Origin of the sequence: Paenibacillus sp. FSL E2-0201, from assembly GCF_037963325.1 — a bacterium.
In the GTDB taxonomy this organism is placed as follows: Bacteria; Bacillota; Bacilli; order Paenibacillales; family Paenibacillaceae; genus Paenibacillus_AQ.
The window spans coordinates 2,364,528-2,595,213 of sequence record NZ_CP150154.1; the positions used below are offsets into that span (position 1 = coordinate 2,364,528).

Genomic DNA, 230,686 nt, shown 5'->3' on the forward strand with positions numbered 1-230,686 from the left:
GAGTGAGTTTGTTTGTGGGCCATGTCGTTCGGTTTTTTCCTTCATACAGACAGCTTGCGGAGGGAATAAAGCAGCTTGGCAGTGATCAAGGCGGAGTGTACCATGCTAAACGGGCGGGATCGCATCCTGGTAACGTGCAAGCGTGGTTTCGGGACCCGCTTCTTAGCGGCGGTGTCATTATGGATTTAATGATTCACGATATTGATTACATTCGTGGGGCTTTTGGTGAAGCCCGAGAAGTATATGCGTTCGAGCATCAATCGAAAGAAATAAACTATGCTTCAGCCACTTTCCGGTTTAAGAATGGAACCATTGCACAGCTTGAAGCATTCTGGGGTTATCCTGGGTCATTCCATTCCTCCTTTGAACATGCGGATGCGGAAGGAATCATTTCAGGCGGAACCGGCGATGGCGAAAGTCTGCATATTCGCAAATCGATTACAACTGGTTCTACATCGGGATTTGTGGAGACACCTTCGAGTGTGCTGCTGAAGGATCCGTATTATGAGGAATTGGAGCATTTTCTAAGCTGCCTATCAAGTGGGGAAGAGCCGATAGTAACAGCACAGGATGCGCTGGAAGCTGTACGCTGGGCTGAAGCTGCTCAGCAATCGGTAATACTCCATCAACCAGTGAAGCTTGATGTGAAGGGGGATATTCTATGAGCCGTTTGAATATTGGCATGATCAGCTTCGCGCACGCGCATGCTTTTGACTATTTGTATAGTTTACTGCACATGCCTGAAGTGACGGTTGGTGGAATTGCTGATAAGGTGCCGGAGCGAACGCTAGCGCTCGCAGAACGTCATTCGATTCCCTATTATGCTGACTACAAGGAGCTTCTGTCTGATGCGAATATAGATGCCGTAATTATTTGCTCAGAAAATGTCTATCACGCTGAGTTAACCATCGCTTCGGCCCGAGCGGGCAAGCATGTACTGTGCGAGAAGCCTCTTGGCCTATCGGTAGAAGAAATGCAACGCATGATTTCGGTATGCTCTGAAGAAGGAGTACAGCTCATGACAGCCTTTCCTTGTCGCTTCCTCACTCCGGTTGTTCGGGCTAAGGAATCACTAGATCGCGGCGATATTGGTGAGATTATTGCTTTTAAAGGCACGAATCGTGGTTCTTTTCCAGGACCGAGTTGGTTCTCTGATGAAGCCCTATCGGGGGGCGGTGCTGTTCTAGATCATACTGTGCATGTGATGGATCTGATGAACTGGTTCTCTGGTTCTTCTGTAGAACAGGTGTATGCCTATGCGGATACCTTGTTTGATCCAGAGCGCAAGCGGACGATCGATGATGCCGGAATGGTGCATGTTACTTTTGAGAATGGTGTGTTCGGCGTGCTCGATCCGAGCTGGTCACGCAATCCGGGCTTCCCGACCTGGGGGGATGTGACCCTAGAAATTATCGGCACTAAAGGTGTCATTTCTATTGATGCTTTTAACCAAAAAAACAATGTATACGGAAGAGCATCTGGTAAAGGGACCTGGTCCTTTTGGGGTGATGATATGAATGAACTAATGCTGAAGGCTTTTGTACAGGCGCTTTTAGAAGGGGCGGAGGTGCCGATTTCGGGAGTAGACGGACTAAGGTCCACAGAGGTCGCACTTACTGCTTATCAATCTGTTCATGCAGGCCAACCGGTGCGCTTAAATAAATGAGGAAGCTGTGAGCAGAAAACTTTGAGGAGGGTGGAACCGCCTATGAAAGATCAGGAATTGTTCGACAGTATGTGTGAAAAGCTCTACTCTGCGGTAATCTCTGATACGCTGGATCAATTGGGCTATCGTAATCAGGTGATGCGTGAAAATATTAACCCGATAGATCCTACCTGGATCGTCGCCGGAAGAGCAAAGACCATTCTGTCTGTGGATATTCATCATTTGCCGGAAGATCCTTACACGAAGGAGATTGAAGCGGTGGACAGCGTCAAGCCCGGTGAGATTGTCATCGGCTGTACGAATGAATCGCGGCAGAACGGTCTGTGGGGAGAGCTATTGTCTACGGCTTCCAAAATGAGAGGTGGCCGCGGAGCCATTGTAGATGGACTAATCCGTGATACTGCTAAAATTCTGGAGCTTGGCTTTCCTGTCTTTGCTACCGGGACCAAACCTGTTGATTCTCAAGGGCGTGGGATTGTGATTGATTATGACATTCCAGTGCTCTGCGGTGGTGTGATGGTCCATCCCGGAGATGTGATCTTTGGTGACCGTGATGGTATCGTTGTGATACCGGGCGCCATCATCGATGAAGTGTTCCAATTGGCTATGGATAAGGTGACTCGTGAGAACCATACACGCGATGAACTGCTCGAAGGATATACCTTACGGCAGGTCTATGATAAATACGGGGTACTCTGATCAAGAACTGAGGGGGTGATAAACATGAGGCTGGCTGGCAAAAGAGCGCTGGTCACAGGTGCAGCAAGAGGAATTGGACTAGGAATTGCCCTTCGATTTCTGGAAGAAGGTGCTCAGGTGGTGTTGCTGGACCGGAGTGAGGGTGAGCTTCTTACTGCACTGGAAACCATGAAGGATTATGGTGAAAAAGCCGCAGTGGAGGTTTGTGATCTTCGCGATGTGGCACAGCTGGAACAATCTGTTGCCCGAGCCTTTGAAAGATTCGGCGGGATAGATATTGTAGTGAACAACGCCGGAATCGCCTTTCGTGAACACTTTCTCGACATCTCGTTTGAGCATTGGAATGCAGTATTTGATATCAACGTAAAGGCTGTTTTCTTAATCGGTCAGCTTGCCGCAAGGCAAATGATTTCTCAGGGCGGCGGAGGCTCTATTATTAACATGAGCTCCAAAAATGGTCTGTCAGCAAGCTCCGAGCTCGCGCATTATAATGCTTCTAAGGCAGCTGTTATACTGCTAACCGAATCGATGGCAGTGGAGCTGGCGTCTTATGGAATTCGCGTAAATGCTGTAGCACCGGGATTTGTGGATACCCCTCTCGACCGTAAGCTGCGCGAAGCTTCGAAGCTCCCAGCGTATTCGGAGCACACACCGATGAAGCGGGCGGCAACGATAAGGGAAGCTGCTAATGTATTTCTTTTTCTGGCTTCTGACGAAGCTTCTTATGTAACTGGAGAAACCATTCGTGTGGATGGCGGGCATTTGGCTAATGGTAGTGAGCTGTAAATAGAAGAAGGAGTGAATATGTTGGAAAGTACAGAATTTCAGGCAGAATTGATGATTGATGCTCAGGCTGAGCTTGGTGAAGGGCCGCATTGGGATGCCGAATCCAATCAATTATATTGGGTCGATATAACAGGTAGGAAGCTTAGAATCTACGACCGGATCACTGGTGATGAAGTCGTTCGCTCTTTTGAACAAATGGTTAGTGCAGCTATTCCTACGACAACAGGAGGAATTCTATTGGCTATGGAAGATGGGGTCTACCTCTCTCGAGCTGAAGGATCGCCGATCCTGCTGACTTCAATAGAAGCGGATCTTCTACACAACAGAGCGAATGATGCGAAATGCGATCGACAAGGACGACTGTGGGTGGGAACGATGAGTATGAACGATGAGCCGAAAGCCGGAGGATTCTACGTCGTGGAGTCTGGTGGGATCACCCGCCAATTGTTGTCCGGCATCGGCTGCTCAAACGGAATGGCTTGGGATTACACACGAAGCAAGATGTATTATATTGATACGCCGACTAGGCAAGTGGATGTGTTTGATTACGAGGAAGCGTCTGGAAGGATAAATAACCGAAGAATGGCATTTCAAATTCCTACAACGAGTGGATATCCGGACGGAATGACAATAGACCGTGAAGGTATGCTTTGGGTCGCCCATTGGGGCGGTGGCTGTGTATCTCGATGGAACCCTGATACAGGTGAACAGCTTGGAGTCATTCGAGTTCCAGCGCCTCTAGTGACCTCATGCGCTTTTGGAGGCGACGATCTAACGGAACTCTACATTACAACTGCAAGGATAGGGATGCAAGAGAAGGAACTGCGAGATTATCCGTTTGCAGGCGGATTGTTTATGGCTAAGCCAGGGGTGAGTGGTCTGCTGCCCGGTAAATTTCAAGCTAAGGAGTAGGATGAGGAGGCAAAGCGATGCGACTCAAAGATAAGATCGTCATTATCACCGGAGCAGGCTCGGGAATTGGAAAAAGCACAGCCGTATTATTTGCTTCAGAAGGAGCCACGGTAGTCATTGCCGATGTCCAAGAAGATTCAGGAAAGGCCGCTGTCGCTGAAATAAAGGCGTCGGGCGGAAATGCGCTGTTCATCCCCTGTGATGTTACCGATGCAAGCAGTACTACTGGAATGGCTGATCAGGTATTCCAAGCTTTTGGTCAAATCGATGTCCTCTTTAATAATGCAGGGATCAGTGGTGTAGGTACAGTGCATGAGGTTGCCGAGGAAGTGTGGGAGAGGGTCATGCGGGTCAATGTGACAGGTGTGTTCTTAACTTGCAAGGCTGTTCTTCCTTATATGATGAAGAGCAAGAAGGGTTCTATCATTAATATGTCCTCTGGCATCGCCGAAATCGGAGTTGCAGAGCGTGCTTCCTACAGTGCCTCTAAGGGCGCAGTTCTATCTTTAACCAAAGCAATGCAAGTCGATTATGCGCCTTACGGCATTCGAATAAATGCGCTGCTGCCCGGTACGATTATGACTCCGTTTGTAGAAGGTTATTTGAAGGCGTCTCTGGATCCGGAGGCTTCGGTTGCAGCCATTAAGCGCAGACAGCTTAGCGGTGAGCTCGGCAAACCTGAGGATGTGGCCAGGGCGGCACTGTTTCTCGCCTCCGATGAGTCTGAGTTTGTAATGGGTTCACCGCTATACGTGGATGGCGGCCTTGTCTTCGGCAAAAATGCATAAAGTAAAGGAGAGTTATATAGATGAAGCTAATTACCTTTTTGCAAAAAGAGGCTGATCATATGGGCGTTCTAACCGACCGTGGTGTGGTGGATATTGAGGCGGCACAGATTGCATTATCCACTCGGGCTGAGGTTCCAGTAACGGTTAATCAATTGCTTGATGGTGGGGAGGCTGCACTTAACCAACTGAGGATTTTTGTAAATGAGTTGCCTGATGAAGAGGTGAATCCATCCTGGCTGAAGCAGGTTGAAGATTTGACCTTCGGCCCTTGCGTTACTGATCCTGGAAAAATCATCTGTATTGGTCTGAATTACCGCCGGCACGCCGAAGAGACTGGGATGGCTATTCCCGAGTATCCTATCCTGTTCAATAAATTTAACAATACACTGACCGGACATGACTCGGAGGTTCCGCTTCCGAGGGCCAGCCACAAGGTGGACTACGAAGCAGAGCTTGGCATCGTCATCGGCCGAACTGCGAAGTATGTGGTTGAGGAAGAAGCACTGGATTATGTATTCGGGTATTGTGCTGCAAATGATTTGTCGGCGCGTGATTTACAGATGCGGACGAGTCAATGGCTAGCAGGAAAGTCTTGCGATAAATTTTCACCTATTGGGCCGTACTTAGTCACTGCAGATGAAGTGGGTGATCCTAATCAGCTCGATATTCAGTGTACAGTGAATGGCGAACTACGTCAGAACTCCAACACTTCGGACATGATTTTTAATTGTAAGCAGATTGTCAGCTATGTGTCCCAGTGTATGACCCTTTCACCGGGAGATATCATTCTGACTGGTACACCGGAAGGCGTCGTGATGGGTTACCCGCCAGAGGAACAGATTTATTTACAAGCTGGTGATGTGATCACAGTGCAGATTGAGAAGCTTGGTGCCATTACAAATACGATGGTTAGTGAATAGGAGGGACTGGGGATGATCTTCGATTGTCATACTCATTTGTTTGGACCGGGAATGGTCTCAGGGCCTACGGATGAGGCGATCAAACGAGCTTGGGGCCCGGATATGAATATCGAAGCAACCCCCGAGCAGCACCGGCGTAATTTGGATGGTTTCTCTGGTGCTATCGTACTGGCGATGGCTGCGCATGCAACTGGACTTGTTGTACCTAATGCGTATGTCGCTGATTACTGTCGCACGGATCCGGATCGGTTATTCGGTTTTGCGAGTGTAGATCCCAATCATCTGGACTGTGTTGCTGAATTTGAGACTGCGATTCGTGAGATGGGGCTAAAAGGGCTGAAGCTTGCACCTATTTATCAGAATTTTTATCCTGATGATCCCAAGCATTATGCCCTCTATGCCAAAGCAGAACAGCTAGATGTTCCTATTCTTTGGCATCAGGGAACCTCTTTTGTACCGGAGGGTTATCTAGATGCATCAAGGCCGGCGATGCTGGATCCGATTGCCCGTGCTTTTCCGAAGCTGAAGATGATTGTGGCGCATATGGGCCATCCCTGGATTGATGAATGTATTTCATTGGTGCGTAAGCATCCTAACCTGTATATGGACGTTTCTGCGTTAGGAAGCAGGCCTTGGCAGTTCTACAATGCCCTGGTATCTGCTATGGAATACGGGGTGCAAGATAAAATACTGTTTGGGTCAGATTATCCGTTCTTTGGGACGCAGAAGATGCTAGATGCTATGTACCATATCAATGATCTAGTGGAGGGAACGAAGCTTCCTCATATTCCGCAGGAGTTTATTGAGAGCATCATGCATCGTCTAACACCGGAGATTCTTGGTTTTGTCTGAGGGATTTGTGCATGGTCTATAAGTGTTGTAGTTAAAAGGAGATGGGATCATGGGGGAGCGTAGGGACAGCGAGGATAAGCAGGCCGAATTCGGTGGAAAGTTGATGAGTGAAGCCTATTTTCAAGAAAAAGATTTATGGGGATTTATCCATCGTTCCTTTACGAAGTCTATGGGATATACCGAAGAAGATATTCGCAAGCCCGTAATCGGTATTTGCAACACCTTCAGTGAGCTGAATAAATGTCATTCACATTTTAATGAATTAGTGGATTATGTGAAGCGAGGTGTTTGGCAGGCAGGGGGAGTACCGATGGAATTCCCGACGATCTCGATTGGTGAGCCTTATGTGAAGCCTACAACAATGCTGCTGCGTAATTTGATGGCGATGGATACGGAAGAAATGATGAAGGGGCATCCCATTGATGGCGTAGTGCTGCTTGGAGGGTGCGATAAAACGGTACCCGCTCAGTTGATGGCAGCCGCTAGCGCCAATATTCCAGCCATTGTGCTGACAGGCGGTCCCATGTTAAATGGCCGGCTGGGCGGGCGTAGCCTTGGAGCATGTACAGATTGTTATGGCTTTACGCTGGAGCATAAAGCTGGAAATATTAGTGACGAAGCGCTGGCTGTGGCAGAGAATGCAATTTGCCGAAGTGACGGTCACTGCATGGTGATGGGCACCGCCAGCACTATGGCCTCGATTGCCGAAGCGATCGGTATGGCGTTACCAGGCTGTGCAGCTATCCCGGCGCCGGACAGCAGACGCAGACATATGTCCGAGCGGACGGGCAAGCAGATTGTAGAGCTAGTTCGTCAGGGCATCCGTCCTCGCGACATTATGACTGCGGCGGCGATCGAGAATGCGATCACAGTTACGATGGCGAGCGGTGGATCGACGAACGCAATCATCCATCTTGTTGCGATCTCCCAGCGGCTCGGGATGAAGCTGCCGTTAGAAACGTTTGACCGGATTAGTAGCCAGACCCCGTTCATTTTGAATTTGCGTCCTTCAGGCAAATATCAGATGGAGGAGTATTTTGAGGCAGGTGGCGTACCTGCGCTTATGAAGGAGCTGGAGCCGCTGCTGCATGGGGATTGCTTGACTGTAACAGGCAGAACGGTAACAGAAAATCTGGTTCAGGCGGAAACGCTGGACAGAGATGTAATTCGTACTTTGGAGGAGCCGCTGGACAGCCAAGGCGGGATTGCTGTATTGCGCGGGAATCTGGCACCGGATGGGGCGCTGATCAAGCAAACCGCTGTATCCGCTCATCTCAAAAAGCATATCGGACGCGCAGTAGTGTTCGAGAGTCCGTCCGATCTGAATGAGCGGATCGATGATCCTGATCTGGCCGTGGATGAGAACAGCGTGCTAGTGCTTAAGAATGCAGGACCGAAGGGCGCCCCAGCGATGCCGGAAATCGGGCAAATCCCGATTCCGCAAAAACTGCTGAAGCAGGGCATCCGCGACATGGTTCGCATCTCTGATGCTCGGATCAGCGGCACTTCCTATGGCGCATTGATTGTACATGCGGCTCCGGAAGCGGCTATCGGCGGAACGCTGGCTCTTGTGCAGGATGGCGATGAAATCGAGCTGGATATTTCGGCGAGGTGCTTAGAGCTGAAGGTGTCCGATGAGGAATTGGCCCGACGGCGAGTTACATGGCAAGCGCCTAAGCCGCACTACGACAGGGGTTATGGCTTGCTGTTTCATGAGCGTGTGCTTCAAGCGAACCTCGGCTGTGATTTTGACTTTCTGCTGCCTGCGGAGCTTAGGAAAGAATTGCTTGGCGAGATGGAGTCGGCACGCTCGAAATCGCGCCCGAAGTAATCTAATGCTTGCGTATGTGAAATAGTTGCACTTTATACAACTAAATTTCAACAAACCGTTGTCTGTAGGCTCATTTTAGTTTTTTAATTGCAGAGAATACAACTAAACTGGCATCTACGGGAACAGAAGTCGAAATAAGTGTATGAAATACACTTATATCGCAAGTATCGCGCATATCGCAAGTATCGCGCATATCGCAAGTATCGCGCATATCGCAAGTATCGCGCGTATCGAACAAATCGCACATATCTATGGCGGAATGCTAGCTCTTGCACAAGGTGACGATGAAATTAAGTTGGATATTTCCGCGAGGCGCATAGAGTTAAAGGTGTCCGATAGAAGTTGCCAATCGCCGGGTTGCATGACAAACGCTTAAGTCACACTACGATAAGGGGTATTATGAATTTACTAGATTGTCTGACTGAATTGGTTGAGCTGAGATAATTGCTTTGTTTTCTTTGATTGCATTTTATGCAATAGATTCTGCTCTAGAGTGGCTGAAATTTGATTCTATTGCACTTTCTGCAATGGAATTTCAGATAATCACCATTAAACGAGCTAATGGCCGGAATCTGATGTATGAAGTGCAATAGATTCATTTTTTAGCTAAGAATTTGGAGATTCTATTGCACTTTCTGCAATCAGGTAGCTAGTTTCCGATTTCGGCGAGAATGGATTGCGAATGTAGCAGCTGGTTTGTAGAAAGTAGCTAGTTGGTTCCAGCTTGCAGCGAGAATGGATTGCGAGTAGTTGGTTTGCAGAATGTAGATAGTTAGTTTCCGATTTCGGCGAGAATGGATTGCGAATGTAGCAGTTGGTTTGCAGAATGTAGATAGTTAGTTTCCGATTTCGGCGAGAATGGATTGCGAATGTAGCAGTTGGTTTGCAGAATGTAGCTAGTTAGTTTCCGATTGCAGCGAGCATGGTTTGTGAATGCAGCTAGTTGGTTTCTAATCGAAGCAAGCTTGGCATTTGATTAACACGATTTTGGCTTCCAATTACAGCAAGCGACGTTTCCGATTACACCAAGCTATAAGGTCTTTTGTGGTAAAAGCGACAAACCAGAGTCAACGGAGAGGAGAGTTCAATGATGCGAACCGTTCAAGAGTTGGAGGAACGCTTGGCAAGTCCATCGGCAGCACTGATTGAGGAACTAAGCCAGCTCGATGGGGATATTATGCTACTAGGCGTGGGGGGTAAAATGGGACCTAGTCTCGCAAGGCTGGCGGTGAATGCGATTCGCCAAGCGGGGCTAGACAAGAAAGTTATCGGCGTATCCCGCTTCTCGAACAAGGAGCTAAGACGAGAGCTTGAAGAGGCCGGAGTCGAGATTATCTCCGCCGATTTGTCTGACGATAAGGCGCTGGAGGCACTCCCTGAAACCCGAAATATTCTCTATATGGCCGGGAATAAATTCGGCACGACCGGGAATGAACATTTCACTTGGATGATGAATGCCTATCTGCCGGGACGCGTAGCGGAACGGTTCTGTAATTCACGAATGGTTGTGTTCTCTACAGGCAATGTCTACCCGTTTACTCCGGTCAGTCAAGGGGGAGCAACGGAAAGAACTTCTCCGAACGCGAACGGGGAGTATGGGCAATCTTGTCTGGGACGGGAGCGTATTTTTGAACATTTCTCTCATAAAAATGGAACGCCGATGTTCATTTATCGGCTGAATTACGCCATTGATTTGCGGTATGGCGTGTTGCTAGAGCTGGCTCGATCAGTTAGGGAAGGTCTTCCCATTGATATCACGATGGGCCATGCCAATGTGATTTGGCAAGGGGATGCGAATGAAATCGCATTGCGAGCGCTGCTACGTTGCAGTTCGCCGCCAAATGTCATGAACATTACTGGGCCTGAGACATTATCTCTGCGATGGGCTGCGAATGAATTCGGCCGAAAGTTAGGCATTGAGCCGATCTTTACAGGTGAAGAAGCGCCTACCGCACTGCTAAGTAATGCAGCGAAAGCCGCTGCCACCTTTGGCTATCCGCGGGTATCGCTGGCCGAAATGATCGACTGGATTGGTGATTGGGTAGGACAAGGCGGAGAAACCTGGAATAAACCGACGCATTTTCAGGAGCGGGAGGGCAAATATTGATGACGCTGACAAGAAAAGCATTAACCACTGAATTGTATGCCGCTCTTCATGATGGGTTGGCGATTCCCGCGCATCCGCTCGCCCTAACTAAAGAACGTAAGTTAGATGAACGACGCCAGCGGGCACTTACCCGCTATTATCTCGCTTCCGGAGCGGGTGGAATCGCGGTTGCAGTGCATTCCACTCAATTCGAGATCAGGAATCCGGAAGTAGGGCTGCTGGATCCTGTGCTACGTCTAGCCGCAGAAGAGGTGGAAGGTGCTCAGCTAGATCGGCCTTTCATGAAAGTAGCGGGTATCTGTGGTGGTACAGAGCAGGCTGTTCTTGAAGCGCGCCTTGCCGCAAGCTTTGGTTATGAAGCAGGACTGCTCAGTATGGGAGGCCTGCAAGTCTTGAGTGAGGAAGAACTGCTGGAACGGACACGTAGAGTGGCGGATGTGATTCCGGTATTTGGATTCTACCTTCAGCCGTCGGTAGGAGGACGGATTTTAAGCTTTGATTTTTGGAAAGCATTCGCTGAAATAGAAGGCGTAATTGCCATCAAGATGGCGCCGTTCAATCGTTATCAGACGTTGGATGTAGTCAGAGCTGTGCTTGAATCCAGCCGCAGCGAAGAAATTGCTCTATATACCGGAAATGATGATAATATTGTCAGCGATCTGCTAACGACCTTCCGATTTAAGGTTAACGGCAAGTCCGTTGATAAAAAAATAGTCGGCGGTCTTCTCGGCCACTGGGCGGTCTGGACGAGCAAAGCAGTACAGCTGCTAAATGAGATTAAAAAGATCCGAAATGAACCTTCGTTGGCATCCAATTGGCTGACGCTTGGGGCTGAAGTGACGGATAGCAATGCGGCGATATTTGATCCCGCGCATCATTTTCATGGCTGTATCCCGGGTATTCATGAGGTGCTTCGCCAACAAGGATTGCTTGAAGGCTTATGGTGTCTAAATTCGGAGGAACGATTATCCCCGGGGCAAGTGGAGGAAATCAACAGAGTGCGCAGAGACTATCCTCATCTGGTGGATGATGAATTTGTGGCATCGCATTTGAAAGAGTGGCTGCAATAACACATAGTTGTATGTGAGTTAAGGAGGGCGCACTTTCGACAAGTGCGTTCTTTTTTATCCAGAGTGCGATATCCTCCTCCTCATGATACAATAAGGGACAAGTTTATAAGGATGAGGTGACTTTAATTGAAGTATGATTTCGATCGCATAATTGACCGCCGTAATACACGTTCTTACAAGTGGGATCAGTCCGAGAAGTTATTTGGTGAAAAAGATATTATGCCACTTTGGGTGGCAGACATGGATTTTGAAAGTCCTCCTGCAGTGAAGGAAGCGATTCTGCGCCGCGCAGAACAAGGGGTTTACGGTTACAGTGTGCCTAGTGACTCTTATAAAGAAGCTATCACGTCGTGGTTCAGAAGACGGCATGATTGGGAAATTAAATCGGAATGGATTTCGGACTCTCCCGGAATTGTAACTTCCTTAAGTCTTTCCGTTGAGCTGTTTACCGAGCCGGGAGACGAGGTTATTTTACAGTCGCCAGTTTATTATCCTTTCTATGATGTCATCAAAATGAATGATCGGAAGGTTGCCAAGAATCCGCTTGTGATCCGAAATGGACGCTTCGAGATGGATTATGAGCAATTGGAAGTTCTGATGCAAGGCGGAGCAAAGCTGCTGCTCTTATGCAGTCCGCATAATCCGGGTGGTCGAGTATGGGAAAGAGAAGAACTGCTGAAGCTTGGTGAACTCTGTCTGCGTTACGGCGTGACTGTAATTTCCGATGAGATTCATTGTGATTTGGCGCTTCCGGGCTATGAGCATATCCCTTTTGCATCCTTATCAGAAGAAATTGCAAATATTACCCTTACCACCCTTGCCGCGACTAAAACCTTCAATCTTCCGGGCATTCAATCTTCTTTTATCGTGTCTTCGAATCCGGAATTGAAACTTAAGTTTGATCAAAAAATGAAAGCACTGAGCTTACATATGGCTAGCTTCTTCGCTCAAGATGCAGTACAAGCTGCTTATAATGATGGAGAAGAATGGTTGGATGAGCTATTAGAGTACGTTTCAGGTAATGTGGATTATGCGATTAGCTATCTGTCGGAGCATTTGCCACAGGTCCAAGTGATGCAACCGCAAGGCACCTATCTGCTATGGGTAGACTGCCGTGGGCTGAATCTGGATATTGATGGGCTTAAACAGTTAATGTACAAAGAGGCTAAAGTCGCTTTTAATGAAGGTTCTGTTTTTGGAACTGAGGGACAAGGTCATCTGCGGATCAATCTAGCTTGTCCTAGATCTATTCTAGTTGAAGCGTTAGAACGCTTTTGCCGAGCAGCAGCAGCTTATACAACGAAATAACAGATATTTCTGAAGCTTGATGATTCCTTCTAAGGGGATCGTCGAGCTTCTTTATTTTGCAAAAGGGTAAAAAGAATAATAAAATGGAGTCCATTACGTCAAGCAGGAGGACTTCAAATGAAATGGGTAGCTCAGCTTCCGTATTATAAGATACAGCGGGAAATCAAGGATGGAGAACAACGAAGTTTTCCGTGTAATAGGCTAATGTATCTGTACAAAGATAGAATTGTAACTCGTCATCGTGAATTTCCAATAAAAGATATTTTAGATATGTCCTATCGCTCAATGGGGGATACTGGAGGTATGTTCTATCTACATACGAGTAAGGGCGTATATGCTTATTTGGTAGAGTGTGATCCTGAAAGTTTTATTAATACTTTTAAAGAACAGCAAATGAATAAAATTGAGCGTCCTGATAGGCCGTGATATGATAATCCATACGACATTGCACAAATGGGAGAGAACATAAATGAGTAAAACACGAATTATTATTGATGCAGACACAGGGATTGACGACGCACTAGCAATTCTATATGCCTTGCGTGCTCCAAATGTAATTGTAGAAGGAATTACAACTGTTTTTGGGAATATTGATGTCGAGAAGGCAGCTGACAATTCACTGCGACTGATTGAGCTTGCTAAACCAGATTACGAAATTCCTGTAGCGATCGGAGCATCCAAGGCACTCGTTCGTGAGCACTCAGGTTACGCCACTCATGTGCATGGTGAGAACGGCATTGGTAATGTGGAAATTGCACCATCTAGCCAGCGTCCCATTAGCGAAACTGCATCTGAGTTTATTGTTCGGATGGCTAATGAGAATCCCGGAGAAATTGTATTAGTTACACTGGCACATCTAACCAACCTCTCGATGGCGCTTGATATGGACCCTGGAATTAAGAATACTTTGAAAAAAGTAGTAGTGATGGGCGGTACGATCTTTAATCCCGGCAATAGAACACCGGTTGCGGAAGCGAATATTGCTGGAGACCCTGAAGCTGCTGATCATGTATTTACATCTGGACTTCCCGTTATGATGGTGGGTTTAGACGTTACGCTTAAGACGCGGATCACTCAAGAGCATATTGATTTATTAAATCGTTTTGGACGTGAAGAAAATAAAGCGATCATTTCGTTTATGGAACAATCGCTTACTCATTATTTTAATTTCTACCGTGAAGCGAACTTTTTGATTAACAGTGCACCGCTGCATGATCCGCTCGCACTTATGGTTGCGCTGCAACCAGACCTTGTAACTTACAAAGAAATGAATGTTCGCGTGGAGCACAAAGGTGAGTTTACATCGGGAATGGTCGTAGCGGATTTGCGGGCTCAGCCAAAAGTGGGTAGCCCTATACAAGTCGCTGTGGATGTAGATGTTGAACGAGCGGTGGGGACCTTTTTGAGCGTGTTTATGTAGTTTAGTCGACTTCTTCTGATGTGAAAAATAATATCGAAGCTCATAGATGACAATCTATTAATTTTACAATTGGATAATCTTTGGTAAAATGGTAGAAGACATATAAAGAGTTTAAGAGATTACACTTCATATCATGGAAGATGGGAGACTTAACAGTCATGAACAAACGGATTGGTAAATTAGTCTTATGTCTGGCGATTTCGCTAGGCGGCACTACAGCTGTATTCCAAAATACTACACAAGCAGCCCCTGCTGGGGGAGTTAGTATTATGCTGGATGGTTATGCACTACCGTTTCCAGTAGAGCCTGTTGTGATGAACGGAACCACGATGGTCCCATTCCGAGCGATATCTGAAGCATTGGGGATCAACGTAGAGTGGAATCAAGCGCTTAAGAAAATTACCGCGACCAAAACGGATACAGCGGGTACTAAAGTGGTAACTTTGACCCTGGGTAGCAAAAATGCAGGCGTAAACGGCGAAGTTGTGAAGCTGGGGGTTGCCCCGCAAACGATCCGCAATAACACGATGATTCCGCTTAGCTTCTTCGGCCAGCAGTTTGGTGCGGGCGTAGCATGGGATCAAGCGACGAAGACCGTCTCAATCACTTCACCAAAGACGGATATGTATAAGCTGGGTTTCTATGCGCTTAGTTCATACAGCGAAATTTCGTTGCTTCCTAGCTTTGATGCTGTAGCTTTTGGGTGGAGCGGAATTGATAAAACCGGACAATTCACCACGACAGGCACTGACTTTAGATGGCCCCAAGCTGCTGGGGATGTAACTCCAGAGTCTATTATCTCAAATGCAGCAGCAGGGGGCACAGCGCCTTATCTGATGGTCTTTTCGGGTGATACTGCATCCGAGCTGACGAAGAACCTGGAAGATAAAGTGCTTCAAGAGCAGACGATTACAGGAATTGTCGATCTGGCTACACAAAAGGGCTTTCAAGGAGTTACGCTAGATCTTGAGGGACTGGGTTTAACAGGAGATAAAGCAAAGGTGCAAGCCGATTATAATGCTTTTGTGAAGAATCTGTCTCAAAAAGTACATGCAGCAGGTCTTAAGCTTACTGTGATCCTTCATCCATTAAACAGCTCTTATAAAGGTTATGATTACAAGACGCTAGGCAGTCTAGCAGATGATTTGGTCATTATGTCTTATGATTATTTGAAAGAGAAAAAAATTCCAGAGCCGATGAGTTTAGTTGATGAAGGCATCCGGCTTGCACTTCAGCAAGTAAGTAAGGATAAGCTGATTCTGGGTATTTCCGTTTATAGTGAGAATGAAACTTCAGTGAATTCCAAGGTTGGACTTGCCAAACGTTATGGTCTTAAAGGGATTGCGATCTGGCGCGTTGGCTTGATTGGGCAGCCTGTCTGGAATGAGATGGGGAAATCGGTGGAGTTGTAAGGAAACGTGATATGAAAAGAAACAGGCTGCCATCTGGCAGCCTGTTTTATTTATACATAGCATTCTTAATGGACTCGATGGTGGTGAACATCTGTGAATATACAGATTTAATATTGGGTTCATTTACTTTGTCGTTATAAATACCGTATTCCCAAGATCTAAATTTTTCACCATTATGGAAATAGCCTGTGACATACATATTATTATTAAAATTTGTTAAAGAAGAGTGCTCATACGATACGTCTTCAAGAACAAACGGCATAAATGATTTCGTAGCTCCAATAAAGAAGAAAGGAATTCCTGCCTTCGTATATACTTTAACATACTTGTTGTCGTCCGCTTCTTGCAGATGCTCCTTCATAATGATTACGGCATCATAATTAGAGGAGAGCTTTGTATAATCTTCTAATTCATCAAAGGAAATACTGGTGAAGCGGATCTGATCTTCTCTTACTTTCGGGACTTCGCCAACAACGCCTACGGATAGGCCTTTTCCTGAGTACAGCGGTGTATCAACCGTATCTGCATTAGATGTACATCCTGTAACAAATATGAATATTAGGATAATGAGTGCATTTCGAATGATTCTCCTCATCTTTTGGCTCCTTTCAAGCGTTCTGCATGAGTTGTAATCCTACAATAAAACATTATACTGGAAAATAATGGTGTGGACCAGTAAATGGGTCATGGACTTCGAACAACATGATTCTGAGGAGGGTTATTTTGCATCCAATTACAGCAATAGAAATCATATTTTCGGTTGTTTTTGTCCTCATTCTATTTGGAGTAGCCTTGTTTTTACCCCGTAAGATTAGGAAGCCTAGTTTAATTATAGTATCTTCAATCACTGTACTTTTGTTATTATCCTTCGCTATTCGCCCCTACTGGATTGATTATCAAGTATCCCGAAAAACAGAACAACTCAATCACTATTTGGAGGAGAGATACCCTAATCAAGAATGGGAAATTAGTCGACAAGTAGGTAGACAATATAATCCTTATCATTTACAAGTAAGATTTAAAAACGAAAAAGGTTGGATTTATATATATTCAGTAGTAAATGAGAAGAAAATTCACCAGAGCGTTTGGATACCACCAGGTGGTAAGTTTTTCGAAGAAGGAAAACATTACGAGAGTTATCAAATGGAGTAATTGCTAAGTAGATGAAATATTCGGCTGTTATAAACCTCACATTAACCTATGCCATAAACCTTTATAATCTCTAAGGTTGAACTCTTGAACCAAATTCATTTTTTAAAGGAGGACTTTAGAGTATGAGATATAAAGCATTGGAATTAGACAAACCGCTAACTTATGAGCTGGAAGGCTTAGAAATAGGAGTCACCTCGAACTGTAATTTTCGCTGCGATTATTGTTGTGCTTATAATAGAAATGATGGACAAAGTATCAAAGCCAAAGAGGTCATCCGGATTCTTGAAGAGCTTCCGGGTCTAAAAAGAGTGCGTTTATCAGGTGGCGAGGTCACATTAAAGTTCGATGACTGTGTAGAGATTGTAAACTACTGCTCATCCAGAGGGATTCAGACACAGCTCAATTCTAACGGTAGTCTTTTAAATGCTGAACGGATTGATCAATTGGTCGCTGCCGGATTAACGACGATACATATTTCCTTCAATTTTACTACAGCGGATGCGTTCTCTCGTTATTATAATATTCATCCAAGCATCTATGAGAAAATAAGAGAGAACATTACTTTGTTCGCTGCCACAAGTGTAGATACGGTGCTGGAGACACTATTGTTCAGTGAAACGCAGGATAACATGAAGGAAATTAGTGATCATGTCTATGCTCTGGGCGTCAGAACACATGAGATTCAGAACAGTATTATCATGGATCATACCGGCTGGAAATCAATTGCTGCCCGTGAACAATTAAAGAACGCTGTAAGTGAACTGATAGCACAGAAGAAAGAGGATACAATCCTGTATTTCACCTGCATGGACCGCTTTATGGATGCGCTTGGCTTCGAGGAGCAACCGGGCGTTTATTTTCCTCACTGCATAGAAGGCAAGAAACAGCTTCATCTACATGGAAATGGGGACATTTTGATCTCTGAATTGTGCCACCCGGTTATTATCGGAAACATTTATCAGGGGACTTCACTGAAGGACTTGTATAGTAACATGCCCGCGCCTTTGGCTCAGTTCCTTGATAAACTGCCATGCCCAGCACTGGACGCATTGTTTCCGCAAGGTGTTTAAACCGTTTAGCGATTCTATAGAAATTACTTCTAGGAGCCAATTTTAATAATTGGTTCCTTTTTGTGTGGTGGATTAATGGAAAGTCCTGTATGATCTCTGTAAGCTTATAGAGGCGGTTACAACTTAAATTTGCAGATAAGGAATGTATGACATCCATACATATGGTATGCGACACATGCTTACGAATATAAGAAATGGACTCAACAAATCCAATGTTGTACTCGAAAAAATCATGCCATTATTAACACCTACTGCCATCGTGGTTGGCGTACTTAATGAAAGCAGACTGCTACCGTTCACAGGTCTTGTTCCTTGGATTTTCGCCTTTATGACATTGATCGGAAGCTTGAAGTCCAATCTCAAGGATCTGCTGGGTGTACTGCTGAAACCACAGAAGCTGATAGTGTTGATGATCATTCTCCATATCGTGATGCCGCTTATCGGCTGGCTCGTTGCAAGTGCTGTCTTTCCAGAAGATCCCTACACTGTGACTGGATTTGTACTGCTGTTCGCAATCCCTACGGGTGTCGTTAGTGTGGTGTGGGTATCCATATATGGAGGGAATATTGCACTGACTTTGGCACTTATTCTGATAGATACACTCGTATCACCGATTGTCGTTCCGGGTACCTTGTATTTGCTCATGGGAGCAAGTGTGGAAATTCAGCTGGGGGAAATGATGAAAGGGCTCCTATGGATGGTTGTCATTCCTTCGCTGGTCGGTATGCTTCTGAATCAATGGACAAAGGGCAAGGTGAATACGGTATGTGGACCGCCGCTTTCCCCGTTTGTAAAGGTTGGATTGTTTATGGTCGTTTCTATTAACGGTGCCAGCATTGCTCGTTATCTGAAACACCCGGATAGTAAATTAGCGATTATTATTGGCGTAACTTTCTTAACGGTAGTTCTTGGATATGTAATCGGAGCCTTGGTATCACGCCGTTTCCGCTTTAGCTATGAAGATTCTGTGGCTGTGCAATTTAATTCCGGCATGCGTAATTTAAGCGCGGGGGCTGTGCTCGCAGTAAAATATTTCCCTCCGGCTGTTGCACTCCCTGTTATTTCAGGAATGTTATTTCAACAAATACTCGCCGCAATGTCTGGTCTATTTTTACGGAACAGAACTAAAAGCACCTTAACGGGTGGTGCAGTCACGCAAGTGAATACAGTTTCCCAGTCAGAACAGCCTATTTCATCACAGCGGTAAAACAGGTCTTATTAACTATTCCATAAAAAGTGTCCAAACTTGTAGAACTAGATTTTTTTCATTTATATGCAATAATTCGACATTTTTTGATATTTTCCGTATTTTCGCTTAGTCAATATTCACTAATTTATCATGATATCCGATAGTAATTGTATTATTTACAATTGCTTTGTTCATGAATGAGCAAGTTGTCGGAAGGATGAGAAGCGTATGAAGATTCGCCTTAAGCTATCATTTATGTTGATAGGAGTAACCCTGTTATGTATAACGGTAATGGGAGTATTTACGTATTTGAAGTCAACTCATGCGATTGTGAGTCTTACTGAGAATTCAATGAAGCAGGTCAATACGAATAAAGCACAGACCATATCGTCTATGATTTCGAAAGAGCAGAGAAGTATTGAGCTTATTGCCGGTAGGTCGGAAATTGTCGAATTGCTGCTTCAAGCAGGAAACGGCGGAGTTAGCAAAGGGGATAAGCTTCAGAATGAGGTGAATATCAGCCTTCAGGAAATCGTGGAGGCTGCAGGAAACCTTGAACATGTTTTTGTTAGTGATATGAAGGGCATCGCTGTGGCTGACAGTGACATCAAGCTTATAGGTACGGATTTTAGTGATAGAAATTATTCGAAGAAAGTAATGGAGACTGCGGCGCCGGTAATTAGTGAAACGCTGAAATCGAAATCTACTGGAGCTTATGTGGTGGCTTTTGTGCATCCAGTTAAGAGTAACGGAAAGATGATTGGATATGTGGCTTCAGCGGTTTCAGCAGATAGTATGATTAAGTATTTGGCAGATGCAAAAGTAGTAAATACAACGACCTCGTATGCTTATCTTCTCGATGAGAACGGGAATACACTGTATCATCCGGATAAGAAGCAGGTAGGACAACCTGTTGCCAATGACCAAATCATGGCTGTTGTGAAGCGTGTGAAATCTGGTGAAAAAGTAGAAGATAGCCTTCTTAGTTATACATATAATGGTGTGGATAAAAAATCAGCCTATACAGTTATGCCGGAGACCAACTGGTTGCTGGGGTTAACTGCTAATTTAGATGAAATTACGAAGCCAGTGAATGAGATGAGAAACTTTAATCTGGTGTTAGGTGCGGGAAGTTTGATTATAGCATTGCTGATTGCTTTATATTTTGCCCAAAAAATCTCTTCACCGATTGTTAAACTGACAGAGTTGATAAATAGAACGGCAGAGCTGAATTTGACGTATGACGCCCAGTATGAGTATCTGACGAAAAACAAGGATGAAACCGGGACGATCGCCAAAGCAATGCTCCGCACACGTGCTATTCTTCGTGATATGGCTGGCAGTCTAATTACGATCTCAAGCAAAGTGCTAGATAATGCGGAAACGCTTGAGAAGCTGTCCATAGATGTTCGAGAGAATGCACATGACAATTCAGCAACTACACAGCAGCTATCGGCTGGGATGGAGGAGACAGCAGCTTCAACACAAGAGATGACGGCAGCGATTACTGAAATTGATATTAATGTGTCCGAGATCTCCAGTAATGTGAAGGAAGGCGCTGAAGTTTCCAAACAGATCAGTGAGCGGGCGATGGTGTTACAAGATGAGGCGTTAGAGTCTACGGATAATGCTAAGCGAGTGTATGAATCTGTTCGTATCGATATGGAAAAAGCAATTGAACAGTCGAATGCGATCTCAGAGATTAATGTACTGGCGGATACGATTCTATCGATTACTAGTCAGACCAATCTGCTTGCTTTAAATGCAGCGATTGAAGCGGCCAGAGCCGGTGAGGCAGGTAGAGGATTTGCTGTTGTAGCTGGTGAAATCCGCAAGCTGGCTGAGAAATCGTCAGAGACAGCGGCTGGAATTCAAGGAGTCGTTTCCGGCGTATACACTTCTGTTGAGTTAATGAAGGAAAATTCAGAGGCGTTACTCGCTTTTATAGACCAGAATGTTCTTGGGGATTATGAGCGCTTAACGGAGGTGAGTCAGCAATATAATAGAGATGCTACTACAGTGAATATGTTGATGAATCAATTCGAGACTGCGGCCGATCATCTAAGTATGGCGGTATCCAGTATATCTATTGCAGTCAATGAAGTGGCTGCTACAGTAAATGAGGGGGCTATCGGTATCCAGGATATTGCGGTAAAAACTGCCGATATCGTAGAGAAAACTTTCCATGAAGTTACGGTGGCTGACGAGAATACCCAAAGTGCCAAAGAGCTACAGGGGCTGGTAGATCGGTTTAAGATCTAAGAAGGATTAAGGGAATCTTTATCTGTCATTCATAAAATATTAAGCTTGCAAGGTTATAGTACATGTATAACCTCCCTTAATATATAACTTGCCCCGCCGGTGATCGGCGGGGTCTTTTTTTGAGCAGTACCTAAGAATGATCCTTATTTAGTGATGAGATAAATAGCTTCATCCAGCGGAACGATAACCTCTGTTTGTTCTTCCATATCCTTCAGACGTACTTTATCGACACTGGATTCGCTCTCGCCGATCAGTATAACGTAACGGATGTTTTTGGATGAGGCTGTGGCGAGCTGCTTTTTTAATTTTCTTTTTCCGGATACGAGAGTGGTTCTTATAGAACAAGCACGTAGCTCGGCTGCTGCAATCAAAGCTTGTGGGAGTGTCTCACCAATCGGAATGACCATAACATTAGCTGCTCTATTTTCTTGGGTAGGTCGTTCTGCTAAGAGTGCCATGATTGACTCCATACCAAAAGACAACCCCACCGTAGGATATTGAATATCCTCTCTGCCCACTAGCTGTCCGATAATCGCGTCATATCTGCCTCCGCCACCCAAGCTTGAGGCGAAGGAACCAGATGCATCAAAGATCTCGTAAACTGTTCCTGTGTAGAATGAAAGACCTCGGGATAAGAAAGGATCGAAGCGGCAAGTCTCCTGTAGTCCGATGTCTTGGATTAGATTTTGCAGGACGAGAACCTCTGACGCACCCGGTTGTGTTGTGAGATTGTATTTGTCGCATAACTGCTCAAAGCTTGGATTGTCCATTTCGATAAGTGCTAGAATCGCTGAGATGGTTGCAGATTCAAGCCCTTTGGCGATCAACTCGTTCTCGACTCCGCTAATGTTGATTTTTTCAAGTTTATCAAGAGTAAGCATAACGGATAGTTGCTCTTCAGCAGGTACGCCAATGGACTCCAGAATCTCACTGAGAAAACGTCGGTTATTCCATTTTAGGATGATAGGGATGCCTAGCTTACGGAAAGCTTCGGTAGCTAGCTGCATCAGCTCTGCTTCAGCCTCAGGGCCGGAAATGCCGACCACATCGACATCACATTGCAGGAATTCACGCAGACGCCCGCGTTTCACAGGTCCATCTCGGAACACTTTTCCGATCTCATACCGCTTGAAGGGGAACTCTATTCCTGGATTTAAAGCGATCACTTTGGCAAAAGGGATGGTCAGATCATAACGTAACCCCAGTTTGCGGTTGCCTTGATCCGTGAGCTGGTACATTTCTTTGAGAATTTCATCCCCGCCTGCATATTTCGAGGTCAGTAACTCCAATTCATTTAATAGTGTCGTATCCATCGATTCAAAATCATAGAGCTCAAACAAGTCCTGCAGCGTATTTTGAATGTTCTTTCTGAGCGCTTGCTCTTGACCGAAGTAATCATAAGTTCCTTTAATGTTTTGCATCATTAGTAGCTCCTTTTATATTGGCATAGTTTAGAAAATAAAAAAACGCGCAGGACCTCTTGGTCCTGCGCGTGATCTATGCCGCAGGGAGGCCAACGCGAGTAGCGTTAGCCTCCCTGAAAAAATTCAGGAGTGCTAACGCTGTTTGTGATAATAATGAAGTTGATTCAGCATGATTGTATTTGTATTCATCAGAACCAATTCCCTTCGAAATTTTGATTACTGCCGATTATAGCGGATCATTTGGAGTCATGCAAGTAACAATTTATAATAGCTTCGATTTCTTGTGGGCGAAAAGACCAGTTATCAGCTATAATAGGGCTTCGATATTCCTTAAGGAAAGGGAGTTTTTCTACGATGAATGAATCTTTAATTATAGCTCGGACCGAAGATTTTGTTAAAGAACAACTTGGACAAGACACTACGGGTCATGACTGGTGGCATTCCGATAGAGTGCGCAACACCGCCGCTGAAATTGCCAAGATCGAGAGCGCAGATGTATTTGTCTGCACGATGGCCGCCTTGCTGCATGATGTTGCTGACGAGAAGCTTAATTCGTCTAAAGAAGAAGGTTTGCTTAAAGTGCGTACTTGGCTTTCTTCAAACCTTACAGATGAGGAACAAATTAATCATATTATGATGATTATTGAGACGATGTCCTTTAGTGGTGGCGGTGGAGAACCGATGCAGACGCTTGAAGGCCAAGTGGTCCAAGATGCCGATCGACTTGATGCGCTTGGTGCGATTGGCATTGCCAGAACCTTTATTTTCTCAGGGGCGAAAGGTCGTCCAGCTTATGATCCGGGAGTGTCTCCAAGAGAGGAATCGCTTCAAAAGGAGTACAGGGATTACAGCAAAGGAACGGCTATCAATCATTTTTATGAGAAGTTATTAAAGTTAAAATTCCTGATGAATACAGCTTATGGACGCAAGTTAGCAGAAGAACGGCATGATTTCATGCTTAATTTTCTGGACCAGTTCTATAAGGAATGGAATCAAGGGAGCCAATAGCTGTTATAATGATTAGTATGCACAAGATGAAGGATCGCGGAGTTTCCGCTTAACCAGAACAATCGGCATAGAAGAGGTTGAACGATGAGTGAATTGCAATTTAGAGATTATGAGTTAAACGAAGACATTATTAAAGCGCTGGATGTCCTAAAATATGAGACGCCAACAGAAGTTCAAAGCAAAGTGATCCCTGTAGCTCTTCAGCAAAAGGATCTGATCGTTAAATCGCAAACGGGTAGTGGAAAGACGGCAGCTTACGGAATCCCGGTCTGTGATTTGGTGGATTGGGTGGAGAATAAGCCGCAGGCTTTGATTCTAACGCCTACTCGGGAGCTTGCCATGCAAGTGAAAGAGGATATCACCAACATTGGACGATTTAAACGGGTTAAGGCCGTGGCTCTTTTTGGTAAGCAGCCTTTTGCTCCACAAAAAATTGAACTTACCCAAAAAACACATGTTGTCGTAGGTACGCCTGGACGTGTGTTCGACCATATTGAAAGAGGTACGCTTCCGCTAAATCGGATCAAGTATTTGATCATCGACGAAGCAGACGAAATGCTGAGCATGGGGTTCATTGAGCAGATCGAAAAGATCATCAAGCAGCTGCCCCAAGAACGAGTGACTTGTGTTTTCTCCGCTACATTACCGGAAGTGATTAAGAATTTGTGCCGGAAATATATGAGCGATCCAACGGAAATTGAGATTCAAGCAAGTGGAATTACAACCGCTACAATTGAACATGCGTTGATCGAAGTGAGACAAGCTGCCAAATTCTCGCTGTTGAGCGATATTATTACGGTGGAGAATCCGGACAGCTGTATTATTTTTTGCCGTACACAAGAACAGGTGAATGCGGTATTTAGAGGGTTGGCTGATCTGGAATATCCTTGTGATAAGATCCACGGGGGGATGGAGCAGGACGAGCGTTTTGAGGTCATGAATGCTTTTAAAAGAGGGCAGTTCCGTTATCTAATCGCTACAGATGTGGCGGCTAGAGGTATTGATATCGAGAACATCACTCACGTGATTAATTACGATATTCCGCTGGAAAAAGAAAGCTACGTGCATCGTACAGGCAGAACGGCTCGTGCAGGTAAGACAGGTAAAGCAATCACTTTCGTCACTCCGAATGAGCAAAAATGGGTGAAGGAAATCGAAGGCTATATTGGCTTTAGCCTCCCACCTATGAAAGCTCCTTCGGATGATGCCGTTGCTTACGCGAAGGAAGCGTTTGAGCAGAAGATTAACAAGCAGCCTGTCCGCAAGAAGGACAAAAGCGAGAGCTTGAACAAAGAGATCATGAAGCTGTACTTCAACGGCGGCAAGAAAAAGAAGCTAAGAGCCGTGGACTTTGTCGGCACAATCGCGAAGCTTGAGGGTATATCTGCAGAAGATATCGGTATAATCTCGATTCAGGACAATGTGACCTACGTGGATATTTTGAACGGTAAAGGTGCAATGGTATTGCAAGCGATGAGAGAGACGACCGTGAAGGGTAAGCAGCTTAAAGTGCATATTGCGAAGAAATAAGTACGTGTATAACGATTTATCGCGGATCACCATTCATAAGTGCCGCTATTGAGGCGGTTTATATTAAGAGGGAGTCGTGTTCTTTACGCGGCTCCTTCTTTCTTATACACTGAAGGCCAACCGGGGCTTTATCCTAAAGAAGCTTAGTTCTGGGAGGAGTAATGATCGATTTGGGCGTAAATGGAACTAGGTTGTGTTTGAGTGAGCGTTTAGATTTGTATTGTCTTTGATATTAGGGAAATCCTCCCTAAAAATTGCTGATTTTCACTGGATTTTACGCTTTTTAGGGAATTTCTCCCTATAAATCACCTGAAATCCACTATTATGAGCAAATGGGGTGAATTTAAGGGGAGAAATTCCCTAATTGTTAAATTTGGGGCTGTATTATCGATGAAATTGGGGAGAAACTCCCTAATTCTATACTCACGTTTCCAAAAGATCACTACTTCATTGGACCATTATTCCCTACCACTCTCTAGCCCCATCACTCCCTAACTTCCGGGATGCCCAATTTAGCCTCTCATGCTGGAACAAATAAAAAGCAAGCCTAGTCGCCAATAACGTGGAGACTAGGCTTGCTTCATTTAGCTAGGGAGCTAGATTTAACATCCCTAAGCGTTATATTGCGCCTGGTGCAGACGGCTGTATATGCCACCTGCTTGGACTAACTCTTCATGGCGGCCTTGCTCGGCGATGCCTTCTTCATTCACGACCATGATCCGGTCGGCGTTCTTTATGGTCGTCAATCGGTGGGCGATGACGAGTGTGGTTCTGCCCACGGACAGATCCGCCAGCGATTGCTGAATCGCTGCTTCCGTTTCAGTGTCAAGCGCAGAAGTAGCTTCATCCAGAATCAGAATCGGTGGATTCTTCAGGAACATGCGGGCGATCGCTAGGCGCTGCTTCTGTCCGCCGGACAGCTTCACACCACGCTCTCCGATCACCGTATCCATGCCTTCTGGCAGATTCTGAATGAGATCCTCCAGATGGGCACGCCGAGCTGCTTCCCAGATTTCAGGCAGCTTCGCATCGAGCTTTCCGTAAGCGATATTCTCGCGAATCGTACCAGAGAACAAGAACACATCCTGCTGCACAATCCCGATCTGCTTACGCAATGACTCCAGCTTCATGTCACGGATATCGATGCCATCAATGGTGATAGCTCCACCTGTAACATCATAGAAACGAGGGAGCAGGCTGCAAATAGTGGTTTTGCCGGCACCAGAAGGTCCGACAAAGGCAATCGTTTCGCCAGCCTTTACTTGCAAACTAATATTTTGCAGAACCGGACGGTCCTCGTCGTATCCGAAAAAGACATCCTGGAACGTGATATCTCCGCACAAAGTACTTACCTCAACTGCATCTGGCTTGTCGCTGATATCAGGTTCCGTGTCGATAATCTCAAGATAACGTTTAAAGCCGGCTATTCCTTTTGGATAACTCTCGATAACGGCATTAATCTTCTCGATGGGACGGAAGAAGACATTGGATAATAGAATAAATGCTACAAATTCACCGATTTGGAGCTCGCCATTGATGAAGAACCACGCCCCGCTGATCATCACAAGGATCGTAATAAGGCGGGTCATCATATAGCTGACGGACAAGCTTTTGGCCATAATTTTATAAGCGAGAAGCTTAGTTTTACGGAACATTTGATTATCTACTGCGAATAGCTCTTGTTCATGCTGCTCATTGGCAAATGATTGCACAACCCGGATTCCGCCGACATTATCTTCGATACGGGCATTGAAACTACCTACATTTCCAAAAAGCTGGCGGTAGGTGGAAGTCATGTTACGTCCGAAGTAGATGATCACCCAAGCCATAATTGGAACGATAATAAAAGTAATAATTGCTAGCTTCAGATTAATATCAGCCATTAGGATGAAGGCTCCAACGAGTGTCATGATGGCGATAAACACATCCTCAGGACCGTGATGCGCCACTTCGCCGATATCATTTAAGTCGTTGGTGATACGTCCGATTAGGTGACCTGTTTTATTATTATCGAAGAATCGGAAGGATAGTTTCTGGATGTGATCAAACATTTTTTTACGCATATCGGTTTCGATGTTAATACCAAGCATGTGACCCCAGTAAGTAACGACATACTGCATCACCGTATTCAAGGCGTAAATAGCTAGAAGTGCGACACAAGCAATAAGAATAAGCGGCCAATCTTGACCCGGGAGCAAATCATCAATAAATTTATTGACAGCTACCGGGAAAGCTAGTTCTAACAGACCTGCAAAAACAGCGCAGGAGAAGTCCAATATAAATAGTTTTTTATATGGACGATAGTAGGAAAAAAACCTTTGAAGCATTCTGTTCACTCTTTTCTATAAAATTATGTATGAGTTCTATTGAAATTGATTCTCAATTGTCCTGATTATATGGATACTAAAGATGTCGTTCGGTTTTGTCAATAATTTGGATATAAAATTACTTAAGGGTTGTAACTTTTATAATAATAGTGGAAGATAGTTCTTAATGCCATGTAATAAATATTTTTATATTTCTAGCTTAGTCACTTACCGTCCTTATAGGGAGGTATAAGATGGTTATGCTTGTTGTAATTTAGGAGGATACAGGATGAAAGCATCACAACGAGAAGGAATTATTCAGAATAAAGGCTTAACGGATACCAAATATGATCGCTGGCTGCTAGTGCTGGGAATTGTTTTTATCGCAGCGGCACTTAGAGCGCCTTTTACATCTGTCGGTCCATTGGTTCAAATGATTCAGGATGATTTAGGCTTATCGAATACTTCAGCAGGAGCTATTACCACTCTACCATTGTTGGCTTTTGCCATCTTGTCCCCGTTTGCTCCAAAGCTAGCCCGCCGCTTCGGTTTGGCTAATGTGTTAGTAATTGCCATGGTTATGCTGGCTATGGGGATTTTAATCCGGTCGGGATCTGGAGTAGGTCTGTTGTTCACAGGTACGGCAATACTCGGGCTATCTATTGCAGTATGTAATGTGTTGCTTCCGGGGCTTATTAAAGGGAAGTTTCCCCACAAAATCGGATTAATGACAGGTGTCTATACCGTATCTATGAATTTATGCGCAGCAGTCGCTTCAGGAATTAGTGTCCCGCTAGCCAGTAATACTGGATTTGGCTGGAGAGGGACTTTGGCCATATGGTTTATGATTGCTGCGCTAGCAACGTTGTTCTGGATTCCGCAAATGCGCAAGCTCGATCAAGGGACTGGCGCGAGTAATTCGGTCTCAAGTGGTAATATGTGGCGTTCTTCGCTGGCTTGGAAAGTAACGATTTTTATGGGCTTACAGTCACTGCTCTATTATGTCTTTATTGCTTGGTTTTCTGTTCTCCTTGGGGAGCGAGGGATGTCATCAAGCCATGCAGGCTGGTTACTATCGCTGATGCAAATGGCGCAGCTGCCGTTTACTTTCTTCGTGCCGCTGTGGGCAGGTCGGATGAAGAATCAACGTATTCTAGTAATAATCACTGCTGTTCTGTATTTCATCGGAATAGGTGGGATCTGGCTGGGTAGCAGTGCCTTAATGGCTGTATGGGCGATATGCTTTGGTATTGCCGGAGGTTTTTCCTTCGGTCTTGTGATGATGTTCTTCAGTCTACGGACCAGAAGTACTCGAGAAGCAGCGGAGCTGTCAGGAATGGCTCAATCTGTAGGTTATGTACTTGCTGCCATGGGACCGGCCTTATTCGGATGGCTGCATGATGTGACGAATAGCTGGACGATGCCGCTGATTTTATTGCTTGCTGCAAGCGTAGTGCTCCTGGTTGTCGGACTTGGCGCTGGTAGCGATCGATATGTGGGAGATAGAAGATAATCATTTATTGAAAGTTTAAAAAGAGTGCATTGGCGCGGAAGCTGCGTCAGTACACTCTTTTTTTTGTGACATAGGAAAAATCGCATTCAGTGTTAGACTCGTTTGTAAGCGACAACCCGGATTCTACGATAATCCATCACCCAGCGGTTATCCTGAAATAACGTTGGCTTCAGTTTCTGTTCCATATAAGAGAGGACTTCTTCTCGTTCAGGGGGTGTGAGGACACTTAGGATTCCATTAGCAAAAGTGTTCAACCAGCGATGGAACCCTTGCTCTCCAGCCTCTAGTGGTGTTGGACGGTCGAAACAAAGGGCGAGGTCTACAGTTAGCCCATGCTGTTCTAGTAGTGTTGTGTATTGTCCGATACTTGGAAAGTACCAAGGCAGCTGAAGCTTACCGCTACACCCTATAGCGGCAAAAGCGTTTGGAAGTTCAGTAACGATGGAAGCGATATTGCCCAGCCCTCCGAACTCAGCGACAAAACGTCCGCCTGTTCGTAAGCAAGCAGCGATTGAAGCGGCAGCTCCGTTCGCGTCGGTTAACCAGTGTAGAGCAGCATTGCTGAACACAGCATCGACTGGCTGTTCCGCGACATAGCTTTGCCCATCTGCTAAAATGAATCTTAGCTGGGGATGCTTGTCACGGGCAGTCTGAATCATTTCAGCAGAGGCATCAATTCCTGTTACAGTGGCGCCGCTAGCAGCAATGGTTACCGCTAAGTCGCCAGTTCCGCAACCCCAATCTATGATCTGTTCGCCAAGCTGGGGGCGCAAAAGCTCAATCAAAGATGCCCCAAACTTAGACACAAAGGCCATGTCAGTATCGTAGGTTCCGGTGTTCCACTGCTGGTTCATACGTATTCATCCTTTCTGGTTTAGATTGACACTTTTGATGCGCTAGATTCTTTAATTATGTTGTACCATACTGACAACTTATAAGTGAAATATATAAAGTAAATAACACTGATTGGTTATTCCTATAGTGATGTGTTTCAATTTAACGTACTATCAGTCGTATTACACAATACATAAATAAATATATTGCTTTTTATCTAAAAAAGGAGTATAGTCTTAAATACGGTGATTATTTCACTGGTGTACATAATGTGCGGTCGTGGCGGAATTGGCAGACGCGCACGGTTCAGGTCCGTGTGGTAGCAATATCGTGGAGGTTCGAGTCCTCTCGACCGCATCGCCAAATAGGCTTATACAATTGCTCTTGGGCAGTTGTATAAGCCTATTTTTATTTCTGAAGTTACGGACCGTATCGCTCTTATTGGCCTTCAACTGCGTATAAAAGGAGTACATTTGGATGAATAGCTGCAACTGGGTCCGAATATATGTGGAAACCCTCTGTTTTTAGCAATTAGAGGCTTCTCAGTCCGCTACACCCCATGCGAAGTAGAAGGAATAGATTTAATTAGATGGAGTAGATCCAAGTTGGTGGAATTGCATTCCTAGTCTCCCCAGCTAAACAAATAAAGGGAACGATTATGAAGCGTCTATAGCATATGCTATAGGCGTTTTTTTTGCGGCCATAATCTTAACGAAATACATAAAATGGGTATTTTTGTATTGACAATTATATCGGCTTCCGTAATAATGATATTACGGTAAACGATATATCGCTAACAGTAATAGAATGGAGATGGAATCATGCCTGAAAGCTCAGAAAGAGGAGCCTTAACGGAAGCAGTGTTTTACATTTTATTGTCTCTATATACCGCAATGCACGGATACGCGATTATGCAGAATGTGAAGGATTTAAGTAATGGTCGAGTGGATCTCGGAGCGGGCACTTTATACGGAGCTATCAACACCCTGCTGGAGAAAAACTGGATAAGATCTGTGGAAGGGGAAGAGGGCTCCCGAAGAAAGGAGTACGAAATTACGGAATTAGGGAAGACGGTGATTCAGGGGGAGCTTATCCGGTTGGAAGAGCTGATTGCCAATGGGAAGAGAATAGCTGGAGGTGAGTCCAAATGATACATGTGGTTCGCAAAATGTTTTGGGATTTTGAGAAGGAAGAACAGTGGCTGAATGAAATATCTGCCAAAGGGCTGGCCCTTACAAACTACACATGGTGCAAATATGTGTTTACTGAAACGCCTAAGAATGAGTATACGTATAGGATTGAGCTTTTAGATAATGTGCCTACTCATCCGGAGAGCATCGCTTACATCAGGTTTTTAGAGGAGAATGGAGTAGAATGTGTTAGCAGCTTTGGACGTTGGATCTATCTTAGAAAGAGGTCATCTGAAGGTGCTTTTGATATTTACACGGATCTGGAATCCAAAATAAAACACTTTAAGCGAATTAACACGCTATGGAATTCTGTTATGTGGTTAGAGTTCATTATTGGTTTAGCAAACATTCTCATTGGGGTAACGAATTATTTCACTTCCTCAAGCAGCATTAGTTTGGTAAATGTTATTCTAGGCGGGCTTTTAATTCTTTTAGGACTTGTTTTTTTAAGAGCTGGCGCACCTATCCGTAAGAAAATTAAAAAGCTTCAACAAGAGAATTTAATAAGAGAATAGTCCTTATTCTTGTGATATGTATAAACAGCAGGTTTCCTGATTACTCGGGACTTGTTGTTTATTTTTTTTGTCTATGACGATAACGCGCAATCTCATTGCTTTTCACCGGCCTATCATTTAGGACTCAGCTATCAAGCTTAATTACCGAAAAAAAGGTATACTGGAATAGATTACGAAATTGTAATAAAGTTTGTCCCCATCTCAAAAGAGGAGGCTGCACAGGTGTCTGAATTTCTTTTTAAGCAACTATACTTACGGTCTTCTATAGGGGTTGCTGTAGTCTCTCCCAAGGAAGGGACCTTGATTCAATCCAATCCAGCACTTTGCCATATGCTTGGTTACTCTGAAGAAGAGCTTTTGAATCTACATTATTTAGATCTAATTTATCCAGACGATAAGACTAATGATGATCATAACGTTATCCTGAACAAGCTCTTAGTAGATCCTGGGACCGCAATTGAGTTAGAAAGACGGTTCTTATGTAAGGGTGGCGAGATGATCTGGGTAGCACAACATATATTTCTAATTCTTAAGGAGAATGCTAGTGAACCTCTTGTCTTGATTTCGGAACTAACGGATATCACAGACCGAAGGCTTGCCGAAGATAAGATTCAGAAAGATCAGCATTTATATAATTTGATCACCCAAAATACACCGGATATGATTTCTTTTGGCGACTCTGACGGTACGTTACACTACGTCTCTCCTTCAGTAGAGTTGCTGCTAGGATATCCGGCACATGAAATGATTGGCACAAAAAGACCGGAGTATTATCACGTAGATGATGCCTTAGAGATGACCCAACACGGAAAGCTCTATTCTGATACGGATGTGTATACACGTAGAGCCCGGCATAAGGACGGACATTATTTGTGGATCGAGAGTAGCTCTCAGGTAGTTCGTGATGAGCAGGGGGAAATCAAGCAGATTTTAACCATCGGCCGCGATATTACACAGCGTAAGAAATATGAGGATATGCTGGCGAAAGCCCAATATCTTGCGAAAATGGGATCTTGGGAATGGGATGCGACAAAAGCACGGTTGACGGTTTCTAGAGAGATGCGCAATATTTTTGGTTTTTCACTGGATGACAGCATTCATTCCTATTTTGATTATAAACGTGTCCTTTCCTGCATTGAGCCAAATGATTTAATCATACTTAAAAAGCTAGTTCGTCATTCTTTAGCTATTGGAACGAATGGTGAGGCTATGGTTCGAATTAAGAGTGCGGATGGAATATTAAAGTTTTTGGATGTGCACTGGGAAGTGATTAAGGATGAAGAAGGAAGAGTGCTACAGATCAGCGGGATTGCCCAGGATGTGACTGAACGTCATCGAATGGAGGAACAGATGCGTGATAGTGAGCAGAATTACCGACTCCTGTCGGAAAATTCAATGGATTTTATTTCACGAAATACAGCGGACGGACACCTCACCTATCTATATGCATCACCGATTTGCCAGACGATGTTCGGGTATACACCGGAAGAAATGTACGAAACCAGAGGTATAGATTACATACATCCTGAGGACAAGGAGAAGGTAGTATCCTATCTTAACAGTTGTATGGAAGGCAAAAAGCTCGAACCTGTATCCTTCCGGTTTCTGTGCAAAGATGGGACCTACATTTGGACGGAGACAACACTACGCTATATTTACTCGGAAACCTTTGGAGGACAAGAGCTGGTGTGTGTAACCCGGGACATTGCGGAACGGGCGCGGCATTTTGAAGAAATAGAGAAGTTAAGTAACGAGCATGCTCTAATATTGAATTCGGTATCTGAAGGTATATTTGGCATGAACCTTGAAGGCGATACGATGTTCATCAATCCTGCGGCGATTACTATGCTGGGATATGATCCAACGGAATGGATGAACAGCAAATTCCATGCGATTCATCAGACTTGGCTGGATAATGAGCCTTTTTTGGGCATTCAGAAGACACTGATACCTTCGCATTTCAATAATCGCTCTTTCGAAGAGAAGGAGGGTGTATTTTGGAGGCAGGATGGCTCGAGCTTTTTGGTCAGATATCGCATGACACCGCTTTTTGATGGCGAAGAGCGAATCGGTGCTGTAGTCGTTTTCCGAGATATTACCGAAGAGAAGGAGATTGTGCGAGCGAAGGAGTCTGCTGAGGAAGCAGATCGGGCGAAATCGGAGTTTCTAGCGATCATGAGTCACGAGCTGCGTACACCGATGAACGGTATTATCGGAATGGCCGACTTACTTTCGGGTACAGAGCTGGATGAAGAGCAGAGCTACTACACACAAATCATTAACAGTAGCGGGGAAGCATTGCTTCATATTTTGAATGAAGTTCTCGATTTCAGCAAAATCGAAGCAGGCATGATGACATTAGAATTGCAAATGGTGGATTTGCGTGAAGTGATACAGAATGTTAGCGAGCTATTTTATCCGAAGGTCAAAGAGAAAGGCTTATTATTGTCTATCGATATTGCAGCAGATCTTCCATTTGTCATTGTGACGGATGAGTCGAGATTGCGCCAAATTCTCGTAAACCTGGTTGGGAATGCGGTGAAATTTACGGAAAATGGTGAAATCAGTATTTCTGCCAGTCTGGAAGCTTCGCAAAAATCAGGAAATATTATTGTTAAATTCATGGTTAAAGACACGGGGCTGGGGATTCCAGTTGCCAGTCAAGGGTTATTGTTTCAATCGTTCTCGCAATTGCATCCTTCCATCAATCGTAAATACGGCGGAACCGGACTTGGATTAGCCATTAGCAAAAAGCTGGTGGAGCTGCTCGGAGGAACAATTGGTGTAAGAAGTTGTGAGGAGCATGGCTCAGAGTTCTATTTCACGGTGGAGGTCTCATTGCCGAAAGAGGAATGGAATCAGAAGGTTGCACTTTACCCTTCGGCGGATGTAGGCAAAAGCGATAACCCTAAAGCCAAAGGGGATGTTAAGGGGGAATATGGACCCATGTCCATTCTCATCGCTGAAGATCATCCAGTGAATCAGCAACTGATGCAGGCTTATCTAAAGAAGAGGGGATATGTACCAGACATTGCAATCAATGGCGAGGAAGCGGTTCGCGCTGTGCTGGCCAAGGATTATGATCTCATATTTATGGATGTTCAGATGCCGATTATGGATGGGATCGAGGCAACAGGGATTATACGCGAGAAGCTGGGGCTGTATCCAATTATTATTGCTGCGACTGCCTTTGCTAGAAATGAAGATAAAGAGATGTGTTTGAGTGCCGGAATGCAGGATTTCATCTCCAAGCCTATTTCAATCAAGGAGCTCGACAGGGTATTAAAAGATTGGTCTACACGGATTCGCTAAAGGATGAGGAGTATCATTGACAAAGAGGCGTATGATTTATATATTTGTAATCGTAATTATTACGCATATCAATGTCGATGAAAGGATCCATACCTTGTTAAAAATGAAGCGTGGCGATTTTGTAATTATTTTTATAGCGCTGTTAGCAGCCGGTTTAATTTACGGAATCAAGTGGTGGGACACCCGCAATGAGCAGTATCAACAAGGAGATTTGAAAGCTATAATTACGGTCGATGGCAAAGAATACAAAACCGTTTCTTTGACTAAGGAAGAGCAAATTATAGATATTCAAACAAAGTTCGGTCACAATACCTTAAAGGTATTTGATTACGGGATCCAAATGACGTATTCTGATGCGCCTCTGCGAATCGCCTTAGAAATGGGGTTTATTTCTAGACCGAAGCAGCAAATCATCTGTATTCCAGCTCGTATAATGGTTGAAGTATTTAACCCTAACCGGTCTGAGAATGATGAAGATGAGCTGGATGCCATTATTTAGTAAGGCTTAGCAGAACTCTGTAGGGCTTTCCATGTGGCTATGGAGTCAGCGCTCGTGTAAATGTAAGGTGTTGTTGGTTGCGCGATCGGTGTAATGCTTTCTGCACGAATTTGCATTATTTCTTGGCCCTTATATTGCACAACTTGAAGCTTGCCCCGAACCTCTATCCAGGTATCAGTGGGCAAGCTTTTTAGTTTGCCGGAATCAACCAGCATCCCAAATGGAGTGGCATCAGCGGTACAGCACTGGACCAGAAATCTGCCAATGGCAAAAGCATTCTCTGGCGTTTCACTGTCATTGCGATATAGAAACCCGGAAACGGAAATTTCTTTGCCTTCAAATTGCTCTTTATACATGTCGATAGCACCAAGTGTTTCGGAGAAAATTGCAGGGTAAACAGGGATAGTAGGCTGTACATAAAGAATCTTGGCCAGCTCTGTGAGCTCCTCGTGATAGGGATCAATTGATTCGAATCTAGCGACATTGTTAGTATCGGAGGGCGATGAGGTTAAAGTTATCCCTTTTTTGCTAGCAGCCATACTTCCCAAGGCACGGTCAGGAAGTGCAAATCCAAGCAGCAGCGGAAAAAGAAATAATCCATAAAGTGCTGTACTTTTAAATATGGAATGCGGGAGGCGATGCTCGCAGTCGCATAGAACACTGCCTTTACCAAATAAGGCCTGAATGGCCAAGCTAAGTGCCATAAGTGTCAAAGGAATCGGACATAATTGAACCCAGCGTGCCAGCTTGGGCGCTACATAATAATGCAAAGCGTCTTGCTGCACTAAATGCCCAATATAGAGAGCAAAGGCGAGCAGAATGACCGCCCTTAACAAATAGTGAAATCGGATGCTTCGAGAGTCATTCATGCTCTTCCTCCTATCAGTGCGGAATTTCTATGATTACAGCCATAAGGACATGACTACAGCCCCGATAAATACGCTCGAAAAGATAAGAAAGAACAAATAAAGGGCGAATTTGGTCTTGAACAGGGAGAGTAACATCAATGAATTTTTGAAATCCAGCATCGGCCCGAACACCATAAAAGCTAGCAGTGCACCTGCCGGAAAAGAATGTACAAAGGTGGAAGCAACAAAGGCATCCGAGGTGGAGCAGAGTGAAAGCACAAATGCCAGTCCCATCATGAAAAAATAAGACCCTAGCGGCTTATCTCCGATTGCTGCCAGACTATCTTGAACCATAAACGTTTGGATGGCCGAGGTTAGTAGACAGCCGATAATTAAGTATTTTCCCATCTCAAAAAACTCGTCCGAGGTATGAACAAAGACAGCAGCTAACTTTCCTCCACGTGAATTATTGTGATGCGTGTTATCGGTTTCGCGCTGAACACTCAGGCGTACAGGGGACTTTTTCACCGTTGCATAGATAATTAGGCCTATAATACAGGCGACAGCAAAGGCTAGACCCATCCGGGCATAGGCCAGTTCGGAGTGGTTACGAAAAGCCGTCAGAGTTGCTCCGTAGACGACAGGATTTAGGATGGGTCCGGATAGAATAAACACGATCGCCACGTAGACAGGCATCCCCTTATGGATTAGCCGGCGGACGAGAGGGATCATTCCGCATTCACATACCGGAAAAATAATTCCAAGCAGGCAAGCGAATAAAATAGCCGGCAACGCCTGCCTTGGAATCCAGCGGGAGATCATTTCATCTGGGATAAAGACTCTAAGCAGCGAGGATAATAAAGCTCCTGCTAACACAAACGGCAAAGCTTCTAGCAAAATCCCGATAAATCCGGTTTTGAACGTATCAATGTACGCGTTATCCAGAAGTTCCAGCTGATTTGGCACCCATATAAAACCAATGATGATCAAGAAGGAAATCGGTAGAAGCAGCGGCAGTAATTTTAATGGAGATAGGGTAGTCAAGGCGCGAATAAGGCGGTCCACCGATCTGCCAGCAGTTCCTCATCTAAATTAATCCCGATGAATACCACATAAGGCATTCCAGGATAACGAGACGCCTCCCAGCTCGTACGCATACCCGCATATTGGACAAGCTGTACCGGTTCCTGTTCAGACAAAAGGATATGGCCCTTGGCACGGAGCAGGTTGTCACCCCATTCTTGAAAAAAAGCCTCTAGCCGTTCTTTGGAAGGCATAGTAGTCCCTGCTTGAGGTATGGTCAGCGTGATGGCAGTCACTTGGGAAAAAGAAGCATGCTGCTCCTCCTGCACTTCTTTTACAGCGGTTCCTCCGTGCTCTGAATTCATTTGCTTCAGAGAGGCGCCTTTAAAGGTCTGGGGCGCTCGTTGCGGTGCGGGCGCGATGATTTTGCGTGGAATGATTCCTGATAATATCGGAGAAAGGTTGATCTCGCTGTAATGGGTATATACGATTTCAGCCTCTGCATTTTGTTTTCGAACACCCTTTTCTATTCGCCATAAGGTTTCAGGTTCTACAAGATCACTCTTATTAACGACAATGAGATCAGCGGTGGACAGTTGCTTGCGAAGAGTACGAACCAGTTGTTTGTCAGAAGAGAGTCTGCTGTTATATTCTAAGGCGTTTTCTGCATCCAATAAGGTAATCGTAAAATGCAATTCGACTCTTTCCTGGAGAGAGGTTTCTTGTAGTGTTTTGGCGATTTCTTCTGGGTTTGCGACACCGGTAAGCTCGATATAAATAGCATCAGGGCGCCCTCTTAACAATACCAGCAGGCTGTCTGCCAGATCCTCTTTACGGCTACAGCATACGCACCCGTCCAGCAGTTTAGTCACGGTTGTACCCGTGTGCTCCTGTAGAATATATCCATCCACATCTCTCTTACCGAGCTCATTCATAACTACGCCAGGGTTCAGTCCTCTTACCTTACTCTCTTTCAGCAGGGACAACAGCAGAGTTGTCTTCCCGCTCCCCAGAAACCCGCTCAAAATAATTACTGGTATCTTCATGATCTCCACTCCTGCCTGATTCTCCTGAAATTACAAGAATCATATTTTTATAATTCCATCTATACGTGATTTGTCCATCAGAAAGACCACAAAATTAAGAGAGTTGAAATATTTACAAGACGATAGTTGACAGACAGTGAATAAAACGTGTACGATGTGTTAATCGTAATTATTACGATTTAATTAAAAAGGAGATGGAACCAATGAGAGTAATCATTACTTTAGCATGTACGGAGACAGGAGATCGCAACTATACCACTACCAAGAATAAGCGAAATCATCCAGGTCGTATGGAAATGAAGAAATATTGTCCACGCCTCAAAAGAGTTACCTTACACCGCGAAACCCGGTAAGTGCTATAAGTGCTAAATATAAATGCTAATCAATGATAGGAGTGATCTGAATGAAAAAAATCCCCGTTACTGTGCTAAGTGGTTACTTAGGCTCCGGTAAAACAACGTTGTTGAATCATGTCTTGCACAACCGAGAAGGCTTGAAAGTTGCTGTTATCGTGAACGATATGAGTGAAGTGAATGTGGATGCCAATCTGGTGAAGTCCGGAAACACGCTGTCCAGAACTGAAGAGAAATTAGTGGAGATGTCTAACGGTTGTATCTGCTGCACACTCCGCGATGATTTGATTGTTGAAGTGCAAAAGCTGGCTGCTGAGGGTAGGTTTGATTATATCCTGATTGAATCTTCTGGCATTAGTGAGCCTGTGCCGGTAGCCCAGACCTTTACCTATGCGAATCCCGAGCTGGATATCGATTTAACTACGCTTGCTCAATTAGACACGATGGTTACCGTTGTGGATGCGGGCCGATTCTGGTATGACTTCTCTTCTGGTGATAGTCTGATGGATCGCAGTCAAACGGCTGGCGAAGATGATTTTCGCGATATCGTGGATTTGCTTATAGATCAGATCGAAACTTGTGATGTGTTGCTGCTTAATAAATGTGATCTGCTGGAAGAAGAAGAGCTCAACAAGCTTGAAACTGTGCTCCGTAAACTTCAGCCGACCGCCAAGCTGATCCGTACGGTTAACGGAGTGGTAGATCCGAAGGAGATTCTTAATACCGGACGGTTTGATTTTGAAAAAACAAGCTTATCTTCCGGTTGGATCACGGAGCTGAATAAGGAGTCTCATACACCTGAGACGGAGGAATACGGAATATCTTCGTTTGTCTATCGCCGGAGAACACCATTCCATCCGCAAAGATTAAGCTTGTTCTTCAGTCATTGGCCGGAAGAGGTTGTTAGGGCGAAGGGGATTGTATGGGTTGCCGCTGAAGGTGATCTTGCAGCGAGTATCAGCCAGGCTGGACCCTCGATTCAGTTCGGACCTGCCGGCTACTGGCTAGCTGCAATGCCTGAGGATCAGCAGCTGGAGGTATTGGAAAGCGAACCTGAAATGAAAGCCAAGTGGGACGAGCAGTGGGGCGATCGCATGAATGAAATCGTGTTTATTGGTGTGAGTATGGATCAGGCACAAATTGAAGCCAGATTGGACAGATGTTTACTGACACTTGAAGAGCTGAAGCAGGATTGGACCACCTTTCACAATCCGCTTCCATGGCCGGTAGAGGAGCTCCTAGCAGCTACCGAGGAATAGAATCTAAAATGAGATAGCAGGTAGGAAATCCGGAGTCAGGAGATTTAGATTCCGGATTTTTGCTGTGTAATTATAGTGAAATTTGTAAAATTCGGCTATGCTTATAATAGAGCTATGAATTATCATAGAAGGAATATATTTCAATTAATAATAGAGGTGTTGCACATGAGTTATACAAACACTTTCATTCGGGTAGCAGAAGATTGTCCTGAGGAAACAGGAATCCCTCCGATGTCTTGTCGTACACTCCCGCCTGCTCATGTAATTCAGTATGAGCTGCTTATCAATGAACCCTATAAATACAATCATGAAGAGCTTCTGTACGAGATTCATGTGCGGCATAAACAAATCCCACAGGAAGTACGAATGAACCGTAAGGAAGAAATATGGAATGAGCTATTTTCCAGAAAACATCCATGCCTGCGGGCCTCTCTGCTTCCGAAGCGTTTCGGTTGGGGAGTTCATTACAATGCAGATGGGAAAATAGCACTATACGGCAAGGAGTCCCCTGAATACGACTATTTTACTTCGTATGGTGATGATGCAGTGAAGCTGCTGCCAGCGATGCGTAATAAGCGGGAACGCGGTTAATAAGGAGGGGATAGCATGTATAAATCAATAGAGGAAATTACACTCAATACGTGGCCGGCAGAGCAGAGTGTTCTCCTAAACGGCTGGGTACTGCGAACGGCTGCAGGTTATACAAAAAGGGCCAATTCGGTCAATCCATTGTATAGTGTTGAGAGCTCTCATACCGATCTTACAAACCAAATCAAGCTTGCTGAGCAGTACTATAAGGCTGCGGGATTAAAGCCTGTGTTTAAAATAACACCGTATATCCAGCCAGCGAACCTGGACGAGCTTCTAGCGGATCGCGGATACACAGTTGTTGAGCCATCCTCTGTAAGGCTTCTAGACCTAGAGGATTTAGCTACTCCTGATCATCGATATGAGGTACAAGTTCAGGAGAGCCTAACTGAAGAATGGCTAAATGTCTTCACGAAGCTCTCTGTGCTATCCATTGAGAATCGGAGCACATTAACTAGAATGTTATGTGCTTCGGTCTTGCAGCAGGGCTATGTTCTTTTGTATAAAAATGGTGTTCCTGCCGCTTGCGGTCTGGGTGTTATTCAGAACGGATACATAGGTCTCTTTGATATTATCACGGCTTCCGATCAGCGTAGACAAGGTATGGCGGAGCAACTGCTGCTTGCATTAATTCACTGGGGCAAGACGCAGGGAGCGACAACCGCTTTTTTGCAGGTTGTACAAGCGAATGCTGGTGCTTCGGCTTTGTATGACAAGCTCGGTTTTAAGGAAATATATCCATATTGGTATAGAGTGGTGGGCAATTAAAGCGAAGTGAGGTGATGACGAATGTCCGATTACTGGAACCGGCGGTTCGCTCAGGAAGGAATGGTCTGGGGAACTGATCCAAGCCTTACGGCTTTGGAGGCAAAGGGGCTCTTTCGTAAGCATAATGTGAGGTCCGTACTTGTACCAGGAGCAGGCTATGGGCGGAATACGAAGGTGTTCTCCAGTGAATTTGAGACCATTGGTATTGAATTAAGCGGGGCCGCACTCGGGCTTGCGGTGGAGTGGGACCCCGCATGCTTTTTTATTTCCGGTTCCGTGTTAGACTGCAATCTAGAGACGAAGGTAGATGCTATCTACTGCTATGACTTATTGCATTTATTTCTTTATGAGGATCGTCGCAGGTTGGTTTCAAATTGTCTGGACCAATTGCACCCCGGAGGTCTGCTTTATTTCACTTCTTTTTCCGATGAGGATCCGAATTACGGCTGTGGTGCATGCTTGGAACCTGCAACTTATGAATATATAGAAGGGAAATATGCTCATTTTTTTAGTGAAGCTGATTTAAAACAGCATTTTGAGCATATGGAAATTATAAAAACTGGCACCTATATCGAGACACTTAGAGATCCTCAGGGATCAACCCGTCAATATGTCCTAAGATCTATATTCGCAAGAAAATTACACGAACTTCCCTTGACCTGGTAGCGCCATTTCTTTGAAATTTTTGCATAAATGGGCTAGCTGAGTAGATAACTTCTCACCTTCCATAGGCACCCCGTGTCCAGAGAGAACGATATGAGGGTTTAGGAGTGCAAGGGTTCGGACTGACTTTTCAGCGTCTTCCCAGTCCGTTGTGAAATAAGAGGGCGGGCCGTGTACAACCTGATGCTGTGTAGCCACTGCGAAAACAGACTCTTGTTTGACTGTAAGAAAGGTGTCACCAGCAATCAGAACCTTATCCTCTGGTCTGAATAGGGAAATATGGCCGGGACTATGACCGGGAGTATGGATCCATTTCCAGCCTTTTGCTCCAGGGACGGTTCTGTCTTCCGGCAACGGCTGTACGGCTGAACCAAGGTCGATGCCGCGATGTGAAAATAATGAGGACACCGTACTCATCAGTCCGCCGCCTACGGCCGGGTCCGCTGGAGGATAGTCCGCTTTACCTGTTAGATAAGGAAGCTCAAGCGGATGAGCATATACGGGTATATTCCATTCCTCAAGAAGCTTTTTTACGCCCCCGATATGGTCAAAATGTCCATGTGTCAGGATAATGGCGACTGGGGGCTTCTCGAACTTCTCTTTAGCAAATTCAATAATCCTATTTGCGTATGAGCTGAGTCCTGTATCTACAATGATCCAGTCCGAATGGGGCTGGCCAATGAATGCGCAATTTACGAACATAGTTCGTAGTCCGATGACACCGGGGGCCACGTCCCAAGTATCGGTGTAGCCTTCAGATAGTATTCCATCAAGTCTCATCTTACCGCCTCCTATTCCGTTCTAAAAATCTGAAGAAAGTACCTAAACAGTAGTATGACCCTTTTTCAAGAAAAAAATATGGCAAAAAACCCTTCTCCTAATTAAGGAGGAAGGTCTGGCGTTAAACTAATTAAGCGATAGAATCACATTAGAGCGTTCCGCAGTCTGCAAATAGAATATGGCGTGGAATCCGGAAGAAGGCTTCAGCTTTTTCCTGCAGAGCAGGAGTCGGCAGATGGCTGCTGTGCAACCATTTACGGAACGTTCCGGGATGAACCCCTATCCAAATACTTACATCGGTTACGGAAAAATCGTAAACCATACAAAGTCCGGTCAGAATCACATTGCTGCGCGGTGAACTGGTAATACTTCTTTTCATAAAGCGAGAAGGTGTTGGTTGACATACAATTGGACTTTGACGAATCAGTGTTTCATTAAACAAAATGTGGGACGGGTACCCGAGCAGGCGGCAGGTCTTGTCAATGTTATTGTTGGAAGGGATACGACCTTCGTATACCCAGGCACTTACACTGCGAGAGGATATACCAAGATCTTCTGCGAGTCGTGAAAGTTTGATATCCTTAGCCATCAATACAGCAAGTAACACACGGTTTCTAATCTGGCTACGCTTTGGACGGCGGAATCTTTTTACACGAACGCCTTGTCCAAGATATTTGCGGTTGATCAGAGACCACGCCTGGATATTATGAGTTTCTTGTTGGTTACTAGGCATAATTCCTCCGATTTTTTAAAAATATACTACAACACTTTCCTGTACATCGGCAATGGTTAATGCTGCTATTTCTGTCATCACTTCTTAAGTTTCTTTCAGAACGCGTAAGCTTATGATATATTTTTAATATCTAATTACAATATTACAACAGGGAGCGAGATAGAATGATCAAGCATATAGTGTTTTTCAAATTGAAGGACCGGTCCGAAGAAAGCGTTGCGGCAACGGTAGCCGTATTGCGAAATATGGAAGGTAAAATCCCGCAGCTCCTTTCGATTGAAGTGGGTGCTGATATCATTCATTCTGATCGATCCTTTGATATTGCGCTTGTTACGGTGGTAGCTTCTCTTGATGATTTACAGGCTTATCAGGTTCATCCGGCGCACAAGGAAGTCATAGCTCATATTAATGAAGTGAAGGAACTTTCAATTGCTGTAGATTACGTAATTTAAGCGATAAACTGATTGAATAGCATCATCATTTTATACCGGAAGCGGTGACAGGAATGCGTGAGCTCGAGTATCCGATGGAAGCGTTAACTTATTTGGTCGTTTTTCTTGCGGCAAGTTTCATTATGTTCTTTTGGCTGAAACGCCGCGGCAAACGCGGTAAGTAGAGATAATGCAGATTTCTCTAACTATTTTGACATGGGGGTATTACTGTGTATTATGTCAACCGCAAACAAATCGAAACCATTCTTGCTCAAATCCCAGATATAACCACGGGTCTTCGGACTGTAGCAGCTTCATGGGATGGCAACACTTTAACCGGACTAATACAAGAACGCTGCCTTCATCTGGCGATAGAGGTGGTCACGGACGTTGGTAGTTGTCTGATTGACGGTTTTATTATGCGTGATGCTGGAAGTTATGAGGATATCATTTCAATCATACATGAAGAAAAAGTGCTAGGTAAAAGTGAAATATACGAGAGATTGATAGAGCTTGTTGCGCTCCGTAAGCCGCTCGTGCAGGATTATTTTGCCTGGGAAAGAGAAGCTCTACATCCGCTCACTCCAATCCTTCCAGAGGTGCTAGAGAAATTTGCTATTGAAGTAGGGAATTATTTGGATCAGGAACTAGGGTCCGGTGTAACGCTATAATAGCATAAGATAGAATCATATAAAATAGGCGATAGCCGTGAAAGAGAGGGGGTTCCTTTATGATGAAGATGGGGCAGGAAAATGGATCGACAAGGCACTTGATTATGACGCTCCTGAAAACGAAAGGACCACTGACCATCGGCGCGCTGGCAGAAGAGTTGGGAATTACAGAGATGGGTGTCCGTCGTCATGTGCTTCAGCTGGAGCAGGAGGGACTTGCTAAGACAAAAGTGGTTCGGCAAGCGATGGGGCGGCCTTTACATATGTACTCTTTAACAGAAAGGTCCGAAGACTATTTTCCAAAAAGCTATCACAATTTGGCTTTGGAGCTTCTGCGTGAATTGGATTATGGCAGTGGATTGGAAGCTGTAAATACATTATTTGAGGGACGCCGTCGGCGAATGCTCACCCAGTATGCACCGATGATGGAACGCCGGAATTTGGAAGAACGAGTAGCCGAGTTATCGTCGATCCAAAATGCCGGGGGATATATGGCGGAGTGGAACCGTGAAGAAGACGGTTCGTATGTCATAAGAGAATACAACTGTCCGATCCGCCAGGTGGCTACCCAATATCGCAAAGCTTGTCAATGCGAACATAGCTTATTTGAGGAGTTGCTGGATGCTAAAGTTACAAGAAGTGAATGTATGGCAGAAGGCGGACAATGCTGCCGATACGCTATTGCACCCAAAAATGTAACAGACAAAACTTCTGAAAAGTCGTAATAATTAGTCACAAGACAAACTCCTGCTGCTTATGATATAGCAGATATAGGCATTAGCCCGGTAGAGCGGGAAGCAATGAATTTAAAGGAGAGATGAAACGATGAAAAAGGACACTAAAGGTTTATTATGGGGAGCTTTAGTCGGAAGTGTGGTTGGATCGGTGACAGCACTTCTGTTCGCACCTAAGCCAGGAAAAGAGCTGCGCAAGGATATTGCGGAAGGAACAGCTGCTGGCATTGAAAAGGTACAGGGAATTGCCGTGCAGGCAGGTGACAAGAGCGTCGAGCTGTATGACAAAGCTAAAGATTCTATCGGCCATGTCGTACATGAGGTCCGCGAATGGAGCAAATCATGCTCTGGTGCTGTTGAAGAAGATACAGCTACTGTAGCTGTAAGTGGAATTGCTGCTGAAGAAACCATTCAAGAGGCTGCAGTCACTTTGGAAGAGGTCACGGAGTTAGAGGTATCGCCTGTAAGTGATGAAGCTGGCAGTGAAGAAGCTAGTCTTGAAGAAGCTCAGTCAGATGACAAGGACAATAACGAAATCGCATAATGAAACAGTGGATGGATTCTTTGGTTTTACGTTCAAAAAGTACTTATTCTCTTTTAATAGAGCCGCTTTTTCGCATTGGGCGGAAGGTGGCTTTTTTATTTCATTCTTATGGACCTGTGAAATGATGGAAAAAGTATTGGCTTGAACTAAGAGTACAAAAGGAGTATTATCTGCAATTGGGGCTGAAAGTCAGGTACATTTTGTTTTCGGCTTACATAAGCTACACAAAACAAGTAGAAGGAAGCGGTGTGTTCGTGCAGCAAGCTATCGCAATATTAGACTCAGGTGTGGGAGGGCTAACAGTTGTCAAAGAAGTGATGAGGCAACTCCCGCGGGAGAAGATCATTTATTTCGGAGACACGGCCCGAGCTCCGTACGGACCCCGTTCGACCGAGGAAGTAACACTGTTTACAGAACAAATAGTAGATTATTTGATCCAGTTTAATCCTAAAATGATTGTTATCGCTTGTAATACCGCAACAGCCGCGGCACTCGATTATATCTCAGCCAAGGTCTCGATCCCTGTCATTGGGGTGATTCATCCCGGAGCCCGTGCTGCAATTAGCGCGACCAAAAGCGGACATGTCGGCGTGATCGGTACAATTGGAACAATTAGCAGTGGGGCTTATACTAATGCACTGAAGCAGCTGTCTCCATTCGTTGAGGTTGTTAGTCAAGCCTGCCCAGCGCTTGTCCCGCTTGTAGAGCAAGGCATGTTCCGCTCAGAGAAAAGTTATGATATTGTAGAGCAGGCATTGGAAGGCATTAAAGATACTAACATCGATACTTTAATTTTAGGATGCACTCATTATCCATTTCTTGTTGAACCTATTGGAGAGACCATGGGCCCGGGAGTCAAACTGATCAGTTCCGCAGATGAGACAGCTCGTGAGATCAGCACGATTTTATATGATAAAGGCAAGCTGTCTATCGGGGACGAAAGTCCAATTCATCAGTTCTTCTGCAGTGGTGATGCTGAAATGTTTCAGAGAATTGCCCGAGACTGGCTTGGAGAACAAATTAGACGTACCCCAGTAGTGTGGCAAGTATCCACGTTATAAGCAGAGTAATGTTGAATTGAATAGGGACAAACTCTACGGAGTGTAAGAAAAAAGGCTGGGAAGCACGTTTCCCAGCCTTTTTTCTTGTGATTCATTTCTCCTTCATGCAGGGGAGTGGCACTTGCATACAATAGAGTTAAGTGCTGTTTGCTGCTATTTTTGTATCTACCGTATCAGCAATTAAAGGCCGAGAGGATGAGACCTAATGCGACAATATATTGCAAGCAGGGGAGATACCGTAAGCCGAATTGCCGCCCTGCATGGATTAACCCCTGAGCATGTGATTCAAGGTAATCCATGGGTTGGGAGACAGTCTTATTTATATCCGGGTCAGGTTTTATTTCTGCCGTCTTCACCCCGTAAGAGATATGCGGTGCAAGAAGGGGACGATCTTGAACGAATAATCTCATTATTCCATGTGAGTTTAGATGATTTGGAGAAGCTTAATCCAGGTGTGACCTCAGGACGCTGCTGTACACCGGGAAAAGTGCTCGTCATTCCGCCTCCGATTCCAGAGCGAGTGGTGTTCTTGCGTGGAGAGTACGGCCCGGTTGATGTCGAGAACGACATCAGCAGTCTGATTGCACAATATCCTTTTATACAAGCACATCCAATTGGCAACAGTGTGCTTGGCAAGCCAATTCATGTGCTTAAAATAGGTAATGGAAGCCGTCATCTGCATGTTAACGCGGCTCTGCATGCTAATGAATGGCTGACCTCGCCTTGTTTGATGTCGTTTATAGAAGAGTACGCAGCAGCTTATGCTAAAGGTTTGGCATGGAATGGTCATCGTCCAGAGGAATGGTACAATAACTGGACCCTATGGGCTGTTCCCATGGCTAACCCTGACGGCGTGGAATTAGTACAGGAAGGTGTTTTGCCAGGCCACCCGTATTATGCGGATCTTATGAAATGGAACGGGGGACGGCGTAGCTTCCGCCATTGGAAGGCCAATATACGCGGTGTGGATCTCGGGGATCAGTTCCCTGCCCATTGGGAAGAGGAACGGGAACGTCGGGGTGTATTTCTGCCCTCTCCGCGTGATTACAGTGGTCCTGAGGCGCTTAGTGAGCCTGAGGCAGCCGCACTGGCAATACTTGCTGAGGGAGTGCCCGGAGAAGCTGCAGTGTCTTTGCATACCCAAGGGGGAGAGATCTACTGGAATTACCGGGGATATGAGCCTCCCGAAAGCCGTGAACTAGCAGCACGGCTGGCCGCTGCGAGTAGCTATCGTGCAGTCGAATTAACGGGCAGCGATGCTGGATATAAGGATTGGTTCATCCAGACCTTCCGCAAACCTGGATTTACAGTAGAGCTAGGGATCGGCAAAAATCCGTTACCACTGGCAGATTTTGAAGATATGGCACTAGAAACGGGTCTAATTTTGGGAACGATACTATCCAATGTGAAATAATTATGAAACAATTACAGTAAACTTGCGTAAAATAAACCATAGGGTATGGCCGCTGTCGTCACTACACGTTATCCGCGGCTGTATCCTTTTTACTTGGGAGGAGGGCCACTATGAAACTGAAAAAACTGCTGTCACTGAAGCAATGGTCTGCCATCTTCAGTAGTTCCTGGCGATATGTAATCTCCCCTAAAGTCGCAGTTGGGGACAAGCTGTTATTCACAATTCCAGTGCTGCTCTATTGGGTGTTGCCAGATTTCATGCCGTTTTTACCGATCGATGATATTGGAGTAACAATGCTCCTGATGGGCTGGTTCGTATCACGGATGGGAAGGAAATACCCGGCACTTCAGGCCGGAGAATGAGGCAGTGAAGTGAGATTTGCCTCGGATTGTGTATCTAATTTGTTAATATAGTTGCTTTTAGATATCAATTACCTTTAAAATAGGTAATTGAGTATTTAATTTAAGTACTAGGAGATGGATAATAGATGAAGGTCAAAATTACCCGCAATGCGGCTAAAGTGATAAAGAAACAAATGGAACTTGAAGGAAACAGCGAGTTGAAGCTTCGCGTAGCGATTACGCATGCTCACGGTGATCATGCTCACTACGGACTGGATTTGGACACGCCTAACGAGAATGATGTTGTAGTGTCGACAGATAAAGAAATCGATGTTATTCTTGATCCGAATCAACCGCTCCTTGATGGTGTGGTCGTTGATTATTTATATCTTCCTGAAGAAGGTTTTGTTATTACTAATCCGTCTAAAGGTAATCACGGCGATCACTAAACGTTTCGCCTTAAATTTGGGACATAAAGAAGGGTTGCTCCATGGCTAACGATATACAAGTGTGCGATGAATGTAATTTTATGAAATTGAAGAGTATCATACCCAAACTGCAAAAGATGGCGCCTGATGCAGAGATCAAGGTCGGCTGTAAGTCGTACTGTGGTCCATGTGGCAAACGGGCCTTTGTATATGTTAATGGTCGTTATGTGAGTGCTCCAACAGAGGAAGAAGTGTTGAAGAAGGTAGAAGCTTTTATCAAGCAACCGGCCGTTCAGAAATAATGCAGAGGTCTTATCCATCAACTTAAAAAGCCCTAAACCCGTGTGAAGTGCACCCCTTAGAATAGACATTGGAAAAAACCCCTGGTTTATCCGATGAAATTCTAGGGGGTGCATTTTTATGGCGATTAAAGGACAGAAGTTTAAAAATTACTCAGATGAGATTAAAAAAGAGGCCATTCGTTTACATGTGGAGGAAAGATGGACTTATCGGAAAATTACGGAGCATTTTGAGATACAAGATCAAGGACGGGTAAAGAGATGGATGAAGAAATACCGAGAGCTAGGGGAATTTGGGCTACTAGATCAACGGGGGCGTCGTATTGAATATATCGATCAAGATAGGTATGTTCAAAAGCTCAAACGGGAAAATGAAATGCTAAAAAAGTGTTTGGAAATCTGGATGCAGGAGGTGAAACGCACAAATATAGAGTCATTGAGAACGCTGCAAAAGAGTATGCCGTTAGCAACCTGTGTAAACTCTTTAGGGTCTCTAGAAGTGGATACTACGCTTTCATGAAGCGCAAAGGAACAGATCGGGATCAGGAAGCAAAGGCGCTCATTCAGAAGGTCTATGAAAGGTATGAAGGAGTCTACGGTTATCGCCAAATTCAATTGTTCTTGCTACAAGACCACGGGGTTTGGATGAATCATAAGAAGGTACTCAGAATTATGCAGGATTTAGGCATTCGTTCGAGGATCCGCCGAAAACATCGTTGTAATTATGCTACTTCTGAAGGAGACCGTGTGGCGAAAAATATTTTGAAACGGGATTTCAAAGCGGATGCTCCCAACCAAAAATGGGTGACAGACATTACGCAATATCGTGTAGGCGAAAAGTGGCTCTATCTTTCTGCGATTAAAGATTTATTCAATAACGAAATTATCGCTTATCAAATGAGCGCTAGGAACGACAACGAACTGGTTCTCCGGACCTTTGAGCAGGCGTGGAGTCAGCAAAAAGACGTGACTGGACTGATCGTTCACAGCGATCAGGGATTCCAATACACGTCTCATGCATACCACGACATGCTGCCAAAGGTTGGGGCCCGAATCAGCATGTCTCGCCGAGGCAATTGTTATGACAACGCCTCTATGGAGAGCTTCTTCTCGCATCTCAAAACGGAAGGACTCTATCCTTATGATATCCGAAATATGGATGAGGCACAAAGGAAAATTGAAGATTACATTCGATTTTATAACCAACATCGGCCACAACGAAGGTTAAATAAGCTGCCTCCGGTAGAGTACCGGAAACAGCTTATTGCCTAGGGTCTTTTTTCAGTGTCTATAAAATGGGGGCTTGACCAGTGTTGATGACGGAGTTTAGGGCTTTTTTTTAATTATAGATCGGAATTTTTATGGCGCGGTTTCTTCTTTTCGAGCATTTTGATGCCATCGTATTTCATGATATCGTCTGAGATTTGCAGTCGTTGCTTGCTTGTCTCGAACCCTGTACTGCACCCCGCAACATCAATAACTTCGCGGCTATCGAGGCTATAACAGGTACCCTTGTCGAATTGGCCATTTTCACTTGGGAGATAGGATCTCTTCGCATCGGCAAAGGCACCGGTTCGCAGTGTCACAAGTCGCTCTTTGCCGCTGAACAGATTATTACCCATAAGATAATAAGGATCTTGGGAGATCCCCAGCAGATGGAGTAAGGAAGGTGTGAGATCCAATTGACCCGCCGGATTAGAATCAACGACCGAGGCGTTAGTGCCCGGGAGATGAATGAGTAATGGAACTTGGTGCATGATTTGATGCATGTCGAGTTTACTTAGGCTTTTGCCAAGAAATCGCTCGTAATAAGAGGTCTCTTGGATGGAATTATCATGATCCCCATAAAAGGCAAGAATCGTATTATCCCACAACCCGCGTTGTTTCATATCACTTACTAATTGCCCTAAAGCTTCATCCGTATAGTGAACAGCCTGCAAATAATCACCGAAGATAGTCCCCTTAAACTCCCCAGTATCAAGCCCTTGCTTGTCCGCAGGGAGAGAATAAGGATGATGACTAGATAGTGTAGTCAAAAAGGAGTAAAAGGGTTGCTGTATCGATTCTGCTGTATCCATCATATTCAGTGACTGCCTCAGGAACGATTTATCTCCCAATGACCAGCCTAGAGGCTCATCGATCTTGTAGTCTTTTTTACTATGAAAATGGTCATACCCCATCGCCTTATACATGATCTGTCGATTCCAGAAGCTTCCCTCATAGGCATGGAAGGCATTGGTACTGTAGCCCTTTGACTTCAAAATGGCAGGCAGTGTGTCAAACTGATGATCCGGGTAACGGACAAATACTGAGCCGGAGACCAGCGGATACAGTGAACCATTAGAGGCGAAATCCGCATCGGAGGTTCGTCCTTGTGAGGTCTGATGATAGTAATTACTGAAGTAGGTGTTCTCTTTTATAAGCGCATTCAAATTAGGTGTGATCTCTTGTCCGTTAATCGAACGTCCCACTACAAAATTCATAAAAGCTTCGGCTTGAATCACAATGATATTGCTTCCGCTGTATTTTCCAAAGCTGTCGTTAAGTGCGCTTTGCTCAGCATTGTGTTCATTGAACCAGAGCTTCATGGAACTGGCTTCCTCCTGTGGAAGCTCGGGCTGAGGGCCTAGATGATCTTTGGCATACAAGTAAATATCATAACCGTGAAATCCAATGAGTCCTGTAACGTTATACATCGCCAAGCTCCACCAGTTACCCGTGAACAAGCCCTTGGCCCAGGTAGTGGCATAAGAGTGGATAGGGCCAAAGGTCAGAAAGCACCCCAGTACCAATGCGACGACACCGTTAGCGCTCCGTTTCAGTACTGTCATTAAGCGTGATGAAGTGCGGGAATGACTTGTACGAGCATAGTAGGAAGCCTGCCCATTGTTATAGGTATGGGTGTTCCGGCGGAATAGTACTACGCAAAAGACGTAAACGAGAAACAGCAGCCAATCCGCGAACAAATAGAGATCAGAAGGACGGAGCAGTGCAAAGATACTCCCGCCGAGTGCATCCATTTGTCCGGCTTGAAACAGAACGGGAACGGTGATGAAATCTTGAAAGTATCGGTAGTAGACAATGTCAGAATAAATAAGTAATGTCAGGAGCAAGTTTATGATTATCAGGGCTATGGTTTGACCACGTCGGGGGAGCCATAGCACCCAAAATGACAATAGCATAACTGAACCAAGAGCAATCAGCTTATCGAGACGGTTCATATCAATATTTGGGGCATGCAGCCCGCTGTGAAGAAACATTAGCTTAGCGAGCATAATGCCAAGAAAAAGGATATAACCGATATAACGGGAGAGGACAATAGGGGTGATTCTATCTATTAAGGACGAACTGCTCCTCGTAAATGGATCTCGTGACACATTAAAGCCTCCTAACGCTGTAAATGAATAGGTAAGAAGAAACGGACACCGTCCTCTATTGAGGTAGATGTCCGTTCTTAATTCAATGGTCTTCCAAATTATTTTGGATTTCTAGGTGGAAGTGGACCCAAGTATTGATAATATTGACACTCAATACGTCCGTTATACAGCTTGCGACGTTTGTCCGCTTTACGGCCGTAATATTGTTCGAATTCCTTATAAGGACTGATGGCAAAGAATGACCAAGTCGGTAGATACAACATCATTTCACCAAATTGGCGAGTCAGCTTCTCTACCTCTTTGTCATTACTGATCCGTTCTCCATATGGAGGGTTGGTGATGATGCAACCATATTCCCCTTGGGGTCTTGCTTTGGCGGCAGCCATCACGGTGAAGGTGATTTCTCCGGACAGGCCGGCGCTTTTAGCGGCAGCTTCAGCGATTTCTATGGCAGCAGGATCAATATCAGTGCCGGTTAGCTGTAACGGATAATCGTCTCGCACGGCATCGAAAGCTTCTTCGCGGGCTTCTTCCCACAGATACTTAGGAATGACTGGCCAATGTTCCGAAGGGAAGGAGCGGCGAAGTCCCGGTGCGATATTCCAAGCGATCATAGCAGCTTCGATCAACAGTGTTCCTGAACCGCAACAAGGATCATATAGCGGTCGGTGGCCATTCCAGCGGCTAAGCTGGATTAGCGCAGCAGCCATCGTTTCCTTCAGTGGCGCTTCGGTTGCTTGTCTGCGGTATCCACGTTTGTGAAGTGCAGGTCCAGTAGTGTCTAGTGTAATAAGCGCGATATCATTTAACAAAATCACTTCGATTACATAACGAGGTCCGTTCTCTGGAAACCAGTCCGTATGGTAGGAAAGCTTTAGCTTTTCAACAATAGCTTTTTTGACAATCCCTTGGCAAGCGGGTACACTCGTTAGTTGTGATTTATGGGACCGGCCTTCTACCGGAAATTCTCCATTCTCTGGAATCCAGTCTTCCCAAGGAAGGGCTTTGACACCCTCGAATAATTCATCAAAGGTTTTGGCTGGAAATTGGCCCATTTTTACTAATACGCGGTCCGATGTACGCAGCCATAAATTACAGCGACAGATGTCGATATAATCACCACTGAACAATACACGACCGTTTTCGACCGTGGTCTCATAACCCAGTTCGTTTAATTCGCGCGCTACTACAGCTTCTAATCCCATAGGGGCAGTAGCGATTAATTGTAATTTGCTCAAATACGCTCAACTCCGTTTAACTTGTAGATAAATACAAAAAGCCAGTACAATAAGAAGAAACGACATTGTCGTCCTTTAAAGACGATAAGCGTTTCTCGCAAAAGCATCCATACAAGTATATGGGAATGTGGGACACTTCACAATGCCCGGCATTCCATAAACCATAAAATTTTCCCCGTCATCCCTTAAATCGAGAAAACGGGGGATCATCAAAGGAGAATCTTTATGCTTACACAAGAAGAGTACAGTGAACAACTTTATACCGAGGACGAAATCCTGCTTCAGGTAAAAGAAGCTATCGTCCAAGCGGGTATGCCGGAGGTCTCTGTCGAGCCGGGATACGGAAGACTGCTCACCATGCTTGTTAGATTGTCCCGCTCGAAGCGTATTTTGGAGATTGGCGCACTTGGCGGCTACAGCGGGATTTGCTTATCCCGTGGTTTCGCAGCGGGTGGCCGGCTGACCTCACTAGAGCTAAGGGCCGATTATGCTGAACTTGCTCGCCGTAATTTAGAACTGGCCGGATTCGGAGATTCTACGGAGTATAGAATCGGTCCTGCTATGGACAGTCTGAAGGCTCTGGAAGCAGAGGGTGCTAAGTTCGATTTCTTTTTCATTGACGCAGATAAGATTAACTACTCTAATTACTTGGAATATGCCATTAAGCTGGCTAACCCAGGTGCGATTATTGCTGGTGATAATATTTTTCTCCGCGGACGGACGCTAAATACAGATCGAAATGGGCCTGCCATTCTTGCAGTACGGCATTTCAACGAAATGATCGCTACCGATGAACGTCTGATCAGCACTTGTCTGCCAGCCTATGATGGACTGGCGTTGGCAATGGTGAAATAGCAGAAAATTAGCGAAATAGCCGTGGTGGAGTAGCTTTGTATAGCTTAACCCGGACCCATACGGTGTTCAACAGCAACAAGCTTCCGGAGATGATAAACAGTCCCTCAATACCAATATAACCAGATAGAAAGCCGCCTATGATAGCTCCCAGCATATTGCCAAGTGACAATGTGCTGCCGTTGAAGCCGAATGCGCGGCTTTCTTTCCCGTCAGGGGTATAAGAACGGATAAGTGCATTAACGCTAGGCAATAAACCGCCCATAAAAATCCCCATAAGAAAGCGAACAATAATTAGCTGCCACACGCTAGTAACGAACGCCTGCGGAATCAGGAACAGTGAAGCCCCGATTAACGCGTAGGTCAGAATGCGATGTGCACCGACTTTGTCACTCAGCTTGCCGAGCAAGGGAGAAGCCAGCATGTTGGAAATCCCTGTAACTGCACTGACCATTCCGGCTAAAAAGGCAATATTCTCAGCAGGACCATTTAACTTTTCTACATAAAGTGGCAGCAAAGCCATGGGGCTGATCATTGCGAATTGCAGCAGAAAGGTTACACCAAACAGCGCTGGAAGCTGAGGGATCTTGATCAATTCCTTCAAGCCCTCCATTACTGACACCTGTGGCTCTTGTGCCGCTTCTGCACGATCGAATTTCTCTTTAACGAGAAACAGTGCCAGTAGAGAGGCGATGAAGAGCAAGGCGCCAACGACATAAAAGATCGGACGAAATCCGATTAAATCAGCAAGAAAACCACCAATAAGTGGTCCTAGGATGGTACCAGCAACAGAACCCGACTGCATCAGCCCCATCGAAAATCCCATACGTGCTTTCGGAGTAGTACCCGATACGAGTGCGATGGAAGCGGGATTGAAGCCGGAGATTGTACCGTTTAGCAGTCGCAGTAAGAGCAGCTGCATAGGGGATTGTGCGAAGCCCATCAACACCATAACGATAGCCATGCCAAAGCTGGAGCGCAGGAGCATGATTTTACGTCCATATTTGTCAGCAAGTTTTCCCCATAGTGGCTGGAAAATGAAAGAAGTTAAAAAGTTTGCGGCAAAAATAAGGCCCGCCCAAATTCCAATTTCATGCTCACCCTGAACTCCAAGATCCTTAGCAAGATACAAGGTCAGGAACGGTGTGATCATCGTCATTCCGGCATTTACCAAGAATTGTCCGAACCAAAGCACTAAGAGGTTGACCTTCCATGTCTCCCATTTCTTCAAAGTGCTTTCACTTCCTTTCAAAGAATTTCAGAAAATACATGATTCACAGAAAAATAGACATTTTATCAGTATATCATTTTTTTAGCTTCAAAAGTGCAATACATGTCATAGTAATGTCATAGGATTGTCATTCCACGATCTTCGTTTTGCTTGTTACAACCTTTTAAAAAGGGCATAATAGTAAGTATGCCGATCAAGCATAAACGCCATCGGCGTCCTTATTAGGACCGTAAGCGTTTATTTTAAAAAATCTTATAAAATATAATGGAGATCTTATCATGACCTACAACGACACTTTTATCCGCGCCTGCAGAAAGCAGGATACGGAGCACGTTCCCGTATGGTACATGCGGCAGGCCGGCCGTTATGATCCCGAGTACCGTAAAATCAAGGAAAAGTACTCATTGCTTGAAATCTGCAAACAGCCTGAGTTGGCGGCTGAAGTAACCTTGATGCCTGTGCGCAAGCTAGGTGTGGACGCGGCCATTTTGTATTCAGACATTATGAATCCGGTCGCTTCTATCGGTGTGAAATTTGATATCGTCAAAGATATTGGCCCTGTGATCGAGAATCCGATTCGCTCTGCAGCAGATGTCGAGAGACTGAAGCCTATTGATGTTGAAGGCGATCTCGGACATATTTTGGAGACGATTGCTATTCTGGATAAGGAGCTGGACGTGCCCTTGATTACTTTCGCAGGCGCACCGTTTACAATTGCCAGCTATCTGATCGAAGGCAGACCTTCCAAAGGATATATTCGGACTAAAGAGCTAATGTACAGTGAACCCCGTGTCTGGGAAATGCTGATGGACAAGCTCGGCGATATGATTATCGCTTACCTCCGCAGTCACGTGCGTAGTGGTGGAAAAGCATTTCAATTGTTCGACAGCTGGGTCGGTGCCCTTGCGCCACGCGATTTTGAAAAGTATGTGTTACCGACGGTTTCTCGTATTTTTTCCGAATTATCTGATCTTGATGTACCGAAAATATACTTTCCTGGCGTAAGCTCTGGCGAATTGCTACCGAGTCTTACGAAGCTTCAAGCGGATGTAATCGGGGTGGACTGGCGTGTGAGCTTGTCCGAAGGTCGACGCAGAACCGGTGGGAAATTTGCGATTCAAGGCAATCTGGATCCGTATTTACTTACAGCGCCGATGGACGTCTTGAAGGAGCACGCGAAAGCGTTAATTGATGAAGGGGTACAAGAGCCGGGATATATCTTCAATCTGGGTCATGGCTTATTCCCGGAGGCTTCTTTAGAGAAGCTTAGAGAATTAACGGAATATATTCACGAATATTCACAGGAAGTATTAAAAGAATCAGCCAAACTGCGTTCTTAAAAATAGCCTATTAAATCTATAAGGGGATGGAATCCGTGACAGCAAAAATAGGTGTTCTCGTCATGTCGTATGGCACTCCTAAAAGCTTAGAAGACGTTGAAGCATATTACACTCATATTCGGCGAGGTAATCCGCCGACAGCGGAGCAGCTTAAAGAATTAACAGATCGCTATGAAGCGATCGTCGGGGGTGTATTCCCGCTGCGGGAGAACACAGACCGTCAAGTAGCTGCATTACAGGCAGCACTAAACGCGGATAAAGCTGGGGCGGATGTTGAATTTGTCTGCTATCAGGGTTTGAAGCATGCCTATCCGTTTATTGAGGACGGCGTCGAGGCTATGGCGAAGGACGGCATTACCCAAGCGGTTGGTGTTGTGCTTGCTCCTCACTATTCAAGCATGAGCGTGGGTGGCTATATCAAACGTGCTCAGGAAAAGGCTGATGCATGTAAAATCAACATGGGTTTTGTGGAGAGCTACCATATGCACCCAGTATTGATCGATGTTCTAAGCCGGAGAGTAACTGCGAAAATAGATCAATATATCGAAGCAGGTGCTACTCGCGATGAGATAAGGGTATTATTTAGCGCGCATAGTCTTCCAGAGCGTATTCTAGCTATGGGCGATCCTTATAAAGATCAACTATTGGAGACCTCAAAGGCTATTGCAGATCAAGCGGGGATAACCAATTGGCAGTTTACGTGGCAAAGCGCAGGACGGACAGCTGAACCATGGCTTGGACCAGATATTCTGGATACACTTCAGCAGCTTAGCAAGGAACAGGTAGAGTATGTTCTAGTGGCACCGATCGGGTTCGTATCCGATCATTTAGAAGTGCTGTATGACCTTGATATCGAGGCAACAGCCGTAGCTTCAGAGCTGGATATGCGTCTTATGCGGATTGAATCATTAAACAGCGATCCTGCGTACATGTCCGTATTGAGCGATGTTGTTCGTACAAGACTGAATCAAATGTCGGCCGGTCAGTCATGACTGGTCCCTCTAGGCGAATTGTTATCATAGGCGGTGGGCTGAGTGGACTCAGCGCCGCCTTTTACATTCGTAAGTTTTACAAAGAAGCTGGCATGAAACCTGATATTGTACTGCTAGAGAAAGACAAGACTCTTGGTGGGAAGATCGAAACATTGCACCGGGATGGATTTGTGATTGAGAAAGGTCCGGATTCTTTTTTAGCTAGCAAAACAGAGATGATTGAATTGGCTAAGGAATTAGAGCTAGATCACGAGCTGGTGAACACAAATCCAAAGGCAGAGAAGACCTATATACTACAGCGTGACAAGCTTCATCCTATGCCTTCCGGTCTTGTGCTTGGAATTCCTACTGAACTAAAGCCATTTCTATCAAGTGCTCTGGTTTCATTCGGTGGCAAAATACGCGCGCTGATGGACTTGATCCTTCCTCCTAAGCGGAGTAATGACGATGAATCCCTCGGACAGCTGATTGAGCGACGTTTAGGTACTGAAGTGATGGAGAATTTGACCGAACCGCTATTAGCCGGTATGTATGCTGGGGATTTACGCAAAGTCAGCCTACAGGCTACCTTTCCGCAATTTGGAGAAGTAGAGCGGCAGTATGGTGGTCTTATTCGTGGAATCATAAAAGAACAGAATTCCTCCAAGACAAATACGAGCACAAAGAACAGCACTTTTCTGACATTTCGAAAAGGACTACAAAGTCTCGTGCATGGCTTGATTCATGAACTGCATGATGTAGAACAGCGAACTGAAGCTGCGGTGGTCTCTATACATGCTACAGGAACTAATGCTTCTCGTTATGAGCTAGAACTGGAAAGTGGCGAACGGCTACTTGCGGATGAAATATATATCACCACACCAAATTCTTTTGCTGCCGAACTTTTGCGTCCACATGTGGATGTTTCAGCACTCGATGCGGTAAATTATGTATCGGTTGCGAACTTAGTCATGGCCTTCGACAAGAAGGATATCGAAATTGATGATGCTGGAGCAGGTTTTCTTGTGCCACGTAAGGAAGGGCGCAATATTACTGCCTGTACATGGACGTCAACGAAGTGGCCGCATACGAGTCCAGATGATAAAGTACTTATGCGCTGTCATGTAGGCCGTTCCGGAGATGAGCAGAATGTTCAACTTCCAGATGAGGCTCTTACGGAGCTAGTGAGTAAGGATTTACGAGAGATCATGGGCATTACAGCGAAACCTATATTCACGGAAATTACTCGTTCGGAACATTCGATGCCACAGTATCCTGTTGGACATCTTGACAATCTTTCTAAATTCCATAGGGAGCTTGAGACCACACTTCCTGGGATATATGTCTTTGGAGCTGGATATGATGGAGTGGCAATGCCCGATTGCGTCAAGCAGGCCAAGCTTACAGCACAAAGCGCTGCAAAGCGTATATCGAATTAATGTTCATTTACGGGAGAGTTAGAATTATATAATGAACGGTGAAGCGAAAATTATTTTGCTTCACCGTTTTTGTTTAATAGAAGAATATACGATTTTAAAATATAAGAAGTATAAGTTTTACGCTATTTTTTATGTCTTATATTTCTCGTTTAAATACTTACCAACCTTATAAGGACGCTGAGAGTGTTTATACTTGGCGTACTCTCTTATTTGGAGGGGAAGGTGCTAGATATGCTATAATAGAACCAATTTGAGAGTAGAGGAGATCATAGAATCAATGTATCCGCCGCGATCGCGATCTAGACAGAAGAACAAACATAAGAGCAAACGTAAGCGCAGAACGGCCTGGATTTGGATCAATGCAGGTCTTCTTTTGATGATTACTGTGGCGCTCAGCTATAGTTTTATGGAAGACAAATTTAAGGGGAGTTCTGAGCCGCCTCCAGTGGCGCAAGTCACAGCCACACCTACACCCGATATTACTGCTCAGGAGACAGAACCTATTGTAACTACAACGCCAACGCCTGAAGTCACGGAGTCGCCTGTCCCTTCTCCTACGGTAGCGCCTGAGGTTACACCTACACCGAAGCCTGAGAAGGAAGAGAATATTGAAACACAGGCGCCGGAAGTTACTTCGACCCCTTCGCCAGATGAAAGCAGCTCCCAAGTCGCAGATGGTGGTTCTGTGTCTGGACTTCCATCAGATGACCAGGCTTCTGGCAATACAGTGACCTTGAATTTTGGCGGAGATGTTATTTTTTCGGGCAAAGCCGGGGAATTGCTTGAGAAGAAAGGCTACGACTATTCGTATGCCGCGTTAAATGGAATATTCAAGAAGGATGACCTTACGGTCGTGAATCTGGAGACTCCTGTGACCACGGGTGGGGTTGGCGCCGCTAATAAGCAGTTTGTATTCAAAGGCTCACCGAAGGCGTTAGATGCTCTTAAGACAGCCGGAGTGGATGCAGTAAATATGGCGAACAATCATACGCTGGATCAAGGGGAGGAAGGTCTGCGAGACACGCTTAGTCATCTCTCGGAAAGAGGCATTCCTTATGTTGGTGCTGGACTCAACAGTAAAGAAGCTTTCTCGGCGCAATATTTTGAGCGTAAAGGGATTAAGATCGCCTTGCTGGGGTTCACACGTGTGATTCCTGCATCGGATTGGATGGCAGGAAAGAATAAACCGGGGCTTGCTTCAGTTTATGATAGCAGAGAAGGACTTAAAGCGATTGCTGCAGCTAAACAAAAAGCTGATTTGGTTGTCGTAGTAGTCCATTGGGGCAAGGAACGTGTAGAGCAGTTCGATAATATTCAGCAGACCCTAGGACGTAGCTTTGTCGATGCGGGAGCTGATCTTGTCATTGGCGGTCACCCACATGTATTGCAAGGTGTAGAGCCATACAAAGGTAAGTGGATCGCCTACAGCACTGGTAATTTTATTTTTACGAGATCAACGGTACCTGCCACTTGGGAAACTGCTGTTTTTCAGGCGGAATGCAGTAAAAAAGGTCAATGTTCATTACAGCTGAAGCCTATGACTGCTGAGCTAGCTCAGCCCGTGCCAATGAATCAGGTGAACGGACAGCTTCTACTTAAAAAAGTAGAGTCTCTATCTGCTGGTCGAGTTAAGATCGATAGTGACGGTAAAGTCACTCAAGTTACAAAATAGGGTTCTTTGGGAGGTCCTTATGATGAACAATTTGTGTGTTGCCCATCGGGGATTTTCCGGTAAAGCACCGGAGAATACATTAGCAGCGATCCGGATGGCCATTGCCATGCCTTTTGTACACTGGATGGAATTGGATGTCCAGCTCTCCAAGGACGGAGTACCTGTCGTCATTCATGACTTTACGCTTGACCGTACAACCAATGGACATGGTAAGGTAAAGAACATGGATTGGGAACATATCCGGCGTCTTGACGCGGGTAGCTGGAAAGGGCGTTCCTTTCGGGGAGAGCGGGTGCCGTCTTTGGAAGAGGTGCTCACATTAGCCTCCGGTAGACTTCGTCTCAATATTGAACTGAAAACAGTAGGCGATATGTATCCTGGCATCGAGCAGAAGGTGACGGATCTTATTTCCTCTAAAGGGTTGCGGGAGGACGTGATTTTGACTTCTTTTGACACAGATGTGTTAAAAAAAATCAAGGAAATAGATCCCCGCTTCCGCACAGGGTTAATCTTTGATTCAAGGTTTGGTAATCCCGCTCGAAGGCTGCATGAACTGGAGTGCTCTCTTTTATCGATCAGCTTTTCGCGTCTGAATCCCAGATTGGCTAAGCTTTTGACGGAGCAAGGTGTGAAAATAATGGCTTGGACCGTGAACAAAGGGAAAGAGATGCGTCGCTTAGCAGACATGCATTCTGATATAATGATTTGTACAAACCGTCCGGATATCTGGGGCGATACATTTCTAAAAGTATAAACAATCCAATTCGATGGGAAAGAGAGCTGATTGTCTGTGTGCGCTGCTGTTAATAATTTATATTGTGTTGGACGGAACTACAAGCTACACGCGGAGGAATTAGGGAATAATATCCCCGTGGAGCCACTCATTTTTTTGAAGCCCTCACATGCGGCGGTTTCCCTCGATAAGGCAGTCATTCAGCTTCCAAAAGATTCAGGCCAGGTTCATTATGAAGGAGAGCTTGTACTGCGTATCGCCCGTGATTATGTACCGGGTATAAGCGTGGAGGATCTGGTGGATGTTATGGCCCTGGGACTGGATTTCACTCTGCGTGATGTGCATAATGACCTGCAAAAGAAAGGTCTGCCTTGGACACCGGCTAAAGGCTTTAAGAACGCTGCTCCGCTCACACCATACATTGCGTTTCCTGACAAGGAAGAGCTGGAGGGGACGGATTTCACGGTTTTGAAAAATGGTGTTGAAGTTCAGCGAGGCAATGTCAAGAACATGATCTTTTCGCTCCAAAAAATTGTCGATTTTATCGCTGCGCGTTACGGGCTGGGTAAAGACGATGTGATATTCACAGGAACACCAGCAGGCGTTGGCCCTACCGTATCTGGAGATTCGTTTGAATTGTACTGGGGTGACAAGCCGATGGGGACTTGCCTGATCGGCTAAAAACATCTGTTGGAGATGAATCTATGCTATGGATTATTGGCGCACTTGGCGCTTTGTTAGTTGCGGGAGCGGCTTATAGGAAACAATCCTTAAGCCTCTCCGGCATGCTTGCCGCGGTAGCTATGGGAACCATTTATTTTGGTGCCGGAAATGCCTTTTGGTTCGGAATATTGTTGGTTTTTTTCATCTCATCAAGCCTCCTTTCTAAGCTTCATCATGACAATAAGGCAGAGCTTGAACTGACTTATGCCAAGACAGGCCGCCGAGATGCTGGGCAGGTCTTTGCTAATGGTGGGCTTGGGATGGTTTTCGTTCTACTAAATGCGATTGTTCCGATGGATCTTTGGGAATTTTTATTTATCGGTGTTATGGCAACGGTAACTTCCGATACATGGGCTACGGAGATTGGTACACTCAGCAAAAAGCCGCCTCGGTCTGTGCTGACAGGTAAAATACTTCCGGCAGGTGCCTCGGGTGGCGTATCCAGTCTGGGTACGCTAGCTGCAGCCGCAGGAGGCGCGCTTATTGGTGCTTCCTCATGGCTGCTGCGGATGATATCCGGCATGCCGGATCAATCCTTCCTGTTGCTTACATTGGCTGGACTCGCTGGAGGACTTGTGGGTGCGTTCACGGATTCTATTCTAGGGGCAACCGTGCAGCAGATGAATCGTTGCACGGTATGCGGCCGCGAAGTGGAAAGTACACACCACTGCGGTAAGAAAGTTGAACATGCACGTGGCTGGAAGTGGATGAGCAATGATGCAGTCAATGCTGTTAGCTCTATCGCCGGAGGGGCAATGGCCCTATTGCTAGGGATAATGATTTAAAGGAGGAACCGATGAGCAGCACGTCCAATCATAAACATACGGCCATTCTGGATGCCGCATACGAGCTCTTCGGTTCAGGCGGATTTTACGAAACGAAGATGTCGGAAATTGCGGAGCAGGCTGGGATTGCTAAGGGCACCGTTTATTTATACTTCAAGAGTAAGGAAGAATTGTTCATGGCGGTAACGCGCCGGGATTGTGAGGGATTCCTCCAGCAGTTGCAGGAAAAGCTGAAGGCAAGTGATACTTTGGCGGGTAAACTGTCGATTATAGCCAAACATCATCTTTATTATTATTTTGAACGTAAACGACACACGAAGCTTTTTTTTCGCGCACCTAACAATAACCCAGAGCTTGTGGCGTATATGACGCTTTTCATGGAAGAATATATGCAGGCAGTAGTGAAGGTATTGCTGGAGGGCGGAGCGTCCGAGCCTGAGCTTATGGCGCAGTCCTACATAGGGATGTTGGATCGACTAAAGATGGATATTTTGTTCGATCCGTCTTTTAAGGAAGAGGATGCATATAAACGCGCCGGTTTCGCTGCGGGTCTTTTTATTAAAGGGGCCATGGATTACTTGAATTTAGGTCAGGATGATAGACCGGTGGAATAACAGTCTAGAGCGGCTACCGGTTTTATGAAAATATAAGGCAAGCGAGGAAATAGCATGAATATTATGACCGTGGAACATCTTTCCAAAAGTTATGGAGAGAAAGTACTCTTTAGTGATGCTTCATTTGGTATGGATGATCGGGATAAAATTGGCTTGATCGGTGTGAATGGAACGGGTAAATCAACATTTTTACGTATTATTGCCGGTCTGGATACCCCAGATGGTGGGCAAATTGCGATTGGAAATAATGTACGAGTACAATATTTGGCACAGAACCCTCCTTATGAGCCGACAAACACCGTACTGCAACAGGTCTTTGCCGGAGATGATCCAGATCTTGCTACCATGCGTGAGTATATGGAGACCATGTCTCGCCTTGAAAAAGAGCCGGGCAATGCAGAACTGGAAGGCAAACTGGTGTGTATTGGGCAGGCTATCGATGCTGCAGGTACTTGGCATTTAGAGAGTGAAGCTAAAAGCGTGCTTACTAAGCTGGGCATAGTGAAGTTCGATGCGCTAATGGATACGCTGTCTGGTGGTCAACGTAAACGTGTAGCACTTGCGGCTGCCCTGATTACGCCATCTGAGCTTCTTATTCTGGATGAGCCTACGAACCATATTGATACGGACTCTGTAGCTTGGTTAGAGCAATACTTACAGAAACGGCGCGGAGCCCTCTTAATGGTAACGCATGATCGTTACTTCCTGGAGCGTGTCGCAAGTGTCATGCTAGAGCTGGACGGAGGGCAGTTATACCGTTATGAGGCCAACTATTCCCGTTTTCTAGAGCTGAAAGCCGACCGTGAAGAGCGTGAAGCCTCTGCAGAGCAAAAACGTAAGAACCTGCTTCGTACGGAGCTTGCTTGGATTCGTCGTGGAGCTAAAGCACGTTCAACGAAACAAAAGGCAAGAATCGACCGTTTTGAGAAGCTGAAGGAAAGTACAGGAAGCAGTTCGAACGGTTCGCTCGATATTTCTGTGGCTTCGACACGATTGGGTCGTAAAATCATTGAAATCAATGAACTGTCGAAATCGCTGGATGGTCGACAGCTGATTAAAGATCTGACCTATATTGCTGTACCACAAGATCGGGTAGGGATTGTAGGCCCGAATGGCAGTGGTAAATCAACACTTCTGAATCTGATTGCAGGTAAGCTGCAGCCGGATAAGGGAGAGGTTCAGCTTGGCGCGACGGTTAAGTTGGGTTACTTTACGCAAGAACATCAGGATATGGACGACAGCATGCGAGCCATTGAATATGTGAAGGAAGAAGCGGAGGTCATTCGTACAGCTGATGGTAGCGTCATTACAGCAGGCCAAATGCTCGAACGCTTCTTGTTCCCTCCTGCGATGCAATGGACGCCGATTTCCAAACTGTCAGGTGGCGAAAAAAGACGCCTGTATCTACTTCGTGTCTTGATGGGAGCACCAAACGTATTGCTGTTGGATGAGCCTACGAACGACTTGGATATCGGTACGTTGGCTGTTTTAGAAGACTATCTGGATGAATTCCCGGGTGTCGTCTTTACAGTATCTCATGACCGTTATTTCCTGGATCGGACTATAGATAAGCTGATCGCTTTTGAAAATGGTGATATCCGGATTCATGTTGGCGATTATACGGAATATGAAGAATGGCTGGCCAAAAATGTTTCTTCACGCAATGCAGAATCAAATAAAGATGACGGAAATGCAAAGCGTAAAGAGCCTACGGATACAGTCAATAACACTGCGGCATCCTCAGCTCCCAAGACCAAACTCAAATTCAGCTTTAAGGAACAGCGTGAATATGAGGGGATTGACGAGCAAATCGAGCTTGCAGAGCAACGCTTGACGGATATTAGTGCGGAGATGGAGGCAGCATTTGCTGACTCTGGGAGACTGCAGGAGCTAGTGGAAGAGCAGCGGCTTGCCGAAGCCGAGCTGGAGCGTCTAATGGAGCGCTGGACCTATCTGAATGAGCTTGCAGAGAAAATCGCTGGTAAGGCTTAAAACGGATTGTCCTTGTGTGACAATAAAGGAGGGCTCAGTTTGGAGGATCAACTTATAGAAGCTGTAGCCCTGCGAAATGAAGGTAAAGCTGAAGAAGCTAGAGTGATGCTGTTAGAGCTATATGAGCAGAATAGTAATGATGCAGAACTTCTGTATCAATTGGCATGGACGCATGATGTCCTTGGTTTAGAACGCGAGGCGGTACCCTTTTATGAGAAAAGCTTAACACTAGGCTTACCTTCGGAGCAGAGGGTCGGCGCTCTATTGGGACTGGGCAGTACCTTCCGGACACTCGGAGAATATGAGAATTCCAAAGCAATATTGGAACAGGCCATTCACGAGTACCCAGAGAATAAGGAATTTCCGGTGTTCCTTGCAATGACCTTGCACAATCTCGGAGATCATAGTCTGGCTATGGGGATGTTGCTTAAATTGCTGGCTGATACCTCAGGGGATGAAGGAATAAGAAGTTATAGTAAGGCCATTTCATATTACTCAGATAAGCTGGAGCAAGTCTGGGATTGAATCTGCGAATGCTAATAAAAAAACAGAGTAGGGTTCTCCAGTTTATTGGAGAATGCCTACTCTGTTTTTTTATGGCGGGGGCTGCCTCACCATATTTTATTTTGTTCCGTCCACCGCGATCATTTGCACTACAGCACGAGAGTCGCCAGGTAAGATGATCTCATCAGCATTCATCTGAGAAGAGCCATCTCCATCTAGGAAGATCCCTTCGAGGCCTTCAGCAGGAACGCTCTGTAGGATGGCTGAGCGGAACTCTGCTGCCGTCGAGAGCGTTGGTGTAACAATCAGCCACAGCTTGCCATTATCGTCATACAACATGCCTGAGCGCATTCGTTTCTCATCAGCATAAGGAAGATGTTCTTCGGCGATCGCAGCTTGCCAGAGATCCTCATGCTTCAGATTCATACTAATACCACCTTGTGCAAAATAATGCTGGCGATCCGAAACGTTCAACTCTTCTCCCGAAGAGACAACCTGTACGGATAAGCTCTGACTGGCACCATCCCAGACTAGGGTTCCGCGTGCATATTTAGCGTTAAACCAGCCGGAACCGTACGCCTTTTTAACCCCGTTAGTAGGGATATCATTCATGATAGCAATAGATAGAAGTGCATCTCCATAGAAGAAGCCTCCATTAATCCCATATGCAATCACTTGCTGAAGGGGGGCACCAGCGGCTCTGAGTTGAACATCTTCTGGCGAAAGTGACATCATATAGAGTTGTACATTTTCTGGACTCACGGTCTCTAAATAGGTGTAAGTGTGAGGAAGACCGTCAAAGGGATCTTCCTTGTGATTTCTGGATAACAGGAACATTGATAGTATGGCTGCTGCTTTATCTTGCCAGTGCTAGACTCAGTTAGTACCCACATAAGCAGCGAGAAGCTTAGCAGTGTTTACTACAGCTTGCTTATGTGTACGTTCCATGGAGTGGGAGGCATGCACACCTGGGCCGATCAGTGCAGCACGAATATTATTACCACCTCGAAGGGCAGCGGATGCGTCGGAGCCGTACATTGGATAGATATCAACGGCATAAGGAATCGCGAGTGCTTCTGCCAGCTCAATCAAACGGCCAGTCATAACATAATCGTAAGGGCCGGAAGAATCTTTTGCACAGATGGACACATCGGTTTCTTTACAGCTAAGATCGTCGCCCATGGCGCCCATATCGACTGCGATCATTTCATTAATCTCACCAGGAATCCAAGCTGTGCCGTGTCCTACTTCTTCATAGTTCGAGATGAGGAAGGAAAGGTTATGGAGCGGTTTCCAGCCTTCACGCTTCATACTTTCCAACAGTCCAAGTAGGGCTGCAACGCTCGCCTTATCATCCAGATGACGGGATTTAATATACCCGCTAGGTGTAATCACAGCACGTGCATCGAAGGAAATGAAGTCACCAACGGAAATGCCAAGCTTGAGTACATCCTCTTTGGTGGATACAAGCTCATCGATCCGTGCTTCCATGTTTTCCTCTGAACGTTTGAATTCACGAGCATCTGGATATACGTGAACGGATGGGTGGCTGGTTAAAATGGTTCCAGTATAGGTTCTGCCGCTGCGGGTATGGATTACGCAGTATTCATTCTCGATGCTATGCATAGTGAAGCCGCCAACAGAGGTCAGTCGCAGAGTACCATTCGATGTAATGGAGCGAACCATGCCTCCAAGGGTATCTACGTGAGCGCTGATGCCGATTGTACGGGAAGGATCAAGGCCTGGGACGGTTAGAATTACGCCGCCTTTTTCATTCCAGCTTAGTGGTACATTCAATGCTGCCGCTTCTTCTGCTACAAGATTCATGACTTGTGCTGTGAAGCCGCTGGGGCTCGGTGTATCAAGCAATTTTTTTAGGATTGAAAGTATGTAATCTTCGTTTGGTTGAATGGTAATCATTAGTTAAGTCCTCCTGTTAGGCCATCATTGTCTGTGTTAAAAGAATCTAAAGAAGTGTCGGCATCACGAAGTTTGGTTAGCTCTGCAGTTAGGCTTTTAATTTGTTTTTGTAGTTTGTACTGGCGAAAAATACCGTAAGAACCCACGATGATTCCACCAATTAACGCGCAGCCCAGAATAACTAGGATCAGCGGTATATTAACTACATCAAAACCGAAATTGACTTGAACGGGATCCACGTTGATGACTGCAAATATGGCTGTTAGCAGCGCAAAGATTAGACCTGCAATTAAAGACCATTGAATTCTCATTGAATTCTTCCTCCTCAGGGGATATAACAGAATAAAATCCCTTGCCCAAATTGGGCAAGGGATTAATGCAATACTAAACTCTCTGCCTTATTTGGTCAACTGTTCCATTTGAGCGATAACATCTTCGAAGACACTCATCGCTTCGCGAATCGGCTCAGGAGAAGACATATCAACACCAGCTTTAGACAGAATATTAATGGAGTAGTCACTGCCGCCACTCTTCAGGAAGCCGAGGTAACGATCTACCGCAGGTTTACCTTCTTCAAGAATTTGTTTGGCAAAGCTAGTCGCTGCTGAGAAGCCGGTTGCGTATTTATAAACATAGAAGCTGTTATAGAAATGCGGAATCCGCGCCCATTCCATCTCGATATCCTGATCTACAACCATTTCTTTACCATAGTATTTAACATTCAGGTCATAGTAGATGCTTGAAAGATCTTGTGGAGTAAGCGATTCGCCTTCTTCCACACGCTGATGAATGATTTTCTCGAACTCCGCGAACATTGTCTGCCGGAAGATCGTTGTCCGGAACTGATCAGCATAGTAGGTGAGCAAATACATTTTTTCTTTAGGATCTGTAGACTTTTTGAGTAAATAATCCATTAGCAGCGCCTCGTTAGTAGTAGAAGCAACCTCTGCTAGGAAAATCGTGTATTGCGCATCACGATAATTCAGAGCGTTATCTGAAAAATACGAGTGTAATGCATGGCCCATCTCATGCGCCAATGTAAACATACTGTTTAAATTATCATTATGGTTCAACAGTACGAAAGGATGCGTACCGTATGGTCCCCAGCTGTAAGCCCCAGACCGTTTATTCTCGTTCTCATAGACATCGATCCATCCGTTGTCGTAGCCTTTTTGCAGCACATTCAGATAATCTTCACCGAGCGGTTTGAGACCCTCTTTAGTGATTTTTTTGGCTTCTTCATAGGTGATATCTAATTTATATTCATCAACAAGCGGGGCAAACAGATCATACATATGTAGCTCATCGACACCCAGCAGCTTCTGACGCAGTTTCATATAACGGTGCATCAATGGAAGGCTTTCGTGTATCGTATCAATCAAGTTGGTGTAAACCTCTTTCGGAATGTTATCACCATAGAGTGACATTTCCATTACAGAAGGATACTTGCGAATCCGTGAGTAGAACACGTTTTTATTCACATTGGCGCTAAGCGTTGCTGCGATAGTGTTCTTCTGCTTCCGGTAGGTATCGTAGACTGCTTTAAAAGCATTGCGGCGAACCTCACGGTCACTACTTTCGAGAAACTTGATATAGTTGCCATGAGTCAGCTCAACTTCTTTGCCATCCTCATCTTTGATCTTAGGGAATTTCAGATCCGCATTGTTCAGCATACTGAAAATATTCTGAGGCGCTTGAGCTAAATTTCCTACCTGAGCTAGCAGTGCTTCTTCGGCCTTAGAAAGCACATGGGCTTTTTCGCGTTTCATTTCAGTTAAGGTGAATTTATAAGCGGATAGGTTCGGATCGGCGATGAACTGGTCCAACTTCTCGATAGGCAACGCCAGAATTTCTGGGGTTACAAAAGATAAGGCTTCACCTGCTTCAATACCAAGCTTTTTCGCTTTGGAGGACAAAGCTTGATAGTCAGGATTAGCTGTGTCTTCATCTTGACGCATATGTGCATACACATAAAGTCGTTCAGTTAGGATGGACAGTTTGTCATCCAGCTCAAAACATTTTTTTAGAGCATCCGCGGAATCTAGTGTACCCTGAAAATCCGCAGCTTTTTTGATTAGGGATTTAGCTTCTGCATATTCTTCATCCCAATCCTTCTGAGAAGCAAACACATCCTCAAGCTTCCAACGATTCTCAGCAGGTACTTCGCTTCTCTTCAATAATTGTTCCATAGAAACCCTCCTAGAATGATGAGATGTAGTAGGCATAATCTCCCTCGGCAATACTTTAGATGATAAATCACCCGGTAGCAAGCTGAGCACAAGTAGAAGAGGGATGGACTTGGGTGAAATAGGCATAACGTCCTCCTCTTGAAAGTAGAGTCGGCTTATTATGCCCTGTTAAGTCCGGATTATTAATGTTTAGTCTTCTTTAAAATATATGAAAGTATAAGTTATGCCAATAAGCTATAAATAACAAAGATGAAGGCGAACAGAATCATAATGACAGCAGTTAAGGCCATGCCCCGCTTAAATTGCGGCGGGACACGATCCTTAGTCATAATTAGAACTGCGCCTAGACATAAGACTAGGACAACATAAATCGCGATATTTTCTGTATTCATATTCTGTTATACCTGTTTGAAAGCTGCGATAATATTTTTGTACTCTTCTTCATTATCTTTATAAGATTCTTTGTTGAATCGGTTGTTCACCCACTGCATCATAGCTGGACGACTAAGGAAGGTATGTGTTTCTTCTCCCCATTGATCGGAGATTTCGCGAAGAACGATATAACGTCCTTGTACTTCTACCGTCATCATATTCCATTTGTCTGTTTTGTATATTTCATGTTTTTTGATCATTATCATTACCACCCTGGCGATTTTTGGCTTTTGGCTCAATGATAACGCACAGGAGAAGGGAAAAGCAAATTAAATCACATATTTAAAGGTCTAGACAGATTGATTTGAGTAGAAGATTGCAGTATAATATAGTTATACGCCATATATGGCGGTTATTTTTAGGAGGTTGTTCAATTGAAAGGTACAGTAAAATGGTTTAACGCAGAAAAAGGTTATGGTTTTCTTCAAGTAGAAGGCGGCGAAGATGTATTCGTACACTTCTCAGCAATTCAAGGTGAAGGATTCAAAACTTTGGACGAAGGTCAAGAAGTAGAATTCGATATCACTGATGGTAATCGTGGACCGCAAGCTGAAAACGTAGTAAAATTATAAGAAACGGCAAAGACAGTTTAGCTGTCTGCTATAAATATATAATTTACTTGGCAAGCCCTTGCAAGAGTGGTTACCAAACTATAGAACACAGTTCTTTCGGGAACTGTGTTTTTTTACGTCTATTATTCATCAATTTAAATAGAAAAGGTCTTTGCATTCCCAAGTGAGGGACAGCAAAGACCTTTCTATATTTTGAGTGTTTAGAAGTGTTCTATTATAGTGAGGCTCTTTTGTTTGTTTTCTCTGAGTAACGTATCGAACCTCGATAGATATCTAATAAATGTTGTCCTAAAAAACCTACTAAGGCAAGGAGGCTGAAACCAACCGCTACCATATAAAAGGTGAAGCGTCCAGCTTCCTGATAGATCATTCCACCAAATGTACCACTTAGAAGTCCAGCTGCACTTGACCAAACAACTGTGTAGATTGCAAGACCGGTTGCTCGGAGACGATCAGGAATAATCCGAGTGATATAACGGACACATGTTACAAAAAAGACGCCAAATGTCAGGCTATGCAAGGCTTGAATCGCGATTATAGAGCCTGGATGATCGGCGAGCGCCATTAGTAGAAAGCGAAGGGCATACATGAAACTGGCTAAAATTAATAAGGGCAGTTCTTTAAATTTGTCGCCGTATTTGCCGAGTATAAATAATACAGGGATTTCACTTAGGGCTGAGGCAAGAAGAGCCCAGCCGATCACTTCCTCGCCAGCACCCAGATTCTTTAAACTGATGGTGAGAAAGGCTTCGTTCATTCTATGGCCTAGTGCGAGTACAAAGACACAGCCGAAGAACCACAGCACTTCTTTTTGCAAAAGAATATCTTTAAGCCCGTGCTCTTTCTTAACAGGTTTGGTAGTATCTGCTTCCTGATCGGGAAGCTCTGGAACAGTTTTTTTGACATCCTTAAGGCCAATTGTAATTAGAAGCGCGATTATTATGATAATAATACATAAGGTTAGACTCCAGGTAGCACCTAAAGCTCTAAGCGCATAACCGACTGTTAAAGCAAAGAAAGAATAGCCCAATGAGCCAAATACACGAATTGTAATGAAGTTTCGTCCGTGCCGCTCCGCAATTTTGATGGCCATTGTATCAGCAAGCGGAAAAACAGGGTAATAGAAGAAGTAGAAAAAGGACAAAATAAGCATAACGGAAGAAAATTCGGTCGCTCTGGCTAATAGAAGTCCGGTTACTAATTGTCCCGCGAGTAAAATAAACATGATTTTTCGAATGGTGCCCAGCTTATCGCTCATCATACTCCAGAAGAGATTGGATAGGATGGAGATGAGGGGTCCGAGGGAATACAAGTAGCCCACCTGAGAACTGCTAAACCCCAGATGTGTGTAGAATAATGGAAAGTAGGATACTACAAGAACGCTGGTACCATAAATCGTAAATAGAAAGGAACGAAGCCAATTTTGATCACTGTAAGGGCTTCCGGTCCGTTTTGAAAACATGAAAGTGCACTCCTCTGAAATTGAAATATGCCTAGTATAGCATAAAGCAATGAAGGGTTATGTGTTTTATTCTTGAATTGCTTTATTTCTGAATCTTTCAGAATTTTACGAAAGTGATTTTGTTGTTTGTACAAATACGTCTGATCATATTATAATAAGTGGTGATTTGGATAAGGAGACAACAATGTGGAGGCACTATCATTGAGTGAATTAGAGCAAGGCCGTAACCTTAGCCCGCGTGGCCCTATCGGGCTTATGAACAGGGTCTATAAGTACGTGCTGCCTGAAGTGAGAGAATGTCTCCACTTCTGGCGCCAAGATGCGAATGGGATTCCCGATCCCGAGCTCCGGAAGCAAGCACTTGCCAGCATTGAGACGAAAGAGTTTCATTGCATAGGTGGAGGTATTTATGCCGCCGGCAATTTATCGATGAGACATATACTTATTCCGCTTATTGTTGCTTATCAAACTATCAGTGATTATCTAGATAACTTATGTGATCGCAGTACTTCGCTTGATCCTGCAGATTTCAGGCTGCTGCATCAATCTATGCTGGATGCCATTGATCCAAACGCTGAACCTGTGAATTATTATGCGCTTCGTGATGAACAGAATGACGGTGGATACTTGTATAGGCTGGTTCGAAAATGCCAGGAGATGATCTCACTGCTGCCAGGTTATTCCGCTGCTGCAGCGGAGATTCGTGACTTGGCTGTGCTGTATACAGATTTGCAGGTATATAAGCATATCCGCCCGGAACTCAGGGAAACAGCCCTGAAGGAATGGTGGGAGCAGCAGGGTAGCCGTGCTCCGCATCTGCAATGGAACGAGTTTGCGGCTGCGACGGGCTCTACCTTAGGCGTATTCATGCTTTTTCTATCCGCATGTGATCCGAAGCTAAGCAAGTCTTCTTCGGAATCGATCCGTGCTGCATACTTTCCACATGTGTGCGGATTGCACATTATGCTGGATTATTTGATTGATCAGGAAGAGGACCGAGCAGGCGGTGATCTTAATTTCTGCAATTATTATGACGACACGGATACCATGTTGAGTCGGATCGCTTCCATGGTTGAGTGGGCCCGCAAGGATGTACGTGAACTTCCGGAGTCATCTATGCATCGTATGGTGATTGAGGGGTTGCTGGCACTTTATTTATCAGATCCGAAAGTTAGCGAACAGCGGGAAGTTCGCACTGTGTCTAAGAGCCTAATGAGAGGAAGTCCGCTTACAAGGCTGTTCTTCTTCGCTAATAGCCGCTGGATACGCAATCGTTTTTTGTAACAAGGCTGCGAAGCTTCACCTATACAACGGATGGGGCATTGCACAACATTAAGGAGGAACAACAGAATGTCAAAAATCAAAAAAATTGCAGTACTGACTAGTGGTGGAGATTCACAAGGTATGAACGCCGCTGTTCGTGCGGTTGTAAGAAGCGCACTTTATTATGGTATTGAAGTTTTTGGTGTGCAACGTGGTTATCAAGGACTTTTGAATCGCGATATCTTCCCTATGGATCTTCGTAGTGTAGGTGACATTATTCAACGTGGGGGAACCATCCTGCAATCTGCGAGATGTCTGGAGTTCACAAAGCCAGAAGGTCAACAAAAGGGCGCGGATATTCTGAATGAAATGGGCATCGATGGCCTAGTAGTTATCGGTGGCGACGGTTCTTACAAAGGTGCTAATAAACTAAGTAAACTCGGTATTAAGACGATGGCTTTACCGGGAACTATTGATAATGATATTTCTTACACAGACTACACCATTGGGTTTGATACAGCAGTTGGTGTCGTTGTAGATGCTATTAACAAGCTGCGTGACACGATGTCCTCCCATGAGCGTTCTTCCATTGTAGAAGTTATGGGACGTCATTGTGGAGATATCGCGCTACATGCTGGTCTCGCTTCTGGAGCAGAAACAATTCTCGTGCCAGAAATGCCATATGACTTGAATGAAGTTGCGGATCGTATGCGCGACAACTTTGTCAGAGGTAAACGTCACAGTATCGTCATCGTTGCAGAAGGTGTTGGTAAAGGCGAAGATGTGGCCCAAGCGCTGAAAGATCGTCATGCTTCTCTGGATGCACGGGTTACTGTACTTGGACATATTCAACGGGGAGGAACACCAACCCCTGGAGACCGGAACCTTGCTAGCCGTCTTGGTGACTTTGCCGTTCGTAAACTGATTGAAGGTGAGTCTGATAAAGGTTGCGGTATCATCAAGGGTGAACTAACCCTCACAGATATCGATCTTGTAGTAAATACGAAGAAAGACTTTGACGTGGAATTGTACGAGCTTGCATCCCGTCTTTCTCAATAATTAACACACAAAAAAAGGAACAGCTGCGAGCTTCGCGCTGTTCCTTTTTTTGTATTCTTTTGATTATTAATGATGTGCTTGAGCGTCTGCATATTGTGTAGCATAACGGTGTTGAACTTTAACAAGCCGAGTCAAGAGCAATGTGGCCCCAATCGCAAGGCCGGTGATCAAGCCAATCCAATAACCATATGCACCTAGATCCGTGTAAGTAGCAAGTGCATAGCCAGTAGGAAGCCCTATAACCCAATAAGCTATAAAGCAAATAATGAAGGCTGGGTTAACATCCTTATATCCACGAAGCGCCCCTTGTGTAGGTGTGGCAATCGCATCGGAAATCTGGAAAAAGATCGCATAGATTAAGAAATGCTGAATTAATGAAATGACATCAGGCTCATCAGAGTATAAACCAGCTACATGGTGGCCGGCAAATAAGAGTAGGAGTGCTGTTGCCAGGGAGAGGATAGCCGCAAGTCCAATACCCATTATGGCATATTGGCGGGCATCCTTTTGTCTGCCGGATCCTGTCTCGAAGCCGACAAGAATAGTTAGGCTCATACAGATACTGAGCGGAATCATATATAACGTAGTAGCAAAATTAATGGCAGCTTGATGAGCTGCAATCGTTACGGTATCGAACCGGCTCATCAACAAGGTTACAACAGAGAAAACTGCAGTTTCAAAAAAAATGGAGAAGCCAATAGGTACACCGATCTTGAGTAGATCTTTGAAGCTTTTTAGCGATATAAAGTAGAACTTCCGGAAAATTCTAAGGCTTGCAAAGGGTTCAGCTCGATAAATGAACAGCAGGGCAACGGAAAAGATTACCCAGTAAGTGATAGCTGATGCCACTCCAGCTCCAACGCCACCTAATCGAGGGAATCCGAATTTCCCAAAGATTAGTAAGTAGTTTAAACCCACATTGACGGGTAGAGCTATTAGTGTAATCAACATGGATACGCGTGTTTGCCCAAGAGCGTCTATACAACTACGGAGAACCGTATAACCAAACAGCGGAATGATCCCGAAGGAGATCGCACTAAGAAAGCGGAAGGCAACATCTCTTACAGTCGGCTCTAGATTCATAAAATCAAGAATAGGTGACAAGGCGAGGCTGCCGATTAGTAAGACGATTACAGAGACGATCAGAGAAAGCCAGATTCCCTGTGTGACTTGATAGGCTACGTCCTTATCTTTCTTGCTTCCAATGAGCTGAGAGACAATGGGGGTGATCCCCATAAGAATCCCACTTAAACCCGTTTGAATCGGAATCCAGAGACTACTTCCTATCGCCACACCTGCTAGATCGGCTGTGCCAAACTTACCGGACATGTTGGTATCAAAGAAGGTTATCGCGGATAAAGCAATCTGTGTAACTAGAATTGGGAATAAAATATGGAAAAATTGTCCTGCTTTTTGTTTTAAAGAGGTGGTTTGTATCATCGTTCTTTGACCTCATTCTTTGTTGGTTTGTAATAATTACAGTAAAAGTTCCTTTTCTCTCCATTAAAAGACCCGGCAGACGCCGGGCCTTTATCTAATAATAAGGACTTATATATCATACCTGATTTCAATTATAAACAATAAGGGCGCTAAACATTATTTCTCATAATCGACATCGGAGGTATATCGGTTATTGGCGTTCCAAAGCAGAAACTCTTCTACATTTTCATCTTTTAAAGCGCGAATTTGATCTTCCACCTGTTTTTTGCCGTATTTAATATAATGACCTTTTCCGAGCCAGCTTGCTGTAAAGTCTTGAATCCAAGGACGAATAACAGGTTTGTAGCTGCCCAGTGGATCAAGCTTTTTATGCGTATCCACCATGGAGCCTTTAATGGTAGCATATGGATCTAGGTCAGGCTCTTTTACTCCAAACCAACCCGTTGAATAATGACTTGGATAAACCATTGGGCTGATGACATCCACATTCTTGGATATTTTTACGAAGTCTTGTCCAATCCCTTCAGCAGGGGCAGATGCAGCATATCCAAAAATATCTACGGATACACGAACACCAAGTGGAGCAAGCTCTGCTTTGGCGTATTTTACAAAATTAGAAATGATATCTACGCGAGAATCACTGGTTTTGGTGTATTTAAGTGTATCTGCACGTTTTTCGAAACCTTCAGGAAAGCGCACATAGTCGAATTGAATTTCTTTAAAGCCGAGTTTGACAGCTTCTTTGGCGATATCGACATTGTACTTCCAGACATCTTGATTATAAGGATTAACAAAGCTATCACCGCCTTTATTCTTCCATACTGTGCCGTCTGCGTTAACAAAGGATAATTGCGGGTTCTTTTTGGCAAGTATAGAGTCTTTAAAGACAACAATTCGAGCGATAGGATATACATCATGTTTATTCAATCTTTCCATTAGTTTATTGATGTCGCCAATAAATGGCTGCGGATTACCGAGTTTCTGAAGTTCTGGATTATCGGTTTTATACGTGATGTAACCTGCATCATCCTTAATATCGATGACCATAGAATTTAGTTCCGTCTGATCAAGTAAAGAAAGAAGCTTTTCCATTCGTTCTCCACCAGCGCTGTATGCGGTAACATAGATGCCTTTTACTTTCGGTGCATCCGGCTGAGGATCTGCGTGTAACATGCTTTGTGAATCATTTGGAGCTGGAGTTGCAACATTTGTAGTATTGTTTTGTCCGGCGGCGATGATGGGGGGATTCATGGCGGACTTCAAAACGAGCGCCACTTCAGCGTCATGTTGGTTCTGTTGCACGCCTACACTTCCCAAGGCCATCATCAGTAGAGCCCAGGTGATGTTCATTCGTGTTCTCTCCCTTTATGTACTTTCCCTAAATTATATAAGAACGGCTGCTCCCAAAAAAGAACAATGTTGGCTCAAGCGGGGTCTGAAAAACCATCCTTGTTGTTAATAACCGGGATGCACAGATTCTAAACGTTTTGTTAAAAAGTAAATGCCGCCTCAAATCGGCACCATGGCCGAACCTAAGGCGGCAACTATCAAGACTTATCTTGCGGCTTACTCAATGAAGATACGCAGAATTCTGATGTTCACAGATACTGTAATGGATGATATCCATGGCATCTGCAGGTTCCAGAATACTAAGCCCGTCACGCAGAACGATTACTGAATTTAGTTCGTCCTGCTTGAGAAACGGCATCATATCAGGATACCACCTCATGACGATTGCTGACAGCTTTACCGTTTCCATTTCCACAAAAATCACCCTTTCCTTTTTCGATAGGTCTGAATGGAATTCAGTATTCATCGGAAAACGAAGTGCTTGGAAAAAAGAGGGGTAAATCTCAATCTTTATGAAATTGTTAGGGTTCTGCGTGATTATAATATATCACAATTCTGTGATTGGTGCATTTTCCAATTCAATACTGTTTATTTCCGAATTTTATCTTTTTCTGAAGGAACCCATAACCCCAACTGTCTCGACAATATTTACAAAAGCTTGGGGATCTGTCGTGCGGATAATACGCTGCAGCTCAGCAAGTTCGTAGCGGGTTGTTACTGTCATTAGCATGTCCTTTTCAACAAGAGAATAAGCGCCTTCTGTTTTAATCTTTGTAACACCACGCTGAAGTCCTATTAGATGCTGAAGGAGCTCATCCGTACGATTTGTTACTATATATACGGTTACCTTTAAATGGCTGATGTGAATCATATCCAGTACCTTACCAGTTACGTATATAGATACCATCGATGCAAGAGCTAAATTCCAATTGTTATCAAAATAGGCTGCGGCAAGGATAACGAGACCGTTTAAGCTTACCACCACATTTCCAACCGGGAAATCACGGAATTTAGTGATGATAGATCCCAGGATATCAAAACCTCCGGAGGAACCTCCTGCACGGAAGGAAAAACCACAGCCGAGACCTACAAGTACACCGCCAAATACAGAAGACAGCAGCATATCAGTGGCTACCAAATATTCGGGAATGATCGTTAAGAACCAAGTTGTTGCCACAACGGATAACATGCTTAGCATAATAAATCTCCGGCCAAGCTGGAACCAGCCAGCTACAAGCAAGGGGATATTAAAGAGCAAGTACAAAAGGCTTATGTTTATTGGTGTAAAGTAACCCACTAACATGGAAAGCCCAGATACTCCTCCACTGAGTAAGCGATGCGGGATTAGAAAAAGATTAAATCCACTGGCAATCAACGCTGCTCCAAAAATCACTGCAATACAATTCCAAATCTGTCTTAACAAGCAAATCCACCTCTATAAATTAATTTAAAATAAACCATGTATGCAATGAAAAGAAAGGAACCCACTGGTATTCCTACTTAGAGTTGTGATATAATGTATAGGATATTCTTGAGTAGAACGTTACAATGGTATTTTTGCATTGCATCGGATGTAAAGCTACAGTTGCTCAGGTACAATGAAGTACCTGATGAAAGGGAGGCTTTTCGTCCCAAAAGCGCTATATCATGCAGAAAAAAGAGCATGATTGGACAGCATATAAATGTGTTTACCGCTACTTAAGAATACAGACAAGCATGTGGAATGTCCACTGTATAGAAGGAGCATGAATAATTTGAAAACATTCGCAGAATTTGGCTTGGAGCCAAGAGTGCTACAAGCAATCACAGAGTTAGGATTTGAGGAGGCAACACCGATACAGGAGCAGTCGATCCCATTGGCATTGACTGGGTCGGATCTGATAGGTCAAGCACAGACTGGTACAGGTAAGACTGCTGCTTTTGGTATCCCCCTCATTTCGAAGATTAATCGTGAAGACGAAAAAATTCTGGCACTTATTATGGCACCAACTCGTGAGTTGGCCATTCAAGTATCAGAAGAAATTGGTAAGCTAAGCCGTTTCAAAGGTCTTCGTTCGTTGGCAATTTATGGCGGACAAGATATTGGTCGCCAAATCCGTGGTCTAAAGAAGAAACCACAAATCATTATTGGTACACCGGGTCGTTTGCTTGACCACATCAACCGTAAAACTATTCGTTTGGATGATGTTCAAACTGTAGTATTGGATGAAGCAGATGAAATGCTGGATATGGGCTTTATGGAAGATATTCAGACAATCCTCAAGCTCGTTCCTGAAGAGCGTCAAACTATGTTGTTCTCGGCTACAATGCCTCCAAACATTCAACGTCTTGCACAGCAATTCTTGAACAACCCGCAACACGTCTCCGTAATTCCGAAACAAATCAGTGCTCCACTGATTGATCAAGCATATGTTGAAGTACCTGAACGTCAAAAGTTCGAAGCACTTAGTCGTTTGATTGATATGGAATCTCCTGAGCTTGCAATCGTGTTCGGACGTACGAAACGCCGGGTTGATGAGCTTGCAGAAGCTTTGCAAAAACGTGGATACTCTGCTGATGGTTTGCATGGTGACCTGTCTCAGAACCAACGTGATGCTGTAATGCGTAAATTCCGTGATGGCAGCATTGATGTGCTGGTAGCTACTGACGTAGCGGCTCGTGGTTTGGACGTATCCGGCGTTACTCATGTAATTAACTTTGACTTGCCGCAAGATCCAGAAAGCTATGTACACCGTATCGGTCGTACTGGTCGTGCTGGTAAAGAAGGTACAGCTTGGTCTTTCGTTACTCCACGCGAAATGGATCACCTGCACTTGATCGAACGTGTTACTCGTCACCGTATTACTCGCAAACCATTGCCAACTATGGCTGAGGCTATCGAAGGTAAACAACGCGTAACAGCTGAACGTTTGCTTGAGATGGTAGAGAGCGGTGAATTGAACGAGTACAAAGGTATTTCTATTCAATTGCTTGAGCAGTATGATTCCGTTCAATTGCTGTCAGCTGCAATGAAGCTTCTGACTGGTGATAAGAAGGATTCCACAATTGAATTGACTCCTGAAGATCCAATCCGTGCTAAACGTCGTGGTGGTAAGAACGACATTCGCAGTGGCCGCAAACCTAATGGTGGTTATGGCGGAAACCGTGGTACTTCCGGTGGCAGTACTGGTGGATACCGTGGAAACCGCGACAATAACGGTGGCGGTAGTCGTGGTGGCTACAACAGCGGTGGCAGTAACTATGGTAGCGGCAGTGGCGGTTATGGCGGTGGCTATAAAGGCAATCGTGATAGCGCAGCTAACCGTGATGGTGGAGCGAACCGCAGTGCGGACCGTAAACCCTCTACTCGCCCAAGCAGCACAAGCACACGTCCTGCAAAACGTGAAGATTTCGATAACTAATACTTGATCTGAACCCTAGGGTGATGATTTATCAAGATACAAAGAAGACGAGATGCCGAATAGCGGTTCTCGTCTTCTTTTTGCTGTAATATTAGGGTGTTTATTGAATGATCAGCGTATTTATACGAAAGTACGAGTGATGATAACGAGCAGGATAAACAATACGAGGATCGTACCGGTGGAAGTCCAGCCGCCGTAGCCAACAGGTGAGGACATACAATAACCTCCTTTAGATTGTGGTGATTTTGGTAATTATTATGATTACAATCCCAATATATGGACTTTGTAGACTTGTTGTATAGACGATAACCCAGAATTCAGAAAGTTGGGCTATGGAAATGAGGAGGTAAAATGAGGTATAGTTAAGATAAGCAGTATGCAAGAGACAGAGGAGGAAGGGAATTGGAGTTTAAAGGAGCAATGGGCGGCTTATACCGCGTCACAGAATGGATTACACGTATCGCAGCAAGCAATATCTTATGGGCACTATGTTCCGCCCCGTTTTTATTTTTTGGATTGATGAAAATACTTATGCTAGGGACAAGTTCGGGTGGAGTTAATGAACAGCTCACTTTGAACTGGGCTATGGGGATTCTAGCACCATTTACAGTATTTCCTGCTTCGGCGGCTTTATTTACCGTGGTACGTAAATGGGTTATGGGAAATACAGATGTAGGAACTTTTCGCACATATTTTCAGGGGTATAAAGAGAATTATCTAAAAAGTATGCTCGGAGGAATAATCTATACATTGATGTTCGTTATTATGTACGTCGATGTAACGGTTTACATGACACAAATGCCTAACTTTAGAATTGTTGGTATTTTGATGTTAGTGCTCATGATTATTTTGTCGGTATCCATGTTTAACTTCTTTTCTATTGTTGTTCATTATCAAATGAGCTTTAAGCAAGTAATGACTAACTCGATCTTGCTGACAATTGCACGTCCAATTCGTGTGTTCTCTACATTGATTGCTGCGGCAGTTCTTGCTTATATTGGCCTGAGATATCCAGCGCTGTACATTATCTGTATCCCGACGCTGATTGCGATGGCTGCTTTCTTTAACTTCTATGCTACCTATAATAAATTGCAATTGCAGGTGGAGCAGAAGAAACTGAAGGAGCAAGAAGAGGCGGAAGCTGCGTTGAATAATCAAGAGGATGACGACGATGATGATGACGACTATGAAGAGAATAATGAGAATAAAGATTTAAAACGTATTTAATAAAGGCAAGCATTGAGCGTTGGAAATCGTCAGTAATTTAATTCCAGTGTAAAATAAAGCGCATACAGGTTTACTTTTTCGTTAAAACGCAATATAATAATAACAAATCCTGCGATGTTCGTTACGGTTGCTCGTTGTTTTGAACCAATGATAATGTCTTGGGAGATCTACACGAAGCGCAGCTGAACAGCCCTGTCTATATGACTTGGGGAATTCAAAAACGTTTTCTGCGATCACCCACCTGCTCTAGCAGGTTCAGAAGACACTGTAGCCGGACGGCATAAGCGGGTTTTTCTCTTGTTTAAGCCAAGCGCCCTGTTTCCCGCGAAAGTTGGGAGCGGGCGCTTTTTTGTATGTCTGGAACAAGGATAAAGTGAGTAATACCCTTTTGTTCCTGAGACAAGAGTGTTACACTTAGAATAATGAACTTGGGATTTGTAGAGGGGGAAGAATTTTGTCGTTAAAAAGAACCTTGGTTGGTTTATTCCGTAGTCATGATGGAACAAGCGACCGCGCAAAAGATCCGACATTAAAAACGCGTTATTACAATCTTACGAAAGACAAAGCTTGGGAGGAAGTTTCATCAACACTTAAGAAGGTTCCTGGATTCAAGGTGCTTCATGAAGTGGAGTCAGTAGGTGAGATTACTCTGGAGAAGAGAACGGCATTTGGCCGTACACTGGATATCACTGTCTCAGTGCTTAATACCACACCTGTACGATGTGGCGTAGATATGTATTCTGCATCTAGAGGATCGCTTGGTGATTTGGGTGCTAATTACCGCGTCATTCAGCGGTTGTACGCGTCTTTGGACAAAAAATTAGGAAAATACAAAGCGGACTAATTTTCAGAGATCCATTCAAAACCTTCTTATTTAGGGATAGTATGAATGCGTTTACGCAAACGATGTCTGCTCTGGATGTTATCGATAAATCTTTCTATTTACAAAAAAAAGCGGGAGAAGGATGGACCTTCTTCCGCTTTTTTCAAAATATAAGAAAGTATTGTCGAAACTTACTGTTCTAGAGAATTAGAGCAGACTCTTCACAGCGGCTATAGCATCTTCGTATTTAGGATGCTCAGTCATTTCACTCAAATATTCAACATAGGTGAGTGTGTTGTTCTTGTCCAGAACAAAAATAGAACGCATATCTAACCGGAATTCTTTGATTAGAACGCCATAAGCTTGTCCGAATGAGGCTGCTTTGTGATCGGATAGTGTAATTACGCGATCGATTCCTGCAGCGCCGCACCAGCGGGCCTGAGCGAATGGTAGATCCATACTTACTGTAAGGATAACTACATCGTCACCTAGCTCTGCAGCTTCGTTGTTGAACCGGCGGGTCTGTGCGTCACATACACCAGTATCAAGAGAAGGGACAACACTGATCAGCTTGATTTTACCGGCATAATCACTAAGAGAAACTTCTTCCAGTAGATTCTTACTAAGAACAAAATCAGGAGCGGGATCACCAGCTGTTAGCTTGGGTCCTACGAGAGTGATGGGGCTGCTTTTGAAAGTAGCTACGCCTGTTCTTTCTTGCGTCATATCCTTGTTTTCCTCCTCGAATTGTAATATTGGCTCTTACTGCCACAATAAATTATAATCTTATTTACAGGGAGATGTCCAACGGGGCAAGATATAAATGTAAAGGGATGGGTGTAATGATATTTATTCGGTATGAAAATTGGAAAAGTTATCTGCGGTATTACCCGGTAACATGTCTTCTCATCGTGGCTAACGTGATAATGTTTATCCTCATGACGTTCAATGGAGGATCCACCAATATACAAACGCTTGTTGATTTTGGTGCTATTGTCGATGTTAGTCCGTTTAAAGAGGAACTATGGCGCTATGTAGCGGCTATTTTTTTACATAATGGGTTTTCCCATCTATTCTTTAATAGCTTCGCTCTACTGGTATTTGCACCGCCTCTGGAGCGTCTTCTTGGCTGGTGGCGATATACAATTCTTTACGTGGTAGGTGGAGTTCTTGCGAACGTTCTAACGATTGCAATCAGCAGCCGCTCAGCATTAGAGGTAGGTACGGTCTCGGTAGGTGCTTCTGGAGCGATTTACGCCGTCTATGGGGCATTTTTATACATTGCGGTTATGCAAAGGGCTATGATGGATGAAGGCTCACGAAAGACGTTATACGGATTGCTAATGATCGGGATCATTATGTCGTTTGCAACACCAAATGTAAATTGGGTTGCACATATCGGAGGCTTGGTTTCTGGCTTTTTCCTATATGGACTAATTATTCGTATATTTAATAAAAGCCTAAGACAGGGGCGATGATGGAGTGGAGCTAAGACAGCTGCAATATTTTCTAAAGGTAGCCCAAAAAGAACATGTAACGCGAGCGGCGGAGGAGCTTCATGTAGCGCAGTCTGCAGTAAGCCGTCAGATTCATCAGTTGGAGCAAGAGCTTGGAGTTGACTTGTTCATGCAAAAAGGGCGTAATTTGCAGCTTACGCCGGTTGGGCAGCTCTTTTGCAAGCGAGTGGATAGTATCCTTAAGGAATTGGAGCATTCAGTTAATGAGGTGCATGAATTTCTGGATCCGGAACGTGGTGAGATTCGCATTGGGTTTCCTCACAGCCTGGGCACGCATCTTATCCCGACAATCGTTGCGGAATTCCGCCAGCACTATCCTCATGTTAAGTTTCGCTTTAAGCAAGGGTCTTACCCTTCTTTGATAAAGGATGTATTATCTGGTGAAGTGGATTTAACATTTATTTCGCCTTTTCCGGAGAATGATGAGCATGTCTCTGGGGATATTGTTATGACCGAGGAGTTATTTGCAATACTTCCGCAGAATCATCATCTGGCAGGAGAGTCTGAGATCCGATTGGAACAGCTTCAAAAGGAAAAGTTTGTTCTGTTCAGTCAAGGTTATTCTCTGAGACCAATAGTTTGGCAAGCGTGCTTGCAGGCGGGATTTCAACCACAAATTGCATTTGAAGGCGGGGAGACTGATACCATTCGCGGTCTAGTGGCAGCAGGAATGGGTGTAAGCCTTCTTCCGGAGATGGCGTTCTATCAGACCAATCCTCTCCAGCCGGCTCAGGTAAGGGTCGTGGAGCCTGCTGTGACCAGGACGGTTGGTTTGATTTACCGAACAGACAGTAAGTTGCCGCTCGTAGCACGTTCGTTTCGGACTTTTTTGATATCTTATTTTAAAGCTAGACAAAATAATACCCCGGTTGGCTCTTAGCCCTCCGGGGTTTTCTATTTGTAAGCGGAGTTGTGTATTAGTCGCGGTTACCTAAAAAGACAGTAATCAAACGAAGCAGTTCGAGTAAGGATACTAGCGCCGCAGCTACATACGTTAACGCAGCAGCGTTTAAAACTTTAGCTACTCCGCGTTCTTCTTCGTTACGAATGTAACCTTGTTCTACCATGACTTGACGGGCCCGGTTGCTGGCGTTGAACTCAACTGGCAGTGTCACAAGCTGGAAGGCAACAGCGGCTGAGAAGAAGATGATGCCAAGGCCTACAAGATTAAAGTAACCGAATATGAATCCTGCCATAAGCATGAATGGCGCTATGCCTGATGCAAAATTAACTACTGGGAACATCCGGTGACGTAGTGTTAACATTGGATAACTTACTTTATGCTGAATGGCGTGACCCACTTCGTGACATGCGACGGAAACTGCTGCGATAGAACTTTCATAATATACAGGTTCTGATAAACGTACAACTCTATGAATCGGATCATAATGGTCAGAAAGCGTACCTCTTACAGGCTCAATCGGTACATCATGAAGCCCGTTCGCATCGAGCATACGTCTTGCAGCTTCATATCCTGTCAGACCGTTTAAATTGGCGACCTTGGACCACTTGCTGAATGTTCCTTTAACTCTGAACTGGGCCCATAATGAAAAAATAAAGGCGATAATTACTAGTAGATACATAAACATAGCTGCATTCCTCCACTGTATTGTAAATATGGTATTTACATTGGCGGTCCTTGCGTAAGCAATAGAAGCCGAATCGCCTCCATGCAGGCTACTCCTTGAGGGAGTAAGTTAGAGAGCGCGCGTCTGGCCTGTCCCGGCTTCAGACCGCTAATGATTGGTTCAAGTGCCTTTACTTCACGTTCTAGCCGCTGCATATGCTGCTCGAGCTCGACTAATTTATCAGATACGTCAGTTTCAGGAGTTGCCTCGTTCCATTTGCTCATCATGGACTTGATTTCTTCCAATGAATACTTGTCATGCTTTAATTGATTAATACGTTCTAAGGCGACCAAGGTTTCATGACTGTAAAGTCGGTAATTTTTGGTGCTTCTGGACTCTGGGGAGATTAACCCCAGTTTTGTGTAATAATCAATGGTACGCTCACTGATGTGAGCAGCCTTAGCTAATTCTCCGATTCGATATAGAATCATATCCCCATGCTACCTCGCCTCACTAATCGAATTCGACTGCCCGTAAAGAGTAGTCGTCTCCTGTATTGGTGGTTACTATTATGCTATCTATAATGATAACAAACTGGAAACCATACAGTCAAACGTCATGCTTTCATAAAGTATATGTAATAAAGAGAAATAAATTCATGAAAGTGATGTGTTGTTTATATACAATACACTCAAACTCCCCGTGATATCAAATTTGGAGTGATAAGTCTAAAGAAGACGCGTAAGGACGTATCCTAACATGATCCGATCGGAACGGATAAAAGTGTAATGAGATAACGCTCACGAGAAGGAAGTCGTCGTAGGTTGCTTCGGGTTGGCATGTGTGGTGAGGAGCGCACCCCAGGGGGGATAATGAAAAGGAGCTTGGGGTTTCGCGGAGTTATGTGTAGATCTGCTAACCAAGCAATTGGCGGAAGCGGGGTTTAGAACGTTAAGTGGGCCGCGGACCACTGGTGACGGATATTATGAAAGCTGTATAATTGGGCCAGAAAACATTCAAATTGAACTTACTGTCTAATAATGAATTCTTGATTACATGTAGCTCAAGAAAACTAAAAGAGGTGAAGAATTTGACAGAAGAAGAGCGAATATTCAAAGGGATATTATACAATCCAGGAAACGTAGAATTAAAGCGTAAAAAGCTTCTCGCCCACAATTTGAGTAGTCAATATAGTCGAACATTTGAGGATCAGACAGAGGAACGGGAGGAGATATTGTCACGGTTACTTGATAGCATGGGTGAGCATTGTTTTATCCAGGGTCCTGTGTTTTTTCATTATGGTGTGCATACGAAAATTGGTAATCATTTTTTTGGAAACTATAATCTTACAGTACAGGATGATGCACAGGTTACGATAGGTGATCATGTTAGTTTTGGGCCTAATGTAACCATCGTTACACCTGTTCACCCATTCGTCGCCTCCGAGCGTAGACAAATGCTTGATCAAAATGGTGATGCTGCGGTATTATGCTACGCTAAACCTGTTAGCATTGGTAACGATGTTTGGCTCTCAGCCAATGTAACTGTATGTGGAGGGGTTACGATTGGAGATCGATGCGTAATAGGTGCAGGTAGTGTCGTGACTCAGGACATTCCAGAAGATTCTTTTGCAGCAGGTGTACCGTGTAAATTAATCCGTAAAATAACTAACTTGGATAGCATGAGACATAAACCGGACATACTCACAGATTGCCGTATAATTGAGTAGAGAAGAAATGTAGCAGAATCCATTTACTTTCTAAATTGTTCATTCAGAGGGCACCCGCGAGGGTGTCCTTTGTTTGTTTACGCCTTGTGGTACCTTCTATTGATTTGAACCCTCAAAAGGGGCGAACTCAAGCTTAGACTAGAACAAAGGTGTCGACTCGTGAGATCGAATCAGCGGAAACAGAGGCAAATGCGCGGATCGAGGTACGCGAAATGAATTTGAGATCTAAATATTACATCATATGTTATGTTTATATAGAGAAATGGAGAAGGAATTCAATAAAAAGGTAATATCAGGGGGTATATTCACGTAGTTATTTCAATGATTATGTGGCTGTATGGGTCCAAAATACTGAGATAGTCCAAGCGTACTATGGAGATTTTGTGTGCTTGATGAAAATAAATTAAAAACATTCCCAAAAATAGTCTTGTCAATTTACCTGACTTCTGATTATAATGACATTAAGAGTTTCACGCTTTGTTAGAAAATATAACATTGGGGAGTGGGGTAAAAATGAAAAAGAAATGGTTGATGATGTTACTGGCCATGATTACACTGATGGTTTATCCGGTAAGTGCTTTTGCGGCAGACGGTCCGACAAACGCAGATTTGCAAATCGGGTTGGACACTGCGTTCACCTTCCTGGCATTCATTTTAGTTTTCTTTATGCAAGCGGGGTTTGCAATGCTTGAAGCAGGTTCAGTTAGGATGAAGAATGCAGGTCACGTAGCCGGTAAGACGGTACTGACACTGGCCATTGCGAGTCTTTGCTTCTGGGCTGTTGGCTTTGGTCTTGGCTTCGGTAACGGTAACGGCTTCTTCGGAACTACAGGCTTCTTGTATGGCGGAGATTCAACAGCATCTTCATTTGAATCACTTGCATTTTCTGATGTTACTTTAAATGTTAAATTCTTGTTCCAAATGGCCTTTGCAGCGGTTTCCTTAGCTATCGTATCTGGAGGTATGGCAGAACGTGCAAAGATTAGTGTGTACATTATATTCGGAATTTTATTCTCAATCGTAATTTATCCTGTCGTAGCGCACTGGGTATGGGGTGGCGGTTGGTTGGCTGAGCTGGGAATGCAAGATTATGCGGGTTCCACGGTTGTCCATCTTACAGGTGCAACTGCAGCGGTAGTAGCGACCATATTGCTTAAGCCACGACTTGGCAAGTTCAATAAAGATGGTAAACCGGTCATTATTCCAGGTCATAACCAAGTATTCACTGTACTAGGTGTGATTATCCTCTGGTTTGGTTGGTTCGGATTCAATCCAGGTAGTGCTTTGTCCCCAATGGGAGGTTTCTTTGGTCACGTAGCATTAACTACGAATATCGCAGCAGCAGCAGGCGGATTGGCAGCTTTGATTGCTTCTTGGTTGTATTTTGGTAAATCTGATATTCCTGCAATGCTGAATGGTGTTCTAGCTGCGCTGGTTGCAATTACTGGAGCATGCGCTTATGTTGAACCATGGGCAGCAATTATTATTGGATTGGTTGCAGGTGCGTTCACATTCATGACTTCCCAATGGCTGGAACGTGCAGGGCTTGACGATCCGATCTATGCTTTCTCTGTACATGGTATTGCGGGAATGTGGGGGGCGGTTTCCACAGGTCTATTCGCTGTACCGGAGCTGATTACTAAAGGTGGCTTGGTAGGGGAAGCTGGATTGTTCTACGGTGGCGGTTTCCACCAACTGGGTGTTCAAGTACTGGGGGTAGTTGGAACTTTTGCTTTCGTAGCTGTACTTTCTTTCATCATCTTGTATGTAATGAAGGTGACGATCGGACTTCGTGTTACGGAAGAAGAAGAATTGATGGGTCTGGATATCAGTGAGCATGGTACTTACGGATACCCTGAACAAATGAAATTAATCGCTGAATCGGAATCCAAAACCCTTAAACAATAATATTAATCCTCAGACAGGGAGGCGGACCGTGTGGCTTCGATGGAGTTAACAGATGAGTATAATGATGAAAGCTTTAGGACCATCGTCTTAGCCGGTTCGCCACAGGAGCTTAAAGAGAGGCGAATTGCTTGCCAAAGTATTCTGCTTGAACAGTTAAATGTGATTCCAATTGAGGAATGGATGTTTCGTGTGAATACGATGCATGATCTTATTGCACAGACTGCGGTACTCATATGTGAGGCGCAAATGAAAGAGGCGGGCTATGGCCCGCCTCCCTGTGCTTATTCCTTTATTGTGTTTGGCAGTAGTGGGAGGCAGGAGGCTACGCTGTGGAGTGATCAGGATAATGGACTGATCGTTGACGGTGAGCCAGATGGTGAGAAGAATAGATATTTTGAATTTTTTGGAACGATATTATCCGATCTGCTTGAAGAGGTAGGATATGAGAAATGTGCAGGGAAGGTCATGTGTTCCCAAGGGATGTGGCGGAAGACCTTATCTGAATGGATGGAGCAATTGAAGGAATGGAGAACCCAATTGGAATGGGAGCCTATCCGGTATCTTATCATTTCTTCAGATATGCGCCATGTTGCAGGAAGTGCTGAGTTATCAGCGCTGTGGCAAGAGGCTTTTTATGAAGGCTTTGTTGACAACGAAAAGTTGTCCGTTGCCGTTCTTCGTAATACAGTCCGCCATAAAGCGACTTTGAATCTGCTGGGACAGGTGTTGACAGAGCGCTTTGGTGATTATGCAGGTGGATTTGATATTAAGTATGGGGTCTATATCCCATTAGTAAATATTGTTAGACGATTGTCATTATTGCATGGAATTAAAGCTAACTCGACCTTAGAGCGAATTGAAGAGCTTGATAAGCTTCACAAGTATCAACATTTGGATAATATTCGGCGAGCTTTCTTGCTGGCGATGCGGATGCGAGTGAACACACCATTTAGTGTCCAGGATGGACTGTTAATCAGCAGTGATTATGTTGCTGAAAGTGAACTGAAGAATAAGCAGCTGTTGTCTGAGCTGCGAGAAAGTCTGCTGCTTGTTAGACGTCTTCATCGGGCGTTGCAGCGTCAGCTCCGCTCAGCGGAAAGGTGGCGAACATGAGGGAGCCGAACAAGAATGGGGGATTTTGGAATAACCTGAGACAAGGCGGAATGCCGTCGGCGATCGCTTCGATGAAGGGTGGAGAAACGGCTCATCAGACTGCACAGCAAATGGCCTATATCCGATCACTCATGCGTGAAAAGCGTCGTCCTGAGGTGCTGCGTACCCCGCTGTCAGAACTTGAGACTGTTATATTTGACTTAGAGACGACGGGATTCTCTCATCAGCATGGGGATGAAATTATGTCGTTTGGTGCAATTAAGGTTGTTGGAGAGAATATTAAGGAAGATGAATGCTTTTATACCTTGGTGAATTGTCAGACGACTATTCCAGATGATATTACGAGGTTAACAGGGATAACGGAAGAAATGACACAATCCGCCCCCTCCTTAATAGATGGTCTTCACAATTTTATGTCCTTTGTCGGGCAAAATGTGCTGGTGGCACATGCAAGCTCTCATGATAAAGCTTTTCTTAATGCTGCGTTATGGAAAACTTCTAAAGTTCAGCTTACACACCGGGTGCTGGATACGATGATGCTTGCACGTTGGCTCGAGCCGCAGCGTAGCAACTATACACTCGACGAGCTGTTAAATGTCCATGAAATTCCGATTCGTGGACGTCACAATGCATTAGAAGATGCCAAAATGACAGCCCAACTATGGGTGGCTTATCTTCGAGAAATTTCGGAGCGGGGTCAAGTAGATACCTTAGGTGATTTATATGCTTATTTGAGTAGAACGTGAAGCGGGGCTTGAATTAATTCAGGGACAGGTGTTCCTTGTTCATTTGAATACCGCTCAATATAAAATCCATTCAGAATTGGAGAGCAACCATCTTTAATTCTGGGAGAACCGATAAGGTAGATCTTAAATTCAGGCCCTAGTGCTGCTAATCCTTTATAATCAGCGAGCGAGGGTATTGGTTCTGAATTTGGATGGGAATGAAATAAACCGATGAGTGTCGGCTCATTGTAAAGGACATGAATCCACTCTTCAGGGTGGGGAGTAAATGTGTGCAGCGGGTCTGGCGCTACGTTGCGCATAGGTACGTAAGTATCGATGAGCATGCCACCCGCTGCGGCAGCACCCAGCAGGACTCCGCATGCTTCATGCGGATAACTGGACAGCAGGTGCTTCCCCAGCGCTTGCTGTACGGAATGTTTCAGTCTTATAGGCTGAATATTTCCCTGTAATGTTGCCATTTGTTCACCCCTCTCTCTTCATTAGGGTTTCGTCGCTGACGGAACCCTCTTTTTTGTATGAAAATATGTGTACAAGTTTCTTGCTATACAAAAATTTTTATATTTCTATTTCTCTAAAAAATGGATGGTTTGAAATTGAAGTTAATGAGGGTACAATAGTAGAAAACTATTCCATTTGAAAAGGAACAGATCCCAATGAAAGCAGTAAATAAATTAAATATCACGATAGTGATTCTTATTGTATGCGTAGCAGGGTTTGCGGTGTGGCATAATCGTGAGCCGAAGGCTGTCGCTGTTTTTGGACAGCAAGATGAGCCACCGATGAAAATTGGGCCTAGGGCTGGACTGCTCGCGCCTTCATTTTCACTCCAAGGAACGGATGGAACTATCTATGCTGTTAACGGTCCGCGTGAGAAGGCGGTCCTCGTTAATTTCTGGGCATCCTGGTGTGATCCCTGCAAGCAGGAAGCTCCTGAGCTTAATGCCATGGCGGAAAAGTATAAGGATGTTCTAGATATTTACGGTATTAATGTGAGCAGTCAGGATTATAAACCTAATGCAGAACGTTTTATCAAGAAATACGGTCTTGTATTCCCGGTTATGTTTGATGTGAAAGATGAGGTATATAGCAAATATAACGGAGCTGTATTTCCAACCAACGTGCTTATTGACAAGAATGGAGTCATCTCAGAAATTATTTTGGGCATTCTTAGTCCGGAAGAGCTGGAGAAGAAAATAATCAAGCTTACAGGACCATAAAGGATCTACACCTAGAATTATAAAAGGCCCCCTTCATTACAGTTGGACTGTTGAAGGGGGTTCTTCGTCATATGAATGCTTATAAACGATATGAATTAATGATTTACCAGACCTCTAGGTTCACTACTTGCAGAATTTTCATTGTCCAGCGAGAGTTGATTCAGAAGTGCGTAACGCATACTGTCAACAAGTGCTTCCCAGCTTGCTTCAATGACGTTACTGGAGACGCCAACCGTACTCCAAGTGTCTGTGAAGTTCTTAGATTCAATCAATACTCGTACCTTTGCCGCAGTCTGATCCTGTTCATCTATTACACGGACTTTATAGTCGGATAGATGCATATCTTTCAACTGCGGGAAGTAAGTCTGCAGCGCTTTACGAAGAGCGTTGTCGAGTGCGTTGACCGGACCGTTACCTTCAGCAGCGGTATAGAGGTTCTCATTGCCCACTTTCAATTTCACGAAGGCTTCAGAGACTACGGGATGCTCTGCGGTTTTTTCGACTAACATCTTGAAGGATTCAAAAGTGAAGGTTTCGTTCATCTCACCGGTAGCTTCCCGAAGAAGAAGCTCCAGTGACGCATCGGCACCTTCAAATTGATAACCTTGATGTTCCATCGTTTTGATCTTTTCGATCACCCGGCGAGCTTGCTCACTGCTTGGGTCCAGATTTAAACCCATATCCTGCGCTTTGGAGAGCACGTTGCTCTGTCCAGCCAGTTCAGAGACCAGGACGCGTTGCTTGTTGCCGACAAGCTCAGGAGCGATGTGCTCATAGGTCCGTGAATCACGCATGATGGCGGAGACATGGATTCCACCTTTGTGTGCGAAGGCTGCATTTCCAACGTATGGCTGGTTTACCGGCATATTAACATTGGCTACTTCACTGATGTAGCGTGCTGTGTTCGTTAGCTGTGGTAATGAATCACCAGGAATACAGTGGTACCCCATTTTGAGCTGAAGGGTAGGGATGATAGAACATAGATTGGCATTGCCACAACGTTCACCGTACCCATTGATGGTGCCTTGAACTTGCCGTGCTCCAGCTCCGATGGCGCTAAGGGTATTAGCTACCGCCAACTCACAGTCATTGTGAGTGTGAATTCCGAAATTCGCTCCTGGGAGTTGTTGACTCAGAGTAGTAACGATCTCATGAATTTCAAATGGTAATGTTCCACCGTTGGTATCGCACATCACAAGCCAATCTGCTCCGGCTTCCCTGGCTTTGGACAGAACGGCTGCTGCATATTCAGGGTTGTTCTTGTACCCGTCAAAGAAATGCTCGGCATCAAAAATCACTTCTAGGCCTTGACGTTTCAAGTAGGATATGGAGTCGCCAATCATGGCGAGATTCTCCTCAAGTGTAGTTTGTAATGCAGTGTGCACATGAAAATCCCAAGATTTTCCGACGAGTGTAGCAGCAGGAACCCCTGCATCAATCATACGTTTTAAATTGTCATCGTTTTCGGCCAAGGAATTCTTCCGCCGAGTGCTGCCGAACGCTGTAATTTTGGCGTTCAAATGAAGCTCCTTGACTCTTTTAAAAAATTCAATGTCTTTATTGTTGCTTCCCGGGATGCCACCTTCAATATAGTGCACACCCAGATCATCGAGCTTCTTGGCAATCTTCAGCTTGTCGTCAGCCGACAGACTGATACCTTCACCTTGGGTGCCGTCGCGTAATGTAGTATCGAAGATGGAGATGGACTTAGACATGAGTGTCCTCCTAAAAGTTTTGTAAGCTTCGTCTTCCGGATTCACTTCGTGCAAAACTCACATCGGAAGCATTGGCAAGGGAAATGAATTTATATATTATAGCATTTTTACGCGGGAATGTAACAAAGAACTTTACAGCCACTAAAGTTGACCTAACCGCAGCGGAGAGGTATTCTAAATTGGACAATAGAGACCCTGAAGATAAGAAGGTAGATATTGTGCAGAATGTTGATCAGTATTATCCAACGAGTGGCAGGGTCATCCTGCATGTGGATATGAATGCTTTTTATTGCTCGGTGCATGAGGCAGAGGACCCGGACCAATTCAGAGGTAAGGCTACTGCAGTTGCAGGTAGTGTTGAATTACGGAAAGGGATCATTGTTACTTGTTCGTATGTCGCCCGCAGATTGGGGATCTCGACGGGTATGCAGGTACAAAAGGCACTTCGGATTTGTCCATCGCTTATCGTTATTAAGCCGGACTTCCATTTATACCGGAAATATTCTAATGCTTTTATGCAGATTGCCTATAGCTATACACCTTTATTGGAAGCAGTGTCGATAGATGAATGTTACTTAGATATCACGGGCTCCAGGCAATTCGGTACTCCTATGGAAATTGCGGAAACTATCCAACGACGTATAATGGAAGAATTGGGTTTGCCGTGCTCTATTGGTATTGCCCCAAATAAGCTGCTGGCGAAGATGGCCTCCGATTTAAAAAAACCAAATGGTATATCGGTACTGCGGCTTCGTGATGTTCCTAAGATTTTATGGGACAAGCCATGTAATGAAATGTTTGGTATAGGTGGAAAAACAGCAGAAAAGCTTCGAAAGCTGGGTATTTACAGTATTGGTCAATTAGCAGCAGCGGATGAGAAAATGCTGGTTGAGAATTTTGGAGTTATGGGCTCATGGCTAAAGCGTGCAGGGAACGGCATCGATCATGGGATAGTAAATCCTGAGCGAGAGCAAAGTAAGTCGATCGGACACACCACCACACTGCCGCGGGATGTCGTTGGCCTTGCTGAGGTACGACCCATTTTGCTGAATTTAAGTGATCAGGTAGCCCGGCGCTTGCGTAAGCAGGGGCTTGTTGCTTCTGGTGTTCAGCTTACCATTCGAACGCCAGATATGAAGACGATTACTCGCTCGCGTCAGCTTGAGGCACCTTCAGAGAGTGGTGAAGATATCTACAAGTCTGTTTGTGATCTCTATGTTCGACATTGGAATGGTGAGAAGCCAGTTCGACTGCTTGGTGTGACATTGCAAGGATTGATCGCTAAAGAGGAATCTGCAATTCAACTGGATTTGTTCGATTACGAACGTCAGCCAAAGAAAGAATCACTGACCAAGGCTATGGATATGCTGCGCAATAAATTTGGTGAAAATGCAGTTTTGACCGCCGGGATGTTAAGTGATGCTCATTCTGCAAGGCTTCGTAATCATAAAGAACGTGGTACCTCGCTGCAAAAGGATAATCTGCTATCTGTTGAGCCGGATAATGAGTGACAAGAACGTTCTTTGACGTGTCAAAATATATGCCGTAGATTGCGTCAGAAATGCAAACGTATTGAAAATCAATTGAAATTGTATTCTTTTTATATTAATATGAGAAAAATAAGACGCTGGTTCAACAGCGCAGTATTGCTCAACGGGAGGCAGAGAAAAAATGGCTAAGTACACTTGGGTCGAAAAAGACACTTGTATCGCTTGCGGTGCATGTGGCGCGACGGCTCCTGATATTTTTGATTACGATGATGAAGGTTTGGCGGAAGTTATTTATGAAAATGACGGAAACCACGGTGTGACAGCGATTCCGGATGATTTGTTTGATGATCTCCAAGATTCCTGTGACGGTTGCCCAACCGACTCCATTAAAATTGCGGACGAACCTTTTAACAAAGAAGGTTAATTACTCGATAAAGAGTAACGTACGACACAACATAAAGACATCTCCTTTGAACTTTTTGTTCAGCTAGGGATGTCTTTTTTGCTATGTCTGACCGATATTAATAAGGTAGGAATTATAAATACTCGGAGGTTCCGATGAAGAACTCACAGCACCTCAAAGCATATGTACAGATGCACCCGGATAACAAGATGGCATGGTACTTGCTGGGGAAGGAATACTATAAGAACGGTCAACAAGGAAAAGCCAACTATTGCTTCAATCAGGCTGGTGAAGTATATGAGGCTTTCGAGCATAGTAAGGTACCTGCTGAAATGCTACGCGAATACGAAGATGGATTGCTGCAGGTGAGTCGCCAGCGTGAGCGCGGTCAACAAAGATTGAGATACATATCAATGGTACTAATGCTTCTAATATTGCTAATGGTACCTTCAGCAGTGGCTCCGGGCATTGGTGTTAAAGAAGATCAAGAAGTGCTTCAAGATGCGTCTGTTTCAGAAGTCAAAGATCTGCCTGATCAAAAAGACTCTGTCCAAGAGCTTGTTATCGAGGCAGGAAAAATGATGTATACGGCGCAAGAGAATAATGGCGCGGCTTCGCAAGGGAAAGTAATGGCGAAAATGCTAATCCGTAAAGAACCTTTTCAAGCTGCTGCATTAGGGATGGAGCGAGAGGGTAAATGGCTGCTATGGAAAGAAAAGCTTCCTCTAAATTTCACGCTGCAAAAGAATGGAAAGGGACGGATGGTGTATCAGTCTTACGATCCTAAGGCATGTGCATGTGAGCCGCCTGAGCAAGGTGAGCTTGCCAAGGATGCGGCAGTGTGGCAGAGTGACCAAGAGGAAATTGCCACATTATGGAGTGCAATGCGGTCTTACCAGAATGATAAAGGTAAGCTTCCTGCTACTTTATCGGAATTAACAGGAACTTTTCCTGAGAACTGGATTGGTGGGACGACAACCGTCATGCAGCGGGAATTCGGCCCTCTTAAAGCGGTAGCTATGACTAAGGTGACACAGGGAGCGACAGAAGCCACTGCGGAGCCTTCAAGCTCAACTAACGAGGGTGTAAGGAGTATACCGACAGCATTAAGTGAAAGTGGAAGTGTTGCGAGTGATATTCCTTTTTTTGATCAGCCGCTAAGAGTCATTGTAGATAAACAAAACTACCGATTGGCCGTTGTCAGTGGTTCTATTATTTTACGGAATTATGCAGTAGGGCTTGGCGGAGATAAGACACCGGAGGGTGAATTCTTCATTACAGATAAAGTAGTGAATCCGAATGGACGAGATGATGGGGATTTTGGTAGCAGAGGGCTTCAGCTTTCAGATAGTAATTATGCGATTCATGGCACGAATGAGCCTGACAGTGTCGGCAAGGATGAATCACTTGGATGTATTCGTATGGGGCGAGAAGATGTGGAGGAGCTATTCGCGCTGATTCCTAAAGGTACAAAAGTAGTGATTAGTAAAGGGGTTCTGCCTGAAAAGCAGATTGTGCCGGCTAAACGCTTCAGCTCTACTGCTAAGCATGATCAGACCAACCCCCACAAAGTATACCACTGGCTGAATTAGTTTCCTGCAACGATAAACAGAACGATGATTAGAAGAATTAGTAAAGTTAAACTGACGCCAATCCACATTAGCGCTTTACGGTTAACTTCTTCTTTCTTTTGCTGCAAAGTTGGTGGTTTACGTTTAGTTGACATACTGGGCATACCTTCTTTCTCTCTTAATCGCTGAATACACCTATATTGTAATGCGTTTACAAGAAAATTACTATACTCAGCATCATGTACTCTACATACTCGCACTGTAAAATACTTTTCTTTTGTTCAAGAAAAGGCTAAAATTAAGAAGAAACCTACAGAAACGGGTAGACACGTGGATTTGTGAAGTACCCCTTAAGGAGCGAGAACGGTGTTGTATCGTAATTTTGGTAAACCAATTTTCTTTAAGATTGATCCCGAGAAGGCTCACCATCTCGTCATAGGTGGATTGGATAAATCGTCATCAGTGCCAGGCGGAAGCGCTGCGCTGCGTTTAATGTACGGAGTTCCTGAAACGGCGGATTTAGCTGTTGATCTGTTCGGCCAGCATTTTCCGTCCCCGGTTGGACTTGCAGCAGGATTGGATAAAAATGCCGAAGCGGTAGTTGGATTCTCTTCGATCGGGTTCGGATTTATGGAAGTGGGCACGGTTACCCCTAAGGGTCAACCGGGTAATGATAGCCCGCGTTTGTTCCGTCTTCCTTCGGATGAAGCGCTGATTAATCGAATGGGCTTCAATAACGAAGGGGCTGATGCTATGGCACAGCGACTGAAGAAATTAAAGAATCGGAGAATTCCGATAGCAGTTAATATTGGCCGGAATAAGATAACTAGTAATGAAGCGGCTCATGAAGACTATCGTCAATGCATCCGTACGCTTTATCCGTACGGTGATTTTTTTGTGGTCAATATCAGCTCGCCGAATACACCTGGTCTGCGCAGTCTCCAGCATGGCAGTGAATTAGCGTTCCTGTTAGCACAAGTGAAGGAAGAGATGGAGATTCAGTGTAAAGCCACCGGTATTACCAAAAGTTTGTTGGTTAAGATAGCACCAGACGTAAGTGACGAAGAGCTTGAATATATGGTTCAGGCACTAACAGAAGCTGGTATGGATGGTATTATTGCTACGAATACTACATTGAACCGTGATGGACTTAGTCATGAAAAGGCTAATGAGACGGGGGGCTTAAGCGGTAAGCCGCTACGCGACCGCTCAACGGAGATCATTCGCAGTATTTATCGCCAGACGAAAGGGAAGATGCCGATTATTGGATCAGGCGGCATTTTCACCAGTCAGGATGCGTATGACAAGATAAGAGCAGGTGCGAGTCTGGTAGAAATTTATACAGCTCTCATCTACGAAGGACCGGAGGTTAACCGCAAATTGCATGCCGGATTACGGCAGCTCTTACGGCGGGATGGATTCAGTCATATCTCTGAAGCAGTGGGCGCTGATCATCACTGAAGGAGACGAAAGGACAGGAGGACGAAGGCGATGGACGGCAGGGACTGGGGAACTTTTTTGCTTCCATATGAACAGACTGTGGAAGAATTGAAAGTTAAATTCAAAACAATGCGTTCGGAGTTGAAGAAAAGAGAGGAATACACGCCGATAGAATTCGTAACTGGTCGTGTAAAGCGGCTGTCAAGCATTCTGGAAAAGGCTAAACGGCTGAATGTGAAGATGGAAGATCTGGAAACGGGGATTGAAGATATTGCAGGAATTCGGATCATGTGCCAATTCGTGGAGGATATCCGCAGAGTGGCCGAATATATCCGGGCCCGTAAGGATCTTGAAGTACTCTATGAGAAGGATTACATCACTAATTATAAAGAGAGCGGCTACCGCAGCTTCCATATGATTATTAAATATCCTGTGCAGACAGCGCTTGGCCAGAAAATTGTGCTCGCGGAGATCCAAATTCGTACGCTAGCTATGAATTTCTGGGCAACCATAGAGCATTCCCTGAACTATAAATATCGGGAAAGTCTACCCGATGAAATGCGTGTTCGACTAAAAACAGCAGCTGAAGCAGCATCGATCCTCGACAGCGAAATGTCCAGTATTCGGGAAGAGATTCTGGAAGCACAGAAGACATTCGAGGAAAATTCGAATATGACCACTCAGATTCTCAAGGCCATTCATCAATTGTATTTCTATCATTTGGTGAATGAAGCAATAGATACGCAGGCTCGCTTTAACGAAATATGGCAGGTTCAGGATATGGAAGCAATGAAGGAGCTTCTGGATCATGTACGGGGACTTCTTTCCGCAGCTAAAAAGGATAGTTTACCGGATGGCTTATGAACCATTGTACTTGGAATACCTAGTGTACTTTAATCGTGACAGGGATTATTTTGAATGTCACGAGGTGCTCGAAGAACTGTGGCTTGCCCAGGACCGAAATACTTTGTACAAAGCACTTCTCCAAGTAGCGGTAGGGTTATACCATTTTCGCAATCAGAATGTTCGCGGTGCAGCTATTATGCTGAGTGGTGCTTCTGCCAAACTGGAAGAATATCCAGCAGTGACACTCGGCATTAATCTGGCGAAACTCGTGGAAGAAGTGAAAGATTATGTTCGGCGCTTAGCATTATATGATGAGCGGCCATTTTCTTATTACGATCTAACCATAGAGATTATTGATCCAAGTCTAGCCGACCAAGTGGAGACTGCAGCTGTAGCTATCACACCGAATAACCCTCAACGACGTGGTCCTCAGAGACCGACATCCTTTCATCGTAAGTAAAAGATCCTCTATATATGAGTATTGTATAAGGGACACCCGTAAGGGTGTTCCTTGAATCTTTAAACACCTAAATTTTTGCAATACTATCAGGAGGACGGCATCATGGCGGCACAATTGCCTAGTTCTTTCAGCGAACGTATGATGGACATGCTGGGAACAGATTATAATCAATTTGCGAATTCTTATAAGGAAACTCCTTACGGAGGCGTCCGTGTTAACACATTGAAAATTTCCGTGGAGAGTTTAAAATCTCTTTCTGCTTTAGGATTGGAACCGATTCCTTGGTGTCCTACTGGATTTTATACAGAGAATGGCGCTAGACCAGGCAAACATCCTCACTACCACGCAGGATTGTATTACATTCAAGAGCCAAGTGCGATGGCACCTGTAGAATTGCTTAATGTAGAGCCGGGTGATCGTGTACTTGATTTATGTGCCGCACCTGGAGGAAAATCTACTCAGATTTCAGCCAAGCTGTTAGGGGAAGGCTTGCTGGTTAGTAATGATCTTCATCCGGAACGGACTAAAGCTCTAGCCAAAAATCTGGAGCTGTATGGAGTGCGTAATGGTGTTGTACTGAATGAAAGCCCAGATCATATCGCGGCTGCATTCCCATTATTTTTTGACAAAATCTTGATTGATGCTCCCTGCTCAGGTGAAGGGATGTTTCGTAAAGATGAAGACATGGTGAAGCAGTGGGATTCAGGTACACCTGCCAAATATGCTTCCATGCAGCGGGATATTTTACGTTCTGCTGCAACAGCATTGGCACCGGGAGGTACACTTGTCTATTCCACCTGTACCTTTGCTACAGAAGAAAATGAGGAAATTATAGCGGAGTTTATTTCTGAACATCCACAGTTCTCAGTGGTAGCGGTAGGAGGTACAGGCTCATTCGCTCCTGGCTTCGGAGAACTCTCAGGTACAGCAAGACTGTGGCCGCATAAGGTGAAAGGCGAAGGACATTTCATGGCTGTATTGCAACATGGGGGAACTAAGCGCTCAATGGAGGAACGTGATCACTTAGAGGTCAAGTTAAACGAATCTGCAAGAGCAAGAACTACTACTCCAAAAAGTGCAGCACATGTTAAATCATCCAATAAATCAGAAGGAAGACGGGGGAAAGAAGGGAAATCCTCTCACAAAGCTACTGGTGGCGCTGACCGTGGTCGGCAAGTTTCAGGTGACGAGCAGGCTTTGGCAGCGTATGGGAGTTTTGTACGAGATCAGCTTGGCTGGGAACCTCAAGGATATCCTGTTCTGTTCGGGGATCATTTGTACATTTCTCCGCTTCCTAAGGAAAGACTAAATGGATTAAAGACGATTCGTCCGGGATGGTATGTAGGACAAATCCGTAACGGCAGATTTATTCCAGGTCATCCGATGGCTACAGCTTTACATCCGGGAGAAAGCTGCCGAAGTGTCTCACTCTCCAGTACGAATCATGAAGCTATTTCCTATCTTAAAGGAGAGACGTTGTCGATTGCTCAAGAACGTCTCTCTATTAGAATAGGAAGTGCCCAAAAAGGATACGTTCTGGTCTGCATTGACGGTTATAGCGCAGGCTGGGGGAAATGGCAGGATGGCATACTCAAGAACGAATATCCCGCAGGCTGGAGGTGGATGTAACAATGAGCCAATCAGGTAAGCCCGCCAAAAAACAACGATTAGATAAAGTATTGTCCCATATTGGAGTGGGGTCGCGCAGTGATATCCGTAAACAAGCTAAACAAGGCTTAATATTGGTGAACGGGACAGTGGTAAAAGATAGTGGGTACCATGTGGATCCTTATGCCGATAAAATAGAGGTAGGGGGAGAGGCTGTTACCTACCGTGAATTCATATATCTTATGATGAACAAACCCCCGGGTGTCCTGTCAGCTACGGAGGACAAGCGGGATCGGACAGTTTTGGATCTTTTAAAGCATGAATATGCACAGTTTGAACCGTTTCCTGTAGGAAGGCTAGATAAGGATACTGTGGGACTGCTTCTGATCACTAATGATGGGAAGCTTGCCCATGAATTGCTGTCGCCACGTAAGCATGTCCCGAAAACGTACGAGGCAACCATCGAGGGCGATGTAGACGCGGATGATGTCGCGGCTTTTGCAGCAGGGGTGGAGCTGGAAGATGGCTACGTTACTTTACCTGCACACTTAACCATTCTTGGAAGAGAGTGCGGCAGCAAAGTGATTTCTCATATTTCACTTATCATCACTGAGGGGAAATTTCATCAGGTGAAGCGTATGTTTCAGGCGGTAGGCAAAAAAGTCACTTTTCTGAAACGTGTATCTATGGGAGAATTGAAGCTGGATGAAAGTCTGCCGCTTGGAGCTTGTCGGGAACTGACGTTAGAGGAACTGGCACTCTTAGGCGCAGAATCATCTAAAGAATAATATAGAAAAAGAAAGACAAGGATGGTGGAGTATGAGATACAAACTGATTGCACTAGATGTGGACGGTACGCTATTAAATGATGATCACCACTTAAGCTCTGAGAATAAAGAAGCTATTGCTGAGGTTACACGCCTTGGCGGTCAAATCGTATTGTGTACGGGACGCAGTCCACAGAACTCGATTCCTTTTATGGAGGAAATGGGGCTGTCTGGTTACGTACTAGGTCACAACGGGGCAGCAACGGTACGTGTGAAAGATCGTGAAGTATTGCATCAATACGGTATGGATGCACGTGGTCTTGACCCCTATATTGACTATTGCCGTAAACACAATATTCATTATGATGTGAATACTGCTTTTGATATGTATGTTGATAATGTAGAGAACCTGACAAAAGAAGCTAATTATATGTATGAGCACTTTCGTATTGTGCCTGCAACACTGCCAGCCTGGGAAGATTTCCGTGAGCCGGTTGTTAAGTTTACTGTATTTACACAGCCAGATATTCTTGACGAAGCTGAGCGTGAATGGCGTACTTGGACCCCTGAATACAACATTTTGCGGAGTGGTGAATTTTTCGTTGATTTGATGCATCCGGAATCCTCTAAAGGTAACGCTTTAAAAAATCTTGCTGTGAAGCTGGGAATACCACAGGAAGAAGTTCTCTCCATCGGTAATTATTTTAATGACATTTCTATGCTTACTTACGCAGGAATGGGTGTGGCGATGGATAATTCTCCTGTAGAGGTAAAAGCGGCAGCGAATGCTGTAACGGGTTCGAACAACGAGCATGGTGTGCGTGATGCGCTCGTAAAATATTGTTTATCCTAAGATTTTTTGGATTTGTAAAATAAGTTTAGGTGCAAAGCATAAAGCGGACGGGAGTCTGTTTTATGCTTTTTTTGTTGTGAAGGTAATTCATTCTAGTACTCTTTGGTTTGCTAATTTCGTATTCTCCTTTAATCTCTATACTTGTTTGATATAATAGATGTTAATTCCAATATTTGGTTTATGTATCCTTAGGTGAATTGATGGTATGTGTACCCAAATAATTTGCTACCTTTTACTTGTTATGTAATACGAAGGAGGGAAGAGATGAAGAGTGTTTTTTCTTATGTTTTATTAATATTGATTATTTTAATAAGTGGATGCAGCGGTAGTAATCAAGATAGGGTTTTATCGATGAATTATGATTTCGTTGAGCCGTTTAGATTTCCATTTGAAGTGAATGAAGTTCGTACGAAGATAGAACTTGATAATCCATATATACTCCAACAATATATCTTTCATTATAAAAACAAGCAGACCACACAGGAAATTAGGTTGATTCTAAGTAAGGTTATAAATGATCCAGAGAAAGTATCTGAACAAGGTAAACAACCTTATACACTAAAAAACGGAAAACAGGCTTATTACGATGAGGATGAGACCAGTCAATCTATTTGGTGGGAGAGCAAAGATGGTTTCTTGGCCCGCTTTGTTTATTATATCAACGGAAATCTTGATCTGTTAGGTGATTACAAACTGGATGATTCCGAACTAGTAGACTTAGCTAATCAGGTTCAATAGTATTTATAGAAACACTTCCCTTCATAAAAAAGTCATCATGGAATGGGACGGAAATATAGAAGAAGTTGAATTAAACAGGTAGAACAAATTACGCCATTATTGAGAATAGGATGTGTTAAATGGTTAGAAAGTTTGCGGTTCTTTTACTGAGCTTTTGCTTGATAATGACTACACCGCTTGTTATAGGGACAGCGTCTGCTGACAAATCTATTCAGTTGTTTGTGAATAATGTAAGGGTTGCTGGCGTTCATCCGATCTTAAAGTCTGGTGTTATGTACGTGCCATATCGCCAATTTTTCTCCGCCATGGGTTATAAGGTATCATTTGATCCCGATACTCGTAAAATCTCAGGGGTCATAAGAGGTGCTGAAATCGAATTCTGGGCTGGTGAGGCTATCATCTACTACGACGGAGTGACTTATTATTTGGATAAAGAGATTCCTGTCCTTAATGGACAAGTGTATCTTCCTCTTCGTTTGGTTAGTAACTTAGCGAAATATTCGGTTAGTTATGATCAATCTAAGCTATCCGTGAGCTTGAAACCGTACGGAGAGGGTCAGGACGCTGCTATTCAAGAACTACTTACGAAATACTACGAAACGTTTAGTCCCCGTTTATTAACATCTGATAATCTTAAATTAGGTTATATGAATCTAGAATATGATTATGAAGCTAATCAACCAATCAGTGAAATCGCAGTTAAAGACTTCAAAGTGACAATAGATCGGATTGAATACACTTCTGCTAGTGAAGCGAATCTTCAAGTAACTTACATTAAGAACACAGAAGAATTGAATCGAGAAGCTGTGTATCTTTTCGATATTCGATATGAACGAGGACAGTGGAAGATCGCGAATGATAGCTTGATTTTTAATCGTATGGAGCTTCCTGCGGATATTGATAAGAAAGCTGCGGCTATTATGGAGAATCATCAAACCGAGCAGAATGCCGTATTGGCAGATCTAAGAACCTATTACAATGCGTATAACTCCGAAAATCTTGATCTTACTACCCAATATACAGACCCCTCGATTATTAAAGAATGGAATGCTGTTGTGTTCAGTTCGGTGACATGGGAAAGTATGATGAAGGGGCACTTTGCCAATTCTGAATCGAGGTACTTGCTAACCGACGAACGAGTCGTTTACCTAGGAGAAAAGGAAGCTGTCGTCCAAGGGAAACTCGATTGGAGCGATGTTACATACAATGAAGGGGGGGACAATGATAAATACGAAGCTCTTATTTACTTGAAATATGTTAAGGGTCATTGGACTTATAATACTGACACCAGCCTAGACCAGGATTTTGATGAAAGAGAAAACAGCAATTTGAATTAAAATTAATCTATTACCTTTATTGTGAAGATAAATGGAAGATAAGTCGTTTACAGGTAAATATGACCATGCTAAAATTGGCAAAGGGACAAACATCCTTTAAACTAATTGAATGTCCGCGTTAAAGGTAAAATCATCGAAAGATGATGACACAAAGCCATGGGTCTAAAGCCTTTCTACAGAAGGAAATGATCGCCAGGCCGCCATAGGGATGTCTTATGGATAGTTCTGAAGGACGTGTAGTCTATTTCGGGCTGTTTTTATTATTCCAACCTATACGGCGTTACATTATCGCAAGGGGCCGAAAGGGGAAGTACATGAAGAGTTTTTTTAAAACAATAGGTACAGGGTTGGCAGCGGGTGCTTTATTGCTGTCCGGAACGGTCGGATGGATGTCTAATCCTCAAGTTGTGTCTGCAGCTACGACAGCAGCAGTCACTGCGGATCAAATGATCAGCAAAGTAACGGCAGCCTCCAAAGCACTAAAGAATTTCCACTTAGATGTGACCAAAAAACAGGATATTCAAAGCGGAGGGGTGCGTATCAGCAACACCAACACACTGAAGCTGGATATCAACCGTCTGCCGAATTTTGCCGCAGCAGGCACCGTCGATAGCAGTCTTTTAAAAACATCTTACAGCCTGTATGCCAATGACAAGGAGTATTACTATCTTGTAGACGGAAGTGAGCTTATCGATGAATCTGAAGACGAGGGTTACGACGATGACGGGGAGCCTATCGATCCCAATGCACAGTATTGGCTTGGACTGGAGAAGGCGGAGTGGAATGCTTTTTACTCGAAAGGTCAATATGATCCTGTTTCCATGCTTGATTCGGTCAAAAGTTATAAAAAATCGATGAAAGTCAACAATGTTGGCGCACAGACGGTCCTACAGTTCACGATAACTGATCCGACAGCAGCTAAGGGAATAATCGCACTGTATGACCAGGAGAATCTCTGGGATGGTGAGACCGTTCAACCGAAAAGCGTAACTTGGAAATTGTTCGTCAATACTAAGACCTGGCAAACGGAAAAGCTGACAGTCGATCTGAGTTATGTGCTGACCAGTGACGGAGAAAAAGATACATACACCACGAAAATTGAAGCTAAATATTCCAAGAATAACAAAGGTACAGCCATTGTAAAGCCGGCCGAACTAGAATAATAAAGGCATTTCATATCGAGTAAAAAGCGCTGTTCAATAGAGCAGCGCTTTTTGCTCGATTCTTGACAGTGGCTACCGGAAGTGAGATCAGTAAAGAATAGTTAAATATATAATTGACCTTCCATTTATTAGGTTTTTAGCGCATGCTATTTATGTAATTAATAAACTGAATTAATTTATAAGTACGTGAAATATCATGTTGTAACTATTACATTGACAAGGTATTATGAGTTAGGTGTATATTTACATTTATGAGAATTTATTGTGTTTTTATTTAATATTAGGGGAGTGTGAACGATGTTATCATCCACAGAGCTTAGTAAGCTGCACGAAGTGAATTACAGGGAGGACCGCTTAGAGGCACTTAATCATTTTTATGGGGATCTCTGTGATAAGAAAGTAGCTGATGGTTATATTTATTCTCTAAGTCGTTATGGGAAAATATTTGCTAATGGTGCCGGGGGACGTTTCAGTTACGAAGAAGACAGCACCCAAGAAATGAAAACGGATACAATTTTTCGCATTGCTTCAATTACAAAGCTGTTTACGGCGACGGCGATCTGGCAGCTTGCGGATAATGGTAAGATTTTTATGGGGCAGCCTGTTAGTTCTATTCTACCGGAGTTTGATGCGGATCCTTTTAAGCCGATTACAATTGCCCATTTACTGACTCATACCTCCGGCATTGCACCAGATCATGGCACTATAAGTGATACTTACTATAAAAGTGCTTGGTGGTATATTTATGAATCTGAGGTTGGAAAAGAAAACTGGATTCAAGCTGGACTTTCCTATGGGCTTCATTTTCCAGTAGGGACTCAATGGATGTATTCATCGTTCGGATATGTGATCTTGGGTGCAATTATCGAGAAAATAACGGGTGTTTTTGCAGAAGAATACATAATGGACAACATTGTAAAACCGTTAGGCATGAAAGATACCTTCTTTGTTATACCGCCAGAGAAAGCGAGTAGGATCGCCATTCGTTCGGAAGGGGCCAAGGAATATCTTCAGAAGCTGCAAAACGGGGAATTTACGGATGAGGAACAAAGGTCTGAAGAAGAAATCAAGCTTCCCGGAACTGGTGGGGGTTTATATTCAACAGTTACTGATATACAAAAGTTCGGAATCATGCTGCTTAACCAAGGGGAATACGAAGGTGGTCATATCTTAAGTCGTATGGCCGTTCAAAGAATGACCAAGCGGTTCAATACTGAGAAAATTCCAAACTACGCATGGGGAGATGGAGGATCGGATCGTCCATACGGACTTGGGCCGGATCTTCGATTTAATGTAAGTACTTCTTACTCTGAAGGCACTTATTTTCATGAAGGGGCAGGGGCATGTGCCTTGTTCATTGACCCTATAGAAAAGATGGTTGCCGCATGGTATCTCCCTTGGCATAAAGGGATATGGGATGGTAGAGGTGTTTTTGGCACACATAATGTGATCTGGTCCGGACTCGAATAAGAAGCTTGCTATTTTTTATGAAATATCTACAGATAGGCAGGATGTGACTTATGTTTGAGATGATAAAGCACCGCTTTCGCCTTATGAGAGCGGTTGCTTTTGTTACTTATAAGGAATGGAGTGCGTACAGGACGCATTCGATGGTTTCTATTTTTGTAGGTCCTGTGTATTTTTTGGTGCAGTATTATATATGGAGCGCTGTTTATAGTGGGGAATCTTCTATTAACGGAATGTCGCTTTCCCATATGCTCTCTTATTTTTGTGCCACGATGCTGATTAACTATTTGACCATGGATTTTGCCGATTGGAATTTACAAATGCTCATCCGCACGGGGAAGTTCATTACGTTCTCTTTAAGACCGATGAATCATATGTTCTATGCGTTGTCTCAGAAGGCGGGGCATAGGGTACTTGGACTTCTATTTGAATTTATACCCTGTTTTATGATTTTCTTTTTTATTTTTCATATTGATGTTTTGCCTGCAAATTTACTTTATGCAATTCTTTCGATAGCAATGGCTTTTATGATGAATTTTTTTATCCATTATAGTATTGGAATGGTCGCCTTTTGGATGGTACAGTCCTCTAGTATTCGTAACTTTTTTAGTCTTTGCGAGGGGATATTCTCAGGATCGCTGATTCCATTAGTCTTTTTTCCAAAATCCTTACAAATGGCGTCCTTTTTCTTACCGTTTCAGTATACGACCTTTCTTCCAGCAATGGTCTATACGGGTAGTTATACTTTAGCTGATATAACCTTATCCATTCCTCAAGTTTTGTTGCTGCAGCTTATAGCCGTTATGATTGCCGGAGTTGTCTGCCGAGGGCTGTATGCGGTCTCGCTCAAGCATTTTACGGGGGTGGGCGCATGAAACGTATGTATCTGATCTATAAAACTTGTATGAAGGCGAATATTGCTTCTGCGATCACTTATCGTGTTAATTTTATACTCAATAGTCTGATTATGCTCATAGGGAACGTATTGTTTCCCTTGGTCACGGTGTTTATTTATAATTCGAATGCTTCATTTGCAGGATGGACCTTTAAAGAGGCGCTGTTAATTCAATCTGTTTTTATTTTATCTACGGCTTGTGCTGGGATTTTTTTTAACGGAATTATGTGGAATACGATGTCCCATGTGGTGGAGGGAACGCTGGAAGTGGTATTAATTAAACCTACCTCGAGCTTATTTTTACTATTGGCTAGATCTTTTGAATTCGAAAGCATCGGGCTTTTAGGAGGTGGCCTAGTCATGTTCGTCTACGCACTTAGCGGAATTGAAGAGGTGACGTTTAGCTCTTGGTTGCTCTTCCTGTTGTTGTTTGGAGCAGGGCTGCTGGTCATGTTTGGGGTGGCGCTTATTGTGGCAGCGATTTCCTTCAAATGGGTGGCGAATTCCCGCTTGCCGGAGATGTTTGAGAGTATTAAGTCTTTTGGACGATATCCAGGAACGATTTTTCCAAAAGCAGTCGTAGCCGTAAGTTCTTTTCTGTTTCCGGTTTCGATGATTGCTTACTTTCCAGCATCTACACTTATTGGACGATGGGAAGCTTATTTTTTTATAGCGATTATCCCGTGTGTGTTATTTGCTGCCTTCGGAATTTGGCTCTATACCTACATGCTTCGTAGTTACAAAAGTGCCGGGGGATGAATTTGTATGAAGGAGAATTACAGTGGACATTATTACCGTCAAGAACTTAACTAAGCAATATGAAACGTATCACCGTGGACAGGATGCAAAAAGTGTATTTAAAAGTCTGTTTCACCGTGAAAAATCGATTATTACCTCTGTGGAGGATCTTTCTTTCAATGTTGGAAAAGGAGAAATCATTGGCATTCTGGGTCCAAACGGTGCGGGGAAATCAACGACTATTAAAATGCTGACAGGCGTTCTCTATCCTACATCGGGAGAAATAAATGTTCTAGGGTACAACCCTCATAAGCAGAAAAATCAATATGTTAAACAAATTGGGGTCTTATTTGGACAGAAATCGCAATTAATATGGGACATTCCCCCTTTGGATAGCTTTTATATGAACAAGGAAATTTATGATATTCCTACAAACGACTTTCGTACAAGACTAGATCGATTTGTTAACATGTTTGAGATCGGCGATATTATCACTAAGCCCACGCGCACCCTTTCACTGGGAGAACGAATGAAATGCGAGTTTATTATGGCGATGCTTCATTCACCGCCTGTAGTTTTTTTAGATGAGCCGACGATCGGGCTGGATGTTATAGCTAAACAAAGAATTAGAGAATTCATTAAACAAATGAATCGGGAAGGCACCACATTTATTCTAACGACACATGACTTGGAAGATGTGGAACGTTTGGTTCAAAGAGTACTTATTATTCATCAAGGTAAAAAAGTATATGATGATAAGTTCTCTGAACTTCGACTTCATCTGGGTGCGAAAAAGGTAGTCAGGCTTTCTGCCGCCACAACGATTGGTGAGATTGATCTGCCCGGGACTCTGCTATCGGAAAGAATATCGGATTACGAAGTGGAATTAATGATCGATACCGGGCAATGTAAAATGGGCGAGTTTCTGCATATTCTTAGCGAAAAGGTAGAGATCCTTGATATTTCAATTAAGGAGATTCCTATTGAAAAGATCATCAGCTCCATTTATGAGATGGATATGGGAGAACATATTCAAGCTTGAGAACGGATGATCTGCAGATTTAGATCGAGCATGGACCATAACTTTTCAGTGATCTCTTTTGCAGAACAAGGATTACTATGGGTAAACCACCATTCAATCACTCCGACAGTCGCCGAACTTAAGAATTGCACAGATATATCTTTACTCAGCTCATCTAGATTAAAATTGTTTTCTAAAAATTGTACCTTGATCTGCTCATTTATCATTTCTTGTAATTGGTTTCTGAAGGAGACCAGAGCTTTGTTTCTTAATAAAGTTTTATAAAAGAGAGCATTCTCCTCCAATTGTTCCAGCGTGCGGAGCAATGACGCTTTAGAGGGATTGGGTTCGGTTACATCCTCCACTGCGGAGCAGCTTTCAATTAGTTGTTGGAGCTGAGCCTCCAGGCATTTATCCATCAGATCGTATTTATCCGCATAATGGGAATAAACCGTTCCGCGGTTTACATCAGCACGCTCTGCGATTTCGTTGATCGTTATTTTTTCAAAATCTTTTTCAGCCATCAGTTGAATTAATGCATTCATGATGGCTGTTTGGTTTTTTTTAATTCTTCTATCCATGGTAATACTCCCTTTTTATTAAACAATGTATTGGTTTCTGTTGAAAAATCAACAAAACCGATCAAACTAACGATTGAACCCTACCGATGATGTGATAATCTAATTTTATCGAACAGTTGATCGAAATTCAACAAATGTCTAAAAAGGGATAGAGGAGTTAAACATGAGAGTATTAGTTTTTGGAGCGGGAGTTTTAGGCAGCTACCTTGCGCATGTTCTAGTGCGTGGGGGAAACGATGTCACAGTGCTTGCCAGAGGGAAACGTGCGGAGCAGTTGACGAAAGACGGACTTGTTCTTCGCCATTATTTTCAATACAAAAACACTGTAGATGCTGTGAAAGTCATCTCAGAGCTTCGATCGGATGATCGCTATGATCTTATTTTTGTTGTTATGAAATACAATGATTTTCCAGCTGTATTACCTATTCTAGCTAAGAATCAGAGTCAGAATATAATTCTTGTGGGGAATAACGGCGATGCCCATGGCATGCAAAAGGATCTTCAGGATATGAGCAGCATGAGAAAAAATATACTCTTCGGATTTCAGCTTAGTGGAGGCATTCGTGAGGCGAGTGGTCGGGTCATCAACATAAGGGCTGGAGGGCAAATGGTACTTGGCAGTCTAGACGGTGAGATTCCAATCAAGTCTGTACTGGAAAATGCCTTTAAAAATGCAAAGTATAAGCTAACTTATCATGAGGATATGGATGCTTGGCTTAAAAGTCATATCGTGCCTATAGTGGCTTTGAACTCTCTTAGTTATCTTCACGACGGGGATTTGAAAAAGGTGTCTAAGGATGAGAAGCTGTTAAAACAAGCCATCTCAGTAATGGACGAGGGATTTCAAATTATGGAGAAACTAGGATATACTATCACTCCAGCAGGTCAAGTTAACTTTGTTCGAAAACACAAACAGGGTGTGTATTATGGTCTGAAAATAATTCATAAATTACCGTTCATGAAATTAGTAGACGGTTCTTTCAGCGAAATAGCAGCTTTGTTTGATTCATTCGATAGTTTGAAGCAGCAAGCAAACATTGCGACACCCCATTGGGATCAACTTCAGCAACAAGCGATGATGAAGTTTAATACAAACAGTCACTAGGTTCAGCTAAAAAGGCTTCCGATCAATCGGTAGCTTTTTTAAGTTGCTGAATAGGATTATTTAACAACAATGGAGGATTAGAAGGATGTTTTATTGAAATGTGTATAACAATCTTTTTGGGGAGGGATACGATCGATGGCTATATAAAAACGCCCATTTTCCGACTTCATATACTAGTATTCATAAAATAGAATATCACGAAGCTAAGTGGGTAGTTACAGCTGAAAATCTTACGGAACATATATCAAGTGATCAGGCTGCTGGTATGGCAAACTAATAAGGTGGTGCATGAGTGAAAATTGATCATCTAGTTGTAAATGTAGATCGTAATATACACGAAGACCAAACGTTTGTTAAGGCAGTCCAAACGCTCGGTCTTCCATATGAGCCGAAGTGGGGAAAGGGTACAAAGGGGTTTAAAGTATCAAATATATGGATCGGAAATGAATATTTTGAATGGGTTCGAATTAAGAAAAAGGATGGTGGAGGTTGGCTGAAAAGTTGGACGGAGGATTATCTGGGTGGACATCGGGGTCTTATAGGCTTTGCTTTGGATGTAGAAGATATAGATGCTGTATATAAGGAGCTTTCAAGTCGAAATATTGAAGCTTCAACACCAGAACCTTTGCGGTTTCGTTGGTTTTTTAATCTGTTAAATAGAACGATGCCATGGAAAAATTCATACATACCGAAATTTGAAGGGGTGCCTTTTCAATTCTTTTTACAACAAATGAATGACGAGAAAAGCCTAGCTTTTATGCAGCAATATATGGTTCCAAACAGTAGAGACCAAAATATTCAGGGTATCTCACAAGTAAATATATATGGAGCATGGACTCAAAAGGATAAAAAATTGCTTAAAGACATATTCACTGACGTTGTTGTTCAAGATGGAATGATTACTATTTCTTTAGGCTCCCAGAGGATCTGTTGTGTGGACGCTGAGACTTACAGAGTTGAAGTGCTGCTCGATTGCAGAAATGACGAGTACTCCAAAAAGGAATTAGAAGTCGGCAATTTATTGATTCGAAATCGTTAATAGGAGATTAAAAATATGGGATTATTGAATACGCTGATCGATCAAGCCAAGAACCCGAGAGGATTCGTGGGGAATATTATGATCAAAATCATGAACCAGGCACATACCAGCATAACAGCGTGGGGGCTCTCAAAAATAGAAGTGATGAACAATGCCCCTATTTTGGACATAGGTTGTGGTGGTGGTCAAACTATACATACGCTTGTAAAACAACATAAGCATCAGGAAATCTACGGCGTAGATTATTCCCAGCAAGCTGTGGAGACATCCATTCAAAAAAACAACAAGGCTGTTGCCGCAGGTAGGGTGAAGATCAGTCAGGGAGACGTATCGGCGCTACCGTTTAACGAAAGTTTTTTTGGGACGATCACGGCTATTCAGACGCATTATTTCTGGCCTGATCTTAAACATGATATAAGTGAAGTGTATAGGGTGCTGAAGGCAGGCGGAACGTTTGTCATTATTTCTGAGGTCTATAAAATTAATTATCACATGAAACAATACACAAAGAACGAAGAGGTAGATCATTTATTTCGGGAAGCTGGCTTTCAAACGGTAAATATTCACGAGAACAGCAAATGGAAATGTTATGTTGGAAAGAAATAAAGCGGCCGCACCGCCCCAAAAAGGACGACACAGCCGCTTTAATTTCACCGTCTATTTAGCCGGATTGGTATTAAACGAACAACGAACGGGAAATGATTACGAGCAAGATAAAGAGTACCAAGATCGCACCAGTTGAAGTGAAGGCTCCTCCATGAAATTCACCCATGATATATTCCTCCTTAACGTATGTCTTATTCCCATTGCTGCGGCGGGTGTCGCAGCTTTCTGAGATAATGACATCATATGCCAAAGTGGACTGGATGAACTGGTCTATGGCCTATTGCTCGTCAATATGGGCTTTTAGGATGCGCAGTCCTTTTGGAAGATGATTCTTAAGTTGGCCAGCGCTTGCTTTGCCCCAACTTATTGGCAATCCATCTAAAGTTACTAGTGTCCATCCATGTAATTCCACCGGCACAGGTAAGCTTTCGCCCCGGAGCCAAGCATGTATTTCCATCCCCCCGCTACTGAGATCAAAACTACGTGTTACATCTGTGTGCTGAATCGCCATCGCGAGGGCGTGAGCAGGTTCAATCCGATTTTTCTTTAAATGGGCAATATGTAGCCCGGCTCGCGGAATACGAAGACCATCCAGCAGCCCCGTATGGAGGTTGCCGCTAAAGGATTCAGGCAGTAGATAAAGAGATTCACCGAACAGCAGAGGGATGCCTTGATATGAGAAACCAGGCAGCTCAACCGCGGCCCAGTCTTGGAATAACTGATATGCATCGCGTACGGAAGAATTGATTTTTGGGTTGTTTTTGCTACGACGTTTATTAGTGCTGCGATTGGCATCGTCATTAACGTCATTTTCGGTGACACTTTGCTTACGTAGGAGTGCAACAAAGTGGCCTTCGCCTTTTTCTAAATGTGGCCAAAGGCGCTTGTGGGTAAGTAGTTCCATATCGGGGTAGCGATCCGTCAATCGGTCAATGATCTCCTCATTCTCTTGGCGGTTAAAGGTGCAAGTAGAGTAGGCTAGAGTCCCCCCAGGCTTAAGCATAAGGTAGGCATCTTGTAGAATGTCCCATTGTCTTGCCGCACACATAACTACATGGTCAGGAGACCACTCTGAAACAGCGTTTGGATCTTTTCGAAACATGCCTTCTCCTGAGCAAGGGGCATCTAACATAATTCGGTCAAATGCTTGTGGGAAGCGAGAAGATAGCTGTTCTGGCGTTGCACAGGTTACGAGGGTGTTCTTTATGCCTAGACGTTCGACGTTCTCTGCCAAAATTTTTGCGCGTTCCGGATGAATTTCATTAGAGATTAAGAGGCCTTGTCCTTGCATTAAACCAGCGATATGCGTAGTTTTGCCCCCAGGGGCAGCTGCAAGGTCGAGGACGGTTTCGCCGGGTTTAGGTGCCAGCAGTTCGGCTGCGGACATTGCGGAAGGCTCCTGAATATAATATAGTCCGGCAGCATGGTAAGGGTGTCTGCCTGGTCGAGCGGGCTCTTCATAATAATAACCGTCTGGGCACCATGGGATAGGTTTCAGATCAAACTGTGAGACTGTGCGCTCTACTGCGACTTGACCTGAATCTGAGATGCTTTTCAATGGATTAAAGCGAAGTCCCTGCGTTCGTGGTGCTGAATAGCTTTCTAGAAAAGCATTTGCCTCTTGCCCCAGCGTTTCTTGTATATATGCGGTGTAAGAGGCAGGTAGCTGTTCTTCCTTCATAGATCATTCTCCTTTTTCTTAGTTGCTGTTTCATGTTTATACCGATAAAATCAAGGTATGGGGAACGTAATCGTACCTGAAATTCTACATATACACAACTATATCATAATTGCCAAGTCTTACTGTACGTAAGGCAATTGTAAAGGGGATGTACCATATGAATTTGCTGCAAGCGCTCTTCTTCCCGCCGGAGCAACCCGGTGGTGTATCATCCATGATCCCTTATCTTCAGGAAAGGTTCCGTTCAAGCCGCTGGGAGATGGATTTGTTTTGGTTACCTAAGCGGATTCGCAACAAGGGACATGAAGAAGTCATATTCGAGACCTTTGATTGGACCCAGTTTGGGGAAAGTCAAATCGTTCAGAAATATATTCAGACCTATCGTGATTATCTATGGTGGACTAAATTACGAATGAGCAAGACATATGATCTTATCCATTCCCATCATCCAATTGCTGGTTTAGCAATGAAAAAAGTATTTCCAAATACTCCGTTAATTCAAACCTTACATTCCAGTTATGAGCGAGAGCTGATACTGAATGGAGCTATTTCTGATGGTGGTCTGGAGCATCAGTTTCTAGTTTCGCTTTACCGCGAACTTGAGCATGTAAGTGATCAGTTAATGACCGTGTCTCAAGCTTTTGCAGAGTATGTGGCGCCATATATTCAAGATCCTTCTAATATAGGAGTAATCCCGAATGGTTTTGATGAAAAAAGGTTTAAGCCAGTCCCTCATGACAACGCTATACCCCAGCTTGTGACTGTGACACGTCTGGTTCCAGCCAAAGGAATTGACACGTTACTCAAAGCCTGTGCTGAGCTTAAAAATCGCGGCCATGAATATGTACTGCATATTATCGGCGATGGACCTTCCCGTGCGGATTTGGAAAATATGGCTAAACAATTAGGAATTTATAATGAAACGATTTTTTATGGATATACGCTCCATCCGGAAGAATTCATGCCTTTCTTTGATATTTTCGTGCTGCCATCTCGGGCAGAGGCCTTCGGATCGGTGTTTGCAGAAGCGGCGCTTAGCTGCTTGGCTTTAGTTGGGACGAATGTTGGCGGGATACCGGAGCAAATTGAAGATGGTGTGAATGGTCTGCTCGTCAATCCTGATGATGAAATTGCACTTGCTGATGCTTTAGAGAAGGTGATATCCGATCCGGCTTATCGTTATGAGCTTTCTCGTTCAGCTTGGGATAAAGCAAAAAGCTTGTATTCGCTGACTCGTGTCGCTAATGAACTTAAAAAGACATACTTACAGTATCCCTCAGGAACGAAAGGGTGAGCAGCTATGATTCCATTTCGATTTCTACATGCTGCTGACTTACATTTGGATAGCCGTTTTGCCGGGCTGGCGTATATTTCGCCAGCCATTCGTTCTTATTTACGCGAGTCAACCTTCGCCGCCCTAGGGCGGCTTGTCCGCGTTGCGATCCAAGAGGAAGTTGATTTTATTGTCATCAGTGGAGATGTGTATGATGTTTCAGATGCTTCCTTACAGGGTCAGCTGCGATTTCAAGAAGCGCTCAAGGAACTTGGCCAGCACGGGATTCAAGTGTTTCTGATCCATGGTAACCATGATCCACTTGATGGATTGCGTCTGGCAACGGAATTGCCAAAGCATGTTACCGTGTTCGGAGGGGAGAAGCCAGATCATGCCACTGCTCATCGTCGTAAAGATGGTCAAGAAGTAGCTATTGTTAGTGGAATCTCTTATCCGACTGCGAAAGTTACTGACAACACAGCACTGACCTTTTCTCGAAAGCCTGGCAGCCGTCTGTTTCATATTGCTATGCTGCATGGAAATGTAGATGGTGATTTGGTGCACGAGACATATTCTCCTTGTAGCCGTAGGGATCTTATCGAACGGGGTTTTGATTATTGGGCGCTTGGGCATATCCATAAACGCAGTATATTGCATGAGAAACCAGCAATTGTGTACCCAGGCAATATACAGGGACGCAGTATTAAGGAAACCGGACCAAAGGGTTGCTATGTTGTGGATGTTGATGAGGCTGGAAGTACTGCGCTCCGGTTTCATGAGCTTGATTATGTTCGCTGGCAGGTACGGGATCTATCCATTGAGGGATTAAGTCATGAAGCAGAATGGATACAAAGGGTGGAGCAGGTGATTGACGAAATCAGGGAGGAACTCCCGGAGCTGATGTCAGTGGTTAGATTTCGTCTGATCGGACGCGGGGACGTACATAAAGTATTAGCTGAAAAAGGTGCGGTAGAGGATCTGCTGTCTGAACTCCAGCGCCGTGAGGCGGTTCGGGCTGAGCGTAAAGATTATAAAGGACTTGTCTGGGTGGAAGGATTCGCTGTAGAGTCCGGGTTAGCTATTGACCGTGAACGGTTATTAGAGGAGGATAGCTTTCTTGGAGAAATGCTGCGAATTACAGATCGTACGAAACATTCAGCAGAAGCGCTTGAAGAATTAATAAACAGTGCGCTTAAGCCGCTCATGGAGAATCAGGAGCTGCGACAGCTGCTCTCGGTGACAAGTCAAGAGGAGAAGTTAAATTGGCTTCGTAGTGCAGCGGAACAGGGAATCACAATGCTCGGTGGAATGGAGGGTGCTCCAGAAGATGAGAGTTGAACATTTGCAGATCCATGGCTTCGGACGTTTGCATAACCGAGAGATTGATCTATCGGAAGGCGTTACCATACTCTATGGACGTAATGAAGCAGGAAAAAGCACGACGTTGCAGTTTATTCGCTCCATGCTATTTGGAATTCCAAGTCGTGGTAACCCTACGGAGAGGTATGAACCTATGCAAGGCGGTTTGCATGGGGGAATACTGAAGGCGCGTGATATGAATGGTGGTCTATGGACCATTCGTCGCCATACCTCTGGTGGTGAGGGCTCAGGAAGAAATGAGAAGCTGAACATCACGGTTAATCATCCGAATGGAACGACGCAAGAGCTAGGACAAGCTGAAATGGAGCGTCTTTTGCTTGGTGGCATCTCTCGAAGCATGTTCCATCAATTGTTCGCGGTCTCTCTCGATGAACTGCAGGAGCTTGCTGCGCTTCAATCAGAAGAGATGAGCAGCTTTCTCTTTCATGCAGGGATGGGCGGCGGTGGAACGATCATGCGGGCGGAACGCCGATTGGTACAGGAAGCTGAGAAGCTATATAAACCTCGGGGTAAACTGCAGGAAGCTGCTAAAATCGTTCAGGATATTGAGAAACTAGAGCGCCAGATGGCGGAGAGCCGCTCTTATCTTCCACGTTATAACGGTAATATAGCAGCAATAAAGGTTATGGAATCTGAGCTGGATCAATTGGAACAACAACGTAAGCTTACTGGAGACGAGCTTGTGATGCTTCGCAAAGCTCAAGATGTTCGTGAATTGTGGTTAAAATGGAGCGATGCGCAGCTCGAGCTGCAAGACCTACCAGTGATTACAACCTTTCCTGAAGATGGAGCGATTCGCTATCAGGCACTTGAAGGTGAAATTCGAAATGCTCTAGGAGCAGTAACTCGTTATGAACGTCTGCAAAGTGAGCTTACGGATGAGCTGGCGCAGAATCCACCGGATGCGTTGTTAATAGCGCAGGGGCCTGCCCTGGAGCGGCTGGATCGCCATCGGAGCAGCTATGAAAACCTGCGAGTAGAAAGACAGCGGCTAGAAGGTGAATTGACCGCACTGAATGAGCATTTGCAGCGAATTCTGCGAGGCATTGATGTCAGCTGGAGCGCGGCAGAGCTGACTGCATTTGCGGGTGCAGCGGCAGATCGTGAAGCTGCACGGAGGTTTGCGGCGGCGTTCGCGAGTTATGATCGCCGCATGGAGGCGGAGGGCGCAGCGCGGCAGACGCTGCGATCCCGCTTGGCCGCTGCCTCTGCTTCGCTGCAGGCAGCAGAACGGGCGTTGGCGCGTGAGCACGCTACCGGCGCCGAATCTTTTGCGCAGCTGGCTCCGCGCAGCGCCCGTGAAGTGCTGCAGCTGTGGGACGAACTGCAGCAGGCGGCCGAGCGCTGGCGCGAAGCGCAGCTCAGCGAGGGGCCGCAGCGCCCCCCCGGCGCCGGAAGTGATAGCTCTAGCGCGCAGCGCATGGCCGCGCTCTACCGGCGCCTGCTGTGGGCTGGGGCAGCACTAACTGTGCTGCTGCCCACAGCGCTGTGGCTGACCGGTGCTCCGCCGGCCAGCGCAGTGCTCGCGATCGGCCTGCTTGGCGCGGCCGATCTGGCCCTTTGGGCCGGCCTCAGCGGAGCGCGCCGGCCGGAAGCGTCCCCGCCAGGGCATGGCGGGGACGTGGGCACAGCCGCAGCTGAGATGCTGCGGCTGCGGGGGCAGCTGCTCTCCGGAGCGGAGCCGGAGAGCGCCATGCCGGGGCGGCGGTCGGCCGCCCCGGGGTCCAGCCCTGACGCAGGCGGGCTGGAAGCCTCCATGAGGGAGCTTCGCAGGCTCATGGAGGCTTGGTCAGCTTGGCGGCAGCGCATTGAACGCTATGCCGCCGAGCGGGATGCCTGCCGCACAGAGCTGGAGACGCTGGCAGGCCAAGAGAAGCTGCTCGCGGAAGAAATGACCCGAGCAGAGACGGCTTTCACGCAAACTGCTGAGCAATATGAAGAGTGGCTGCGTGAGCGCAGATTGCCTGAAGGGTTGTCCCCGGAAGGGCTGCCGGATATCTTTGCAATGGTGGAGCAGGGGAACGAACTGCTGCGCCAAGAGAATAAGCTCTCTTTGCGACTAAAGCAGCTTGAAGCAGAGTGCAACTTGTTCGAGGAGGAGCTGCTTGCTCTCATTTATGAATCAGGTACTGATCCTTTACACGAGTCTGGCGTAGCGGCAACTAGCTTTGATATGGACGCGCAGGATGGACAACGAAGATCTGCACTAACTTTACTGAGCTGGCTGGAACTTCGAAAAAGAGCTTGGGATGAACTGAAAAAGGACTTGGTTCGCCGGGAAAGTATTCAGTCACGGTTACAGGAGCTTCTGGAGGAGCTTAAGGAAAGCCATAGAGTATTAGGTGAACTTAGAGAACAGCGTGAACACCTGTTGCATGAAGGCGGAGCAATAAGCGGGGAGGAATTCTTACGAAGATCGGCTGCTGTACAGCGGCGCAGTGAGCTGAATAAATCCATTCGTCAGTGGGAGTTAGCTATGTTTGGAGGCTGGGAGGATGAGCGAGTTGCCGCCCTGCAGGTAGTATTAGATCATCATGATGCCTCAGCACTTCAAAACGAGCGGATGGCGGCTGAAGAGCTGGCTGAACGGGAGGAAGAAATGTGGAACACCCTGCTGGAGCAACGAGGGAAGCTGCTTCAGGAAAGGGAATACTTGAAAGAGCGTTGTATGGAGGACTCCGTAATTCAGCAATTGGAAGAGCAGAGAGCCGCTCTGCGAATTGTGGCTGATAAATATGCAGTAGCAGCATTAACAGCCGAATTAATTGGAAGAACCCGCCGTATTTATGAACAGGAGAAGCAGCCGCAGGTGCTATTGCTTGCATCCGACTATTTCTCCAAGCTGACGGAAGGGGAATACAAGAGAGTTGTTATGACTCTGGGCCATAAAGAGCTAAAAGCTGAACACAAAAATGCTGGACTAATCGACAGCGGACTGCTTAGCCGCGGGACGGCAGAACAGCTGTACCTTTCCATCCGCTTGGCACTGGCAGAGACGATGTCTCGGCAAGTATCGCTGCCATTGTTGTTCGATGACCTATTCGTCAACTTTGATGAAGCTCGTCTTCATGCTGCTCTTGCACTGCTTGGTGAACTGTCGATCTCCCGCCAGATTGTAATGATGACTTGTCACAAGCATGTGGCGGAAGCGGCAGCACGAATCATTCCAACAGCAGCAGTTATTTCCGTGTAACTGGTTTTATGGATACAAGGCTGTTCCCTTTTCCACTCGAACCCGATGAGGAATCGATACGTGGTGGAATAGACCATGGCGTACGTAGCAGCATGACAGCCCAGACCAGAGATAAAGCTCCGAAGATCGGGTAGAACACGGAGAGAAGAGAGCTAAAGCCAAATTGGCTCAGTAAATAACAGACCAACATCAGAATTGGTGTAATTAATGTGGGTTTAACGGGAATTCGTTGTTTAAGCTGCATGGTGACGCCATAAATGTCGGCAACAAAAGTGCTGAAGATCTCCAAAAAGATCAGCAGCAAATATATAGTTTGCACTACAGTACCCAACCGGATGGCGATGTTACCCATAGGGATTTCAAATTGGAGAATCCCAGGCATCTGTGAGCTCATCGCGAAATGCGCGGCGATCAACATAAAGCCGATCCCGGCACCACCTATAATACCGCCCCAGACCAGAGATTTTTCCTCATCTGTGTGACGAGCCATCGGAACTAATACGGCTTGAGCCATACCTAGATTGAAGGCGGTGTAGAGCAGCGGCGACATCCAAGCGCCAAAGATAGATCGATCATTTTCTAGGAATAGGAATCGTTCTGCTCCTGGAATTTGAAACGTATTAAAAATAATGATGAGTGATAGTGTAAGCATTAGCGGGACAATCAGACTGTTCATTTGCAGAATACCGGAAATCCCCCGCTTAAGCAGAAAATAAGAACCAACCAACGTTAGTATTAGCCCTGTTTGATAATGAAATCCAAGATGCTCTTGAAAAATAGCTCCAGCTCCTGCAAGCATAATACTGTTGACACCGATCAGGATGACCATCGTGAACAAACTGATGGTGCTTCCGACTTGGTCACCAAAGAGATGACGGTTAAAGTCCTCATAGGATTCTGCTTCTATGCGCCGAGCGATGACCATCATTTTTGTACCCAGCCATATGAACAGTATAGTAGAGAGCAGGATGGTCAGGACTGCCCAGTGTCCGTAACGAGTGAAGAATTTTAATATTTCTTGACCGGTTGCGAATCCGGCTCCTACAATGGTGCCGATATAAGTGAAAGCGATCTGCATTGTTCGGACATGTGATTTCATGGCTGCCCTCCTAATAGTTTTAAGAAGCAAAAGAAAAATCATAAGGAGTGCTATGCAGGATTGCCTTGTGCACTCTGTATAGTACAGGTTATGATGAGGATCAGTAGGACATGACTTCCGTGATTCATTTGTACGGAGCGTCTGCGATTATAAAGGGTATTGGAGGTTCAAAATCATGGAAGTATTGAAACAGCGGATTTTGGAGGAAGGTGTCGTCGTTTCGGATGAAGTGCTGAAGCTGGATGCACTGTTGAATCATCAGGTAGATCCGCAGCTTACGATGGAAATGGGACGGGAGTTTGCCGGGAGGTTTGCGGACTGCGGAATTACACGTATTGTGACCGTGGAATCCTCGGGCATTGCCGTGGCATTTGCCACCGCATATGAGTTAAAGGTGCCGTTAGTTTTTGCACGCCGCAAAAAAACGCTCCTAGCAGATCCGGACGCACTTTGTGAAAGAGTTCCTTCTTTTACGAAAGGTATTGTTACCGACATCATGTTGTCTCGTCAATTCATCTCCCCGGAGGATAAAATTCTCTTTATCGATGATATTATTGCTAATGGTGATGCAGCACGCGGGCTGATTAAAATTATTCAACGCTCTGGCGCTGAGCTGGTTGGTCTTGGCGTTGTAGTGGAAAAAAGCTTTCAGGCAGGAGCTCGAACGATCAAGGAGCAGGGGATCCGGTTGGAGTCACTTGTAAGAATAACCTCTCTTAGCGGGGGCACCATTGAATTTGGAGAATAACCCGAATTTGAATAAGAACATGCCTATTTTTAAACAACTGCTTTTCACCCTATAGATTTTCCTTTATAATAAAATCAGACATAGGGAGGAGGCGTCACAATGGGGAAAGAACCGGTGACTGAGCAATTTTTTATTGATAAATTAACCGAGGCCAAGGATCACTTCGAGCGTGCGCTGGATTGCAAACACACGGAATTCGACGATCTGTATCCCTATATGATTGAACATCCTCAGTTTTTTTGGTACAAACGCTATGTAGCTTGGTCAGAGCTTCTGACAATCAAAGGTTTGTGTGAGGAACTTTCCTTCCCTTGGAGGGAGAAATTCACAACTAACCAAGTGGAGTATCTGGAGCAACGTGTGATGTCCGCTAAAGTTCTTGACTTCTGGTTTGAGAAGAATGAAGCGCTGATATAAGAATGCTTTAGTAGACATGCAATTGGTCAATTGCTTATACGAGACCCAGATGACTTTTCATTTGGGTCTTTTTTCTGGATGAATATAGGATAAGCTATATAGAGGGAGGGATTTATGATGATTAGCGATGAACAATTGGATGCGTACCGAATTTCCGGTGAGAAAATTCGTGTGGTGCGTGATGGCATAGAAAGTAATGATGTAAAGGGGATTGTTCTGGCTTGGGACGATTCGCAGGTGATGATACGTCGCCAGAATAGACGGGTAGTAAAGCTTGATCGGAATTATCTATTCCAACCCTTCAGCGAACCAAGGAAAGCTCCTGATAATATATAATCTTGGCAGCATAAACAGCTCCTTACCCAAGTGGGTAAGGAGCTGTTCTTTATTTATGGCGGATTATATGGTTAGTGCTAGCTGGGTCTCACTTTCTTCTCTGGAGAGCATGGAGAGCTCTGTGGACAGGCCGAGATATGCGCGCATTCGCAGCAGCATCTCTCTACGGAATCCTGGCCATAATATATTCATCTCACCTTGATATCCTCTACAGGTGTACAAGGCCTCGACGCCCCGTTGATCTTGGCGAACGGTTGTGACCTTCAGATCATGTGAGCTCAATTCGCGCGTAACTTCTTGAAGCATTAATGAGGTCTTCTTAGTGGCACCAGACACGAGCTCCATATAAAGCTGAGGGGTCTTAAACAGACCACTCTTACTGATTACACGGCAGTCACGTTCGAACACTTTATGAATAAACGTTAGCAGCAAATAGCTTCTGACAAGGGACATTTCTTCTTTCGTAACCTCTTCATCAACCATGGATGTCTTCAACTTTGTAGTCGCCATTATAAATCACCTCATTTATATTATGCGAACTTTTGTTCTCATTATACCTTATATTCGGAAGTAAAAGCAATAATTATCCATAAAATAATGAATGATTAGAAAAGCTAGAGAATATATTGACGCATTAATCTCAGCATGGTATGATCTATCTTGTGACGCAAGATGGATATGTAGTCATTACGATGTGCGGTCGTGGCGGAATTGGCAGACGCGCACGGTTCAGGTCCGTGTGGTAGCAATACCGTGGAGGTTCGAGTCCTCTCGACCGCATCACTAGAAACTCCCTTGAGAAATCAAGGGAGTTTCTTTTTTGTGAATATAATTAATCCGAGGCAACTGGAGCATAATCGTATCTAGATCGATAAATATCGAATTAAGCCTAATAGGGCATAGGCAAACAGAACTGTTCCAGTACCAATGCCTGTAATTGCACTGTTTGCGACGTTAAGCTTTTTCGATATGAATAGTGATGCGATAGAGACTGCAACAAGAAGTACTGCTAAAAGGTATAAACTGAAATCGTTAAAAACACTTTTTAAGCTAATAAAATGAATTCCTACAATAAAGGCAATCCAAGGAGCAACGTAATCATTAAACTTACATTTCAACAATATAGAAGCTCCAGCACCTGCCACAAATAATTCAATATAGACAGAAATTAAATAATTATCAAAAGAGGTCTTGTCATTTAAAACGGAGGGAGCATCCCAGTTCGTTATACTTAAATAGATACCAATCAAGCAGATGAGAAGGGATACACCAGAAGCTATGCCAATATATTTACGCCAGCTGGATCTGGGGTTTTCTTGTGCCCAACCAAACCAACTAAAACTAAACATACCGAATATAGAAGCATACATGGCGTAATCCCTCACATAGTCCATAAAGGTACCTCCTACACCTACAATATTTAGAATATTCGAGGCAGTGCCTTACACTGTAGACTTCCGAAGCATCCAGAACGATAAGAGTGCATACAAGACCGTCAAAGGCATGGTCCACAAGGCAAGATCAAATGCGGTATGGCTGGCAAACCAATTAAATAGATCTCCCCACCACCGATAATACGTCATTAACAATCCAGCGACACTGTACAGAATAAACATGACTGCCGCGAAAATGAATAGACCACTTCTACCAAATCTGCGGAAGATACTGGATATAACAAATCCCCAATAAAACATATGCAACATGATCATAAAATAGATCCACAGCTGTTCTAGGACAGTACCATCATTCAAGTATGGTAGGTGAAAATAATGTAGCTGCACACCCCATCCAGGTGTTAAATTGTTTTCTATAACGGATAGCAGGAACAGAAGAAGGGAGAAGCCGGCACTTGTAATAACAGCCATCAAGGAGGTACCGAAGAAATAATCCGTTCTCCGTAGGCTTAAGCCTAAGGCAAAGGGGAAAGTCTGCACCAAAATGATGATACCTATGACAAACATGTAAATAAAGATAGAGACTAGGCCACCGGTATACATGGGTTCTTGCATGAAAAAAGCTATGATAAGATTAACGAGAAAACTGGACAATAATATGATCCAAGGCATAAATAACCAAAACCATTTATCCTTGTAGTGCATTTTTAATATCCCTGTCATATGGTTCATTGTGCTGCCACTTCCTTTCCTTGAGATCTTCTATTTGTAAGATGGACAATTAACTGTTGTAAAGATATGGGGGAGATCTCCAGACCAAGCATCTCAGCACGTGATAGATCTGTTGAGTTTAAGCCGACTAGAGTGGCAGAAAGTAATCCGCCAAAAGGTTCACGAGAGATAACATCTTTACTGGAGATGAACTCTTCGACCTTCGCAGTTGCACCAATCACCTTAGCGGCTCGCCCGCGAAGAGCTTCAGCATCCTCATTAATAATAATCTTACCGTTGTCGATAACAATGACATGCTCTAACAACTGACTTACCTCGTCAATCAAATGTGTAGACAAGACAACTGTTCGTGGATATTCTGAATAATCCTCAATCAATCGATCGTAAAACAGGCTTCTTGCTACAGCATCCAGACCTAAATAGGGCTCGTCAAAAATAGTCAGCGGAGCGCGGCTGGCAAGGCCCACTACAATACCGACTGCCGAGAGCATTCCTCTGGACAGCTTCTTTATTCTTCTTTTTAAGGGGAGATTGAAGTCCTTGATTAAGGATTGGGCGTAGTCCCGATCAAAGTTAGGGAAAAATAACGCGGATACCTCTAGAACATCTATAATACGGTACGTATCCGGATACTTTTGACTTTCCTTAATGAAGCAAATCTGATTGAGTACGCGGTTATTCTCGTAGGGATGTTCTCCAAATACCTTCAAATCACCACTTGTAGCAAATAACTGTGCTGTGATCATGTGCATGATTGTTGTTTTCCCCGCACCATTTCTGCCAAGCAGTCCATAGATTTTATTTTGCTCCAAAGAAAAAGTAACGTCTTGGATGACGGTTACCTTTCCATACGACTTGGTTAGCCCCTTAATCTCAACGATTTCATTCATGACCGATTATCTCCCCTCTGAATCATCTTCGTTAATTGATCCAACGTTATTCCTAATTTCTCAGCTTCACGGATCATAGTTACAACATATTGCTCATAAAATTGCTCTTTTCTCTTCTCCATCAATACTGCACGCGCTCCAGAAGCAACAAACATACCGATACCTCGCTTTTTGTACAATATTCCCTGATCCACTAGCAGATTCACACCTTTCGCAGCCGTTGCCGGATTGATCTGGTAGAAAACAGCAAATTGATTTGTTGAAGGAACCTGTGATTCCTCCAAGAGTGTTTCTTCGATGATGTCATTTTCTATGCGCTCGGCGATCTGCATAAATATCGGTCGTGTATCATCCATTAAGCTTCCCATGTATTCACCGCCATGTTCATTGGTTAGTTAGTTATGTAATTAACGATATATGCAACGAACTTATTTGTCAATCATTTCTAAGTGCATTTTTTGATTCCTGAGTCCAAATACAGCGAATTAAGCGTATCGGCATAAATAAAAGGCTGAGCGGATTTAATCCGAACAGCCTTTTATTTTAGTGGGATGACTGCTATGATTTTGTCCTATTAGAAACAGAGAAGGGTGAAACTATGAATGAATATGGTTCGAATTTATTTAAAGGTACTGCGGTGTACTATTCAGAATATCGACCACAGTATCCTTCATCCCTTATTCGGTTCTTGATTCAGCATTTTTCGCTTAACGGAGAGGGTCGTTTACTTGATTTAGGATGTGGTACGGGTCAGTTGGCACTAAGATTCAGTGATTGGTTTGAAGAAATGATAGGTGTAGATACGGAAAGTGAAATGTTGGATGAGGCGAATCGTCTATCAAAAATTCACAGAGTAGGTAACGTTAGTTGGAGGCGGGGTAGAGCAGAAGAGCTGCTGAGCGACTGGGGCTCCTTCCGTCTTACCATTCTCGCCAAAGCGTTTCATTGGATGGATAGGGCGTCCATTCTTGAAATTCTATATCATTGTTTGGACGATAATGGCGGTCTAGCCATTATTGATACTTTTAATGTTGAGCAAGAACCATTATCTTGGCAGCTTAAGGTAAATGAAATAGTGAAACGCTGGTTAGGTAACGAAAGGATAGCAGGAGACAGCACCTATACTCATCCTAAAGAAAGACATGAGGACATTGTTGCGCAATCTAGTTTTAAAGATGTGGAAAGACTGGTTTTACCCAGTTATTCAATCACATGGACCGTGGATTCGATTATTGGTAATTTGTATTCCACATCCTATGCATCTAAGCGATTATTTGGAGATCACATAGAACGATTTGAAGCGGATATGAGATCTTCTTTATTAGAAATTGAACCTACGGGTAAATTTACTGAAGAGTTATCCGTTTCTGTTATCACGGCGTTTAAGCGAGAAATAGAGTATTAAAAAGCAAAATCACAATAAAAATCTCGCATTGATCTCACCACAGCCCGCTGTGTTAGGGGGAAGTTTCAGAGAGAATGTGTTCTTTTTCAGTAGGGCTTTCACTTGCTTTGGAGATAAAGATGGATTTCTCTGCAGCAATTGGGCGATAACACCTGAGACAATAGGTGTTGAGACGCTGGTACCGGACAGCACAAAGTAATCTTTCGCTATCCGCAAGTAAGGAAGTTCACGATCCAGTTTGGATCCGGGAGCACGAAGAGAGATGATTGTTTCACCGGGGGCAACGAGGTCTGGTTTCTTACGCCCCCGCGGTGCAGGACCACGGCTGGAATACCAAGTAATCCGGTCGTCCTTTTGTGTGAGTGTGCGGCGATCATCCACTGCACCGACAGTAATTGCTGAAGGACTAATACCAGGAGATTCGATCGTACTTCGCTTAGGGCCGCTATTTCCTGCCGCTATTACAACTGTAAGGCCGGCTCTAATTGCTTGTTCTACTGCTTGGCATAGAGGGTCATCGGCACAAGTTGAATTGACAGTACCTCCGAATGACATTGAAAGGATACGCAGCTTTAGTCGCTTGCGATTTGCAATGCACCACTCAATTCCTTTAATAATCGTGGAGTCATATCCGTCGCCGTTTTTATCGAGTACTTTAACGCCAACGATTCCAGCCTTCGGAGCAGGGCTTTTGTATTTCCCTTTGCTCATCCACCCGTTACCTGCCGCATCCCCTGCAATATGAGTCCCATGACCGTTATCGTCATAGGGCTGTTTTCTATGATTGACGAAATCTTTAAAAGCCACGATGCGGTTACAGGGCTTTATCAGATCAGGGTGTCTATACACGCCTGTATCAAGAATGGCAATGTTGATCCCTTTACCGGTAAGCCCTTGTTTCTTCTGGATGGCGGCAGAACCGATGGAGGGTGTTGCTATATTAAGGGATGTTTTTTTGATTCCATCTACATAGATTTTCTCAATCCCCTGCCAATCACACATCTGTTTCAGACAATTCATCGAAACTCGTGATGCTACAGCATTAAGTATGGGGAGGTGGTGTTTGATAGGAAAGTCATGTAATTCTAAATGCTTTTGTAATGACTTCAGCTGGGCTGGGGTCATTTTTTGTTTGAATTTGATAATGATAGGAATTTTAGCGGATGTACCGCGAGGGACTTGAGATTGTTGAATCCTTTTTCTCAGCGCCCTATGGATTTTTGAACCATGTTGTTCTACCCATAACTGTCGGCTCATTTCTTAATGGATCACCTCACAAATGCATTATATGCATCACTGATCCAGTAGGTACGAATCTATGAATCTAGGAATAAAGTATATTTCTCGCTAAGTAGGTAATAGTGAAGTCAAGAATCATAAATCTTGCATCTACTAACGTATCCTAAAAAAGAAAGTAGTGATGCAAATGGTGACCATTAAGAAGCCAGTTAACAGGCAAGCCGCTGTGGCGGCAAGAGCCCTCGCGGCAAAAAGAGTGAAAGCTGCTGCAACGAGAAAGAGACGGAGAATTAAACAGACATTGGATAGATTTATTGTTGTCGCTATTGGTACAAATGCAAGTGGCACACCTAAAGCAACTACAGGCTGGACAGCTTCATTACGAGCAGGTACTACAACAGTAACTGCTGATTTCGATGAATTTGGTGTAGTAAGATTCCCTACAATTACCACCTTAACAACGGTAGCTTATCTGCTTACATTAAGAGATGAGAACGGAGCTACTATCAGAAGTTTTAACGTTCCATCAGACCGTGAGTTTTTTGTGGCTAGATTTTAATTCGAACAAGCCTAGACCATTTTTCAATGCAACAGCATGTGTCGATTTTATATCGGCACATGCTGTTTTGTTTACTCTTATATTAATTGGGTCTTTTACGAGCGTTCATCTCAAACCACGACTATGATCATGCAGATGTTAACAATACTTGAATCTCATAAACCCACTGAAACATTCCGGTGAAAATGACGGACTGGATGACGAATGGAATCTCCGTGTTGTATTCGGCTTTAGCATGTGCAGCGATATTCTGTATCGTTTCCATTCTCTGCTCCTCCGAGCAATAACCATAGAGATAAATCCCTTTAGGTAATATTGAAATCCAGTCGGCCTGTTCAGGGTACTTCTCACAAACTACAAAAAAGACAGATGAATTCTCACTAGGCTCTGAAGTAGTGGTCATAATATTTGCACGAAGATCAAATACGAATGCATTTTTTGGCTCATCTTCAAGCTGTTGATTCAATGCATCCTGCAGTTGATGGAAACTTTCAAGGCTGGGTTTCTGTAGGGAGTGGATTTTTACGATCGCTCTTTCTCCCAAAGCCTTGGTTGAAAAATGGGTGGGGGATAGTGGGACATCGGATAAACAAGCTTGATTTTCATATTGTTTTCGTAAAGCTCTAAGCTGTGATTTTGTCTTATTCAACTGCTTGATTTCCTGTTCAATTTCCTCGTCCTTTGTTTTAAGAAAACTAATAATATAATCGAGATTATCATTCGTAAATACATCTTTAATCTTGAAGCGGCATATTCTTTTTTTTACAGAAGTTTATGACATCCAAATAAATAAGCTCTTTATCTGAATAGTAGCGATAACCGGAAGAGGGATCTAAGAAATGCCGTTTTTTTGTGTGTGAATAAGGAGTTTTTAGTTAATTTTGAGTAGTTGTTATCTCTCTTCTGATACTCTCTGGAGTTGTGTATTTGGTATAATATAGGGGATTCCAAGGAGGCGTATATGATGACGGAGTACTTGAGAGGCCAAATGGCCAAAATGGCGAATGTGAATATGGAGACGTTAAGGTATTATGAAGAGCTTGGACTGATTAGCACTCCTTTACGTTCGGAAGCCGGATATCGTCTTTATTCTGAAGAAGCGCTTAGTCGACTAACGTTTATACATAATGCTAAGCTATGTGGGTTCACATTAAAGGAAATTAAAAAGGCACTGTTAAAATCGGAAAGCAGCGGCATTAGCATAGATGATTTTGTAAACGTTGTAGTTAAAAAAATGGATAAGGTACGTAACGAAATAGTCAAACAGGAAGTGAAGCTAGCAGCCCTCGAAGATTTAAGAAGAAATTTGCTAGCAGCAGATAAACATCCAGGTGTACAGTCGACGTTAGAAATACTAAAAATGGAACTTTAACTTGACCTTGTAGTCTCCTACAGGCTTTACAATTTGCGAAGAAGAGATCTGTAGGAGGGATTATAGATATGGAAAAAACGAGTATAGAACAGCTTGCAATGATCAAAAATTATCTAAACCAAACGAACCGATTTGAAAGTAGGTCTGTAGAGCAAATCCGGCAAGAAATGGCCGAAACGGCTTCGAGCCTGCCTAGTCATTCTGATGTTAAAGTTGAACCGGCTATAATCGGGTCAATGCGTGGAGAGTGGATAATACCTATGCAGCCAGTGCCGCCTCAGCATGAAGTTATCCTTTATTTTCACGGTGGTGGGTTTATTGCGGGCACTTGTGAATTTTATCGGAATCTAGCAACACGAATAGCAAAAGCTAGCGGAACGAAAATTCTAACTATTGAGTATCGCCTTGCGCCCGAGTATCCTTATCCCGCTGCTAATGAAGATTGTATAGAGGCTTATCAGTGGTTGCTTGCGAATGGATATTCTGCCAATGGTATCGTGTTTGGAGGAGACTCTGTTGGAGCCAGCCTTGCGCTAATGACACTGATTAGTTTGAGGAATGAGGGGAGAGAGTTACCAGCGGGTGCCTTTTTAATATCACCTCATACGGATCTTGTTCATCTGGACGGAGAATCTTATCAAAGTCGAGCATTGCTTGATCCGACAAGTAGCTTAGAGGGGAGTAAACGAATACTTAACGCATATGTAGGCACATGCTCAGAGTTGGATCCAATACTATCGCCATTAAGGATGGGTTTACAAGGATTACCTGAGTTACTTGTTCAAGTAGGTGATCATGAGGTGCTTTTAAGTGATTCAACGAGGTTGACTGAACGGGCGAAAGCAGCGGGTGTTCAGGTGGAATTGGAAATATGGGAGAATATGTGGAGTGTTTTTCATTTCTTAGCGTACATGCTCCCAGAAGCGCAGCAGGCGATTATGAAGATTGGTAAGTTTGTTAGAGGGAAGCTGGATCAGTGAGAAAATAGATGAAATAATGTACTTTCGCCTTCTTGAGAGATTAGGGAGGTTTTTTGTTATCGGGGAATGGATAAACTTCACATCTTTAGGCAAGTTAACGGACTCTATTGCTCTTATTGGCATGTAAGAACGCCGAAAAGGATGGGATTTGGTTTACCAAATACGTACCTAAGTTTAATTTGTAAGAGTCTATACTGACAATGATTTTACGAATGACAAAGTGATGATATTGTCAGTTTGTTTTTGATTGTTATATGCTATGATAATAACCACCAGAGATAGAGCGAGGGGAATATATATGTCGAATGATCTTCCATTATCTAAAGAAAACATTTTGGATGCAGCTGAACAAGTGCTCCGGCGTTTTGGCCCGGATAAGACTTCCGTTGTTGATGTAGCGAGAGTGCTGAAAGTTAGTCATGGTACGCTATATAGACATTTTTCAAGTAAATCTGCTTTACGAGAGGCGGTTACCGAAAGATGGTTGCATCACAATATTTTAGCCCCGCTAAAGGTCATTACTGAGCAATTTGATGGGACTGCCAAAGAGCAGCTGCGTTTGTGGCTGGATACTCTAATCCGCAGTAAACGAACCTATGCTGCAGATGATTCCGAAATGTTTGCAATGTACGCCTCCGTAACTTTAGAAGCGGTAGATATGATTACCCAACACGTAGATCAATTAATTGAGCAAATCACACCCATTATTGAAAAAGGTATACAAACCGAGGAGTTTAGAGCGTTGGAATCAAGGGTTACAGCAAGAGCGATTTTTATTGCTACATCACGCTTTCACCATCCTGCTCATGCGAAAGAGTGGCAGACAGCTAAGATTGATCAGGAATTTAACGCCGTGTGGGATTTGATTCTTTTCGGAATTTCGAAGTAAATGTAACGGCAGCAGCTTGTATTCCATAAAGAGGCCAGTATACAATGGGAGCGAACAAAGGAGGGATGAACTTGTCAATCCAATCCAGCTTCCGTCGAGCCAATGCTATATGTAACCGACATGCTACAAAAATTCAAGGAACCGGCTTGTCCATAACTATTTTATATTGGGGTTTCATGCCGGCTCATTTCGATAATTCCCTCCACCGCCATTCTTTTTTTGAAGCTTGCTATGTGTTAGATGGAGAGGGGAGCTATTATGAACACGACAGGGAGTATAATTTAGTAAAAGGAACGGCTTTTCTGTCTACGCCTGGCGTATGGCACCAGATTCGAAGCACTTCCGGATTAACATTATGTTATGTCGCGTTTGAAATGGATGAATCACTGACAGAGCCGTTTTATCTCGAAGCGTATCGACAGCTTGCTGAACGAGGAAATAGTGTTGTTAGGGGGGCCGACTCCTCTTTGACAGGACATTTGTGGCAGGCGTTACTAGCTTTGTGTGCAAATTCAGTCTCAACCATTCCGCTAGCCCTGGAACAGGTCGCCTACTCGCTGCTGTTGTCCTTCCCCGAATTGCATGGCTTGACCCTTACCGCGGGTGAAAGTGTTCAACAACCGATTTCTCCAGGGCATGCTTTATTTAGGCAAGCCAAGCGTTTCATTGACGATAATTTGAGCAATGAGCTTACGCTTGCGACCGTCGCGACTCATCTACATATCTCTTCCCGGCATTTAACCCGATTATTTCAGGAGTATCTCAGTCAGTCCTTCGTGCATTATATTCAGGAGCGCCGGATGCAGCATGCATCGCAGCTTCTGCTAAATGATTATGCACCCATTAAGGACATTGCGTTACAATGCGGCTTTCAGTCCGTGCATTACTTTACCCGTGTTTTTACCCGCGCGCTTGGCGTATCTCCTGCCAAATTTCGCCGTTCACAATTCTCCGAAGGTCGCTCCGGCAACATTCATTTCCCTCCGAAAATGTCCTGATTGTACAAAAATAGTGCTGTTTCCTTTAAAGACGCTGTCCCCAACAATTTATACAATGTGAACATACATTGATTACGAGTTGGGAGGCAGCAGCAATGGAAGTAAGTAAAGTTCGATTTTTTAATTCTGTTCCGGTTAATCCTGTAAGGCTGAAATGCCATGAGGCAGTGCAGTCCGATATTGGGACGGGCTATGAGGCATGGCTACGGCTAATAAAGGACGATTTTAACCAACACAATGCCAAGACATATCATTTAGCCATTGACGGTACCCATGGTGCCGCATTTACGACAATCCTTGAGCAACTGCATGCACTATGTAGCCACAAGAACATTGCTTATATTGAACTGGATAGTATGAGATATATGAACAGTAGCGCGAAGCTCTTAACGGCGTTTGACCGTTATTTGACCAATAACCGCACCTTTGGATTTATTGCTTCAGATGTCGATTTTAAAGACTACTTCAGACCGCACGCGCAAGCAGAATGGCAGTCTGACGTTGCTCAAATTCTTCAGCAATCTTCGGAATCCTTAGGCGGGGATTGCTCCGGTATGATGATTATTACCTATGGACCAGGTGCAGGCTACCTCTCTTCGGATGCCTCACTATCTATATTTTGTGACATTTCACGGGAGCATCAACAGCGGCTTCACCGGCAAGGGATGGGTTCGCTGCAATTGGGGAAATGTGTAGATCCAGTAGAGACCTATAAACAAGCATTGTTCCTGGAATGGCCGGTATGGGACCAATACCGTAAGCGCTATCTAAATGATTTTGACTATTACATGGATATGAATGATCCAGATCAGCCGACGTTCCTTACACTTCCTCTGCTGCGTAAGATCATGCAAGCAGCGGCAGGGCAGCCAATTCGCGTAAAGCCTTTCTTTGCTCCAGGCATTTGGGGGGGGCAGTATTTGAAAGAACTGTGCGAATTGCCGGAAGAGTGGGATAACTGCGCATGGAGCTTTGAGCCGATCGCACCGGAAAATACGATACTGATTGAAGCATGCGGCCACACGCTGGAGCTACCTTTTCCGCTGCTGCTGTCGGCCCATCCGCTGGAAATTATGGGAGAGCGAAATGTCCGACTGTTCGGAGATTACTTTCCGATCCGCTTCGATTATCTGGATACCATTGGGGGAGATCATCTGTCCTTGCAGGTTCATCCTCGTCAAGCCTATATTGAGGAAACCTTTAACGAGACGATGACCCAGCAAGAGTCCTATTACATCATGGAGCAAGAGGAAGCAGCGACTCCCTATATTGCACTTGGTTTTACCGAAGGAATAAACGGAGAGCAACTGCTGGAAGCGGTGGATAACGCCCATGCTTCGCGGATGCCGCTCGCTGTCGAACAATATGTGAATGTGCTGGATGCTCGCAAAGGAGATTTGTTTCTTATTCCGCCAGGAGCTGTTCATTTCTCGAGCAAAGGCAACCTCGTTCTGGAAATCTCATCTACAACCTGGTGGTTCACCTTCAAGATCTACGACCACCTGCGTCTGGACAAAGATGGCTTGCCGCGGCCCATTAACCGCGATCATGCAAGTTGCAATATGAATGACAGCATAGACACGCGTTATGTTAATGAGCATTTGGTGCGATCTCCTGTCATTTCCCGCGTACAGGGCAGCAGTGTGGAGGAGTTGCTAGGAGAGCGTGAAGACTTGCTGTTCCAGGTCAAAAGATTAAAGCTGGAGAGTGAATGGCAGGACGATACGAACGGTCAGTTTCTCATGTTCAATCTGGTCGATGGCGATCGTGTTCGTCTTACGCCGCTGAACAATGAGGAGGCTACTGTGGAATGGGGATATGCAGAGTCCTACATTGTTCCAGCTGCAGTAGGGAAATTTCGGATTGAGTCCATTGGTGACTCAACATGCAGCTTAATTGTTGCTCAAGTTTCTCCAAATTGGTATACTCCGCTGCTGCCCCATCATTGGAAGGATGGTGAAGTGTAATGGAGCCTGGGGTCTTGCTGCATACCGGCTTAATGACGACCCTTGCTATCGATGCTGGAGGAACATATTTGAAGGCTGGTGTCCTAAAGAACGGCATTCTCATGCCCGGGGTTTCTTTCATTCGACCATCGCATTCGAATGGGACCCCGGAACAAATCGTTGGCGGCCTAGTAGATCTTATTCTGGAACTGTCAACCGCCTATAAAGCGCAGTTAGGTATCGAAGACCATCCAGCTCCAGCAGGGTTTGTAATCGGACTTGCCTTTCCGGGACCCTTCGAATATGAGTCAGGTATTTCGCGTATTCAGGGACTGAATAAATATGATTCCATTTACGGCCTAAATTTGAAAGCACTGCTGCGGGATGAATTAACTCGGCGCTCAGCGCTAAATTCTTCTTTGCCATGGTTGTCTGAGCTAGCAGCGGCACCTATCCGGCTGGGCAATGATGCTGTCATGTTCTCCCTTGGCGTCAGCAGATTGTTTCCTGAGGACAAAATGATATGCCTTACGCTGGGAACAGGGCTCGGGTCCACTTTTATAGAGAAGCAAAAGGTGGTCTCAGGCAGATCAGGCATACCGTCCTCAGGCATGCTATATGAAGAAATATTTAACGAAGAACGAGTTGATGATGTGTTTGGTAGCAGAGGCATTTTGTCGTTGGCGGATAGCCTTCATGCTCGTTCATGCGATGATAGTGTGGAGAATCTGGCTTTAGCTGCCCAATCAGGTGATCCCTCTACCATCCAGGTATGGGAGATATACGGCCAGCGGCTTGGTCTCATGCTGCGTCCTTATTTCGCTGCCTTTCAGCCCGACAAACTTGTTCTTGGCGGACAAATCGCCAAAAGCAGAGAATTATTTGAAGACAGCTTGCGAAGCGCGCTGATGCCAGAGCAGGTGGTGCTATATTATGAGAACGATGTGCTGGAGCAAGTGTTCTATGGCATTCATCAAATGTTTGAAAGCTGACGTAAAACCGGAAGCCTACGTCTGGTTCATGACCAACTACTGGGAGACCCATTTCAAAGAAACGGTCGATTGTGGACGGAACAAAAAACCACCTGCTATGTGGGTGGAGTGATACCCATTCGGAACATTGGGGAAATATTTTGCTCGTTAGAACCTCCTTTATAGATAATGACAAAAATAAATAATTGTCACTTGTCATTTTTTAGCCGCCGGATTATAATCAGACCAACAAGAACGGCAATTGAATAGGGGGAAATTATCATGGATCATCATTTAGCTGGAAGAGTAGCTTTGGTAACAGGTGCCTCGAGAGGTATGGGACGGGAAATTGCTGAGAACTTGGCTTTACATGGTGCGAAAGTAGTTGTTAATTATGCGAGTAGTCCAGGCAAGGCAGAGGAAGTTGTGAGCGAAATTAAGCAAAAGGGTGGAGAAGCAATTGCTGTGCAAGCGGATATCAGCCAAGTGCGAGAGCTAGAACAATTATTCCAAACTACATTAGAGGCTTATGGACAAATTGATATTCTTGTTAATAACGCAGGCATTATGATCACAAAGCCGATTGCGAGTATGACAGAGGAAGACTTCGACAAACAGTTTGCCATCAATGTGAAGGGTACCTTCTTTGCTTGCCAGCAAGCGGCTAAACATATGAGTGAGAACGGACGGATTATAAATTTCTCGACATCAGTTACAGGTCAGATGTTTCCAACCTACAGTGTTTATGCGGGGACAAAAGGTGCAGTGGAACAATTCACACGTCAGTTGGCAAAAGAATTCGGACGGAAAGGAATCACCATTAATGCGGTTTCGCCCGGTCCTGTAAATACGGAGCTCTTTACCGTTGGGAAGACTGCTGAAGAAATTGCTAATGTAGGGAATATGAATTCTTTTGGACGCTTGGGTGAGCCTGAGGATATATCAAGTGTGGTGCTGTTTCTAGCCAGTAAGGAATCACAGTGGATTACGGGCCAGACGATTCGTGTAAACGGCGGATTTATTTAAGACCAGATCCTTTAGCATCTTTTCTAATAGCCAGTCTGAAGCAACACTCCTTAGAATAAAAGGATATACACAAAGGAGGAGTGAAACCATGACACAGATGATATGCTCACCGACAAAATATATACAGGGACATGGCGAGATTCTTAAGCTGGGAGATTATTGTTTGAAGCTAGGCGCCAAAAGAGCTTATGCGATTATAGATCCTTTTATTTATTCCATGTACAAGGTGGATATCTTGCACAGCTTTGAAATCAACAATATACCTCTTATGTTGCGCGAATTCAAGGGTGAATGCAGCCGTACTCAGGTGGATGAGATGGCGCTAGAACTTGGTCTGAAGGACGTTGAAGTCGTCTTAGGAATCGGTGGCGGCAAGACGCTGGATACAGCAAAAGCAGTAAGCTATATGTCGGAGCTCCCTGTAGTTATTGTTCCCACAGTGGCCTCAACGGATGCACCTTGCAGCGCATTATCGGTTTTGTATACGGATGCGGGTGACTTTGATTGCTATCTCCCCTTAAAAAGAAATCCCGACATGGTCATCGCAGATTTAGATATTATTGCTAAAGCTCCTGCAAGATTACTGGTTGCTGGAATGGGGGATGCCTTATCCACCTTTTTCGAAGCAAGAGCTTGCCGGCAATCAGGGGCGATTACTCATGCAGGCGAGACAAGCACAATTGCAGCGTTCTCTTTAGCACGTGCTTGTCTGGACACACTTCTAGCTGAGGGCGAATCAGCATTGCAAGATGTTAAGCAAGGAATCACCTCGTCTGCTGTGGAACATATTGTTGAAGCTAATATTTACTTGAGCGGCGTCGGGTTTGAGAGTGGCGGGCTTGCGGCAGCCCATGCCATTCATAACGGACTGACAATGCATGAGGGATGCAGGAATGTGCTACACGGCGAGAAGGTTGCTTTTGCTACAATTGTGCAGTTGTTCTTGGAGAAGGCTTCTGACGAAGAGATTGCTCAGGTCATTGATTTCTGCAAAAGAATCGGACTTCCCGTTACCCTTAAGGAGCTTGGGATTCCCGATAGTGATATCGATAAATTAATGGTGGTGGCAGAGGCCAGCTGCTCCCAGGGTAGCCCGATGAAGAATATGCCATTTGAAGTTCAACCTGTGGATGTGCTGGAAGCAATCCTTGCCGCAGACAAGCGCGGGCAATAGCAACAGCTCGATTGTAAATTATTGCGAACCCTCCTCGTACATATTTAACCTTCGTGAACCAAACAATGAGAACAATTGTTTAAGACGAAGGAGGAGTTCCTCTTGATGAAGGACAGTCGAAAGGTTAAACGTTACTTACTACATTGGATTGCTGTTGCTGCTGTAATGATTACCACAATTATTCCGGCGACGCCGGCTGTCTCTGCTGCCACGTCTAAAGACAACGTTACAAATACGCAGCATGAAGAGAGTGCACCTAAACGTGATAAGGTCGCTATCATCATTGACGACTTCGGCAATGGCATGAAGGGGACAGATGAAATGTTCTCATTACCGATAAAGCTTACTGTAGCCGTCATGCCTTTTTTGCCTACATCCGTGAAGGATGCTACGCGCGCGCATGAACGTGGTGATGATGTCCTGGTACATTTGCCGATGGAGCCGCGTCAAGGTAATCCTAAATGGCTTGGACCAGGAGCCATATTGGCCAAAATGTCCGATGAGGAAGTGCGACAAAAGGTTGAGGCAGCTCTCGATAATGTTCCTTATGCGATCGGGATAAATAACCACATGGGCTCAAAAATTACCGGGGACGAGCGGATTATGGCGGTGATCTTATCTGTATGCAAAGAACGGGGATTGTTTTTTGTAGACAGCAAGACCAACTACCGTTCCGTTGCTGGAAATATGGCTTATCGAATGGGGTTACCACGCGTTGAGAACCATATTTTTTTAGATGACACACATACAGCAAGTCATGTTCTGAAACAAATGGGTCTCGTCAAAGACTTAGCGAAGGATCAACGATTTTGTGTAACCATTGGTCATGTTGGTGTATTTGGGAAAGAGACCGCCGCAGGAATCCGCAGCGGTATTGAACAGATGAAAGACAATGTTGAATTTATAGGGATTTCTGATCTGGTTAAAAACGAGATGAAATGGAGCTCCAACCCTACACTTCCATAAGATAAGCTACAATCCCATCAGCGATGGCTTCAGCGATTTGTTGCTGCCCTTTAGGGGTGCACAGTTTTTCGCGGTCGGTCGGACTGCTTACAAAACCCGCCTCAACGATAACCGTTGTGGCGGTTATTTTGTTTAGTAAATAAAAAGGCTTGCCTGGTCTTGGATGAGCCTCGACATCGTAAAGATTGTTTAATTGATGCTGAATGGACTTAGCAAGCATGAAGCTGCGGCCCTCTTGACGGTACAATACAAGTGGACCATGTTTGGAAGGGGAGGGCGCCCAGTTAATATGGATGCTTACCACTACAGTAGCAGGTAATGTCTCGGCAAGCTCTTTACGCTGTGCAAGATCGCGTAGATGTCGAGATTTACTACGCAGCCAGCGGTTTTCATCACTAGGGGCATAATCGCCATTGCGGTTTAATGCGACGTCAAAGCCATCGCTGCCCAGCAGAAGAAATAATCGACGTGAGATATCTAACGTGATATCTTTTTCAAGAATATTTCCGTAGGAAGTTCCACCATCGATGCCTCCGTGTCCTGCATCAATTAGAATCAATCGGTGTCCATGACCTAATATATGCTGACGGTCATCTTTCATCACGGACTTCTCTGGTGTCGCAGAGGCAAAGGAGCTCCCCATAAACAACAATAAGAGTCCTAGGGTTGTTAGAGTGATTCGAAAGCCGCATATAGCAGCTGCTGCTCTGGGAAAGGGTGGTTTTCTCCAGTTGTTCAAGTGAAACGCCTCCTTGCAAGTGAATAACGTGTCCTGGATTCTTTGTTAGATTGTGCTTTAATAGGTAAACCTATTCGACAAATCAGAAGTCTGTAGTTTAGATCTAACTGGAGTGGTGCACACTAAGAGCATGGAATGGACGCTGATTAATTAATTTCACTTATAATGTAGGGGGTGTTACAATGGCTTCCGGTGGCGATGAGCTTGTAAAGTATATAACGGAGAAGGTAGTCGTATATATTGAGGATCCACGTGCCATACATGCCCGTAGAGCAGCTACGAAGCAGCCGTGGTCACAGAAATGGTTTGGCATGCTTCCGCTTGGGTGGTCAATCTGGCGAAGCAAGTGGGATCATGACAAAAAAGAGTAAATGTAAAATCGCAAATAACCTTCCAGTGCCTTTGTTCATGGGTGGCAGTGGAAGGTTATTTGCATTTGTTATATTAACGATTATATCCGAGTGCTTTGGTAGTTCTGTCTGGCAGCTTATGCAGTGTCCCATTTTTCTGTAATGCAGTGAGTGGTAAGTATCGTTTTCCTTCAGGGCCTGACGCCGCGTATATGGTAAGTTTGTTGTTCTCAGCTTGATTTTGTACATGAGAAGGCTGCCAACTTTGATAGCCTGTAATCATAAAAGGTGCCCCGACAAGATCATTTCGCCCAGCAGCTTGATAAGCGATGCTTTCCTTAGGTTTGATTAGAAGCGCAATATTGTCGCCGCTTACAGTGGTGAGTTTAGGAGCGGTCAGCCATAGGATATCTTCATAAGGATCATCTGATCCTCCACTATTGAAGGCTGATAGCGGTGATACGTCAGGATTAAGATTGGTGATTACATCTGTTGCTGGAGGCTGTTCTTTAAGCACTTCTTCCGCTTTGCTAAGTGTCCAAGGTAAAATTTGTGGCACGGAAGCGTTGATGTAAAACGTCTTTTCGTCAATGGTTATTTTCCAGACCGGCAGAAGTGGTGCATATAAAGCAGTCAGTTTTATTTTTCCTGAAAAAGATGAGGTAATGAGACCCTTCTGCACCAAAAACTGGCGCAGATCATTTAAACTGTAGGGGAGTCCGTAGGTGCCGGCTCCATATTCACTTAGCATATATCCGCCTGTATCGGTGGCGGAAATGATCATATATCCGATTCTCTCTTCGCCCTTCATTACATTAGCAAGCCAGCCATGAGTACCTGGACCAAGGGGATAATATTCTATCCCTGCATCCTTCCAAGCTGTAAATGGAGCTTCTGCAGCAAGCTTGTTCAGCGTAGTCTTAGCGAATTCTTGGACCGAAGTGGGAGAAGGTAAAGAACTCATCTTTAGCACAGGGATTGCGTCCTGTGTGACCGACTGGATCACACTCACTCTGGCCAGCGCAAGCGCTGAAGGGGAACCGGAACTGGATATAAACAGTCCAAAGCTTAGAAACAGGAGGAGGCATCCTTGACCCGCAAGTTGTAGCCTCCGCCGCAAACTTATTTTCATGGCGTCGTTCACCTTTCTTTGTTAAGAAATGTCAGGAAGTTTTAAGCTTTACTCTATTGTAGTGGACAGGCTATAAAAAGGCTGTTGCTTGCTGTCGCGCCTGAAGGCGGAAGTTCTCTTGTTTTTTGCCTGCTTTTAGCGAGTAGGGTCGCATTCTATAGACTTCGTAGATGAAACAGTCCATAGGTTATCGCAGAAACTGCAATTTGCGGCTCATATTGCCAAATGGTCTCCTGTCGACGACGGTTATATTGCTCCTGAGTGCCTAAACGTTTTTCTTCATCCGGCTCTTTCAGCAGTTCTCCGTAATAAATATCGATGATAGCCAGCTCGATTCTAAGACGCTCACGTGCCTGTTCTGCCCAAGAGTAATCAAGTTCGGCTAGATGAGAGGTAAGATGAGCCTCTAATAAATCTGTAGCGGCTGTAACTGTTAATTCATATGGCTGAATATGCACGTTTTCCGGTAAACGGGGGGTCATCTCCCGCGAGGATATCTTTGCGTTAAAGTCATCAATAATGGTCCCTTTTGTCAGAGATATTCCAAGATAATGCAGTTCTTCCCGTTTCAAATCACAGCTCATTTCGACTTTATAACAGACACCGAGCCACGGTTCATAGGCTGCAGAGAAAAGTGTATTTCGCTGCCTGCTACCGGGGTCCTCAAATAAGTAAAGGCATTTCCCTTCATCTTGGGCTGCACTCCAAATTTGCTGAAGGCGCTTGCTACCATAAATGATATCTTCACGTCTTATCATGCCAGGTCCAATTCGAGGCAGTGCCGGTACAATCCCGAAGTAGCGGGCAAGAATGCTGTCTTCAGGATTTGAGGAAGGAACATGAACCACATTAGATTCAGATGTTTCTGAATTTAAAAGATCTGCGCTAGCCTCAACATCAGCAGTAGCACTCATCACTGGGTCTCCGGTAATTGGCGGTTTTAATGCCAGAGTACTGCGATTTACCGTTGGCGCAACTTCTATAGCTGCCTGGCTGTCGTATTTTTCCGGATCGAATACAAAGGTGAAAGAGAGTGTCTCTGGATCAACTCCAGTACGCTCCACGAACCCCCAATAATAAGGTCGATCTGTAAGCATTCTGTCAGCTCTTGGCGATAGCTTTACAGTTACGTGAATGGGCGATACTTCAATAATGGAGCATTCTGTTGCTTCCAAATAGTCCATAACATGTTTACGTACTTCCTGAGAGGTGAGGGTCATGTCGCAGTCTCACTTTCTTTTTTGATACCCTGAGTTAACTCGCTGAGGGATTCACCGATATGTTCTAGCTCATTACGCAAATCTTCATCGGAGCGGGATTCGAGCATGATTTTGTATAAGCTTTTCTCCAGAGATTCTTTCTTCTCAAATCGCTCCAGAATCACATCCAGCCCGCCAATGACCATTTCGAACATATTGATCTTCTCGTGTAGCAGATGCAGAATATGTTCTTCAATCGTGCCCTGCGTGGACAAATTATAGATAACCACGTCATTTTCCTGACCTAACCGATGTACCCGCCCAATCCGCTGTTCTACTCTCATGGGATTCCAAGGCAGATCGAAATTGATCATATGGTGACAGAACTGCAGGTTAATGCCCTCACCACCCGCCTCAGTAGCGATCATTACTTGAGCACGACCGCGGAAGAGATCCATCATCCAATCTTTTTTGCCGCGATTCATCCCGCCGGAATAAGAAACACACATTAGCCCATGTTCGCGGAAATACTGAAGCAAATATTCTTGAGTCGCACGATACTCCGTAAAGACAATGACTTTTTCATTCATTTCTTGAATGAGAGATAGTGTTGTTTCGGCTTTGGTATTGGTCTTTACCGTACGAAGTGTCTGCAATAGCTCCATCATCCGATCGCGTTTCGGCGAATCGGCGGGCAGCTTCTTGATCAGATTAACTAAAGTGATGAACACAGCATCTCGACTGCTGCATACCTCGCGCTGAAGCGTTACCAAGGAAAGCATGCTGCTAAGATTGCCGCCTGATTCCTGATACTGATCTTTAACAAAAGAAGTGACAGCGTCATATAATACTCTCTCTTCCTGTGAAAGAACTAGCGGAATATTACGGACTTTTCGTTTCGTAAAGTTAACTGGACCTTCGCCACGCCGATTGCGGATCATCACCTTCGATAACTCGTCCCTTAGCTGACCTTCATTCTTAGGTTGACGTTTATCAACGACGAAGTTTGAGGCAAAATCGCCCTGATTCCCTAGCTGTCCCGGTTTCAGTAAAGTGATCAAATTAAATAGCTCACCCAGATCATTCTGAACGGGAGTGGCGGTTAGGAGCAGGCAATATTTTTTGCGTAATTGCTGTACAAATAAATAATTGGTTGATTTCTTATTTTTCAGCTTGTGGGCTTCATCAATAATCAACATGTCATATTCATTTTCCAGCAGCATTTCTTTATGTGGATCACGTTTCGCAGTGTCCATAGATGCGACGACAATCGCATTTCCCCAGGAATATGCTTTTTTCTGTGCAACAGCAGAGATACCAAACTTGGCATTTAGCTCCCGAACCCACTGCAATACGAGGGAAGCGGGTACCAGAATAAGTACCTTAGAGACTAGACCGCGAACAAGATATTCCTTGAGTACAAGTCCTGCTTCAATCGTCTTTCCAAGTCCGACCTCATCTGCAAGAATCGCGCGGCCCGACATCTCAAATAGAACTTTATGCGCGGTATCGAGCTGATGTGGAAGTGGGGATAATCCGGATAAATGCTTCATGCATTGAAGTTCATCGAAGCTTGTTACTAGACCTGTTTGTTCACCTTGAACAGCAAGTTTGGATAGACGGAAGTCTCCCCACGGACCGCCTTTTTCCAGTTTGAGTTCTAGATCCTGTAGCCAATTCCGGTCAAAAGAAAGAGGAACAGGCAGTATAGGCGCTGACTTTCCACCTTTTTGAGGTAGAGAATTACGGAATAATTGCGTCATGGTACAGCCTCCTCAGGTGCTAATTCATATCATCATTCGTAGGAGTAGTATGCTCTTAAACAAGAGAATTCATAACCTTCTATTTTTCTTGATAGCCTTTAAAAAAGAGAGTAAAAGCGAGAAAATACCGCAAGTTTTGCGATATTTCAGCTGCTTGACTCTATTTTCGAAAAAGACCTTCGATACAATATGTGGTATAGTTTAAAAGCTGACGCACACAATATATTGTGACAAAAGCATGAAAATGTGATTTTTTTAAAGTGCGTAGCTGCTATTTGTTATTGACAAGATGAACTTCCTACATACACCCGTAAGGTTGAAGATACGTGTAAGGAAGTTTTTGTTGTGGAGCCCACACCATGAACTGGAACTAATATTTACTACATTGCGGGAGGTTTTTCTATTGGGTAAAGTGGAAGGTAAGCAACGCCTGGAAGGGCTAAGTGAAAAAATATTTTTGGATCGTTATGCTTGGAAGGATGCCGACAGCAATAATGCTAAAGTGGGCGATGTTGTACTAGTTCTAACGAAAGATGATCCGAAATTTCCAACGAAGGAAGTCGGAGAGATCGTAGAACGTAACGGCAGAATTGTAACCGTAAAGACGCGCAGCGGCGAACTTGTGAAATCAGATGTTGAGAAGCTGACGCTTAATATAGAAAAAACACCAGAGGAAATGTGGGATCGTCTGTCTTCAGCTATGGCTTCTGTGGAGAAGACACCTGAGCTTCAAGAAGAATGGGCGGGCAAATTCCGTTCGATTCTGGATGATTGGAAGCTCGTACCGGGTGGACGAATTGCGGCTGGTGCTGGCGCTAGTGAGGAACTAACCCTGTTTAACTGTTATGTAATTCCTTCTCCAAAGGATAGCCGCGGCGGTATTATGGAGACGTTGGCTGAAATGACAGAAATAATGGCTCGTGGTGGCGGTGTAGGGATTAACCTATCCTCTCTACGTCCACGTCGTGCAATTGTGAGAGGTGTTAATGGTTCTTCTAGTGGTTCTGTATCTTGGGGCGGTCTGTTTAGTTATACCACTGGACTCATTGAACAAGGCGGTAGCCGCCGCGGTGCACTCATGCTCATGATTAATGACTGGCATCCAGATGTAGAGGACTTCATTACGGTGAAGCAAACGATGGGTCAAGTTACGAATGCGAACCTTTCGGTATGTGTGAGCAATAGCTTTATGAAGGCTGTAAAAGAGAATCTAGATTGGGATCTCGTATTCCCGGATACAACAGACCCTGATTATAATGATGTGTGGGATGGCGATCTCGACAAGTGGAAGGCTGCAGGCAAAAACGTTATTCATTATCGAACCGTTAAAGCGCGTGATGTGTGGCGCACCATTATCGAATCCGCTTGGAAATCCGCTGAGCCAGGTGTTGTGTTCATGGAATATTACAATCAAATGTCCAACAGCTGGTATTTCAATCCGATCATTTGTACGAACCCATGTGGGGAGCAAGGTCTGCCAGGCTGGGGAGTCTGCAATTTGTCAGCTGTGAACCTGTCCAAGTTCTATGATGAGAAGAATCATGATGTAGACTGGGAAGATCTCGCAAGAACAACACGCTATTCCGTTCGTTTCTTGGATAATGTCATCGATAAGACCCCTTATCATTTCCCAGAAAATGAAGCGAATCAGAAAAATGAACGCCGTGTGGGTCTCGGAACGATGGGTCTTGCCGAACTGATGATCAAATTGAACATCCGTTACGGTAGCCCGGAATCTTTGGAGTTTCTGGACAAGCTTTACGGCTTTATGGCTCGTGAAGCATACCTTGCATCCGCAGAGATTGCAGGTGAGAAGGGATCCTTCTTAGCTTTTGATACTGAGAAATACTTAATGAGCGGCTTTATGAAAAATATGCTCGAAACGTATCCAGAGGTTGGCGAAGCGATTCGCAAACACGGTATGCGTAACGTTACAGTAATTACACAAGCACCTACAGGCAGCACAGGTACAATGGTAGGTACTTCGACAGGTATAGAGCCTTATTTCGCCTTCAAATATTTCCGTCAAAGTCGTCTTGGCTATGATGAGCAGTTCGTTCCGATCGCCCAAGAATGGCTTGAAGCTCATCCAGGTGAAGAGTTGCCAGATTACTTCGTAACCTCGATGGATTTGTCGGCTAAGGATCACATTCGTGCACAAGCAGCGATTCAACGCTGGGTGGATAGCTCGATTTCTAAGACAGCCAACTGTCCGTCTGACTTCACAGTAGAAGAGACGGCTGAGCTGTATGAAATGGCCTTCGATCTGGGATGCAAAGGCGTTACAATCTATCGTGACGGTAGCCGTGACGTGCAAGTGCTGCAAACTTCTAAGAAGGAAGACGCAGCAGAAGAGGTAGCTCCAGCTGTTGAAGTTACAGCTGCTCCTGAAGTAAGTACAAGTGTTGTAGCGGCAAGCCCAGCACCTCAAGCGTCTACTAAAGAGCTGGATAAACAATACAAGAAACGTCCGCAAGTTCTACGCGGTGCAACCTATAAAATTAACACACCTTTCGGTATGGCATATATTACGATCAATGATCTAGATGGTACGCCGGCAGAAATCTTCCTGAATGTGGGTAAAGCAGGCTCAGACGTCTTTGCGATGGCAGAAGCACTTGGACGTGTCTGCTCCTTGTTCCTCCGTTATGGAGATCATGGCGAGAAGGTAGAACTGTTGATCAAACATCTGAAAGGGATCGGTGGGTCAGGCGCTATCGGCTTCGGTGCGAATCGAGTTGAATCCATTGCTGATGCTGTAGCTAAAGCACTAGAAACACACGTGCTGAACAACGCTCAGGATGATCATGTGCCTGCACCTATCGCAGCGACTTTGGAGCTGGAGGATTTCAATGAAGCGTTGAACGCGGAGTTGAAGGCGAGTGTTCCTGCGGCAGCTTCTATTGAAGATGGTCAGGGCGGACATGGCGCGCATAACCATACTTCTGCTTCCCGTGACCTTTGTCCTTCTTGCGGCGGTGCTTCGCTGATAAATATTGAGGGTTGTAAGACTTGCGGGAACTGTGGGTATAGTCGTTGTGGGTAAGTATTTGACATAGAATAATTTGAATAACTTAGTGTGATTTTTTATTTTAAATGAGAAAAATTCGTTTTAAACGAGAAAAATCATTCATATTCAAGCGTGTGCATATTTTTGCATTAGAACTAAGTTTTTAAGCCGGTAAGCCTTTCTGTTAAGGTTTATCGGCTTTTTTATAATAAGCCAAACAGAAACATGAGTTGTTGTTGGTTTGTCATTGAATATAAAGTACGAAGCGAATAACCTGCCCTTAGTTGCAAGAATTAATACATCTAGAATAATATTTGGATAATTGCTTTTGGAAAGACCTTCTAATGGCAATCCCTTTGCCAATGGTGAAAAGGCTATGGATACTATTCCTTCCTCCTTCAATACATCCTGCAGCCCATTTTCTATCTATCTATCGAACATTTCTATATTGCTGACCGAGCCAACCTCGTCACTGCCATATTTAGCCGTACAGATGAGGATCGGAGCCGTCTTAAATTGGCCGGAGGTACCATTATTAAAGATTTTTTCTGTACGAATGTCGATAAAATGAATATCATCCCATACGCCATTCCCTTGGTCATGATCCACGCTGTCACCCCGATAGTCCTGAATCACGTCAATATTCATAAATCAATATCGCTGACCGCAGCTCGTCCTTGTATGCCTACCTAGCTACTCTTTCAATAAGGTCTCTGCACGAACCGCGTGACCACCACCATGAAGATTAGAGGTTATGCTTCGTGCAGCACCTACTCTTGCGGCCATTCCCGTTAGCTCCCAGCCCCCTTGCCCATTCTTCTGAACAAGCATACGGTAATCATGAAAACATCCGCCAAGTAATTGCAGTGGAATGCCCAGCTGAATGAGGAAGCTTCCTCCGACACACCATTGACGAACAATCGATTCCAGTCGTGAGGCTGAGACCTTCCGAGGGGCTATGATACGGCGATCCTGCCGACGACCTTGGATATCAAAGACGCCTTGTTTATCCTTCATTTTCTCGATTCTAAAAATACCACGTCCATCCGTACCGTTAGCCGGTTTGATATAGACTACTGGTGTCTGTTTAAGCGGTACTATATAGATGTGGAAAAATATTCAAAATTTCTCACCGTAGCAATAACCAAAACTAACGTGTTTTTTATTACATGTGTTTGTAACCAGCTTTATGATCTATACAGCTTTTCTAAGTAATTTGAACTCAATAGGTCTAATGAAAAGGGTTGTACTTAACTTCTACTTTGTCCTTTGTTCATAAACTTTAAATCAGTTCAAATAAATTATCTAATCTTGACTTGGAAGAGGGGTTTTCTATTCATTTTCGCCTTAAAATTCCCGATGATTACATTATAAGGATATTTAGTGTTTTAATTTAAATTAATCTACATAATTTCAGGGGTGGAATATAGGTGCTTGAAGTAAGAAGAAAATCTTGATGAAGGGTGATGATACCATTAGAGCATTAAGTGAACGAATGGAAAAGAGGGACGAACGATGAAGTCATTCAAGACAGGACTACAAGCCATTCTTTATGTACTACTGGTGGTTGGACTGCATCTGATCCTAATCTATTTTTTTAAGATAAGAATAGAGGGATGGGGAACGGAGTTATTAAATATCTCATTTAAGGTGTACTTCATACCGCTTTTATTATGCTTAATTAATTCTTTTTTGTTTATAAGGACTCAGAGGATAAAGTACAATGCTATTTGGTTTTTGGTAACTATGCTATCCAGCCTCTTACTTCTTTTATTTTTCAATGCAATACAAGATGACAGTGATAGTGAGTATGGAGTTGTCGTTTCTATTGAATGGTTTCCAAAATATCAAGTGGAAATGCTCTTTCTGCTTCCTTGGAGTATTTCTATTATACAATTTATCTTAACGCTATATTATCTAATCAAAATAAGAAAAAATCTGTCGCCAAACATTCAATGACCTTACGAACACCCCTCTGAAACGAATGAGGCGACCTCATATGTGGGTTCGTTTTATCGGATGCATGATTGAGGGCTTTTCTCTGAGAAAATGTGCAGAGCAGTTAAACGATGAAGTCACGCATGTCACCTTGTTTTACTGGCGGTATAAGATTCTTTCCGCTCTGAAGCAGATTCCAACCGAAGCATTTCAAGATATTGTTGAAATGGACGAGACCTACTTTCTTTACTCGGAAAAGAGCAAGCGGAATATTGCCGAACGCAAGCCACGTAAACGTGGCGGCAAAGCGAAATATCGTGGTATAAGCCACGATCAAGTGTGCTGCTGGTTGCCCGTGACCGTCAGAAAATAACTTACTCTGGCATACTTGGGCGTGGACGTATTCAGATTACAAAATTAGACGAAGCGATTGGTGGTCATCTATCTGACTCAAACGTGTTATGCACTGATTCATGGAGGGCATTTAGCTCCTATGCGAATTCAAAAGGCATGACTCATTACCGATTCAATTCCGACGGAAAACAACGTGTGAAAGGCGTATACCATAGCCAAAACGTAAACAGCTACCACAGCCGCTTGAAGAAATGGATGGATCGCTTCAATGGTGTTGCAACAAAGTATTTGCAGAATTACTTGGCGTGGTTTCGTTACTTAGACAGCAAGGAATATGAGAATACCGCATCGAATAAGAAAAATATGTTGGTCAAATCGTGCCTGTTTACTGTGACCGACACGAACACCAAACTTCGGCTTTCTGCTTATTCTTGTTAAGCAAACGGGCAGTTATGCGTAACTTTTAGGGAATGTAAACATCTACATAACGTAAGGAACGAGGAGGCAGACAATTCATGGGAGGAACGAATGTATGGGATGCGGAGTGGGAGGTTAACGAAGAGCAGGCGCGGACGCTGATCGGCAAACAATTCCCTCAGCTGTCATCGAAGCAAGTGAAGCGATTGGGCTGGGGCTGGGACAATACGGTTTTTCTCATCGGTGACGAGTACGTGTTCCGGTTTCCAAGAAGAACGATTGCAGTTGGCTCGATTCGTATGGAAGGGAAGCTGCTGCCAAAGCTGGAGGCATATATAACCATCCCCTATCCGAAACCGTTGTTTTATGGCGAAGCAAGTGACGAATACCCGGCACCATTTCTTGGCTATGCACACGTGCTAGGAGATTTCCCAATCGGTTTGACGGAAGAACGCCGGGCTTTATCGGCAGAGACGCTGGCGAAATTTTTGCGGAGATTGCATGAGTTTCCGGTGCAGGCGGCGCTGAAGTGCGGAGTTCAGCAAGATCATCGAAACTTGACGGACATAGCATCGCGCAAAGTGAAATTGGAGGGCTTTCTATCGAAGGTGGTTGAACACTTGTCGCCGGAGGAGTCCGGTGTGATCGAAGCGTATATTAGCAGGCTGCAAAAGGACCGTGTCGAGGCGGTGAATGCACTGCTACATGGCGATCTTCATTTCAAAAATATGCTTGTGAATGAGAACGGGATCGTTTCCGGCATCATTGATTGGGGCGATCTGAGCGTAGGTCATCCGGCTTGCGATTTGAGCGTTGCTTATAGCTTTTTACCACCTTACGCTCGCGGCGTGTTTTTCGAAACGTACGGAGGAGCGGACGAGGAAACGAAGCTGCTGGCGCGGCTGATCGCGGTATACATCCCCATACTGATCTTAATGCAAGCGGTCGATGACGGGAATGAAGCGATTGCGGCAGAGGCGAAATCCAACATCATGCGGGCACTGTCGGATTAGGCTCATTATTTCGTTGTGGCTATGGGGCTATGGCTATCGGCACCATTTTGTCGTTTAAAGGCCGCGGTAAGGTACGATCCGCCTTCTCTGATGCCGCTTTATGTTGAGGAACACGAAATTTAACAGAGTAAGTCGTTGCGTTAACGGGACACTATAGTTCAATAATGAGAGGGCTACCGAGAGGTAGCCCTTTGTTCAACTACCATGAAAGAACGGGTCAACTTTCATGCTCTGTGGTGCATTGCAGAGGATGCATGGATGGCTAACGGGCAGGATAACGTAAAAATTAAATTGATGAGATAGATATTTCATACTATAATAAAGTAAATATTTGGTATGTGCGACTGGCGAAACGTGGAGTACCACGAGGAAGCACATATTTCAAACGCCGTTCGCCTGGGCAAAGTATTTGATCTAAGATCAAATGCTTTTTTGTGTTTCTATCCACGAAAGGGACGGTGTTATGGAGTGAAAGTAGCTTATATTCTCTTTGACAAGATGACAACATTGGATTTTGTCGGCTTTTATGAAGCGGTGTCTTGGCTAAAAATTCTAAATGCTAAGGAAAATGTGTCATGGGATCTCTGTGCAAAATGCGAGAAAATTACAGATGACCGTGGTATGACAATACAGATAGAGCATATTAGCCCAGATCTGTCTAAGTATGATTTGATATTTATTCCCGGCGGCATGCCTACCAGAGATTTGAGATACGATACAGAGTTTATATCTTGGATACAAACTGCTCGAGATGTGCAATACAAAGTGTCTGTTTGTACGGGAGCTTTGATTTTAGGTGCCGCAGGGTTCTTAACTGATAAAATGGCGACAACGAATCCAACTGCTTACGAATTATTGATTCCTTATTGCACAGAGGTTGTTAAGGCTCGGATTGTACGTGATGGAAATATTTTAACCAGCGGAGGAGTTTCAGCTTCAATTGATTTAGGGTTGTACCTTGTTGAATCACTAACGAATAAGGATGTGGTGAAAAAGGTCCAAAAGATGATGGATTACCCTTACTATCAAGCGGGGAAATTGTCTAATATTTTCATGCCGCACACGAGTGAAGAATACTGTTAAACTTAAGAATTACGACTGGGAGTTGTACTTATCAATAGCTTCCAGTAATTCAGGGGGGTGAAGGATTGAATATACGTTTATTGGAAGATAATGATCGAAGTCAAGTTGAAAATATTATGGCAAGTCACCCTCTTCAATTTCCCAAATTCATCATTGAGAAATACTCATTGAGGTGGTCTGATTTCCTGGAGAAACAGGAATATAAGATTTGCGGTTATTACGTGGCACATACCGATATCGTTCTCGGTCATGCTGGATATATTTTCGATGCTGAAAGAGGACTTTATGAAATAGTTGGGGTAGCAGTTCATAAGGAAAGTCAACGTAAGGGAATCGGAAAAGAAATTCTTGATACCATATGTAATCAAGTTCATTTACTTGGTGGGAACAAGGTGATTCTACACACTTTGGGGCATGTTGGTAATGAAAATACGTTAATTTTCTACCGCAATATAGGTTATGAGCAAGTTGATTTTGAAAAGGATTTCTTTAAAACAGACTATCATAGAGTTACTTTTGTAAAAAGGTTGGGCTAACAGTTATTACGCTAACGTAACACGATAGCTCAATAAATGAAAGGGCTGCCGTGAGGTAGCCCAAAATAAATAATTAGACTGGTAACGTCCCATTACGCTAACGGGCAGTTATCTATAAGACGGTTGATTCATTCGGGGGATTGCGGGAATTTCAAAAGTGGAATATTATTTAATTATGATTAACGTATTGGCTTACTAATTAATTCTTATATTAATTTTATTGGAGTTGATGTATTATGTATCCCCATCATCAAGCTGCCATTGATGCCATCACCAACAAGCTTAAAGCCAGACCCGACGTACAAGGGATCATCATCGGAGGTTCCGTGGCGCATGGCTTTGCCAACGAAACCTCTGATATCGACATTATGATCGTCCTTTCTGAAGAGGATTACAAGAAAGCTTGTTCCATCCATAATCTTGGGTATTTCGAAACGGAATCCTGTTCTTATGAAGGCGGTTACGTAGACGGGAAAGTTGTATCCGCTTCCTACATCAAGCAAGTGGCCGAATCCGGCAGCGATCCTGCTAAGTTCGCATTCCAGGATGCGTTCGTCACCTATTCCAATATCGAGGGGTTGGAACAGTTGGTCCAATACGCTCCCCGATATCCGTTGGAGAAAAAGGCAGAGAACATGCAGAAGTTCTATGCACAATTCGAAACCTGGAAATGGTATTATTACGAAGGACTGAAACGCAACAATCGTTTATTAATCGACTACTGTTTGACCCACTATGCCTTTTTCGCAGGTAGGTTGATTTTGGTACACAACGAAACGCTGTTCCCTTCTTATAAGTGGTTCTTAAAGGTTCTAGAAGGGGTTGAAAAGAAGCCGGAGAATTTGTTGGCGGACATCCATCGGGTACTGGAAGAACGAACGCCGGAAGCCGTCGAGAATCTGTACGAGAGTATTGTGGAATTTAATAACTGGTATCAGGCAGAGCATCATTGGACGGTTCAGTTTATGATAGATAACCAGCTGAACTGGATGGACGGACCGGTTCCGGTTCTCGATTTATAAACTGTTTTGCTAACGGGACACGTTTGTTCAATAAAACAGCGACAGTCTAGGACTTTATTTTCTTGTCCTTGGCTGTCGCTGTTTCAATTTCAACGCTCAGTCTATAACTTATTTTATGGAGTCTAACGGTATGACAATTAGAAAACCCGCGTGAAATAAAGCCATCCCGTCTAATACTTTATTTTCTGCTGACATTATCCTTATGAATATCCATACCACATGCACGTTCAACTACGATTTCCATTCTAAAGTATCCTCTCTACGGCTAAATTAGGTAAGAGGCTGGTGCAACAATCAGAGTAGGATTAATCTCCCATGAGTGCTTCCCGATAGGGAGCGACAATCTGTGATGCACCGTGATCGTTGGAGTCAGACTAACGGATGGGCTAGGCACCATAGTTGATCGACCTTCCTCTCCCAGCCATAGTAGCAGTATGGACAGATTCGTCAATCCATTTTCATCATCTGTGGTGCAGCGCTTGCGCTACATGCATGACTAACGGGCAGATTAGCGCGAAGGCAAGCCAAACGAAAAAGAGTATAATAGGATTAAAAATTGAGCCCAAAAGGTGTGTCCTCATGCCCGAATATTCTCATATCCAAACTTATATAAAGTGTGATCATCTTAATTTCCAAGATGTTATCAGGCCCTTTTGAGAAGTAATAAACTCGCTAGAACTTGATTCTAAATACTTCAATGAAGAGCGGAATGGAAAGTCTCGGAAAATGGTTTCATGTACGTTGGTGGAGGTGCTGCGCCTCAAAAAATCCGTATGGGGGACAGAACCTTGGCATATCCAACGATTGAACTAACGAGACACGATAATTCAATAATACAAATTGATGAGCAGGAGCTACGGTATCCCGCTTTTTTCATTGAACGGGCAGGACGGTTCCAATATATGGTATATTTAAATAAGACGAAATCCTGCTTATTGGAGGCCATAAGAATTGTCCAATCCATTATTGGGGTATGGTAGAGGGAGCGTGATGTAGTGGAAAAGATAGCTGGAATTTTTTTGTTTTTTATTTTTATGATTCCTATGTATGGAGTATTAATATGGACTTATTTTTGTCCTGAGGATAGTTTATTATGGGGGAAACGATGGATGTATAAAGAAGAACCTGAAGTATCTGAGGGGGCAATTCGTTAAGCAAAAGTAGCCTCATTGACAGTTATTGTGGTACTGACTATTATATTTGGAGTCCTAATATTTAGTTAAGCATCAACGTCCGTTTGTACTTTTTTGATTCTCGTGATACCTCAATCTTGTTCAAATAAAATCTAGGGTTGTTCCCAATAGTAAGCAAAAAGCGGTTAACCTAACGAGACACGATAGCAATAAACCGCCTTTTCAACGAAGGCGGTTTTCTTATGGTCAAATATCAACATTGGAATTTAACATAGCCAAAGAAAAAGAGAAGGTTGGAATTGCGATTTGGTAAGTCACAACGTATTCACGGGGTGTGTCTGGTCTGTGGACTTTGTGTTCTGACTAAGCTTTTAAACACAAAAATACGCGTACTTGTCTAACACAGGTACGCGTGTTTTGATATTCCACTATGGTAGGTATTATTTTTACATATCTAAATTTTTGAATGCGTAAGGCAATAAATCCCTTAAACTCAGCTCTAAGATTTCTTTTTTCTCATTGGTTAAGTAGACAGGCATGTCGGGCAAACAGAATTCCGATAATACTTGTCTGCAGATACTGCATGGCGGCAGAAAATCCATTGTGTCACCTGCTACAGCTATAGCCTGAAAATCACCTTTAGTATAGCCCTTTGTAATAGCTGTGAAGATTGCTGTTCTCTCTGCACAATTAGTAGCACCAAAAGATACATTTTCTACGTTTACTCCATTAATAACATTTCCATCTTTAAGTAATAAGGCTGCTCCAACTGGAAATTTAGAATAAGGGGCATAAGCAGCTTTCTTTGTGTTACGTGCGCTTTCCATTAATTCTTCTTTATTCATAATACTCACCCTTTTTAAATAAGAATGAACCTTTCGGTCCCCTTATCGCCAACCTTAAGGTAGGCAGGACTTCTAATATTATAGTCAGACCAAATGGTTGTCAACATTAAAATCTAGAAGCTCCGCCTCCATGATGTACTACTCGATAAGTACCAATAGGGAATCATAGCTTTAAGATATAACTAGATATAGTAAATATAAGTTATACATATTAAGCTTGCCATGGTAGCCTTAACTTATAAGAGACGAGTAGAGGAGTTTTTAATTTGGGAGCGGCAGGGAACACATTTAAACAAAAAATATTGAGCAAGAAACCTGGTATTTTAACATATGGGATGACACCACCGAAGGCAAGCCATTCACCAGAAAAGATATCAGAAATTGCACAGAAACAGGTTGAAAGACTTAAAAACGTTGATTTAGATGCTTTAATTCTTTACGACGTCCAGGAGGAAGCAGAAAGAGTTGATCATGAAAGACCTTACCCATACTTACCAACGATTGATCCGGCTATCTATGGTGATAAATACCTAGGACAAGTGGAGGTCCCGAAAATAATTTATCGGTGCGTCGGTAATGATACAAGAGCTTCGTTCGCGGATTGGATTAAGACTGACGAAAGTGAAGACAGATTTTCCGTGTATGTGGGCGCTTCGTCAAGTAAGCAAGAGGTGAAATTGAATTTACCAGATGCTTATATGCTAAGCAAACAGTTAAATAGTAATTTGAATTTTGGAGGAGTTGTCATTCCTGAAAGACATATAAAAAAGAATGATGAGCATACACGGATTGTGGAAAAGATTAACAATGGGTGCAGCTTTTTTATCACTCAGGCAACTTATAATGTAGAGGCATCAAAGAATTTATTGTCTGATTTATATTATTACAATACAAATAAGGGTTTTGAAATGGTTCCTATTTTATTTAATCTTGCACCATGTGGCACAGCGAAAACATTACAATTTATGAAATGGTTGGGGATCAGTATCCCGGGATGGTTAGAAAATGAATTGAAATACTCGAACGATATTTTGGATAAATCCATTCAGCTATCTCAAAAAATATTTGAAGAACTATTTGAGTTCGGGCTGGAGAAGGGAATTCCAATTGGATGCAGCATTGAAAGTGTTTCAACAACTAAGTTGGAGATTGAAGCATCCATTCAGCTTGCTAAAGATGTAAAGGCGTTTCTAGATAAAAAGCTGTTGAGTCTAGAAAGTAGATGATTTATTGTTTTAAGGAGATTGAGCCGGTAATCCTTTCTGTTAAGGGTTACCGGTTTTTTATAAGTTAATAGGGACATAATCATCATCTCAATAGCTTGTCATGCTGTCGGTGGTGAGAGATTCTGTACAAGCTACTAGATTTCGGCTACGATTCTTATATAAAAGATTGATTGAATGGATGGTAGAAATATGTATTGTAAACTGTCAGAAGCATCACCAATCACCATCGGACTGCTAGCACATGTTGATGCCGGCAAAACCACCTTCGCAGAGCAGCTCCTATACCATGCTTCCGGAATTAAGACTCGGGGAAGAGTCGATCATCAGGATGCCTTTTTGGATAGTCATGAGATGGAGCGGGCACGGGGGATAACGATTTTTGCTGACCAGGCGGTGATGAAATATAACGAACAATCGTATCAGCTCATTGACACACCGGGGCATGTCGATTTTTCAGCTGAGATGGAGCGCGCTTTACAGGTCATGGATTATGCGGTAGTCATCTTAAGTGCTGTGGAGGGCATTGAAGGGCATACCGAGACGGTCTGGCAATTGCTACAGGAATATGGCATACCCACTTTTATATTTATTAACAAAATAGATCGTACCGGTGCTGACGTCCAGCGTGTGCTAAAAGCGTTAAGGCAGAAATTTTCGCCGGATATGTTGTATTTGGCAAAAGGTCTAGATCAGAGCATGCTGCCTGAAGAGGTCATTACCGCTGTTGCTGAGCGAGATGAAGCCTTGATGGAGGCATATCTCGAAGACAACATTGATCCTGGGCAGGTATTGGCTACGCTGAAACAAATGGTTAAAGAACGGGTGGTCTTTCCCGTTATGAGTGGAGCAGCTCTATTGGATCAGGGGATTGCGGAATGGATGCAGACGATGCAACTACTAATGGAATCGACTTATGAAGTAAACGCAGTATTCGGGGCACGAGTATATAAGGTGCGTCATGAGCTGCAAGGCACGCGACTGACTTTTATGAAGATTTTAGCTGGAAAATTACGGGTACGGGAGGATATCTGCTATAGCACTTCAGAACATGAAAAGTTAAGCCAGAAAATCACTTCTATTCGTATCTATCATGGGGGGAAATATACTTCATGCGATGAAGCCTCCGCGGGACAGCTTGTTGCCGTTACGGGCCTAACCGATGCAGCTATTGGACTGGGTATAGGTAATCATTCAGATCGAGTAGAATCCCGTCTTATGTCAGCGTTGAAATCCAAAGTTGTATTCAATTTGGGGATATCATCCAGAGAAGTGCTACGCTATTTCATGATCCTGCAAGCCGAAGACCCTACGCTGCAAGTGACATGGGAGGACAAGCTGGAGGAGATTCATGTTCATGTGATGGGAATGATCCAGCTAGAGGTACTTCAGCAGGTGGTGTTAGACCGTTTCCAGCTCAAGGTAACGTTCTCCAAGCCAGAGATATTATACAAAGAGACGATCGCAGAGACTGTGATTGGCTGTGGGCATTTCGAACCTCTTAAGCATTATGCAGAGGTGCATCTCCGGCTTGCGCCTGCGAAACGTGGTGAGGGAATTACATATCGCAGTACATGCCATGTTGAGCAGCTCAGCACAGGGTATCAACATCTCGTCGGTCAGCATTTACTTGAAAAGGACCATCGTGGAGTTCTTACCGGCTCTCCCGTCACCGATCTGCATGTAACGCTTTTAACCGGGGCAGCGCATCAGAAGCACACTCATGGCGGTGATTTTCGGGAGGCAACACTTCGGGCACTGCGGCAGGGATTGGAGCAAGCGAACACTATTCTACTGGAACCCTATTATCAATTCAAAATCAAAATCGATGCAGAGCTTATCGGACGCGTAATGTCTGATATACAGCTTTCCCATGGTGAATTTGACCCGCCAGAAATGCTAGGTGAATCCATGCTTATTCAGGGACGTGCGCCTGTCGCGACGTTCATGCATTATGCAGTAGAGCTTGCTTCATTCACGAAGGGCAAAGGAGCAATCTCGATGAAGTTAGGCGGTTATCAGCCATGTCATAACCCAGAACAGGTCATCGCAAGGATTGGATACGACCGCAGCGCTGATCCTGAGTACACCTCCAGCTCTATGTTCTGTGTAAAGGGAGCGGGATATAGCGTTCCTTGGGATGAAGCGCCTTCGTATATGCATTTGGAGATTCAGGAATAGGAGTGAGAGAGACAGGTATTGCCGCAGACCTTGTGGCATACAGCAGCCGATTACGCGAAGCAGCATCTCGAGGAGTACTTATCTCACCCGGAGGTTGAGCGTATCGTTGTCATTAAGTTAGGCATTTCGAAACATCATGAAAAAAAGTGCACAAACCAATCACGGTTTGTGCACTTTTTTTATGAGAAAGCAGTCTAGGAATTATCCTTCACCCCAATATTTCTTTGTCCCCATTCAACAACGGATTCAATTAAAGGCACTAATTCTTTTCCAGATGAAGTCAGAGAATACTCAACTCTTGGTGGCACTTCGTTATATTGCTCCCGATGAATGATTCCATATTCTATAAGATCCCTCAGTGAGTTGGTTAAGGTAGTCCCTGTTATTCCATGCAGTCTTCTTTTTAACTCGTTATAGCGTATGTTGTCGTTCTCACTAAGAATGGCCAGGATCGGGAGGTTCCACTTTCCACTGATTACATGGAATGCGAAGGTTGCAGGACATAATTGATCAAGTCTAAATTCGTATTTCATACATAACTCCTGTCCAATAGTATTATAAAAGATACTTAGTATTAAAAATAAACGTACTTATTTGAATTTGTATTGGTATTATAATACTCCCATACAAAGAACTTCTACAAGAGGGCACTTTCTTTGATTCTTCAGCGAAGGGTGATTTATATATGAATGATTCAAATATGATGTGTGACCTTAAAACCGGTGTCTGTGGGCCAGGGGATGAAGAGCAAATGGAAATAATCGACTTTAATCTACAGTCCCCCAAAATCACACTTTACTATGCAACAGATCCGATCTGTTCCCACTGTTGGGCGCTTGAGCCGGTACTCAATCGTTTTATTCTGCAGTATGGTCAATATTTTAACGTGAAGACGATTATGGGTGGTTTGCTTTCTAGCTGGCATGGTTTTGCAGATGTCTCCAATGGCATTCAACAGCCTTCAGATGTAGCTGAGCATTGGAGAGAAGTCGGTTTACATTCACGTATGCCTATCGATGGTTCTTTGTGGAAAAACAATCCGATTCTTTCTTCGTACCCGCCATCTAGAGTATACAAGGTTATACAAAATATATATCCGGGTAAAGAAAATGAATTTTTGCGTCAGGCAAGAGAAGCTGTATTCGCCTTCAATCAGAATATTGGAGAGGAGCAAACATTAGTTGATATAGTCAACAACATTGGGCTAAATGGCGAAGAAATAGTGGCGGATGCTGCTCTTGGATCGGCACAAGATTTGTTAGAGCAGGATTTTGAGTTAGCAGGCAGACTTGGTGTACGTGGATTTCCAACCATTATCATGGTGAATGAAGAAAATAAAGGTGTTAAAATTGTGGGGGCACGATCATTAGAAGCCTATGTCGACGGACTTCAACAAGTTTACAATGGAGATGTAAAAGCTGGAAATGTTCCACCTCTCTCTGAACTTATCAAGGATGGTAACATTCTGTTCTCCAAGGAAATTGAAGTGTTGTATGATATTGAATCTAGTGATATGGAGTCATTTATAGCCACGGAAATGATAGAGGGGTCATACAGTATTAAGCGTGTTTTAGGTGAATCATACGTTGTATCTTAATTATAATGAAAGAAGCCAGTAACCCAAAGAACTTTGGACTTACTGGCTTCTTTCAAGTTAAATTCATTTTATATTTCTGTTTGATGTAATTATCTAAGTATCCACGAATTCTAATACATCCATTGCTCCATCATTAACTAATGAGTTAGCTAAACCATATGAGAACGTTCCAACTAGTATTATATCTCCTCAATATGATAGAGATGTATCAGAATTAGATGGAGGTATACTTTTCGAGGATCTTAAAAACTTCATCTTCAGCTCCATCCCAGGGAATAGCCTAGAAGAACCGGACAGCAAAGGCTATTCGGTTTTTCTGATCCTTCTTTATATAAATTAGCTGATTCTAGTATTTTGGCGTAAACTAGGAGGATAGAACCAATATTTGAGCTGAGCTGCGGGGTGAGCAGGAATGGAGAAGTTGCTGAAATGGATAACGGATGAGCTGGTGGCAAAGGCAACGATAGAGAGTATTGATCCGAAGGAACCTGTGAAGGTCCGCAGCGTACCGAAGCCCTGGAAGGTACTCGGAACGGGGAATTATGCCGCCGTATTCTATCATCCGGAAGCTCCTGATTATGCAGTGAAGGTATACGCCCCGGGAAGGCCGGGCCTCACGGAAGAAGCTGAGGTATATCGCCGCCTCGGTCGTCATCCTGCATTCTCCGAATGTTATTACATTGGTTCTGACTTTCTGGTCTTGAAACGGCTTAGGGGAGTCACTTTCTATGACTCTATGAAACGGGGAATTCTTATCACCGAGCAGGCCATAGAGGATATTGACAGCGCACTTAACTATGCCCGGTCCATGGGACTGCACCCGCATGATGTCCACGCCAAGAATGTAATGATTCAGGATAGCCGCGGCCTGATCGTTGATATATCCGATTTCCTGAAGGAAGAGGATTGCATTATGTGGGAGGATTACAAGACGGCGTATTACCGCCTGTACCGGCCGGTTGCCTCCCGCTGGAGGTTTCCAGTTCCCCGTCTGGTTCTGGAGACGGTACGCCGAGGTTACCGGTTGTGGCGTAAATGGAAGAAATAGGATGATAACAAACTCAAAGAAGTGGTAGTCTGAGTCTTGTATCTCCGGATCAGTATACGGGTAGGAAGATTTTCGCGGATCGTTTAGATGTTATCAGTGATCGTGTGCTTCTTCATGGATAAAGTTTTTTCAGTTCAGCCTATTTCAGTCCAAATTTTATAGACTATTTGTAACAGACCCTGTGACAGGGTATAATTTACTTGATATAACTAAGTAATCGTTGCTTAACGACTAATAAAGGGGATTTCAAATGTACAGAACAGTTCAAGATTTTCTAGGAGACTGGGCAAGCGCTTCTGCAGGGACGATTCGCGTTCTTGAATCGCTTACCGATGATAAATTAGATCAGGTAATTGTTGAAGGTCACAACTCATTGGGATGGTTAGGTTGGCATTTGGCAACCTGTCCGATGTTCTTTGGTGGTCAGGTAGGTTTAACGCTTACTCCAGTAGGCAATCCGAAGGAAGTTCCGGCTCATGCAGCTGTGATTGTTGAAGCTTATAAGAATATTGCGGCTAATATTGCTGCTGAGGTAGAGAAGTTAACGGACGAGCAAATGGTTGAGAGTGTTCAGACCTTTGCTGGATTAACGCCTCGTGGTGCTATGCTTAGATCTCTGATCGATCATCAGACACATCATCGTGGTCAAATGACAGTTCTCTTACGTCAAGCAGGCCTTCGAGTACCTGGCGTAATTGGTCCTACTAGAGAAGAACAAGCTCAAATGAAATAGTTATTGGTGCTTGTCCCTAGTGAAGGCTTGCCGAATAGGGATGGTACTAAGATAAAATCTCGTTTCCTAGACATTTGTCTTGGGAACGAGATTTTTTGTTGTTGGAGCTGCTTTTTGGAGGATTAAACGGTCACGATTAGCCTGCTTCAATTTGGTGCATATATTCTCTGGGAGAGATCCCCGTTATTTTCTTGAAGACCTTACTGAAATAGAAGGCACTTTCATAACCGAGTTTTTGTGAAATTTCATAAATACGACCTTCTCCCCGTGCCATCATTTCCTTGGCAGCAGTGATTTTGGTCTCCGTGATATATTCCACATAATTGACTTTAGCCACTTTGGAGAACAGATGGCTCAAGTAGTTTGGACTGAAATTGAAGACATCGGCCACTTGATTCAGTGAAAGCTTAGTGTCGAGATTTCTTTTGATATATTCCTGGACATTTTTGACGATTTGTTCTTTATAGCTTTGTCTTCGACTTGAGAGAATTTCCGAACAACCGTCACGGAACTGAATCAACCAGCCGGCGATCTCTTCAATTGTATGCATCTGATAGATGGCCCGGTAGCCTTCCGGCTCATTTTCGAAGATATGCTCAACAATGTTTTCTCCATCTGCTAGTAGCGAAGTGGCCATGTATAGAATATTGCAGGCGGCATCGGTGGCGGGTACCAATAAGTCGGGGCGGTCTTCAAAGATTTCAATCATTTTGGAGATGATGGTGTACAAAGCAAGAGTATCTAGTTCTTCAAAAGCACGGCGGATCTCCGAGCGGGATTCGGAGAAATCAAACAACGGATGCTCCTGCTCTAGAGGCTCACCCTCAGCAAAAAAAACAAAGGACCGTTCTTTCACAGCAACCGGCAATGCCTTTCGGGCTGCAAGGTAGCTCTCCCGCAGCAAATAAGGCTCCTCGACTGCAAACCCTATGGCACCAATAATCGTTACATTGAAATAGTTATGTAGTACGGATGCCATGTCGGTAAGTTGCTTCTCAATGGCAGACATCCAGTGACTAGGATTGACTCCGGGGACAGGCAGAGCAACGGCGAAATTGCGCAAGTCAAGACTGGTTACATAGCAAGGATTGATAGAGGCAAGTGTATCCTTTGCCAATTGTACTGTGCTTGAGCATAAAGCGACCAGCTTATCCCCACGGGGCGGGACGGTGTCCGGACCCAGAATCCGGCAGGTACAGACCAGGTAGGCGGGCTCGGAAAAGTCTAACGCCAGATCCTCTTTCTGCAGGAGATACTGGTTCTTATTCTCGAACAGGTTGTTGAACAGGCGAATGAAGAATTTATCACGCTGCGCCTGAAGATTCCCGCGGTGAACAAGCTTAGGGTAGCTTTCCATCGTCTGGTAACTCTCAAGAAAAGAAATCGCCTTTCGAATGGATTCGGCCAGCGCTTCTGGAGTAAGTTCCAGCTTTACTAGATAATCCGTGGCTTGCACCTCTATGGCTCCGCGTGCATATTGAAACTCTTCATAACTAGTCAACATAATGAACAACGGAAGTCGACCATATTTTTGGCGTATTGAAGCGGCAACTTCTAAACCGCTCTTTATCGGCATTTTGATATCGCTGATTACGATGTCCGGGCGGAGCGTGTCAATCATTTCTTCTTCTTGGGCACCGTTGTGCGCGATACCAACAATCTCTATATTATACTGCTCCCATTTCAGCATAGACTGCAAGCCGATGCAGACTAGAGCTTCGTCGTCGGCGATTAATAATTTAATCAATTTGACCACATCCTTGATAGATTTGCCACTCTACTCTTTTTGTATAAATGGCAGAAGAATTTTCATTAAGGTATATTGGCCCATTTCACTCTCAATTGAAAGACCGTAATTCTCCCCAAAGGCTAGCCGCAAACGCTCATCTACACTACGGAGTCCAACGTTCTCGAACACGCCCTTAGTTCCATCCTCTGGAGCACACAGAATGGTGGAGATTTGTTCTTCCTTCATGCCTACACCGTTGTCTTCAATCGTAACCAGGATATCGGCAAAGCCACTTTTTTTCACTGTGATGAGAATATCTCCTCTGCCTTTGGGCTCGATGCCATGGAAGATAGCATTCTCAACCAGAGGCTGGAGTGTGAAGCGGGGAATCAGCCCAGAGAGTAGTTCTTCATCTTCGATTTCCTTCAACATCGAGACCGTACTACCATACCGGTATTTCTGAATCAGAAAATAGTCATCGAGCAGGCTTAACTCATCTCTCAGTGGCATCAGCCTCCGGTTGTCTTTGGCGATGCTGCGCAGCAGTCTGGAGAGTGAGGTAGTCATCTCAGCAATGCCGGTAGCATTCTGAATGGTAGCCATCCATTTGATTGAATTCAGTGTGTTGTACAAAAAGTGGGGATTGATCTGACTCTGCAGCATCCGGTACTCTAGCTCCTGTTTCTGCTTCTCATCAGCGAGTCGGCTGTCCATGAGCGCAACAATGTCCTGAGACAGACGATTGATGCCCCGTCCGACATCACCTAGTTCACTTTTCCATTCGATATTACGGTCCAGCAAGAAATTGCCCTGGGCTATCTTATCTATTCGCTTCTTTAATTTTTCTACCGGAAGACTAATAGTGCGAGTTAAGTACAAGGTAATAATGCCGCTTAAGACGATAACGAGTAAACAAACGCCGAGCATGACTAGAATCCATATATTCGCTTTGGGAGCGAACTGATCATTGGATAAGGTCTGCGACAGAATCACTCCACTGCGCACGGGATAAGAGACCACGATTTGACTTTCTTCATTCTCCAGCTTGATCATGGACAGCTCGGTTTGTGGGCCGACAGGCTTATCATCAGTATAGGCTACAGGTTCATACGGTGTAGACATCGCAGTTACTTTATCGCCAATGAGCTGATAATGATGATTGCCCAGCGTCAGCAGCATTCGGGAGTTCTTTGGCAGGGAATAACCCTTCAGCTTGTCGGTAATTAAGGAAGTATTGGCGAGTAAGTAGACCGTTCCAATTCGGGCAGCCCCATCTCCGTAAATAGGTAGAACAAAAGGAATTCCATTAGTGGTGGAGAGCGGGTCTTTAATCACTTGTTCCCACTGCTCAACAGCATCTTTATTTAGCCCGGGAATTTGACCGATATTGTGTACAGTAAGCGGAATTGAAGTACTGACGGAATTATCCACCTGCAGGAACTTTCCGTTGTTGCCCGTAACAATCAAGCGGCGGACATAGCTATTAGAGCGATTGATCCGAAAATCCTCCTGCATGGAGTTAAAGGCATTAACAGCATCCTTGGCGCTTGCTTTTGGAGAAACAAAATAATCAGTGAGTAATGTATTAGTGGACGAGTTGGTGCTGTTGGTCATCGCCAAAGAGGACAGATTAATCAAATCTTGTTCAATAATATGTGAAACTAGCTGTAGGTTGAACTCGGTCGCCTGGATGGTCGTTTTACGCTGATAATAGGTAATCAATTCATAGCTGAAAAAGGACAGCAGAGCGGCTATCAACAGTGCAAATAGGGTCATGATCAGAATAATACGGCTCTTAATGGTTGATTTTCTTACCGTTGTGAACACTCCTCTACAAAAAACAGAAAAATATAAAGCGTTTTCAAAAATATCTTTCAATTCATGCATGTTTAAAGTTAATCTTCTATTTATAATATGCTTAACTGGTTTATCGATATCCATATTAACACCTTAGCATATTCCTGCAATTCCATACAGTGGAAGACAGAGGAGCTGAGAATTTTACATGTTTTAAATAGGATTTTACAGGTTTGAAGCGAGGAGGAAGAGAAGAACAAAGAAAAGTGAATGAACTGAGTTTGAAAATACATGCCATTCCAGAGAGGAAAGTCTTAAACTTTGAAATAGATCGGATGAGCCGATCCGTGTAAACAATCAGAAGGAAAAGGGGATTTTCAAATGAAATTAAAAAGATTCTATGGCATGACTTTAGCCACAATACTTTCCCTAAGTGCGCTAGCCGGATGTTCCGGTAATAACAACAACGAAGGCAGTGCTGCAACAGCTGCTCCAGAAACGAGTAATTCTGCAAGCGCTTCCGCTGATCCAAAGCAAGAGCCTGTGACCTTGAAATGGGCACTGTGGGATTGGGAAGCCACTGCATACTATCAGCCGTTGATCGATGCCTATAAAGCTGAGCATCCGAATGTAACGATTGACTATGTGGATCTTGGTTCCACTGACTACATGACAATGCTAAGTACACAGTTGTCCGGCGGTGCAGATCTGGATGTCCTTACAATTAAAGATATTCCTGGCTACTCTAACCTCGTGAAACAAAATCACTTAGAGCCGCTCAAGGGCTTCATGGGAGACCAGAACATTGATCCATCCTTATACGGCGGTACTGTAGAACAGATCGAAGTGAACGATGAAGTGTATGCGCTTCCTTTCCGCAGTGATTTCTGGATCGTCTACTACAATAAGGATTTGTTCGACAAAGCAGGAGTGGAGTATCCGAGCAACGATATGACATTCGACCAATATGATGCACTTGCTAGAAAAATGACCTCCGGCAGTGGTGCTGAAAAAGTATACGGAGCACACTACCATACTTGGCGGAGCGCAGTTCAATTGTTCGGTATTCTGGATGGCAAGAACAATGTTGTTGGCGGAAACTACGATTTCCTGAAGCCAACCTATGAACGGATTTTGAAAGAACAGGAAGACGGCATCGTTATGGATTACGCTACACTGAAGACTTCAAGTACGCATTATTCCGGAGTATTCTATAACAATTCCGTTGCGATGATGAACATGGGCAGCTGGTTTATCGCGACTCAAATTGAAAAGGTGAAGAGCGGCGAGTCCCAATCAACCAACTGGGGAATTGTGAAATATCCTCACCCGGATGGTGTGGAAGCCGGTACAACCCTGGGTACAATTACTTCTCTAGCAGTAAATCAGAAATCCAAAAATAAAGAAGCGGCACTTGATTTCATGAACTTTGTGACGGGTGAAAAAGGTGCTAAAGTCATTGCTTCCACCGGAACCATTCCAGCGATTAAAAACGATGAAGTTATCAATTCCATAACATCCGTCGACGGTTTCCCTACTGATGAGAACAGCAAAGCGGCACTGACTACTGTTCAGACGTATTTGGAGATGCCAATGCATGAAAAGAGTGCTGACATTGAAGTCATTCTTAACGAAGCCCACGATAATATTATGACCAAAAACGCTTCGATCGACGAAGGTCTGAAGGATATGAATACTCGCGTACAGCAGCTCTTGAATAATTAATCTAAAGAGACTCGGTGAATTCTAAGGGCGGGTGAAAGCCCGCCTTTTTTAACAGACAGTATAGATTTGCTCGAAGCTTTAGAAGGTTTGGAGGAGAAAGAATGCAGAACGAAACCATATTGGGGACAAAAAAGATCCCTAAACGTCATTTGTCAAAAGGTGTCCGGGAAAACCTGGTAGCTTACAGCTTCATTGCGCCGAACTTTATCGGATTTGCCGTGTTTACACTGGTACCCATGTTTTTTGCCTTTATCCTTGCTTTTGTGAAATGGGACGGGGCCAATCCAATGAAGTTTATTGGGCTGGACAATTTCACCCGGCTCATCAAAGATATAACATTTCATAAAGCGTTATGGAATACCATTGTCTACACCATCGGTGTTGTACCGTTCACTATGATTGTAGCGCTAGCACTAGCGATTCTACTTAATCAGAAGATCATGGCTCGTAATTTCATGAGAACCGTATTCTTTTTCCCTTATGTAGCATCCTTAGTAGCTGTTGCTGCTGTATGGAACTTTATCTTCAGCCCTACGATGGGGCCGGTCAACAATATTCTACATACCCTTACCGGTATTCCGCTGGAGGATCTTCCCCGCTGGGCGGCGGATAAACACTGGGCAATGTTCACAGTAATACTGTTCACCGTGTGGAAAAACATGGGTTATTACATGGTCATTTACTTGGCAGGTCTTCAGGGGATTAACCCTGAATTGTATGAGGCTGCTGAGCTAGATGGGGCGGGCGCCTGGAGAAGATTCCGTAATGTGACGGTTCCTCAGCTAGCGCCAACCTCCTTCTTTGTTCTGATGATTTTGGTCATCAATTCGTTCAAAGTCTACGATATCTTTATCAACCTATTTGCCGGCGCTGATAACCAGTTGAACGATTCTACAAGAGTTATGGTTTATCAAATCTACAATACGGCGTTCCGTTCGCTTGATTACGGATATGCCAGCGCCATGGCCATTGTATTGTTTCTGCTGGTACTTGGCATTACCATCGTCCAGTTCCGCGGCGAGAAGAAATACGGACAATAGGAGGATTCAAAAGATATGGTGGGTACAAATAAAGGAATTAAAATCGGCACGATGGTGCTAGTGTATATTTTGTTGTTTGCGACAGTGCTCTGCATGCTTGTTCCGTATATATGGATGTTGTCTTCTTCACTCAAGCTGAACAAGGATGTGTTCTCGTTCCCGATGCAATGGATTCCGGCGAATCCGCGCTGGGAGAATTTCGTGGATATTTGGACCCGTATTCCACTGGATCGATTTATTTATAACACGGCGAAATTATCAATTATCGTAACGATTTTGCAGCTGTTGACTTCAAGCTTTGCTGCCTATGCATTCTCTAAATTGCATTTTAGAGGGAAGAATGTTTTGTTCCTTGGATATATCGCTACGATTGCAATTCCTTGGCAGGCTTATATGGTACCGCAATTTATCTTGATGCGTTACATGGGACTTAACAATACCCATTTAGCAATCATTCTGCTACAGGCATTCTCGGCTTTTGGAGTATTTCTGATGCGCCAGTTCTATCAAGGAGTCCCAGATGAATTATGCGAGGCGGCACGAATCGATGGCTTGAGCGAATATGGGATTTGGGCGAGAATCATGTTGCCACTATCCAAGCCGGCCTTGTCTACATTGACGATTTTTACCTTTGTTGCTACATGGAACGATTTCTTGGGGCCAATGATTTATTTGACGGATACGAAACTCAAGACCATTCAAATAGGACTAAGAATGTTCATCTCGCAATATTCGGCCGAGTATGGACTGATTATGGCGGCAAGTGTGGTTTCTATTATCCCGGTAGTAATTGTTTTCCTGGCTTTGCAAAAATACTTTGTGCAAGGTGTTGCAGCATCTGGTATTAAAGGCTAGAAGGTATGGAATCTGGCAGTTGCAGTCATCGCATGCTGCCAGTTTTTTTTAGCTTATTGATGAAATGAATGCGCTTTCTTTAAGTGTTGCCGAGAGGCTATTTATAGCAAAAGGAGGATTAAAGAATGAATAGAAAACACTCCGTTAGAAAAAAGCTGTTCTCAATGATGATGACCTCTGCACTTGTAGTTGGAATGTTTCCGGCACTCCAAATGCCGTCTGTATCTGCAGCTACCGTGGATACTTTCTTTGCAGCCGCCTATATGGGGGCGAAGACATCTTCTGGCACTACCTTGCCTGCTAGCATAGACATTGGAGGCCAGTCTGAGACTGTGAAATGGAATATTGGTGAGGATACCTTTGCCGTTCCTTATGACACAGTGACAGTCACGGGTATAGCGAATGGTGTGCCGGTTGTTGCCAGTGTGGAAGTTATTCCGTCATCAAGCAATCCATTGATTTACTTTGTGGACAGCGGCAGGGGAGGAGATTCCGTAGGGAATGGTCCTACTACTTCGCCGCTGTACGAAGCAGTCAAAACGTTGTCCGGCAGCACTTTGCTCAACCAGTTACCGGATCAGAAATATGTCAGCGGAACGACTGCCTGGGGATTTGATGATTCCATAAACAAGGTGAAGAACTCCAAAGACGGAGGACTTACCGATCCTGCTACTGATCCATCCATATGGACAGTAGGACTTCGTGCCGACCCTGCTAGCAATCATATCGTTTACAAATTAAAAGCGCCTGAAGCAGGGACCTATACACTCAGTAGTGGTTTCCATGATTGGTATGGCAACCGCACTCGGGTAATACAGCCTCAGATCGAGTATAAGGATACAAATGGAGCAACAAAGACGCTCTCGTTTGCACCATTTAATACCAGTGTGACACAGCTTATTTCCGGTGAATTCACGATTCCCGGTGATATCGACGCTAGCAGCCCCATGACATTGACCTACGCCTATGTCTCCGGTGAGAAGCCTATCTTGAGCTGGTTCGCCGTTGCCAAGGGAGGGATTCAGAAAGAGATCGAAGATGCTCGGCAGACTGCAGCTTCTATGGTCAAGGTTCTGCTCGACGGCAACGATATTAAAGCGGACAACGTCAACGGCCTCACGTTTAAGGGATTTGGCGTACTAAGTGCCAACAGCACCAGTGCCCTGTTGATGGATTATAAGGCTGAGCATCCGGATTCTTACGCAGAAATGCTGCAGATTCTGTTCGGTGGAGATCATCCCATCATGACACATGTGAAAATCGAGATGGGTAATGACCGCAATAACTCTACCGGTCCAGACCCGACCACAATGCGTACGCCTGATGAAGAAGCCAATGTCACCCGGCATCCCGGTTTCCAGCTTGCGGCAGATGCCAAGGCTACGAATCCGGATCTCAAGGTGAGCATCCTGCGATGGAGTGCTCCGGCCTGGGCGAGCGACAACGATAAAATCTATACCTGGTATAAAAATACCATTCTTGCCGCTTACCGTGAGTATGGCTATATGGTCGACTATGTCAATCCCCATATCAACGAGCATACGCCAGATTTGGCGTGGACCAAACAGTACGCCGAACGTGTTAAAACAGATAACGAAGGTTTTGCAAGCCCAGAAGAGCAAACGCTCTATAACCAGATCAAGATTGTGATTTCAGATGAAGTCGGGATCGGATCATTTGGCGGCAGTATGGTAAGCGATGCTTCTTTAAGGGAAGCGGCTCCGATCGCCGGATATCACTATAACACTGACGACGACAGCGCAGGCAATTTCAAGAAGCTCGCAGAACAATATGATATTGAAGTATGGAACAGCGAGGCGCAGTCTACCTTCAGTAACTCCGCCTTCCGTCCCAATAATAATGTAAAGGATCCTACAGTGGCAGGAACCGGCATTGGCGGTGTTGGCAGTCCGCTGGAGATGAGCAATACGATTATTAAAGGATTCGTCAATTCCCGCCGGACGCACTTTATTTATCAGCCGGCCATCGGCTCTTTCTACGAGGGCGGTCAATATTCGTTTAAGGAACTACTTAGCGCCCGTGACCCGTGGTCGGGATGGATTCACTATGATGCAGGCCTTGTTGCATTGCAGCATTACAGCTGGTTCGCCAATGTGGGCTGGGAGAACGAGGATAATACTGCAGGGATTTGGAGAGCGGTACCTAAGGCTAGCTCTACGGGTGCGACAGGCACCAACCCTGTTAGCGGACGCAACGGTTCTCCTAGCTATATGACACTTGCTGCACCTGACAAAAGCGATTTCTCAACCGTTATCGTGAATGACAGTGAGTATGCCAAAACCTATAAGCTTCAGACGTTAAATATGAACTTTGACGGGAATCCATCACTGGAAGTATGGGAGACCCGTGCGGCCGACGCGGGGGAAGCCTTTAACAGTAATTATATGAAATATCTCGGGGATGTCGCTGTTGATGGCAGCGGGGTTTATACCGTTCATGTCAAACCATATTCAACAGTGACTGTGACCACTTTGAAGAACAAGGACAAAGAGGCATATCAAACACCTTTACCTGTAGAAGGCGAACGCACTGTGCTTGATACCGATGCAACGGGGAGGGTTCAAAATTACGCGGACAATATTCTGTATGCCGATGATTTTGACTATTCCAATCAATCCGTTGTGAAGATCGGAGCAAGCGGGCAGAGTGAGGGTACCCAAAGCTATATAGAATCCCGCGGCGGCTCTAAAAGTGTGATACCGCGCTATACACACGACCGTAACGGTGCATTCGAGGCATATCTTCCGGACGGGTCTGACAACTATGTTCTGCGCCAACAGCTGGATTCGGGAATTATGGGGCTGGGCGGCACTTGGAACGGTGGAGATCCCGTGACGGCTATCGGTGATAACCGATGGACGAATTACAAGGCCAGTGTAGATGTTTCGTTCGAGACGAACAATACGCAGGGTGGTGCCAATTATGCTGCGATTGGTGCACGGTATCAAGGAGGTGGCAGTTCTCACACTATAAACGGCACACCTTATGTGTTGAAATTCTGGTTTGACGGAGGCTGGCAGCTGCTGGTCAATAGTAGTGCAGTAGCGAGTGGTAATGTAGTGAGCGGTTCCGGTGGAGTTAAGCTCGACGGATTTAACGCCGCATATGATGCCTGGCATAACCTTGCCATTCAGGTTGCAGGTGATAAAGTGACTGCCTATCTGGACGAGGTGAAGCTGGCCTCTTATACTGATCCGAACCCTGAATTGTCTGGACGGGTAGATTTAGCCAGTGGATACTATCATGTTCGCTTCGATAATTTAAAAGTTGAGACGGTTGACGGCTATGCACCATACTATTCCGAATTACTGGATAATCTTGAGATGTTTGACCTAGCTGCTACACCGGGTCCTAAACTGAAATACAGTGGGTCGTGGAGTCATCAAAACGGCGCAGGCATGTATATTTACCAACGTTCCCTCTCTACTACTCAAGGTGCAAATGCTACGATGGAATATTCTTTTGAAGGCACGGGGCTAGATATTCTGGGACCGAATAATGGATCGGCTAAGCTAGAAGTGACCGTTGATGATGAAATTGTCATGCTGTCAGCCGATACCATGGCTTCTAAAGAACTCTACCAAACGTACACCCTTCGCGGACTTAAATATGGACAGCATAACGTTCAGATTAAGGTGTTAAGCGGCACATTGGTTGTGGACGCTGTAGCAGTAGTATCCGGTGAGGTAAAGGGAGCTGTGGATACAGCTGCACTACAAGCAGCGGTAACAGCATCAAAAGAAATTAATAAACTGGATGAATATTCTGAGAGAGATTGGCTGCTTTTTGCAACCGCACAGAACGCCGCACAGGAAGCATTGGAGAATGCTGCTGACTACAGGCTGGATCAAGAAGGAGCTATACATCTTGCGGGACGTCTGATCTCTGCTCAGAACCAATTGACTACAGGGGATGTACGGGAGCTTATTGCTCCTCAGGATATGGCTACTGCTGTCGGTAAACTGCCGAATCTTCCTGATAAGCTGGAGGCTACTCGTGAAGATGGATCCAAATTGTTTGTGTCCGTGAAATGGAATGTAGACGCAGTTAGCTTTAACACACCGTATGAAAGGGTAGCTGTAACTGGCACTTACGGCAATCTAAAAACCATGGCTTATGTAGAAGTGGTACCAGAAGGTCTCGTATACTTTTTGGATCTCGGTGTCTCAGGGGATGTTGTCACACCACCTTATACGGTGATCAAAAATTTCGCGGGCGATAGTCTTTTTAATAGTACAGCGGATCAGCTGTCAACAGGTACAGTATGGGGCCATACCAATACAGGAGCAAATTATAATCTGAAAGGGCTCGGAGGTGCCGTGGTTATCACGGATAAAACTCAGACAGGTGTTTACAGTTCGAATACAAAGAACACACCTCTGATCTATACCCTCCCATTAAATGCAGGAAAGTACACGATTACATCGTTCCATCGGGACTGGTGGAATATGAGTAACCGCACGATGGATATTACGCTTAGTTATACTGATGATGAGGGAAAGACGGTGAACGAAACGGTTAAGACCGGTGTACTCGCAGGTCCTAATGGCATCATGATCAACCACGACTTTACGCTACCTGTGAGCGGTATCGTAAAATATTCGATAAACAACACAAATAGTCAGGCATCTGTGATTAGTTACTTAGCGGTGGCGAAGGACAGGGCCAGCATTGCCAATGAGCAGGCTGTAAACGAGGCTAAGAGCATTATAGAAGGTGCTGCATACAGCGTGCAGAAGGAAACCGCTAACAGCGAGGACGGAGTCCGGACTTGGTTGCTCCAAACAATGAACGGCTTAATCGGGTTCAGTGGTACGGGGGTTACGATGGGGGATATCACTCTATCTTCGTTCCAGGAAGCTACTGATGACACGGCCGGCAGCTTCAGCTTCACAGTATCACTGAACAAGGGTGAGGCTAAGGCAGAAGCTGCGGCCAGCGGAACGATAAAGCTACCGGAGCCAGATATGACGCAGCCAGAGATTACTTTGATAGGTGAAGCCATAGTCAATCTGCAGATCGGTTCTGAATATACGGATGCCGGAGCCACTGCGTATGACGACCAAGACGGTGACATCACAGATCGCATCTCCACAACGGTCAGCAGTGAAGTGTATGGTTTGACCGAGTTAGATACAAGGAAAGCGGATATCTACACCTTCCATTACAATGTCAGCGATGCTGCAGGCAATTCTGCTGCGGAAGTCACCCGCAAAGTAATCGTATCGGAAGATCCGGATGTACTGAAGCCGGTCATTACACTGCTTGGTGAGTCAACTGTTCAACTGGACAATGGCGCAAGTTATACAGATGCCGGAGCCACAGCAGCAGATGACCGTGATGGTGACATTAGCGAACGAATTGTGGCGACAATTACGAAGGATGGAAATCGTACTGAGACGATAGATACCCTATCGGCGGGTACTTATATTTATCATTATAATGTTAGCGATTCCGCGGGAAATATGGCCGTTGAAGTCACAAGAACAGTTACAGTGGGAGAAGCACAGCAACCGCCGACTTCAACACCAACGGTAGAACCAACACCGACAGTTGAGCCAACGGCAAATCCGACACCCACACCTACACCTGTAGTAACCTCAGGGCCAGTGTCAACAACGGCACCGACAGCAGTGGTATCGCCGACACCAACGCCGTTGCCGCAGACCACGAGGATTCTTAATAGTGACGATTTCTCAGCTCCGGTTGGAGGAGTAATAACGGTTCAGCTCACTGAAGGTACGGATTCCGTATTATTACCTGAGGGATTATTAGATATCACAGGAGTGAGCAATCTGCGTCTCGTGTGGAATACATTTGCTATCCATCTGACCCCAGAAGCGCTGAAGAGTATCCAGGAAAAAGCTGCTGGAGGTCAAACGGAAGGAGCACGAATTAAGCTCTCCGCTGTGAAGGTATCAAGAGCTGCCTTAGAACAACTTATGAATAATCCGGCTGTCAACGGTTCAGTTCAGTTAACTGCTGCTAGTGACGTAATTAACTTCAGCCTGGAAGTTATTAGTGCAGGCGGCACTGCCGTACAGGTAACCCATTTTGACAAGCCACTGACGCTTACCTTTACCGTAGATTCGAATGCTAATTCCGGTTTGCTTGGTATCTACTATATAGCGGCGAACGGAGCTCTTGAACTTATGGGTGGAACGCTAGCTGATGGAAAATGGAGTGCGGAAATAAAGCATTTCAGCCAGTTTGCGGTTCTAGAGTATGACAAGATATTCTCGGATGTCAGTGAAGATAGCTGGGCTAGGGATGTTATTAAGACAATGGCGGCAAAACATATTATCCAAGGTATTTCTGATACCGAGTTTAATCCGCAGGGGAACGTGACAAGAGCACAATTCGCGGCCATGATTGCAAGAGCGTTAGGCTTAGAGGCAGGAAGTCATTCAACGTTTGTTGATGTGGATTCCAAAGCTTGGTATGCCGAAGCCGTTGCAGCTGTAAGCGAAGCTGGCATAGTGCTCGGTCGCAGTTCGGATACATTCGCACCGGACAACAGCATCACCCGCGAGGAAATGACTGTAATGATCGTTAGGGCTTATGAATTTTCACAAGGCAGCAAAATGAATGATATTTCTGAGAGCTCGTTCAGTGATTATTCCCAGATTCATGACTGGGCACAGAAATCAGCCAGTTTCGCCGAGCAGGCGGGGCTCATAAAGGGACGCGGAAATAAGCAATTCGCACCTCAAGAGGGGATGACTCGTGCTGAAAGTGCGCAAGTTATCGCCAATCTGTTGAGACATTTGTAAGCTGTTTTTCCATGAACCTGGCAGCTGCATTTAGCGGCTGTCAGGTTTTTTATAAGTTCAGAGAAGGGATTAGAATTGCGAGGCGAAGATTAGTAGCCATATCAGCTTTTTTTGCCGTATTTTCCAGGTGGAATGCCCGTGATGTTCTTGAAAGTACGGATGAAATTTGCATAGTCATTGAAACCGGATAAATAACAGGTATCGGATACGGAGTTCCCGGCGGATAAGAGCTGTTTGGATAACGCGATCTTTTTAAGCAGGACGTACCGGTAGATTGTCCCAACGGTCTGTTGCTTGAACAGGTGACTAAGATAATATTTATCGATGTTTAATTCTCCGGCGATCTGCTCAAGCGACAGATTCAGATGCAGATGGTTATCGATATAGCGCATGGCCGATTGAATATGTGAAGAAATAATGCTGGGTATGGTGGTAACGGTACGGTTATAAAGCTCATTAATAAGGACCAGGATCTGAATCAGATAAGTCAGAGCCAGAACCTCACTGCCGTATTGTGGGTTGTCCAAAATTGCAATTAAGCGGTAGGCAAGGGTCGTATACTCTGAAAGCAGTGTTTCATCCATTTGCGCGAGATTTTGCTCCCCGGGCTGACGGTTCTGGAAACAAGCGAGCAGATTTGTGGTTGCAGTGCAGAAGGGATATATAAGTGGAGCTTTGAAATGGATTGTTAAGCGTTCATAAGGTTCTGGAGATAAATTGATGATTTTATGTATTTCGTGATTGTTAAATAAGAGCACATTGCCCCGCTGAAGCGGATAGCTGTACTGATCCACAAACCCGTTCACCGTGCCGCCAAGAAACAGGAAGATTTCGTAGTGGTCATGAATGTGAAAATCTCTGGTGGGTGAGATCGGTGAATTGCCGATGCCCGCCAGTATGTCGCCTTCGAAAGGCTGATAATACTGGGCATGTTTCATCCGGATGGCCCCTTTCAGATTGATAGCAATAAACGCAATAAATGATCATTAATCGCAAAGACATTGCAATAATACAACACTAAACTATAGAAGAAGATTACGCAATAAAACAAGATAGAGCTGGTCAGAACAAGAGTAGTAGGAGAGTCTGTACCTGCTGAATAGACGCAATTGAAAGGGTGGATTGTCTATGACTGGTACGAAACACCGGAAATATTGGCTGGATACGATGTTACAGATCGGGAATCCGGTTCTTGACGCTTTGTCGCAGAGAAAATTAAAGGAACGGCTGCCTGCGGAGTTTCATGGTGATAGGAGCAAGTTTGCGTATTTGGAAGCGTTTGCTAGATTAGCCTGTGGAATGGCCCCATGGTTAGAGCTTGAAGGGCTGGAGGGTGAAGAGGAAAAGCTTAGAGCCCATTATGCCGTACTGATGCTGGAATGCATTGATGCCGCTGTCGATCCATCTTCGCCTGACTATATGGATTTTAAGTCCGAAGGCCAACCGCTGGTCGATGCGGCATTCCTCGCCCACGCGTTGGTGCGCGCGCCGAAGCAGCTTGCCGGGCGGCTGAATGCGCGGGTCAAAGTTAATTTAATAACAGCCTTGAAGCAAACGCGCCGGACTGCACCGAGCGGCAGCAACTGGCTACTGTTCAGCGCAATGGTGGAAGCGGCTTTGTATATCCTCAACGATCCTGAATATGACCGGATGCGTGTTGGTTATGCGATTCATATGTTTATGGATTGGTATAAAGGCGATGGCATATACGGTGACGGCAAGGACTTTCACTGGGATTATTACAACAGCTTTGTTATTCAGCCGATGCTGGTGGATGTGGTGACACTCTTTGAACGGGAGTCGGAGCAATATTCCCAATTGCGGCCGTTGATACTGGAACGGGCACAGAGATACGCAACTGTTCTGGAACGGATGATTGCACCGGATGGAACTTATCCCTTTATCGGGCGCTCTATTGTCTACCGTTTTGGTGCGTTTCAGCTGTTGTCGCAGGCGGCGCTCCAGCATTTCCTGGAGGAATCGCTTTCTCCCGCGCAGGTACGCTGCGCCTTGACTGCTGTAATTACACGGACTATGGAATTTCCGGGCACTCTGGATGAGAACGGGTGGCTACGTCCGGGAGTATACGGCTACCAGCCAGAGCTTGCTGAGAGCTATATCAATACGGGCAGTCTCTATTTATGCGCATTTGTATTTCTTCCTTTGGGGCTTCTTCCTTCTGATCCTTTCTGGGCAGGAGCAGAATTGAAGTGGACGGCACAAAGGATCGCAGCTGGTGAGGATGTTATGAGAGATCATGCCTTGAGCAATTAGAAGGATCTAAGCTGGTGGGGCAAAAGGAGGAAGAAAGCATGAATAGACAGGAGCTTTTCGGAATGATCGAAAGGATGAAGCCGGTAAATCTGAGCTTGTATTATCCTGATGGAGATTCGGATGTTTTTTGGACACAGGCATCATTATCCGAGCTATTGAAGGAAGATATCTGCGAAATCCGCGCAGAGGCTCAGAGATTAGACGGCCAGCCTATACCGGAGCTGACGGATACGCTTTTTTCAATTTATGCGCGCACGGGTTCGAGGCTGGAATATGAACGGGTCTATTTCGAACGGAGAAGAAGGCTGAACACATATGTATTTATGACCTTGCTTGAGCCGGATAATGTCAGACTTCTGGAGAACCTGGAAAATACACTATGGTCTATATGCGAAGAGTACACTTGGTGCCTACCAGCCCATCTTCCTTCAGATCATAATGCAGAGAATATCGATCAGTTTATTGATCTGTTCTCCTCGGAAACTGCTTTTACACTGAGTGAAATTTCGCTACTACTGGGAGAACGACTTCCACAGCTTCTTCGATTTCGAATAAGACATGAAGTAGAGCGGAGAATATTTCGACCATTTATTGAATGTGGTCCTTATGAATGGGAGACTGCAAGGCATAATTGGTCGGCAGTTTGTGTAGGTTCGATTGGGGCAGCTGCCTTGCTGATGTTGGATGATCCTGCTGCGCTAACGGATATCCTGCTGAAGACAGAACGAAGCATGAGTTACTATCTGGAAGGCTTCGGGGATGATGGGGCCTGTCTGGAAGGTCTGAGTTACTGGAACTACGGATTTGGCTATTTTACGTATTACAGCGATCTTCTCCGGGTCAGAAGTGAGGGAAGAGTAGACTGGTTTGCAACAGACAAAGTGCGAAGTATCGCTCAGTTCCAACAAAAAATTTTCATCGGCGGCAATTTTGTCGCCAATTTCTCAGACTCAGAGCCTCAAATTCACATACATATGGGCTTGTCCCATTATTTAGCTGATACCTATCCAGAAGTAGAATGTCCTCCGCCTGTGCTTCGCGCTCCTTACGCTAAGGATCATTGCAGCCGCTGGGCTCCGGCTTTTCGAAATCTCATCTGGAGAAGGACCGGCGATGAGAAACAGGATCAGGATTGGGGAGCCGCCAGTTATTATCTTCCTGATGCGGGATGGCTTGTCTCGCGTTATCAGTCCGGAGGAAGTTCGTTCGGCTTCGCGGCTAAAGGAGGGCATAACGCTGAACCTCATAATCATAATGATCTGGGGCAGTTCATTCTGTTAGGTGAAGGCGAAATCTATGCAGCGGATCTCGGCAGTGGAGAGTATACGGCTGAATATTTTGGGGCTGGCCGTTATCAATATGATTGCAATGGCTCGCAGGGACATTCGGTTCCTATCATCGACGGCCAGTATCAACAGTCTGGCAAGGAGCATAGTGCTACAGTTCTGTATGCGTCGACTGCTTCCGTGAGGGATGAACTGACGCTGGAGCTGTCTCAGGCTTACGAAGTGGAAGAGCTTCAATCCTTGGTCCGTTCTATGGTTTGGTACAAGGAGCAGCGTCCTCGCTTGGAGTTAACGGACGAGTACCGGTTTAACGGTAAGTTAGTGAGCTGGACGGAGCGGTTCGTAACCTGGCGTCGGCCGAAGATCCTTCGTACTGGCGTTGTGTTGCTGCCGGGAACTGATGTCGGCGGAGTTGAAGTGATCTATGATGCCCAGATTGTAGAGCCAGAGATTACCGCTCGTGAGTACAGGGATCATTTCGGCAGGGAAACGGCCTGGTATACTCTCGACTTTCATTTGCTTCAGCCCGGTGCTGTAGGGAAATTAGTATTCACCTTTCAATTTATATAAATGATGAAAGAACTAGAGAACAATTCGAAGAAGGCGGTGTTTGATATGAATATTACGGATAACCAAACTTGGCTGGATGAAGCTTGGAGCAAGGCTCTTGAAAAGACAAGATGTAACAGTCGAAAGATCGGCGCAGAATTTCCTCATGCAAGTCAAGGGGGGAAATATTTGCTGGAGGCGCCGAATTGGTGGACAGCAGGGTTCTGGCCGGGAATGCTCTGGCAGTTTTATTCTGAGAGCGGGGATGAAAGTCTAAAAATGATCGCGGAGCGCTGCGAAGAGAGACTCGACGAGGTGCTGGATGGCTATGTTAAGCTGGATCACGATTTAGGCTTCATGTGGATTCTTACAAGCGTGGCAAATTACAAGTTGACGGGTAGCGAAGCGTCGCGAATTCGGGCATTAAAAGCGGCCAACTACCTGGCAGCCCGCTTCAATCTGAAAGGACAATATATCCGGGCTTGGAATCCATGGAGTGTAGGGGAAGATAACAGCGGAGTTGCTATTATTGACTGCTGCATGAATACCAGTCTGTTGTTCTGGGCTTCTGAGACATCGGGAGATCCACGCTATCATCATATCGCTGAGGCGCATATGGATACTGTTCTTGAGCATTTTATCCGACCGGATGGCTCCGTGTACCACATCGTCAAATTCAACCCGGAGACGGGTGAAGTCGTGGAAAAGCTTGGCGGGCAAGGTTATTCGCCCGAATCTGCTTGGTCGCGCGGCACGGCTTGGGCCATTTACGGTTTAGCGCTTGCCTATCATCATACGAGCAAGCAGAGCTATCTGGATGCAGCCAAGCAGGTAGCACATTTCTTCTTGACCCGTTTGCCGGACGATCATGTTCCGCATTGGGATTTCCGCGCGCCCGGTGAAGTCGGCGAAATTCGTGATAGCTCCGCCGGTTCCTGTGCGGCGAGCGGTTTGCTTCTGCTAGCGGACCAGGTGGATGATTCGGAGTCCCATGTGTACCGGAACGGGGCTATAAGAATCGTGGAATCGCTCTACAGGAATTATGGCAGTTGGGACAATGCGGATGAGGAAGGGTTGCTGCTTCACGGTACGAGTAACTACCCTGAGAACCGGAATATAGATGTTCCTCTTATCTACGGTGACTTTTTCTATGTCGAAGCACTAGCCCGGATTAAGGCCGCAGGTCCGTTCTATTGGGAGTAGGGGGTGATTAGGATGAATACAAATAAGACATCTTTCCGGATTAGTGATAATCCGTTAAAGACTCGGGTGGATCTGGTGATCGCCCTTGAGCAGCTTACGGATCCGCTTCGGGCGCACTACAGCAAAGGCGGCGCAAGGCTTGAAATCGGTAAAACAGGGGCGAGCTATTCGGCAGCAACTGCTGAAATGGAAGGTTTCTCGCGGGTGTTGTGGGGTTTGGTACCCCTGCTCATTGGTGGTGGAGACAGCGAACTCTGGGACATCGTGCTGGATGGCATTCGGCATGGCACTGATCCTTCTCATGAAGAATATTGGGGAGAGGTGAAGGATTACGACCAGCGTTTGGTCGAAATGGCGGTCTTTGGTTTCGCATTAGCAGCCATTCCGGAAAGGATCTGGTCGCCGCTTGCTTCGAAGGAGCAGGATCAATTATACCGCTGGCTGAATCAAATAAACGCTCATCCTTGCTATGACTGCAATTGGCTGTTCTTTAACGTTCTAGTCAATGTCGGATTCCGCAAAATCGGTCGTCCCTACGACGAAGGGCAGTTAGAGAACAATTTGAAGCGCATGGACGATTTCTATTTGGGCGAGGGCTGGTACAGTGACGGAATTAACGGCCACAGCGATTATTACGTACCTTTTGCTATTCATTACTATGCACTGCTGTACGCAAAGCTGATGGAGCAGGAAGACCCCGAACGTTCCCGTGTGTTCAAAGAACGAGCTCGATTGTTTGCTGCCGATTTCATCAGCTGGTTCGCACCCGACGGATCCGCACTTCCTTATGGGCGCAGTTTGACTTACCGTTTTGCCCAGTCGGCATTTTGGAGCGCCCTTGCCTACGCAGACGTTGAAGGATTCCCTGCTGGTGTGGTAAAAGGTCTGGTGCTGCGGAACCTGCGCTGGTGGTTTAGCCAGCCGATTGTTGACGCCGATGGTGTACTGACCATCGGATATACTTACCCGAATCTGGTCATGGCGGAGAATTACAATGCTCCCGGATCTCCGTACTGGGCGTTGAAGACTTTCCTGCCGCTGGCTCTCGGCGCAGAGCAACCGTTCTGGAAGGCAGAAGAACTGCCGCTGCCAGTCCTTCCGGATGTCATGATTCAGAAGCCTGCACACCTTGTCATCATCCGCGAGCCTGCTTCCGGTCATGTGGCGGCCTTTAATAGCGGACATTTATATACGAATGAACATACTCACACCTCGGCCAAATACGAAAAATTCGTGTATTCAACAGGCTTTGGATTCAGCGTGCCCCGCTCCGAATGGGGGCTCTCTCAGGGAGCATACGATTCTATGCTTGCACTGAGCGAGCACGGAGACAACTTATATCGGGTAAGACGCCAGAATATAGAATCTGAGATTATGGACAACGTGCTTCGCTCTGTCTGGAAGCCGTGGGCCAACGTCGAGGTTCAGACCTGGGTTGTCGCCGGACTTCCTTGGCATATTCGGATGCATCGAGTCGAAACTGGACGGTCACTGGATACTGCGGAGGGCGGATTCGCACTTGGTCAAGACGATGAATTCATATCGAAGATCGATTTGGCTGGTGTGATGGCCTCCACTGCTTGGGGAACCAGTGCAATCAAGGATTTGCTAGGTTGTCGGAAGGGCGAGTTGGTCTGGCCGAACGCCAATACGAACCTGCTTCGCCCTCGGACGGTGCTGCCTATGCTGACGACTACCCTTGGGCCGGGAATTCATTGGCTCGTTTCGGCCGTATATGGTTCCCCTTCAGAGGGGGCTTTAGATATTCAGGCTGATCAAGCTGATAAGGTCCTCAAGCATTCACCTGAGCAAGATTTGAAAGTTAAGTTCAGCGAGGGAACGGTAACCATTGTTACTCATTCCGGGAGAGAAATCGTCCTGAATTTACAATAAGTTGATTGAATTTGCTCATGCTAATTGAAGAATTGCTGCAACAGCTCTAAAGCAGAACTACTGCATTAGAGCTGTTGTTCGTATGTCAAATTTTATGGTCTCATCTTTTAATTATTGAGTTTTTTATCAAATGTTTTCTTAGATGGACAATTATGCTATAGTACTCTATCTAGTCATTTACAGAAGTATTGATTTATCAGACGATGGACAAACTGACTTGTGGCAAAACTAGAAATACTGACATCAATAATAAGATAAGAAAGGCAGGAACTCCTTATGGATAGCAGCAGCTTGGTAACGACGACTCTTTCACTTGTTATAATAATAAACATATTGCTCTCTGCAGGTTTTTTATTTTTTGAGAGGAGAGATATTGGTTATACATGGGCATGGCTTATGCTTTTTTATTTCATTCCCATTTTGGGATTTATTATTTATCTCTTCCTTGGTCGAAACTTAGCAAAGAAAAATTTCTTTGGTCTATCTTCTGAAGAAAGGAAATATCTACAATCCGCTGTAGATCATCAATTAGCTACATTAAACGATCAGCGCGAGGATCATAACCCTTTGCTCACGAAATATGCTGATTTGATCCATATGAACCTTGTTTCATCGAATGCGCTAATGACAACTGATAACGAGATATCTATTTTCAACGATGGTAATCAAAAATTCGATGCTTTGTTTGATGATATTAGACATGCCAAGAAAGAAGTTAATATTCAATATTACATAATTCAGCCTGACGCCTTGGGAAAAAAATTAAGAGATGAATTAACCATAAAAGCCAAAGAAGGCGTAAAAGTGAGGGTTCTTTACGACGAAATCGGCTCCAAAAGGCTTTCTCTTAAGTTTTTTAAAGAACTACTCTCTGCTGGTGGAGAAGTAGAGGTGTTCTTTCCATCACTGCTTAGACCGATAAATTTCCGTATGAATAATCGAAATCATAGAAAATTATGTATTATCGATGGAGAAGTTGCTTATATTGGTGGATTTAATGTGGGAAATGAATACTTAGGTATAGATAAAAAGTTTGGGTATTGGCGGGATACACATTTTAGAATGAAGGGAGATTCCGTTAATCAGATTCAAGGAAGATTTATTCTGGATTGGAAACATGCCCGGAAAAATGAGCGCGTAAGCTTCGATCAATTTTCTTTTAATACGGAAGCACATGTCGGATCAAGTCCTGTTCAAATTGTGTCTAGTGGTCCTAACTCGCTAGTGGAGCATCTTAAAAATATGTACATTAAGCTCATCTTGAATGCCAAACGGAGTGTATATATTCAAACGCCATACTTTATTCCTGATAGCAGTTTTATGGATGCTTGTAAAATTGCACTTCTATCAGGTGTTGATGTCCGGATCATGATCCCTAATAAGCCTGATCATCCTTTTGTTTATTGGGCCACTTGGGCATATGCCGGGGAATTATTGAAATATGGAGCGAAGATTCTGTTATATGAAAATGGTTTTTTGCATGCTAAGACGATTGTAGTTGATGATGAAGTAGCGTCCGTAGGAACAATGAATATTGATTCCCGGAGCTTTAGACTCAATTTCGAAGTGAATGCAATTGTGTATGATGAGCAAGTTGCTAAACAACTTCAAAAATTGTTTGATGAAGATAGCCAGTTGAGTACAGAGCTTACCCCTGAACGCTATAAAGAAAGATCCTTAATAATCAAATTTAAAGAGGGCATTTCGCGTCTTTTTTCGTCCATCTTATGAACCCCGAAACTATATCCTCGGTACAAAAGGCGAGCTGTAGATTGTGAATTCACAGTTCGCCGCTGTCTATGGATTCTTCTGCGCTTCACACCATACCCTGTTTTGATTTCATGCACTTGAGATTGTATGTGCGACCGTATACCTTGGCATATCTGACAATTCGGTCAATCATACGGGTATCTTTTAGTTTAGTAAACGGGCACGGATCGGGAGCCGTATTCACTTCCAAGATCCATGGCTTAAGACGTTGATCTAAGGCAATATCCACACCGATTTCCTGAAGTGCGGGATAGACAGTGCTAAGCTGCCTTGCGGACTTCACTCCAATTTGCTTCAGGGATCGGATCAATATTTTACAATTTTCTGCGCTTGTGTAGCCTTTTAATAATTCCTCAATCGGATAAATTGTTCCTCCTTGACTCCCGTTTGTAACCACTTTGCGAGGATGCGCAACGCGTCCTGCAACCCCTGTTGCTTCCCACCCACCCTTAGAATTTCGCTGCACCATCACCCGAATATCGAAAGGGCGTCCATCGTAAACCAACAGCCTGATCCCCTTTTGTACTAAATAGGCCTTTCCTTGAGCCTCTCGTAAGATGGCCCGATAGGCCGTGTCGTAATCAGAAAATTTGTGTACGTGGGTACCGGATTGATAGCTGAATTGTGCGCGTGTGAGTTCAACCCGTATTACGCCCTGTCCTAAAGAGCCGCAGCAAGGCTTAATGTACACCATCTTATATTTTTGTAGCATTTCATAGAGCGTGTTCTTATCCATTTTTTTCGTAAGCGGGACATGTTTATTTAACTCTTGGTTTCTAACCAGCACCCTTGTCTTCGTCAGCTTATTGGATATACGGCTTATCTGCTTCATCATTGTGTCCCTCCGTCTCAATAGATCCATAGGCTATATTACGAGTATGCCTCCGATTTTGATTGGGCGAACATCGAACAGTAGAACACACTGAAAGAAATCTACATATAATTATTGTAGGTATTCATCTATGGGCTGCAGCTTGCGGTCAACAGGAGGCGGCCATCATGCTGCTCGACAAAGAGAAATTAAAGGATAAACTGCTTGAAGTAATCGAGGTATTTCCTTGGTATAAGGAGCTGATCGGCGGCGAAAGAACGAATTATAGCTTAGAGAAGCTTCCGCTAATGACATCAACAACGCTAGATACCTATTATTATAATCAACCCATTGATCCTTCTTGGATCGTATACAGGACGTCGGGCACAAGCACAGGCCGTCGAAAAGCCATACTTTACTCTAAGGAAGACGATAAGCACTATATAAATATTAAAACTAAGCTGTTTGGTGATCTTATTGCGGGAAGCGGATGCGTTAGAGCTTTGGCGGATATGGGGACTGGGCATGCAGCGAATACTGCATTGTCCATTTTTGAGGAATTAGGATTGGAACCTCGTTCAATTCCCTTTGAATTGCCGATTGAAAAGCATATTGAACAGCTTGAAACCTTCAAGCCTGACCTACTGTACACAATGCCTTCCATTCTTGATCATATCGTACATGCTGCTGAGAATCCGCGCGCTTTCGGAATCCGCAAGATTATTCTAGTTGGGGAAATCGCTTCACTAGGGTGGCAACGGAATATAGCCGGACTGTTCGGTCTTGAACCACGCGACATTATAGATACGTATGGCTCCATTGAAATGGGTACGATCGCTTATTATTCCCATGATTTTGACAGGTACATTTTTGCCGATGGAATTTTTGCGGAAGGGATCGGGGCACAGGAGATAGGCGAAGAACTAAGTCCACTAAGTAATGACGAAAGTGTTCTTGTTCTAACCTCAACGGTTCGCAAAATGCTGCCAGCTATTCGTTTTGTTACTTACGACGTTATAAGGGACTTTAGATCTGTGATGATAGATGGTGTGGAGAAGCAGAGCTTTAGTTCTATCGTGAAACGAGTAGGCCGGGAACTGAAGCACGGAGAGAAAATCAGCCTGTACGATATCGAGCAGGTTGTTTACCGTCATATAGAAGATGCGATTATCCGGGTCAAAGTAAGGCAAAATGCACTGACCGTTTATCTCAAAAGTAAATCTGCGGATAACACCATTGTCCCGAAAATCAAAGAGGAAATTAGAGAATGCATTCCGGAAATCGGCATGATGATTCGAAACCATCTGTTGGATGATATTGAGGTCATTATAGTAGGCAAAGACGAGCCGATGGACAGCGGAAAGGTTAAGAACAAAAAGCTATATTACCAGAAAGATAAAGATCGCATAGAGATGGACTTCACTGACGGTATTTTGTCGACTATCGGAAATACACCCTTAATCAAGCTGAAGAGCTTGTTCTATAAAAGTGAGTTTGACGTCTATGCAAAAATCGAGCTGATGAACCCGGGGGGGAGCGCCAAAGATCGTCCCGCCCTGCGGATGATCCATGAGGCATGGAAGGAAGGAACCATAGGTCCGGGAAGTATCATCATTGAATCGAGCTCTGGAAATATGGCAATCAGCTTGGCCATGATTTGCAAATATTTAGGAATGCGTTTTATCAGCGTTATTGATCCTAGAACCACAGAAACGAATCTGCAAATTCTGAAGGCGTTGGATGCCAAAATCGATTATGTCGCCAATCCCGATCCTGTAACAGGTGAGTTTCTTCCTGCTAGGCTGAACCGTGTACAGCAGTTATTGACGGAAATACCGGGCAGCTACTGGCCGAATCAGTATGCGAATGCAAATAATTATTTAGCCCATTACCATACGACAATGAAAGAAATCGTGACTGAACTTGAACGAGTGGATTATTTATTTTGCAGTGTTAGTACATGCGGCACCATTCGGGGCCTTGCGGAATACGTAAGAGATCACGGACTTCGGACTAAGATCGTGGCTGTGGATGCAGAGGGAAGCGCGATTTTTGGTGGAAATAAGAGTACACGACGCTTCCCGGGACTGGGTGCCGGCATCGTGCCACCCTTTTGCAGAACAGATCTAATCGATCGTATCGTACATGTCTCGGATTCCGATATCGTAAAAGGTTGCCGGATGTTGGCACAGGAAGAATCTATCCTGGCAGGCGCATCCTCCGGTGGAATCATTGCCGCCGTGAAGCAGATGGAGCCGGATTTGACCCCGGGAGCTGTCTGCGCTGTCATTCTGCATGATAAGGGAGAGCGCTACCTCGATACTGTATACTCAGACTCATGGATTCAGAGCCAGTTCGGCCGGGAGATTTGGACTGAAGTTAGCGATAACGCTGAGTCGTAACAACAAAGAATCTATTTCGCAAGGAGGCGACGGTATGCTGTACTTAAATGATCGAGATATACAATCAGTAGGTGTAGATTGGCCTGCTCTTGTGGAGTCGATAGAAACTGCTGTGGGTATCATCGATTCAGGCGATTATGTGCAGCCGGTAAAGCCGTACCTAAGGTATAAGAATCCACAAAACCGGATTATTGCAATGCCTGCTTACGTAGGGGGAGAGGTGAACACCGCAGGGATAAAGTGGATTTCTAGTTTCCCAGATAATATTCAGGCTGATCTTCCCCGCGCGCATAGCATCATTGTATTGAATGACCCAAGTACAGGTCAGCCTTCAGCCGTCTTGAACTCCCCGCTTCCCAGTATTATAAGGACTGCTTCCCTTAGCGGAGTAATGATCCGTTACTTTTTGCAGGCGCATTCTGTGGAACAGATTCATCTCGGGATTATCGGTTGGGGGCCAATAGGGCAGTATCATTGTCAAATGGTTACGGCTCTGTACGGAGATCGTATCGAGCGTATCCGAATTTTTGATATCAAGGGTGTTGATTTATCAGCGGTCACATCACTTTACAGAGATAGGATGGAAGTGGCAGAGACGTGGACAGACGTTTACCAGCATTCGAATATCTTTATTACTTGTACCGTATCAGAACATCGGTATATCAATCTTCCTCCTGAAAAAGGGAGTCTTCTGCTGAATGTTTCACTGCGTGATTATAAGCCGGAGGCGTTAGCTTTAGTAAAAGCCATAATCGTCGACGATTGGGATGAAGTGTGCCGCGAGAATACTGACATCGAACAGCTCCACCTGGAACAAGGACTGACCCGTGCCGACACCCGGATGATTACCGATGTCGTCTTGCGCCACAGCCTGGCTGAATTCGGCGAAGATGAACCGATTCTCTTCTGCCCAATGGGGATGGCCGTCTTCGATATCGCTACAGCGGTGTACTATGTGAATAAAGCGAGAGAAAACGGGATAGGAACTGAGCTAGAGTGAGAGCAATTCTGTCCATATGACAGCGATAACCCGCTTATTGAGCGGGTTTTTCATTATGTTATGCACTAGCATATGGGTTTCATATGGATATGTTTGCAACGTGGATCGCGGTTTATTGTGACTGGTTGATCAAAGGTGCTTTGTTTATTTGACGGTATATCAGTGGGAAATGGACAAAATTCCAAGCGATACAATAAAAACAGCCCCGATGAAGAATACATCGGAGCTGTCTTGTGACTGGTGCAACTGATTAAAGGGTATAACCGAAGCCTAGTATAGTAAAACACTTCTCCTGATCTTCGGGCACCATTCTGATTTCTATCTGATGCTCACCGCTAGCTTCGTTTTGATATAGAATTACCGGATTGCAATGTGTCCAGTTGTTCACGTGAGGATCAGCAGTAACGGCAAGGCTGCCGTCTACGAAAATATCCGCCTTGCCGAATTCGCTGCTGCCGGAATCCTTATATACGAGGATGAGATTTCTACTCGTTATTGTCAGCTTGAAGCTTTGTTCCCCTGATGCCCTTGAATGCATCCAATTATGAGGGAATTCCGGAGTGCCGTGAGAGTCGGTATCCATTTCTACCCGCTGCAAATCGGTATCGATCCCCGAAAATCCGCCTACTTCGATCTTACCTGCGTCAATATAGTTTGTTCGATCCAGCAGGAGGGTTCCGGCAAAATCATTCCCGATGACCGGGCGTTGATCCAATAAGATCTCATCTTCATTCATTAGTGATTTATGGGTTTCGGTGAATAAATAAGCGAGACAATCAGCCATTACCCGGTGCCCCTCATTTGTCGGATGATAGATATCATAGAAAAATTGCCGTTTAGAGATGATGTTGCCTTCAGCTTTACTCAGGCGGAACTGCTCGGATACGGCATCCTTTACACTAACCATAGGAAGATTATAATGTCGGCCAATGGGGGAGAGCCGATCCTGCAGGTTCCAGTCATTCATAAACACACTGAACAGAAGGATTACGGCTGGCTGATGATCGGCGGAAAGTATTTTTAAGCATAGGCTTTCAAAACAATTGCCCTTCGTTTCATCTCCTTCATCGTTTACGGCAAATTCCACGACCACGATATCCGGTGTTACGGAACCGTCTCTAAGAATATCTCTTTCATAACGGATGACGCCAAGCTCGGAGGGTGTTCCGCCGACCCCAGCCTTCACAAAATGGATGTTCTCGCCACCATTTGTGCCGAATAAGTTTTTAAATCTTAAATACGATTGATAGGCATAACATTCTGTGTGTATCGGCTTAGCACCGGCTCCTTGAGTAATGGAACCTCCAATATAAGCGATCGTGACTTCCTCGCCCTTTATAGCTTTATTTATGGCAGTTTTTAATCTTTTATTATTGCCAGCGTGCAGCAAGGATTGTGTAATAATCTTTTGGTACTCATTCGATTCAAAAGCAACTGGTGGTTCAAGGATTAGCTCTGGAACAGAATAACCGTCATGCAAATAAAAAATAACACTCGCAATCGCCAGTTCGCCTGCGTGATTAAATTCAAAAGCAAATTTTCCGAGCACATCATCTTCTTCAGAACCCGGACAATCTGCTAATCTCAAAATAATCTCTGAACCGTCGGCTGGGCAAGGTACACGTAAATAACTGCCGGTTTCATATTTACTAGTTTTGCCCCAGTGCTGCAATAAAAAAGTGACTGGATCTTCCTGCGCGTTAGTCCTTCTTACGGATACTCCGATACTGTGGACTAATTTGCGAAAGCCTGCACTGCTCCCCAGAAGCTCCAGAATTGCATCATCTGTTACGCCGCCTATAAATCTGGTCTTGTCGATCAGATAGCTACCTTCCAGATAAACTTCTTGAGACGGTTTGCCTTCAGCTCTTGCTGTTGCTTCAATTGCTGTTTCATACAGTACAAAAAAGCCGTTTCTACGATCAGCCGGGTCCTTTGGAGCCTTCGGACCTTCAATCTGTTCGCTTGCAATGAAATCGTTATTCTTTTCCATATGGATCATCCTCGCTTTGTAAGGTTCACTTATTATGGATGCGCTTGCAAATGAAATGATTGTGCTACAGGGAGATACCTGTTAACAGTAACACCAAATATCTAGATTGTTCAACCAATAAACAAAGTTTCGTTTAATAATTACAAAAACTTGCTAGTTTACACATGGAAGTTGAAATTGCTTACTTATATAATGTGCCTAGTCATACGAAAATAGGATGCTTAAGGGGAGAATAATCATGCCTACGCAGGAATTAAACCTTGTGAAGCAGGGCAAAGCTGCTAAGATTTACTTGGATCCCAAAGGGAAAGATTATGCCGGTTTGCGCCGCGTGGCTCAGTCTTTTGCAGCAGATGTTAAACAGGTAACGGAGGTAGAACCTGAGATATATACACAATTGCAGGAATTGGATGGAACCGTTATAATCGCTGGATCGATCGGCAGTAATGAGCTTATTGATCGTTTAATTGCGGAGGGAACAGTGGACGTGTCCGCCATTCAAGGGAAAAGGGAATGTTATAAAATTCAGGTAGTTGAAGAACCGACAGCAGGAGTGGACAAGGCGCTCGTCATTGTGGGGAGCGATAAACGCGGGACGATGTACGGGATCTATTCCATCTCTGAAAAAATTGGCGTTAGTCCGTGGGAATATTGGGCAGATGTTGTACCAGAGAAGAAAGCAACTTTGATCCTGTCCGATAACCAGCTACATATGATCTCCAAAGAACCTTCGGTTAAATACAGGGGGATTTTTTTGAATGACGACTGGCCGTCCTTGGGCTCTTGGGTAACTCAAAGATTTGGTGATTTTAATGAAGATTTTTATGACAAGGTGTTTGAACTAATTCTTCGATTAAAGGGGAATTATTTATGGCCAGCGATGTGGAGTGCCGAATTCAGCCTTAACGGTAAAAGCAATCCAATCGCCAACGCCCAGCATGCACAGGAATACGGCATTATAATGGGAACCTCCCATCATGAACCTTTATTTCGGGCAGGCAGTGAATGGCAGAAGGTATACAACCAATATGGAACAAGTAACCTATGGGATTTTGCCCGAAACAAACAGGCTATTACGGATTTCTGGGAAGATGGAATCAAACGGAATCAGGATTTTGACAATTTAATCACATTAGGGATGCGGGGAGAAAGTGATTCTGCGCTGGAGGGCTCCGACCAGGAGAATATTGACTTGCTGAAGGACATTATCCTTACGCAAAAAGAATTATTAAAGAAATATAATCTTGAGCACTCGCCCCAAATTCTAGCCGTATACAAGGAAGTGGAGAAGTATTGGTATGGCACTGCTGAGGTTGAAGGCTTGAAGGACTGGGAAGTCCTGAATGATGTTACGATCCTGCTGGCAGATGATAACTTTGGCAATCTCCGCAAAATCCCAACGGAACACGAACGCGATCGGAGTGCAGGGTGGGGGATGTATTATCATTTTGACTATCATGGTGGTCCGCATTCCTATGAATGGTTAAATACGATTCCGCTGGAGAAGGTATGGGAGCAAATGTGTATGGCATTCGACTATGGCATCCGTGATGTATGGATTGTGAACGTCGGGGATTTGAAGCCTATGGAATTGCCCATTTCCTACTTTATGGATTTGGCCTATGACTTTGAAGGTTGGGGTACCGGAGCGATTAATCGGACTGAGGAATATACCAAACGATGGGTAGAGCAGCAGTTCGGATATGCACTGGAACAAGAGACATGCCTGGGCATTGCGCAATTGCTGAGTGATTATACCCGAATGAACGGCCGCCGCAAGCCGGAGATTATTTATCCGTCAACCTTCAGTCCAATCCATTACAATGAGGCACAGAGAGTTGTGGAACAGGCGATTAGGATGGAGAATGCCGCTGACCAATACCTTGCTCTTATTCCTAAATCATTAAAAGATGCGTACTACCAGCTTGTATATTTCCCTGCTGCTGCCTCAGCCAATGTGCTCAAAATGCAAATATATGCTGGGCTTAACGAGCTATATGCTAGACGAGGCAGTGTATTGGCAAACACTTACGCTACTCTGACCCATGAAGCAATCGAAAGGGATAAACAGCTGGAGCAGGTTTATAATAACGAAATTTCAGAAGGAAAATGGCAAGGAATGATGAGTTCCCCTCATGTCGGGTATATTCACTGGAATGCAGAAGGGTGGAAATATCCAGAGGTGGGCACGTCGATTCCCGCTAAAGGCTCAATATTGATTGTTGATGTTGAAGGTACGGAGCAAGCGTATGTTGCGGGTACGGCAAAGCTTCCGGTATTTACAAATCTGCAAAAAGAAAACTATTGCATTACTATCAGCAACGGTGGAGAAGCGGGCTTTGAATATCAGGCAAGAAGCAGTGTAGCTTGGGTCAAGCTTGAGAAAACATCGGGTTGGATCAAAGCTGGGGAGAGCTTACAGGTTTCTGTAGATTGGGAAAAGGTTCGCGAGACATCGAAGGGTGAAATTACGATCTCTGGTGCCGGGGGCACCGTTAAGGTGAATGTAGCTGTGGACTGGACTGACATTCAGGATATGCCAGCGATGACCTTTATCGAGGCGCATAATAGAGTGGCAATTGAAGCGGAGCATACCTCAAGCCGTGTTGCACAATCAGGGGTGGAATGGAAGACCATTGCTAACTATGGGCGTTCTTTATCCTCGGTTAAAATGTTTCCGGATGCTGTATCGTTTGAACAACCGGAGTGTGCACCTTATCTGGAATATCGGGTTTTAGTACAGCAGGCGGCAGATTACAGCTTAACCGCGTACATTGCCCCAACGAACAACCTGTCACAGTCCAGTGGATTAAAATATGCGATAGGCTTCGATGCACAGACGCCAGTGATTACGGATGCTCTACCTACGGATTTTGCGGGCGGCAATCATGATAATGAACCGTGGTGCCGCGCAGTTATGAATAATATCCATACCGTGACCACCATTCATGCTTTAACGAAGGGTATCCATACCCTCCGCTTTTACGGATTGGATGCGGGCCTGGTCCTGCAAAAGCTTGTGTTGTCCGCTGCGGAGCTGCCGTATTCTTATTTGGGCCCAGAGGAGAGCTTCTATACTAGGGGGACGCACTAATTCATAGTTAGAGCTAATTAAAGGGTTGAATCCCCGAATGGTTCAGGATCCTCCGTTATTTCAAGGCAGATGACGGAGGATAACCCTTGATATTTTTGAAAACATTACTGAAGTAGGCGACATCTTGATAACCACAGTGTTCTGCTACTTCGGACACATTGAAGCCACCTGCCGACAGAATCATCTCGGCATTGTTTACCCGTACTTTATTTATGAATTCTTTATAGGTGGAACCGGTGTTTTGCTTGAACAGCTTGCCAAGATATACTGGATTTAAGGCAACCAAATCAGCTAGTTCCTTGATCGTAACTTCCTCCGAATAATGATCCATAATATAGGTCATTACTTTTTGGATTCTCAGATCTATCAGAGGTGTCTCTTGATGGTGGGTTATGCTTAACAGACGATACACGATCAGTTGAAAAATGGCTCTGGCCTTCATTTTATAAAAAGGCTGTTTGCCCATCCATACATGCGAGAAGTCTTTGATGTCCGCTAGGATCTCTTTAGTTCTCAAGTTTTTGGTTACGGTCTCAAAAGGGAGCCGCACATGATTGTCCTCCCCCTCCCAGAAGAAATTAAACGCAAAAGAACGCATGGGTGCCTCCTTAAAGGTCTGCGCTTCCCGAATACTTCCGGAAGGTGCATAGAGCATATCACCAGCTTCAACCGTAAATTTCTCCCCATTAATAAAATAGTTCGATTTCCCTTCCACAATGAAGGTAAGGTCATGGAAATCAATTTTGCTCCTCGTTATCTCCCAATCCGGGAAGGATCTGCGGTCGACGAACAAAAAAACATTTGGAACTAGATTCTCATATTTGCCAATGTCCATTTCAGCCATTGCTCCTTCCATTAACTAGAGCCGCACTAATACCGATTGGTATATTATACCGAAATGAAACCTATTACGAAAAGACTCTTTTAATCATCGGGAATGCCGTACGCCATGCATAATAAAATCCTTGAATTGTCGGTCCGTTGCCCGGTCTTCCTCCGTAACCACACCACCTCGCTGATGCGTAATAATAACAGCTTTTTGTAAATACATGAAATACAGGTGGGTGGATTTCTGTAGAATACCTAGCCACTTATTTTTTTCCTCGGGAGCCACTGCAGTTGTCTCAAGCAGTATAAGTCGTGAATACCAGCCTTCCATAGCCTTCTTAAAGTCAGGCAGCTCCGCAGGATTCTTAGAAAGGGTGCTGTAGTAAACTCCAAAAATGGCATCATAGTAAATCAGTGACTCCTGATGATCTCTCAGCGCCAAATATTTATCCAGAATGTTCTCAAGTGATTGTACCGGCTGTTCAAAATCAAAATCAAACAGCAGCTGTCCAAACATCCGCTCCAGGTTCTCAACATAAATTTGAGCAGCTAATTCTTCTTTGTCCTTATAATGATGATACAAAGTACGCCGGGAGACACCGGCTTGTTCCGCAATCTGAGCCATATCTGTGCGCTCAATACCTTGAGCACAGAACAAGCTCAGCGCTGCATCCTTAATGATCTCCCTCGTCATTTGCATCTGCTTTTCACGCAAATTCATTAATTTTCTCTCCTGCCTTGTGCGAGTATTTCGCTAATTCTGTGCTATTTCTGAGCTGGCTTCGAAGTCGTGAGGAACTTGCTGCCCACGGAATAGGGTTTCTGCTGGTTGACCGCATCACCGAGCCATTTTAGAAGCTTCACGCCATCCTGCTCAGCCTGAAAGAAGGTCTCTCTGGTGGCAAAAGTGTGCGGAGTTGTACCCGTCTTAGCGTTCAGCCCAAAGTCGGTCAGATAGTAATAATAATTAGGTAAAGTGGCAGCCAAAGAAGATACAGATTGGCGCATTTCCTGTGACCATTCATTAATAATGCGTTGATCTCTAGGCCCCGTGTAATCGTTGATGTTGTTCTGAAAGTGGATCAGAATCTCGTCAAATACCGAGTAGGATTGCAATATTACCGCATTCTCAGGCAGTAGATGACCGTTCGCTTTAAATGCTGCCCCGATGATATCCGCTTCGGGGGTATACCCAAAGTTCTTAACGAAGTCTGCCTGCCATTCCTTATTCACAACATTTGGCCACTTGTCTGATTTCAGGAAGGAACTGTCTGAATATTGGAAGAGCTCGGAGTCTTTGTAATGAGAGGCAATCTCCGGAGCCCAGAAGGCGGACCCGAATCCACCAGCGCTTTCGCCGGCAATCAGTAGTTTGTCGGGTTTATCTACGTTGGTATATATCCAATCAAGGCTGCTTCGCACATTATTGCTGCCGTTATAACGCATAGTAAAGGTGCTGCCGTCTTCTTTTTTATATTCAACTGTGCGGTTGCCGATATGGAAATCACCGGTCGAATAGGGAAGGTAGACCACATTCCAGCCATGAAAAGGATTGTCAGGGTTATCCGTATCCATCATGCCTCTCAGCAATGTCAGCATATAGAAGGGGATGTTCGGGAAATAGTTGCCCGTATCTCCACCTTTAATGAAGTTCATTAGCTTGATGGGGTGCGCGGCGCTTTGGGCATCCCAACTGGCCCCTCCACCGGAAAAGAAGATGATCCAGTTATTAGTCTCCCCCTTTTTATTCCAGATAAAATACTCTGATCCATCACTTGAAATGACATTTCGGTCCAGCTTGGCCTTATTCCACTGGTAAGGCTTCACTTCCGTGATTACGGGGGTGGTGGTCACCGGTCTCTTGATCACAAAAGCGCTAATCGCAAGAATAGCAATCAAAGCAAGGCTCAATAATCCAATGCTTGTGAATATCGTAATTTTCCCCATTCTTCTCATATACATCTCTCCCTTAATTGGAGTATACGCTACGTTAACTCATTGCGCAACGTGTATACTTAAAATGCGAAAGAAACAATCATACTCGAAAAACGGGGTGTCCTCGCAGCCTTTTATACATGGCTACAGGGACACCCCGATTTTGTATGTTACTTCATTTAATTAGGATCTACACTTCGATTTCAAATGTTCTAATTTCGTAAGGTTCAAGTACAAAGGTAATAACAGGTTCAGTATGAACCTCACCTTCAGGACGTTCCATTAGATTGCACTCTTGCCATGAAATAATGTTCAAGTCGCTCGTCATATCAATTTGCTGGCGGCTTCCGGAATAGTCGTGAACACGAACGATTAATTTGTGTCCATCCTCAGATTTCTTAAGGGCAGATACCATAACCGTATCCGTTGAAAGACGAATCATAGACTTAGCTTCCACTTCAGCTTGCCCCTTGGTGCTACGCAGTGGATTGTTGATGGACCAGGCTTGACGGACTGTGTCACCTTGTAGCCAATCACCAGTATGCGGCAGGATAGAATACATGAATGTGTGCTCGCCTTGATCCGCTTCAGGGTCAGGGTGCGTTGCCGATTTGATTAGGGATAAACGCATCACATTATCCTTGATGTCGTAGCCATATTTGCAGTCATTCAGCAAGCTAACGCCATAACCACGATCAGATAAATCTGCCCACTGGTGACCCACAGTCTCGAATCTAGCGTAATCCCAGCTAGTGTTCCAGTGTGTTGGACGCTTAACATTACCGAACTGGATATCATAAGTGGCTTCGGTAGCTCTTATCGCAACAGGGAAGGCTACTTTCATTAGCTGTTTTTTCTCATGCCAGTCTACGTTCGTCACGAAGTCGATACGACGATGCACAGCGTGTAAGATCATTTGCTGTTTAATCGTGGAATCCATATAGCTCCATGTGAATTGCACAATACAACGCAATGAACCATTTTCTATGACTTCAATGCTAGTGCAGTCGATCACTTCGCGCATTTTTTGCTGATAGTAGATGTCAATGTCCCAAGCTTCATGTGCTAATGGTTTATCCTCAAACACTTGGAACACGTTACCGTGACTTCCATTAGCTAATACTTGACGCTGTTCGTGTTTATCATAGATGGATGACAATTGACCTTGCTCGTTCCACGCTATTTCAAGGTGAGGCGTTGAAATTCCTGATTCATTCAGCTTGAATGGAGAGCTGGATGGCTCAGTAATTACATCTTCTACAAAGGAGATGGTGGTGTATCCGAGAGAAGGAATGTCGGACACTTCAATGATCCAACGGTCACCTTCACGCTGAGCTTTCAACGGTTTACCTTCTATGTTTATCCAATGTCCTGTTTCCATGCCAGGCTCTATAGTAATTTCTACGAGCTCAGTCAATTTCCAAGAAGCATTGTTCCAGATAGTATATTTACCGGCTTCACTTCCGTTCACTAGTGCCTTCGTAGATTGTTCCCATACAGATTGACCAATGGCTTCAGCTTGAGCATATTCAATCGTACTGTCTTCATACACTTCACGAATCGAAGAACCTGGAATAATATCATGGAATTGGTTCCGTAGAATAATTCTCCAGCCTTCATCTAGATCGGTCTGACGATAGTTCGACCAATCTTCAGACACTACACTTTGCAGTGCGTTTAGCCATTCCGCCTCGCGGTATAGCAGTTCAAGCTTGCGGTTCATCCGCTTATTGTAGGCTTGGCTAGTGTACGTGCCACGGTGATATTCTAAGTAAAGCTCGCCATCCCACACATGGACATAACGATCTGTATTTGCAACGGTGTCTTGCAGGTTACGGAAGTAATCTCCCGCTGTTCCTGTTTCAATCTTCGGAAGCCCTGGGAGGTCATTGAGTCTGCGGCGCATCTCTAGCATTTCACGGTTAACCCCGCCGCCGCCATCACCATATCCGTAAGAAAGTAACAGATTACGATTCACTTCTTTATCCCGGTACGTATCCCAAATGCCTTTTACAGTCTTAGGAATGATGCGGCCATTATAAGTATAGAACCAAGAATCTTCTTCAGACCAAGGCTCTGGCGTTGTAATGAAATGGGTTAATACTTCAGTGCCATCAATACCACGCCATTGGAAGGTATCATGTGGCATGCGGTTGTATTGATTCCAGCTAATTTTCGTGGTCATAAACGTATTGATTCCTGATTTTTTTAGAATTTGCGGCAAGGACCAGCTATAGCCAAATACGTCCGGCAACCATAAATAATCACATTCAACACCAAATTCATTACGTAAGAAGCGAGTACCATACAGCAATTGACGGACAAGAGACTCACCTGAGGTCAAGTTACAATCTGCCTCGAGCCACATGCCACCGCCAGCTTCCCAGCGTCCTTCAGCTACACGTTCACGAATCTTCTCATAGATTTCCGGATAATCATTCTTGATGTATTCATAAAGCTGAGGTTGAGTCTGTAAAAAAGTATAGTCCGGGAACATTTCCATCAGACGGAGTACGGTCGAGAAGGAACGCGCACATTTCTCACGGGTATGCTTCAATTGCCATAACCAAGCTACATCAATATGGGTATGACCAATACAGGTAACAGTAACTGGCGAAGACTTCTCCATTTTATTAATTTCATCACGCAAATAATTACGAGCTTCCTCGATGGAAGCGTAGAAGAGCTCTGAACCTGGACGAGACCAGTCAATCAGAAGAAACGAGCGGTCAACTGTACTTAGTAGCTGTGTATACTCTGGTGTTTTGGAATCAAGTACGTTCAGCGTCTCAACTACAGCAAGCGCGGTAAAATAGAAATCATCCGTTGCTTCGTCCAGCCAACAAATTTCAGCCATACGAATGCCATGGGTTTGATCTTTCTTTGGGCCGCCACCTTCTAGTCCAGACCATAACCGGAAGGTCAGTGGAAGCTTCGTACCTACCGTTTCATCTGGCAAAAACACTTCTGTATGATTGGAATCTACACCTTGATAGGGCTTGCCGTTGTAAAAGAACAGGGATTCAAAGCCGGAGTTGTTTCCAGCACCCGTCTCGCCAAAATCAAATCGACCCAGTACCCTGCGTCCTGCCCAAGAGGCGGGTACGTCTATCTGTGTCGTTAGCCATAAATACAAATCGCGGCCTTTCCAGGTATCGCCAACCTGTAGCTTAGACCATTCTCCATCCACAGGTGGTTCCGCCGCAATTTCACCTTGTTCGTCAATCATGGAATTGAAAAAAGGAATGTGTATTCGATCCCGGTAACGATATTCGGAAATCTCGTTTAGTTGGGAGTTGAGTTTACGTTTGGTTAGAAACATGAGTAATAGCCCTCCATAATCTTGATGGGGGACGAGGATGATAAGACTTATAGGGTGATTACAGGTTTGTTTGGGGGGGAGAAACCAACTATAGACGATTTTAAGCGATATGTAAACTCATGATAAAGAAAAAGGTTGCAAGGAGGAAAGATTTACATCTAAAAATGAATGCGCTCCCATTGCACAAAAAGAAAGGTGGTGTTAAGCTTCTAATCCTAAAGGTTAGATTTTGAAGGAAGGTGAATTTGTTGAATATAAAGAAATTTTATCAAAATCATTTACGGAAAAAACTGTTTAATAAAATTTTAGCTATATATTCATCCATCATCATTATTACGCTCATTGCCTCTTCCATTACCGTTTATAAATACTATGAACAGACGATCACGCGTCAACATGTTGATGCTAATCGAGAGGTATTGGATTACGTGAGTTTATATATGAATCAGCAGTACGAAGGGATCCAATTGGCCATTCAGCAAATTTATAGTGATGCTTCTGTAAGTGAGGATTTGTCCTACTTTTTGCAACATGATTATGGAGATTATCTCAAATATCGTTTAGATCAGTTTGCTGAAATTGGGAGCTTTGTACCCCATACGTTCGATACTTATTTCAAAACGTATTTGAATCAAAAAAGCGGCATTTCTGACGTTATCTTATATAGCACTGAAAAAGAATTTTATTATTTATATAAAAATAATACACGACAACTCTACAAGAGAGATATAGATATTTCTGAGCAAAAATCACCCTTACCCAAGAATGGTTGGATTTCGCATGAAAAAAAATTATTACTTAAGGAAATAAGGGAAGACAATAACAATTTATATACGATGACCAGGGAACTTGAAGATCCGATTTCGTTGAAAACGATAGGTATGCTCATAATTGATTTTGACGCTGAACTTATTTCAAAATGGCTGGGTACGAAAGGCACCGAGAGTAATGGCCAAGTGTTAGTTCTAACACCAAGCGGAGACGTCATATATGATTCCTTAGGCAGGTATATGGGACAGCAGTATCCACATATCGCTGGTCTTTATTCAGACGGCTGGACGGCACTGGATGGCATATCCAAGGTTAACTTAAATACAACGAATAGCTCAGGTCTTATCGTAGCAGGAATCATTCAGAAGTCGCAGGTCAATAAAGAAATGCTTGTTGTACGAAATTGGATTATCGGGATTACGGCCGCATTAATTGTTGCGGCAATGGCGATTACATACGGAATCATTTTACGTTTCTCTAAAAAAGTGAAGATCATTGTCAAATCTATGAAGCGCTTACAGGAAGGCGACTTAAGCACACGGATTCACCTTAATCGGGAGGATGAATTGCAGCTCATTGCAAACAATTTTAACTATATGTGTGAGCGATTAGAGTTATATATTAATAAAGTTTACATTTCAGAAATTACGCAAAAAAATGCAGAGCTTGTGGCTCTCCAGTCGCAGATTAATCCGCATTTTTTATATAACACGCTTGAAGCTATAAGGATGCGGGCCATCTCGCAAGGTGCGAAGGACGTAGGTCAGATGATTTACATTTTATCGACATTATTCCGAACGATGATTAAGAAGAATATGGTTGTTACCATCGCGGATGAAATTGAATACTGCAATCTGTACCTTGAGTTGTTTCAGATTAGACATCAAGATAAGCTTCAAATCGAGTCGCGGATAAGTCCAGTGGCCATGAATTGTTCTATCGTTAAATTGCTCATCCAGCCGGTCATAGAAAATTATATTGTTCACGGATTCAGGCCCGAGCGTTTCGATAACCTAATACGGATTGAAGTTACTGAAGCAGACGGGGAAATTCAAATCGCTATCAGAGATAACGGAAACGGGATTATTCCAAGCAAGCTTATGGAACTACAACAAACGCTTCAAGTCAGTATGCGAATGGATGCACCACCGTCCTCGCTCGGACTATGTAATGTGAATGAGCGGATTAAACTTTATTACGGGACTGAATATGGGTTAACGATTGCTAGTGAACTAGGTGAAGGAACAACAGTCATCATGAATATACCAGTGGTAAGGGAGAGTACTAAATAATGCACAACATACTTATTGTGGATGATGAACCTCTTATTCTTGAAGGATTACGTTCAGTGATCGAATGGGAAGATTATGGACTTAGAATCGCAGGTCAAGCGGGTAATGGGGAAGAAGCTTTAGAATTTCTGCATCGGCATAACGAAGCCATAGACATATTAATTACAGATATTACGATGCCAAAGCTTACGGGTCTTGAGTTGATTCAACAAATCAAGTGTTTTGATTCAAAAATGAGATTTATTATCCTAAGCGGCTATGAGCAATTTGAGTATTTAAAAGCCGGAATGAGTCTAGGCATTGAGAATTATATTCTTAAACCCATTAATATAAAAGAATTGGAATCGACCATCGAACAAATTGTTGAAGTCCTCAATCAAGAGGATGTTGAACAATTTCATGCGAAGGAGGATCAGCAAGTTTTACGTAACAATATTCTAAATCGCTGGGTCACTGGAAATATAGATCGACAGGAGCTTATGCATCGTTCAAAAGTGTTGAATATTTCGCTGGACTGCTCTTTTTTTACGGTGGCTGCGATTCGGCTTATTACGGAGCATGAAGGGGAGGAGGGTCAGCATCAACTGCACCCTAATCAACTTGTGGAAGAATGTTATCGTATCGCTGTGCAGTCCGTATCTAAGCGAGGAACGGTTATTGTATTTATAGATATGGAAGGTGATCTTGTTCTTATTGTTGCGGAGTCAGCTGAAGATGAGAACAAAGAAGAGATGTATTGTATGCTGGAACAGATTCAATCTGAGATTATGCATGAATTAGGAAAGTCTGTCTGGATCACGATAGGAAGTAAGGAATATACGTTTCAAGAAGTGCCACAAAGCTATAACAAAGCGAAGAGTTTATATGTGGATCATCTGATGCTGCCGAGCTACCCGATTATAGATGTGGATAAACTATCGAAGATGATGTTACACGAGGAAAAGCTTGAAATTGATTATGAAGCCTTTACGAAATTGTTGTTATCTGGTGAACGTGAGGCGGCCAATCAATTTATCGCGGAAACCTTCGAAAAGCTATTTGGTTGTGGCATGATCACCCGCATGGATAATTACAACGTGGCGATTGAATTAATGTTGATCGCTAAGAAAATGGAGAAGAACTCTAATTTTAGTGCTGTATTTAATCCTTTACTACGTATCCATACCATTGAGCAGCTGCTTCATCATGTGCAGGAAAGTGTGAATGAAACGCTGGATCAATTATCGTTAGTGAGTGATGAACTAAGCCCGAATATGAGATATATGGTGGATCAAGTAAGCAAACATTATAGAGAAGAGCTATCTCTGAAGACGCTCAGTCAGCGAATGAATATGCATCCTACTTACTTGGGACAGCTATTTCAGAAGGAGATGGGGCGAAGCTTCTCTGATTATGTAAATCAATTCCGAATTGAAAAAGCAAGACAACTGCTGCTTCAAACTACACTATTAACCAATGAGATTGCAGCTGAAGTAGGGTATTTAGATCCAGCATATTTTTATCGCCAATTCAAAAAATCAGTAGGCATATCTCCAACCGAGCTTCGAAAGATGTATATAAAAGAAAAGTCGTAGCATAAAGGAAATGTTCCCGGGTATCACGTTCAAGTGTTGGGTTCACGAACGTTGGTCACGAGAATGTTTCCTTTTTTTATGTTTAAATTATTAGGAATTTTAAGCCTCGGAATGGTCGTTTCTCCTGGCGATCTTTAATTTTTACATATCATTCTGGATTTTTTCAACTTTATGAAACCGCTTTTATAGCGCAGAATTAAAGATAGTTAAAGGGGCAAGGAAATAAGAACGAAAGGGAATTACGGGGATTGTTTGGGGATAGAGAAGGGGGATGTAGAATAGTGTCTGCATTTTTCAAAAGCTTAAATAAGGATAAAGTGCTGTGGTTTATGGTATTACCAGGGACAATATGGTTCCTAATCTTTTGTTACTTACCTATGTTTGGAACGATCATTGCCTTTAAGGATTTCAAGATTCACCGGGATGGATTTTTTGCAAGCGTTTTAAATAGTAAGTGGGTTGGACTTGAAAATTTCAATTTTCTGTTCTCAACAGAAGACGCCTATCTTATTACAAGAAATACGATTCTTTATAACTTGGCTTTGATCTCTCTCGGTCTTGTTCTTGCGGTGGGCATTGCGATCACCTTGAATGAACTTGTGAACAAACGGATGGCCAAAGCGTATCAAACGGCGATGTTTATGCCTTACTTCCTTTCTTGGGTTATTATTAGTTTCTTTACGTTCAGTTTCCTAAGTGTAGATAAAGGGATCTTGAACCAAGTGATTGTGTACTTCGGAGGCGATCCTGTTTCCTGGTATGGGGATACTCGCTTTTGGCCATATATCCTTATTTTCATGGGGATATGGAAATCTATCGGATATTCGAGTGTGGTTTACTTAGCAGCTATAGCGGGGATCGATAAGTCCTACTATGAAGCAGCTATGATTGATGGGGCTAGCAAATGGCAGCAAATTAAGTTTATTACGCTTCCTCTGCTTAAACCTTTAATGGTTACGCTTACTATTCTAGCGATTGGTGGTATTTTTAGATCGGACTTCGGGTTGTTCTATCAAATTCCTCGAGATTCCGGTGTTCTATACTCCGTAACGAATGTTATCGATACTTATATTTATCGAAGCATGAGTACGACAGGAAATCTAGGAATGAGTACAGCAGCTGGTTTATATCAATCGATCGTTGGATTTATCATGGTGCTTGTAACGAACTCCATTGTGAGAAAGATCAGCAAAGAAAACGCGATATTCTAGAAAGGAGTCATTGACGTTATGGAAGTATTTAAACGTAAGCATAAGGAAATCGACAACAACGCCATTACTCCTTTTTGGAATGTGGTACTCAATATTGTGATTGGAATCTTCGCCTTTACTTGTGTGTTTCCGTTCTTGTTTGTTATAGCTATTTCTTTTACGGATGAGAAAGTCCTTGCTTTAAATGGATTCAGCTTAATTCCAGAAAAATTTAGTTTGGCGGCGTATCAGTTTGTTTTTAACACAGGTGATCAGTTGTTTCGGTCCTTTGGTGTTACCTTAGTGGTTACTGTACTAGGTACGCTCATTAGTTTGTTTCTAATTACAACTTACGCCTATGTTCTTTCTCGAAGATCATTTCGCTATCGTAATTTCTTCAGCTTCTTTGCCTTCTTTACGATGTTATTCTCAGGCGGAATGGTTCCGAACTATATTGTGGCTACGCAGTTTTTACACTTGTACAACACGATTTGGGCTTTGATCTTACCAATCGCAATGAATGCATTCTTTATTCTAGTAATGCGGACCTTCTTCCAGACCACCGTACCTGATGCGCTAATTGAGGCAGCAAAAATAGACGGTTCAGGGGAGTTCCGGACATTCTTACAAATTGTACTTCCGATCTCTTTGCCGGGGATTGCAACGATTGGACTGTTCTGTACGCTGGGTTATTGGAATGATTGGTTTAATGCGCTGCTGTATATTGATGATGCGAGTCTTGTGCCGCTCCAAGCGATGCTGATGCGAATTCAGAATAATATGGAGTTTGTCATTCAGAACAGTATGCAGATGGGATCAAGCTTTGAGATTGCTGCGACCTTGCCGACAGAAACGGTTCGAATGGCGATGGTTGTACTGGCAACCTTGCCTATAGCACTAGCGTATCCGTTCTTCCAAAAGTATTTCGTACAAGGCTTAACCGTAGGTTCTTTGAAAGAGTAACACTACTAAGATGTATTTATTCGAGTCGCTAATATAGGAAACGATATAAATAAAAAGTAAATTAATCTAAAGGGGGAAAATAGAAATGAAAGCGAAAAAAAGTTTAACGCTCGCTCTTGTAGGAACAATGCTTTTGTCTGGCCTTCTTGCTGGATGTGGTTCGAATAATAATACAAATGCTGCTAAAGAAACAAACAATTCAGCGGCAGCGGGGAATTCAGCAGGGAATTCATCGGAATTAAAGCCGTATGAGCTGAAGATGTATTTAATTGGTGGACCTCAAAAGGATCTGGATCTTGTATTAAAAGAGGTTAACAAATATACCAAAGAAAAAATTAATGCGACGTTGAACATTACGATGTTCGATTGGGGTGATTACGATAAGAAGATGCAGGTCATCACCGCTTCTGGTGAGCCTTATGATATTGCCTTTACCTCTTCTTGGACAAATGATTTCCGCCGTAACGCAGCGAACGGTACCTTCTTGGGACTGAATGATCTGCTAGATAAGTATGGAAAGGAAACGAAAGAAGTTTTGGACCCACGTTTCTTAGAAGGCACTAAGATTAAAGGTGAAATCTATGGTGTGCCTGTAAACAAGGAGCTTGGACAGCAATGGGTATGGCGCTTCAATAAAAAATATGTTGATAAATACAACATGGACATTTCTAATATTCGTACATTGGATGATCTAGAGCCACTTCTTAAAACGATTAAAGAGAATGAGCCTGCGGATATTACACCGCTAGCTGTTCCTAAAGGCTTTAAACCATTTATGCCATTTGACTATGTACTAGGTGATGAGTTACCTATCGGGGTCTATATGGATTCCACAGATGGCAAGGTTGTTAATATTCTGGAGACACCTGAACTCGCAACATCGTTAGATACGATGCGTAGACTTTATACAGCAGGTTACTTACGCCCAGACGTTGCAACACTTGAAGGTATCGATAACATTAAGACCGGTAAATGGTTTGCCGATCGCGAAATTACACAGCCTTATGCAGAAAAAGGTTGGTCTCGTTCAGCGGGTTATGAAATTGTAACTTCGCCTATGCATGAGCCTTATGTGTATACACAGTCCGCCGCAGGTTCGATGCACGCGATTTCCGTAACCTCAGGTGATCCTGAACGGGCTATGATGTTCTTGAATCTTTTGAACACAGATAAGTACTTACGCAATTTGCTCAACTATGGTATTGAAGGCACTCATTATAAGAAAATCTCCGACAATGTCATTGAAGATCTGCCAGCTATGCAAGATAGCTATGCTATGCCAGGCTTCACGCTTGGAAATATGTTACTGACTTATCTGCATGCTGATGACCCTGCTGATAAATGGGATGCTTTCAAGAAGTTTAATGATTCGTCTAAAGAAGCCCCTACCTTCGGTTTTGCATTTGATCCTACACCTGTAAAAACTGAAGTAGCGGCCATCAACAACGTAACTAAAGAATTTATGCCAGCTCTATACACAGGTTCTGTTGATCCTAAAACATATCTGCCAAAAGCAACCAAGAAATTTAAAGAAGCTGGACTGGAAAAAGTCATTGCTGAAGTTCAAAAGCAGCTTGATGAGTGGAACCAGACAAAGAAATAAGGCTTTGAACTTTACAACACGCCTACGATTAATCACTAAAGGATAGCACAAATAGGATTAGTGGAGACGGGCAGCTATGCTGCCCGTCTCTCTATCTATACTCATTTTTATCAAGAGGAGTGAGGATATGGAACAATTCAGACTGCCAGCCATCTCTATGCCGAAGCTGCCACTGCCACAAGCGATTCAAGAAGTATTAAATGAAGCAGAGGAGAAATTAGCTCATCGGCCTAAACTATTACAGCTCTTCAAGAACTGCTTCCCGAATACACTTGAGACAACGACTAAACTCATGGATGATGGAACAACATTCATCATTACTGGTGATATCCCTGCTTCTTGGTTGCGTGACTCTGTGGAACAGGTTATGCACTACGTGCCATTTGCGAAGAATGATCCAGATCTTCAACGTATCATTAGCGGTCTAATTAAACGTCATATTCAGTATATACATATTGATCCGTATGCTAATGCGTTTAATGAAACAGCGAATGACTGGCATTGGAGCACTAGCGATATTACGGAAATGTCCCCTTGGGTGTGGGAACGTAAATTCGAGATCGATTCGCTCTGTTTTTCCATGCGTCTGGCTTATGCCTATTGGAAAGAAACGGGGAAGGCTGATATCTTCGACGCTGGATTTAAGGAAGCAATGGTCAAAATATACAACTTATTTAGAACAGAGCAACGCCATGCTGAATTATCTCCTTACCGCTTTATGCGTAATAACGGGATACCTGAAGATACGTTACGCAACAACGGCCTTGGTATGCCTGTTAATTATACGGGTATGGTCTGGTCCGGGTTCCGATCAAGCGATGATGCGTGCGACTTCCATTACAATATCCCGGGGAATATGTTCGCCGTTGTTGCCTTACGTCATATGCAGGAATTCGCAGAATGGGTATTCCGTGATCTTGAATTTCTAAAAGACCTTAAAGCATTAGAAGCGGACATTGATCATGGAATCAAGCTATATGGTATTTATCGTCATCCGAAATTTGGACCCATCTACGCCTATGAGACCGACGGCTACGGCAACTACTGCTTGATGGATGATGCGGGAACACCGGGACTCATGTCGATTCCTTATCTCGGCTATGTTACGGCAGAGGATGAGATTTATCAGAATACACGCCGATTTGCGCTGAGCCAGGAGAATCCTTTTTACTTTGAAGGAACAGCAGCGAAAGGAATTGGCAGTCCACATACTCCGAAAGATTATATTTGGCATATGGCATTGTCTATGCAAGGTATGACGGCTTCCACGAAGGAAGAGAAGCTGGAGATGCTTGCGATGCTAGAGGCAACGGATGCGGGGACTGGTTTTATGCATGAAGGATTTCATGTCGATGACCCGAATATATTCACTAGAAAATGGTTCGCCTGGTCCAATAGTCTGTTCTCCCAACTAGTCTATAAATCGATGAAGGAAGGACTACTATGAGCAGGCCTGTAATTATATTCTATGATTCAGATTTTCCGATTTCGAATTCGATTCCTAGCGATGCGATTGTATCCATGCGTGAGTTCGGTACGATCGTGAATGCGAATCAGCTTGCAGCAACGCTTAAGGAAACCGAAGGCGGATGTTTCATTAATCTGCATGCACCCTATTTTCCAAAAGCGGCATGGATAGACATTCATGGATATTTGCAAAGAGGTGGTGGGCTGATCAGCATCGGAGGTGCCCCCTTCAAACAACCCGTTCGCTGGCAAAATGAACAATGGCATATTGAAGCGGAGCAGACCTCTTATCATCAAGAGCTATATATTCATGAGGCATTACGTGTTGAGTGTTCTCGCAATCAATCCTTGCTAGCATCGGATGTTATTCCTCTGCTTAAGGGTCAAGAAGCTCTTTTTCTAGCGAGTGCAGAGACATGGAACCTTGTGCCACATACGACGAAGACGAGTGATTTACCCCATCAAATGGGGTCAGCAGGGCCAATGAGCACAAGGATTTACCCGCTTTTGAAGGGAATTACACATGAGGGCCGGGAAACTGCTGCTCCAGTAGTTCTTTGGGAGAATACGATTGGTTTATTTGCAGGCTCACGCTGGCTGTTCGTAAATACGGCTGCAACGGATTCTTTATGGAAGGACGAAGGGCTGTCCGCGATATCCAAGTGGGCTCTGTTCTGCTGCAAGGGTGTTACAGAGATGTGGATTAAGCCCAATTACGCATCTTATGAGTCTGGTGAACGTGCTTCTCTGACACTGCAGATTCAGCAGCTTGAGAGGGCAAAACCTTCAATAAGTAATGAAGAAACATGGAATTTTACAATTCATGTTGAGCATGAATCAGATTCGTCCTTACACTGGTCTCAGGAATTAAAGTTGAAGGCTAATGCTGAGCTTAACATCGTTCGGGTGCCTATTCCTCTGGAAATTAGGAGTGGTCTGTTCCAAGTGGTCTGCGAAGCGGAAGCCAGTGATGGTGAGGTCCGCATTCTACGTCAAGGGTTCTGGGGGCATGCCCCTGAACTTCTGGCAGCAGGTGAACCGATAACAAGTGGAAGAGATTATTTCATAAAAGATGGGCGTCCGCTACCTGTTGTGGGGATGACTTATATGACGAGTGATGTGGCACGGAAATTTCTATTTCTGCCGAACGTTGGGGTATGGGATCGCGATATGGGGCAAATGCGGAAGGCAGGGATTAACTGGATCCGAACAGGAATCTGGACTGCTTATCGTAATGTGATGCAAGATGACGGTCATGTTTCAGAAGAGGTACTGCGAGCGATAGATGCCTTTATCATGACAGCGAAGAAGCATGATCTGCAGGTAACCTTTACGTTCTTCTCCTTCACACCGGAAACATGGGGAGGGGTAAATCCTTATTTGGACCCACAAAGTGTAGAAGCACAGAAGCGGTTCATTCGTTCTATTGTATCTCGTCATAAAGCGTCTTCGAATGTAGATTGGGATCTTATTAATGAACCGTCAATGTTTGATCCGGCACGTATTTTCTCGGAGGGTCCGAGTGCATGTCATGATCGTTTTGAGCAACAAGCTTTTGTAGAATGGCTTAAACATAGACATGGTGAAATCGAAGTGCTACAGGAACGCTGGAATATGACACCTGCTCAGCTTCCGAACTTTGCATCGGCAAGGCTGCCAGAAGCAAAAGAGATAAACTTCGATGTGCAGGATATGCACAGTGCTAAAAGAGGGACGCGTTGGCTTGATTATTGCTTGTTCTCCATGGATATGCATAACCGGTGGGTGAAGCAGTTATATGACACCATTAAGGAGCAATGTCCAGATCAGATGGTTACGGTTGGGCAGGATGAAGGGCTGGGAGCGCAGCGTCCTTCACCGTTTTTCTATGAAGAAGCGGTAGATTACACCACTGTACATTCCTGGTGGTTTAACGATTATCTGTTGTGGGATGGCATCTTTGCCAAAACTCCCAATAAGCCAAACTTAATTCAGGAGACTGGCGTCATGTATGTAGAAACTCCTGATGGACGAGCCAAACGTTCAGAGCTAGAGCTGCGAAATCTTCTTGAACGCAAATATGCCTATGCGTTTGGAACTGCTGGTGCGGGGGCCATACATTGGATCTGGAATACCAACTTTTATATGGATAATGCGAATGAGTCCCATATTGGGGCATTAAGAGCAGATGGAACCGAAAAACCAGAGGCGGATGTCTCCTATGATTTTGGAAAGTTTATAGAAGGCATTCGTGACGTATTTGGAGATAGGAAGCTGGAAGAGATTGCTGTGGTGTATCCGTATTCGAATGATTTCTCTAACCGGAAGCTGGCTTTCGCTGCTACAACAGAGCTTACCCGAGTTCTTTCGTATGATCTAAAGATGCCTTTTAGAGGGGCTTCTGAATACCACCTAGATGATTTGGAGAACCATCCTGTGAGGCTTATTATGCTGCCAAGCGCACATAACTTCGATGATGCAGCGATGGAAAGGTTGTTGCACATCGTTGAAGATACAGGTGCGGTATTACTTGTTACTGGCCCACTTGGTATTGATGCTTATTGGCATTCTTCAGAGCGCTTGAACGATATTCTTGGCAAGCGTGAATTGCGTAATGTGCGCCGTGAAGAAGTGCTTAACCTTCAAGGCCAAGAACTTCCTGTCTCCTTCGGTCACCGCCGGATTGCTGAATTATCGAAGGAAATAATGATTCATGAATCTGCTGGAAGCGGAAGTTCAATTATAGATTCGGTCATTAACATTCCGCTTGGTAAGGGACGGCTCATCTGGAGCCCAGTCCCAGTTGAAATGAGCAGTCGAAGTGAAACTACATCCGCACTGTACCGCTACGCATTGAATGCTGCTCATGTGGAATGTGATTTTGAATGGATTAACGGAGGAGACTTAGCGGGTATTTATGGACGTAAATTGAGCTTTGATAAGGGGGCTCTCTTCACCTTCGTGTCGGAATATGCGCAGGATGCGAAGATCGAGGTGAAAGATTTAGTTACTGGCCGGACCTACACATTCCTGTTGGAACAGGAACGTTCTGTCCTCTTCGCTACGGATACTAAAGGTGATCTGCTAGGCGTGTATCGCCAGCAGGAAGTTGAGATTCATGTATCTTATCCGTATCTACTGCATTAAGTATCTTAGTAGAGAGAATGTATTGCATATAAGGAGGTCTTCACCTTGAAAAGTTCAGATCAATCTATTAAACCTCAGACAGCCCATATCATTTCACATACTCACTGGGACCGGGAATGGTATCTTCCATATGAAAAGCATCATGTACGCCTTGTTAAATTGGTCGATGAATTGCTGGATCGATTGGATGAGGATGGTGAATTTAAAAGTTTTTATCTTGACGGGCAGACGATTATTCTGGAAGATTACCTCCAAGTTCGTCCTGAGAATCAAGAGCGTCTACAGAAACATATAACGGAAGGCCGTCTTCTGATTGGGCCTTGGTATATTCTGCAAGATGCTTTCCTTACGAGCGGAGAAGCAAATGTACGTAATATGCAGATTGGTCATCAGGATTCGAAGCGTTACGGTGAACCTTCTAAGATCGGTTATTTTCCGGACACCTTTGGTCTAGTTGGCCAGACTCCACAATTAATGAAGCAATCGGGCATCAATAATGCCTTTTTTGGAAGAGGGGTAAAGCCGACTGGTTTCAACAATACAGTATCGGACGGAGGATATGAATCTTCCTTCTCCGAGCTGATATGGGAAGGTCCAGATGGATCGAAAGTGCTTGGAATTCTATTTGCGAATTGGTATTCGAACGGAAACGAAGTGCCAGTGAATGAAGCAGAGGCAAAAGAATTCTGGGAGAAAAAGTTAGCAGATGCACGGAAATTCGCATCTACTGGCGAGCTGTTATTCATGAACGGCTGCGATCATCAACCAGCTCAACTGAATTTGCCGGAGGCTATCGAAACTGCGAAGCGGCTCTATCCAGATATGGAGTTTATCCATTCGAACTTTCCTGATTACCTTAAAGCTGTTGATGGTGTAATGGATCACAACAAATTGTCGACCGTAAAGGGAGAACTGCGGAGCCAACATACGGATGGATGGGGGACGTTAGTGAATACCGCATCTGCTCGCGTCTATTTGAAACAGATGAATCAGGAAGGGCAAGTCTTGCTTGAAAAGGTGGCCGAGCCACTCGCTTCATTCGCACATGTATTGGGCAAAGCTTACCCTCATCATTTGTTCACTTATGCCTGGAAGACGCTAATGCAGAATCATCCTCACGACAGCATTTGTGGCTGCAGCGTGGATGAGGTACACCGCGAAATGGTAACCCGGTTTGATAAAAGCCGTCATGTAGCAGAGACCATTGTTGAGGATAGTAAGCGCATGATCGCCGAAGCTGTGGATACGACCGGTTTTGCAGCCTATGGAGAAGAAGTACTTCCCTTAGTAGTCATGAATATGACAGGTTGGAGTCGCACGGGTACAGTGAGCGTAGAAATTGATGCGGCACGTCTATATTTGCGAGAGGGTTTTACTCTAGAAGAAACGGCCAGCCGTATGAAGGATATTGACTTAAACGGTCGTGAATTAGTAGACGATCAAGGGAATCCTATTGCATGCCAGATGAAGGATTTAGGTCTTCAGTTTGGCTATGATTTGCCTGACGATAAGTTCCGCCAGCCCTATATGTGTCGCCGAGTAAGACTTACCTTTGAGGCCGCACAAGTTCCGGCACTGGGTCTTCGTGCATATGCGTGGGTTCGCCGTGCAAACGCAGAGTTGCCTATACCTCCTGAATCTTTGCTTCAAGGGGATCGGGTGCTGGAGAATGAGGCCGTCAAAGTAGTGATCCATGATAATGGTTCATTTACGCTGAGTGATAAAGCCAGTGGCATGAACTACCGGGATCTTGGTGTATATGAGAACACAGGTGATATCGGGAATGAATACATGTATAAACAGCCAGAGGGTGAACAAGCTTTAACGACCAAGGGGCTACAGGCGAACATTTGCGTTCTCGAAAATACACCTTATCGAGCATCTGTGGAAATTAAGCATGACTGGGAGATCCCAGCCTCAGCAGATGAGAAGCTGGATGAGGAACAGCGTGCTCTTGTGTACTACCCAGAACGGAAAGCGCAGCGCAGTAGTGACACAGTCATTCTTAAACTTCGTACCGTAATTAGTCTGGAGCGGGGCGGGAAGGGGCTGCATATCGAAACGACGATAGATAATAAGGCTAAGGACCACCGGATCCGTGCGTTATTTCCGACAGATTTGAACACCGCCACACATCAAGTGGATTCGATGTTCGAGGTTGCGGAGCGGAATATTGAGCCAGCTGCAGAATGGATGAATCCGAGTAACACGCAGCATCAGCAGGCCTTTGTTGATATCAGTAATGAAAAAGCTGGTCTAACCGTCGCTAACTTTGGATTAAATGAATATGAAGTGCTAAGAGACGGTCGTAACACCATTGCGATTACACTACTCCGTAGCGTGGGTGAATTGGGAGACTGGGGTTTGTTCCCAACTCCAGAAGCGCAGTGTCTCGGAGAGCACGTAGTACGTATGGAGCTCATCCCACACACAGGAGATGGTATAACCTCTGGTGCTTTTGCTGAAGCTTATCAATTCCAGATTCCTTGGGTCGTATGTCAGACTGATGTACATGAAGGACCGATTGCTCCGGTGTATACTCCATTCGAATGGGAGAGTCAGGAGCTCGCATTTTCCTCTCTGAAAATGAACGAGCAGACTGGAGACCTATTGCTTCGCTGGTACAACATGAGTCAGCAGAGTACCGATCTGACCATCCGTACGACGATTCCGCAGCAGTATTTCTATAAGACGACAATTCTAGAAGAGAAGAGCGAGCCACTCTCCAATGAGGATAAGGGGAGTGTGTCCTTACCAATTGGTCCATGTGAAATTGTAACGATGGGTATTCGGAGATAGAGTTAACTTGTTTTTTCGTATAATTTAAAAAAAGGACGATATCCAGAGAGTCGAATGACTTTTGAATATCGTCCTTTTTAAGTTTTAAGTTTGAGCTTCAAGAAGAAGATTTACTTCGCGTTGATGAACTGAGACGATCAATCTGCTCTTCTAAAACGTTGCTTGCTTTACCTAAAAATTGCGAAATGAGTGCAAGTTCTTCATCCGTATAGGAAGCAGCCAATTTAACCATAGCGGTATGAAGCGGCTGATAGGTGTCAATAACATCCTCTTTATTTTCATACAACGGAACAATAATCACTTTACGCCGATCATTAGGATCATTTTGTCTGCGAACATAGCCGTTTTTTTCGAGTCGATCTATTAATGCTGTAACGCTGCCTGTGGCAAGTCCAGTTAATTTGGACAGTTCTCCAGCAGTAATAGGTCCCTTTTCACGCAAAATATCCACGGATAAGAAATCATTATTGTATAACCCTAGAGAGGCGGCTACGTTCTGCTGATATACCACCGTTCGGGTACCCAGGCCACGCATGAGTAAGGTGAATTGTTCTTGCTCTGGTGTAGGTTGAGCTTGTTCTTGGCTTGACAAAGAATAACGCCCCTTTTAAAATCTGTATATCTCGTCAATCGAGATATTCGATTATGAAGTTATTAGAAAGTATGTTATTTTACAAGTACATTCTATCGAAATCAGTATGCTTTTGCAAAAAGAAAAGTAAAACGGCAGTATTGTGATTGGATAAATTGAGAGGGGAATCGTTGTGAAAGAAGCTATTGTTATTAAAGGTGCACGAGAGAACAATCTAAAGAATGTCTCGCTCACGATTCCAAAGTATAAGCTAGTTGTCCTGACGGGACCTTCGGGATCAGGAAAATCGACGTTAGCGATGGATACACTTCAGCGGGAATGCCAAAGACAGTATTTGGATTCTATGGGCATGACATCAGATACGATCAGCAAACCGAAGGTCGAGTCCATCGTTGGATTGTCCCCATCCATTAGTGTTGGACAGCATGTTACGAATCGTAATCCACGCTCGACAGTCGGGACTGTAACTGACATCTATACGTTTGTCCGGTTTATTTTTTCTAGATTAGGAGAGAGGGTTTGCCCTTCCTGCAGTGGTAGTATTCCACCTTCTTTTGAAGCGAGGGGGCTACTAATAGAGGAAGACGAGGAAATGGATGGCCAGTCGATGGGCTGTCTGCATTGTGGAGCTGAGCTTGAGAAACTGGGTATGTCACACTTTTCCTTCAATAAGCCGGAAGGGGCTTGTGAAGCTTGTGGTGGACTTGGGTCTGTGGCGACTATTAATGAAGCAGCGGTATTTAATCCTGAGCTTAGTATGAAAGAGGGGGGAGTAGCCTCTCTGAATGGCGTTCATCGGGATATACAGATGAGGATATTAGTAGCGGCGGGAAAACATTTTGGATTTGAGTTTGACCCGGATCTGCCGTTGAAGGACTATAGTGAGATACAGCGTGATTTGTTGTACTACGGCGTGGATAATGAGACATTTAAACGTCATTTCCCTAATATTAAGCCAATCCAAGGAACTAAATTTGAAGGCGTTATACCGGGTTTGTGGCGGCGTTATAAGGAGAAGGAAGGGGAATCCGGTGGGCAGGAGAAAGGTGGAGGATTTTTTCATGAGCAGCAATGCCCGGAATGCCTTGGTGCTCGTCTGAAAAAAGAAGTTCGTCTAGTGCAAGTAGCTGGTGCTTCGATAACGGAAGTATCAGATTGGTCATTAAGCGATGTATATGAGTGGACGAAAGGGCTGGAGGCGGCTTTGCCTGCTGAAGGGCTTCATCTGCTAGAACCGATCTTACATGATATGCCTACTAGACTAAAGCGGATTATCGATGTTGGTCTGGGTTATCTTTCGATGAACCGGCAGACAGTGTCTCTATCAGGTGGGGAAGCACAGCGGCTGCGTCTAGCATCACTGCTGGGTTCAGGGCTGACCGGTGTGTTATACATTCTGGATGAACCGACGACAGGTCTTCATCCTCGGGATACGGTTGGCCTTATTCGTGTGCTTCAGGAGCTGCGGGATCTGGGGAACACCGTGCTCGTTATTGAACATGATATTGAGATGATGCGTGCTGCGGATCATATTATTGATATGGGTCCGGGTGCTGGATTGCATGGTGGAACCGTTGTGGGTGAAGGTAGCTTGGAAGACTTGATGGCAAGTGAGCTTTCAGTTACTGGAGCTTATCTCAGAGAAGAGCGTCTTGAAGCTCCCGGACGCGTTCGCCGGAAAGGGAACGGAAGGCAGATCACCATCCGGCAGGCACAGTACCGGAACATTGATATTCCGGAAGTCTCCATCCCGCTGGGCTGTCTTGTATCGGTAACAGGGGTTTCGGGTTCAGGTAAATCTACACTTATATTTGATATCCTTGCACAAGGAAGTACTAAAGAACATGAGCAAACAGGCTGTAAGGAGATTACGGGTCTAGATGAGGTCGGAAACATGGTGATCTTTGACCAATCACCCATGGGTAGAATGCAGCGTTCGAATGTGGCGACCTATACCGACGTATTTACACATCTGCGTCAGTTATTTGCGGCTTTGCCGGAGGCGAAGAAAAGAAAACTGACCTCCAAACACTTCTCCTTTAATACACCGGGTGGACGGTGCGAAACCTGTCAGGGACTGGGTGTATTGTCCGTAGACATGAACTTTCTGCCTGATCTAGAAGTGAAGTGTCACGACTGCAAAGGCAGAAGGTTTACGGATGAGGTCTTGCAGGTGAAATATGATGGTTTCTCTATTTCAGATCTATTGGACATGTCTATACAGGAAAGCTTACCGGTCCTTAACTCGGAGGCCAAAATGGCCGGTATTATTGAGACGTTATGTGAGGTGGGTCTTGGGTACCTTAAATGGGGACAATCTGTCAAAACCTTATCAGGCGGCGAGGGACAACGGATCAGGCTGGCCAAAGAGCTGAGCAAACCATCTAAGAATCACACGCTGTATCTGCTCGACGAACCAACGACAGGTCTTCACCCGTCAGACATCAAGAAACTCCATACCTTATTGAGTAAATTGGTGGATACGGGAAATACGGTTGTTGTTGTGGAGCACAGCCTAGAGCTGGTTCGGGAGTCTGACTGGGTGATTGACATTGGCCCTGAAGGGGGGACAGTCGGAGGTAAGCTTGTAGCTGAAGGCACACCGGAGCAGGTCGCAGAAGTGCTGGAATCTTACACGGGGATGTTCTTGAAACGAATTCTGGCTGAAGGGCTTTAATAAAAAAGGTGAGAACAGACAATGTTCTCACCTTTATTAATTTAAACGCATCTTAATAATCTAAAAGACGTCCATGATCATGCCATTGACCGAACATTTTATTATCTTTAGTATTTGTTATAAATTTATCTAATTTACTCTTAAATAATTCTGCTTGATGTTTATTGCTTTGTATTGTGTCGATACGGATTCTTCTATAAAGAGCTGGAAAGGCTAAGAAATTTTCGTATATTTGCTGTTCCTCTTTTAGCCTTTCTTCTATAACCTTATCGATTAAAAAAGAATCAGGGTCCATATCAGGAAGCACCCTTCTTCCTTCAGCCGTCATTAATCCTAGCTTTTCGAGGCGGCGGACGCGCTCTTTATTCAACTCCGTCCAAGAGCTTCGTTTGCTTCTGGGAGACAGCCGCTGCGCCAGCTCCGTTTCGGAAATTTTCTTTTTCACACCATCGATCCATCCAAAGCACAAACATTCCTCTACCACGTCTAAATATAGCAATGTTTCTGGGTTTAGCGTCATACTTGCGAGTACCCAACAAGATTTTTCAGTCATACAATTCTCCTGCAGCCAACCCCGTAAATCCGCTCTCGTTTTTACTAGAATTAGATTTTCTATCTCCATAATTAAAATACAATGTCCTTCCCAGGCGTGGAGCATATTGCCCATTAGTGATTAAATAGCTTCCGTAGGCACCTGATACCAAAATAAGGAGTAGTCATTCATGGTGGAAGCGTGACCTAACTGACGTAACATAGTAGATATATTACCTCTATGATAAGTCCCGTGATTGACGGCATGCAACACAATTTCTGATAGACGTGTTTGGCGGATTCCGGCGAATGGATTGTCAAGCAGAATGGTTTGCTCCAAATCGGATTGGTTTTGTAACCATTCTTTATATAGTTCCGATAGCTGGGTAAAGATATTAGCGTATTCATCCACAGAACTTAGAATGCGCATATTTAGCGGGATAGTTTTTTGAAAAGCCTCAGGCATACCAGTGCCTGTTAAAACAAGATACCACATCGTATCAACTGCATAGATATGACTAAGAGCATGAGCGATGGTGGGAAAAGAGTTGTTCACTTCTTGACTCAGCACAGAGGGAGAGAGTTCCCCGATTCTCCCTAAGATGGTATGGTTCGCCCAAGTGTTGTAATTAAACATTTCTACCGGATAATTGGTCATTCGAATAATCTCCTTTTGAGTTGTGATAGGTTATTTTGTAGCTGTTGTTAATATAAAAGAAGAAGTATGACAGCAGACTGTCATACTTCTTCATAAAGTTTCAGGGTATTTTGCAGCTGCTTTTTTAAGATACCTCGCAGTGCAAGAGGCTCTAGGACTTCGGCGCCGCTGCCGAAGCTTAGGAGAATTGACCAAAGCCAGCGGGCTTCCAATGGTCTATACACTGGAATGCGCATCGTCATACTTTCATCGGTATGGAATTCCTTATCCATTTGGTGAAACTGATCCAGCGCTTCTGCCAAAGCCTCGGGTCGCACCCGGATTACCACTTCCTCAATCTGATCTATCCTGTTTGAACAATCCGCCTCGACGGGTACCTCATGTTGTGATTGAAAGGTATCTTGAGTCAGAATTAAATTCATCATTCGGGATAACCGGAACTCTCGATATTCCTGACGTGCTCGGCAATAACCATAGATGTACCAGTTGCTATATTTAAAATGAAGCTTTACTGGTTCTAAATCACGGGTTGTGCGTTCATTTTTTAGATTGATGTAATCAAAACGGACGATCATTCGTTCCGTAATAGCCGTACGTAAAAGAGAAAGTGCGTCGGGATCCATACGGCGGGTCTCAAAGTCCACAGCTAGACTAGAAGTCTGTTGTTCCGTTCCAATCGTTTGCAACCGTTCAATGGTTCCTTGTGCATGCTCGTCTTCGAACACGGAAGAAAGGCTGTTCAGCACGGTAATCAGAGAAGTGACATCATAAGAACGGAGCAGGCTTTTATCCATTTTATATCCGTCCATGATGCCATACCCGCCTTTAGTTCCCTGATACGATACGACCGGGATACCGGCGGCACAAATGACATCGATATCTCTATAGATAGTTCTCTGGGATACTTGAAACTCTTCAGCCAGCTTGGAAGCAGATAAAACTTCGTGGTTCAACAGCTTGTAGATCATAGAGATCAATCGTTCCAATTTCATTTGTGCATTCCCACCCATTAGTCCTTTTCGTGTTACTGCATGATTATATAGCATAGATTTTTTTCATGCTAGTTTTGGGAGTGGGGATTATTGTAGTGACGTACTGGGGACAAATGTGTGAAGCTTACAGAAAAAATAGATTGACAAAATATGGATTAAAGAGTTATCTTGTGAATATAAAATAAAATTATTCATAAAACCACCAAAAGCGAGTTGACTTGTATGCCCAAGAAATTCACGGACCAAGAAAAAGAATGGATCAAACATAAATTGTTGACAGAAGGCCGCCGCTGTTTTGAAATACATGGCATTAAGAAAACAAGCGTTGAAGAATTAACGAAAGCTGCCGGGATTGCGCAAGGTTCGTTCTATATGTTTTTTGGATCGAAAGAGGAATTGTTCTATCACATATTGCTTGAAGAGGAACAACGAATTCGTAGTGCAATGTTCGATTCATTTAGCGTTGGCGTACCTGTTGGCAAGGAAGAGATCAGATTATTTTTACTGAAATCTTTCCGCATGATGGAAGAAAGTCCGATCGTACGTCAGATGTTCGTAAAGAGCGAAATGGAGCAGTTATTAAGAAAGTTACCAAATGAGTTGTTGGAGCAAAATTTTACAGAGGATAAAGACTTTTTTGTCCCTTTCATTAAATCCTGGCAGGCTGAAGGAATCATGGCTGGGATCGATCCGGAATTAATCGTGAGTATGATTCGCTCCATAGTCCTTCTGACTCTGCATAAGGAAGAGATTGGGGATGAACGATATCAGGCAACGATAGAGCTTTTGATCGGGGTTCTGGCTGAGGGGATGACTTCCTTGAAGAACAATAAGATTGGGGGAGCATGAAATGATCGAAGTGAAGGAGCTTCATTTTACCTACCCAAAAATAAAGGAACCAACCCTTAGCGGACTGAATTTTTCCATAACTCCAGGAGAAGTATTTGGCTTTCTCGGTCCTTCGGGAGCAGGTAAAAGCACAACACAAAAAATTCTAATAGGCGTCTTAAAGAATTATTTGGGTAGCGTTAAAGTAATGGGCAAAGAAATAAGAAATACCGGACCGGAGTATTTTGAGCAAATAGGGGTAGCTTTTGAGTTTCCAAATTTCTATTCGAAGTTTACTGCGCTGGAAAATTTGCAATTATTTCGGTCTTTGTATTCAGGGAGAACAGCGGAACCAGGATTTCTGTTAGAGCAAGTAAATCTCACAGAAGCGGCTAATCTGAAGGTCTCTCAGCTATCGAAGGGAATGAAGATGAGACTGAATTTCTGCAGAGCACTCTTAAATAACCCACAAATTCTATTTCTGGATGAACCCACTTCCGGGCTGGACCCCGTTAATGCTAAGAGAATGAAGGATTTAATTCTGGAAAAGAAAGCAACCGGGACAACAGTCATCATAACAACACACAATATGCAGGCCGCGGAGGAGCTCTGCGATAGAGTCGCTTTTATTGTAGACGGTCAGATTAAGTTGATTGATTCTCCTCGTGAGCTTAAGCTTCTAAATGGAAAAAAGCGAGTGCAGCTGGAATATCGCCTTCATAATGAAGTTAGAAATGAGGAATTCTCACTTGCTGATATAGGGGAGAACGAATATTTCTTAAAGCTTGTCCGTGAGCATCCAATAGAAACCATTCATTCGCTGGAGGCGTCTTTGGAACAAATATTCATTGACGTTACTGGGAGGCAGTTAACATGAGATTCGGATCTGCGTTTGCCTTTGACATCCGGTTTCAATGGCGACATGGGTTTTATTGGATCTACATCATTATCTGTATGTTCTATCTGGTATTGCTACATCTTATTCCTAATCATTATCGGGAACAAACGATGCTGTTATTGACCTTTAGCGATCCTAGTGCTTTGGGGCTTATTCTGGCAGGTGGGATTGTGCTGCTGGAAAGAGACCAGGGTGTCCTTGATCCTTTATTCGTTACTCCGATTCGTGTTAGGGAATATTTACTTTCAAAAGCCGGCTCATTATCTGTGCTGTCCCTATTAGCCGCATGGGTTATTCATGCAGCAGCGAGTGGAGTTCCGCAATCCCCGATAGGATTTTCTATTGGAATCATTCTAACGTCAAGCTTTATGACGCTACTGTCGATTGGAGTAGTGGCTCGTTGCCAGACGATTAATGGTTTCATTTTACTCTCACAAGTATTCGTACTACCTTTCATACTGCCGTTACTTGGTTATTTTAAGATATGGAACTCCAATGTTTTTCTATTATTACCTACAGAAGGAACACTTCGCTTGTTGAGTTCGGGAACCTCAGCTAGGTCACTTGGCAATTACATGTACTCCATATCGATATTACTGCTCTGGAATGTTGTGATATATGTCTGGGCAAAAAGGTCCTTCGAGCAACATGTAATGATGCGCATAGGCAAGGGAGGAGTCAAGAGATGAAGAAGTATCATACGCTTTTTCTAAGCGATATCCGTCATGCTGGGTTGGACCCGGTGCTTATGGTCGGGATCTTTGCTCCTTTAGCACTTTTAGTCGTCTCAAGATTTGGATTTCCAATAGCGGCAGAGTGGCTTACAAACGGTTATGCTTTCGATTTAAATGAATACAGTAGCTTTGCTTCGATTTTTTTAGTAATGACCTTTCCCATGCTGACCGGTATGATGACAGGTCTTTTAATGCTTGATGAACGTGATGAGAACATCATCTCTTATTACGCGGTTACGCCATTAATGCGTAAGGGGTACATGGTGTATCGTCTAGTTCTTCCATCTGTACTTTGTACACTTCTATCATTGGTGTATTTTGTAGTTTCAGGCTTATCTGACTTCCAATTGGAGCATATATACATTCTTTTATTATTAGCAATTGAAGCCCCTTGCTTTGCTTTATTTCTTGCTTATTTTGCTGCAAATAAGGTAGAAGGCTTAGCTTTATCTAAGATAGGTGGTTTGTTTATAGCAGGGCCAATCGTAGCGTATTTTATTCCATCACCATGGCAATTCACAGGTGCGTGGATTCCTACGTATTGGCCTGCTAAGTTGTTTTTTGCTATAGAAGATGCTAGTGGTTTTAGTGTGATTGCATGCTTTATGGTGGGGCTTATATTTCATTTGAGTCTTCTGAGTATCTTGGTCAGGATTTATATAAAAAGAATTGATTGAATTATTTACAAATCAGATCCGCAGTCTTGTTTGATAACGCATTAACAGAAATAATAGCGTCATTTTTTTTCACAGGAGGGGTCCAATATTCCTCATTTCCGGGCAGGTCATCAAACCATTCTGCATCCTTAGGGCAATCTAGAATCATGAACTTTCCGTATTCCTGATCTCTGGATTGATGATATTTAAGATAGGCTTTTCCGTTATCAATGGCGAGAATTTCTATCTTTCCGGAGGTGTGTGACATGGATAGGCGTACTCTTTTGCCAAGTCCTGAGGTTCTGGCTTTGGCTTCTTCTACAATTTGATAGACTTGCTCAAGAGGTAATACAAAATCTCGGTTTCCGGCAACGGGACGATTCACGAAGAAGTAGTAAGGTGTTACGCCAGCCCATGAGAGTCGGTCTAGCAATTCTCCCAATATAACGGGATCATCATTGATGCCTTTAAGGACGGGGGTCTGATTTACGACAATTGCCCCAGCGTTGTGGAGGGCTTTAAATGCTTTTTTGGCTTCAGGTGTGATTTCACGAGGATGATTGATATGCGCCATAACATAAATTCGCTTGTCTTCGGTAGAGTAAGTACGAATCAGCTCCAACAGCTCTTCGTCTTCAGAGATCCGCATCGGATTAAATACGGGAATCTTCGAACCTAATCTGATAATCTTGACATGCTCAATGCTTCTTAAGTTTTCAATAATGGATCTTAGCTTTGGTGTGGAGAGAATTAAACTGTCACCGCCCGTAAGAAGAACGTTGTTAATCTCAGGGTGGTTTGCAATATACTCCAGTCCCGGAGAGACATCAGACATCGCTTCTTTCACGTCATTTCGGAACAGGCGTTTACGGAAGCAGTAGCGGCAATAGGCTCCGCAGACCTCGGATACAATCAGTAATGCTGTTGTTTTATACTTGTGCTGACAACCCGGCACCACATAATTCGTGTCTTCATCCGAAGCATCCCAACGTCCATATTCCAGCAGTTCACCTTCGTTAGGGATAACCAGTTTACGAATGGGATCATCTGGATCGTCCCAGTTGATCAAAGACAGATAGTAGTCATTCACACGAAAAACAAATTTGTCCGTGATTTCTTTCAAGTTCTCTTTTTCCAGATCAGACAACATAGCAATTTTGTTAATATCCGTGATGTACTTTACCTTTTGCACTTACATCTCTCCTTTGTCCCTTTGTGTGAGAAAAGAGGAAGCCTTAGTGTCAAAGGCCAATCTACTGCCAGCAGGGTCCCAAAAAACACAAAAAGAGACCCTTAGCAAGGGTCTCTGGTTATGTAAATAACATGAAAAGCAGACCCATCCACTGCTGACGAGGTTAGCTGACGGACTCGGGTAAGATGGTACCCTACATTCTAATGCTCAATGATTCGCCCCAATTAACTGGTTCCCCCGCTTTTCAACTGTAAAAGTTGGAAATTAAGCGTAGGTAAAGTATACCCCATGAAGTTTTGAAAAGTCAAAAGAGAATCCTAGATTCACCTTCAATTACTAGGGGGGCTTCCACCGAGCAGTTTAGGTAGCAGCGTTAGCAGCTTCTCCCGAGTTAACGCATCACTAGAGTTCCATTTGCTTCCGTCGAGCAGATAAACATGTCCCTGACGTACTGCTGGAAGACTTTTCCAAAGTGAACTGTCTAGTAGTCGCTCCATAGCAGCCCGTGAGTCTGGACGCTCAGGAATGAGCATGAAGATATAATCTCCAGTATAGGCAGGCAATCGCGCTGGATCAACTTCAGCGAACCCTAATTCTTCATCCAGTATGGCTTGAATCTCCTCTGTCGGTTGTAGACCACATGGAGCATAAAGCGCTGTGGAGAATCCGGACATTCCCATAGCATACAGATGATTTCCGTGGTCATAGACCAAAGCAGAGGCAGTCTCTCCGGCTTGGAGACTGGTCTCGTAAAGATGCTGCCACATAGCAGCATTTTTGATTGTAAATGACTCCAGCCACGCTTCGGCTTCGCGTTGTTTACCGAGCCAGCTGCCTAGTGTTCGCATTCGACTTTCGAGTGGTGCAAAGGAATCAAAGGTGAGTGTCGGGGCGATGCCGGAAACGGTTCTATAGGCTCTTTCATCACTATTGGCCAAAATAATCAAATCTGGATTAAGTGAAGCGGTCAGCTGCGGGTCCAGCGGAAAACCAACATTGGCGAGCTTTTTAAGCCGATGTTTATAGACGCTGTTCCGCACGAATGCTTCATCTCCTCCGATGGGCTTCACGCCTAGTGCGAGAAGGTCGCCAAGTGTCTCTCCATGATAGACAATGCGTCTCGCTTGCTCTGGAATCTCCACTTCATGGCCTGTCCAATCTTTGACGGTAAGCTTACGACCTCGCTGATGCGCATATTGTCCGGGGGTAACTCCGGTTTTTTGCCGAAAGCGGCGGCTGAAATAATATTCATCGGAGAAGCCTACCAGTCTGGCGATTTCACGCAGCGGTTCCGTCGATTCCTGCAGGAAGCGCTTGGAATGACTAATGCGCAGATCGGTCAGGTACTCAAGTGGCTTTTTGCCGGTAAGCTGTTGAAAGATCGGTGTATACTGCCAGAACGATATCCCCGCAAGCTCAGCCAACTGCTTCACGCTGATGCTCTCTGTATAATGCTCCTCTATGAATTGTATAGTCATTTCTACGGATTCTGTGGGACTTGGTAGATGCTTAGAAGGATAATTATGCTCAAAAAATAGCAGCATCAATTCCTGGAATTTCAATTGTCGCTTGAATTGCTGCACATCATCGAAGCTATTCTTGTTCATAAGCAAATCTTCCACAAGACGGATTACCTTAGTGAACGGGTGGACTATTAATTCGCGTCTGCCTGAAAGTAGTTCGCCAGAATAACGTTCTGGATGCTCTTTTGTATAAATTGCTGAAAAGGTGATGAGATAATAATACATGGTCATTTCCTGATTGCTCGTACAATAGGAGATTCCGGGAGCTAGTAGATAACATTTATCTGTACTCAGCGTCACGCTCTGATCATCGAGGTTCAGTTGCCCGTTCCCCCCGGTAAATACGAGAAGGGTGTAGTCATGAGTTGTACGTGATACAGGGCTTGAATCGGCAGCTTGAAGTATCAGTTCGGCATCAATCAGCCGAAACAGCAGGGAGTGGAGCGGGGGGCAGGACGATGATGTTTGCAGCATAGGTTCAGCCTCCGTTCTTTTAGTGAGAATGATTATCAATGAACTTATTGTAT

207 protein-coding genes, 2 tRNA genes, 1 other RNA gene, 2 pseudogenes and 3 riboswitches (1 of these 215 running past the window's edge) are annotated in these 230,686 nt (G+C 44.4%); of the genes and pseudogenes, 147 read left to right on the forward strand and 65 right to left on the reverse strand.

Features of this window, described 5'->3' with window-relative positions; translation table 11 throughout:
* From NSU15_RS10235 to NSU15_RS10305, 15 genes are all read left to right on the forward strand, one after another.
* Nucleotides 1-665, forward strand: the 3' portion of a protein-coding gene (locus NSU15_RS10235) for a Gfo/Idh/MocA family oxidoreductase (protein WP_339290203.1). Its footprint begins 337 nt before the window's first position; the window shows 665 of its 1,002 coding nt (coding positions 338-1,002); its start codon lies beyond the left edge, outside the window; it ends in the stop codon at nt 663-665.
* Complete coding sequence (locus NSU15_RS10240; protein WP_339290204.1) at nt 662-1,666, forward strand: Gfo/Idh/MocA family oxidoreductase; 1,005 nt, start codon at nt 662-664, stop codon at nt 1,664-1,666. Before NSU15_RS10235 ends, NSU15_RS10240 begins: the two co-directional genes overlap by 4 nt.
* A 42-nt stretch (nt 1,667-1,708) precedes the next feature.
* On the forward strand, nt 1,709-2,365 hold the full coding sequence (locus NSU15_RS10245) for an RraA family protein (protein ID WP_052404229.1): 657 nt from the start codon (nt 1,709-1,711) through the stop codon (nt 2,363-2,365).
* Nucleotides 2,366-2,389: 24 nt separating this feature from the next.
* The gene (locus tag NSU15_RS10250; protein ID WP_339290206.1) at nt 2,390-3,151 is read left to right on the forward strand and encodes an SDR family oxidoreductase; all 762 of its coding nucleotides are present in this window, start codon (nt 2,390-2,392) and stop codon (nt 3,149-3,151) included.
* Nucleotides 3,152-3,169: 18 nt separating this feature from the next.
* Nucleotides 3,170-4,063, forward strand: coding sequence for an SMP-30/gluconolactonase/LRE family protein (locus tag NSU15_RS10255; protein ID WP_339290208.1), 894 nt, complete (start codon nt 3,170-3,172; stop codon nt 4,061-4,063).
* A gap of 17 nt (nt 4,064-4,080) precedes the next feature.
* Nucleotides 4,081-4,851 (forward strand): glucose 1-dehydrogenase, encoded by a 771-nt coding sequence (locus NSU15_RS10260; protein ID WP_339290210.1) that lies wholly within the window; start codon nt 4,081-4,083, stop codon nt 4,849-4,851.
* 20 nt (nt 4,852-4,871) lie between these two features.
* Nucleotides 4,872-5,771, forward strand: coding sequence for a fumarylacetoacetate hydrolase family protein (locus tag NSU15_RS10265; RefSeq protein ID WP_339290212.1), 900 nt, complete (start codon nt 4,872-4,874; stop codon nt 5,769-5,771).
* A gap of 12 nt (nt 5,772-5,783) precedes the next feature.
* A complete protein-coding gene (locus NSU15_RS10270) occupies nt 5,784-6,623 on the forward strand; it encodes an amidohydrolase family protein (protein ID WP_339290214.1) in 840 nt (279 codons plus the stop codon).
* 49 nt (nt 6,624-6,672) lie between these two features.
* The gene (locus NSU15_RS10275) at nt 6,673-8,454 is read left to right on the forward strand and encodes an IlvD/Edd family dehydratase (protein WP_339290216.1); all 1,782 of its coding nucleotides are present in this window, start codon (nt 6,673-6,675) and stop codon (nt 8,452-8,454) included.
* A gap of 1,090 nt (nt 8,455-9,544) precedes the next feature.
* Nucleotides 9,545-10,561 (forward strand): NAD-dependent epimerase/dehydratase family protein, encoded by a 1,017-nt coding sequence (locus tag NSU15_RS10280; protein WP_339291305.1) that lies wholly within the window; start codon nt 9,545-9,547, stop codon nt 10,559-10,561.
* Complete coding sequence (locus NSU15_RS10285) at nt 10,561-11,631, forward strand: dihydrodipicolinate synthase family protein (RefSeq protein WP_339290217.1); 1,071 nt, start codon at nt 10,561-10,563, stop codon at nt 11,629-11,631. Before NSU15_RS10280 ends, NSU15_RS10285 begins: the two co-directional genes overlap by 1 nt.
* Nucleotides 11,632-11,757: 126 nt before the next feature.
* Nucleotides 11,758-12,939: a MalY/PatB family protein gene (locus NSU15_RS10290; protein WP_339290219.1), complete on the forward strand. Its 1,182-nt coding sequence runs from the start codon at nt 11,758-11,760 to the stop codon at nt 12,937-12,939.
* A gap of 117 nt (nt 12,940-13,056) precedes the next feature.
* Nucleotides 13,057-13,365 (forward strand): hypothetical protein, encoded by a 309-nt coding sequence (locus NSU15_RS10295; RefSeq protein WP_339290221.1) that lies wholly within the window; start codon nt 13,057-13,059, stop codon nt 13,363-13,365.
* A gap of 43 nt (nt 13,366-13,408) precedes the next feature.
* On the forward strand, nt 13,409-14,359 hold the full coding sequence (locus NSU15_RS10300) for a nucleoside hydrolase (protein ID WP_042126214.1): 951 nt from the start codon (nt 13,409-13,411) through the stop codon (nt 14,357-14,359).
* Between the two features lie 158 nt (nt 14,360-14,517).
* Nucleotides 14,518-15,771, forward strand: coding sequence for a stalk domain-containing protein (locus tag NSU15_RS10305; RefSeq protein ID WP_339290222.1), 1,254 nt, complete (start codon nt 14,518-14,520; stop codon nt 15,769-15,771).
* A gap of 46 nt (nt 15,772-15,817) precedes the next feature.
* Here the strand turns inward: NSU15_RS10305 and NSU15_RS10310 are convergent, their stop codons facing one another.
* A complete protein-coding gene (locus NSU15_RS10310; protein WP_339290223.1) occupies nt 15,818-16,366 on the reverse strand; it encodes a hypothetical protein in 549 nt (182 codons plus the stop codon).
* Between the two features lie 128 nt (nt 16,367-16,494).
* Here NSU15_RS10310 and NSU15_RS10315 point away from each other — a divergent pair, with 128 nt between their 5' ends.
* The 4 genes from NSU15_RS10315 to NSU15_RS10330 all read left to right on the forward strand — a co-directional run bounded on the left by NSU15_RS10315 (nt 16,495) and on the right by NSU15_RS10330 (nt 21,444).
* A complete protein-coding gene (locus tag NSU15_RS10315; protein ID WP_339290225.1) occupies nt 16,495-16,923 on the forward strand; it encodes a hypothetical protein in 429 nt (142 codons plus the stop codon).
* Between the two features lie 122 nt (nt 16,924-17,045).
* Nucleotides 17,046-17,993 (forward strand): radical SAM protein, encoded by a 948-nt coding sequence (locus tag NSU15_RS10320; protein ID WP_339290227.1) that lies wholly within the window; start codon nt 17,046-17,048, stop codon nt 17,991-17,993.
* A gap of 175 nt (nt 17,994-18,168) precedes the next feature.
* Nucleotides 18,169-19,200, forward strand: coding sequence for a bile acid:sodium symporter family protein (locus tag NSU15_RS10325; protein ID WP_339290229.1), 1,032 nt, complete (start codon nt 18,169-18,171; stop codon nt 19,198-19,200).
* 210 nt (nt 19,201-19,410) lie between these two features.
* On the forward strand, nt 19,411-21,444 hold the full coding sequence (locus NSU15_RS10330; RefSeq protein ID WP_042126220.1) for a methyl-accepting chemotaxis protein: 2,034 nt from the start codon (nt 19,411-19,413) through the stop codon (nt 21,442-21,444).
* Nucleotides 21,445-21,587: 143 nt separating this feature from the next.
* Here NSU15_RS10330 and NSU15_RS10335 read toward each other — a convergent pair whose 3' ends face one another.
* Nucleotides 21,588-22,868 carry a histidine--tRNA ligase gene (locus NSU15_RS10335; RefSeq protein WP_339290231.1) on the reverse strand — a complete coding sequence of 427 codons (1,281 nt, stop codon included), beginning with the start codon at nt 22,866-22,868 and terminating at the stop codon, nt 21,588-21,590.
* 354 nt (nt 22,869-23,222) lie between these two features.
* Between NSU15_RS10335 and NSU15_RS10340 the strand changes: the two genes are divergently transcribed.
* Both NSU15_RS10340 and NSU15_RS10345 read left to right on the forward strand, forming a co-directional pair.
* Nucleotides 23,223-23,876, forward strand: coding sequence for an HD domain-containing protein (locus NSU15_RS10340; protein WP_076120056.1), 654 nt, complete (start codon nt 23,223-23,225; stop codon nt 23,874-23,876).
* A gap of 84 nt (nt 23,877-23,960) precedes the next feature.
* The gene (locus tag NSU15_RS10345) at nt 23,961-25,406 is read left to right on the forward strand and encodes a DEAD/DEAH box helicase (RefSeq protein ID WP_042126225.1); all 1,446 of its coding nucleotides are present in this window, start codon (nt 23,961-23,963) and stop codon (nt 25,404-25,406) included.
* A gap of 611 nt (nt 25,407-26,017) precedes the next feature.
* Here NSU15_RS10345 and NSU15_RS10350 read toward each other — a convergent pair.
* Complete coding sequence (locus NSU15_RS10350; RefSeq protein WP_339290234.1) at nt 26,018-27,733, reverse strand: ABC transporter ATP-binding protein; 1,716 nt, start codon at nt 27,731-27,733, stop codon at nt 26,018-26,020.
* A gap of 268 nt (nt 27,734-28,001) precedes the next feature.
* Here NSU15_RS10350 and NSU15_RS10355 point away from each other — a divergent pair, with 268 nt between their 5' ends.
* Entirely contained in the window at nt 28,002-29,225 is a 1,224-nt protein-coding gene (locus NSU15_RS10355; protein WP_081389908.1) for an MFS transporter, read from the forward strand.
* Nucleotides 29,226-29,317: 92 nt separating this feature from the next.
* On the opposite strand, the gene NSU15_RS10360 is transcribed toward NSU15_RS10355, so the two are convergent.
* Nucleotides 29,318-30,079 carry a methyltransferase domain-containing protein gene (locus NSU15_RS10360; RefSeq protein WP_339290236.1) on the reverse strand — a complete coding sequence of 254 codons (762 nt, stop codon included), beginning with the start codon at nt 30,077-30,079 and terminating at the stop codon, nt 29,318-29,320.
* Nucleotides 30,080-30,332: 253 nt separating this feature from the next.
* Here NSU15_RS10360 and NSU15_RS10365 point away from each other — a divergent pair.
* From NSU15_RS10365 to NSU15_RS10385, 5 genes are all read left to right on the forward strand, one after another.
* A tRNA-Leu gene (locus tag NSU15_RS10365) sits at nt 30,333-30,416 on the forward strand.
* A gap of 464 nt (nt 30,417-30,880) precedes the next feature.
* Entirely contained in the window at nt 30,881-31,210 is a 330-nt protein-coding gene (locus tag NSU15_RS10370) for a PadR family transcriptional regulator (protein WP_042126232.1), read from the forward strand.
* Nucleotides 31,207-31,764 (forward strand): DUF2812 domain-containing protein, encoded by a 558-nt coding sequence (locus NSU15_RS10375; protein ID WP_339290238.1) that lies wholly within the window; start codon nt 31,207-31,209, stop codon nt 31,762-31,764. The genes NSU15_RS10370 and NSU15_RS10375 overlap by 4 nt, the downstream gene beginning before the upstream one ends.
* 222 nt (nt 31,765-31,986) lie before the next feature.
* The gene (locus NSU15_RS10380; protein WP_339290240.1) at nt 31,987-35,076 is read left to right on the forward strand and encodes a PAS domain S-box protein; all 3,090 of its coding nucleotides are present in this window, start codon (nt 31,987-31,989) and stop codon (nt 35,074-35,076) included.
* 31 nt (nt 35,077-35,107) lie between these two features.
* Nucleotides 35,108-35,575: a NusG domain II-containing protein gene (locus tag NSU15_RS10385; protein WP_339290242.1), complete on the forward strand. Its 468-nt coding sequence runs from the start codon at nt 35,108-35,110 to the stop codon at nt 35,573-35,575.
* Here NSU15_RS10385 and NSU15_RS10390 read toward each other — a convergent pair.
* Genes NSU15_RS10390 through NSU15_RS10400 form a run of 3 tightly spaced genes read right to left on the reverse strand, consistent with a single transcriptional unit; the run spans nt 35,572 to nt 38,492 of the window.
* Nucleotides 35,572-36,444, reverse strand: a complete 873-nt coding sequence (locus NSU15_RS10390; protein ID WP_076120061.1) for a TIGR03943 family protein — start codon at nt 36,442-36,444, stop codon at nt 35,572-35,574. The genes NSU15_RS10385 and NSU15_RS10390 overlap by 4 nt on opposite strands.
* A gap of 33 nt (nt 36,445-36,477) precedes the next feature.
* Nucleotides 36,478-37,467 (reverse strand): permease, encoded by a 990-nt coding sequence (locus NSU15_RS10395; protein WP_076120062.1) that lies wholly within the window; start codon nt 37,465-37,467, stop codon nt 36,478-36,480.
* Nucleotides 37,464-38,492 (reverse strand): GTP-binding protein, encoded by a 1,029-nt coding sequence (locus NSU15_RS10400; protein ID WP_042126239.1) that lies wholly within the window; start codon nt 38,490-38,492, stop codon nt 37,464-37,466. The genes NSU15_RS10395 and NSU15_RS10400 overlap by 4 nt, the downstream gene beginning before the upstream one ends.
* A 203-nt stretch (nt 38,493-38,695) precedes the next feature.
* Between NSU15_RS10400 and rpmG the strand changes: the two genes are divergently transcribed.
* From rpmG to NSU15_RS10425, 5 genes are all read left to right on the forward strand, one after another.
* Nucleotides 38,696-38,845, forward strand: coding sequence for a 50S ribosomal protein L33 (rpmG, locus tag NSU15_RS10405; RefSeq protein ID WP_076098468.1), 150 nt, complete (start codon nt 38,696-38,698; stop codon nt 38,843-38,845).
* Between the two features lie 50 nt (nt 38,846-38,895).
* Entirely contained in the window at nt 38,896-40,104 is a 1,209-nt protein-coding gene (locus NSU15_RS10410; protein ID WP_339290245.1) for a GTP-binding protein, read from the forward strand.
* Nucleotides 40,105-40,269: 165 nt separating this feature from the next.
* A complete protein-coding gene (locus tag NSU15_RS10415) occupies nt 40,270-40,695 on the forward strand; it encodes a DUF6157 family protein (RefSeq protein WP_339290246.1) in 426 nt (141 codons plus the stop codon).
* A gap of 15 nt (nt 40,696-40,710) precedes the next feature.
* Nucleotides 40,711-41,460 (forward strand): GNAT family N-acetyltransferase, encoded by a 750-nt coding sequence (locus tag NSU15_RS10420; RefSeq protein ID WP_339290248.1) that lies wholly within the window; start codon nt 40,711-40,713, stop codon nt 41,458-41,460.
* 21 nt (nt 41,461-41,481) lie between these two features.
* Complete coding sequence (locus NSU15_RS10425) at nt 41,482-42,126, forward strand: class I SAM-dependent methyltransferase (protein WP_339290250.1); 645 nt, start codon at nt 41,482-41,484, stop codon at nt 42,124-42,126.
* On the opposite strand, the gene NSU15_RS10430 is transcribed toward NSU15_RS10425, so the two are convergent.
* Nucleotides 42,100-42,903, reverse strand: coding sequence for an MBL fold metallo-hydrolase (locus NSU15_RS10430; RefSeq protein ID WP_042126249.1), 804 nt, complete (start codon nt 42,901-42,903; stop codon nt 42,100-42,102). The genes NSU15_RS10425 and NSU15_RS10430 overlap by 27 nt on opposite strands.
* Nucleotides 42,904-43,051: 148 nt before the next feature.
* Complete coding sequence (locus tag NSU15_RS10435; protein ID WP_076120067.1) at nt 43,052-43,636, reverse strand: helix-turn-helix transcriptional regulator; 585 nt, start codon at nt 43,634-43,636, stop codon at nt 43,052-43,054.
* A 164-nt stretch (nt 43,637-43,800) separates the two neighbouring features.
* On the opposite strand from NSU15_RS10435, the gene NSU15_RS10440 reads away from it, so the two are divergent.
* From NSU15_RS10440 to NSU15_RS10490, 11 genes are all read left to right on the forward strand, one after another.
* The gene (locus NSU15_RS10440) at nt 43,801-44,088 is read left to right on the forward strand and encodes a Dabb family protein (RefSeq protein ID WP_042126253.1); all 288 of its coding nucleotides are present in this window, start codon (nt 43,801-43,803) and stop codon (nt 44,086-44,088) included.
* Between the two features lie 209 nt (nt 44,089-44,297).
* Entirely contained in the window at nt 44,298-44,738 is a 441-nt protein-coding gene (locus tag NSU15_RS10445) for a HepT-like ribonuclease domain-containing protein (RefSeq protein WP_339290252.1), read from the forward strand.
* 59 nt (nt 44,739-44,797) lie between these two features.
* Nucleotides 44,798-45,463, forward strand: a complete 666-nt coding sequence (locus NSU15_RS10450) for a metalloregulator ArsR/SmtB family transcription factor (protein WP_042126257.1) — start codon at nt 44,798-44,800, stop codon at nt 45,461-45,463.
* A 100-nt stretch (nt 45,464-45,563) separates the two neighbouring features.
* Nucleotides 45,564-46,016 carry a YtxH domain-containing protein gene (locus tag NSU15_RS10455; RefSeq protein WP_076120068.1) on the forward strand — a complete coding sequence of 151 codons (453 nt, stop codon included), beginning with the start codon at nt 45,564-45,566 and terminating at the stop codon, nt 46,014-46,016.
* A 254-nt stretch (nt 46,017-46,270) separates the two neighbouring features.
* Nucleotides 46,271-47,077, forward strand: a complete 807-nt coding sequence (gene racE / locus NSU15_RS10460; RefSeq protein WP_042132046.1) for a glutamate racemase — start codon at nt 46,271-46,273, stop codon at nt 47,075-47,077.
* Nucleotides 47,078-47,282: 205 nt separating this feature from the next.
* Nucleotides 47,283-48,491, forward strand: coding sequence for a M14 family metallopeptidase (locus tag NSU15_RS10465; RefSeq protein ID WP_339290256.1), 1,209 nt, complete (start codon nt 47,283-47,285; stop codon nt 48,489-48,491).
* A 110-nt stretch (nt 48,492-48,601) separates the two neighbouring features.
* Complete coding sequence (locus tag NSU15_RS10470) at nt 48,602-48,853, forward strand: hypothetical protein (RefSeq protein ID WP_339290258.1); 252 nt, start codon at nt 48,602-48,604, stop codon at nt 48,851-48,853.
* Nucleotides 48,854-48,978: 125 nt separating this feature from the next.
* Entirely contained in the window at nt 48,979-49,281 is a 303-nt protein-coding gene (locus NSU15_RS10475; RefSeq protein ID WP_042126263.1) for a heme biosynthesis protein HemY, read from the forward strand.
* Nucleotides 49,282-49,322: 41 nt separating this feature from the next.
* Nucleotides 49,323-49,562, forward strand: coding sequence for a DUF1450 domain-containing protein (locus tag NSU15_RS10480; protein WP_042126265.1), 240 nt, complete (start codon nt 49,323-49,325; stop codon nt 49,560-49,562).
* A 118-nt stretch (nt 49,563-49,680) separates the two neighbouring features.
* Nucleotides 49,681-50,079 (forward strand): helix-turn-helix domain-containing protein, encoded by a 399-nt coding sequence (locus NSU15_RS10485; RefSeq protein ID WP_042123336.1) that lies wholly within the window; start codon nt 49,681-49,683, stop codon nt 50,077-50,079.
* The gene (locus NSU15_RS10490) at nt 50,031-50,831 is read left to right on the forward strand and encodes an IS3 family transposase (protein ID WP_339291250.1); all 801 of its coding nucleotides are present in this window, start codon (nt 50,031-50,033) and stop codon (nt 50,829-50,831) included. The genes NSU15_RS10485 and NSU15_RS10490 overlap by 49 nt, the downstream gene beginning before the upstream one ends.
* Before the next feature lie 71 nt (nt 50,832-50,902).
* Here the strand turns inward: NSU15_RS10490 and NSU15_RS10495 are convergent, their stop codons facing one another.
* Nucleotides 50,903-52,936: an LTA synthase family protein gene (locus NSU15_RS10495; RefSeq protein WP_339290259.1), complete on the reverse strand. Its 2,034-nt coding sequence runs from the start codon at nt 52,934-52,936 to the stop codon at nt 50,903-50,905.
* Nucleotides 52,937-53,034: 98 nt separating this feature from the next.
* Nucleotides 53,035-54,174, reverse strand: coding sequence for a class I SAM-dependent RNA methyltransferase (locus NSU15_RS10500; RefSeq protein WP_042126269.1), 1,140 nt, complete (start codon nt 54,172-54,174; stop codon nt 53,035-53,037).
* Nucleotides 54,175-54,399: 225 nt separating this feature from the next.
* On the opposite strand from NSU15_RS10500, the gene NSU15_RS10505 reads away from it, so the two are divergent.
* Complete coding sequence (locus NSU15_RS10505) at nt 54,400-55,029, forward strand: O-methyltransferase (protein ID WP_042126271.1); 630 nt, start codon at nt 54,400-54,402, stop codon at nt 55,027-55,029.
* A gap of 7 nt (nt 55,030-55,036) precedes the next feature.
* Here the strand turns inward: NSU15_RS10505 and NSU15_RS10510 are convergent, their stop codons facing one another.
* Entirely contained in the window at nt 55,037-56,257 is a 1,221-nt protein-coding gene (locus NSU15_RS10510) for an MFS transporter (RefSeq protein WP_042126273.1), read from the reverse strand.
* A gap of 278 nt (nt 56,258-56,535) precedes the next feature.
* Between NSU15_RS10510 and hemE the strand changes: the two genes are divergently transcribed.
* The 10 genes from hemE (at nt 56,536) to NSU15_RS10560 (ending at nt 67,051) form a co-directional block, all read left to right on the forward strand.
* Nucleotides 56,536-57,597 (forward strand): uroporphyrinogen decarboxylase, encoded by a 1,062-nt coding sequence (gene hemE, locus NSU15_RS10515; protein ID WP_042186799.1) that lies wholly within the window; start codon nt 56,536-56,538, stop codon nt 57,595-57,597.
* A 35-nt stretch (nt 57,598-57,632) separates the two neighbouring features.
* Nucleotides 57,633-58,589, forward strand: a complete 957-nt coding sequence (gene hemH / locus NSU15_RS10520) for a ferrochelatase (RefSeq protein ID WP_139328657.1) — start codon at nt 57,633-57,635, stop codon at nt 58,587-58,589.
* Nucleotides 58,586-60,007 (forward strand): protoporphyrinogen oxidase, encoded by a 1,422-nt coding sequence (hemG, locus tag NSU15_RS10525; protein ID WP_339290262.1) that lies wholly within the window; start codon nt 58,586-58,588, stop codon nt 60,005-60,007. The genes hemH and hemG overlap by 4 nt, the downstream gene beginning before the upstream one ends.
* Before the next feature lie 277 nt (nt 60,008-60,284).
* A complete protein-coding gene (locus NSU15_RS10530; RefSeq protein ID WP_339290264.1) occupies nt 60,285-61,679 on the forward strand; it encodes a CapA family protein in 1,395 nt (464 codons plus the stop codon).
* A gap of 19 nt (nt 61,680-61,698) precedes the next feature.
* The gene (locus NSU15_RS10535) at nt 61,699-62,433 is read left to right on the forward strand and encodes a glycerophosphodiester phosphodiesterase family protein (RefSeq protein WP_249923677.1); all 735 of its coding nucleotides are present in this window, start codon (nt 61,699-61,701) and stop codon (nt 62,431-62,433) included.
* A 36-nt stretch (nt 62,434-62,469) separates the two neighbouring features.
* Nucleotides 62,470-63,093 (forward strand): fumarylacetoacetate hydrolase family protein, encoded by a 624-nt coding sequence (locus tag NSU15_RS10540; RefSeq protein ID WP_076121860.1) that lies wholly within the window; start codon nt 62,470-62,472, stop codon nt 63,091-63,093.
* Nucleotides 63,094-63,116: 23 nt separating this feature from the next.
* Complete coding sequence (locus tag NSU15_RS10545; protein WP_076121861.1) at nt 63,117-63,920, forward strand: DUF92 domain-containing protein; 804 nt, start codon at nt 63,117-63,119, stop codon at nt 63,918-63,920.
* A gap of 11 nt (nt 63,921-63,931) precedes the next feature.
* A complete protein-coding gene (locus NSU15_RS10550) occupies nt 63,932-64,534 on the forward strand; it encodes a TetR/AcrR family transcriptional regulator (RefSeq protein ID WP_042126289.1) in 603 nt (200 codons plus the stop codon).
* 54 nt (nt 64,535-64,588) lie between these two features.
* Nucleotides 64,589-66,526 carry an ABC-F family ATP-binding cassette domain-containing protein gene (locus NSU15_RS10555; protein WP_076121863.1) on the forward strand — a complete coding sequence of 646 codons (1,938 nt, stop codon included), beginning with the start codon at nt 64,589-64,591 and terminating at the stop codon, nt 66,524-66,526.
* A 105-nt stretch (nt 66,527-66,631) separates the two neighbouring features.
* Nucleotides 66,632-67,051: a tetratricopeptide repeat protein gene (locus NSU15_RS10560; protein ID WP_339291308.1), complete on the forward strand. Its 420-nt coding sequence runs from the start codon at nt 66,632-66,634 to the stop codon at nt 67,049-67,051.
* Between the two features lie 96 nt (nt 67,052-67,147).
* Here NSU15_RS10560 and NSU15_RS10565 read toward each other — a convergent pair whose 3' ends face one another.
* From NSU15_RS10565 to NSU15_RS10590, 6 genes are all read right to left on the reverse strand, one after another.
* A complete protein-coding gene (locus NSU15_RS10565) occupies nt 67,148-67,867 on the reverse strand; it encodes a hypothetical protein (protein WP_339290267.1) in 720 nt (239 codons plus the stop codon).
* Nucleotides 67,868-67,906: 39 nt separating this feature from the next.
* Nucleotides 67,907-68,947 (reverse strand): M42 family metallopeptidase, encoded by a 1,041-nt coding sequence (locus NSU15_RS10570; protein WP_339291309.1) that lies wholly within the window; start codon nt 68,945-68,947, stop codon nt 67,907-67,909.
* A gap of 2 nt (nt 68,948-68,949) precedes the next feature.
* Entirely contained in the window at nt 68,950-69,261 is a 312-nt protein-coding gene (locus NSU15_RS10575; RefSeq protein ID WP_042126298.1) for a lipopolysaccharide assembly protein LapA domain-containing protein, read from the reverse strand.
* An 87-nt stretch (nt 69,262-69,348) separates the two neighbouring features.
* Nucleotides 69,349-71,139, reverse strand: coding sequence for an oligoendopeptidase F (gene pepF, locus NSU15_RS10580; protein ID WP_339290269.1), 1,791 nt, complete (start codon nt 71,137-71,139; stop codon nt 69,349-69,351).
* A 221-nt stretch (nt 71,140-71,360) separates the two neighbouring features.
* Entirely contained in the window at nt 71,361-71,531 is a 171-nt protein-coding gene (locus NSU15_RS10585) for a hypothetical protein (protein WP_167348490.1), read from the reverse strand.
* Between the two features lie 6 nt (nt 71,532-71,537).
* Nucleotides 71,538-71,771, reverse strand: a complete 234-nt coding sequence (locus tag NSU15_RS10590; RefSeq protein WP_036689271.1) for a hypothetical protein — start codon at nt 71,769-71,771, stop codon at nt 71,538-71,540.
* A 174-nt stretch (nt 71,772-71,945) separates the two neighbouring features.
* Here NSU15_RS10590 and NSU15_RS10595 point away from each other — a divergent pair, with 174 nt between their 5' ends.
* Nucleotides 71,946-72,143, forward strand: a complete 198-nt coding sequence (locus NSU15_RS10595) for a cold shock domain-containing protein (RefSeq protein WP_042126303.1) — start codon at nt 71,946-71,948, stop codon at nt 72,141-72,143.
* Nucleotides 72,144-72,357: 214 nt separating this feature from the next.
* Here the strand turns inward: NSU15_RS10595 and NSU15_RS10600 are convergent, their stop codons facing one another.
* Nucleotides 72,358-73,605, reverse strand: coding sequence for an MFS transporter (locus tag NSU15_RS10600; RefSeq protein ID WP_339290270.1), 1,248 nt, complete (start codon nt 73,603-73,605; stop codon nt 72,358-72,360).
* 201 nt (nt 73,606-73,806) lie between these two features.
* Between NSU15_RS10600 and NSU15_RS10605 the strand changes: the two genes are divergently transcribed.
* Nucleotides 73,807-74,889, forward strand: a complete 1,083-nt coding sequence (locus NSU15_RS10605) for a tetraprenyl-beta-curcumene synthase family protein (protein ID WP_042132049.1) — start codon at nt 73,807-73,809, stop codon at nt 74,887-74,889.
* Nucleotides 74,890-74,955: 66 nt separating this feature from the next.
* The gene (gene pfkA / locus NSU15_RS10610; RefSeq protein ID WP_042126307.1) at nt 74,956-75,927 is read left to right on the forward strand and encodes a 6-phosphofructokinase; all 972 of its coding nucleotides are present in this window, start codon (nt 74,956-74,958) and stop codon (nt 75,925-75,927) included.
* A gap of 66 nt (nt 75,928-75,993) precedes the next feature.
* Here pfkA and NSU15_RS10615 read toward each other — a convergent pair whose 3' ends face one another.
* From NSU15_RS10615 to NSU15_RS10630, 4 genes are all read right to left on the reverse strand, one after another.
* Nucleotides 75,994-77,367, reverse strand: coding sequence for an MATE family efflux transporter (locus tag NSU15_RS10615; protein WP_339290271.1), 1,374 nt, complete (start codon nt 77,365-77,367; stop codon nt 75,994-75,996).
* 156 nt (nt 77,368-77,523) lie between these two features.
* On the reverse strand, nt 77,524-78,717 hold the full coding sequence (locus tag NSU15_RS10620; RefSeq protein WP_339290273.1) for a putative glycoside hydrolase: 1,194 nt from the start codon (nt 78,715-78,717) through the stop codon (nt 77,524-77,526).
* Between the two features lie 220 nt (nt 78,718-78,937).
* Complete coding sequence (locus tag NSU15_RS10625; protein WP_175374354.1) at nt 78,938-79,126, reverse strand: hypothetical protein; 189 nt, start codon at nt 79,124-79,126, stop codon at nt 78,938-78,940.
* A 192-nt stretch (nt 79,127-79,318) separates the two neighbouring features.
* Nucleotides 79,319-80,140: a YitT family protein gene (locus NSU15_RS10630; RefSeq protein ID WP_339290274.1), complete on the reverse strand. Its 822-nt coding sequence runs from the start codon at nt 80,138-80,140 to the stop codon at nt 79,319-79,321.
* Between the two features lie 331 nt (nt 80,141-80,471).
* Between NSU15_RS10630 and NSU15_RS10635 the strand changes: the two genes are divergently transcribed.
* Nucleotides 80,472-82,118 carry a DEAD/DEAH box helicase gene (locus NSU15_RS10635; RefSeq protein WP_042126314.1) on the forward strand — a complete coding sequence of 549 codons (1,647 nt, stop codon included), beginning with the start codon at nt 80,472-80,474 and terminating at the stop codon, nt 82,116-82,118.
* 120 nt (nt 82,119-82,238) lie between these two features.
* On the opposite strand, the gene NSU15_RS10640 is transcribed toward NSU15_RS10635, so the two are convergent.
* Nucleotides 82,239-82,334: a hypothetical protein gene (locus tag NSU15_RS10640; protein ID WP_042126316.1), complete on the reverse strand. Its 96-nt coding sequence runs from the start codon at nt 82,332-82,334 to the stop codon at nt 82,239-82,241.
* A gap of 186 nt (nt 82,335-82,520) precedes the next feature.
* Between NSU15_RS10640 and NSU15_RS10645 the strand changes: the two genes are divergently transcribed.
* From NSU15_RS10645 to NSU15_RS10655, 3 genes are all read left to right on the forward strand, one after another.
* Nucleotides 82,521-83,345 (forward strand): DUF624 domain-containing protein, encoded by an 825-nt coding sequence (locus NSU15_RS10645; RefSeq protein ID WP_339290275.1) that lies wholly within the window; start codon nt 82,521-82,523, stop codon nt 83,343-83,345.
* Between the two features lie 103 nt (nt 83,346-83,448).
* Nucleotides 83,449-83,640: non-coding RNA, 6S RNA (gene ssrS / locus NSU15_RS10650), on the forward strand.
* Between the two features lie 159 nt (nt 83,641-83,799).
* Entirely contained in the window at nt 83,800-84,189 is a 390-nt protein-coding gene (locus NSU15_RS10655) for a DUF1499 domain-containing protein (RefSeq protein ID WP_036689295.1), read from the forward strand.
* Nucleotides 84,190-84,375: 186 nt separating this feature from the next.
* Here NSU15_RS10655 and tpx read toward each other — a convergent pair whose 3' ends face one another.
* A complete protein-coding gene (tpx, locus tag NSU15_RS10660; protein ID WP_339290277.1) occupies nt 84,376-84,894 on the reverse strand; it encodes a thiol peroxidase in 519 nt (172 codons plus the stop codon).
* Between the two features lie 116 nt (nt 84,895-85,010).
* On the opposite strand from tpx, the gene NSU15_RS10665 reads away from it, so the two are divergent.
* Complete coding sequence (locus NSU15_RS10665) at nt 85,011-85,646, forward strand: rhomboid family intramembrane serine protease (protein WP_042132050.1); 636 nt, start codon at nt 85,011-85,013, stop codon at nt 85,644-85,646.
* A gap of 4 nt (nt 85,647-85,650) precedes the next feature.
* Entirely contained in the window at nt 85,651-86,565 is a 915-nt protein-coding gene (locus NSU15_RS10670) for a LysR family transcriptional regulator (RefSeq protein WP_042126322.1), read from the forward strand.
* 37 nt (nt 86,566-86,602) lie between these two features.
* On the opposite strand, the gene NSU15_RS10675 is transcribed toward NSU15_RS10670, so the two are convergent.
* Together NSU15_RS10675 and NSU15_RS10680 are read right to left on the reverse strand one after the other, a co-directional pair.
* Entirely contained in the window at nt 86,603-87,274 is a 672-nt protein-coding gene (locus NSU15_RS10675) for a zinc metallopeptidase (protein ID WP_042126324.1), read from the reverse strand.
* 35 nt (nt 87,275-87,309) lie between these two features.
* A complete protein-coding gene (locus NSU15_RS10680; RefSeq protein WP_042126326.1) occupies nt 87,310-87,744 on the reverse strand; it encodes a MerR family transcriptional regulator in 435 nt (144 codons plus the stop codon).
* A gap of 415 nt (nt 87,745-88,159) precedes the next feature.
* Between NSU15_RS10680 and NSU15_RS10685 the strand changes: the two are divergent.
* From NSU15_RS10685 to NSU15_RS10705, 5 genes and pseudogenes are all read left to right on the forward strand, one after another.
* Nucleotides 88,160-88,291: pseudogene (locus NSU15_RS10685) on the forward strand (lactoylglutathione lyase); the annotation flags it as partial.
* Between the two features lie 43 nt (nt 88,292-88,334).
* The gene (locus NSU15_RS10690) at nt 88,335-88,982 is read left to right on the forward strand and encodes a sugar O-acetyltransferase (protein WP_339290280.1); all 648 of its coding nucleotides are present in this window, start codon (nt 88,335-88,337) and stop codon (nt 88,980-88,982) included.
* A gap of 513 nt (nt 88,983-89,495) precedes the next feature.
* Nucleotides 89,496-90,890 carry an ammonium transporter gene (locus tag NSU15_RS10695; RefSeq protein ID WP_042126336.1) on the forward strand — a complete coding sequence of 465 codons (1,395 nt, stop codon included), beginning with the start codon at nt 89,496-89,498 and terminating at the stop codon, nt 90,888-90,890.
* A 39-nt stretch (nt 90,891-90,929) separates the two neighbouring features.
* Nucleotides 90,930-92,003 carry a DUF294 nucleotidyltransferase-like domain-containing protein gene (locus NSU15_RS10700; protein WP_042132052.1) on the forward strand — a complete coding sequence of 358 codons (1,074 nt, stop codon included), beginning with the start codon at nt 90,930-90,932 and terminating at the stop codon, nt 92,001-92,003.
* Nucleotides 92,000-92,749 (forward strand): exonuclease domain-containing protein, encoded by a 750-nt coding sequence (locus tag NSU15_RS10705; protein WP_339290281.1) that lies wholly within the window; start codon nt 92,000-92,002, stop codon nt 92,747-92,749. The genes NSU15_RS10700 and NSU15_RS10705 overlap by 4 nt, the downstream gene beginning before the upstream one ends.
* Here NSU15_RS10705 and NSU15_RS10710 read toward each other — a convergent pair.
* Nucleotides 92,731-93,207, reverse strand: a complete 477-nt coding sequence (locus NSU15_RS10710) for a M67 family metallopeptidase (protein WP_339290282.1) — start codon at nt 93,205-93,207, stop codon at nt 92,731-92,733. The genes NSU15_RS10705 and NSU15_RS10710 overlap by 19 nt on opposite strands.
* Before the next feature lie 195 nt (nt 93,208-93,402).
* On the opposite strand from NSU15_RS10710, the gene NSU15_RS10715 reads away from it, so the two are divergent.
* Entirely contained in the window at nt 93,403-93,966 is a 564-nt protein-coding gene (locus tag NSU15_RS10715; RefSeq protein ID WP_339290284.1) for a TlpA disulfide reductase family protein, read from the forward strand.
* A 95-nt stretch (nt 93,967-94,061) separates the two neighbouring features.
* Here NSU15_RS10715 and cimA read toward each other — a convergent pair whose 3' ends face one another.
* Nucleotides 94,062-95,681 carry a citramalate synthase gene (gene cimA / locus NSU15_RS10720; RefSeq protein ID WP_042126343.1) on the reverse strand — a complete coding sequence of 540 codons (1,620 nt, stop codon included), beginning with the start codon at nt 95,679-95,681 and terminating at the stop codon, nt 94,062-94,064.
* Nucleotides 95,682-95,899: 218 nt separating this feature from the next.
* Between cimA and NSU15_RS10725 the strand changes: the two genes are divergently transcribed.
* The 3 genes from NSU15_RS10725 to NSU15_RS10735 all read left to right on the forward strand — a co-directional run bounded on the left by NSU15_RS10725 (nt 95,900) and on the right by NSU15_RS10735 (nt 99,166).
* Nucleotides 95,900-97,192, forward strand: a complete 1,293-nt coding sequence (locus NSU15_RS10725) for a DNA polymerase IV (protein ID WP_339291314.1) — start codon at nt 95,900-95,902, stop codon at nt 97,190-97,192.
* A 160-nt stretch (nt 97,193-97,352) separates the two neighbouring features.
* Nucleotides 97,353-97,595 carry a ferredoxin gene (locus NSU15_RS10730; RefSeq protein ID WP_042126345.1) on the forward strand — a complete coding sequence of 81 codons (243 nt, stop codon included), beginning with the start codon at nt 97,353-97,355 and terminating at the stop codon, nt 97,593-97,595.
* A 134-nt stretch (nt 97,596-97,729) separates the two neighbouring features.
* Nucleotides 97,730-99,166, forward strand: coding sequence for a L,D-transpeptidase (locus tag NSU15_RS10735; RefSeq protein ID WP_339290288.1), 1,437 nt, complete (start codon nt 97,730-97,732; stop codon nt 99,164-99,166).
* On the opposite strand, the gene NSU15_RS10740 is transcribed toward NSU15_RS10735, so the two are convergent.
* Nucleotides 99,163-99,300, reverse strand: a complete 138-nt coding sequence (locus tag NSU15_RS10740; RefSeq protein WP_167348489.1) for a hypothetical protein — start codon at nt 99,298-99,300, stop codon at nt 99,163-99,165. The genes NSU15_RS10735 and NSU15_RS10740 overlap by 4 nt on opposite strands.
* A 211-nt stretch (nt 99,301-99,511) precedes the next feature.
* Here NSU15_RS10740 and NSU15_RS10745 point away from each other — a divergent pair, with 211 nt between their 5' ends.
* From NSU15_RS10745 to NSU15_RS10805, 13 genes are all read left to right on the forward strand, one after another.
* Nucleotides 99,512-100,606, forward strand: a complete 1,095-nt coding sequence (locus NSU15_RS10745) for a quinone-dependent dihydroorotate dehydrogenase (protein ID WP_339290290.1) — start codon at nt 99,512-99,514, stop codon at nt 100,604-100,606.
* Between the two features lie 30 nt (nt 100,607-100,636).
* On the forward strand, nt 100,637-101,449 hold the full coding sequence (locus NSU15_RS10750) for a GTP pyrophosphokinase family protein (protein ID WP_042126350.1): 813 nt from the start codon (nt 100,637-100,639) through the stop codon (nt 101,447-101,449).
* Nucleotides 101,439-101,891, forward strand: coding sequence for a DUF309 domain-containing protein (locus tag NSU15_RS10755; protein ID WP_339290292.1), 453 nt, complete (start codon nt 101,439-101,441; stop codon nt 101,889-101,891). The genes NSU15_RS10750 and NSU15_RS10755 overlap by 11 nt, the downstream gene beginning before the upstream one ends.
* A gap of 102 nt (nt 101,892-101,993) precedes the next feature.
* Nucleotides 101,994-103,520, forward strand: a complete 1,527-nt coding sequence (locus NSU15_RS10760; RefSeq protein ID WP_339290294.1) for an RsmB/NOP family class I SAM-dependent RNA methyltransferase — start codon at nt 101,994-101,996, stop codon at nt 103,518-103,520.
* 2 nt (nt 103,521-103,522) lie between these two features.
* Nucleotides 103,523-104,287 (forward strand): pseudouridine synthase, encoded by a 765-nt coding sequence (locus tag NSU15_RS10765; RefSeq protein ID WP_339290296.1) that lies wholly within the window; start codon nt 103,523-103,525, stop codon nt 104,285-104,287.
* A 31-nt stretch (nt 104,288-104,318) separates the two neighbouring features.
* Nucleotides 104,319-105,119, forward strand: coding sequence for a Cof-type HAD-IIB family hydrolase (locus NSU15_RS10770; RefSeq protein WP_339290297.1), 801 nt, complete (start codon nt 104,319-104,321; stop codon nt 105,117-105,119).
* 264 nt (nt 105,120-105,383) lie between these two features.
* On the forward strand, nt 105,384-105,857 hold the full coding sequence (locus NSU15_RS10775) for a hypothetical protein (RefSeq protein WP_339290299.1): 474 nt from the start codon (nt 105,384-105,386) through the stop codon (nt 105,855-105,857).
* 119 nt (nt 105,858-105,976) lie between these two features.
* Nucleotides 105,977-107,194 (forward strand): copper amine oxidase N-terminal domain-containing protein, encoded by a 1,218-nt coding sequence (locus NSU15_RS10780; protein WP_339290301.1) that lies wholly within the window; start codon nt 105,977-105,979, stop codon nt 107,192-107,194.
* A 113-nt stretch (nt 107,195-107,307) separates the two neighbouring features.
* Nucleotides 107,308-107,399, forward strand: a riboswitch (cyclic di-GMP riboswitch).
* 109 nt (nt 107,400-107,508) lie between these two features.
* On the forward strand, nt 107,509-108,357 hold the full coding sequence (locus tag NSU15_RS10785; RefSeq protein WP_339290303.1) for a DUF6612 family protein: 849 nt from the start codon (nt 107,509-107,511) through the stop codon (nt 108,355-108,357).
* A gap of 297 nt (nt 108,358-108,654) precedes the next feature.
* A complete protein-coding gene (locus NSU15_RS10790) occupies nt 108,655-109,827 on the forward strand; it encodes a serine hydrolase domain-containing protein (RefSeq protein ID WP_076119710.1) in 1,173 nt (390 codons plus the stop codon).
* Nucleotides 109,828-109,877: 50 nt separating this feature from the next.
* The gene (locus tag NSU15_RS10795; protein ID WP_339290305.1) at nt 109,878-110,699 is read left to right on the forward strand and encodes an ABC-2 family transporter protein; all 822 of its coding nucleotides are present in this window, start codon (nt 109,878-109,880) and stop codon (nt 110,697-110,699) included.
* Nucleotides 110,696-111,478 (forward strand): ABC-2 family transporter protein, encoded by a 783-nt coding sequence (locus tag NSU15_RS10800; protein WP_339290306.1) that lies wholly within the window; start codon nt 110,696-110,698, stop codon nt 111,476-111,478. The genes NSU15_RS10795 and NSU15_RS10800 overlap by 4 nt, the downstream gene beginning before the upstream one ends.
* A gap of 22 nt (nt 111,479-111,500) precedes the next feature.
* A complete protein-coding gene (locus NSU15_RS10805; RefSeq protein WP_339290307.1) occupies nt 111,501-112,499 on the forward strand; it encodes an ATP-binding cassette domain-containing protein in 999 nt (332 codons plus the stop codon).
* Here NSU15_RS10805 and NSU15_RS10810 read toward each other — a convergent pair.
* Nucleotides 112,490-113,059 (reverse strand): TetR/AcrR family transcriptional regulator, encoded by a 570-nt coding sequence (locus tag NSU15_RS10810; protein ID WP_339290309.1) that lies wholly within the window; start codon nt 113,057-113,059, stop codon nt 112,490-112,492. The genes NSU15_RS10805 and NSU15_RS10810 overlap by 10 nt on opposite strands.
* A 163-nt stretch (nt 113,060-113,222) precedes the next feature.
* On the opposite strand from NSU15_RS10810, the gene NSU15_RS10815 reads away from it, so the two are divergent.
* From NSU15_RS10815 to NSU15_RS10825, 3 genes are all read left to right on the forward strand, one after another.
* Nucleotides 113,223-114,164 carry a 2-dehydropantoate 2-reductase N-terminal domain-containing protein gene (locus tag NSU15_RS10815; RefSeq protein ID WP_339290311.1) on the forward strand — a complete coding sequence of 314 codons (942 nt, stop codon included), beginning with the start codon at nt 113,223-113,225 and terminating at the stop codon, nt 114,162-114,164.
* A 292-nt stretch (nt 114,165-114,456) separates the two neighbouring features.
* Nucleotides 114,457-115,203: a VOC family protein gene (locus NSU15_RS10820; protein ID WP_339290313.1), complete on the forward strand. Its 747-nt coding sequence runs from the start codon at nt 114,457-114,459 to the stop codon at nt 115,201-115,203.
* 15 nt (nt 115,204-115,218) lie between these two features.
* Nucleotides 115,219-115,809: a class I SAM-dependent methyltransferase gene (locus NSU15_RS10825; RefSeq protein ID WP_339290315.1), complete on the forward strand. Its 591-nt coding sequence runs from the start codon at nt 115,219-115,221 to the stop codon at nt 115,807-115,809.
* A 70-nt stretch (nt 115,810-115,879) separates the two neighbouring features.
* Here NSU15_RS10825 and NSU15_RS10830 read toward each other — a convergent pair whose 3' ends face one another.
* Together NSU15_RS10830 and NSU15_RS10835 are read right to left on the reverse strand one after the other, a co-directional pair.
* Nucleotides 115,880-115,975, reverse strand: a complete 96-nt coding sequence (locus tag NSU15_RS10830) for a sporulation protein YjcZ (protein ID WP_197069771.1) — start codon at nt 115,973-115,975, stop codon at nt 115,880-115,882.
* 111 nt (nt 115,976-116,086) lie between these two features.
* Nucleotides 116,087-117,490, reverse strand: coding sequence for an RsmB/NOP family class I SAM-dependent RNA methyltransferase (locus NSU15_RS10835; protein WP_339290317.1), 1,404 nt, complete (start codon nt 117,488-117,490; stop codon nt 116,087-116,089).
* 157 nt (nt 117,491-117,647) lie between these two features.
* Here NSU15_RS10835 and NSU15_RS10840 point away from each other — a divergent pair, with 157 nt between their 5' ends.
* Genes NSU15_RS10840 through NSU15_RS10850 form a run of 3 tightly spaced genes read left to right on the forward strand, consistent with a single transcriptional unit; the run spans nt 117,648 to nt 123,336 of the window.
* Nucleotides 117,648-118,784 (forward strand): glycosyltransferase family 4 protein, encoded by a 1,137-nt coding sequence (locus NSU15_RS10840; RefSeq protein WP_042126384.1) that lies wholly within the window; start codon nt 117,648-117,650, stop codon nt 118,782-118,784.
* 6 nt (nt 118,785-118,790) lie between these two features.
* Nucleotides 118,791-120,101, forward strand: a complete 1,311-nt coding sequence (locus tag NSU15_RS10845; protein WP_339290318.1) for a DNA repair exonuclease — start codon at nt 118,791-118,793, stop codon at nt 120,099-120,101.
* Nucleotides 120,091-123,336, forward strand: coding sequence for an AAA family ATPase (locus tag NSU15_RS10850; protein WP_339290319.1), 3,246 nt, complete (start codon nt 120,091-120,093; stop codon nt 123,334-123,336). Before NSU15_RS10845 ends, NSU15_RS10850 begins: the two co-directional genes overlap by 11 nt.
* Here the strand turns inward: NSU15_RS10850 and NSU15_RS10855 are convergent.
* Nucleotides 123,323-124,435 (reverse strand): hypothetical protein, encoded by a 1,113-nt coding sequence (locus tag NSU15_RS10855; RefSeq protein ID WP_339290320.1) that lies wholly within the window; start codon nt 124,433-124,435, stop codon nt 123,323-123,325. The two genes, NSU15_RS10850 and NSU15_RS10855, sit on opposite strands and share 14 nt — an antisense overlap.
* 175 nt (nt 124,436-124,610) lie before the next feature.
* On the opposite strand from NSU15_RS10855, the gene NSU15_RS10860 reads away from it, so the two are divergent.
* The 3 genes from NSU15_RS10860 to NSU15_RS10870 all read left to right on the forward strand — a co-directional run bounded on the left by NSU15_RS10860 (nt 124,611) and on the right by NSU15_RS10870 (nt 125,936).
* Nucleotides 124,611-125,183 (forward strand): xanthine phosphoribosyltransferase, encoded by a 573-nt coding sequence (locus NSU15_RS10860; RefSeq protein ID WP_042126391.1) that lies wholly within the window; start codon nt 124,611-124,613, stop codon nt 125,181-125,183.
* Between the two features lie 99 nt (nt 125,184-125,282).
* A complete protein-coding gene (locus NSU15_RS10865) occupies nt 125,283-125,600 on the forward strand; it encodes a hypothetical protein (RefSeq protein ID WP_036689410.1) in 318 nt (105 codons plus the stop codon).
* Nucleotides 125,601-125,717: 117 nt separating this feature from the next.
* Nucleotides 125,718-125,936 carry a hypothetical protein gene (locus tag NSU15_RS10870; RefSeq protein ID WP_042126394.1) on the forward strand — a complete coding sequence of 73 codons (219 nt, stop codon included), beginning with the start codon at nt 125,718-125,720 and terminating at the stop codon, nt 125,934-125,936.
* 63 nt (nt 125,937-125,999) lie between these two features.
* Here NSU15_RS10870 and NSU15_RS10875 read toward each other — a convergent pair whose 3' ends face one another.
* Complete coding sequence (locus tag NSU15_RS10875) at nt 126,000-126,446, reverse strand: hypothetical protein (RefSeq protein ID WP_339290322.1); 447 nt, start codon at nt 126,444-126,446, stop codon at nt 126,000-126,002.
* Nucleotides 126,447-126,632: 186 nt separating this feature from the next.
* Between NSU15_RS10875 and NSU15_RS10880 the strand changes: the two genes are divergently transcribed.
* A tRNA-Leu gene (locus NSU15_RS10880) sits at nt 126,633-126,716 on the forward strand.
* A gap of 83 nt (nt 126,717-126,799) precedes the next feature.
* On the opposite strand, the gene NSU15_RS10885 is transcribed toward NSU15_RS10880, so the two are convergent.
* From NSU15_RS10885 to NSU15_RS10900, 4 genes are read right to left on the reverse strand one after another with little or no spacing between them, the layout of a single operon-like run.
* Nucleotides 126,800-127,330 carry a hypothetical protein gene (locus NSU15_RS10885; RefSeq protein WP_339290323.1) on the reverse strand — a complete coding sequence of 177 codons (531 nt, stop codon included), beginning with the start codon at nt 127,328-127,330 and terminating at the stop codon, nt 126,800-126,802.
* Nucleotides 127,331-127,378: 48 nt separating this feature from the next.
* Nucleotides 127,379-128,062, reverse strand: a complete 684-nt coding sequence (locus tag NSU15_RS10890; RefSeq protein ID WP_042126401.1) for a hypothetical protein — start codon at nt 128,060-128,062, stop codon at nt 127,379-127,381.
* Nucleotides 128,059-128,952, reverse strand: a complete 894-nt coding sequence (locus NSU15_RS10895) for an ABC transporter ATP-binding protein (protein WP_339290325.1) — start codon at nt 128,950-128,952, stop codon at nt 128,059-128,061. Before NSU15_RS10895 ends, NSU15_RS10890 begins: the two co-directional genes overlap by 4 nt.
* A complete protein-coding gene (locus tag NSU15_RS10900) occupies nt 128,949-129,320 on the reverse strand; it encodes a GntR family transcriptional regulator (protein ID WP_076119637.1) in 372 nt (123 codons plus the stop codon). The genes NSU15_RS10895 and NSU15_RS10900 overlap by 4 nt, the downstream gene beginning before the upstream one ends.
* 230 nt (nt 129,321-129,550) lie before the next feature.
* On the opposite strand from NSU15_RS10900, the gene NSU15_RS10905 reads away from it, so the two are divergent.
* Complete coding sequence (locus NSU15_RS10905) at nt 129,551-130,357, forward strand: class I SAM-dependent methyltransferase (protein WP_339290328.1); 807 nt, start codon at nt 129,551-129,553, stop codon at nt 130,355-130,357.
* 9 nt (nt 130,358-130,366) lie between these two features.
* Here the strand turns inward: NSU15_RS10905 and NSU15_RS10910 are convergent, their stop codons facing one another.
* The gene (locus NSU15_RS10910; RefSeq protein ID WP_339290330.1) at nt 130,367-131,377 is read right to left on the reverse strand and encodes a S8 family peptidase; all 1,011 of its coding nucleotides are present in this window, start codon (nt 131,375-131,377) and stop codon (nt 130,367-130,369) included.
* A gap of 400 nt (nt 131,378-131,777) precedes the next feature.
* On the opposite strand from NSU15_RS10910, the gene NSU15_RS10915 reads away from it, so the two are divergent.
* Entirely contained in the window at nt 131,778-132,155 is a 378-nt protein-coding gene (locus NSU15_RS10915; protein WP_339290332.1) for a hypothetical protein, read from the forward strand.
* Nucleotides 132,156-132,282: 127 nt separating this feature from the next.
* Here the strand turns inward: NSU15_RS10915 and NSU15_RS10920 are convergent, their stop codons facing one another.
* On the reverse strand, nt 132,283-132,804 hold the full coding sequence (locus NSU15_RS10920; RefSeq protein WP_339290333.1) for a hypothetical protein: 522 nt from the start codon (nt 132,802-132,804) through the stop codon (nt 132,283-132,285).
* 312 nt (nt 132,805-133,116) lie between these two features.
* Between NSU15_RS10920 and NSU15_RS10925 the strand changes: the two genes are divergently transcribed.
* From NSU15_RS10925 to NSU15_RS10970, 10 genes are all read left to right on the forward strand, one after another.
* Nucleotides 133,117-133,527 (forward strand): MerR family transcriptional regulator, encoded by a 411-nt coding sequence (locus NSU15_RS10925; RefSeq protein ID WP_339290335.1) that lies wholly within the window; start codon nt 133,117-133,119, stop codon nt 133,525-133,527.
* 68 nt (nt 133,528-133,595) lie between these two features.
* Nucleotides 133,596-134,507: an alpha/beta hydrolase gene (locus NSU15_RS10930; protein ID WP_339290337.1), complete on the forward strand. Its 912-nt coding sequence runs from the start codon at nt 133,596-133,598 to the stop codon at nt 134,505-134,507.
* 298 nt (nt 134,508-134,805) lie between these two features.
* The gene (locus NSU15_RS10935) at nt 134,806-135,396 is read left to right on the forward strand and encodes a TetR family transcriptional regulator (protein ID WP_076119631.1); all 591 of its coding nucleotides are present in this window, start codon (nt 134,806-134,808) and stop codon (nt 135,394-135,396) included.
* A 65-nt stretch (nt 135,397-135,461) separates the two neighbouring features.
* On the forward strand, nt 135,462-136,394 hold the full coding sequence (locus NSU15_RS10940; RefSeq protein ID WP_339291316.1) for an AraC family transcriptional regulator: 933 nt from the start codon (nt 135,462-135,464) through the stop codon (nt 136,392-136,394).
* A 95-nt stretch (nt 136,395-136,489) separates the two neighbouring features.
* Complete coding sequence (locus NSU15_RS10945) at nt 136,490-138,361, forward strand: class I mannose-6-phosphate isomerase (RefSeq protein ID WP_339290340.1); 1,872 nt, start codon at nt 136,490-136,492, stop codon at nt 138,359-138,361.
* On the forward strand, nt 138,361-139,332 hold the full coding sequence (locus tag NSU15_RS10950) for an ROK family protein (protein WP_339290342.1): 972 nt from the start codon (nt 138,361-138,363) through the stop codon (nt 139,330-139,332). Before NSU15_RS10945 ends, NSU15_RS10950 begins: the two co-directional genes overlap by 1 nt.
* The gene (locus tag NSU15_RS10955; RefSeq protein ID WP_283936252.1) at nt 139,322-139,444 is read left to right on the forward strand and encodes a hypothetical protein; all 123 of its coding nucleotides are present in this window, start codon (nt 139,322-139,324) and stop codon (nt 139,442-139,444) included. The genes NSU15_RS10950 and NSU15_RS10955 overlap by 11 nt, the downstream gene beginning before the upstream one ends.
* A 149-nt stretch (nt 139,445-139,593) precedes the next feature.
* Entirely contained in the window at nt 139,594-140,337 is a 744-nt protein-coding gene (locus NSU15_RS10960) for an SDR family oxidoreductase (protein WP_076119629.1), read from the forward strand.
* Nucleotides 140,338-140,425: 88 nt separating this feature from the next.
* Nucleotides 140,426-141,511 carry a glycerol dehydrogenase gene (locus tag NSU15_RS10965; RefSeq protein ID WP_339290346.1) on the forward strand — a complete coding sequence of 362 codons (1,086 nt, stop codon included), beginning with the start codon at nt 140,426-140,428 and terminating at the stop codon, nt 141,509-141,511.
* Nucleotides 141,512-141,616: 105 nt separating this feature from the next.
* On the forward strand, nt 141,617-142,477 hold the full coding sequence (locus NSU15_RS10970) for a divergent polysaccharide deacetylase family protein (protein WP_339290348.1): 861 nt from the start codon (nt 141,617-141,619) through the stop codon (nt 142,475-142,477).
* Here NSU15_RS10970 and NSU15_RS10975 read toward each other — a convergent pair.
* Nucleotides 142,464-143,216: an N-acetylmuramoyl-L-alanine amidase gene (locus NSU15_RS10975; RefSeq protein WP_249923544.1), complete on the reverse strand. Its 753-nt coding sequence runs from the start codon at nt 143,214-143,216 to the stop codon at nt 142,464-142,466. The genes NSU15_RS10970 and NSU15_RS10975 overlap by 14 nt on opposite strands.
* A 182-nt stretch (nt 143,217-143,398) precedes the next feature.
* On the opposite strand from NSU15_RS10975, the gene NSU15_RS10980 reads away from it, so the two are divergent.
* Nucleotides 143,399-143,587: a YqzE family protein gene (locus NSU15_RS10980; protein WP_042126425.1), complete on the forward strand. Its 189-nt coding sequence runs from the start codon at nt 143,399-143,401 to the stop codon at nt 143,585-143,587.
* Between the two features lie 73 nt (nt 143,588-143,660).
* Here NSU15_RS10980 and NSU15_RS10985 read toward each other — a convergent pair whose 3' ends face one another.
* The 3 genes from NSU15_RS10985 to NSU15_RS10995 form a co-directional block, all read right to left on the reverse strand.
* Nucleotides 143,661-144,698: a hypothetical protein gene (locus NSU15_RS10985; protein WP_042126427.1), complete on the reverse strand. Its 1,038-nt coding sequence runs from the start codon at nt 144,696-144,698 to the stop codon at nt 143,661-143,663.
* 155 nt (nt 144,699-144,853) lie between these two features.
* The gene (locus NSU15_RS10990; RefSeq protein ID WP_076119625.1) at nt 144,854-145,918 is read right to left on the reverse strand and encodes a YqhG family protein; all 1,065 of its coding nucleotides are present in this window, start codon (nt 145,916-145,918) and stop codon (nt 144,854-144,856) included.
* The gene (locus NSU15_RS10995) at nt 145,915-147,660 is read right to left on the reverse strand and encodes an SNF2-related protein (RefSeq protein WP_339290353.1); all 1,746 of its coding nucleotides are present in this window, start codon (nt 147,658-147,660) and stop codon (nt 145,915-145,917) included. The genes NSU15_RS10990 and NSU15_RS10995 overlap by 4 nt, the downstream gene beginning before the upstream one ends.
* 412 nt (nt 147,661-148,072) lie before the next feature.
* Here NSU15_RS10995 and NSU15_RS11000 point away from each other — a divergent pair, with 412 nt between their 5' ends.
* Nucleotides 148,073-150,706 carry an adenosylcobalamin-dependent ribonucleoside-diphosphate reductase gene (locus tag NSU15_RS11000; protein ID WP_139328540.1) on the forward strand — a complete coding sequence of 878 codons (2,634 nt, stop codon included), beginning with the start codon at nt 148,073-148,075 and terminating at the stop codon, nt 150,704-150,706.
* Nucleotides 150,707-150,796: 90 nt separating this feature from the next.
* On the opposite strand, the gene NSU15_RS11005 is transcribed toward NSU15_RS11000, so the two are convergent.
* From NSU15_RS11005 to NSU15_RS11015, 3 genes are read right to left on the reverse strand one after another with little or no spacing between them, the layout of a single operon-like run.
* On the reverse strand, nt 150,797-151,072 hold the full coding sequence (locus tag NSU15_RS11005) for a hypothetical protein (protein ID WP_339291530.1): 276 nt from the start codon (nt 151,070-151,072) through the stop codon (nt 150,797-150,799).
* A gap of 24 nt (nt 151,073-151,096) precedes the next feature.
* Nucleotides 151,097-151,318 carry a hypothetical protein gene (locus NSU15_RS11010; protein ID WP_339291532.1) on the reverse strand — a complete coding sequence of 74 codons (222 nt, stop codon included), beginning with the start codon at nt 151,316-151,318 and terminating at the stop codon, nt 151,097-151,099.
* 45 nt (nt 151,319-151,363) lie between these two features.
* Nucleotides 151,364-151,789, reverse strand: a complete 426-nt coding sequence (locus NSU15_RS11015) for a YheC/YheD family protein (RefSeq protein ID WP_339291319.1) — start codon at nt 151,787-151,789, stop codon at nt 151,364-151,366.
* Between the two features lie 396 nt (nt 151,790-152,185).
* On the opposite strand from NSU15_RS11015, the gene NSU15_RS11020 reads away from it, so the two are divergent.
* From NSU15_RS11020 to NSU15_RS11055, 8 genes and pseudogenes are all read left to right on the forward strand, one after another.
* Complete coding sequence (locus tag NSU15_RS11020; protein ID WP_076119621.1) at nt 152,186-152,629, forward strand: hypothetical protein; 444 nt, start codon at nt 152,186-152,188, stop codon at nt 152,627-152,629.
* Nucleotides 152,604-153,400: pseudogene (locus NSU15_RS11025) on the forward strand (IS1595 family transposase); the annotation flags it as partial. The gene NSU15_RS11020 and the pseudogene NSU15_RS11025, both read left to right, overlap by 26 nt.
* 77 nt (nt 153,401-153,477) lie before the next feature.
* Nucleotides 153,478-154,392: a phosphotransferase gene (locus tag NSU15_RS11030; protein WP_076119620.1), complete on the forward strand. Its 915-nt coding sequence runs from the start codon at nt 153,478-153,480 to the stop codon at nt 154,390-154,392.
* 330 nt (nt 154,393-154,722) lie between these two features.
* A riboswitch (ZMP/ZTP riboswitch) is annotated at nt 154,723-154,801 on the forward strand.
* 59 nt (nt 154,802-154,860) lie between these two features.
* Nucleotides 154,861-155,475, forward strand: a complete 615-nt coding sequence (locus tag NSU15_RS11035) for a DJ-1/PfpI family protein (RefSeq protein ID WP_076121963.1) — start codon at nt 154,861-154,863, stop codon at nt 155,473-155,475.
* A 65-nt stretch (nt 155,476-155,540) separates the two neighbouring features.
* Nucleotides 155,541-156,011, forward strand: a complete 471-nt coding sequence (locus tag NSU15_RS11040; RefSeq protein WP_076121965.1) for a GNAT family N-acetyltransferase — start codon at nt 155,541-155,543, stop codon at nt 156,009-156,011.
* Nucleotides 156,012-156,247: 236 nt separating this feature from the next.
* Entirely contained in the window at nt 156,248-157,033 is a 786-nt protein-coding gene (locus NSU15_RS11045) for a nucleotidyltransferase domain-containing protein (RefSeq protein ID WP_076121975.1), read from the forward strand.
* A 734-nt stretch (nt 157,034-157,767) separates the two neighbouring features.
* Entirely contained in the window at nt 157,768-158,013 is a 246-nt protein-coding gene (locus NSU15_RS11050) for a hypothetical protein (RefSeq protein WP_076116951.1), read from the forward strand.
* A 15-nt stretch (nt 158,014-158,028) separates the two neighbouring features.
* Complete coding sequence (locus NSU15_RS11055) at nt 158,029-158,187, forward strand: hypothetical protein (protein WP_249923458.1); 159 nt, start codon at nt 158,029-158,031, stop codon at nt 158,185-158,187.
* Between the two features lie 425 nt (nt 158,188-158,612).
* Here the strand turns inward: NSU15_RS11055 and NSU15_RS11060 are convergent, their stop codons facing one another.
* Complete coding sequence (locus tag NSU15_RS11060; protein WP_036689594.1) at nt 158,613-159,011, reverse strand: cytidine deaminase; 399 nt, start codon at nt 159,009-159,011, stop codon at nt 158,613-158,615.
* A gap of 266 nt (nt 159,012-159,277) precedes the next feature.
* Here NSU15_RS11060 and NSU15_RS11065 point away from each other — a divergent pair, with 266 nt between their 5' ends.
* The gene (locus NSU15_RS11065; protein WP_339290356.1) at nt 159,278-160,237 is read left to right on the forward strand and encodes a 5,10-methylenetetrahydrofolate reductase; all 960 of its coding nucleotides are present in this window, start codon (nt 159,278-159,280) and stop codon (nt 160,235-160,237) included.
* 189 nt (nt 160,238-160,426) lie between these two features.
* On the forward strand, nt 160,427-162,415 hold the full coding sequence (locus NSU15_RS11070; RefSeq protein WP_339290357.1) for a translation factor GTPase family protein: 1,989 nt from the start codon (nt 160,427-160,429) through the stop codon (nt 162,413-162,415).
* A 194-nt stretch (nt 162,416-162,609) separates the two neighbouring features.
* On the opposite strand, the gene NSU15_RS11075 is transcribed toward NSU15_RS11070, so the two are convergent.
* Nucleotides 162,610-162,948 carry a helix-turn-helix domain-containing protein gene (locus tag NSU15_RS11075; protein WP_042126439.1) on the reverse strand — a complete coding sequence of 113 codons (339 nt, stop codon included), beginning with the start codon at nt 162,946-162,948 and terminating at the stop codon, nt 162,610-162,612.
* A gap of 152 nt (nt 162,949-163,100) precedes the next feature.
* Between NSU15_RS11075 and NSU15_RS11080 the strand changes: the two genes are divergently transcribed.
* From NSU15_RS11080 to NSU15_RS11090, 3 genes are all read left to right on the forward strand, one after another.
* Complete coding sequence (locus tag NSU15_RS11080; protein WP_339290359.1) at nt 163,101-164,012, forward strand: DsbA family protein; 912 nt, start codon at nt 163,101-163,103, stop codon at nt 164,010-164,012.
* A 412-nt stretch (nt 164,013-164,424) separates the two neighbouring features.
* Complete coding sequence (locus tag NSU15_RS11085) at nt 164,425-165,060, forward strand: serine/threonine-protein kinase (protein WP_339290360.1); 636 nt, start codon at nt 164,425-164,427, stop codon at nt 165,058-165,060.
* A gap of 250 nt (nt 165,061-165,310) precedes the next feature.
* Nucleotides 165,311-165,793 carry a DinB family protein gene (locus NSU15_RS11090; protein ID WP_339290361.1) on the forward strand — a complete coding sequence of 161 codons (483 nt, stop codon included), beginning with the start codon at nt 165,311-165,313 and terminating at the stop codon, nt 165,791-165,793.
* Nucleotides 165,794-165,929: 136 nt separating this feature from the next.
* On the opposite strand, the gene NSU15_RS11095 is transcribed toward NSU15_RS11090, so the two are convergent.
* Entirely contained in the window at nt 165,930-167,540 is a 1,611-nt protein-coding gene (locus NSU15_RS11095) for a response regulator (protein WP_339290362.1), read from the reverse strand.
* Between the two features lie 30 nt (nt 167,541-167,570).
* Nucleotides 167,571-169,298 carry a sensor histidine kinase gene (locus tag NSU15_RS11100; RefSeq protein WP_339290363.1) on the reverse strand — a complete coding sequence of 576 codons (1,728 nt, stop codon included), beginning with the start codon at nt 169,296-169,298 and terminating at the stop codon, nt 167,571-167,573.
* A gap of 402 nt (nt 169,299-169,700) precedes the next feature.
* Here NSU15_RS11100 and NSU15_RS11105 point away from each other — a divergent pair, with 402 nt between their 5' ends.
* From NSU15_RS11105 to NSU15_RS11120, 4 genes are all read left to right on the forward strand, one after another.
* Nucleotides 169,701-171,044 (forward strand): sugar ABC transporter substrate-binding protein, encoded by a 1,344-nt coding sequence (locus tag NSU15_RS11105; RefSeq protein WP_339290365.1) that lies wholly within the window; start codon nt 169,701-169,703, stop codon nt 171,042-171,044.
* Nucleotides 171,045-171,145: 101 nt separating this feature from the next.
* Nucleotides 171,146-172,084, forward strand: a complete 939-nt coding sequence (locus NSU15_RS11110) for a sugar ABC transporter permease (RefSeq protein WP_076116961.1) — start codon at nt 171,146-171,148, stop codon at nt 172,082-172,084.
* 15 nt (nt 172,085-172,099) lie between these two features.
* On the forward strand, nt 172,100-172,939 hold the full coding sequence (locus NSU15_RS11115; RefSeq protein WP_081389704.1) for a carbohydrate ABC transporter permease: 840 nt from the start codon (nt 172,100-172,102) through the stop codon (nt 172,937-172,939).
* A gap of 125 nt (nt 172,940-173,064) precedes the next feature.
* Entirely contained in the window at nt 173,065-179,733 is a 6,669-nt protein-coding gene (locus NSU15_RS11120; protein WP_339290367.1) for an S-layer homology domain-containing protein, read from the forward strand.
* Between the two features lie 101 nt (nt 179,734-179,834).
* Here the strand turns inward: NSU15_RS11120 and NSU15_RS11125 are convergent, their stop codons facing one another.
* Nucleotides 179,835-180,671, reverse strand: coding sequence for an AraC family transcriptional regulator (locus NSU15_RS11125; protein WP_339290368.1), 837 nt, complete (start codon nt 180,669-180,671; stop codon nt 179,835-179,837).
* Between the two features lie 190 nt (nt 180,672-180,861).
* Here NSU15_RS11125 and NSU15_RS11130 point away from each other — a divergent pair, with 190 nt between their 5' ends.
* The 5 genes from NSU15_RS11130 to cls all read left to right on the forward strand — a co-directional run bounded on the left by NSU15_RS11130 (nt 180,862) and on the right by cls (nt 188,669).
* Complete coding sequence (locus tag NSU15_RS11130) at nt 180,862-182,007, forward strand: DUF2264 domain-containing protein (protein WP_339290369.1); 1,146 nt, start codon at nt 180,862-180,864, stop codon at nt 182,005-182,007.
* 38 nt (nt 182,008-182,045) lie between these two features.
* Nucleotides 182,046-183,863 (forward strand): hypothetical protein, encoded by a 1,818-nt coding sequence (locus tag NSU15_RS11135; RefSeq protein ID WP_339290370.1) that lies wholly within the window; start codon nt 182,046-182,048, stop codon nt 183,861-183,863.
* A gap of 45 nt (nt 183,864-183,908) precedes the next feature.
* Nucleotides 183,909-185,045 (forward strand): glycoside hydrolase family 88 protein, encoded by a 1,137-nt coding sequence (locus NSU15_RS11140; RefSeq protein ID WP_339291321.1) that lies wholly within the window; start codon nt 183,909-183,911, stop codon nt 185,043-185,045.
* A gap of 12 nt (nt 185,046-185,057) precedes the next feature.
* Entirely contained in the window at nt 185,058-186,938 is a 1,881-nt protein-coding gene (locus NSU15_RS11145; protein ID WP_339290371.1) for a DUF2264 domain-containing protein, read from the forward strand.
* Between the two features lie 276 nt (nt 186,939-187,214).
* Nucleotides 187,215-188,669, forward strand: coding sequence for a cardiolipin synthase (gene cls, locus NSU15_RS11150; protein WP_042126457.1), 1,455 nt, complete (start codon nt 187,215-187,217; stop codon nt 188,667-188,669).
* Nucleotides 188,670-188,754: 85 nt separating this feature from the next.
* On the opposite strand, the gene NSU15_RS11155 is transcribed toward cls, so the two are convergent.
* Nucleotides 188,755-189,543 (reverse strand): YheC/YheD family protein, encoded by a 789-nt coding sequence (locus tag NSU15_RS11155; RefSeq protein WP_339290373.1) that lies wholly within the window; start codon nt 189,541-189,543, stop codon nt 188,755-188,757.
* 59 nt (nt 189,544-189,602) lie between these two features.
* Here NSU15_RS11155 and sbnA point away from each other — a divergent pair, with 59 nt between their 5' ends.
* Complete coding sequence (gene sbnA, locus NSU15_RS11160; RefSeq protein ID WP_339290375.1) at nt 189,603-191,921, forward strand: 2,3-diaminopropionate biosynthesis protein SbnA; 2,319 nt, start codon at nt 189,603-189,605, stop codon at nt 191,919-191,921.
* Between the two features lie 34 nt (nt 191,922-191,955).
* The gene (locus tag NSU15_RS11165) at nt 191,956-192,921 is read left to right on the forward strand and encodes an ornithine cyclodeaminase (RefSeq protein ID WP_042126459.1); all 966 of its coding nucleotides are present in this window, start codon (nt 191,956-191,958) and stop codon (nt 192,919-192,921) included.
* A 250-nt stretch (nt 192,922-193,171) separates the two neighbouring features.
* Here the strand turns inward: NSU15_RS11165 and NSU15_RS11170 are convergent, their stop codons facing one another.
* Complete coding sequence (locus NSU15_RS11170; RefSeq protein WP_339290378.1) at nt 193,172-194,914, reverse strand: SGNH/GDSL hydrolase family protein; 1,743 nt, start codon at nt 194,912-194,914, stop codon at nt 193,172-193,174.
* Between the two features lie 238 nt (nt 194,915-195,152).
* Between NSU15_RS11170 and NSU15_RS11175 the strand changes: the two genes are divergently transcribed.
* Nucleotides 195,153-198,008, forward strand: coding sequence for a glycosyl hydrolase 115 family protein (locus tag NSU15_RS11175; protein ID WP_339290380.1), 2,856 nt, complete (start codon nt 195,153-195,155; stop codon nt 198,006-198,008).
* A gap of 55 nt (nt 198,009-198,063) precedes the next feature.
* Here NSU15_RS11175 and NSU15_RS11180 read toward each other — a convergent pair whose 3' ends face one another.
* The 4 genes from NSU15_RS11180 to NSU15_RS11195 form a co-directional block, all read right to left on the reverse strand.
* Nucleotides 198,064-198,843, reverse strand: a complete 780-nt coding sequence (locus NSU15_RS11180; protein WP_042126465.1) for an AraC family transcriptional regulator — start codon at nt 198,841-198,843, stop codon at nt 198,064-198,066.
* A 93-nt stretch (nt 198,844-198,936) separates the two neighbouring features.
* Entirely contained in the window at nt 198,937-199,557 is a 621-nt protein-coding gene (locus NSU15_RS11185) for a TetR/AcrR family transcriptional regulator (RefSeq protein WP_052414560.1), read from the reverse strand.
* 44 nt (nt 199,558-199,601) lie between these two features.
* On the reverse strand, nt 199,602-200,792 hold the full coding sequence (locus NSU15_RS11190; RefSeq protein WP_339290383.1) for a pectin acetylesterase-family hydrolase: 1,191 nt from the start codon (nt 200,790-200,792) through the stop codon (nt 199,602-199,604).
* Between the two features lie 169 nt (nt 200,793-200,961).
* On the reverse strand, nt 200,962-204,093 hold the full coding sequence (locus tag NSU15_RS11195; RefSeq protein ID WP_339290385.1) for an alpha-mannosidase: 3,132 nt from the start codon (nt 204,091-204,093) through the stop codon (nt 200,962-200,964).
* A 248-nt stretch (nt 204,094-204,341) separates the two neighbouring features.
* On the opposite strand from NSU15_RS11195, the gene NSU15_RS11200 reads away from it, so the two are divergent.
* The 8 genes from NSU15_RS11200 (at nt 204,342) to NSU15_RS11235 (ending at nt 218,878) form a co-directional block, all read left to right on the forward strand.
* The gene (locus NSU15_RS11200) at nt 204,342-206,156 is read left to right on the forward strand and encodes a sensor histidine kinase (RefSeq protein WP_339290386.1); all 1,815 of its coding nucleotides are present in this window, start codon (nt 204,342-204,344) and stop codon (nt 206,154-206,156) included.
* Nucleotides 206,156-207,730 (forward strand): response regulator transcription factor, encoded by a 1,575-nt coding sequence (locus NSU15_RS11205; protein ID WP_042126474.1) that lies wholly within the window; start codon nt 206,156-206,158, stop codon nt 207,728-207,730. Before NSU15_RS11200 ends, NSU15_RS11205 begins: the two co-directional genes overlap by 1 nt.
* A gap of 281 nt (nt 207,731-208,011) precedes the next feature.
* Nucleotides 208,012-208,941 carry an ABC transporter permease subunit gene (locus NSU15_RS11210; protein ID WP_231574149.1) on the forward strand — a complete coding sequence of 310 codons (930 nt, stop codon included), beginning with the start codon at nt 208,012-208,014 and terminating at the stop codon, nt 208,939-208,941.
* Between the two features lie 18 nt (nt 208,942-208,959).
* On the forward strand, nt 208,960-209,883 hold the full coding sequence (locus NSU15_RS11215; RefSeq protein WP_042126475.1) for a carbohydrate ABC transporter permease: 924 nt from the start codon (nt 208,960-208,962) through the stop codon (nt 209,881-209,883).
* Between the two features lie 85 nt (nt 209,884-209,968).
* Entirely contained in the window at nt 209,969-211,486 is a 1,518-nt protein-coding gene (locus NSU15_RS11220) for an ABC transporter substrate-binding protein (RefSeq protein ID WP_042126477.1), read from the forward strand.
* Between the two features lie 127 nt (nt 211,487-211,613).
* A complete protein-coding gene (locus tag NSU15_RS11225; RefSeq protein WP_339290389.1) occupies nt 211,614-212,933 on the forward strand; it encodes a glycoside hydrolase family 125 protein in 1,320 nt (439 codons plus the stop codon).
* Entirely contained in the window at nt 212,930-216,079 is a 3,150-nt protein-coding gene (locus tag NSU15_RS11230) for a beta-galactosidase (protein WP_339290391.1), read from the forward strand. Before NSU15_RS11225 ends, NSU15_RS11230 begins: the two co-directional genes overlap by 4 nt.
* Before the next feature lie 45 nt (nt 216,080-216,124).
* A complete protein-coding gene (locus tag NSU15_RS11235; RefSeq protein WP_339290393.1) occupies nt 216,125-218,878 on the forward strand; it encodes an alpha-mannosidase in 2,754 nt (917 codons plus the stop codon).
* Between the two features lie 97 nt (nt 218,879-218,975).
* Here NSU15_RS11235 and NSU15_RS11240 read toward each other — a convergent pair whose 3' ends face one another.
* Complete coding sequence (locus tag NSU15_RS11240) at nt 218,976-219,413, reverse strand: MarR family transcriptional regulator (RefSeq protein WP_170880226.1); 438 nt, start codon at nt 219,411-219,413, stop codon at nt 218,976-218,978.
* 229 nt (nt 219,414-219,642) lie between these two features.
* On the opposite strand from NSU15_RS11240, the gene uvrA reads away from it, so the two are divergent.
* Entirely contained in the window at nt 219,643-222,147 is a 2,505-nt protein-coding gene (gene uvrA / locus NSU15_RS11245; protein WP_339290395.1) for an excinuclease ABC subunit UvrA, read from the forward strand.
* Between the two features lie 52 nt (nt 222,148-222,199).
* On the opposite strand, the gene NSU15_RS11250 is transcribed toward uvrA, so the two are convergent.
* From NSU15_RS11250 to NSU15_RS11260, 3 genes are all read right to left on the reverse strand, one after another.
* On the reverse strand, nt 222,200-222,769 hold the full coding sequence (locus tag NSU15_RS11250; protein ID WP_339291323.1) for a YdeI/OmpD-associated family protein: 570 nt from the start codon (nt 222,767-222,769) through the stop codon (nt 222,200-222,202).
* 51 nt (nt 222,770-222,820) lie between these two features.
* Nucleotides 222,821-223,336 (reverse strand): DinB family protein, encoded by a 516-nt coding sequence (locus NSU15_RS11255; protein ID WP_042126489.1) that lies wholly within the window; start codon nt 223,334-223,336, stop codon nt 222,821-222,823.
* 80 nt (nt 223,337-223,416) lie between these two features.
* Nucleotides 223,417-224,328: a YafY family protein gene (locus NSU15_RS11260; RefSeq protein WP_339290397.1), complete on the reverse strand. Its 912-nt coding sequence runs from the start codon at nt 224,326-224,328 to the stop codon at nt 223,417-223,419.
* A 222-nt stretch (nt 224,329-224,550) separates the two neighbouring features.
* On the opposite strand from NSU15_RS11260, the gene NSU15_RS11265 reads away from it, so the two are divergent.
* From NSU15_RS11265 to NSU15_RS11280, 4 genes are read left to right on the forward strand one after another with little or no spacing between them, the layout of a single operon-like run.
* Nucleotides 224,551-225,177: a TetR/AcrR family transcriptional regulator gene (locus tag NSU15_RS11265; RefSeq protein WP_339290399.1), complete on the forward strand. Its 627-nt coding sequence runs from the start codon at nt 224,551-224,553 to the stop codon at nt 225,175-225,177.
* Nucleotide 225,178: 1 nt separating this feature from the next.
* Nucleotides 225,179-226,033, forward strand: a complete 855-nt coding sequence (locus NSU15_RS11270) for an ABC transporter ATP-binding protein (RefSeq protein WP_339290401.1) — start codon at nt 225,179-225,181, stop codon at nt 226,031-226,033.
* Nucleotides 226,030-226,743, forward strand: a complete 714-nt coding sequence (locus NSU15_RS11275) for an ABC transporter permease (protein ID WP_339290403.1) — start codon at nt 226,030-226,032, stop codon at nt 226,741-226,743. The genes NSU15_RS11270 and NSU15_RS11275 overlap by 4 nt, the downstream gene beginning before the upstream one ends.
* Nucleotides 226,740-227,465: a hypothetical protein gene (locus NSU15_RS11280; protein ID WP_339290405.1), complete on the forward strand. Its 726-nt coding sequence runs from the start codon at nt 226,740-226,742 to the stop codon at nt 227,463-227,465. The genes NSU15_RS11275 and NSU15_RS11280 overlap by 4 nt, the downstream gene beginning before the upstream one ends.
* Before the next feature lies 1 nt (nt 227,466).
* Here the strand turns inward: NSU15_RS11280 and NSU15_RS11285 are convergent, their stop codons facing one another.
* The gene (locus tag NSU15_RS11285) at nt 227,467-228,636 is read right to left on the reverse strand and encodes a KamA family radical SAM protein (RefSeq protein WP_339290407.1); all 1,170 of its coding nucleotides are present in this window, start codon (nt 228,634-228,636) and stop codon (nt 227,467-227,469) included.
* 139 nt (nt 228,637-228,775) lie between these two features.
* Nucleotides 228,776-228,917: riboswitch (cyclic di-AMP (ydaO/yuaA leader) on the reverse strand.
* Between the two features lie 48 nt (nt 228,918-228,965).
* Nucleotides 228,966-230,633 (reverse strand): AraC family transcriptional regulator, encoded by a 1,668-nt coding sequence (locus tag NSU15_RS11290; protein WP_339290409.1) that lies wholly within the window; start codon nt 230,631-230,633, stop codon nt 228,966-228,968.
* Between the last annotated feature and the right edge of the window lie 53 nt (nt 230,634-230,686).

Bases quoted from the DNA above. Each gene is read 5' to 3' on its own strand.
- NSU15_RS10240 (WP_339290204.1), top strand. From the start codon at position 662: ATGAGCCGTTTGAATATTGGCATGATCAGCTTCGCGCACGCGCATGCT.
- NSU15_RS10245 (WP_052404229.1), top strand. From the start codon at position 1,709: ATGAAAGATCAGGAATTGTTCGACAGTATGTGTGAAAAGCTCTACTCT.
- NSU15_RS10250 (WP_339290206.1), top strand. From the start codon at position 2,390: ATGAGGCTGGCTGGCAAAAGAGCGCTGGTCACAGGTGCAGCAAGAGGA.
- NSU15_RS10255 (WP_339290208.1), top strand. From the start codon at position 3,170: ATGTTGGAAAGTACAGAATTTCAGGCAGAATTGATGATTGATGCTCAG.
- NSU15_RS10260 (WP_339290210.1), top strand. From the start codon at position 4,081: ATGCGACTCAAAGATAAGATCGTCATTATCACCGGAGCAGGCTCGGGA.
- NSU15_RS10265 (WP_339290212.1), top strand. From the start codon at position 4,872: ATGAAGCTAATTACCTTTTTGCAAAAAGAGGCTGATCATATGGGCGTT.
- NSU15_RS10270 (WP_339290214.1), top strand. From the start codon at position 5,784: ATGATCTTCGATTGTCATACTCATTTGTTTGGACCGGGAATGGTCTCA.
- NSU15_RS10275 (WP_339290216.1), top strand. From the start codon at position 6,673: ATGGGGGAGCGTAGGGACAGCGAGGATAAGCAGGCCGAATTCGGTGGA.
- NSU15_RS10280 (WP_339291305.1), top strand. From the start codon at position 9,545: ATGCGAACCGTTCAAGAGTTGGAGGAACGCTTGGCAAGTCCATCGGCA.
- NSU15_RS10285 (WP_339290217.1), top strand. From the start codon at position 10,561: ATGACGCTGACAAGAAAAGCATTAACCACTGAATTGTATGCCGCTCTT.
- NSU15_RS10295 (WP_339290221.1), top strand. From the start codon at position 13,057: ATGAAATGGGTAGCTCAGCTTCCGTATTATAAGATACAGCGGGAAATC.
- NSU15_RS10300 (WP_042126214.1), top strand. From the start codon at position 13,409: ATGAGTAAAACACGAATTATTATTGATGCAGACACAGGGATTGACGAC.
- NSU15_RS10305 (WP_339290222.1), top strand. From the start codon at position 14,518: ATGAACAAACGGATTGGTAAATTAGTCTTATGTCTGGCGATTTCGCTA.
- NSU15_RS10310 (WP_339290223.1), bottom strand. From the start codon at position 16,366: ATGAGGAGAATCATTCGAAATGCACTCATTATCCTAATATTCATATTT.
- NSU15_RS10320 (WP_339290227.1), top strand. From the start codon at position 17,046: ATGAGATATAAAGCATTGGAATTAGACAAACCGCTAACTTATGAGCTG.
- NSU15_RS10325 (WP_339290229.1), top strand. From the start codon at position 18,169: ATGCTTACGAATATAAGAAATGGACTCAACAAATCCAATGTTGTACTC.
- NSU15_RS10330 (WP_042126220.1), top strand. From the start codon at position 19,411: ATGAAGATTCGCCTTAAGCTATCATTTATGTTGATAGGAGTAACCCTG.
- NSU15_RS10335 (WP_339290231.1), bottom strand. From the start codon at position 22,868: ATGATGCAAAACATTAAAGGAACTTATGATTACTTCGGTCAAGAGCAA.
- NSU15_RS10340 (WP_076120056.1), top strand. From the start codon at position 23,223: ATGAATGAATCTTTAATTATAGCTCGGACCGAAGATTTTGTTAAAGAA.
- NSU15_RS10345 (WP_042126225.1), top strand. From the start codon at position 23,961: ATGAGTGAATTGCAATTTAGAGATTATGAGTTAAACGAAGACATTATT.
- NSU15_RS10350 (WP_339290234.1), bottom strand. From the start codon at position 27,733: ATGCTTCAAAGGTTTTTTTCCTACTATCGTCCATATAAAAAACTATTT.
- NSU15_RS10355 (WP_081389908.1), top strand. From the start codon at position 28,002: ATGAAAGCATCACAACGAGAAGGAATTATTCAGAATAAAGGCTTAACG.
- NSU15_RS10360 (WP_339290236.1), bottom strand. From the start codon at position 30,079: ATGAACCAGCAGTGGAACACCGGAACCTACGATACTGACATGGCCTTT.
- NSU15_RS10370 (WP_042126232.1), top strand. From the start codon at position 30,881: ATGCCTGAAAGCTCAGAAAGAGGAGCCTTAACGGAAGCAGTGTTTTAC.
- NSU15_RS10375 (WP_339290238.1), top strand. From the start codon at position 31,207: ATGATACATGTGGTTCGCAAAATGTTTTGGGATTTTGAGAAGGAAGAA.
- NSU15_RS10385 (WP_339290242.1), top strand. From the start codon at position 35,108: ATGATTTATATATTTGTAATCGTAATTATTACGCATATCAATGTCGAT.
- NSU15_RS10390 (WP_076120061.1), bottom strand. From the start codon at position 36,444: ATGAATGACTCTCGAAGCATCCGATTTCACTATTTGTTAAGGGCGGTC.
- NSU15_RS10400 (WP_042126239.1), bottom strand. From the start codon at position 38,492: ATGAAGATACCAGTAATTATTTTGAGCGGGTTTCTGGGGAGCGGGAAG.
- rpmG (WP_076098468.1), top strand. From the start codon at position 38,696: ATGAGAGTAATCATTACTTTAGCATGTACGGAGACAGGAGATCGCAAC.
- NSU15_RS10410 (WP_339290245.1), top strand. From the start codon at position 38,896: ATGAAAAAAATCCCCGTTACTGTGCTAAGTGGTTACTTAGGCTCCGGT.
- NSU15_RS10415 (WP_339290246.1), top strand. From the start codon at position 40,270: ATGAGTTATACAAACACTTTCATTCGGGTAGCAGAAGATTGTCCTGAG.
- NSU15_RS10420 (WP_339290248.1), top strand. From the start codon at position 40,711: ATGTATAAATCAATAGAGGAAATTACACTCAATACGTGGCCGGCAGAG.
- NSU15_RS10425 (WP_339290250.1), top strand. From the start codon at position 41,482: ATGTCCGATTACTGGAACCGGCGGTTCGCTCAGGAAGGAATGGTCTGG.
- NSU15_RS10430 (WP_042126249.1), bottom strand. From the start codon at position 42,903: ATGAGACTTGATGGAATACTATCTGAAGGCTACACCGATACTTGGGAC.
- NSU15_RS10435 (WP_076120067.1), bottom strand. From the start codon at position 43,636: ATGCCTAGTAACCAACAAGAAACTCATAATATCCAGGCGTGGTCTCTG.
- NSU15_RS10440 (WP_042126253.1), top strand. From the start codon at position 43,801: ATGATCAAGCATATAGTGTTTTTCAAATTGAAGGACCGGTCCGAAGAA.
- NSU15_RS10450 (WP_042126257.1), top strand. From the start codon at position 44,798: ATGATGAAGATGGGGCAGGAAAATGGATCGACAAGGCACTTGATTATG.
- NSU15_RS10455 (WP_076120068.1), top strand. From the start codon at position 45,564: ATGAAAAAGGACACTAAAGGTTTATTATGGGGAGCTTTAGTCGGAAGT.
- NSU15_RS10465 (WP_339290256.1), top strand. From the start codon at position 47,283: ATGCGACAATATATTGCAAGCAGGGGAGATACCGTAAGCCGAATTGCC.
- NSU15_RS10470 (WP_339290258.1), top strand. From the start codon at position 48,602: ATGAAACTGAAAAAACTGCTGTCACTGAAGCAATGGTCTGCCATCTTC.
- NSU15_RS10475 (WP_042126263.1), top strand. From the start codon at position 48,979: ATGAAGGTCAAAATTACCCGCAATGCGGCTAAAGTGATAAAGAAACAA.
- NSU15_RS10480 (WP_042126265.1), top strand. From the start codon at position 49,323: ATGGCTAACGATATACAAGTGTGCGATGAATGTAATTTTATGAAATTG.
- NSU15_RS10485 (WP_042123336.1), top strand. From the start codon at position 49,681: ATGGCGATTAAAGGACAGAAGTTTAAAAATTACTCAGATGAGATTAAA.
- NSU15_RS10505 (WP_042126271.1), top strand. From the start codon at position 54,400: ATGCTTACACAAGAAGAGTACAGTGAACAACTTTATACCGAGGACGAA.
- hemE (WP_042186799.1), top strand. From the start codon at position 56,536: ATGACCTACAACGACACTTTTATCCGCGCCTGCAGAAAGCAGGATACG.
- hemG (WP_339290262.1), top strand. From the start codon at position 58,586: ATGACTGGTCCCTCTAGGCGAATTGTTATCATAGGCGGTGGGCTGAGT.
- NSU15_RS10530 (WP_339290264.1), top strand. From the start codon at position 60,285: ATGTATCCGCCGCGATCGCGATCTAGACAGAAGAACAAACATAAGAGC.
- NSU15_RS10535 (WP_249923677.1), top strand. From the start codon at position 61,699: ATGATGAACAATTTGTGTGTTGCCCATCGGGGATTTTCCGGTAAAGCA.
- NSU15_RS10545 (WP_076121861.1), top strand. From the start codon at position 63,117: ATGCTATGGATTATTGGCGCACTTGGCGCTTTGTTAGTTGCGGGAGCG.
- NSU15_RS10550 (WP_042126289.1), top strand. From the start codon at position 63,932: ATGAGCAGCACGTCCAATCATAAACATACGGCCATTCTGGATGCCGCA.
- NSU15_RS10555 (WP_076121863.1), top strand. From the start codon at position 64,589: ATGAATATTATGACCGTGGAACATCTTTCCAAAAGTTATGGAGAGAAA.
- NSU15_RS10560 (WP_339291308.1), top strand. From the start codon at position 66,632: ATGCTGTTAGAGCTATATGAGCAGAATAGTAATGATGCAGAACTTCTG.
- NSU15_RS10565 (WP_339290267.1), bottom strand. From the start codon at position 67,867: ATGTTCCTGTTATCCAGAAATCACAAGGAAGATCCCTTTGACGGTCTT.
- NSU15_RS10575 (WP_042126298.1), bottom strand. From the start codon at position 69,261: ATGAGAATTCAATGGTCTTTAATTGCAGGTCTAATCTTTGCGCTGCTA.
- pepF (WP_339290269.1), bottom strand. From the start codon at position 71,139: ATGGAACAATTATTGAAGAGAAGCGAAGTACCTGCTGAGAATCGTTGG.
- NSU15_RS10585 (WP_167348490.1), bottom strand. From the start codon at position 71,531: ATGAATACAGAAAATATCGCGATTTATGTTGTCCTAGTCTTATGTCTA.
- NSU15_RS10590 (WP_036689271.1), bottom strand. From the start codon at position 71,771: ATGATCAAAAAACATGAAATATACAAAACAGACAAATGGAATATGATG.
- NSU15_RS10600 (WP_339290270.1), bottom strand. From the start codon at position 73,605: ATGTTTTCAAAACGGACCGGAAGCCCTTACAGTGATCAAAATTGGCTT.
- pfkA (WP_042126307.1), top strand. From the start codon at position 74,956: ATGTCAAAAATCAAAAAAATTGCAGTACTGACTAGTGGTGGAGATTCA.
- NSU15_RS10615 (WP_339290271.1), bottom strand. From the start codon at position 77,367: ATGATACAAACCACCTCTTTAAAACAAAAAGCAGGACAATTTTTCCAT.
- NSU15_RS10620 (WP_339290273.1), bottom strand. From the start codon at position 78,717: ATGAACATCACCTGGGCTCTACTGATGATGGCCTTGGGAAGTGTAGGC.
- NSU15_RS10625 (WP_175374354.1), bottom strand. From the start codon at position 79,126: ATGGAAACGGTAAAGCTGTCAGCAATCGTCATGAGGTGGTATCCTGAT.
- NSU15_RS10640 (WP_042126316.1), bottom strand. From the start codon at position 82,334: ATGTCCTCACCTGTTGGCTACGGCGGCTGGACTTCCACCGGTACGATC.
- tpx (WP_339290277.1), bottom strand. From the start codon at position 84,894: ATGACGCAAGAAAGAACAGGCGTAGCTACTTTCAAAAGCAGCCCCATC.
- NSU15_RS10665 (WP_042132050.1), top strand. From the start codon at position 85,011: ATGATATTTATTCGGTATGAAAATTGGAAAAGTTATCTGCGGTATTAC.
- NSU15_RS10675 (WP_042126324.1), bottom strand. From the start codon at position 87,274: ATGTTTATGTATCTACTAGTAATTATCGCCTTTATTTTTTCATTATGG.
- NSU15_RS10680 (WP_042126326.1), bottom strand. From the start codon at position 87,744: ATGATTCTATATCGAATCGGAGAATTAGCTAAGGCTGCTCACATCAGT.
- NSU15_RS10695 (WP_042126336.1), top strand. From the start codon at position 89,496: ATGAAAAAGAAATGGTTGATGATGTTACTGGCCATGATTACACTGATG.
- NSU15_RS10700 (WP_042132052.1), top strand. From the start codon at position 90,930: ATGGAGTTAACAGATGAGTATAATGATGAAAGCTTTAGGACCATCGTC.
- NSU15_RS10705 (WP_339290281.1), top strand. From the start codon at position 92,000: ATGAGGGAGCCGAACAAGAATGGGGGATTTTGGAATAACCTGAGACAA.
- NSU15_RS10710 (WP_339290282.1), bottom strand. From the start codon at position 93,207: ATGGCAACATTACAGGGAAATATTCAGCCTATAAGACTGAAACATTCC.
- NSU15_RS10715 (WP_339290284.1), top strand. From the start codon at position 93,403: ATGAAAGCAGTAAATAAATTAAATATCACGATAGTGATTCTTATTGTA.
- cimA (WP_042126343.1), bottom strand. From the start codon at position 95,681: ATGTCTAAGTCCATCTCCATCTTCGATACTACATTACGCGACGGCACC.
- NSU15_RS10730 (WP_042126345.1), top strand. From the start codon at position 97,353: ATGGCTAAGTACACTTGGGTCGAAAAAGACACTTGTATCGCTTGCGGT.
- NSU15_RS10735 (WP_339290288.1), top strand. From the start codon at position 97,730: ATGAAGAACTCACAGCACCTCAAAGCATATGTACAGATGCACCCGGAT.
- NSU15_RS10740 (WP_167348489.1), bottom strand. From the start codon at position 99,300: ATGTCAACTAAACGTAAACCACCAACTTTGCAGCAAAAGAAAGAAGAA.
- NSU15_RS10750 (WP_042126350.1), top strand. From the start codon at position 100,637: ATGGACGGCAGGGACTGGGGAACTTTTTTGCTTCCATATGAACAGACT.
- NSU15_RS10755 (WP_339290292.1), top strand. From the start codon at position 101,439: ATGGCTTATGAACCATTGTACTTGGAATACCTAGTGTACTTTAATCGT.
- NSU15_RS10760 (WP_339290294.1), top strand. From the start codon at position 101,994: ATGGCGGCACAATTGCCTAGTTCTTTCAGCGAACGTATGATGGACATG.
- NSU15_RS10765 (WP_339290296.1), top strand. From the start codon at position 103,523: ATGAGCCAATCAGGTAAGCCCGCCAAAAAACAACGATTAGATAAAGTA.
- NSU15_RS10770 (WP_339290297.1), top strand. From the start codon at position 104,319: ATGAGATACAAACTGATTGCACTAGATGTGGACGGTACGCTATTAAAT.
- NSU15_RS10775 (WP_339290299.1), top strand. From the start codon at position 105,384: ATGAAGAGTGTTTTTTCTTATGTTTTATTAATATTGATTATTTTAATA.
- NSU15_RS10780 (WP_339290301.1), top strand. From the start codon at position 105,977: ATGGTTAGAAAGTTTGCGGTTCTTTTACTGAGCTTTTGCTTGATAATG.
- NSU15_RS10785 (WP_339290303.1), top strand. From the start codon at position 107,509: ATGAAGAGTTTTTTTAAAACAATAGGTACAGGGTTGGCAGCGGGTGCT.
- NSU15_RS10790 (WP_076119710.1), top strand. From the start codon at position 108,655: ATGTTATCATCCACAGAGCTTAGTAAGCTGCACGAAGTGAATTACAGG.
- NSU15_RS10795 (WP_339290305.1), top strand. From the start codon at position 109,878: ATGTTTGAGATGATAAAGCACCGCTTTCGCCTTATGAGAGCGGTTGCT.
- NSU15_RS10800 (WP_339290306.1), top strand. From the start codon at position 110,696: ATGAAACGTATGTATCTGATCTATAAAACTTGTATGAAGGCGAATATT.
- NSU15_RS10810 (WP_339290309.1), bottom strand. From the start codon at position 113,059: ATGGATAGAAGAATTAAAAAAAACCAAACAGCCATCATGAATGCATTA.
- NSU15_RS10815 (WP_339290311.1), top strand. From the start codon at position 113,223: ATGAGAGTATTAGTTTTTGGAGCGGGAGTTTTAGGCAGCTACCTTGCG.
- NSU15_RS10825 (WP_339290315.1), top strand. From the start codon at position 115,219: ATGGGATTATTGAATACGCTGATCGATCAAGCCAAGAACCCGAGAGGA.
- NSU15_RS10830 (WP_197069771.1), bottom strand. From the start codon at position 115,975: ATGGGTGAATTTCATGGAGGAGCCTTCACTTCAACTGGTGCGATCTTG.
- NSU15_RS10835 (WP_339290317.1), bottom strand. From the start codon at position 117,490: ATGAAGGAAGAACAGCTACCTGCCTCTTACACCGCATATATACAAGAA.
- NSU15_RS10840 (WP_042126384.1), top strand. From the start codon at position 117,648: ATGAATTTGCTGCAAGCGCTCTTCTTCCCGCCGGAGCAACCCGGTGGT.
- NSU15_RS10845 (WP_339290318.1), top strand. From the start codon at position 118,791: ATGATTCCATTTCGATTTCTACATGCTGCTGACTTACATTTGGATAGC.
- NSU15_RS10850 (WP_339290319.1), top strand. From the start codon at position 120,091: ATGAGAGTTGAACATTTGCAGATCCATGGCTTCGGACGTTTGCATAAC.
- NSU15_RS10855 (WP_339290320.1), bottom strand. From the start codon at position 124,435: ATGAAATCACATGTCCGAACAATGCAGATCGCTTTCACTTATATCGGC.
- NSU15_RS10860 (WP_042126391.1), top strand. From the start codon at position 124,611: ATGGAAGTATTGAAACAGCGGATTTTGGAGGAAGGTGTCGTCGTTTCG.
- NSU15_RS10865 (WP_036689410.1), top strand. From the start codon at position 125,283: ATGGGGAAAGAACCGGTGACTGAGCAATTTTTTATTGATAAATTAACC.
- NSU15_RS10870 (WP_042126394.1), top strand. From the start codon at position 125,718: ATGATTAGCGATGAACAATTGGATGCGTACCGAATTTCCGGTGAGAAA.
- NSU15_RS10875 (WP_339290322.1), bottom strand. From the start codon at position 126,446: ATGGCGACTACAAAGTTGAAGACATCCATGGTTGATGAAGAGGTTACG.
- NSU15_RS10885 (WP_339290323.1), bottom strand. From the start codon at position 127,330: ATGGACTATGTGAGGGATTACGCCATGTATGCTTCTATATTCGGTATG.
- NSU15_RS10890 (WP_042126401.1), bottom strand. From the start codon at position 128,062: ATGAACCATATGACAGGGATATTAAAAATGCACTACAAGGATAAATGG.
- NSU15_RS10895 (WP_339290325.1), bottom strand. From the start codon at position 128,952: ATGAATGAAATCGTTGAGATTAAGGGGCTAACCAAGTCGTATGGAAAG.
- NSU15_RS10900 (WP_076119637.1), bottom strand. From the start codon at position 129,320: ATGGGAAGCTTAATGGATGATACACGACCGATATTTATGCAGATCGCC.
- NSU15_RS10905 (WP_339290328.1), top strand. From the start codon at position 129,551: ATGAATGAATATGGTTCGAATTTATTTAAAGGTACTGCGGTGTACTAT.
- NSU15_RS10910 (WP_339290330.1), bottom strand. From the start codon at position 131,377: ATGAATTGTCTGAAACAGATGTGTGATTGGCAGGGGATTGAGAAAATC.
- NSU15_RS10915 (WP_339290332.1), top strand. From the start codon at position 131,778: ATGCAAATGGTGACCATTAAGAAGCCAGTTAACAGGCAAGCCGCTGTG.
- NSU15_RS10925 (WP_339290335.1), top strand. From the start codon at position 133,117: ATGATGACGGAGTACTTGAGAGGCCAAATGGCCAAAATGGCGAATGTG.
- NSU15_RS10930 (WP_339290337.1), top strand. From the start codon at position 133,596: ATGGAAAAAACGAGTATAGAACAGCTTGCAATGATCAAAAATTATCTA.
- NSU15_RS10935 (WP_076119631.1), top strand. From the start codon at position 134,806: ATGTCGAATGATCTTCCATTATCTAAAGAAAACATTTTGGATGCAGCT.
- NSU15_RS10940 (WP_339291316.1), top strand. From the start codon at position 135,462: ATGAACTTGTCAATCCAATCCAGCTTCCGTCGAGCCAATGCTATATGT.
- NSU15_RS10945 (WP_339290340.1), top strand. From the start codon at position 136,490: ATGGAAGTAAGTAAAGTTCGATTTTTTAATTCTGTTCCGGTTAATCCT.
- NSU15_RS10950 (WP_339290342.1), top strand. From the start codon at position 138,361: ATGGAGCCTGGGGTCTTGCTGCATACCGGCTTAATGACGACCCTTGCT.
- NSU15_RS10960 (WP_076119629.1), top strand. From the start codon at position 139,594: ATGGATCATCATTTAGCTGGAAGAGTAGCTTTGGTAACAGGTGCCTCG.
- NSU15_RS10965 (WP_339290346.1), top strand. From the start codon at position 140,426: ATGACACAGATGATATGCTCACCGACAAAATATATACAGGGACATGGC.
- NSU15_RS10970 (WP_339290348.1), top strand. From the start codon at position 141,617: ATGAAGGACAGTCGAAAGGTTAAACGTTACTTACTACATTGGATTGCT.
- NSU15_RS10980 (WP_042126425.1), top strand. From the start codon at position 143,399: ATGGCTTCCGGTGGCGATGAGCTTGTAAAGTATATAACGGAGAAGGTA.
- NSU15_RS10985 (WP_042126427.1), bottom strand. From the start codon at position 144,698: ATGAAAATAAGTTTGCGGCGGAGGCTACAACTTGCGGGTCAAGGATGC.
- NSU15_RS10990 (WP_076119625.1), bottom strand. From the start codon at position 145,918: ATGACCCTCACCTCTCAGGAAGTACGTAAACATGTTATGGACTATTTG.
- NSU15_RS10995 (WP_339290353.1), bottom strand. From the start codon at position 147,660: ATGACGCAATTATTCCGTAATTCTCTACCTCAAAAAGGTGGAAAGTCA.
- NSU15_RS11010 (WP_339291532.1), bottom strand. From the start codon at position 151,318: ATGAATATTGACGTGATTCAGGACTATCGGGGTGACAGCGTGGATCAT.
- NSU15_RS11020 (WP_076119621.1), top strand. From the start codon at position 152,186: ATGAAGTCATTCAAGACAGGACTACAAGCCATTCTTTATGTACTACTG.
- NSU15_RS11030 (WP_076119620.1), top strand. From the start codon at position 153,478: ATGGGAGGAACGAATGTATGGGATGCGGAGTGGGAGGTTAACGAAGAG.
- NSU15_RS11045 (WP_076121975.1), top strand. From the start codon at position 156,248: ATGTATCCCCATCATCAAGCTGCCATTGATGCCATCACCAACAAGCTT.
- NSU15_RS11050 (WP_076116951.1), top strand. From the start codon at position 157,768: ATGTACGTTGGTGGAGGTGCTGCGCCTCAAAAAATCCGTATGGGGGAC.
- NSU15_RS11060 (WP_036689594.1), bottom strand. From the start codon at position 159,011: ATGAATAAAGAAGAATTAATGGAAAGCGCACGTAACACAAAGAAAGCT.
- NSU15_RS11070 (WP_339290357.1), top strand. From the start codon at position 160,427: ATGTATTGTAAACTGTCAGAAGCATCACCAATCACCATCGGACTGCTA.
- NSU15_RS11075 (WP_042126439.1), bottom strand. From the start codon at position 162,948: ATGAAATACGAATTTAGACTTGATCAATTATGTCCTGCAACCTTCGCA.
- NSU15_RS11080 (WP_339290359.1), top strand. From the start codon at position 163,101: ATGAATGATTCAAATATGATGTGTGACCTTAAAACCGGTGTCTGTGGG.
- NSU15_RS11085 (WP_339290360.1), top strand. From the start codon at position 164,425: ATGGAGAAGTTGCTGAAATGGATAACGGATGAGCTGGTGGCAAAGGCA.
- NSU15_RS11090 (WP_339290361.1), top strand. From the start codon at position 165,311: ATGTACAGAACAGTTCAAGATTTTCTAGGAGACTGGGCAAGCGCTTCT.
- NSU15_RS11100 (WP_339290363.1), bottom strand. From the start codon at position 169,298: ATGACCCTATTTGCACTGTTGATAGCCGCTCTGCTGTCCTTTTTCAGC.
- NSU15_RS11105 (WP_339290365.1), top strand. From the start codon at position 169,701: ATGAAATTAAAAAGATTCTATGGCATGACTTTAGCCACAATACTTTCC.
- NSU15_RS11110 (WP_076116961.1), top strand. From the start codon at position 171,146: ATGCAGAACGAAACCATATTGGGGACAAAAAAGATCCCTAAACGTCAT.
- NSU15_RS11115 (WP_081389704.1), top strand. From the start codon at position 172,100: ATGGTGGGTACAAATAAAGGAATTAAAATCGGCACGATGGTGCTAGTG.
- NSU15_RS11120 (WP_339290367.1), top strand. From the start codon at position 173,065: ATGAATAGAAAACACTCCGTTAGAAAAAAGCTGTTCTCAATGATGATG.
- NSU15_RS11125 (WP_339290368.1), bottom strand. From the start codon at position 180,671: ATGAAACATGCCCAGTATTATCAGCCTTTCGAAGGCGACATACTGGCG.
- NSU15_RS11130 (WP_339290369.1), top strand. From the start codon at position 180,862: ATGACTGGTACGAAACACCGGAAATATTGGCTGGATACGATGTTACAG.
- NSU15_RS11135 (WP_339290370.1), top strand. From the start codon at position 182,046: ATGAATAGACAGGAGCTTTTCGGAATGATCGAAAGGATGAAGCCGGTA.
- NSU15_RS11140 (WP_339291321.1), top strand. From the start codon at position 183,909: ATGAATATTACGGATAACCAAACTTGGCTGGATGAAGCTTGGAGCAAG.
- NSU15_RS11145 (WP_339290371.1), top strand. From the start codon at position 185,058: ATGAATACAAATAAGACATCTTTCCGGATTAGTGATAATCCGTTAAAG.
- cls (WP_042126457.1), top strand. From the start codon at position 187,215: ATGGATAGCAGCAGCTTGGTAACGACGACTCTTTCACTTGTTATAATA.
- NSU15_RS11155 (WP_339290373.1), bottom strand. From the start codon at position 189,543: ATGATGAAGCAGATAAGCCGTATATCCAATAAGCTGACGAAGACAAGG.
- NSU15_RS11165 (WP_042126459.1), top strand. From the start codon at position 191,956: ATGCTGTACTTAAATGATCGAGATATACAATCAGTAGGTGTAGATTGG.
- NSU15_RS11170 (WP_339290378.1), bottom strand. From the start codon at position 194,914: ATGGAAAAGAATAACGATTTCATTGCAAGCGAACAGATTGAAGGTCCG.
- NSU15_RS11175 (WP_339290380.1), top strand. From the start codon at position 195,153: ATGCCTACGCAGGAATTAAACCTTGTGAAGCAGGGCAAAGCTGCTAAG.
- NSU15_RS11180 (WP_042126465.1), bottom strand. From the start codon at position 198,843: ATGGACATTGGCAAATATGAGAATCTAGTTCCAAATGTTTTTTTGTTC.
- NSU15_RS11185 (WP_052414560.1), bottom strand. From the start codon at position 199,557: ATGAATTTGCGTGAAAAGCAGATGCAAATGACGAGGGAGATCATTAAG.
- NSU15_RS11190 (WP_339290383.1), bottom strand. From the start codon at position 200,792: ATGAGAAGAATGGGGAAAATTACGATATTCACAAGCATTGGATTATTG.
- NSU15_RS11195 (WP_339290385.1), bottom strand. From the start codon at position 204,093: ATGTTTCTAACCAAACGTAAACTCAACTCCCAACTAAACGAGATTTCC.
- NSU15_RS11205 (WP_042126474.1), top strand. From the start codon at position 206,156: ATGCACAACATACTTATTGTGGATGATGAACCTCTTATTCTTGAAGGA.
- NSU15_RS11215 (WP_042126475.1), top strand. From the start codon at position 208,960: ATGGAAGTATTTAAACGTAAGCATAAGGAAATCGACAACAACGCCATT.
- NSU15_RS11220 (WP_042126477.1), top strand. From the start codon at position 209,969: ATGAAAGCGAAAAAAAGTTTAACGCTCGCTCTTGTAGGAACAATGCTT.
- NSU15_RS11225 (WP_339290389.1), top strand. From the start codon at position 211,614: ATGGAACAATTCAGACTGCCAGCCATCTCTATGCCGAAGCTGCCACTG.
- NSU15_RS11230 (WP_339290391.1), top strand. From the start codon at position 212,930: ATGAGCAGGCCTGTAATTATATTCTATGATTCAGATTTTCCGATTTCG.
- NSU15_RS11240 (WP_170880226.1), bottom strand. From the start codon at position 219,413: ATGCGTGGCCTGGGTACCCGAACGGTGGTATATCAGCAGAACGTAGCC.
- NSU15_RS11250 (WP_339291323.1), bottom strand. From the start codon at position 222,769: ATGGAGATAGAAAATCTAATTCTAGTAAAAACGAGAGCGGATTTACGG.
- NSU15_RS11255 (WP_042126489.1), bottom strand. From the start codon at position 223,336: ATGACCAATTATCCGGTAGAAATGTTTAATTACAACACTTGGGCGAAC.
- NSU15_RS11260 (WP_339290397.1), bottom strand. From the start codon at position 224,328: ATGAAATTGGAACGATTGATCTCTATGATCTACAAGCTGTTGAACCAC.
- NSU15_RS11265 (WP_339290399.1), top strand. From the start codon at position 224,551: ATGCCCAAGAAATTCACGGACCAAGAAAAAGAATGGATCAAACATAAA.
- NSU15_RS11270 (WP_339290401.1), top strand. From the start codon at position 225,179: ATGATCGAAGTGAAGGAGCTTCATTTTACCTACCCAAAAATAAAGGAA.
- NSU15_RS11275 (WP_339290403.1), top strand. From the start codon at position 226,030: ATGAGATTCGGATCTGCGTTTGCCTTTGACATCCGGTTTCAATGGCGA.
- NSU15_RS11280 (WP_339290405.1), top strand. From the start codon at position 226,740: ATGAAGAAGTATCATACGCTTTTTCTAAGCGATATCCGTCATGCTGGG.
- NSU15_RS11290 (WP_339290409.1), bottom strand. From the start codon at position 230,633: ATGCTGCAAACATCATCGTCCTGCCCCCCGCTCCACTCCCTGCTGTTT.